Genomic DNA, 223458 nt, shown 5'->3' on the forward strand with positions numbered 1-223458 from the left:
TCGCAGCTATGCATATCCAAAGAGCACTAAACCGCGGTGCGAAACTCATCGTCATCGACCCGATAAAAACAGAATTCGCCAGCCGTGCAGATGTGCATTTACAGCTTGCGCCTGAGCATAACATCGCTGTTATAAATTCGCTTCTTTACGTCATCTTTGACGAGGATTTAGTCAATTGGGACTTTGTAAACGAATGCACCACAGGTGTCGAATACGTTCGCGAAGCCGTCAAAGACTATTCGCCAGAAGCCGTCGCAAAATACACGAATTTAAATCCTGATGACATCAGGAAAGCCGCCAGGATGTATGCGACTATCCGCCCGGCAGTCATCACTCACGGTATGGGTGTAACGCACTTCAACCACGGTGTGGGCGCGGTTTGCGATATTTCAAATCTATTTTTGCTTACAGGCAATATCTGCGAGCTAGGAAGCGGCGACCTACCGATACGTGGTCAAGAAAACGTCCAAGGCTGCTGCGATATGGGCGTTTTGCCAAATATATTCTCAAATTTAGGCTCCGTGACAGATCCTAAACAAAGAGAGTGGTTTGAAAACGTATGGCACCTAGAGCCTGGCTCATTAAGCGGAAAGATCGGCATCCACAAAACGGAAGTGCCTGACGCGATACTCGATGGCAGAGTGCATTTCTTCTGGACGATGGGCGAAAACCCGGTCATGACCGATCCAAATACCAACCACTTCCTAAAAGCGATATCAAAGGTCGATATGTATGTCGTTCAAGATATCTTCTTGACTGAGACTTCGCTAAAAGCCGACGTCATCCTTCCGGGTGTGGCAAGTAGTGAAAAAGAAGGCACTTACGCTAACGCAGAGCGCCGCGTCCAACACAACGAAGCCGTCATCACACCTCCGGGCGATGCACGCCAAGACTGGTGGATCATCTGCGAGATAGCACGCCGTTTGGGAGCTACCGAGGGCTTTAACTTCAACTCACCTGAGGAAATTTGGGAAGAGCAACGCAAATGCGACCCACGCAGATACGGCGGCATGAGCTATTATCGCCTCAAAAAATATCACGGACTTCACTGGCCATGCCCGGATGAAAACGATATGGGCGGTCAAAGCCTTTATCTTGATAAAAAATTCTTTACGCCTGACGGAAAGGGTAAATTTATCCCTTGCCTTCACGTTGGTAGCGTAGCCGAGATCGAGCCGGCGCAAAAAGAATTTGCAAAACGTGTAAATTTACCTGAAGGTTGGGAGGTCATGGCAGGAAGCGTGGACGAGCCGACAGACGATGTCTATCCGATACAGCTCCTCACCACTCGCAAAGTCTATCAATACGCAGGCGGTGTAATGACAAGGCGCTCAAAAGCTATCGAAGAGGGTGGCGACAGCATAGGACCTATCGCCGAAATGAACCCAAGCTTAGCCGAGAGATACGGCATAAAGCAAGGCGACTTCATCAAAGCATGGAGCAGATACGGCTACATAGTCGTCAAAGCCGATGTTACCGACATCGTGCCAGACGGCGTGATACAAATGTCATATCACTACTGGGAGAGCTGCTGCAACGAGCTAACCAGCAACGGCTGGGACTTCATCAGTAAGACGCCGACATTTAAAGCCGCGATCCAGATAGAAAAAATAGACGAAGCGGAATTTTTACGTGTGCGCGAGCTAAAACGTATCAAATTCCAAACTTCAAAGGTCATTTACGACGACTTCCATCATCACGATGCAGCCGCAGCCGTAAACGAATAAAATTTGCCAGCCCACCTCGGGCTGGCCTCTCCTACTAATAAGACTATAAATCTAAATACATTTTATGCTATCCTACCGCTAAATAAATCTAGTAAAGGTAAACCGATATGAAATATCTGTCATTAATATTTTTTATTGTCTTAAATTTATATGCGGCGCAGCTAAAAAGCATCACTGACATCTCCGGCGAAGTGGTGGAGATCCCGGCGCAGATAAATAGCATAGCCGCGCTGTGGGATGCGAACAATCAGGTCATTTTCATACTTGGCGGCGAAGCAAAGATCGTCACAACGACCGATGTCGTAAAGCAAAATCCCTGGTTTGTGCAAATTTACCCGCATATAAAAGATATCCCCGCCACTTGGAATAAAAACTCGATCCAAATCGAAGAGATCATCAAACTAAACCCCGACGTGGTCATCATCCCGAACAAAGGCTTTGCCGATACCATCCGCAAACAAGGGCTAAAAGTCATCCGCCCCGTGTTTTCGTCATATGATGGCTTTAAGCAGAGCGTAAGGATAACGGCAGACATCATCGGCGATGACGCACCAAAGAGGGCGGAAGAGTTTATAACGTATTTTGACGCGAACGTGAAGCGAGTGACAGACAGGATGAGCAAATTCAAAGAAAACGAAAGGGTGCGCGTGCTGCATATCGTAAGCGGCGCAAACATCACGCGCGTAGATGGCTCAAAGACGATAATGGACGAGTGGATCAGGGCTGCGGGAGGCAAAAACGTGATAGAAAAGACGGGAAATTTGCTAAACATCACGCTTGAAGAGATAATGGCTGCCGATCCCGATGTCATCATAATAGGTAGCGAAAAAAGCGAGTACTGGGTAAATAAATTTTACGAAAATCCTACGCTTTCGGGATTAAAGGCGGTCAAAAACAGGCGCGTGTATGCAAACCCGATGGGCGTTTTTAAATGGGACAGGCACGGAGCCGAGGGGGCTTTGCAAATTTTATGGGCGGGAAAAATTTTACACCCCGAGCTATTTACCGACATCGATATGAGAGCCGAAACGAAGGCGTTTTATAAAAGATTTTTCAGATACGATCTAAGCGACGCGGAATTTGAATATATGTCAAAAGGACTAAGCCCAAGCGGCGAGTAAATTTCAAAAACCTTGTTTATAGTTCCCACTTCGCAAACCCTGCTTGCTCCGCAAGACGCCGAACATATAGCACGAAAATTGCGTTCAGCTTTATAGCTTCACTGATTTTTTGCTTCGTTATACTCGCAACTGCGAGCAGAGCGGCGGCGATAGCGTCGCTTCACAAGGTTTGGCTTCGCTTTGTGAAAGCTAAAACAGTACTTTATTAGAATAGAGCCTTTAAGATTTATTCAGTACTTTTTTACCCTTAAAAAGATAAAATTATTTTTAAATATTTATAAAATAACGAAGTAGCGGTATTTTAGAAAGACTAGATTAAAATTTTATATTTAAGGGGTAAATATGAAAACGGGGTATTTTCTAAGCGTAGCGGCTTGTTTGATGTTGGCTCAGGAGTTGAGTGCTACCGAAAAGGTAACGCTAGAAGGCGTGGAGGTAAATAGCGTCGGCGATAATATCTCTGAAAGCGGCGTGGGCGAAGGTATGCTAAATAAAAATGTCCAAAACGGGCTATTTGCCGGCACAAAGGTGCAGGACGTCCCATATCAGATCAACACGATCACAAAAGAGATGATGTCAAATCAAGGTGCGCTTGGCGTCGAGGATACGGCAAAATTTTTCCCATCGATGAATATCCAAGGCGACGGCGCGCTCGGACGTAATCAAACTCGCGGCTTTGCAGGCGGTATCGTGGGAAATCACTTCTGGGACGGCTTTTACGTGGCTTCTACGACGGCGATGCCGATGATAATGTTTGAGAGCTTGCAGGTGCAAAGCGGTCTCATCGGCTCGCTTTACGGCGGACAAGCTCCAAGCGGAAATTTCAGCTATACCTTAAAACATCCCGTAAATTCACAGCACGCGATCTGGGCGGACTATGCTTCTCGCGCAAATTTTGGCATCGGGCTTGACAGCTCGGATAAATTTGAATATATCGGCTACCGCGGCGTATTTTACACGAGTGACGGGGCAAAGCAGGCAAAGGATAGCAATCTCCAACGTAGGCTTGCTAGTATGGTGCTTGAATTTTACCCAAGCGAGTCTGTGACGATAGAGACTGCCGGTAGCTACTACGAGCACCATATGCGCGGCTTTGCAGGCGGCATCGCCTTGCCGATAGACGGGGCTACCGGCAAGGCGAAGTGGAGGCTTCCAGATCCGCTTGATAGCAAAACGCCGGGGCTTGGACAAAAATTTGCCGGTGTGAATTTATTTAGTAAAAATTTAAGCCTCAAACTAAAATACGCCCCGAGCGATCGCTGGTATTTCGAGGGCGGATTTGGACTGCATAGAAACGACCGCGATATATTTCGCGTGACAAATATCATCACGGGCAATAACGGCGAGTACTCGCAAAAACACGACGGCGGTATGCCAAATACGGCGATTTACCGCGTGGATATAAAAAGCGCGTTTGCCAAGGCGACGACAAATTTTGATACCTTTGGGCTCAACCACGACCTAGGCGTGCAGGCAAATGGCTACAAGACGACTTATAGCGCTTACAATAAAAGCTCGACCTCCGCGACCATCGCAACAGGCAATATAAATAGCCCTATCGTTGTAAATTCTAGTTCGGCTAAAAAGGGCGGCGGACTGCACAAGACGCAGATCATCGATATGAGAAATATCGCGGTGCTCGATAATATCAGGATAAACGATAAATTTAGCCTTATTTTAAGCCTCTCAAACGTCTGGTTTGACAACACCTCAGTCGCCACGAGCGGTGCAAAAAAGAAAAACGTCGATAAATCAGGGCTTAGCCATGGTGCGAGCCTAGTTTATAGACCAACCCAAAATTTAAGCCTCTATCTCACATACGCTGACAGCCTCCAACAGCCCGCATACAACAGTGTCACGAACACGACGCTAGATCCATATAGGAGCAAACAATACGAATTTGGCGTCAAAGGCAGGTTTGACGAGCTTGACGTCTCGGCGGCGATATTTGATATGAAACGGCCTATCGCGTATCTGCGAAACGGCTCGTTTAGCGTGCAAGGCGAGCAGCGAAACAGAGGGCTTGAGCTGACTGCAGGTGGCAAACTCGTGCAAAATTTGAGTCTATTTGGCGGTATCACGATGATGAACAACAAGCTAAAACACGCTCAGCTAGCCGCAGCCGAGGGCAAAAACGTGATCGGCGTGCCAAAGACGCAGGTAAATTTACTCTTTGACTATGTCGTGCCAAATACCGACAAGCTCGCATTCAGCACAAATTTCCACTACGAGAGCGGGATGTATATCGATGATGCCAACACACAAAAAACGCCTAGCTTTTTCACGACCGACATCGGTGTGAGATATGTCAGCAAGGCACTTTTAGGCAAGCAAACGACGCTAAGATTTAACATCAACAATCTATTTAACGAAAAATACTACTACGCGATGATGTTTAGCAACGACAGTATAGCAAATCGCAACAACACTTTCCACCTTGGTGAAAGTAGGACGTTTATGCTTTCAGCGGAGGTTAAATTTTAATCCCAAAATAGCAAGAGACTTACAAGGTCTTTTGCTATACATCATTTAAGAATTTTTCACTAAAGACCCGGCTATCTGCATACAACCCTTAAATCCCCAATATATCCTGTGATAAACGATCGATCGCCCCTTTAGCTCCATAAGCTCCAAAATATCGATCTGTTCGCCATCAGGAGTCTGCCTAGGATACTCCCAAACGAGGAGGCTCCCGTCAGTTAGGAATTTGCCGTTTCGATACCATTTGACGAGCTCGTTTGGCCGCTTTTTCGTCCCGGCCTCTAAAAATCGCCTTATCTCGGCCTTGCCACGTAAAATTCCATCTTTTTTGTCATCCAGTATAGCCATGACTAGCGGGCTTTCAAATACCGCGTCCTGGCTATAAAGCTCCAAAAGCGCATCCACGTCCCTACTTTTGGCTCTTTCGTGCCACTGCTCGTAGATAAATTTAGCATTTTCATGCTCTTGCATTTTGATCCTTTCTTGCTCGGCTCTCGCGTCCGCTAGGTAGCTCCTGGAACGATTAAAAATTTACGAAACGTTCGTTTAAGATACCGACGCTTCGTTAAAACAGAGCCAAATTTTACAAATCAGCACTTCATAAAAGCTCAAATTTTCACTTAAACGCTAAAAACGTCATGAAATTTCCCCATTTAAACACGCTCTCCACGTGCTTAAATCCCGCACCCAAGGCAAGCGTGCGGTTTTCCTCCTCGGTGTAAGGGATGAGCACGTTTTCCAGTGCCTCTCTTTTTTGCGCGATCTCGTAGCGCGAGTAGCCCTGTTTTTCCTTGTAGTTTTCATAGATTTCGATCATATTTTTGGCAAATTTCTTATCCTCATAGATGATCTTTTCGCTAAAGACGAAAACTCCGCCCTCGTTTAGTCCGTCGTATATGCTCTTTACCAGCTGCGCACGCTTTGGCGGGCGGATAAACTGAAGCGTATAGTTCATCATCACGGCATCCATTTGGCATATTTGGCTCTCAAGTACGTCACCGACGCTAAATTTTATCTTAGCTCCATACGCCTTTGCCTTTTTACGGGCGTTTTCTATCATCGCGCTCGAGCTATCCACGCCCTCTAGCACGAGATCATCTCTTAGCTGATTTAGTAAAAGCAAGCTTGTAGCAGTCGAGCAGCCAAGATCGATCACGTGAGCTTTAGCAGGTAAAATTTTAGCCAAAATTTCACTCACGAGCTTACCGCTGACGTCATAAAACGGCACGCTGCGCCCTATCATATCGTCAAATACGCTCACCACAAAGTCGTCAAATTCAAACTGCTTTTTTATCGGCTCTTTAAAAATTTCATCTCTCATTTGCAAGGCCCTTCGCTGCCGTATAGCTCGCAAACCCCCACCATCGTGCGAGCCTCTTTGATATCAAGCTCGATCCTGGCTTTAAGCTCGTTTAAATTTTCAAATTTCATATTATCGCGAAGCCGCTTTATGAAGCAAACGGCGACATGCGACGCACTAACGTCTATCTCGTCTAAAACGTGCGTCTCGACGCTGAATTTACCGTCCGTGCTGACGCGGTTGCCTATGAAGGTGACCGAGCCGTAGGTCGCGTAGCCTATACGCGTGCGTGTGGCATAGACGCCGCTTTTTGGCAAAAGATAGCTTTTTACGTCTAAATTTAGCGTCGGTACGAGCTCTTTTGAGCCAAGCCCCTGCCCGCTTATCACGTCGCCTTCTATCGAGTATTCGCGCCCGATGAGGCGGTTAGCGCCGCTGACGTCGCCTTGTTTGATGAGCTCTCTGATAGCCGAGCTATGCACGCCCATGCAGTTGAAGCATACCTCATCGACTACGACCACTTCGCCGTCAAAGAGGCGCTTTAGATCGTGCTTGTCCCACGCCCTGTTCCGTCCGAAACGAAAATCATACCCCACGACGATCTTTTTTAAATTTTTAAAATCCCGCTTCAAAAGCGCGATGAATTCCTCACCGCTAAGCCCCTTTATGCTCTCAAAATCATAAAAAAAGCAAGGATAGTTCGAGTACTCGGCACGTTTTAGCCCCGGGGTGATGTTGGCCTTATTTTTGTCGATGACGACCAGGCCGCCGTATTCGCCCAGCTGCTTTAAAAGTTGCTTGTGTCCGCGATGAACGCCGTCAAAATGCCCGATCGCAACGGCGGTTATGTTATCTTTTGTTAAAAGCGTAGAAAAATTCGGCATTGCCTTCCTTTCCTTTGATCTTGCACTCTTTGCAGGCTATCTGCACCAGCTCTTTTTGCGCGGCGGCCAGCTCAAATTTACGTCTGGCTAGAGCCACCGCCGCTTTATCGGTCACGACGCCTTTTTTGTTGCGTTTAGCCTCTTTGCCGACCTCAAACTGCGGCTTAAACAGCACGATGATAAGCGCGCCGCTCTTTGCGTTTTTGCAGATCGCATCTAAAATTTCGATGACCGAGATGAACGCCACGTCGCAGGTGATGAGCTCAAAGCCCGCCGTGGCGGCAAACTCCCTGATGTCCGTGTTTTCATAAATTTCTACTCGCGTATCGCTTCGCAGCTTCTCATCTAGCTGATCACTGCCCACGTCGACGCCAACGACGCTGTTTGCGCCATTTTGCAACAAAATCTGCATGAAGCCGCCGGTGCTTGAACCGATGTCAAGCGCATCTTTGCCTGAAATTTCAAAATTTTGCCCGTCTAAAAAGCTCTTTAGCTTCATCGCCCCTCGCCCGACATAAATCTCATCAAGCAGCGCGACGTCGTGGCTGTGGCTCTCGCACTCAAAGCTTGGCTTGTCGCAAATTTTAGAATCTAGCATAATCTTGCCGGCCTTTATGAGCTCGGCGGCCTTATTCCTACTTATGTTTAGCACATTTGCAGCGTAAATGTCAAATCTCAAGCTTCAGCCTCTCAAACTCGCCCTCATCTATCACGCGAATGCCAAGCTCTACGGCTTTTTGCAGTTTGCTTCCGGCGTCGCTTCCTGCCAGTACGAAGTCCGTTTTTTTAGAGACCGAGCCTGCTACCTTTGCGCCGTAGCCCTCAAGCTCGGCTTTGATCTCGTCTCTTGGTCGGCTTAGCGTGCCCGTTATCACGACGCTTTTGCCACTAAAGGCGTTTTGCGTGATCTGCTTGCGCTCAAAGCTCGGACGAACGATACTTTGCAGGGCCAAAATTTCATCTTTATTGACCTCTATAAAATCCATCAAGCTATTTGCCATCTCCTCGCCAAAGCCTTCTAGATCTTTCACCTCGTCAAAGTCGGCCTCTAGCCAGCCCTCGCCAAAATTTTGCGCGATCTTTTTAGCCGCCACCTCGCCGATATGCTCGCAGCCAAGCCCGGTGATGAAGCGCGCTAGGCTCGCGCCCTTGCTCGCCTCTATCGCGTCAAGCAGGTTTTGCGCCTTTTTGTCTTTAAAGCCTTCAAGCGCCATCAGATCTTCAAATTTTAGTGAATATATATCGATAACGCGAGATATCAGCCCTTTTTCATAGAGTAAATTTATGATCGCCTCGCCCAGCCCGTCGATGTTTAGGCATTTTTTGGAGGCGTAATGTATGATCGAGTTTATCACGCGAGCGCGGCAGTTTAGATTTTGACACTTGATGAAAACGCCCTCGTCAAGCAGATGCGAGCCGCACTCGGGGCAAAATTTTGGCCGTATTATTGGCGTTTGCGTGCCGTCTCTACGCTCTTTAAAGACGCTTGTTATCTTTGGTATCACGTCTCCTGAGCGGATGATGCTTATAAGATCGTTTTTCATCACGCCAAGGCGCTCGATCTCGTCAAAGTTATGCAAAGTGGCCGATTTTACACGCGCTCCGTCGATGATGACCTCATCAAGCACGCCAACAGGCGTCACGACGCCGCTTCTGCCTACCTGAAGTGCCACGTCAAGCAGCCTAGTGGTTTTTTCGATCGCGGGGAATTTAAACGCGACCATAAATTTTGGGAATTTCACCGTGTAGCCCAGCTCCTCGCAGCGCGCCAGATCGTCCACGCGGATCACCATGCCGTCCATCATCACGTCCTTTTCGTCGCGCTGTTTAAGAAGCTCGTTATAAGCGCCCGCCAGACCGTCGGCGTCCAAAATTTTAAAAAAATCATCCCTATAAAAGCCAAGATCGCGTACGAATTTCATCACTTCGCTATGCTTGGCAAGCCCTAAATTTTGCTCGCCCACGCCCCAAGGGATGAAAAGTAGCTTTCTTTTGGCTGTCACGGCGCTATCTAGCTGCCTCAAGCTGCCTGCAGCCGCATTTCTAGGGTTTGAGAGCAGGGTCTCGCCGTTTCGCGTGCGCTCCTCGTTTATCGCGTCAAAATCGGCCTTTTTTATGACGACCTCGCCGCGGATCTCGATGCGGCCATCGTAAGAGATGTTTAGCGGGATAGACTTTATCACGCGAGCGTTTTGCGTGACCTCTTCGCCCGTGATGCCGTCTCCGCGCGTTATGGCCCTTACCAGCATGCCCTTTTCATAGAGTAAATTTAGGCTCGCTCCGTCAAATTTCGGCTCGGCTACAAAGCTTAAATTTTGCTTCTCACCGCGTTTTAGCCACGCGACAAGCTCCAACTGGCTAAAAATATCCTCCATGCTCCACATCTGCTTGATGTGCCTAGCCTTGCTAAAGCCTTCGCTGACGCCTCCGCCTATCCTGGTAGTCGGCGAGAATAGCGATTTTTGGGCGGGATTTACCTGCTCGTAGGCCAGGACCTCGTGGTAAAGAGCGTCGTACTCCTCGTCGCTGGCTATCGGCGCGTCGTCGTCGTAATAGGCCTTCGCCCACGCATTTAGCGTAGCCACCGCATTTTCATAGCTCTCTTTTGAATCGATTCGCATAAAATTTTCCATTTTCTATCCTGTTTGATTACGACATAAAATAGCGATGCGTTGCTAAATGTCGGTTTAAAATCGTTTTCTTTTACTCTTAGGTGCTGTTTGTATCAGTCGTTTGCGTTCGCTTACTTAATCTGTCGCAGATCGCTACGCTCTTCATTTTTCAGGCTTGCGTTTGGCACTGCTCATGTCAAGCACGGCAAGCTCTTAAGTACATTGCATAAAAAATGCACTCGTCTTGCTCTCGTCACACCAAAACACATAGCAGATTCCGCCGCTTCCAAAGAGCATTTCGCCACCATCCGTGCAGCCAAGCTCTGAGTCAAGCTGCATCAAAAACCGCATTTTCTTACCGCTGACTGGGCATGTCGGCACATCGGCACTTTGTATCCAGCAAGGCTCACCGCCTATGCGAAAGAGATTTTCTCTGCTGTTTGCCATGCCCCAGTCTTGCTTTTGCCATCTTTTTGGCGTAACTGCGAGCGAGACCTCGCACGGGGCTATTGGTTCGTCTACGGCGCACCTTATCTGTGCTCTCTCGCCGATGAGGTGCGGATAGCCTTGCTCGTCGTGACGGTAAAAGCACAAGCCGCCCTCGTTTATTTGATTTAGATGTGCGCCCAGCGTCAGACTCTTTAGTCCCGTGACGCCAAGCCCCACCGGTAGTCCCTCAAAGGTGATGATGTGGCAAAGCGGGTCATTCTCGTCATCTTCTAGCACGCCGCCAAATTTATATCGCTCGTTGCCAGCGGGTAAATTCCACGTAGGATGCAGGTCTTTTCGCAGCCAGATATGGCGCTGGGCGGTAAAATAGCCTTTTGGAAAGATGATGTGAGACACGCTGTTTGAGTAGTAGCTTTTGATCTGGCCGCACTCAAGCATAAAGCCAAAGTCTTGCAGATACCACGCTAGATACTCTGCTGCGCCGTCCTTTTTCTCAAAAATATCGTTCGCAAGCGCGTATTCGTAGGCAAATTTGACATTTCGCTCATCTCCCGTGGCTACCAGACACTCAAAGAGCTTGCCTGTGTCCGCACCCCCAAAGACCAGCATATCGCGGTAAATTTGCGCGTTCTCAAAGCTTAAATTTCGCCACGGATAGTTCTCGTAGTATGTGCCCTCGTTTGGTTTTAGCTTGTAGATTTGCTCCAAATACGGGTGCAGCAGCCACTCGCACTCAAGGCTGGCTTTTGCGATGACCTTCTCGGCGTTTTCGTTAAATTTGCACTGCCTTTTTTGAGCGTTTGCCGAGTCGAATTCCACCTGCAAAATTTCCACTGCCGTTTTTATGAGTGCGGCAAAATCCTCTAAATTTAGATAGCTCAAAGCGTCGTTGAATATAGTCGCGCTACTTGGAATTCGTCGTAAAAATTCGTCGCAAAATGCGTAAATTTTGGCTTCGTCTTTCACGAGCTCGTAAAATTTGTCATAAAGATTTGGCGATCTAAAGCCGTCTTTTTGAAATTCGTCGATAAAACCGCGAACCTCTTGGCAGATTTTATCGCTCACTTCCATAAATTTACCTCGTTCATCGCATTTTGTAGCGCAAACATCTGCGCATGCTCCGCCACGTCGTGCGTGCGGACGATCGTCGCGCCGTTTTCGTGAGCCTTTAGATGTAGATAAAGGCTACCCGGCAGTCGCTGGCTCACCTCGCTTGGGCTGTAAAAATTTATCACGGACTTCCTGCTCGCGCCTACTAAAAGCGGATAGCCAAAGTGCAAGAAATGCCCCAAATGCTTGATAAGTAGCAAATTTTGCTCTGCCGTTTTTCCAAAGCCGATACCAACATCAAGCACGAGCTTTTTAGCCCCAAGCTCGCTCGCCTTTGCGATCTTGTCCGCAAAAAAGGCGTCCATCTCGCCCAGCAGATCCTCATAATGCGGCGCTAGCTGCATCGTTTTAGGGTCGTTTTGCATATGCATCATGCAAAATTCCGCGTCGTAGCGTGCCGCTAAGGAGGCTAAATTTACGTTTGCCGTGATGTCGTTTATCATAGCAAAGCCGTGATCTAGCGCGTATTCTAGGCAGTACTCATCAAAGCTATCGAGGCTAAATTTCGCTTTTTCGTGTAAATTCAGGCGGTAAATTTCAGCTACGACGCGCTCTATGCGCCTAAACTCCTCCTCACGGCCGCAATACTCGCTGCCTGGCCTGGAGCTCACTCCGCCGATATCGATGTAGCAAGCCCCTTCTTCTATCATCGCCTCGATCCTCGATACGGCGTTTTTAGCATCTACGCGGCTTGCGGCATTGAAGCTATCTTCGTTGATGTTTAGGACGCCCATTATCTGCGCCTCGCGCGGTTTTTTAAAATTTTGGTTTAAAAAATCAGCCAAATTTTTCAAGCCAAAATCCTGCATCTTTTCTTTTTTACTTAAAATTTCAAACTGCGCGTCCGTGCCCATCAAAAGTGCGCTGCTTCGCTCCTCACGCCCAAATATCGTATCTTTGTTCGTAACCAGCTCGGCCCCCGCACTTAGCGCGTCTTGCTTTAGGATATTTGCCGCCGGAGAGCCGATGTCATCTATAAAGATAAAATTTATGTGAGATTTTTTAGACATCAGCTTCAGCCCGCCAACGCTTGGGGCTATGCGCTTACAAATGGCGTCAAAGTCCGAATTTTCGTTTATCCTATAAAATTTCAAGAGCGTCCTTTTTCAAAAATAGTGAGTAAAAGCGGGGTCAAAAGAGAGTGAGACTTTGAATTTAGATCGGCCAAGCGCACGAGATCGTAAAAGTATCCAAGCTCGTCCACGCTAAATTTATATCCCGCCTCGCAGGCTTTTAAGACTATCGCGGCGATGAGCTCTTTTAGCTCGTTTTTGCCGAGTTTATCGGCGCGCTCGCTCTCTACGCACTCGTCTATGAAATTTGAAATTTCTTTGAGGCTTAGGCTTTTTAGGTTTAAATTCACGCTCATGCGAGCGGTTTTGGTGAGTCTGTTTTCCAGCACCAGACGCGATCTGATGGTAGCAAGCAGTAGGTTTTTGCTATTTGCCGCGATCAAAAACTGCACGTTTCTAGGCGGCTCTTCGATGATTTTAAGAAGTGCATTTTGAGCCTCGATGCGGTAGCTTTTAGCCATTATGACGAGTAGCTTTTCGCTGATCTCGGCGATATAGGCCTCAGACATCACATCGCGTGCGTTTTCTATCATAAACTCGTCATATATGAAAAATCTCAAATTTTTGACGCCAAATTCGGCTTCAAGCTCTTTTTTTAATGTCTCAAAATCGTTTGTGATGACGATTTTACTATACATCTACAAGATGACCTTAGCAAACAAGACCGCGTCTATGCTCTTGTCAAAGAGCTTAAATAGCGTCAGCAACTTGACGTCTAAATTTTCATCGCCGGAATTTAGCGTGAAGCTGTTTTGAGCCTGCTCGTCAAAGAGCCACATATAGCTGCTCTCGGCTGATTTTGCTATCGCGGCGCGCTTGTCTATGCTTTTACCGATGTAAAAATAGACATATCCGTTTGGAAACGCGAGGCTTAGCATATCTTGAAGCAGTAAAATTTGCTCTTTGGAGTTTATCTCATCAAGCGCGGGATATAGCGCTCTTAGACTGACGAAAGGCAGTAGCGGGCGAGCGTTTGAGGCGCGGTTTATCTTTTTTAGCAAATAGCTCTCAAACCACGAGCGCTCGTCATCGGTTATGACTATAAAGGTGCGACCCTCAAGCAAAAATTTAAGCCTAGAAGCAAGCAGAGGCGTCCACTCTACGCGGCGCTCCTCCATCCAGCTCATCAGCGATTTTTCCTCTCTGATCGCCTCAAGCGTCCATTTTATGAAGTCCTGCATTATTTATCTAGCTTATAGGCTTCATGAAGTACGCGAACAGCCAGCTCGCCATATTTTTGATCGACTATCATCGAAATTTTTATCTCGCTGGTCGAGATCATTTGGATATTTATCCCCTCTTTGGCCAGGGTCTCAAACGCAAGACATGCTACGCCGCTGTGACTTTTCATGCCTACGCCAACGACTGATACCTTCACTATCGCATCGTCATACTCCACGTTTCTGGCCGCAGAGAGCTTTTGCATAGTCTCTTTTGCGAGCTCCAGCTCGTTTTGAGGCACTGTAAAGCCTAAATTTGTCGTGCCGTCGTGCCCTACGTTTTGTATTATCATATCTACGTTTATGTTTTTCTTTGCAAGAGCGGTGAAAATTTCAGCTGCGATGCCCGGTTTATCCACTACGCCTCTTAGCGTTACTCTTGCTTGATTTTTATCCAGCGCTATGCCGCTTACCAAAACTGCTTCCATATCCTCTTCCTTTACTATGAGTGTGCCTTCGTTGTGATTGAAACTGCTTCTAGTTACAAGCTTCACGTTTAGTTTTTTTGCCAGCTCTACCGAGCGATTTTGCAAGACCTTAGCCCCTGCACTTGCCAGCTCGAGCATCTCGTCGTAGCTCACTTTTTCAAGCTTTTTGGCTCTTTTTTCTATCCGCGGATCGGTCGTATAAACGCCGTCTACATCGGTGAAAATTTCACATAGATCAGCGTTTAGAGCCCCGGCTATCGCGACTGCGCTAAGGTCGCTACCACCTCGTCCAAGCGTCGTTATATCGCCGTGAGCGTCTATGCCCTGAAAGCCGGCTACCACGACGATCCTACCCGCTTTTAGCTCCTCTTTCATACGCGTCGTATCTATGGCTTCGATGCGAGCTTTAGTATGCACGTCATCAGTCGCTATGCCTGCCATCGCGCCCGTAAGAGCCACACAAGGATAGCCTTTTGCATTTAGAGCTATCGTAAGAAGCGCCGTAGTCACTTGCTCGCCCGAGCTTAGCAGCATATCGGTAGCTACCGGGTCCGGGTGCTTGCCAAAATACTCAGAATACTCCACGAGCTGGTTCGTCACGCCACTCATCGCAGAGACGACCACGACGACGTCGGCGCCGCTATTTTTAGTCTCGATGACACGCTGTGCTACCGCATCTATGCGCTCGAGTGTTCCCACGCTAGTTCCGCCAAATTTTTGAACGATCAGCATTAGAAAAATCCTTTCTCTTTAAAATAACTTAAAACCTTAACGTAAATCGGCTTTTTGAAGTGATTTATCCCGTCAAGCACGTTTTTGACATCCACGAATTTATAGTCGTCAAATTCAGGATGCTTCGTCTTTAAATTTATCCTCGCATCGGCATCTAGGCGCACTAAAAAATACTTTTGCGTCTGCCCGTCGAAAGGATACATCTTTTTAGCCGCTCCGCTTGGAAAATCATAGCTCAGCCACTGCGGATACTCGTCCAGCACTTTCACTTTGCCCGTGCCTATCTCTTCTTCAAGCTCCCTTAATAGCGCCTCTTTAGGGCTCTCGCCCTCGTCTATGCCGCCTTGAGGAAACTGCCAAACATCGCTGAGATCTACTCTGCGCGCGACGAAAATTTCGCATTTGAAGGGATACGAGCTTGCAAGGATAACAGCTGCAACATTTGGCCTATATTTTTTTTGCACCTTCGCCCGCCTATCTAAATAAAAATTTTGCTGATTTTAGCCTAAAAGACTTTATATTCGGCTTTAAATTTAGGCCCTGCTTTATAAAGTGATAAACGAGCGCTTTGTAAATCTTACTCGCTCCAAGAGCGACCTGACGCAGACGCGAACAGTGTTTGTGTGGGGGCGAATAGCCGAACATGTAGTACGATTTTGGCAGTCAGCTTTATAGCTTCCCTACCTCGTAGCGTAGTCTCGTTACGAGCGATAGCGAAGTAAAAAATCGGCGGCGATAGCGTCGCTTCATAAGATTTGACCACGCTATGGTGCCATATTCTAGAAACAAATGCCTAATTAAAACATCGCCTAAATTTATTTTGGCTACAATGCCAAAAACATAAAAAAGAGAGAATTTGCTGCTTTATATCCACATCCCTTTTTGCGAGAGCAAATGCCCTTACTGCGCTTTTGGCTCGGTCACAAACGCTCAAGCGCTCACGGGCGGATATTTTGATGCTCTTTTGACGGATATAAAATTTCAAATAGATAAATTCAAAATTTCAAAATTTAGTAGCGTCTTTATAGGCGGAGGCACGCCAAGTGCGGTGAGTGCGAAATTCTACAAGAAAATTTTCGCTGAAATTTCGTCCTTTTGCAACGATAAAACAGAGATAACCAGCGAGGCAAATCCAAATTCCGCAAATTTAAGATGGCTCAAGGAGATGCGAAATTTAGGTGTAAATCGCATCAGCTTTGGAGCACAAAGCTTTTTTGACGATAAGCTTGAGCTGCTTGGCAGAGCGCACAACTGCACGCAAATCTACAAAGCCGTGCAAAACGCCAAAAACGCAGGCTTTAGAAACATAAACATAGATCTCATCTACGCTACGAAGCTTGACAACAAAAAACGCTTGGCACAAGAGGCACTCGCTTTAAAAAATTTAGGCGTCACGCATGCGAGCGCTTATTCGCTCACGCTTGAGGAAAATACGCCCTTTGAGCGTAAATTTGAGCTTAGAAACGATAGCGCCGCATTGGCTAAATTTATGATGAAGCAAATAGAAAATATAGGATTAAAGCAATATGAGGTTTCAAATTTCGGAAAGCCTTGCAAGCACAATCTAGGCTACTGGCAAGGCAAAGAGTATATCGGCGCGGGGGCATACTCCGTGGGTTTCATGAGAGGTGCAAGATACTACGCGCAAAAAGACTTGGCCCGCTACATCGCCTCGCCAAAGCATCGCGAGATAGAGATCTTAAACGATGACGAGCTAAGGATGGAGCATGTATTTTTGGGCGCTAGAAGCTGTGTGGGCATAGATGAGCGCAGGCTGACGCCGCAACAAAGGCAAAGGGCTGAAATTTTAAAGAGATCGCGTAAACTGAAATTTGAGCGCGGCATGTATTTCGTCAAAAATTTCCTCCTTGCCGACGAGATCGCTTTGTTTATAAACGGTTAAATTTATTAAATTTTGAGCAAAGTAAAGTTAAAATAGCGAGCTTAATATAAATTTAGGGACAAAAAATGTTTGGTATGAGTTTCTCGGAGATACTGATAATCGCCGTCGTCGCGATATTGGTCCTAGGTCCTGACAAGCTGCCTGAAGCGATGGTGCAGATAGCAAAATTTTTTAAAATGTTTAAAAAGGGCATAAACGACGCCAAATCGACCTTCGATCAAGAGATGAAGATCGCCGAGTTAAAAGAGGATGCCAGAAAATACAAAGAAAGTATCACGCAAACGACTCAAAGCGTGCGTAAAAAGCTCACTTTTGAGGAGCTAGATGAGCTCAAAAAGGGTGTGAATGAAGTCACCGGCGGTCTAAATGACGCCGTTAGCGACATCAAAAAAAGCGTCGATACGATCAAAAATCCTACAAATGCCATAAAAGACGCGGTGCTGGGCGAAAATGCCGATGAAAATTCAGATACCAAACCACAAAAAGAGGCGTGATGTTTGAAGAGTTGAAACCACATCTGGTAGAGCTTAGAAAGAGGCTTGCAATCAGCATTTTTGCCGTCATTGTCTGCTTTGGTCTGTGCTTTTTGTTTTGGAACCCTTTGCTCGCATGGATGACCGCTCCGCTGAAACAAGCCTTACCGGCGGGCTCAAATATCGTATTTACACAGGTGCAAGAGCCGTTTTTTACCGCGATGAAGGTCGCTTTTTTCGCAGGGCTGATACTGGCTTTGCCCGTGATATTTTGGCAGTTTTGGCTCTTTGTCGCGCCGGGACTTTACGAAAATGAGAAAAAATATGTCATCCCCTTTGTCATCTCGGCTACATTTATGTTTATCTGCGGGGCTGCATTTTGCTACTATGTGGTCGTGCCGCTTGGTTTTCAATTTCTCATAAATTTTGGCGGACAGCTCTTTACAGCGATGCCGAGCATAGGCGAATACGTCGGCTTTTTCACTAAAATTTTGATCGCGTTTGGTATATCTTTCGAGCTTCCGGTCATCACCTTTTTTCTAGCAAAGATCGGGCTTATCGATGATTTGATACTTAAAAAATACTTCAGATACGCCGTGGTCGTCATATTTACGTTTTCAGCCATCGTGACGCCTCCTGACGTACTCAGTCAGTTTTTGATGGCTGTGCCGCTACTAGGACTTTACGGACTTTCTATCCTCATCGCCAAATCCGCCAGCCAAAAGGACGAGAGCGAGCCTGACGCGCAAGATGCAGACGAATAAAGACATAAACGACATCTCAAGCTACGACTACGACCTGCCTAAAGAGCTGATAGCCAACGAGCCCGTGCTGCCTAAAGAGCAGGCGCGACTGCTCGTGTATTTTCGCCAAACTGGCAAGATAGAGCATCTAAAATTTAAAGACTTATGCGAGCTCATCCCTAAGGACACTGCGGTCGTTTTTAACGATACTAAGGTCATAAAAGCACGCATTTTAGGCCATAAACAAAGTGGCGGTGCCTGTGAAGTGATGCTAAACCAGCCTCTTGGCGATGCGAAATTCAGCTGCTACGTCAAAGGACGTGTGAGCGCGGGCAAAATTTTAGAATTTGCAGATGGCGTGAGTGCTGAAATTTTAGAGCTAAACAGCGACGGTACCAGGATAGTGAAATTTAGCAAAAATGGCGTGCCATTAGACACTGCGATGCTTTTTAAAGAGCTTGAAAAGATCGGACACGTCCCGCTTCCGCCATACATAAAAAGAGCCGACAAAAAAGAGGACGAGAGCTGGTATCAAAGTATTTTCGCCGCTAATAGCGGTGCAGTCGCGGCTCCTACTGCGAGCCTACACTTTAGCGAGGATATGCTTAAACGTATAAAGGCAAAGCACAAGAGTGCGTATCTGACGCTTCACGTGGGTGCTGGGACATTTAAGGGTGTCGAGTGCGAGGATATCAGGAGCCACGTCATGCACTCGGAATTTTACGAGATCCCGCAAGATACGCAAGAGCTGATAGACAGCGATAAAAAAATTTTAGGCGTCGGAACGACGGTGACTAGGTGCGTGGAGGAGTTTGCAAGGAGCAAAAACGCCAGCGGCTTTTGCAAGCTGTTTTTAAATCTAAATAACCCGCCGATCCGCCAAAACTACCTACTGACGAATTTCCACCTGCCAAAATCGACGCTCATCATGCTAGTTACTAGCTTCATAGGCCTTGATGAGACGATGCGAATCTACAAAACGGCGATAGAGGAGAGATATCGCTTTTACTCCTATGGCGACGGGATGCTTGTGCTATGAGACGTCAAAATATCGACTTTTTAGAGCTAATAAATTTCTTTTTAGACGCAATCTACAAAGACGCCAAAGAAAGCTCGAACGCCGTCATCTTCGACTATGATCCGTCCTATCCTCGCAGATACGATATAGACGCGACGAACACGATAAAAGCTATCGAAAATTTGACCAAAATTTTCTTATATTCGCAAACCAAAGCCAAAATCTTGATTGGATTCAAGCTTGTTAATTACAGCAGCTCGCAGATACATTTCAACGTGACTATCAGATGTGACAAAACCCCGAACCAAACAGACGAGCGACTCTTAAACAAGGCCAAAGAGTGCGCACTGGCGGCCGAGGCCAGCATCGAGATGCCAAAAAGCAATGAATTTTTACTACAAATCAAAGCTACACTGGCGGGAAATTTCAGAGGCAAAAACAGCCTCGAGCTTCAAAACGAGGTGATCAAAAAATATAGCGCCGTCATCGCATACGAGAACGAGGCGGGCTTTCACATCCTCTCAAATCAGCTAAAATTCGTAGGCATAAACGTAAGACCTACAAGCGACTACCAAAGCCTAAAAAGACACGTCACAGACGCTATTTTTAAGCCGGATATCGTCTTTATCAGCAAGGCTTTTTTAAACGACGAGGCGGAATTCGAGGAGCTTTTGAAATTTAAAAAGCTTAAAAATTTTTGCATCGTCGCGATATGCGAGGATGATGAAAATTTCGGTAAAAACGCAGGCGAAGTCATCATTTTAAGACAGCCATACACCTACGACGTGCTAAGGGCGGTACTTGATATGTGCTACGCTGTGAAGCTGGGCGCGAAACGCGGATAGCGGCTCTTCTTGACGATCAAACCGATCTTTGATAAATTTAGCCTAAGCAATGCCCAAATATCGCTTCAAAATCAGCATCGCAGCTACGCTATCAAGCCTACCGTCGCGCTTGGCATCGGTGTAAATTTCACTCGCTTCAAGGCTACTAAACGCCTCGTCTTGATAGACTATCTTGGCCGAGGTCTCAAGCAGCGATACGAAATGCTCGATCCTGCGGCGCATCTCCTCTTCGCTACCGCCACCCTTTGGCACTCCGACGACGAGCGTATCTACGCCGTATCCTTGCACTCTAGCGCTTACTTCGCGGGCTGCTTGGTTGCGATTTTTCCTTAAAATCGGCTCTTGAGGTATGACGATGCTACCCGTGCCAAAAGCCACGCCTATTCGTTTTAGCCCAACATCTATAGCCATAAATTTTTCGCTCATAGGGATTTTACTCTTAAATTCGATATCTCAAGCTTGCCAAGAAGCTCGTATTCGTAGATTTTATCGCCAAATTTCGATAAGGCATCGTCCAAGCTCGCTCCGTTTTTGCAAAATTCTAAAATTTCATCGCTTGAAGGTGCAAATTTTACATCGCCAAATTTCGCCGCAAACTCGTCGTAGTCGCTTATCAGTGTGGCTTTGCCTTCGCTTAAAAGCTTATTCGTACCACCGCTTTCGTTGATGCGCTGAGGTAGGACGAACACCGGTACGCCAAGCTCTCCGGCCAGTCTCGCACTTTGCATCGAGCCGCTTTTGACGTCGGCCTGAGCTACGACTAGCGCCTCACAAAGCGCCACTACTATGCGGTTGCGCTCTAAAAATCTATAAGCAAGCGGCGGCTCGCCGTTTTCGTATTCGCTAAGGGCTAAGGAATTTTCGTAGATTTCTTTTATAAATTTTGCATTTGAGGGCGGGTAGATGATGTCAAGGCCGCTTGCGAAGATGCCGATAGTAAGGGGCATCGCAGCCTTATGTGCAGCGATATCCACTCCGATAGCTCCGCCGCTCACGACGCAAACACCAACGTTTTTTAGCCTCGTGCAAAGATCTCTCACACACTCTTTGGTATAAACGCTAGCCTTTCTAGAGCCTACGACTGCGACCTTTGGTAGATTTAAAAGCGAGACATCGCCGATCGCATAGAGTCCTTTTGGTGTATTTTCAAGACGCAACAAGCCAGAAGGTAGCTCGTCTTTGGCTAAAAATTTCATAAAATTTCTTTTAGATAAACGACATCGACATCACGCAAGATCGTGTCCTTGCTCTCTTTGATGATGTCTATGGTGTTTTTCTTTGGATGCCCGATAGCTATCGCGTAAGAGCGTTTTTTAGCCAGCTCTACGGCATTTACGAGCTGTCTGCGCACTCCAGAGCGAGACGGATCGTCGTCTAAGAATATATCGCGCGAGATGTATGGCTGAGAGTATTTTCTGGCGACCTCGGCGACTACGGTATGACCGATAGTCTTGCTATCCATAAAGATGAATTTCTCGCTTATGAACGCCCTGTAAGCCTTATCCATCGCGTCATAATCGCTCGTAAATTTCGATCCGGTGTGATTATTCATATAGACTGCGCGAGGGAAGTCGGCGCGTATCTTTCGTATCCTTTTTAGTATGCTCTCAAAGCTGTCGTTCGTGTTTAGAGTACCGATCTCGGGGTGATCAAAGTGCTTTGCCTGCATAGGCAAGTGTATCATGTGAAATTCAAACCCTCTTGCGATATTTGGGGTATTTGGATGATCTTTAGTCATAGGAAATATCGACGGAGTGAGCTTCAGCCCGGTCGAGCGGATCATGCTCGCATGCTCATACGTTGCCACGTCGTCGATTATTATGACTAGCTTTGGCTTGCCGCTAAATTTTTTAGTCGGCACGTAAGGAGCGGGGCTAAATTCTTGTCTTTTGCTCTGTTTACCTTGTTTTTTAGGTTCCGGTTTTTGTGGCTTTAGCTCCGGTTTTTCGGATTTGCCGGCTAATAAACCTTGATCATGTTGCGTTTTTAAAGGAGTGGATGAAGCCTTGGGCAAAGTTTTGTTTTCATCTTTTTGCAAAATCGGCGCGACGCTTGCGTTTAGCTCGGTTTTAGCAGATACGTTTGCCTCAAAAACGATAGTCTCGTTTTTATCCTTTTTGACGCTACTTTGAGCGATAGCGCTTGGTAAATTCGCTAGTAAATTTTTAGTGTCGTTTTGCTCCGATTTTTGCTCGGTTACAGCTTTTACGGGCTCTTTTTCGGCGTTTTTATGTTCTTGCTTTTTCTCTTTTGAGACGGAGAATTCGTCCTTTTTCTTGGAATTTGCAAAAATTTGGCTTAAATTTTCATCCTCGTCAAATTTTAGCGGATATTTTCGCCTCTCATACTCCTTTTTGACAGTAGGAGCGCTTTTTGTTACTGGAGCCGCTTTATTTTCATGCGTATTTTGCACGATTTGAGGTGTCGTATGGACTTGCGGAGTGTTTTTATTTACGCTATTTAAGGCTACTGTAAGCGTCATCACCAAAAGAACGGCAAGTAACGTTACACCTGCATAAATTTTATTTAAAGAGCGCCCTTTTTTAGGCTTTGAAGGGCGCTTTTTCGTAGCTTTTTTTTCGCTCAAAATTTTAGTTTTTGTTTTGATCTACGAGTTTGCCGGCACTTATCCAAGGCATCATCGCGCGTAGTTTTTTACCGGTTTGATTTAGTAGCGAACGCTCCGCGATGCCGCGCTCTGCGTTCATCCTCACATATCCGGCTTTTCTTTCAAGTATGAAGTCTTTTGCAAATTTGCCGTTTTGTATCTCTTTTAAAATCTCTTTCATCGCTCTTTTGCTCTCTTCGCCTACGACACGTCCGCCGCTCACGTAGTCGCCGTATTCTGCGGTGTTTGAGATAGAGTAGCGCATGTCAGCCATGCCACCTTGATACATGAGATCGACGATGAGTTTTAGCTCATGGAGGCACTCAAAATACGCCATCTCCGGCTCATATCCGGCCTCAACTAGCGTCTCAAATCCTGCATTCACAAGAGCGCAAAGCCCACCGCAAAGCACAGCTTGCTCGCCAAAAAGATCGGTCTCGGTCTCGTCTTTAAAAGTAGTCTCGATGATACCGGTTCTGCCCCCGCCTATCGCGCTTGCATAGCTTAGAGCGATTTGCTTGGCCTGCCCGCTGGCATCTTGCTCGACGGCGATGAGATCAGGGATGCCGCCACCGCGGACGAATTCGCTCCTGACGGTGTGTCCGGGCGCTTTTGGAGCGATCATGATGACGTCTATATTTTTAGGAGCTTTGATCTGACCAAAATGCACGTTAAAGCCGTGACCAAACGCAATAGCTGCACCGTCTTTTAAATTTGGCTCGATCTCTTTTTTGTAAATTTCAGACTGAAGCTCGTCTGGTGTGAGGATCATAACGACATCAGCGTCTTTCGTAGCTTCGCTGACGATCTTTACATCAAAGCCCTTAGCCTCGGCCTTTGCCCAGCTTTTACCGCCTTTTGCGAGACCGATCACGACCTTTACGCCGCTGTCGCGTAAATTTTCCGCGTGCGCGTGTCCTTGCGAGCCAAAGCCGACGATAGCGACTTTTTTACTTTGTATGAGGCTAAGATCACAATCTTTGTCATAGTAGATATTTACTGCCATTTTTTACCCCTAATAATAAAATTTCGGGAAATTATACACCTCATGAACTCAAATGTCGCTGAAATGGCAAAAAGGCGGTTTAAGTTTTATAAAAAGCCAATTTTGGTAAAATGGCCCAAATTTTAATACAGAAAGTTAGCATAATGAACGACTCTATATATAAAAAGATCAAAGCCCTACCGCCGCTTGACGACACGGTCATCCAGATCCAGAGGCTACATGCGGACGAAAACAGCTCCATAAGCGACCTAACCAAAGTCGTCGAAAAAGACCCGATGCTTACGGCAAATATCTTGCGTTCGGCAAATTCGCCTTTATATGGATTTTCTCAGGAGATCACGACCGTTGCGCGCGCTATTTCGCTTTTTGGTATGGCGACGATACGAGGTTTCGCACTTTCAAGCACTATCAAGAAAAGCTTTTCGATAAATTTAGAACCATACGGTATCACAGCGCAAGATTTTTTAAATATTTCCACTATCCAAAACGCGCTGATGTATAACTGGTACTCAAAGATCAAGCCAAAAAGCCTTGAAATTTTATCTCCGGCTTCCTTTATGCTAGAGATCGGCAAGATCGTCTTAGCGCACGAGCTAACAGAATATAACGAGGACGAGGAATTTAAATCAAGATTGAAAAATATCGTCTATCCAAGCGATCTGGCGCTACTTGAGACGGAATTTTTAGAGATCACCAACGAAGAGGTCACGGCTAAAATTTTTGAACAGTGGAATCTAGAGACCGAGCTCGTAAACTCCATCCTCTACTCAAACGACCCGGAGGAAGCTCCGGAACACATAAAAGAATACGCAAAGGCGCTGAAGGTCATAAAAACGGCTGTGAATATATTTAATCAGCTTGATGACGTGAGCATACAAAATACACTTCCACTTCTTGATGAATACGGCTTTGGACACGATACATTTTTAATGGCGACGGCGAAAGTCAAAGACAATCTGTGAAGGAATTTCTCACTGCCCTGCTAAGCGGCGTAAAAGAGAAAGAGATAAACAGCGAGAGCAAAGAGGTTTTACGAAACCTCTTAAATTTAGGCGCCGCGAGCTTACATAAAGATAAATTTTACCTAAACAACGGCTTTGTCTGCGGCAAACTAGACATCAGTGCGAACGGCACTGGCTTTTTGATGCCGTTTGACAAGCGCTTCAAACAAGACATCATCATAGAAAATAAAAATTTAAACAACGCGCACTTTGGCGACATCGTGCTAGCAAAGCTGCTACCGCTTAAAAAAAAGCGTCAAAGCGCTAAGGTCGTCATGAGCCTAAAGCTAGCCAACGAAACCAGCGTCGTTTATACGAAGCACTTTGGCGCGGCCGTACTTGGCGTAAATTTAAAGACAGGGCTATCTCTGGCGCTAAAAGCCAGTCAAAAAAGCCTAAAAGCGCTTCCTATAGGGACGCTTTTAAAGATAAATAACCTAAACAACGAAATAGTCGAGGTTTTAGGCAACATAAACGATCCTTTCAGCGATGAGAAAATTTCACTCGCCCTATATAACAAAAACGATAAATTTAGCGATGCTTGCGAGCTTGAGGCGAGCTCTTGGGGCGACGAGGTCGATGCTAGCATGTATCCAGACCGCGTGGATCTGCGAAATTTAGAATTTTGCACGATAGATCCGATCGATGCCAAGGACTTTGACGATGCGATATATTTTGACGAACGAAACCTCGAAATTTACGTCGCGATCGCCGATGTAAGCGAATACGTGAGCGCCTACTGCGCCATAGACAGCGAGGCTAAAAAACGCGGCTTTTCGATATATTTTCCGCACAAGGCCATACCGATGCTGCCGCGAGCGCTGAGCGAAAATATATGCTCGCTTAAGCCAAACGTCCCGCGCCTTGCGTTTTGCTTTAAAATTTCACTTGATAGCGAGCTGAACGTGACGAAAGAGGAGCTTTTCGAGGCGATCATCGTTTCAAAAAAGCGCTTTAACTACGATGAGGTCGATGAGATTTTAGAGGGCAGACGAAAGAGCGAAATTTCGTGGATAAAGCCGCTATTTGCGGTCACGACCAAACTTCGCAAAAAGCGCCTCGTGCACGCATTTGACTTTCACACGCAAGAGCTCAGGATGAGCCTGGATGAAAACGGCAAAATTTCAGCTACGCGCTACGAGAGCGACTCAGACTCGCACAGGCTAGTCGAGGACTGCATGCTGCTGGCCAACAAAGCCGCCGCAAAACGCATAAAAAAGGGCGTCTTTAGAAATCACGCCGCACCAGATCTAAAAAAAATAGACAATCTCTTAAACGATCTGGCCGCGCTCGGGCTTGACTTCGTTTATGAAAACGATCTTGCGAATTTGATACGAAAGATACAAGCCAAAGCCCAAGCTATCGGCAACCGCGAGGAGATAGACAAGCTCATCATAAAAGCGCAGAAAAAGGCCGAATATGCAAGTGAAAATTTAGGCCACTTCGGGCTTGGATTTGACAGATATACGCACTTTACTAGCCCGATCAGACGCTACTCAGACCTCATCTTACACCGCCTTTTAAAGGCAAATTTAGCCAAAGACGAGAAGCTTTATAACTTTTTGCTCCTAAATATCGAAAGCACTTGCTCAAATTTGAGTGAGCTTGAAAGAGAGGCCGATAAGGTCGCGTTTGATTTCATGGATAGGAAATTTGCACGCTGGGCGAGCGAAAACATCGGCAAGCAGGTCGTTTGCTACATCAGTGAAAATCAAAATATCCTAGTAGCAAAGCTGGACGATGAGTTCGTGGGCGCTAGAATTTTCATCACTGGTTATACCTGCGAGCTCTTGCAAGGGGTCTTAGTCGAGATCAAAGAAGCCGACATCGCCTCGGCAAAAATAATCGGCAAGGTCGTTCGCAAGCTCGAAAAGGAAATTTGATGTATAGAAAAGAGCTCGAAAATATCCTTGCAAACGGCAATGTGAGAAATTATTTTTTGCTCTTTGGCGCGGATGAATACCAGATCGAGCTTTACGGCAAGGAAATTTTAAATTTATATTGTACTAGCGACGCAAATGTGCTAAGCGTCTATTTTGACGAGTATGACTTTGCCAGGACCAAAGCTCACATCAGTGAGCCGTCGCTCTTTGGCGGCAAAAACGTGCTTCACATAAAAAGCGATAAAAGGATACCCGGCAAAGAGCTAAAAGAGCTCGTAGCGGCGTGTCAAAAAGACACAAATAACTGCTTTTTGTTTGAATTTTACGAAGCGGACATGAAGCTCGCACTCGAGGCGCAAAAAATTTTCGAGCCGAATTTCGCGAGATTTTTTAAGCCCTCAAGCCCTGACGAAGCTGTGATGCTACTAAGCAGACAAGCCGGCAAGATCGCTCTAAATATCACAAAAAACGCACTTTACGAGCTATATTTCATACATAATGAAAATTTATATCTTGCCGCAAGCGAGCTAAATAAGCTTGCAAGCTTAGACATACATATCGAACAAGACGATGTCAGGAGGCTGGTTTTCGGGCTTGGAGCCGTGAATTTCGATGATTTTTTCAACAAATTTATAAGCCTTAAGGATATAAGGGGGGATTTTTTCGCATATGAGCAAGATCCCAGCTTTAATGAAATTTTACTTCTGAATTCGCTTTATAAAGCGTTTTTTAGGCTATTCAAGCTTCATTTATATATCAAGATCAACGGGAAATTCGACGTAAAAGACGCTATCGGCTATGCGCCTCCGCCAAATATCGCAAATATGCTAAAAACGCAAAGTTTGTCTTTAAATTTAAAGGCTTACAGGCAAATTTTTACCGCTTTAAATTTAGCCGAGCTAGAGCTAAAAGCAAACCCTAAAATAGACAAAAATTCGTTTATCTTGGCCGCTATTTTAAACTTGCAGAATTTAATATCAACAGCAAACATTAAGTAAAATGAAGCTATAATCAGCACTTGCTTAAAGCATCCTTGCTCGCACAGCGAGCTTAATACCCATAAGGAGAATCAATGAAACATTACGAGCTTTTATTCATTCTTAAGCCTACATTGACTGAAGAAGAAGTTAAAGCGAAAGTCGACTTCGTAAAAGAAGTTATCACCAAAAATGGCGGCGAGATCGCGACTGTCGTAGAGATGGGCACAAGAAAACTTGCATATACCATCAAAAAATATGAGCGCGGAACATATTTCGTCATTTACTACAAAGCGCCACCTGCACTTTTGGCAGAGCTTACTAGAAACATAAGGATCACTGAAGATATCATTAGGTTCTTAAGTGTCAAGTACGAGAATAAAAGAGAGATCGCAGCGTGGGAGAGACTTTGCAAGGGCATCAAGCAAACTATCAAAAAAGAACCTCGCGAGCCTAGAGAGCCAAGAGCTCCACGTGAGCCCAAGGCGGAAAAGATAGAAGAGCAAACCTTCTCGGAAGAATAATCAAGGATAAAAAATGTTCAATAGAGTAGTTTTAGTCGGAAATTTAACCAGAGATATCGAGCTTAGATACACTACTAGCGGCTCGGCTATCGGCAACTCAGGTATCGCCGTCACACGTAAATTTAGCGTTAATGGCGAAAAACGCGAAGAGACTTGCTTTATTGACATCACTTTTTTTGGAAAGCAAGCTGAGATAGCAAACCAATACCTAAATAAAGGCTCGAAGCTGCTCGTCGAGGGTAGATTGAAATTTGATCAATGGACCGATAACAACGGGCAAAATCGCAGCAAACACTCCATAAGTGTAGAAAACATGGAGATGCTAGGAGGCAACAACTCTCAGCAAGGTGGATACAATCAAAATAATCAAGGTGGCGGATATTCGCAAGGCGGATATAACCAATCAAGCTACAATAATAGCGGCTATAACGCGCAAAGCGGCGGATACAATCAAAATTCTCAACAGCGACCGCAAAATCAGCAATCCGCTAAAAAATCCGAAGAATATTATGATGACAAAGTCCCTGATATCAATGTCGACGCTGACAAATACGAGAGTGACGACACAATACCGTTTTAATTAAGGATCAAAAATGGCAGAAAAAAGAAAATATTCACGCAAATACTGCAAATACACAGAGGCAAAGATAGATTTTATCGATTACAAAGATACTTCGCTTTTGAAGTACTGCTTGTCAGAGAGATTTAAGATCATGCCAAGACGCCTAACCGGCACATCTAAAAAATACCAAGAAATGGTAGAAAAAGCGATCAAAAGAGCACGCCACGCAGCGATAATACCTTACATAGTCGATCGCAAAGACGTAGTTACAAACCCTTTTGAAGGGATATGATCCAAAAAAGCTTAGTCCATTCGGGCTAGGCTCTCACTTTTTACTGCATCTATAAAGCCCCCGCTTGCGCCACCAGTGCAAAATGTCTGAAATTTGATCTTTTCAAAAGCTCTTCATATTTTTTGACAGCCTCTTTTAGTTTGCCGCCTCGCTCTAGCTTTTGCGCGGTTTGTGAAATTTTACTTAGTTCCTCATATTTTTTCGGGTCAGCATCAAATTCTTTTTTAAAATTTTGCTTTAAATCGGGCTTTCTTTCGTATAAAATTTCTCGAGCCTTCCATAGCTGGGTTATACTTTTTGAAACTACAGTCAAAAGCTCCTCGGTCTCGAGCTTTTTCATCATTTTGAGATTCATTTTTGTATTTGACAAGCTCTGCACCTGCGCTATCTAGACACTCCAAGGCCTCACCAAGATAAATACCTATATATTCCAATGTCATCTTTCTCCTTAACGCATTAATTTTTTATATCAATAACTAATATCAAAATATTATACAGCAATAACTTAAGGCTTTATAAAGTTTTATAACCATCAAACAATAAGGTCTTGATTTTATTTTATGCAGTCAAAGTCGGCGCTATGCCGACTTTGGATTATTTTACAAGTGCGTTTTTGAGCACTTCATCTATCGTATCGACCGCGATTATTTTCATATCTTTTTTTACCTCTTGAGGTATGTCGTCAAGATCGCGGTCGTAGTTTTTACGTGGTATGAGAGCGGTTTTTATGCCGGCTTTATGCGCTGCTATGAGCTTTTCCTTTAGTCCGCCTATCGGTAGCACCTTGCCACTTAAAGTGATCTCGCCAGTCATCGCCACGTTATGCCTGACCTTGATATCTGTTAATATCGACGCGATCGCCGTCACCATCGTTATACCAGCACTTGGCCCATCCTTTGGTGTAGCGCCCTCCGGCACGTGAAGATGCAGATCAAACCTACGATAAACGTCGCTAGGTTCGAGCTTTCTTTTATCATCGTCAAATTTTGGCACGATACTCATCGGCACTTTGAGTTTTTTATTATCTATCAGCACCTTGACCACGCTAAATGCGATCTGAGCGCTCTCTTTCATCACATCGCCCAGCTGCCCCGTGATCTGCATGCCGCCTTTGCCTTGTATGCGTATGGCTTCGATCCTCAGCACATCACCGCCTACGCTAGTCCATGCCAGGCCATTTACCTGCCCTATCTGATCTTTCTTATCGGCCGGCTCTATCTCATAGACTTTCTTTTCTAAAAATTCTTTTAAATTTTTAGCCGTGATCACGACCTTGCTTTCACTTTTTTTAGTCAGGATATTTTTGGCGACTTTTCGCAAGATGTCAGCTATCCTGCGACGTAAATTTCGCACTCCACTTTCGCGTGTGTAGTCGCTTATGATGAGCTCGAGCGCATCTTTGTTTATGCTAATATCGCTTGGCCTTAGCCCGTGCTTTTTGAGCTCTTGAGGCACGAGATATTTTTTAGCTATCTCGAATTTCTCCTGCGGCGTATATGAGCTTAGCTGGATAAATTCCATCCTATCGCGAAGTGCAGCCGGTATGGTACTCACGTCGTTTGCGGTGGCTATGAATATCACCTTGCTAAGATCGATGTTGAAATTTAGATAATAATCTCTGAATTTATTGTTTTGCTCAGGGTCTAGTATCTCCAGCAAAACGGCAGTCGGATCGCCTCGGTAGCTCCTGCCGACCTTGTCTATCTCGTCTAACACGACGACAGGATTCATCTGCTTGGCTTCGATTAGCCCCTGCACTATGCGTCCTGGCATCGCTCCGATGTAGGTGCGCCTATGACCGCGAAGCTCGTTCACATCTTCAAGCCCACCCAAGGCTATACGCACCAGCTCGCGCTTTAGCGCTTTGGCGATAGAATTTGCAAGGCTTGTTTTACCGACTCCGGGAGGCCCCGCAAAGCACAGGATCGCTCCATTGTTTATCTTTTCGCTGATGCCTCTAAGCTCAAGTAGCTCACGAAGCGCAAAATACTCCTCTATACGCTCCTTTGGCTTTTCCAGGCTATAATGATCGGCGTTTAGATGCTTTGAGACTTCGGCGATAGATGACTTTTTCTTGGCTACGTTTTCAAACGGCACCTCGACGACCCAGTCGAGATAGCCTTGGATAGTATTCGCATCAGCCGAGTCAGGGTGCATCCTGCTTAGCTTATCGATCTGTTTTTTTATCTCCTTATAGGCATCCTCACCCATAAATTTTTTCTTAGCCTCGAGTTTTTTGCGATACTCCTCTATCTCCTCCTCGCGGCTACTATCACCGCCAAGTTCGGCCTGAATTTGCTTTAGCTGCTCTTTTAAAAAATACTCTTTATTGGTCTTATCTATCTTTGAATGAACCTTATTTTTTATCTCTTTTTGCAGCTTGTTAGCCTCGATCTCCTCGATCACGTAGTCGATGAGCTTTAAGAGGCGCTGTTCTAAATTTTCTTCTACAAAAAAACTATAAGCTATCTGCTTTTTTAGGCGCAAGGCGCTTGATACGAGATCGCACACACGAGTCGCTTCGGCGCTCTCCTCGATAGTCTTTAAAAGATCTGGCGGGAAAAAATGGCTAAACTGCGCCAGCTCCCTGACCTTCTCGCGTAAAACCACGATGAGCGCGTCCGTCTTTACCTGCGAAGGTCGCTTAACATGTAGCATGTCGACGACTCCGCGCAGAGGATTTACGCCGGTTTGCTTCACGATGCGACCCTTGTCGATGCCCTGAAATAAAATTTTCACTCGTCCGTCAGGTAGCGGCACTCGGCGCATTATCGTGCCGATGACACCGGCATCATATATGCTGTTAAAGTCGCGTGCACCGTCTTGTTGCGGCTTTGAAGGCACGACCAAGACCGAGGTCTCTCGCTGCATGGCAAGGTCAAGCGCGTGTAAATTTTCTTCATCGCTCAAAAAAAGCGGCGTTATCATAAAAGGATATAAAAACAGCTCATCTTCGACGATTATCGGGATCTCGGTAGGTAAAATTTTGTTTTCGTTTATTTGCAAGATCGCTCCTATTCGAATATTTTTCTATACCAAGCCACGTCAGGCTTGATGAGGTCGGCATCTTTTAGAGGCGATGACTCGACTCTTTCCTTGTAAATTTCAGCCGATACGTCACGTCCGGTGCGCTTATATAGATCCTCGATTTGTATATTTAGATAGTAAAGCGAGAGCTTGAATTTTATCAGCATGGTTTCGATGAGTGGCCTAAATTCGGTATTTGGATACATGTAAAGGAATTTTTCTATCTCTTTGACGCTGTCTTCCATGAGTTTTTGGTTGCGATTTGGCTGAGAGAACGAGTCGAAATTCGCCTTTATTTTAAGATATTGGGCAAATTCCGTCTTAGGACCGCCGTCGCCGTATCTTTTGATATATTCGTCAAGATAGTGGTTGGCTAAAAGATACTCCTCTTCATTTACGTGAGCCTGAGCCAAAATGAGCAAAATTTGCTCCAAAAGCGGGCTGGCTACGTGCTCGCTAGCCATCGAAGTGTAGTGTTTATCTGCCGCTTCAAGATCGCTGTCTTTGATATCGGTTATTATTTGCGCGTACCACTCATCAGGCGTGAGGTTGTATAGTTCGGTGTATTTTTCAGCACATCCGCCGATCAAAACGACAAAGCCCAAAGTCGCAATAAATTTTGAAATTTTACGCATATTTTTCCTTAAGAATTTTGATTTTGGTATTTTACATTTTTTGCCATTATTTTTGCCTAAATTTACATAAATTTATCATTTTTTGTATTTTTATTTAAAAAATGGTAAAATGCCCCAAATTTAGAAAAGGAGAAGGTATGACATTTAGCGTAAAAAGCCCTATATTAGGCTTTGAGCACATAAAAACGATGGAACTCATAGAGCTTGATAAATTTTTTGTAAAATTACAAAGCAAAGATGACGAAACTTCATTTACGATGATAAACCCTTTCGCACTTAGAAGCTATGAATTCGACATCCCTAGCTACTATGAGGAGCTGATGGATATAAGAGACACGAGCCAGCTTAGAATTTACAACATCATAGTCGTATCTTTGCCTCTTGAGAAATCAACGGTAAATTTTGTCGCACCGATAGTTTGCAATATGGACAATATGACGCTGTCGCAGGTGGTTTTGGATGTTGGGGCGTATCCGCAATACGGACAAGCCGAACCGATAGAAAATTTTATACAAAAATAAAAATTTAACGAGCGCTAAAGAAGTCGGACGCTTTGGCGCAGTAAAGAAGCTACAAAAATGAGAATTTTAAAGATACTTATACTTACGCTTATTCTAGGTCAGGCGCTTTTTGCGGTCAATGACTTAAACGGTTTATCTCACAATATAGTAAGAAAAGACTATCAAGGGGAGCTTGGCTTTGTAGATCTTAAAGGCTATGAAAGTCTTACGCCAAGAGATAGCGGCAAAACAAGAAGAATCAACGGCGATATAGAGGTCATAGGAGCTACTATATCCGTGCCTAAAAATGGTGGGTTTGATTACGAACCAAGCAGAAGAGATATATATGTGAGCTCACTCACAGACGTTAGATTCTTAAAAGAAAATCCAAAATATCAAACGAATTCATCGTATGCAAAATTTAATTTTAGTAAACCCAAAAACCAAAACGGGCAAGAGGTCGCAGTAGACATAAAAGCAAAAGATGTGGTATTTGCTAGGCTATACTGGGCCGGAGGCATGTCATCTAGCGGTTGGCAAGGAAATCCAAATCAAGCGAATCTAACAACTACATTTTTTAACCTCATAAAAGACTTCAACAAGATAAAATTTGGAACACCGGATGGCAAATATTATGACTTTACGGCATCGCAGACCGATACTAGATGGTATGGCTCATTTACTAGAAAAGGTATGCAATTCATGTATCATACGAGCTATGATGTAACAACTATCATACAAAGTATGGGCGATCTGGTTCTTAATAATGCCACATTTAGCGCCGGCAACATCAAATCATCGGAGGGTCAGCCTGGGGGCATAAGGATGTTTCGTGACGGAGATTGGCTTGGCGAATACAATGGCTACGCCTTTTCTGGACACTATGGTGGTTGGAGCCTAGTCGTAGTATATGACTTGAAAGACGACACAAAAGCAAAGGCAAAAAATGTAACAGTATTTGATGGACTATATATATTAGCACCTATTCATAATATAGGCGTCAAAGAAACCAAAGTAAAATTCGACGGCTTTTATACGCCTAGTAACGGAGATATAAAATCAAGCTTGACCGTTTTAGCATTTGGCGCAAAAAAAGAGGTTAATAGCGAAAACATAATGATCAAAAAAGGCAGCAGATACGAAGTAGTAACATCTGCAAACAACCCTGCAGGCGGTCAATTCAACTCAACTATAACAAAATTTGGCAATTATGTAGATAGCAATAAAAAATATAATAACCAAATGGATCTTGATACATACGATATATCAAATCACATAACAAATAGGCAATATGAAGCTGAGGTAGCACTGCAAGCAAACGTTATTCAAAACGGAGTAACTACACTGGGCGATAGAGCAAACATCAGCTTTGTTGCCTTTTCGACTGATGTATATATACCTCACGTTTGTTATGACGAGAAACTCCTCTTACAATCAAAAGACGGTGGTGGCTTTAAAGAGTTGGCAAAAAAAGGCTCGGGAGCTCCTACGCCGGCAAAAGAGGGAGATACCCTAAGATCACAAGTAACTATACTAAATCAAGGAAACGAAACTGCCGAAAATATCTCGATAAGCACGAATATAAGCGATAAAACAGGCACATACTCGCCAAATTCAACATACGTAAAGCCGTATGCGAGTGGGGGATTTAGTATAAGTGCTAGTGACAAAGTAAATGATAACAGCGGACTTCAAAAGCATATAGGCAAAGATCTGCAGTTTTTTGTAGGACAAAATGCCAGTAGCGGCTCAGGCGGAAATTTAGCAAAAAACAACAAGGCGTTCATACAATACGATCTTACGCTTAAAAATAAATTTGAAGAAACCGGATATCTGGCAAAATTTTCAAACAAGAGCATAAAACTAGAATATAACGGCGCTATCAAGAAATGCGAGCAAGTAGAATACGCTCTAAAAATAATAAAAGATCAAAATCCTCATGATTTCATACCTACCACCGTTGCCGACCCAAAAGACACAGATAAGCTAAGCATATACACCCAGCTTGCAAATAAGCCTTTTGATCTAAACATAGTCCACACTAAAGGCGGCAAGATAGCCCAGGCCGAAGACGATGTCGAGCTTGACGTAAAGATAGTGGATCAATGCACCTCTGACGAGTCTTTGATCGCAGGAGCTGCCCCGATAAAAAAAGCCACATTCACAAGCACCCAAAGTGTAGCCAAGATAAAAGATATAACGATAGAAAAGCCATATACATCTTTACACGTAAAGCTTTACTACACAGATCCGATCAACCACAAGGTAAAAACATCTTGCGAAAGCTATGATCCTTTTGCCGTCAGACCAAAGGAATTTAAGCTTTATGATACGCAAAAAAAGACCGCTTCACTACCACTTAGCCTCACCGGCGGTCTTGGATATAAAAATGTCGGGCTCATAGCTACCGACGCTAAAAATCAACCCGCAAAAGGATACACTAGCCTGCTTGAAACCTCCGGTAATAACATAGTTTCGTTCCTCCCCGAGCTGCCAAGCACATGCGTCATCAGCGAAAGTCTAAAAAAAGAGCTTGTTTCAAATCTTTTGAAAGCGGAATTTACAAACAGCAATACCGCGGTAGGCTCACTAAAACGCAACATAAAAGGTGCTGCCAGGGCAAGCGACGACAGCTTTTACTACCCTGACATAGGTGATGCGAAGCTCATAGTCATAGACGGCTCATATACGGCTGTCGATCAAGCAAACGGCGACTGCATAGCAGGTAGTGATACGGCCACCAAAGATACCAGCGGTAAGATAGGCTGCAACATCGCCCTAAAAACGCCTACGTTTAAATTTTTACCAAAAGATCTGCTTATAAGCGACTTTAAAATTTCAGACTTTGGCAACAATATGACCTATCTCTCAAATAGCGCTGATATGGCGGCTGCTGCGAGCTTTGACCTCACAGCAAGGCTGGGCAACGATAAAACGGCAAGGCTTTATTCAAAAGGCTGCTACTCGAAAAATGCCAAATTTACGATCAGCACGGATAAGATAATCAAAGACTACACCGACAACAAGTCAGCCGCTCTTACAGACGACGACAACGGAAAGAAAAGGCTAAACGACGAGATACTATTTTTTAGCGATAATATCTCCGCCGCCAAAAAATCAGCAGGCGTTGCGGCAAATGACGGATCTTACGAGGTTTTGGCCGATGGCTTTAAAGACGGCACCTCTAAAAATAGAATTTTATTCAACTTCGCAAGACTCACGAATTTAGCCAAAAATCCTTTCAAGGCCACAAGCGATATATTCAACTTTCAAAACATATACGACACCGATGGCGTCAAAGGTGCGACCTACACCAAGCCTGCCGCGGCTAATCTCACGTCCGCAAAATTCTACTACGGACGCGTTTATGCACCGTATTACGAAGGGCCAAAGAGCGGCTTTGATGCCGATGTCTACTATGGGGTTTATTGTGACAACTGCAGCGCAGACTATGTCCCGACGGGTTATGGCAGCTCATGGGAGAAAATGCCAAGCACCACTTCATGGTATGTAAATCCGCTTCACGATACGAACAAGGGCTACGTGAGCAAATACGAATCTGCCGCAAGCAGCAATATCACGCGTATAAATTCCGCGCCGTCTGCGACCGTGCCTACCATAACCAGTGGCAAAGAGAGTGTAAATTTACGAAACACTCGTGCGACGATGGATCTGATAAAAATGACCGCGCCGCAGTGGCTGATACACGATGCTTTCGACGAAAAAGCCACTACGAGCGATTTTAACGTGAAATTTATAGATAAAGGCAAATGGGCCGGCAAGGCTTTGAGGCCCGATGGCAAACAAGATAATGTGGGCGAGATAATAGGTGGCAGTGATCTTAAAAATTTAGACGACAAAACGAATAGAAGAATAGAATGGTAAAAAGACGCGGATTTTCATTGATAGAGCTCATACTCTCTATCGTCATCGTAGCTATCGTCAGTCTCAGCCTACCGCTCGTGATGAAGCTCACATCACAAACGAACGCAAAAGCGATGACGCAAGAGAGCATAATGAACGCCAAAACCTATATGTCCTTGATCCTAAAAGCTCCTTTTAGCAAAGAGACGGTAAAGACTAGTAACGGTGCCTTATCTCCTAGGGTTTATGAGGGTGGCGATATAGACGAGCCTACATTCTATGAGAAATTTGGACTAAATGGCGATGGACGTAGGATATTTTATAACTTAACCACAAGAGGCAACATCGACAAGCCACCTACGACCGGCAACAATGAAGAATATATCTCCAAAAAAAGCATAGATGACTTTGCAACCAAAGAGCTGACGATAAACTACGACAAAGACAAGGGCATAAAGCTAAAGCGCGACTATGTCGTAAAGTCGCAATACTCGGTCAAAGTAAATGACGGCAGCAACACTTTCAAAGGTGCATCAAACAACGACATCAAAGAGGTAGTGATACAAGCGATCTCTTACGGCGAAAGTCAAGGTATAAAAACGGACGTTACTATCAGGGGCTTTGTGGCAAACATCGGCGATAGCGGGTTTTTGATAACCAAAGTGTGGCGTTGATGCGAAAAGCTTTTACGCTTGTGGAGCTCATATTAGTTATAGTGATCCTTGGCATCATCGCATTGATGACGCTAGACATGCTCTTTAACGTCTATAAAAACTACTCGCAAAGCAAGATCATAAATTCCTTAGAGACTCAAACCGAGCTGGTGCTGGAGCAAATTTCAAAACGACTGGGATACCGTATAAAAGAGAGCGTCATCGCCAGGAAGCCGGACAATACATATCTAGCGCTCAATGATGAGAATGTAAATTTTGACTATACGGTTTTAGAATTTATCACCTACTCTTATGAGGCTTTTGACGCCGGCATTTATAGCGGACTGGCTGATCTGTCCGTCAGCTCGGCGGCAAACGGACTGGTCTCTCCGGGAAGTAAATTTGATGTGTATAGCAATGTAGGTGGCACCGATCAAACGGCTAGGCAGATGTTTATCGACCTTACGGACGGCAAGGTGGACTTTAAAAAAGATAACGGCGGAGTGGCGGTCGTCTTTAAAGGGATCGCCTACGATGTAGAAAAATCTTTCGGCTACCAAAAGAAAATAAATAACGGCGATCTCGATGTCGCAAGAGCCAGCGTCAAGGACGGCACTGCTCTTAATATCTCAAACTATGACGGCAAGAGGGTCTCGGAGCAATATCACTTGGCATATACGGCTTACGCTATCAGCACGGGAGAAAATTCCGCGCAAGGAGACTTCGACCTCATACTTCACTACAACTACCGCCCGTGGATGGGTGAAAAATATGATAGCCAAAATACCCCAAAAGCTACGCTCGCCAGCCATGTAACGCGCTTTAACTTCATAGAGCAAAACGGCGTCATAGCCCTAAAGCTTTGTATAAAAGCTGAAAATTCCGAAGCGACTATCTGCAAAACAAAGGCAATATACTGATGAGACGTGGATTTAGCCTGCTTGCCGCGATATTTTTCGTAGTCGTGACATCCTCTCTTTGCATGCTCGCACTGTCGCTGTCAAATACCACATCAAGGCAAACGAGCGAAATTTACCTAAGAGAGCAAGCCGAGCTTCTGGCGCAAGGTGCGACCGAGTATGCGGTGCTTGAAATTTTAAATCACGACTTCAAAAGCAAAGGCTGCCTATCTAGCGTAAAAGGAAATTTCAAAAACGACGCGAATCCTATCCTCACCTACGAGGTGGATATAACGTATTTTGGAAATATCGGCACTTGTGCAGGCATACCCGTACAAAGCAAAGAGAGTGCAGGCACCGTCATGCTCGATGTTTTCGTCAAAAGCTACGGCTACGATGAGAGCGACCGAGATAAAATGAAAACCCCAAACCCGATAGCTTTTCACAAGCGAACGCTTCAGAAACTTTAAAATTTTATAAAATTTTTAACTTATATGTGATTTCAGCTTGGTTGTGTTATAATCGATTCACTTTCTAAAAAGGAGTTTGCAATGAACATAAGCATTGTAGGAAAGCAGTTCGAGCTTACCGAACCGATCAAAAGCTACATCCAAAATGCCTTCGAGTCGCTTGCTAGATACAACCTCGACATCATTTCAGGCAGATGCGTCGTCTCGGCTGACGAAAAGCAGGGCAAAAAGGGCTTTAACGCCGAATTTGCTCTAAATATGGCACACAAAGATACGATAGTCATCCGTCAAAAGGACAAAGACCTCTACGCTGCTATCGACCTCGCGATAGATCGTGCGGCTAAGGTTTTGCGTAGAGAGCATGACAAGATGACGACCGTCAAAGGCAAAGACGACGGTAAAGAGGTCCGCGCTCGCATAGGCGAGGAGGCCATCGAAGGTGTCGATGAGATCGTGCCTATGGAGCTTGAGCTTTATAAACCGCTAGAAGTGGAAGAGGCGCTTGAAAAGCTGAAAGCCAGCGATATGCAGTTTTATGTATTTAACGATATCGACGCCAAAATGCGCGTCATCTACAAAAGAGCCGACGGGAAATTCGGTCTTTATTGATTACTCCTTGGGGCGGCTTCGCCCCTCCCCTACTTTAAATCCCACGATGAAGCGATACCAAAATTTCACATTTTCCACATGGAATCCTACTATCGGCTGTCATAAAGTAAGCGCCGGCTGCACGAACTGCTACGCCGAGGTCATGGCAAAAAGGCTACAGTCGCTGGGAAATGAAATTTATAAAGACGGCTTTAAATTTAAAATGCTGCCAAGCCGCCTAACAGAGCCTTTAAAGGCTAAAAGGCCAACGATATTTTTCGTAAATTCCATGAGCGATCTATTTCACGAAAACATGAGCTTTGAGTTTTTGGACGAAATTTTGACGATCATCTCGCAAACCCCGCACCATCAGTATCAAATTTTAACCAAACGACCACACAGGATGCGCGCATACTTTCTAGCACGTCATATCCCCAAAAATGTCTGGCTGGGCACGACGGTCGAGTCGTCTTTCGTCAAAGACCGCATCGATCTCATAAGAGATCTAAACGCCAGCGTCAAATGGCTCTCATGCGAACCGCTGATAAACGACCTTGGCGAGCTAAACCTTAGCGGCATCGACTGGGTCGTGGCCGGCGGAGAGAGCGGCGCAAAGGCCAGAGCAATGAAAAAGCAATGGGCGCTAAATTTAAAAAGCGAATGCGATAGGCAGGGCGTGGCGTTTTATTTCAAGCAATGGGGCGCGTGGGGCGAGGACGGCATAAAGCGCGATAAAAAGGCAAACGGCGCTGTGCTAGGGGGCAAAATTTACAAAAGCTATCCGAAATTTAGCTCTCAGCCAACAAAAGAGAGATCGCTTTTTGAATGACATGAGGCTAAATTTAGCTGTTTTACTTTTGTGTGGCTGCTTGGCAAAGTGTTGATTTTTAAAGGCTCTGTTAAAATATTTCATTGATTTTCAGTTTTTAAAGCAGGAGAATGTGAACAGCATCCCTGTAAAAACCTTGTGAAACGACGCTATCGCCGCCGATGTTTCTGCTTCGACTTGTCTCGCAGCTTTCCAAGACACTTCGCTATCGCTCGTGACGAAACTGCGCTACGAAGCAGAAGCCACAGGCTGAACGCGGTCTGCTCACAGTTGCGAGTGCAACGAAGAAAAAATCGTGCAAAGGCTTAGCTTCGCTTCGCTCGCTGCTCTTGCAAGCGGGGGAACGGCTACTCGCTCCCGCACAAACGCTGTTCGCGTCTGCACTAGGTCGCTCCTGGAGCGAGCAAGGCTTTTACTTCACTTCGTTTGCAACTGCAAGTAGAAGCGAAGCAAGTGTCAATGATTTATTATAATATAGCCTTTTTAAATTCCAGACGCTATTTTAGTATATTGATGTGAATTTTATTTGGCTTTGCAAAGTCGGCTAACTTGCGAAAGAGAGCCGAACTTACGGCGCGATTTATGCGGTTATTTCGCCGTTTCACCACCTTCCTTCGTCTCTTGTCTGAAAAATCTAAAAACCGCCCTTATCCAAATGATCATCGACACGAGCAAGATCACGTAAAAGACGTAGCTCATCACAGGTCGCGCGATCTGCTCGTTCTCGCCGAGCTCTTTTATCGAGACGGCATTTCTAAACTCGTCAAACATCGCGATGCGCCAGCCGTAAAATTTTATCTGCACGGCCTTTTGACTGCCCGCAAAGCTCTGCGCCCTAGCCTGCAAGTCAGCGGAGTTAAATTTAAAATAAAAAGGAAACCCCCAGCGCGTATCCTCGTTGCGATATGGCATCACCTTGTCGCCGACCTCTTGTTTGGTGTAGATAAAATACACATCGCGTGTCGGCCCGTCGGCCGGATTTGAGGCGTCTATGAGCCCGTCCTTATCCATTCGCTTGACCTCACCGCCTGTTATCAGGGCTTTATCATAATGCGGAAACGCGAAATCTACCATGACCGCTAAAAATAGGTGCAAAAGCACCACGAAAACTACACAGATCATCTTTGAAAATTTACGCAAAGTATCAAGAAAGCTCATCAAATTTCCTTAAATTTTTTGATGGATTTTACAAGGATTTTATAAATAAATGGATTTTTGCGTATAAAAACCAAAGCGACAAACACCTAAAATTTCGCTCGCATCGACGCAAATTTTAGGCTAGATATGTGAGTCATATTTGGCGATGACTTCATCTGAGGCGTTTATTTGCTTGAATTTAGCCCGTAATCATAGCAGTACGGTAGACAAATTCGCCCTGTCAGCTTATCTTTCTCTCGCTTTTTTGGCCTTTTCATACCATGATTTTGCCTTATTCATATCGCGTGGCACACCAAGCCCGTTTGCGTAAAGATCGCCGATGGCTTTTAGCGTGTCAGCCGTGACGTGATCTATCCTTGAAGCGTTTTTCATATAAAGCCGCATCGCCTCTTTATAGTCCCTTTTTACGCCTAGCCCGCTCTCATACAGTTTGCCCAAATGATACTGCGACGTGATGTCGTCTCTCTCATCGCCTAGGCTAAAATACCTCACCGCTAAGGCGTAGTCTTTTTTCACGCCAAGTCCTTGCTCGTAGATGATGCCTATATACCGCGAAGCCTTTTTATCGCCCGCGTCCGCTAGACGTATCATTTCGCTTGCATTCATATCGCTTTTATTTTCCGTCTGCGCCGCGCTTGCCGCGCCAAAGCATAAAACGGCAAGCAAAAACGCTCTAAATAGCAAACTCATAAGGGCTTCTTTCTAGTCAGTATCCACTCGAGCACCGGCGTGAGGTCGTAGGCGAATTTCCACGTATTTACGTGCCCTGCGCCGCTATTTGTTTGACCGTCCGCCAAGACCGAGCCCTTTTTAAACGATACGAAATTCACGTTTGCACCCTCGCTTATCAGCTTTTCAAACGCTTCTTTGCTTTCTTGTGCGCTCCATTTAGCGTCCCACACGCCGCGCGCGACTTTCGCGCCGTTTGCTTGAAGCTCATTTACGATAGCCGTTTGACCCGGATATGCCTTGGTATCGTCTTGCGAGACGACTATGAATAAATTTTGCTTTGCCATCGGCGCTACTAGCTTTTCATCCCACTGGCAAGCGACTAGATACGATGCGGCAAAGAAATTCGGAAATTTTATATCCATCGCGATACTTAGCATGCCGCCACCTGACTGCCCCGTCGTATAGAGGCGGTCTTTATCGATGCTGTAAACTCCCGCCAGCTCGTTTATCAAATTTATAGTCGTATCCAAGCTGCCCGAGACTTGCGAGTCGTCATCTGCGACGATCTCGTCAAACTGCGGCGCTAGCACGAAGCATAGGTGTTTGGCTTGAATTTCAGCGCCCGCCCACGACGTAGCACCGTTTCCTTGTATGAGCGTAGCGATGGTGTTCGTGCCGGTCACCCCGGCGTCATGCATAAAAAGCACGAGCGGATAGGATTTGGCTTTGTCGTAATTTTTAGGAACGAAGAGGTTGTATCTTAGCGTTTGACCCGTTTTAGGATCCTTAAATTCAAGCTGCTTAAAATCATCAACGATCAAATTTTTAACGGCGCTGCTAGTTATCGCGGCGTTTTTGGTGTCGATCGTGAGGCGAGGGACGGTGTATTTTGGCGAATTTTCCTGCTTATCGCCGGCCTTACCCGGTCCTTTGCTTTGATCTTGATTTTGCTTAGGAGGCTTTTTTACGAGCAGATTTGTCCTTTCAAGCTTTAAGGTCACAAATTTGCCGCTATCTTTTGGCGCACCGTCTACGGCGTCGCTAAGATAAATTTTGCTTATTTTATGCCCAGCCACGCTAAAGCTTTTTGCGTTTATACTGGAAGCCTCCAGCGGGCTTTTATACTCGATCGCTACGCCAGTTAAATTTATCCCGTCGCCAAACACCTGCGTGATCGCGGTGGCTTTTAACGGCTTATTTGACGCAGCTTTCGCAAAAACTGGCACGCTAAGCATCACCGCAAATCCGGCCGCTTTCAATAAAAATTCCCTTCGTTTCATGCTTGCTCCTTGCCTATATAGTGTATTTTACTCTCGTCAAATCGCTCTTTTTGTTCGTGCGCCGTTTTGGGGTAGCCGATCGCCATTATACAAAGCACGCTCAAATTTGGCGGCAAATTTAAAATTTCTTTTGCCTCTTGCATACGCTTTTCATAGGGCGCAACGCCTAGCCAAACCGCTCCAAGCCCAAAACTATCGGCTTCCAGCCATAAATTTTGCGCTGCGCAACTTGCATCAAACGGCACGCACTCTTGATATTTGCAGCCCTCATTCTTGTAGCAGATCACGATGCCGACGGGTGCATCTTTGAGGCAGTCCGAGTACTGGCTGAGCTTTGAGAGCGCTTGGAGTAAAATTTTATCTTCGACTACGTAAAATTCCCATGGACATTGATTTCCGGCACTTGGCGCAGCCATCGCCGCTTTTAAGACCCGCCTAATCTTTTCATCCTCGATCGCTTTGTTTTCGTAGTTTCTCACACTGCTTCTATGAAAAATTTCTTTCATTTTCGCTCCTTAAATTTTAGATTATGATAGAGCAAAACCGTAAATTTTAGGCAAATATCATTAGGTTTAAGCTGCGTTTTTAAGAGTAGTGATTTTAAAAATTTAAGGCTCTGTTTTAACAAAGTTTTGATGTATTCAAACGAATGCTTCGCAAATCTTATTTACTCCGCAAGGCGCCGAACATATAGCACGATTTTTGTGGTCAGTCTTACAACTTCCCTAAAAATCGGCGGCGATAGCGTCGCTTCATAAGATTTGACTACGCTATAATGTTTAAAATTTTAGAAATCAACACTTTTTTAAAACAGAGCTAAATTTAAACATTCTAGAGAAGTAAAATTTAAAGTATAGCGGCCAGGTATGACCCGGCCGCTAGTTGGATTTACGCCTTGGCGGTTGCTTTGCCAAAGACAAATTTAAGGATCTGGATAAAGAAGCATAGACCGCCGATGATAAATATCATATCGCCGATCATCCTTAGCCATCTTAGATCTTGCAGATGTGCTGATTGTAGAAATTCAGCGCTTCTAGCATACCACATACCCACATTGAGGCTGGCGATAGCTTGATGTATGCCTATTGGAAGCAGTGATAAAAGTATCATCAGCATGAGTCCCCAGTTTAGTGACCAAAAGCCGATCTTCATAAGCTTATCGTCAAATTCTTTGCCTTTAAAGACATAAAGCGCCACAAGCCAAACAAAGCCAAGAGCCAAGAATCCATACACGCCAAATAGAGCTGCATGCCCGTGAATAGGTGTTGTATTTAGGCCTTGTATGTAAAATAGCGAGATCGGAGGGTTGATGAGAAAGCCAAACACGCCAGCGCCCAGCATATTCCAAAATGCGACTGCGATGAAGCAGTAAAGCGGCCATTTAAGGGTTTTCGCCCAGCTAGTTGCAAACTGAAGCCTATAATGCTCGTAAGCTTCAGCTCCAAGAAGCACCAAAGGCACGACCTCAAGCGCCGAGAAGCTAGCTCCTACCGCCATTATCGGCGTAGTCGTTCCTGCAAAGTATAAATGGTGGAAAGTGCCCGGGATGCCGCCTATCATAAACAAAGACGCACTGGCAAGCGTCGAAAACGTCGCCATTCTCTTTGAGACAAGGCCTAAAGATACGAACACGAACGCAAGCGAAGCGGTCGCAAATACCTCGAAAAATCCCTCGACCCAAAGGTGAACGACCCACCAGCGCCAGTATTCCATCACAGGTAGCGGGCTTCTTTGTCCGTAAAATAGCCCTGCTCCGTAAAACAGACCTACAGCGATAGCAGACATAGCAAAGATGGCTAGTAAATTCTTATCGCCGCCTTGTTTGAAGCCACCGACAAATCCGCGGCAAACCAGCACCATCCAGATGACAAGACCTACAAAAAGTATAAGCTGCCAAACACGTCCCAAGTCTAGATACTCGTATCCTTGATGTCCGAACCAGAAGCTTAAATTTATAGGCATGATGTGCGCGATAGCTAGATATTCGCCCACAAAGCTTCCTACGACTAGGATGAGAAGCGCGTAAAAGAGCAGATCCACGCCAAGCTTTTGAAATTTCGGATCCTTGCCGCCGTTTATGATAGGGGCTAAAAACAGACCCGCCGCTAAAAATCCGGTCGCTATCCAAAATATACTAGCTTGTATGTGCCAGGTACGCGCTAGCGAATACGGGATGTATTGCGAAACGTCGATACCGTAAAATTCTTGTCCCTCGACCGTATAGTGTGCTGCAAAGCCTCCTATCATGAACTGAAAGACAAAAAGCGCGATCGCTACGAAAAGATACTTGCCAAGCGCCTTTTGAGACGGAGTGAGCGCTAGGCGGCTGAGCGGATCCTCGCTGATAGGAGTAGGCTTCTCCTCATCATGCTTGCCGTAAAACGAACTACACCATACCAAAAAGCCGATACCGGCGATCAAGATCACGACGCTTGCGACTGACCAAAAGATATTTTCACTGGTCGGGACATTGTCGATGAGCGGCTCGTGCGGCCAGTTGTTAGTATATGTAGCTTCGCTGTTAGGACGATCAGTCGCCGTAGCCCAGGCAGCCCAGAAGAAGAAGTTGTTTAGATCTTTTCTGTCAGCCTCGCCAGGCAAGGTGTTTTCTTTCATAGCGTAAGCCTCTCTTAAAGACTTAAATTTAGGATCGTTGCCAAAGAGTGCGGAGTATTCGCTAGCGACTGAATTCATCGCTGCAATCCTGTCTTTGCTTAGCGTGATCGTGCCGTTTTTGACGGTATTGGTGCGGTATTCTTTTTTGAGGATGACCTTTAGATGCGCTTTTTGCTCGTCGTTTAGATCCTCGTATTTAGCGTTGTAAATTTCGCCCGCTTTGATCTGTAAAAACGCCATCAGCTCTTTATGTAGCCAGTCTGCACTCCAGTCAGGCGCCTGATAAGCTCCATGTCCCCAGACCGAGCCCACCTGCATGCCGCCGATGCTCTGCCAGGCCTCTTGCCCCTTGTAAATGCTCTCCTCCTCGATGACTACATTGCCGTTCTCATCGACGAAGCTCACCATTGGCGGAGACTGTCTATACACCTCCGCGCCGTAATAGCCCAAAAACCCAAAGCCGATGATCAGCACCGCGACCAGTGCTAACCAATACCTCTTGTATTCACGCATCTGCGCTCCTTTTCCTAAAATTTCGGAGTAAGTTTATCTTTTTTTGAGGCCTAAAATAATGATGTATGTCAAGAAAGAGAGCAAATTCCTCCTCTTAGTGAAATTTTACCTTCTCGGCTACCAGCCGTTAAATTTTGCTTTGTTTTATATTTATGAAAATTTAAGTGGCGTTTAATTATAATCCGCGAAAATATATAGATATATATTTTAAAAATTTAAAAATATAATTAAGGAAAAATATGCGAAATATCAAAATTTCAGCCATTTTGGCTGCGTTTTTGGCCGTCGGCAGCAGCTGTGTGGCAGCTGAAAATGTCCGTCTCGAGACGATCGAGATAAAAAACAGTACCGGCGAGAGCATTTCTGATAGCGGTATCTCGGAGCATTTTTTACAAAAAGACGCGCTTTTTGGACCGCTCATGGACAAAAAGGTCAAAGACATCCCACTTCAAATAAACACCGTCTCAAACGAACTCGTGCAAAACCTGCAAGCTACGGGGCTTGAAAATGTCTGGCGCGTGATACCAAGCGCTACTGTGGGATATATGGGCTCCGGCTCGGTCACCCGCCCTGCCACAAGAGGTATGTATGGCGGCGTCATCGGCAACAACTACTGGGACGGCTTCATGGTGACTGCAACGACTGCCGTGCCGATGATGATATTTGACAAGCTCGAGGTGCAAAACGGACTTTCAGGCTCGCTTTATGGCTCACAGCACCCAAGTGGCATCTTCAACTACACGCGCAAACGTCCGGTCGATAGCCAGACGATAGTTCGCGTGGATTGGAGCGAGAAGGCAAATTTTGGCACGATGCTCGATACGTCTGATCGCTTTGAGAAGGTCGGCTACCGCGGTATATTTTACTTTAACGACGGCGAGGGCTTCGTAAAAGACAGCGTCAAACGAAGCAAGCTCGCAAATTTAGCACTTGATTTTTATCCTACTGATGATTTGACGATCGAGACAAATTTCACTTATTACAACTACATCAGATACGGCTACGGCGCACGTTTGATGTCACCTCAGACAAACGGCCTAGCAAAATTTAACGTTCCGGGCGCTATCGCAAATGATAAAAAAGGTATAGCGCAAACTTGGGCCGGCATGGATCTAGAAAGCTACAATACAAGCGTAAAACTAAAATATAACATCAGCAATAACTGGTATATGGAGGGCGGATACCAGCACCATATTTCAGATCGTAATACTATGGAACAAGGTAATACTCTAACCGGTAATAACGGCGAAATAACATCAAGTGTCGATAGAAAACTAAGCAAGCCACCTCGTTTTATCCTCCAAAGCTGGTTTGTAAAGGCCATGGGACACGAAACTACAGGCAGTATCGAGCATGACTTGGGAATTTCTACCTATGGCTATATTTATGATTCAAAATCAGAATTTATCTATGGTAGCCGTAACAAAGGGACCGTTCCGGTTGGAAGTCAAAATATCAATAATATGCGAAATGTTTCGCAACCTAATAACTTTAAAATAGATAATGAGCGAAAACGCGCTTTGAAATTTAAGACATACAATGTCACTTTGGCCGATGACATCAAGCTAAGCGAGCAGTTTAGCTTCCTTGGCGCTATCACTCATACATGGGTAAAGCAAGATAGTTTCGCAAATAATGATCCCGCAAACACATCAAGAGATAAGGTCGGAAGCAACACAGATAAAGAATTTACCTATCTAGCAGGACTCACATATCGCCCTATCGACAATACGAACGTGTATTTCACCTACTCAAACAGCGTCCAAGTCGATGGTCTCGTGCCGCCAGCTTATGACGCGGGTAGGACACTCACATACGTCGCACCGATCAAAACAAAGCAGTATGAGCTGGGCGTGAAATCAACTATCGGCACGATAGATCTATCCGCTGCACTTTTCCAGATAGAAAGACCGCTTTATTATAGAGTCGGCACGACAACTAAATTTATCAAACAAGGCAAACAAGTCAATAAAGGGCTTGAAGCCACAGCCGGCGGAAAGCTAGGCGAATACGTGAGCGTTTATGGCGGCTTCATGCTACTTGATCCAAAGCTTAAACACACCGTAAACAGCTATGCAGACAATAAATACGTCGTTGGCGCTCCTAAATTTCAAACAAACCTGCTATTTGACTTTGCCGTGCCAAATACAAACAAACTGAGCTTCATAACAAACCTCCACTACACAGGCAAGCGCTATGTCGATGATAGAAACACTCAAAGCGTCGATGGCTACTTTACGACTGATCTTGGCGTGCGCTACGCGACAAAAACGTGGTTTGGCAAGGAGACGACTTTACGCTTTAACGTAAATAACCTCTTTGACAAAAAATACTACATCAGCGTGCGCCCAGGCGAGAGCGACGGAGCTGGCAGCGGCACGACAGACCTATACACTGGCGATAGCAGGAATTTCATGGCGTCATTTGAGGTCAAATTTTAAAAGATCAAATTTATCTTAAGGAGATGGATATGAAGAAAATTTTACTAGTCTTGGCTCTGATCTTTGGGGCTTTAAACCTAAATGCGGCTGATTTTAAAACTCTGACCGACATGACCGGTAGCGAGGTCAAGATCCCCGCAAAGGTCGATAAAATCGCCGCTCTTTGGCACGCGAACAACCAAATAATCCTAGTCTTAGGCGGTATGGACAAGGTAGTGACGACCACCGATCAGATAAGCAAAAACAAATGGTTTGCGCGCATTTATCCGCGCCTTGCCAAGCTTCCAGCCGCGCTTAATGGCAACGATATCCAGATCGAAGAGCTAGTCAAGCTCGCTCCTGATGTCGTCATCGTCTCAAATAAAAATTTCCAAGCAAGCCTCGCAAAAGAGGGATTTAGCGTGGTGAATGCGCTGTTTAAAGACTACGAAGATATGAGAAAAAGTGTGCTTCTCACGGCTGAGGTCATCGGTGGCAACGCCCCTGCACGCGCAAAGGAGCTAAACGACTACCTTGATAAAAACATCGCTCTTGTCAGCGCAAAAACGGACAAAATTCCAACCGATAAACGTCCAAAAGTGCTTCACATCGTAAATGGCTCAAACCTACTCAAAGTCGATGGCACAAAGAGCATGATCGACACGTGGATAAAATACGCCGGCGGAACGAACGCGATCCAAAAAGAGGGCAATATGTTTGAGATCACGGCTGAGGAGATACTAAACGCAAACCCTGACATCATCATCGTAGGCGGCGCGGACAATCAAAAATCTGTGGCTAAAATTTACGCCGATCCGGCATTTTCAGGGTTAAAGGCCGTCCAAAACAAAAAGGTCTTTGGCAACCCAAAAGGCGTATTTAGCTGGGATCGCTACGGCGCGGAGGCAGCTTTGCAGATCCTCTGGGCAGCAAAGACCATACAGCCTGAAATTTTTGCCGACATTGACGTGAAAGCCGAAACTAAGGCGTTTTACAAGAAATTTATGAACTACGATCTTAGCGACGCGGAGTTTGGATACATCCTAAACGGACTAAATCCTGACGGAAGCAAATGAAATTTAAAATTTTCTGCCTAAGGGCTCTGGCGCTGCTTGCGGCGCTGGGGCTTTTCCTAAATGCGGGCGAATTTAAGAGCGTTAGCGATCTTGCGGGCAATGAAGTCAAAGTGCCCGCAAAGGTCGATAAGATCGCCGCTCTTTGGCCTGCAAACACTCAAATTTTACTCATTTTAGGAGGCACGGACAAGATCGCTGCGACCTCGACACACATCACGAAAAATGCGTGGTTCGCGCACATTTTCCCGCCGATAGCAAACGTGCAAGTCAAATTTAGCGGCGACATAAATATCGAGGAGCTGATGGCGGCAAATATCGATGTGGCTATCGTTTCAAACAAAAATTTGCGTCAAGAGCTGGCAGATCATGGTTTTAGCGCGTTTTTCGCGGGATTTAGCGACTATGAGGGCATGCAAAAAAGTGCCTTGATGAGTGCTAAAATTTTAGGCGGCAGCGCGGAGCAAAGAGCGCGCGAATTTAACGCCTATCTCACGCAAAATATCGAGAAAGTAGCCACGCGAACAAAAAATCTACCGAGTGAGAAACGTCCCAAAGTGCTTCACATCGTAAATGGCTCGAACCTGCTAAAAATCGACGGTACGAACAATATGATAAACACGTGGATCGAGCTTGCCGGCGGCACGAACGCGATCAAAAAAGAGGGTATAATGCTAGAAATCACCGCCGAGGAGGTGATCGCGGCAAACCCTGACATCATCATCGCGGGCAACTCAAAGGCGGACGAAGTGCTGGCTAAAATTTACGCCGAACCGCGATTTTCTGGACTGAACGCGGTCAAAAACAAGCGTGTGTATGCAAACCCAAGTGGCTTTTTTAGCTGGGATCGATACGGCGCGGAGGCGACACTGCAAGTGCTATGGGCGGCAAAGACTATCCATCCCGAGCTCTTTTCGGACATCGATATGAAGGGCGAAACGAAATGGTTTTATAAAAAATTTATGAACTACGAGCTTAGCGACGCGGAGTTTGAGTATATCTTAAAAGGGCTTAGCCCAAAGGGAGAGTAAATGAAAAAAATAGTGCTGGCAGCGAGTGCGGCGGTGTGGCTGCTGGGTGCGGGGCTAGAATTTGACGAGGGTAAATTTGAAACCAAAACGCTGGACGTTGGTGGTAAGGCGGTCAAATTTAGAGCGTATGAAAATATCGTCTATGTCGCAAACCCCGTGGATACGCAGTATCAAAGGATGAATTTTTATGCGCCGATAGAGTATTTTGAGGGCGGCAAAATCGGCAAATTTGACGCTGCGAGCGCACCGATATTTTTCCCAAATTCCGTGGGCGGATATATGCCGGGCAAGGCTGCTGCGCCAGGGCTTAAAAACGGCAAGCCAAACGCCATTTTGGAAGCTCTCGCGCGTGGCTATGTCGTGGCAGCCCCGGGTGCTCGGGGTAGGACGCTCACAGACGCGCAGGGAAATTTCACGGGCAAAGCCCCCGCGGCGATCGTCGATCTAAAAGCCGCCGTGCGCTATCTAAAATTTAACGACGCAAAGATGCCTGGCGATGCAAACAAGATCGTCTCAAACGGCACTAGCGCGGGTGGCGCTCTCTCTGCGCTGCTTGGCGTCTCGGCGGACGCAGCGGAGTTTGAGCCATATCTAAAAGCCCTTGGCGCAGCCCCTGCAAGTGATGAAATTTACGCCGTCTCCGCCTACTGCCCGATCACGAATTTAGACAACGCTGACGCTGCCTACGAGTGGATGTTTAACGGCGTCGATGAATATGAGAAAATGGACTTTTCGGAGCTTGATGCGGGCGGCTTTAACGAGCGAGGCGGCAAACGAAAAACGATAAACGGCACGCTCACGCCTGAGCAAAAAAGCCTCTCAAACGAGAGGAAAACGGCGTTTGTGGGCTACGTGAATTCGCTAAATTTAAAGGACGCCAAAGGTCGAGCTTTGAGCCTTGAACCTAGCGGCGAGGGAAGCTTTAAAGAATACCTAAAAAAGGCGCTTTCAGCCTCATTTGCAGAGGCAAAAAGGATCAAACAAATCAGCGTAGCTCCTAAATTTATCTTTCTTAAAGAGGACGGCTGCGAGCTGGAATACACTCTGGAATTTGACAACTACTTGCGCGAGATAAAGCGCGCTAAAACGCCGCTTGCATTTGATGATCTAAATTTGGCAAATCCTGAAAACGATCTCTTTGGTGACGTAAAAACTGCTTCAAAGCACTTTACAGCCTTTGCCAAAGAGCGTGGCAAGGGCGAGATGGCAGACGCGCAGATCATAAAAATGATGAACGCGATGAGCTATCTGGCAAACAAAAACGCGGCGAAATTTTATCGTATCAAGCACGGCTCGGCTGATCGCGACACCGCGCTAGCCGTACCGCTCATACTTGCCTTGGGCTTGCAAAATGCGGGCAAGAGCGTTGATTTTGCCGTGCCGTGGGGGCAAGGGCATGGCGGAGATTACGACTTGGACGAACTTTTTACGTGGATAGACGGGATCGTTAAGTGATATTAAAAAGCGCGAAAATATGGTGGCTAAATTTTAAAATTTGCGCCTTATTTTGGGCGTTTTAAATTTTAAGGTTTCGTTTTGATAAAGTGTTGATTTAGCTTTACCTTGCTAGCGAGCTTATCGCCGCTACAACGAGATTCGCTACGAGGACAGAGGGCGGCGGCTGACTACGGCGCGTCTGCTAGCGGTTGCGAAGCGTCTTAAAGAGCTGTGAGCAACGCGAAGTATAAAATCGTGCTACGCATTGGGCTACTCGCTCCCGTATAAATGCTGTTCGCGCCCGTGCTAGGTCGCTCTTGGAGTGAGTAGGATTTGTAAGGCGCTTTTAGGACATCAGCACTTTATTAAAACACAACCAATATAAAAGGAAAATTTCATATGACACAAAATTTGCAAAAAGCAAGCATGCCGTTTAAATTTACCCTCGTCTTACTCGTAGTATTGACGATACTGACGGCTCTTGGCGCACTTTGCATCGGGCGCTTTGGCGTCTCGCCTGAGGACGTGCTTCGCGTGATACTAAATTTACTGGGTCTTAACGAGCAAATGGCTCTAAATATCCACAACGTCGTCGCCAACATACGCTTACCGCGGATCTTAGCCGCTCTATTAGTCGGCGCCGCACTTGGCATAAGCGGCACGGCGTATCAAGGCGTGTTTAAAAACCAGCTCGTGAGCCCCGATCTGCTGGGTGTCTCGGCCGGAGCCTGCGTAGGCGCGGCGAGCGCGATAATATTTGACTTCTCGATCTTTGGTATACAGATAATGGCCTTCGTCTGCGGCCTCATCGCCGTGGGCTTGACGCTTAGCATACCGCGGCTGATGGGGCGAAACAGCACGCTGATGCTGGTGCTCTCGGGCGTCATAGTAAGCGGCCTCATGACCTCGATAATCGGCTTTTTAAAATACGTCGCAGACCCCGAGACGAAACTGCCTGACATCGTGTATTGGCAGCTTGGCAGTCTAGCTAAGATCGATATCTTAAATCTAAAATTCCTAACACCAGTGATGATCGTTTGCATGATCGTGCTAGTGGCGATGAGCTGGCGTATAAACCTACTCTCCCTTGGCGATGCGAGCGCGGCGAGGCTGGGCGTGAACGTCCCGCTGGAGCGCGGCGTCATCATCGTCTGTGCCACGCTTCTAACGGCGAGTAGCGTCTGTATAAGCGGCATAGTCGCGTGGATAGGGCTTTTGATGCCGCATCTTGCCCGTATGCTAGTTGGCGCGAACAACACGAAAAGCCTACCCGCAAGCATCTTTATGAGCGCGATATTTTTAGTCGTCGTAGACACCTTGGCAAGGACGATAAGCGTCAGCGAAGTACCTCTTGGCGTGCTCACGGGCTTTATCGGCACATCGTTTTTCATCTGGGTGCTATTTAAAAACAAAAAGGTCGTTTGATGTTAGAGATAAAAAATATGAATTTTGCCTACGCAAACGGCGCCGGGCAGCTGCATAACGTGAATTTGAGCCTAAAAAAGGGCGAAATTCTGACCATCTTGGGTAAAAACGGAGCTGGCAAATCAACGATGTTGGGGCTGATAAGCGGGGCGCTGAGGTCAAATTCCGGTAAAATTTTACTAAAAGGACAAAACGCCCTTAGCCTAAGCAACAAGCAAAGGGCGAAATTTATGGCTTACGTGGCACAAAGTGAAATTTACGAATACGAATACACCGCGCTTGAATACATCACCTTCGCACGAGCGGCGCATCTAGGCATATTTGCAAGACCTAGTGAGGCTGACTACGATATCGCTAGAAAATACATCGCGATGCTTGGTATTGAGGCGCTGACGGATAAATTTATCACTCAGATGAGCGGCGGGCAAAGGCAGATGTGCTCGATCGCCAGAGCCCTCACCGCAGAGCCCGAGATCATCATTTTTGACGAGCCGACCTCGGCACTTGACTTTGGTAACCAGTATAAGTTTTTAAAGGTCGTAAAGCGCCTGCTAGTAGAGGGCTACACCGTCGTTTTGACCACGCATAATCCAGACTTTGCCATACTTCTTGGAGGCACGGTCGCGTTGGTAAAAGACGGCGGAGAGGTAGCTAGCGGAGCGGTGGATGAGATCGTAAAAAGCGAAAATTTAAGCAAGCTTTACGGGCTAAATTTAAACGTAGGATACGTTAATGACGTCGGTAGGAAGTGCTGTCTCACCTATCCGCTATAAATGTCATTTCAGCGCGCCGCATAAAGCTCACCTCTTTAGCCAGTCGCTTTTTGTATATTTTTTACATGCGTGAGCGCGTGCTTGTGCGAGAGAATGGGTTCTTTAATGGCATATTTGTTTCGCACGTCTATGACTAGCTTCAAAGGGTCAAACTCCGTCTCCATTCACAAAACCTCTATACGCTTCTTTTTAGTATTCTTTCTTTAGTGGTTTCATAACTCATATCTGCCAAGATCAAAATGCCTCGAAGCTTAAATTTTGGCTACATTATTTGAGAGTAAGTCCATCGGCAAAATTTAAAAAGAGCGGCATTTCATTTCAAAAAATTATTAAATCTTAAGCTTTCGTTAATGTATAATTTAGTATTTGTTATCATTATTGTTTAATAAGAATATTTTTGAGCGAATTTCACTCGACAAAGGATATGAAATGTTTGGTAAAATGGTGGTTTTATCAATATTAGGACCGGTTTTGATCCTAGCACAGAGTTTAAAAAATGATGAAAATTCTACCGATATCAGATCGGTATCTTTGGAGCGTATCATCGTCGTAGCAAATAAGATGCCTACGCAAAATGCAAAATTTGCCGGTCAGGTCGGAGTCTTAAACGAAAATGATCTCGTCAAATCGCCCTCGATAATAGAAAATTTAGGGCAAATTCCGGGCATCCAGACAGGCGCGGACTACGGTAGGCAAGCAGGGCAATCATACAACATACGGGGCACCGGATATGGTAGCGATACATCTGAGAGCCGCGTGATAGTCGAGCAAGACGGTATAGCACGCTCACCATCGATGTTTAACGGTCAGGTTTCGAGCTTTCGCGTCGATAATGATCTGCTAAAACGTGTCGAGGTCGTAAAGGGCGGCTCGTCGGTGCTTTACGGCAGCGGTGCGATAGGCGGCGTGGTAAGCATGCGGACTAAAAGCGTAGATGATTTTATATTAGGCGGCAAAAGCTACGGCGTGATGGTCGGGCATAGACAAGAGAGCAACCACATGAACTCAAACCGTGGCGCGCTTGCTTTTAAGCCCGCGGAGAATTTAGGAATTTTACTTTATGCAAAGCATGCGGATTTCGGGGATATAAAGCTAGCTGATGGCGGCAGAAACGGCGTTTCAAAGGTGCAAAACGATGAGCGGATCAATACCGCACTTGGCAAGGTCTAGTGGGACATCACGGATGAACACCGCTTGGAGACAAGCTTTTTTAATTATCACGAAAATTTCATCTCTCCGCCACTGGTTTTGGAGAGCGACGGGGCTTCCTCGTCCGTACCTAGCATAGCTGCGAAACTGGATCAAAAAGATTTTAGCACTAAATACGTCTATAAGCCGCTTAACACCGATCTGATCGATTTTAGCGCGCAGTATTTCTACACCAAGGCAAAGTATCATTACGATCAAATTTATCCGACCTACGCACAAGAATACACAAACACGGACGACAGATGGGGGCTTAAACTAAAAAACGAAAGCCTCTTTAACACGGGCTTTTTGGAGCATAGGCTGGTAGCAGGGGCTGACTACACCGATAGGAAAACGGATCTAAAATTTTACAGACATACGCCCACCAGGACGATAGCATCGCCAAATTACAATACATTCATGCCAAATTTTTACAAAGAGCTTGGCGTTTATTTACAAGATATTATCGCGTTGGGGGATTTTGAGCTTACCTTGGGCGGACGCTACGATAAATTTAAGCGCGGGCTAAAAAATGCAAACTCGAAGCAATACGAAGAGTCTAAATTTTCGCCCAAGATCGCGCTTTCTTATGAAATTTTTGACGGCATAAATTTACTCGCGGGCTATTCGCAGACCTTTCGTGCGCCGCTACCTGAGGAGAGCTTCAAGCAAGGCGGCATAAGCCCAGTATTTTGGTATTTGCCAAATCTAAATTTAAAACCCGAGCTTGCCAAGGAATATGAAGTGGGCTTTTCTATCGACAAACAAGACCTGCTGGGTGAGGACGCATTATATCTTAAAGCGACTTATTACAACGGCGACATAAAAGATATGATAGCACCTGTGGAAAGAGACGACTTAGGACCTGCGCCTAGGTATTTTCCGTGGATACCGCGCACTTATGTGAATTACGACAATATCGAGTCTGCAAAGCGATACGGCTATGAGCTCGAAGCCAAATACGACATCTCGGACCTCGCGCTAAATTTAGGCTACGATCACACAAAGGTATATGATAAAAAGACCAAGCGCAGGATATATATCTATGCCGACAAGATCACGTTTGGAGCGTATTATACCTACCGAGCATGGGGGCTTAGCGGCGGTGCGGACGTGGCGCATTATATGAAGCCGCATTACAACGAAACTAGTTTTATGAGCGGCGGTCAGCTCAGAGAATACATCAACAAAGACTTTACGATCGTAAATTTACGCGCGATGTGGCAGCCAAAGAATTTTAAAAAAGATCTAGTAAAAGACGGGCTTAAAATTTCATTTGGCATAAACAATGTGTTTGATAAAAAATACATCCATCCTGAAAGCTACCGCGACACGACTGCCGTGGGGAAGGGGCGGAATTTTTACGTAGATTTTGAAAAGAAATTTTGATTTAGCCGGGCAAAGCGAGCGAGAGTCTTCAGCCTCGCCCCTATTTTAAAATTTCACTACGCTTTGCCGATATCATCGCTCTTTTTTTCGCCCGAAATTTTATTTAGCACCTTTTTGCCGATCTCGCTTTGATTTAGAGCTTCAAGCATCGCGGCGAGATTCGTGCCGCCCTTGGAGCTCAAAATTTCGCCAAATTTTCCCATACCTTCGCCCACGCTACCTTCATTTGCGATGATCTTTAGATCGGCTGCGCTTAGGGCTTTGGCTTGTTCTAGTCCGATGTCGCGGTTTGCTTCGATTTGCTTGATGGAAATCAGGTAGGTTTGATAGCCTTGATTTTCGCCGATCTCTTTGGCAAGCTCGATCTGCGCATTTACGGGGGCGAGCTCTTTTAGACGTAGAGCCTCAGCCTCTGCGGTGCCGATCTTTAGCGTGCCTTGGGCCTCTTTATCTTTCATTTCAAGTAGCGCAGCAGCGGCTAAAAATTGCTTTTCTTTATCGCCTTGAGCGATGAGGATTTGATTTTCCCTTGTCGCCTCAGCCTCTCTTATGACCGCATTTTTACGCGCTTCAGCGTCGATCTCGATCTTACGCTGCTCTTGTTCGGCTTTTACGATCTCGACTTGCTTTTTGATCTCGGCTTGCTTGACGTCATTTACGCGCACGACCTCCATCGCCTTTTCTTGCGTGATCTTTTGCTGGTCTTTGATGAGCTGCTCGGCTTGCTCTTTTGATATAGAGACCTCCCGCTCGTTTTCGACGGTTTTTAGACCGACCATTTTATTAGCCTCTTGTTGCTTGACCTCGGTGGCTTGTTTGGCCTCGATCTCGGCTATCTGAGCGAGCTTTTTATTATTTGCCACCTCTATGCGGCTCTCTTTTTCGATGAGGGATTTTTTCTTTTCCATTATGTTAAAGATGACCTTGCTGTCGCGGTTGTCACGGATATCCATGAGCTCGATGTTTTTGACGGGCTCGATGCCCCAGTTTTCAAGCTGCGTTTTGACCGCCTTCGTAAAGTCATCGCCAAGCTCCGAGCGGATCTGCAAGATATCTTCAAGTACGCGGCTTGAGAGGATCGAGCGGATCGAGCCTTGGATGATGTTTGTCAGCTGATTGTTAAGATCGTCAAAGTTATTGACGCGCTGAGCGGCTAAATTTGAGTCGCTGATCCTAAAAAACGCCGTGATATCGACGACAAAAGGCAACCTACCAAGGTCATACGCCTCGTAGTCTTCGATCTTTATGCTAAAAACGGAGACCGGCAAAACGATCTTTGTAACGCCAAAAATCGGCATCCAGCTTGGAAATTCGTAATAGCTGTTGCCATTGCCCGTATCTTTACCATAGCTCATCGTCTTTCTGGCACTTTGCACGATATGCACCTCGTTCGTCTCCACTACGCGCCTGAAAAACAAAGGCACTAGGACAAACAGTAAAACTAAAACGGCCACGACCGCTAATATAACGGCATCATTTACATAACCCATCGCTATTCCTTGAGTAAAATTTTAGTTATTATATTGATTTTATGTTTAAATTTGGCTCTTTTTAACAAAATGCCGAGATTTCAGCACTAACGTAAATTTCACTTCCTGCTTGCAAAGCCCAAAACTGCGTCCAGCCTGTCTTTTGCCGCCTGGGTGATCTCCTCTTCGTATGCGTAGTATTCGAAGGTCGCTCCGTGCTGAAGCGTGCCGTTTAGTATGTCGCCGCTTTGGCGGTTTTTTAGATCGAGCTGCGCTATCTCAAAGCCGTCCGTCGTCGAGCAAAATTCCACCAGTCTTTCGGGCGGATTTTTAAGCTTCGTAAATAAAAAACAAAAGCCGCTACCGCCGTTTCGTCCGACGCGACCGCGCAGCTGATGAAGTGTGGCAAGACCCAGTCGCTCGGCTCCTACGATCACGATCGTGCTAAGCCGTGGTAACGAGATACCGACCTCGACGACAGTAGTTGAGAGCAAGATATCGCCTCGTTGCTTAAACTGGCGCAAAATTTCCTCTTTTTCTCTATCTTTTCCGTGCGTGATGAAGACGTTTTTGAAATTTTGCAGCCAAAATCCCTGCGCCTCGCTCAGGCTTTGATAGTTTAAATTTTCAGAGCCCTCGACCAGCGGATAGACAATGATCGTTTGACGACCGCTTGATATCTGGGCTTTTATGTGCGTTAGAAGCGAGGCGAAGTCTGCGGGCTTTAAAATTTGCGTTTTTATATGCTTTTCAAAGGGCATTTGCTTTAAAAAGCTAAATTCTACGAGTGAGGACTGGATGAGGCTTAGCGTGCGGGGTATGGGCGTAGCTGAAAACTGCACGAAATTTGCGTGCAAGTCGCCGTTTCGCGTCATCTGCTCGATCTTTCCGCGCTGGCTCGAGCCAAATCGGTGCTGCTCATCGACCATCACTAACGGCACGGGCGGCAGCTCTTGATAGAGTAAAACGTGAGTGCCGATGATGAAATTTACGCCCGAAAAATCTAAATTTTTATCTCCGCTTTTAACGAGCATCACGTTCATAAACCCAGGCAGCAGGCGCTTCGCCTCGTTATAAATCTGCTCGCACAAGATGCTAGTAGGCGCCATCAACACCGCGCAGCCCGGATACACGCTAAGTGCGGCGGCTAGGATGACTAGCGTCTTGCCGCTACCTACATCACCCATCACGACGCGCCTTTTGGCCTCGCCGTGCGCTAGATCGGTGCGGATATCGTTTATAGCGTTTAGCTGGTCGTTTGTCGGGGCAAATGGTAAATTTTTAAACCACTCGCCGATGTCAAAAGGCTCGATCTTTTGGCTTTTAAAATGGATCTTTTTGGCGCTTAGCTTTTTTATGTAGTTAAAAATTTCTATGAATTTTAGGGTCTGCAGCCCTTCGCTTTTACTCTTTAGTTCGTTTAAAATTTCTATGCTTCGCTCGTTCGCATTTTGAAGGCTCAAGATGAAATTCGCCTCTCTTTCATCAAGCCCTTCGTTCGTTAAAATTTCAAAATTTATGTATTTTGACACGAGGGTTTTTAGCCGCTCGTCTTTTAATGTAGTGCGGTATTTTGGCACTATCTCGCCGGGCTTAGTGATGATCCTTGGATTTATCACCTGCCACGCGCCAAAAGTGTGCGAGGCTACGCCCGTTATTATCATCTCTTTGCCGACCTTAAACGCTCCAAAATGCCACGGCTTTGCATTAAAAATGACGATCTTGACGCTGCTTTGCCACGCCTCGCAAAAGCTTATGGCGACCAGCATACCGCCGCGCGCACGAGAAGTCGATCTTATCGTGACATCGATACAAACTTGCCCCTCTTTGGGCTCATTTGCCAGAGTCGTATCCTCAAAGCTTTTTGGTAGCGTCAAAGCCAGATCAAGTAGGCTGGTAACGCCGATCTTTGCTAGCTCGTCCCTATCTTTTGACTCAAATTTCATTTCTTAAAACGCAAAAACTAAGCTTGTTTATCTCCGCGTGAGAGGTGATGAAGTGATTTAGCTCATCAAACTTTAGGGCTGAAATTTTATCAAGCTCGCTTAGAAACGAGCCAAGGGGCTTGCCCTCATAAAATTCGTTTTGTGCGATGTCAAGGCGCTTAAATAGCGTCTCAAGGCGCAGCGGTAGCGATCCGCTCAAAAATTTTTTTGCTTGAGCAAGCTCGGTTTTACTCACGCCATTTTGGCTGAATTTTAAAATTTCATCTTTGATGACTGCGATGGCTTCGTCTTTTTTGTCGTTTTTAGTCTGCATATAGCCAAAAATTTGCGTGTATGAAAGGTTGAAGATATTTCTCGCGTAGGCGCTATATGCGAGCCCCCTTTTGACGCGGATCTCCTCCATCAGCCTGGAGCCAAAGCCGCCCTCGCCTAGGATAAACGTAGCCACTATAGCCTTGTAGCGCTCCTGCTTTGGCACTTCATAAGGCGAGCCAAAATAGATATACGCTTGCTCGCTTGACCTTACGATCTCTTTTGCCTCGCACTTGTCGCTAGTGGCAAAATGGCTTAAATTTCGCTGCTTACCCGCAGGTAAAACGCTCAAAATTTCACCCACCGTAGCCGTCTGCGCCTCGCTCACATCGCCTCCAAAAACGACAAATAAATTTGCCAGATCAAGATGAGAAGCGACGAAATTTTTAGCGTCTTTAAGCGTTATGCTTTTTATGCTTTTTTCATTGCCCAGCCCGGCCTTACCAAGAGGCGTTTTAGGATATAAAATTTCCATCAGTCCGCGCCTTGCGACATAGTCGAAATCATTTTCGTTGCTCGCTATCTCGCCAAGCGTGAGGGCTTTGTTCCTAGCTAAAATTTCATCCGTGAAATTTGGCTCGCTTAAAAGCTCTTTTAGCTTTGAAAGAGCGTAGCTAAAGTGCTCTTTTAGGCAATTTATATCGATGCTCAGCGTCTCAAAGCCCGCACTAGCGCTTAAATTTATAGCTCTTGTCTCGAGCAACCTTGCAAACTCGCTGGAGCCAAGGCTGAGCGTGCCCTCGTTTAGCATATTTGCCACCAGCTTGGCAAGGCCTGACTTTTCGCCGTCCTCGCAGCTACCGGCTACCTTGAAAACGAGCCTTAAAAGCACCACAGGCATCGCCTTTGAGCTTTCAAAAACGACTGGTATCTTCGCATCTTTGACCTCTAAATTTAAAATTTTCATCTAAAACCTCTCTAAGATATCATAGTTTGTGTTGCGTTTTGCGGGAAATTCGCCCACGTCCTTTATGAGCTCGATCATTTGAGCTTGATTCATCCTAAAGCTAGCTCCTGCGGCTTTGACGACGTTTTCTTCCATCATCGTAGATCCCAGATCGTTTGCGCCAAACAAAAGCGCCAGCTGTCCGACATAGCTGCCCTGCGTGACCCAGCTGCTTTGGATATTTTTAAAATTATCCAAAAACAGCCTGGAGACCGCGAGCAGGCGTAGATATTGGTTCGAGCTTTGTTTGATGATCTCTGGATGTTCGCTCGCTAGGCGAGTATTTAGCCCCTGAAAGCTCCAAAGTATAAACGCTCGAAAGCCGTTTGTAGCGTCTTGCAGGTCTCTGATGTGCTCCCAGTGCTCGACTATCTCGCGTGTAGTCTCGACCGTGCCAAACATCATCGTCGCAGTCGTTTTCATGCCTATCTCGTGCGCCTCGCGGTGGATGCGTAGCCAGTCTGCGGTGTCGCATTTCCTAGGGGCGATGATGTCGCGCACGCGGTCGCTTAAAATTTCAGCTCCGGCTCCGGGCATCGAGAAAAGGCCTTTTTTATTGAGTCGCTTCAGCACCTCTTTGGTCGAAATTTTTGAAATTTTAGCTATGTAGTCGATCTCGACAGCCGAAAATCCATGTATCGTGATCGTAGGATAGTGCGTAGAGATAAATTCCACTAGCTGCTCGTACCACTCGATCTTTAGCTTTGGATGAACGCCGCCTTGAAATAAAATCTGCGTCCCGCCGATAGCGATCAGCTCCTCGATCTTTTTGCCGATCTCCTCGTAGCTAAGCACATAGGCGTCCTCCTCTTTGGCGTGGCGATAAAAAGCGCAAAATTTACAATCCACCCAGCAAACGTTCGTATAGTTTATGTTTCTATCGACGATAAATGTCGTTATCTTATCGGGATGAAGCTCGCGTTTTCTTGACAGCGCCATAGCTCCAAGCTCGTTTAGCTCGGTATTTTCTATCAGATCGACCGCTTCATCGACACTAAGTCTCTTCAAATTCAAAACCTTTATAATTTTTGGCGTAGTGTAGCAAATTTTAGCTTTTATTAGGCTCTATTTCTAACTAAGACGTCATAAATTTAAGCTTCGCAAATTTTGAACGACCCGGTGCGCTATCGCTTCGCTACAAATCAGCGACAAGCTCGCTAATACCCAAAGGTAACAATTTAAAACTTACCAAACAAAGCCTTTTATCACTTAAAACGCGCGAATTTAGGTATTGCAAAAATATTAAAAAATCGACAGTAGAATAAAAATCTCATTTTAATCAAAAGGAGAAAGCATGAAAAAGATCGCTATATTGGCGGTGATAGCTGCATTTATGATAGGTTGCGCGCCTCGCCATCCTCATCATGAGGCAGGACATGGGGGTTGCGGTGGCGGCTGTATGCAAAAAGGCCCTGGCGGAGCCGGCGGACCGCAAGGACCTGCACCAAGACCTATGCACTGATCTTAGCATATCGACATGTGCTATGCCATCCTCCAAATACTCCTCACTGATCTTTTCAAACCCGAACGAACTATAAAATTTTACCAAATAGCTCTGAGCTATCTCATTTTCTTTTAGCTCATCAGCAATAAAAATTTATAGCCGCTTCAAGCATTTGGCGAGCTATCCTTTGGCCGCGATATCTCGCATCCACAGCGACACGACCTATCGATATTTGCGGGAAAGATACACCACGCTTTAGGATACGCAAAGTGCCTACTAGCTGCGCATCATCGCTTAAGACCATCAAAAAATAAGCGTCTTTGTCTTTCTCGTCGCACTCTTCGTAAGCGCATTTTTGCTCCACTACAAAAATTTTGATGCGAAGCCTGATGATCTCATAAAATTCGCTCACACTAAGGCTTGAAAAATGCTTAAATATAAATTTCATCTCTCTAAAATCGCCGTATCTTTTATCGTGCCTCTGACCTTGACTTTTACGCCCTCCTCCAGCTCGTCGCCGTCATAACGCCAAAGTACGCCTTTATAATATATCATGCCGTTTCTAACGATGCCCATATCACTCTCGTCCGAGCTATCTTCGCTAAATTTCTCTTTTTTCCTACCAAATCTCTTTTTCAAAGGCTTTTTTAGGAAAAACAAAAGCACGAGCGAGACGAAAAGCACAAATAAAATTTGATGATACCAGTGCCCAGGAAGCCAAAAATTCGCCACTCCTATAATGAGAAAGCCAAGTCCGAAAAAGAAAAGGAAAAACGAGAGCGATAAAAGCTCGGCCACGATAAGAAGCGCGCCGATAGCGAGCATCACATAAGGATCTATCATATTTTCTCCTTGAAATTTTAAAAATTTATCATCTATTGATTTATGTCGTATTATAATACATTTCATTTTAATCAAAGGAATTTACGATATGAAAAATTTTATCCTCGCTTTGAGTGCGTCCCTATTTTTACTCGGTTGCGCTAGCTCCAGCCAAGACGCAAACGTCCCAAAAGGCAAATGCACGATAGACAACGTAAAAGGCTGCGAAGTCAGCAAAATGCCTGTCGCAGGGACATATAAAACCACTCTGCCTTGCGCTAGCTGCTCTGGCATAGACGCTACCCTCACGCTAAATGCCGACGGGACGTTCACAAATAAAATGATCTATCAGTCAAAAGATAAATTTACAGATACTTCCAAGGGAAGATACATCGTCGTAGGCGATACAGTGACTACGACAGACGAATACAAAGAAAAAACGAGCTATAAATTTGACGGCAAAAATCTATATATGCTAAATGCCGACGGCACGATGGCGACAGGCGAATTTAAGGATAATTACACCTTCAAGCCGATTAACTGATCGTAGAGCCCGGTTTGGCTCTATTAAAATTTTAAGGTCCTGTTATACTTCCAAAGCGAAGTCAAACCTTGTGAAGCGACGCTATCGCCGCCGATTTTTACTTCGTGCTGCACACTCGTAACGTTCTGCTTGCAGTTGCGAGACGAAGTCGAAGCAAAACTTCGCTACGAGGACAGGGAAGCGGTAGCTGACCGCGTAAATCGTGCTATATGTTCGGCTACTCGCTCCCGCACAAACGCTGTTCGCGTCTGTGCTAGGTCGCTCCTGGAGCGAGCAGGGTTTTTGCTTCACTTCGTTCGCAACTGCAAAGCAGAAGCGAAGCGGGCATCAATACTCTGATATAACAGAGCCAATTTTAAATTACTAAATGTTATAATCTCGCCACCCAAAGGAGATACGATGAAGCAAATTTTAGCGTCTATTCTTGCTTTGATCTTGGCGGGCTGTTCGCTGAACAAAGCTCCCGTTCAAGAAGCGGCGGTGCAAGATAAAAATATGACCCAAAAACCAGCCGTCATCCAGCCCGAGAAAAAAGAGACGAAGATCGCCGTCTCAAACGCTATTTTCAGCACCTTTCACGCCATACTGCCCTGCCCTGACTGCGAGGGCATCAAGACCATACTCACGCTAAACAAAGACAAAACCTACGTAAGATCGATGCTTTACATAGCAAAAGATCCGAAATTTAGCCAAGAGGTTGGCACGTTTGAGATCAATGCAAATATAATCACCCTAAAAAGCGCCGAAGGCAAAACGCAGTTTTTCACACCGCATAAAAATTCCCTCATCCAGCTTGACGAAAACAAAAACAAGCGCACAGGTGTTTTAGCCGACATATATAGCTTCGAGCCGGTAGATAAGGGCTATAAAGAGAGCTTTTTTAGGCAATTTTTTAAATTTAAAAACGAAAAAAGCTTTCAAAGCGTGATAATAACTCCGTTTAAAGACGGTGCCAGGCTTGATGCGTATTCGTCTTTAAAAGATGGCGAGCCGCCTTGCTCGCTGGACGGGGCATTAAGCTACAAAGACGGCATCTTTTACCTCAAAAATGAAAATGGACTGGCGCTAAGCGTGCATAAAATTCACGATAACATTTTCATAAAAAACGAGAGTAAAAATATCTGCAAAAGAGGCTATATAGCCGGTAAATACAGCCAAAAAACGAGCCTAAAATGGCTATTTGGCAAGCACTTTTTAGGAGTTCTCACTGACGATATGAAAAGCTCTGATATCATTAAAATTTTTGGCTCGAAAAACATCAAACGAGATGCAAATTTAAAAGACGAAAACAGCTATATCGTATTTGATAGCGCAAAAAACGGGCTTTTTAAATACACTCTGCTAAATGGCATCATAACGCAGATCGAGCTGCTGACGCCTAAATTTAAAACTCCGGAAGGTATAAGCATAGGCTCAAATTTTGGCGAGATAAAAAACGCACTCAAAATAGAAAATTTTACGAACCAAAATGGCAAAATTTCACTAAAGATCCCTACTCATAACATCGTCATCAAGCTAAAAACGGCTGAAAACATAGCGATAAAAGGCCTAAGCGACATCCCGGACGACACGAAAATAGATAAAATTTTACTCATCTGGAATCAGTAGGTGAAAAGCTATCTCAAGCTTTTAAAAGACGAAAAGAATTTTCGTCTTTTAAGCTTCGTTCAACTGATGTGCTATTTTGGCGTATGGTTCTCGCACACTGGCATCTTCACGCTGCTCATCGAGCTTGACGCGCCCGTTTGGGCGATCACGGCTAGCGCTGCCATGGCGTATCTGCCGGGCGTCGTGCTAGCGCCTTTTAGTGGCGTTTTAGTCGATAAATTTAGCCCAAAACCCATGCTGGTAGCGATGGCGCTGATAGAAACTATCACCGTTTTCATGCTCATTTTTATAGATTCGCTCGATTTTCTTTGGCTGCTTTTAGTGCTGATTTTTATACGAAACGGCACGGGCGGCATGTATTTTCAGGTCGAAATGAGCCTGCTGCCCAAAATTTTGAGCAAGCAAAATTTAAAGCTCGCAAATGAGATACACTCCATCATTTGGGCCGTCTCATATACTGCAGGCATGGGGCTTGCAGGTATTTATATACATTTTTTCGGCATCAAAAGCGCCTTTATCCTTGACGGGCTGATCTACATTTGCAGTTTTTACTTTCTAGCGGCTCTAAAGATCGAACGCACAGCGCAAATTTTCGTCGAATCAAGCCTAAAAATGCTAAAAAACGGTCTCATTTATCTAAAACAAAATAGACTGGTCGTTCATCTCATATTTTTACACGCATTTGTTGGCGTGACGGCATATGAGGCGCTGGTAGCGCTTTTGGCGGATTATAAATACATGGGAATTTTATCCATTTCGCTGGTGATAGGCTTCATAAACGCTATGCGAGCGGTCTCCTTGATGCTAGCGCCGATGCTTTTAAGTAAATTCGTAAATAAAAACAACCTTGTCTTCATCTACATCGGGCACGGCATTGGCATCATCATCTGGGCGCTCTCGCAGCAAAATTTCTACGTAGGGCTGCTTGGCGTCACTGCGGCGGGCTTTTTCACATCGACGCTTTGGAGCTACACCTACACGCTATTGCAGCAAAACTGCGATAAAAATTTTTACGGGCGCGTCATCGCCTATAACGATATGATCTATCTTGGCGTGAGCGCCATAACGTCGCTAGCTATCGGCTCGCTATTTAAATTTGGCGTAAATTTAGAGATGATAACCGCGCTTATGGGCGTGATGTTTTTCATCGGCGCATTTTACTACTTCAAAATTTTGAACTCTTACGATATAAAGTAGTCTTGAAATAAGCTTACAAAACGATCAAAAGCTATACATTTACGATTTTTGATTATACTGGCGCAAAATTTAAGGAGTAAATATGAAAGAAATCATGAAATTTTCACTCGTTGTCGCTATTTTAGCGAGCTTTGCAAATGCCACAGTCTACGAGGTAGACGCCGCTCATACGAATGTCGGCTTTAAGGTCAAACACCTAAGCATCTCAAAAGTAAATGGAAATTTCGGCAAATTTAGCGCGACCATCGACTATGACAAGAGTTCAAACACACTAAAAACATTTGAGGCCAGCATCGACGCAACCTCGATAAATACGCAAAATGAGACGCGTGACAACCACCTAAGAAGCGCAGACTTTTTTGACACGGCAAAATTTGAAAAGATCACTTACAAAATGATGAAATTTGAAAAAGAAAGCCCGACCGAAGGCAAGGTCGTGGGTACGCTCACGATGCACGGCATCACAAAGCCGGTAGTGCTGAAATTCGAGCTTGGCGGATTTAGCAAAGATCAAGACGGCAAGGAAAAGATCGGCTTTAGCCTGGAGGGACATACGAAAAGAAGCCTCTTTGAGATCGGGCTTGACACCTCCGATCTTACGATCTCCGACAAAGTCGAGCTAGAGATCGAAGTCGAGGCTAAAGAGGGATGATCTCTTTACGCACGCTCGTAGTAAGACGCTCCGTAAGAAAACTGCTTGACATAAAGCGGAGTATAAGGCACGAGATCAGCATGGCCGGTGTATAACCTGCCTTGCTCTTTTAGTAGCTTATGCAAGCGCTCGACACATTTTAGCCTGAAGCTATCGTCAAAATATATCATCATATTTCGCGAAAGGATGATGTCGAATTTGCCAAGAGAAAATATCGCATCGTCAAAGACATTTAAAATTTTAAACTCACACCTTGGCAGCATCGACTTTTTGATCGCAAATTTATCCCCTTCTTTGGTGAAAAATCGCTCTTTTTGATACGCATCGAGTCGGTGCAAGCTACGCTCGTTATATATGCCGTTTAGACAGCCGGTTATGGCCTCCGAGTTTATGTCGATGCCTACGATATTTAGAGAGCTTTGAGGCATGCCGATCTCATGTGCGAGCATCGCCAGCGAGTAAGCCTCGTCGCCACTGGAACATGGCGCACATAAAATTCTAGCGCTCCCAAGGTCTTTAGCATAGCCGATCACGTCCTTTAGCTGCGGCAACTCTCTATAAAAATAGGTCTCGTTCACCGTGACTAAATTTAAAATATCCTGCCTCAGCTCGCTGTTGTAGCGTATCATACTGACGATATCTTTAAAAGTTTTTATCTGTCTGTCTTTGGCAAATATCCCCAGTCTTTGAAACGTGATATCTCGTTTTGGCTCGAGATCGACTCCGCAAAGCGTCTTTATGATGTTCATAAAGTCGTTAAAGCCGTCCATATCGGTAGGCGCTTGTGCGCTCAGGATGTCTTGCGCGTCTTTTTTGTCTGAATTTTCGTGTTTTTTAAAAAGCATTTAAAAAGTCCTCGAGCTCTTTTCTGGCGGCAAATAAATTTAGCGATTTTAAATTTGGATTTAGCTCCTTGGCGCGTTTTGGCATACCATAAACTATCGCGCTGTCCTCGCTCTCGGCGATACATCTAGCACCCGCTTTATAAAGGTTATTTAGCCCGCTCGCGCCGTCATCGCCTATACCAGTCAGCAGTATCGCCATTACGTTTGCGCTCTTGCATACACTCACGCCGGAGTTGAAAAGCATATCGACATTTGGTGTGTATATGGTTTTAGTTTCGGTATTTGGCTTTGCGTTTAGCGGCACGCTATCGCCTATCATGAAATTTTGCTCGCAGATATATACCCTGTCTTTTAGGACCGCCCTATCGCTTAAAATTTCAACATTTATCTCGCATTCTCTGCCTATTTGCGTCGCAAAAGACGGGATAAACATCTTATTCATATGCTGCGCAATGACTATGCTTGCGCCTTTTAGATCGATGTTTTTGAGGAGTTTTTTTATATGACCTGGTCCGCCCGTAGATGCGCCTATCAATACTAGCTTTTGAGCCACTATCCGCCTTTTTGCCCTTAAAATTTAGATGGCATTATATCATAAAAAATCAAGTCGTTTGGAATAAATTTACCTAGTCTCTGTCATATCCAAAGCCGAAATTTCAAAATTTCGGCTTAGATTTTATCGATTTATCTGGTCACGTTCTAAATTCGCCCAGTTTGGCGTTTAGAGTATCGGTCATCTTATTTAGATGCTCGGCTGCGCTTGCTATCTCTTCGACGCTTCTTGCATTTTCTGTTGAGATAGAGTTGATACCATCGATATTCCCTACTATTTCGTCTATGCTCTTGCCTGTGTTTATGTAGTCTTGTATCGTTTTATCAGATAGCCCTATCGCACTGCTCATCACTTCGCTCATGACCTTGATGGTCTTTTCAACATCGCTAGCGACATTTGTAAGCTCTTGTATCTGTTTAGAATTTGCACTCATCTGCTCGCTAGAGTCTGATATCGCTTGGACTATGACGTTTATGGTCGCGTTTATCTCTATTAGGCTCTTTTGAGTCCTTTCTGCAAGCTGTCTGACCTCATCGGCGACGACTGCAAATCCACGTCCATGCTCGCCAGCTCTAGCAGCCTCGATAGCGGCGTTAAGAGCTAGTAGATTTGTCTGATCGGCTATATCGTTTATCACGACGAGGACTGATTTGACCTGCTCTGCATCACGGCTTAGCTGATCTATCTTGCCAGCCATTTCGTTTTCGGTTTGAGCGGTCTGGACTATCTCGGATGTCAAATTTGAGATCGATTTAGTAGCCTCATCTACATATCCTAGCGCCTTTTGTAGATCGTCTTTGCCGTTTTGAGCTATTTGGATAGACTCTTTCATGCCTGATTGTATCTCGTTGCAGTCCTTGCTGGTTTTGCTCACTATCGTCGTAGAGTCCTCTACACGTTTGCCGGTTTGAAGCGATGTCGAGCTAAGCTCGTTTGCGATAGAGGAATTTTCAGAAGATAGGTGCTTAGCGTCAGATATCAATATCCTTACTTTTTCTATGAAATTATTTATCGCTTCGCTTGCTTGAGCTATCTCGTCTTTGCCGTTTACTTCAAGCTTTCTAGTCAGATCGCCGTCTCCGCTTGAGAGGTTGTTCGCTCTGTCTATGAGCTCATTGAGCGGTTTAGTGATAGAAAATTTAGAGTAAAGTATAGTCGCGATCAAAGATATTATCATTATGATGATGGCGACCATCACAAACATCTGCATACCTTTTGCCGCGTCCGCCTCCATATCTTCTACTATCTTATCGGCTCTTTTATAGGCGTCTTCAAGATCGGCTATCGATACAAGAACAACATCTTCGCCAAATAAATTTATACCAAAACTATCGCCAAGTCTTCTTGTATGTTTTCCATCTTTTGCAACAAAGGTAAATTCCACAAATTCGTCTCTATCTGAAGTTTGAATAAGCTTTTCTATATATTTAAGTCCGTTCGCATCCGTTGCATTTATCCTGCTTTGCCCGTTAAACTGCGGGTTGCCTGGATTTATGATCGTATTGCCTTGTTTATCATACACGCTGATATAGTTTTTATTGCCCGCACCAAATCTAATCGATTCGATATATGCCAAGATATCCTTTTTTATATCCTGTTGGCTTTTGCCGCTATCTATAAATTCTTTTTGAACCTTTGATATTAGCGTAGAAACTATCGTCAGCTCCTCGCTTAAAGCTACCTTTTTCCCGGTTATTACGGCTTTTACGAGCTCGTCTTCGGAAGATTTAATCGTTTTATCTTGTTCATAGTTGTTTAGGGCAACTAGCGCAACAAGCAAAACAACAAGTGATGAGACTATCATCACCATAACTTTTGTTGAAATTTTCATTCAAACTCCTTTGTGTTGCAAATTTTATAAACTCGGCAGATTATACATCAAAAAACAAAAAATAAATTAAAAGTAAAAATAAGCTAACGATTATTTTTTATTCGTCACCTTATACAAGAAGCTGAAAATTTCAGCGACAGCCTTATATAAATTTGGCGGTATCTCTTGATCTATCTCGACTTTACTTAAAATTTCTATTAAATCGGGGTCTTCTTTGATCGGTATCTCGTGTTCGCGAGCGAGGGAGATTATCTTGTTTGCTATCTCGCCAGAGCCTGTGGCTAGGACTTTTGGAGCGCTATTTTTCTCGCGATTATAGCCAAGCGCGACCGCCTTTTTCTTAGACACTTGCATCAGATCTTCTTATCAAACCCCACGTCAAATCCGCCGAAATTCTTAAATTTCTGTCTGATTTGCGTTTTGGGCATCGCTTTTAGATTGAAATTCGAGACTATGAGCCCAAGCTGCGAGATCGCCTGCTTCAGCTCGCCGGCCCCGCTTGAGATTAGATTTTTAAATTCGCTCGTTTGTGTAGCTACCGAGATATCGATGTAGCGCTTATCGATCAGTCCTACCATGACGTTTACTTGGCCGTATTTTTTAAAATTTAGATCGATTTGCGCGTAGTATTTGTCTTTTTTACCGTGTTTAAAAGCTACATTGCCGCCCTCCACACCGTCCCAAACGTAGGGCATATAGGTTTGTATACCTCCTTGCAAGCTGGAGACTACTTGATGTATCTCGATTTGAGAGAGCATTTTATTAGCCATTTGGCTTATCTGCGGGTTTTGACTCTTTTCACTGATAGATAAAAGAGTGCTTTTTACATCGCTGCTTAGTGTCTTTGCGACCTCGGCGGAATTTTTTTGAGTGATATTTGTTATATCGTTGGATGCTAGTTTTAGCTGCTTTAAAAGCGCTTTACTCTCGTCTAAATTCGCCTTTGCAGCGCTTGCGCTAGCATCTGCGAAATTTAGCGTCTGCGCCAAACGACGAGCTGCGCTTTGGAGCTTATCTTGCAAGCTAGCCTCGTTAGAGCTGCCGCTTAGCGCCTTAAATTCTTTGACGAGCCCCGCCTCATCACCTATATCGTTTAAAAATTTCAGATCCCTTTGCAAGGCCTCAAGCGTCATTCTTAGCTCCTTGTGGTTAGAGCTAAAGCCAAAATTTTGATTTAGCTTTTCGTTTGCCAGACCGCCTATTTTATCTTTTAAATTTGAGACGAAATCAAGCATTTTTCCTACTTGCATTTTTATATTATCGGCGTTTGGATCTTTCGCGCTCATTTTATCTAAAAATTTCGAGACATTATCAAGCTTATTGACATCGCTTAAAAGCACCTTGATGTTTGAATTATTGAGCGTATTTTGAGCTTGATTTTTGGTGTTTTCCAAGACCGTGCTAAGCTTTGAAAAAGAATTTTGATTGTCCAAATTTTCATCGTTTGCAAGCGTCAAAATTTCATTTAGTAGATTTTGATTGCTTAAATTTTTGATGTCGCTTAGCAGTTTTTGGATCGATGATGGCAGCTTTTCGCCGCTTAACGCATCCTTTAAATTCGCCTCCAGCAGCACGCCCGAGTTTTTTATCTGCTCGTTTAGCGGTGCATTTTTTAGCTCGGCGATAGGTTTTAAAAACTCCTTCAGCTTTAGTGCGAGCTCTTTTAAACTCGCGTTTTGCTCGGTATCGCCTTCGCTCTCAAGAGCCTTAGCCAAAGACTGCAGGTCGTTTGAGAAATTTGGCGCTATGCGCGTATCTTTGGCTTGTTCTAATATCTGCTCGGTCTTTGTGATGCTGGCGCTGCTTTTTAGCTCGTCAAGCACGCGTGCAACGAGCTTGCCGACATTATCAAGCGCATTTTGAACGCTCTGTTCGCTTACGCTTTGAGGCGTGGGCTGGTTTTTAAAAAGCCCTCCTTGAGGCGTCTTTACCGCACCTTGTGCGCCTGAAGCGCCACTTTGGACGGCTGTTTGAGTGTTTATATTGTTTAAAATTTCCATCGTTCGCTTTTTATTTTTCTACATCGGCTAAATTTTGCTTTACGTTTAGGCTGCTTATCGCACTGGTGCGAGCGACATGCTGTTCGTTGTAGTTCTTGCGAAGATAGGACGGAACGGTCTTTTGCGTCAGAGCAAAGATTATAAGAAAGCTAAAAACGATCAAATAGACATAAATAAAGCCAAAGGCTCCGAAATACCTCATGCTAGCGCCCATCAACATAGGTGAGACGAGTGAAGCTAGCGAGTAGCTAAAAAGTAGCGCTCTTGCCACCTGCACGCTTTGCGTCTTGTCCGTGATCTCGTCGTTTGCACGCGCGATGGAAAGCCCGTATATACAAAATATCCCGCTACCAAAGAAAAATGCGAGGATGTATTGCACCGTGAGGTTGTGCTCGTTTAGCAAAAACAGCAGCGCAGAGACGAGCGCTACGCAGCTTGAGGCGATGATGGCCGGTCTGCGGCCAAATTTATCAGAAAAGCCGCCTATCACAAGCTGCACGCTAAAGCCGCCCGCCATCGCGATCGTCATAAAAAACGAAACCTCTTTGGTACCGTATCCTTGAAGCAGCACGAATAAACTTGCCATAGAGAAAAAGCCGTTTACCGCTATGCCGGCGACCAGTGCGCCTACGAGCGCAAGCGGCACGATACCTAAAATTTTAGGTATGTTGATGCTTTGCTTTTGCGGGATCTGCGGCTGTTTGATGCGGATGAGGTTTAGTGGGATGCTTGAGATCATTATGAATGCGGCGCTTATTATGAAAATTTCAAAGCTGCTAAGATCGAGTGCCAGTATCAATATGCCAGTGCCAAAACTCGTGTAAAAAACGCCCTCGTAAAACGCCAGCACACGCGATCTGATGAAATTTGCAGTCTTTGCGTTCAGCCAGCTTTCGATGACCATCAGTAGCCCGTAGTAGCAATATCCAAGGCAAGCACGCAAAAACGCCCAAAAATATAAATTTTGACTGAGGCTATGAAACATCGCCGAGACGCCAAAAACCGCCGTAAATATCGCAAATGCACGGATATGACCGGTCTTTGAGATGATGCGATGCGAGCTGATGGTGCTTATTAGTGCGCCGACAAAAAAGCAGGTATTTACAAGGCCGATTTGCATCTCGTCCACGCCCATTTTCTTAAGCTCCACGCCGCAAGAGGCGATGACTAGTCCGTTGCCGATAAAAAGCAAGCTCATACCCAAAAACAAAGGCAGCATCGAGCGGATCGTGCGCATACTACTTGACATCTGCGTGTCCTTGTATCGCGGGATTTGAGGCTAAATTTTGAAATTTCGATCGAGCGCTTTTTGTCTGCTCGTTTTGGCTGAAATTTAGTCGTTTGCCGCCGGGTCCTGATACCGACTGCGCGTTATCGGCGCTTTCTTTACTAACAAAGCCAAAAACAAGCGCTCCAAGCGGCATAGGCGCTAGTCCTATCAAAAAGCCGGCGATGTCAAGCGCTCCTTTGCGATCTAACATCAAAAATCCCAAAAAAAGCACCGCATAAGCTAGCAGCCTATATGGCATGACGGCCGCCGTGAGGTTCATATCTTTTAAGCCAAGCTTTTGCTTTTTGAGCCTAGCTTTCTCGTCCTTGAGGCTAAAATTTTGCACTTTGGCCTCTTGCTCTACGCCCTGTTCCTCTTCGTCCCACTCATCATCGATGCTTTGCATAGCTAAAATTTCATCTCGTCCGTTTTCTACGCGAGTTTCAACACGCCTTTTATACGCGCGAAAGCTAGCGGCCAGGATCAGCAAAGAGGCAAAAAATGCCACTTGCGAGCTAAGCAGGAATTTAAGCGAGATAAAACTGCCCGCCACGAGCAAAATCAGCCAAAAACAAAGATAAACGAGCGCGACTCTTTTTATCACTCATCGTCCTCATCGTCGTCTTTTAGGGGCTTATAGCGATTTTCATCTTTTAGCTCGTCAAGGCTTTTCATTTGAGACCTATAAGCTTTATAGACGTTTAAGATCGCCGCCGCGATGCCAAGAGCAAGCCCGCACCAAAGCGCAAAACCCCAGCCTGTGAGGCTTTTTACCCAGTAGCCAAGCCCCGTGCCAAGTGCGACCGCCACGACCATCGAAATGCCTAGGCTAAGCTGCTCGGCGCCAGAAACGATGTCTTTTATCTTAGCCATTACGTTTTATCTCTTTAAACGCTTCACGCGCCGCATTTACGGCAAAATCGATATCCGCCTCGCTCATAGGCTCGCAGATGAAGCCCGTCTCAAACTGGCTAGGGGCGAGATAGACGCCTCGCTTTAGCATAGCGGCGTGAAATTTAGCAAACAGCCTGGTATCGCTCTTTAGCGCATCGTCATAGTTTTTGACCGCATGAGGCGTGAAAAAGTAGCCAAACATTGAGCCTCTGACGTTAGTTTGAAGCGCTATATCGGCCTCATTGGCCGCGGCTTTAAAGCCTTGCATCAAACGATGGGCTAAATTTTCAAGCTTGGCGTATAAATTTTTGCTTGCGTTTATCTTTGAAAGCGCGGCTATACCGGCACTCATCGCGATAGGGTTGCCGCTTAGCGTGCCCGCTTGATACACCGCTCCGTCAGGGCTTAGGCAGTCCATTATCTCGCGTTTGCCGCCAAATGCAGCCGCGTTCATGCCTCCGCCGATGACCTTGCCAAAGGTCACCAGATCAGCTAAAACACCGTGATACGGCAACGAGCCAAATTCTGAGGCTCTAAAACCACTCATGACCTCGTCTAGTATGAGCACGGCGCCAAATTTATCGCAAAGTGCGCGAAGGCTTTGTAAAAATTCTTTATCTGCAGGCACTAGCCCCATATTTCCGGCGATAGGCTCGATGATGACGGCGCCTATTTTGCCCGGGTTGCTTTCAAATATCGCCTCCACGCTCGCCGCGTCATTATAGACTGCCAAGTAGGTGTTTCTCACGACATCCTGCGGTACTCCGCCGCTTGATGCGTTGCCATACGTAGTCGCACCGCTGCCCGCTTTTATGAGTAAAGCGTCCGAGTGTCCGTGGTAGCAGCCTTCAAATTTTATGAGCCCATCTTTTTTGCTGTATCCGCGAGCTACGCGTATCGCGCTCATGGTGGCCTCGGTGCCGGAGCTTACGAAGCGGATCTTGTCTAAATTTTCAAATTTCTCGCAAAGTATCTTTGCAAGCGTCGTCTCGACCAGGGTCGGCGCACCAAAGCTAAGGCCTTTTTTGACCGCCTCGATGACCGCCTTTTCTATATCAGCGTCACAGTGTCCAAATATCAGCGGTCCCCAGCTTTGGATAAAGTCAAGATATTTCTTGCCCTCTATATCGTAGATGTATGCGCCCTTACCGTGATCGATGATGATAGGCTCGCCGCCCACGCTACCAAATGCACGCACGGGCGAATTCACGCCACCTGCTATAAATCTCTTAGCCTCGCTGAATGCCTCTTTATTCGTCATTTTTTTCCTTTTGGTTTATTTTGATTGTTTAAACTTATCACGTATTCGTATAAAATTTTGCTCTCCTCGGCCGTTAAAAAATAGCTTGGCATCACGCCTCTTGGACTCTCAAGCGCTGCCTTGAAGCGCTCAAAATCAAGATCGTTTATCCGAGGTGCTCGCAGCTCGTCGTCTACGAGCTTGTTCGTTTTTTTATCAAAATGTTTAAATTTAGAGATGACGCTGCCCGTGCCGTTTGCGCCGTGACACTTGTCACAGCCTATGCCGCGCGGGTTTAGATAAAGCATCCTCGCGTATTCCATTTTGGTTATAAAATCGGCACTTTGCGCCAGCGAATACAAAGCGAAAATGCAAAAAAGCAGCCTCATCGGTTTCCTATTTTAAAATTTAATTAAATTTTGGATATCATACAATTTTTGTGATTAAAAGAGTATTTAAGTAAGGATAAATTATGAAAATTTTAGATGGTAAAGCCACCGGTGCAAAGGTCAAGGACGAGGTCAAAGAGCGAGCGAGCGCCCTTAAAAATGCAGGCATAGAACCGGCCCTCGCCGTTATCCTGGTAGGTAGCGACAAGGCCAGTCAAACATACGTCGCGGCAAAGCAAAAGGCCTGCGAAGCCAGCGGTATCCGCTCGGTGATGCACAAACTACCACAAACCACCAGCCAAAACGAGCTTCTAGCGCTCATAAACGTTTTAAATTTAGACGACAGCATAGATGGAATTTTAGTGCAGCTGCCGCTACCGGCTCACATCGATACGACGAGCGTTTTAGAGGCCATTTGGCCACAAAAAGACGTAGACGGCTTTCACGCGGAAAATGTGGGGAAACTAGTTAGCGGACTTGATGGCTTCGTGCCTTGCACGCCGCTTGGCATAATGAGAATTTTAAAAGAGTATGGCATCGATGTAGCCGGGCTAAACGCCGTGGTCATAGGCAGAAGCAACATCGTGGGCAAGCCGATGGCAAGCCTACTGCTAAACGCCTCGGCCACAGTGACTATCACGCATAGTAAAACGCGAAATTTAAAGCAAATTTGTAGCACAGCCGATCTCATCGTAGCCGCCATCGGAAGGCCGAATTTCGTAACGGCCGATATGGTAAAAGAGGGCGCGATAGTCATAGACGTAGGCATAAACCGCCTGGATGACGGACGCCTCGTAGGAGACGTGGACTTTGAGACGGTAGCGCCCAAGAGCTCCTTCATCACACCGGTTCCCGGGGGCGTAGGGCCGATGACGATAGCGATGTTACTTAGCAACACCATAAGATCGGCTCAAAACAGGGCTAAAAATCTAGGCATAGTAAAAGAGTGAAAATGAGAAAAATTTTTAATAAACTACATGAATTTTCGAGCAGCTGGACTGGCACTGTCATCATCGTTTTGCTCGTTATTTTCTTTATCGCTCAGGCTTTTGTCATCCCGTCGGGATCGATGAAAAACACGCTTTTAATAGGCGATCATCTGTTTGTCAAAAAATTTAGCTACGGTGTGCCTACACCTAGGATACCGTGGCTGGAAATCAAAGTCTTGCCGGAATTTAACGGCAACGGACACCTCATAAACGGCGAAGGTCCAAAACGCGGCGATATCGTGGTCTTTCGCTATCCAAACGACGAGAAAGTGCACTACGTCAAGCGCTGTTTTGCCGTGGGTGGCGATGAGGTCGTATTTGTCGAGAAGCAGACCTTTTTACGCCCGTTTGAAGGCGATGAATACATCCGCGCAAACTACGATGAAAAAGACATCGTCTCGCTTGACGGCAAGCTTTTTGTAAAAGAGCCTTATAAATTTAGCGGCATCCACTACGACCCTAAAGTAAATATGTTTGAGCAGATGCTTTACTATCTAAACGCCGGCAAGCTCGCGATGAAGCCCGTTTTTATCAATTCTTTCAAGCCAAGCGAACAGTATAATTTCAACGCGTTTTATTTTAAAGTGCCCCAAGATCAATACTTTATGATGGGCGATAACCGCGACCACTCTAACGACAGCCGCTTTTGGGGCAGCGTAGAGTATAAAGACATCGTCGGAAAGCCGTGGTTTGTCTATTTTAGCTGGGACGATAAATACCGCATCCGTTGGGAGCGCATCGGAAGATTTGTAGATACGATCCAAAACGATGAGAAATTTACGCAGTATGCGCTAAAAGAGGCTGAAGTCGATGGACTTCACTGATTTTGACGCGGCTAAAATTTTAATCATAGTCGCATCACTCGTAATAGCTATCGTCGGGCACGAGATAGCGCATGGTTTTGTTGCTTATAAATTTGGCGACACGACGGCTAAAAATTTAGGCCGCCTAAGTATAAATCCTATCCGTCACATCGACCCGCTAGGCACTATCGTCATACCAAGCGTGATGTATATGGCCACAGGACTTATGTTTGGCTGGGCAAAGCCCGTGCCGGTAAATATGAACACGGTTATCAAAAACGGCGGATACAAAGGCGCTATCGCCGTGGCGCTGGCCGGGATTTTATATAATCTCATCCTGGTTGCGCTTGCGTTTTTGGCGTTTAAATTTGTAAAAACCGCCATGCCAAGCGCAATTTTGATGCAGTTTTTATACACTTTGCTGGCTCTAAATTTGATCTTGGCCGTTTTCAATCTCTACCCTATCCCGCCACTTGATGGCTCAAAAGCGCTTGAATACATTCTGCGGATATTAGGACTTGGTGCATTAGCCGATCGCTTTGCGGGACTACAAAGATACGGCTTTATCGCGCTCGTCATTATCTTAGTATCGCCCTTTAAAGAGCAGTTTTTCTACCCTGTAGGATACGCTTTGGATCTAATGAATTCTTTGCTTTGACGGACTGATCGTTTATAGTCAGGACTTAAATTTAGCCTGTCAAAGAAAAAATAAAATTTTAAAGAGCCGATCTAACCAAAGGGCCAAACGGCCCTGAATTTATTTTTGGCTCTATTATAATAAATCATTGGTACTCACTTTGCAAACCTTGCTTGCTCCAGGAGCGACCTAGCACGGATGCGAACAGCGTTTGTGCGGGAGCGAGTAGCCGAACATATAGCACGATTTTTCTGCTTCGCGTTGCTCGCAGCTTTTCAAGACGCTTCGTTACACTCGCAACTGCAAGCAGAACGCGTTCAGCCTGTGGCTTTTCTGCTCGTAGCGCAGTCTCGTTACGAGCGACAGCGAAGTGAAAAATCGGCAGTAATAGCGTCGCTTCACAGGGTTTGACTTCACTCTTGAAAGTTGAAAATCAATGAAATATTTTAACAGAGCCTTATTTTTTTACCTTCGTCAGTTCGTATGAAAACTCGATGTCTTTACTCTCGTTTGCCTTTAGCTCAAAGTCCCAGTTGACCCTGCCCTCACGGTCTATGCCGTTTTCTTTTGGCGTATTTTTGGTGCTTACTTTGATATCTTCGTGCGTAGATATCGGCAGTCTCTCTTGCAAGGTCACGTTCCAAGCTAAATTCGAGCCGTTTTTCACGGTGTATTTGTAGGCTTCGGTGGTGGAGCTATTGTTGCCAAAAAACGACTCTTTCGTAAAGTCGTTTATCTTTTCTTTTTTTACGCTTATGAGGTCATTTTTACCAAAAAATATAGAATTTTCCTCACTTGGCAAGACCTTTATGCCCTGTGTCTTAGCGATATTTACGCCGTCTATTTTGATCGTGGTATCGGCGTATTCTACGCTTTTAAGAGGGGTGAATTTCGCCCTTACGTAAGCGTTTGACGCTCCGTATCCATCGATAAAAATATCAAATTTAGCGTCTAAATTTTGCTTATCATATACGAACGAGCCCTCTTCGTTTGATTTTAGATTCACGTTTTTTATCCGCCATGAATTTGAAAGCGTGCTTTGAAAATTCTGGCCCTGCACCTCTTTTGCCGAGCGGCCAAACTTTGCGCTAGCCATGTCATAAGCTTCGTTGGCCATAGGCGCAGCCGCCACTTCCAGCATCGGCTCGTCCTTGCCCTCGTACCACGGATAAAAATGTGACGGAGATAAATTTGAAGAATAGGCAAACGGATAAAGTGCGATCGTGAGGTTGTTTAGATCCTGACTGAGCGGATTTTTGACGACTAGACCTTGGATGATGTTTATCTTTTTGTTTGCCGTGTCGGCTAAAATTTTATTTTGTAAGCGCAGATCCACATTTACAGGATATGAGACTTTTACGAATTTCGGCCCGCACTCGAAGCTTAGATCAAGTCTTACGAAATATTTAGGGCTATATTTTTGTATCTTTGAATTTAGATCATTCATAGCCTCTTCTATCGCCGAGATTTCACTGAAATTTTCAAGCATCAGATTGTAAAATTTCCCGCTATTGTCCTTTAAAACGGCGATGTCTTGAACCTCTTTGCCAAGCGAGAAATCGCTCAAAAATTTGCTCTTGCTACTTAGCGCACTTAGCTTGTTTTTTAGGCGCACCAGCTCCTTTTTAGCCTTCTCGACCTCGACATAATCATCATCTTTAACGATCTCGCGCTCATTTAGCTTCAAGCTTCGCACCTCGCAAGATGCACTCACGTCGATATCGTTTAGGGTCACGGGCTCAGGCAAATTTAGACTAAAAGAGCTTTTTTGATCCATAAAGCTTTGGTGTAAGAATACGCGATTTGCATACACTTCTATCAAATTTTCATCTGCCAACGCGCAAATAGCGAGCGTCGAGCTTAAAACTGCAGCCTTCACAAGAATCTCCTTGAAAAATTTTAACTAACATTATATCGGCAAAAATATAAAATTCCTCATATTCTATTAAAAAATTGTTGAATTTTTATATATTTTTGCATATTGACTTGAAATGAAATCCTTGATACACTTTCATCCGTCACATACCAAAACAAAGGAGCGGTAATGAATACTCAGTTTGAAAAAAACGTGAAGAGTTGCTAGGCGAAATTCGCGATATCCTCACAAGCGCAGAGGAGCTTTTCGACGAAAAGTCAAAAGCAGGATCAGAAGAGCTAAAGAGACTGAAAGAAAGCCTAAATTCTCGTATAGATAAGGCTAAACAGCGATTTGCCATATTACAGGAAGACGCGATGAGCAACGCAAAAAATATAGCCAAACAAACCGAGTCTTTAGTGCAAGAAAATCCATATAAAGCTATCGGTGTAGCGGGTCTTATCGGCTTGTTGCTCGGTGTGCTCATCAGCAAGAAATAGGCTGTCAAAATTTCAAGCGGCCATTTTAAAGGATAAAAGATAAAAGCGATTCAAAATATTAAAAATACCTTAGTCACGGTACTTGAACTAGCTCATATCCGCCTTGAAATGGCCTGCCTGGAAATCAGCGAACAAAAAGAAAGGTTGCTGGTGGCAATGATTTACATCTTGCTAGCGACCTTTTTCATTTTTACAGCGTTTATAAGCTTGCTTTTCGGGCTAAACGCGTTTTTAGAAAACACAGAGTCTAAAATTTCAGCATTTTTCATCATCGCCATTATTTTTTTACTGCTGGCTCTTACGATGGCTTTTTTTGTAGTCAAATTCTTTAAAAAACAAGCCTTTTTGAGCGATACGGTGTCCGAGATAAAACAAGACATTAAAGCGCTAAAAGAGATCATAAATCAACCTCGAGACACGCTAAGATGAAAGAGACGTTCAAGCTGGAAAAAGAGCTGCTAAAGATGAAAGGCGATGCCTTGCGCATAAAGCTATTTGCGCAAACTAATGCCACAAAAAAAGAAATTTTAGAGCCGTTTGACAAGCTAAGATCCCTTGTCTCATACCTAAACAACCCCATATCTCAATCATTGTTAATCGACCTGATCGGCAAAAAGATCCTAACCAAGCGAAATTTCGCCTGCTCGGTCATCGCATTAGCGGTATTTTATCTGATAAAAAGAAAGTAAATAAAATTTCTCTTTAATCCTATTTGCGCTATAATCCCTTGATTTTTAAATTTACGGAACATACATGGATATAGAAAAAATCTTCATCGCGAGCGATCATGCAGGTTTTGAGCTAAAAAACGAGCTAAAAACGATCCTCTCAAATTTAGGACACGAAGTCATCGATCTGGGAACTAATGATGGCAAAACGAGCGTCGATTATCCTGATTTTGCACATTCGATGGCTAAAAATTTAGCTTCTAAATGTTACGGAGTGCTGATATGCGGCACCGGCATCGGTATCAGCATCGCTGCAAACAGACACCAAAATATCCGCTGCGCCCTTTGTCACGACGAATTTACCGCTCGTCTAGCAAGAGAACATAACGACGCAAATGTGATAGCCTTTGGCGCCAGAGTCATCGGTGCTGGCGTGGCTGGCGAAATGCTAAAGGTATTTTTTAGCACGGAATTTCAGGGTGGCAGACATGAGCGCAGAGTCGGTAAGATCGAGCCAAATAAGGAAATTTCATGATAAGCGACTGGCTATTTCTCACATTTTTGATCTGCGTTTGTATCTACCTAACGGTGATGGTTTTTTACTTTAAAACGCTTTTGAAAAAGGAGCGCACGACTAAAGACTTCATGAAAAACAACCTCCAAGACACTGAGATCGTCATACGAAAGCTTCAGATCCAACTCCAAAGAAGCCTCGGAAATATCGACATCTTGACCGACGAACTAAACAAAACTAAAAACGACGTGACCTCGCTTCGCACCAGAAATTCTCAATATCGCCTCGAAAACGATAAACTTCGTCAGCGTATCCGCGAGCTAGAGGGCAAGATCGAAGCGCTACTATAAATTCACAAGGACAAAAATGAAAGAGCTAAACAAAAAGGAAAAAGAGTATTTGCTAAATTCTATCCGAGCGATCAAGGACTTCCCAAAGCCCGGTATCGTGTTTCGCGATATCACGACGCTTTTAAACGATAAAGAGGCGTTTAACTTTTTGATGGATCATTTGACTGCCAGATATGAAAATTTTGGGATCGATTTCATCGCCGGTATCGAGTCGCGAGGCTTCATATTTGGAGCTGCGCTGGCTGCGCGTTTGAGGCTACCATTTGTGCCGATACGAAAGCCTAAAAAGCTGCCCTACATCACGATCTCGCAAAAATATAGCCTCGAATACGGCGTCGATGAAGTGCAAATTCATATTGACGCATTTGGCGAAAAAGAGGATGCCAGAGTGCTTCTAATCGATGATCTCATCGCCACTGGCGGCACGGCAAAGGCATCTGTAGAGCTCATCGATCAAACCAAAGCAAAATGCGTCGAGGCGTGCTTTCTCATAGATCTAAAAGAGCTCGGCGGTAGCGGCACTCTAAAAAAACTCACTAAAATTTACAGCGTATTAGAGATTTAAGATGGAAGAATTTTTCATAAAACTACTCACGGAGTACGGTTACATCATACTTTTTGTATGGTGTATAATGGAGGGCGAAATGGCTCTCATAATGGCTGGTATCCTAGCCCATACCACGCATATGCACATCATCGTCGCAATATTCGTTGCAGGTCTTGGCGGCTTTTGCGGTGATCAAATTTATTTCTATCTTGGGCGCTATAACAAAAAATACATCGCCAAAAAGCTCCACGCACAGCGGCGTAAATTTGCCATCGCGCATATAATGCTCAAAAAATACGGCTGGCCGATCATCTTTATGCAGCGCTATATGTATGGCTTTCGCGTGATAATCCCGCTTTGTATCGGCCTTACCGGCTATAGCGCGAAAAAATATGCTTTCATAAATTTAATAAGCGCTTGGTGCTGGGCGGCGATAACGGTCATACCTGCATGGATTTTAGGCGAGCATATACTTGAAATTTTAAAAGAGGCCAAAGAGCACTGGTATTTTGCCATACCTATCGTGCTGGTATTTTTGTCCGCTTTACTTTATATATTCAGGCGTATCGAAAATAAAATTTTATACGAGAGGAGATACAGAAATGAAATTTCAAATAATAAATAAAAAACTTAACGAAATAAAAGCCGATTTAGAGCTCGTTTTCGTCGTGGATAAAAATTTAAAGCATAAATTCATAAAAGATCAAAAAATCTTTAAATTTACAAACTATAAAGGCGATAGCACTCTGCTTTTACCCGAGAGCGCGAGGCTTTACGTAGATGTAGCAAAGCTCGAATATAACGAGCTAAGGATCGCTGCGGCAAAGGCTTATAACGCTGTAAAAAATCTAAATATAAAAAGCGTAAAACTCGGCTCATATCTGGCAGGATGCGGCAAAATGAGCTTTCAATGCCTTGTCGAGGGCTTTTTGCTGGGAGCGTATGAATTTAACAAATACAAAGAAAAAAAGCAAACTTGCGCATTAAAAGAGATAATCTTTGGTACGGAAGAATTTAGCGGCGGCAAAGTAGATGTAGCAAAGGCCGAGCTTGGCTTTAAAAACGGCTCCGTCATCGCAGCTGCGACAAATTTCACCAAAGACATCGTAAATGAAATTCCCGAAATTTACACTCCGATAAAGATGGCCAATGACGCGCAAAATTTAGCCAAAAGCCTAAAAAACGTCACTTGCAAGGTGCATGACGAGAAATTTTTAGAGAAAGAAAAGATGGGCGCATTTTTAGCTGTAAATCGCGCGAGCGTGCATCCGCCGCGTCTCATACATCTAACCTACAAGCCAAAAAATGCAAAGAAAAAGATCATCTTCGTCGGCAAAGGGCTCACGTATGATAGCGGCGGGCTGAGCTTAAAGCCGGCTGATTATATGCTGACGATGAAAGCCGACAAAAGCGGGGCTGCGGCGGCACTTGGGATCATAAAAGGTGCGAGTGAGCTGGAACTGCCGTTTGAAATTCACGCCATTTTGGGTGCAACTGAAAATATGATCGGCGGTAATGCGTATAAACCTGATGACGTGCTGATCTCACGAAGTGGTGTGAGCATAGAGGTGCGAAACACCGACGCCGAGGGCAGGCTCGTGCTAGCTGATTGCCTTAGCTACGCGCAGGATTTTAAGCCCGATCTACTCATCGATATGGCGACGCTCACGGGTGCTTGCGTGGTCGGACTTGGCGAATACACAAGCGGCATAATGGGCAACAACGAGGAGCTTAAAGCTCAGTTTAAAGCAAAGGCTGCAAAAAGTGGCGAATACGCGACCATTTTAGAATTTAACCCGCACCTTCGTGAGCTCGTTGAAAGCCAGATCGCAGACATCTCAAACACCGCATCAAGCAGATACGGCGGAGCGATAACGGCGGGGATTTTCCTTGATAAATTTATAAAAGAAGAGTTTAAAGACAAGTGGATACACCTTGACATCGCGGGGCCTGCATATCTGGAAAAAGCATGGGGATACAACCAAGCAGGCGCGACAGGCGCTGGCGTGCGGATGAATCTATACTACCTAAACGCGCTTGCAAAGGAGCTGTGATGGGGCTGGCAGTAGGTATCGTAGGACTTCCAAACGTAGGCAAATCAACGACATTTAACGCTCTAACCAAGGCTCAAAACGCCGAAAGTGCGAACTATCCTTTTTGCACGATCGAGCCAAATAAAGCCGTCGTGCCTGTACCCGACAAACGTTTAGGCGAGCTAGCAAAAATAGTAAATCCAAACCGTATCCAATACTCGACCATCGAATTTGTCGATATCGCTGGGCTCGTCAAAGGTGCGAGCGGTGGCGAAGGGCTGGGGAATAAATTTCTCTCCAACATCCGCGAAACGGAGGTCATCTTGCACATCGTGCGCTGCTTTGAGGACGAAAACATCACGCATGTAGAAGGCGGCGTCGATCCCATCCGCGACGTGGAGATCATCGAGACGGAGCTCATTTTAGCCGATATCGAGCAGCTAAATAAAAAAATCGAGCGTCTAACGCGCGAAGCAAAGGCGAACGCAAAGGGCGCGAAAGAGACGCTAGCGGTGGCAAACGCGCTGCTGGCGCACCTAAACGAAGGCAAGAGTGCCAGCAGCTTTGCGGACAAGGAAAATGAAATTTATATAAATTTAAACAAAGAGCTTCGCTTGCTGAGCGCAAAAGAGGTGATTTATGGCGCAAACGTTGATGAAGACGGCATCGCACAGGATAATAAATTTGTCGAAGCTCTGCGAGAATTTGCCGCTCGCTCGGGACACGAGGTCATCAAGCTTTGCGCGAAAATAGAAGAAGAGCTAATCGGACTTGACGATGCCGAAGCGCACGAGTTTTTAAGTTCGCTTGGCACGAACGAAAGCGGACTGGAAAAGATCATCCGCACGGCGTTTGGCAAACTAAATTTGATAAGCTATTTCACCGCCGGAGTGGTCGAGGTGCGCGCATGGACGATCACAAAAGGTTGGAAAGCCCCAAAAGCCGCAAGTGTCATCCACAACGACTTTGAGCGTGGCTTCATCCGCGCGGAGGTCATCAGCTACGAGGACTATATCGCGTACGGAGGCGAAACGGCGGCAAAGGAAGCCGGTAAAATGCGACTGGAAGGCAAGGACTACATCGTAGCAGACGGCGATGTGATGCATTTTAGGTTTAATGTCTAAATTTAAAGCTCTTTTCTGACAGCGTAGGCAAATAGTATAAACGGATACATTTGCCTTACTGGTGTTTGCGACTAGTTCCTTGTGAAGTTGCAAATCAACCCAAAATAAACAAAATCTCGTCTTTAAAAGCAAAATGCAAAGCACGGTCTGCTCGTTTTAAGACAAGGCCAAAATACCTCGAAAACTATGAGTAAAGTAAGGCAAAATCGTACTTTGTGGTTATTATCCAAATGCCATTTTCGTTTTCCATCACTCGTAAGCAAATAAATGAAAAATTTTACAGTAAAAATGCGCATAAGCTCACCAATTAATAGCCCCTTAATATTATAATTATATAATAATAATTATTTTCAATACGAAGGAGAAAAAATGTGTTTTACTGATCCTGCAAAACGTAGATACGGTCTCATGTTCTTGATAGGGATTTTAGCCGGGGTGTTTGGAGCCATCGTAAAATGGGGATGGGAAGTGCCGTTTCCGCCGCGCAATCCAAATGTATTTTTCCCGGTAGATGCGATGGAGCGCGTCACTCCGCCTAAAATTTTCCTAGAGCAGATCGGAGCTGCGACAGACTGGACTTACGTATTTTCGGGCGTAACACAGCCGCTTTCGATCTTTATCGTGCATGTGCTTTTCTCGGTAGTTTTTGGTGTGATGTACTGCGTCATCGCTGAGGCTTGGCCGCGTATAAAGATGTGGCAAGGTGCCGTTTTTGGCATCGCGGTATATGTTTTGGCGCACGTTATCGCTATGCCGCTTATGAAAGAGGTGCCACCTCTTAGCGAGATACCTTTTGACGAGAATTGTTCAGAATTTTTCGGTCATATAGTTTGGCTTTGGGGCATGGAGATCGTCAGACGGGACATAAGAAATCGCGTGACCAAAGAGCCCGACCCAGAGGCTGTTTGCTGCACGAAACACTAACTAAAGAAGCCGTTGAAGCTAGCCTTATGGCTACTTCAATGGCCTTATAAAAATCGACTCTGCTAAATTCTAAAATTTTAAACAGTCTAGGGTAACTAGATTTTACGAGCTAGTTTACCAACGCCGATTTTTCACTTCGCTACGAGCGATGCGAAGCAGAAAAATCGTGCTATATGTTCGGCTACTCGCTCCTGGAACATATAAGATTTGTGAAGCTTTCGTTTAAGGGCTTAAAACTTTTCTAAAATAGAGCTAAAATTTTATAAGCCCTATACTCTCGGCAAATTTAAGCTCTTTGCCCTCAAAAAGGTTATATTCTATACTGCCATGCTCACTGATGATGACGATAGTCGAGCCAAGCTCGAAATTCCCAAGCCTATCACCCTTTTTAAATTTCAAATTCTCATACTCGTAAATTTGCGTGAAATCGGCCATTGCATTCGTTTGTATGCGCTCGTCAAACACGAATTTCATCTTGCCAACATTTAGCGCACCCACAAAAACGAGCCAAAGTCGCCTACCACCACTCATCTCGCACTCAAGCGCCACTCGCTCGTTTTTAGTGTATAGGCTTTCTACTTTTTTTAGCCACTTGACAGCGACGCTATAAAGCCTGCCTGGGATATAGACAGCCCGCTTTATCTGCAGATCGCAAGGCGCATGGTAGTGGTGATAGTCTTTGGGACTTAGATAGATGTTTGCAAAATCATACTGTGCATCGGCCGCTTCGCTCATGGCTGAGCCTAAAAGCTCCTTAATATCGTAGCTCATACCCTTTATACTAAAGGCCTTATTTCGCTCGCTACTACCCACGCTAAGGCAAGTGCCGTCGCAAGGGCTGATGAAAATTTCATCGGCCGTATCAAACTCACGTGGCTTTAAAAGCGAGCGTGTGAAAAGCTCGTTTAGACTCTTGTATTCGCTAACGTTTTTAAATTCGCTCATGTCGATTTTAAAAAATTTCATATATTGTGAATTTATGCGTTCTTGCACCGGCTTTATAAACTCAAACCTACTTATAATCCCGAAAATTTGTGAAAAGGTGTTGTCACTTACCATATCATTCTCCCTTTAAGTTTAGTATCGCAACCTCGCTTGGCGCAAAGATCCGCACAGGTGGTCCCCAAAATCCGGCGCCGCTGCTAACATAAATTTGCATTTTATCATTATATTTATAAAGGCCGTGTAAATATCCTTGATCCAGTAGAACAAGCAATTGGAACGGAAAAATTTGCCCCGCATGCGTATGCCCGCAAAGAAGCAGATCGACATCTCGCGTCATAAATTTAGTAAATTTCGGCTGATGCGCGAGCAAGATCGTAGGCAAATTTTCGTCTATGCCCTCAAGCGCCTTGTCCAGGTCAGGCTCTAAGTGCTTAAACCTAACGCCAGCAAGATCATAAACCCCAGCCAAATTTACGCCACCTACTTTGACGTTTTCATTGCCTAAAATTTTGACGCCAGTTTGATCTATCTTGGCTAATATTCCGTCTATCCCATGATAGTATTCGTGATTACCAGGTACGTAAAAGATGCCGTATCTTGAATGTATATCTTTAAGCGGATCTAAAAAATCCCCTATCTTGTCCGCGCCGATATCTATCATATCTCCTACGATGACGACTATATCGGATTTTGTTTCATTTATCTGATAAACAAGAGTAGCTAAAAATTCTTTCTGCAAAAAATCGCCCAAGTGGATGTCGCTTATCATAGCAATCTTTAAAGGAGCGCTTAAATTTTTTATTTTTATATTAACTTGGCGCAGTTTGGGTGGCGTAAGGGCGTTGAACATGCCCTTGAAAAAATATGCAAAAAGCAATATCAAAAAGGTGGCATCGAAACAAAATTTTATAAATTTACGGCGACTGGAGCTAAATTTAGTACGCCTGAAAATACTTCTTAAAACATCATAGCCCACGCTTACTGCAAATAAAAATAGTGAAAAACCGATCAACGTGCCAGCGATAAGATAAAGCTCTACACTCAAGAAGCTAAATCTTATCTGCATGACGAAAACAAACTCGGCTACGGAGATGAAATATAAAAAATAACGTATATAACGCAAATAAGGCTGTAAAAACACGACCTTTTTTATGAAACGTTTATAAGAATAGAAATTTGTCAAAACGGAGAATATGAAAGCACCGATTATTATTCTTAAAAGGCCCAAATTTTTCCTTTAAATTTTGGCTGATTATATTAAATTTTATTAAATGGATGTTAGGAGATAAAAAGAGACGGGAAGCCCCGTCTCTTGGTCGAAAGATTAATGAGCTTTGCCGCTCTCGATTCTTTCTTTATATATCTTGCGAAGTTTTCTGATGTCATTTTTGACCTCAAATACTCCGTGCCAGTGTGAATAGTCAGGTCCACCCATCAATGCGCCTTGTCTCATACGGCGACCCTCGTGGTGCCATAAGTGATAGAACACATCTTGGAATTCGTCCTCCCAAGCATCTTCAAGCAATAAATTCTTAGCTTTTAGATCATCAAGCATTTTCTTGGCTTCATCGTAATATACATTATAAAGCTGAACTTGCTTATCACCCATAGCAAAGAAATTATCTGTATGTGTTATCGTATGGCAAGTTTTGCATACTAGTTTCATCTCAGCGCGTGCAGCCTCAGGGCCTTGAGGATTGCCAGCTAGAGGTGTTCCTATGTTTAGCTTGCCTGTTTTCCAATAATCATACGCCGCTTGCTCGTAGCCTTTTGTCCTTAACTCGCTTCTTGGCGCCCACAAATTCCATTTTAGACGTTGTGAAACGTTGTGAGTCGTTGTAGTCTCGCCGACGCCGCTCATGTGGCACGTAGCACAAGTAGGAGCTCTAAAGTCGGGTACATCCCAAGTATCAGGAGCGCTGTCATATTTCCATGTGTTACCTTCTGCGTTGAAAATATGTCCATGCATTGAGTTGTTGAATATTTCGATATCCGGGTGATCTGGTCCAAGGTGGCAAGATGCGCAAGCTGCAGGTTTTCTAGCCTCAGCTATGTTAAACGTATGTGAGCTATGGCAAGATTTGCAACCGCCTATACCGCCGTCAGGATAAACATTGCCTATACCGTAGTTTGGCCAAGTCTCTTTTGTAGGTTTGTGATCAGCGTCTAGTTTGATGACGGTTCCGTGGCACTGAGTACAACCTGTCGCGTCAGGAGCCATTTTAAAGTCAGGGTGATCTGCACCCTCATAGTGATACATTAGTTTTACTATTGCAGGGTTAGCATACATTTGCATAGCACCTCTTGCGTGGCCGCTCTTTGTAAATTCATCGACTTCGTTTTCATGGCATTTAGCACAGGTTTTAGGGCTAACAAGCATAGAAACGTGATTGTTTGAGTCTTTTGGGTGCACCTTTACTGAAGCCATCGGGCTATCGGCAGCTACAGAGTGGCAGTCCATACAGCTTACACCTACGTGTGCGTGACGGCTATTTTTCCAATCGGCAACGATACCGGGCGTTTTTTCCGAGTGGCACTCGACACAGCTTTTTGACAAATCAGACATTTTGTGAGCGACTTTAATGTTTTTGATGACATTAAGGTTGATCGCTTCTGTCTTATTGCCATCAGTACCCGTAGCAAAGCCAAAAGATACTAAACAGGCTAATAAAATAGCAACTTTTTTAAACATCTCTCCTCCTTATTTGGTTTTATTGTTTTCTTGATTTTTCATTGCTTCAAATTTATCGATATAAAGACCTAGATCTTTATGACCGACATGATTATGGCAATCAACGCATGACTTTTTATCGGGATTTCCAAAAACAAAATAATCGCGGTGAGGCAAAAACGATTTGCCCGCTTGAATGACATTTTTTAAATTCGAGTGGCAGGTCAAACAGCCACTATCGTATACGAAGTGCGAAGCATGCTCGCGCTTTTTACGCCAATCGATTTTGTCTGTATTTGTAAAAAATGTTTTATATCCGTCATTTATAGATACTTTAATTTTTGTTAGGACATAGGTATAGGCACTTCTGTGGTCGAGGTGACAGGCTGAACACTCGGCTTTTATGCCAAGCTTGTTTTTGCCGCCGTGTATATCTTCGTGATAGGCTGCGTTCATAGGATCCATCGTATGGCATACGGTGCATATAAAGCCGCTTCCTGTCGCGTGTAAAGCATCAGCCACGCCCATAGAGGCTATAAGTCCGATAACGATACCTATAAGGACGGACGACCAAACAAAAAATTTCTTTTTAACGTTTGCCAAAATTTACTCCTATAATTTAAAACTTTAATATAAAACTTAAAAAATAAATCGCATAATATCCAAAATTATATTAATAAATCTTGATTTAAATCAATTAATATTTATTTGATATTAACTTTCAATACGAAAAAATTTGAGTCAGCTCATCGACGTTTTTATCGATTATTTGGTTTTTCTCATCAAGCTTGATGAGATTTGCTGTTTTAAATTTATTTAAAATTCTCGAGAATGTTTCCGGGGTTATATTTAGGATAGATGCGATCTTGGTATGCTTTAAGCTATTAAACAAATCTTCATGCATAAGGATAAATTTAGCAACCTTGGCTTCGGAATTCAAAACAAGCTCTTGATGCAGGAGATTACTCGTGATACGTAGCTTTTCTGACATCGATTTTATGAGGTTCATACAAATTTTAGGATTGCTCAAAAATAAGGTAGCAAATTTCTCGTAATTTATCTTTAGCACCTCACCGGATATCGTAAAAACGGCACTAGCCGGATAAACGATGTTTTCAAAATTTACGACCTCGGCGACAAAATTCATAGGGGCTAGCTGATGGAGGAAAATTTCCTTGCCGTTTGCCGCGGTCTTATAGAGCTTGACCGAGCCCGAGAGCAAAAAAATGAGCCATTTTGGCTCCTCGCCCTCCATAAATAAAAATTCACCTTTTTTATACTTTTTTGCAATGGTTATGTCTTCGAGTTGCTTCATCTCGTCTTCGTCCAGGCATTTAAAAAAGGGTATTTGTCTTAATACTTTCATCTTAACCTCAAAATTTAATCTATAAATTTCAAAAGGCCAAAGCCCTTTGAAAATTTTAAATCATTTCTTAAGCAAGTCTCTGATCTGTGTTAAAAGCACGATATCTTCCGCAGGTGCGGCAGGCTGCACAGCTTCAGGCTCTGCAGGCTTTCTTTTTAGAGAATTTATAGCCTTGATGACGCAGAATATACAAAACGCTATGATCAAAAAATCGACCGCAGTTTGTATGAAATTTCCGTAGTTTATCGTGACTGTGGGCACGCCCTGAGCAGCGTCTTTTAGTGTGATCTTAAGATCGGTGAAATTTACGCCTCCGGTTATCACGCCTACGATTGGCATTATGATGTCGCCCACGAGTGATGAAACGATCTTTCCAAATGCCGTTCCTATGACGACGCCCACGGCCATATCAAGCACATTGCCTTTCATTGCAAATTCTTTAAATTCGCTGATAAAACTCATTAGCTCTCCTTGTGTTAAGTTACAAAAACTAGACGATTTTATTAAAAAAATGCTTTACCGCTCATAAAAATTTAAAATTACGTAACTTTAAATTTATGAACGCAGTGCTATAATCAAGCCCTTAAATCAATGTAAGGAAAACAAAAATGTATCGTTTTGCTCCATCTCCGACGGGAGATATGCATATCGGGAATTTACGCGCCGCGATATTTAACTACATCTGTTCGCTCCAAGATAAAAGCGGCTTTATCTTACGCATAGAGGACACCGACAAAGAGCGAAATATCCAGGGAAAAGAGAAAGATATACTTGAAATTTTGAGCAAATTCGGCATCAAGCCGCAGCAAATTTACATCCAAAGCGAAAATTTAAAATTTCACCGCCAGCTCGCCTCCAAGCTTTTGATCGATAAAAAGGCCTTTGCGTGCTTTTGCACCGAGGAGGAGCTCGAGGCTAAAAAGCAAAAAGCCAAAGAAGAAGGCGTAGCATATCGATATGACGGCACTTGCGAGAGGCTAAGCGATGCAGAAGTTTTAGCCTGCGAAAAGCCTTTTGTCATACGTATGAAAAAGCCCGAACGCACGATGAGTTTTACCGATGCGATAAAAGGCGAGCTGAGCTTCGAGCCTGATGCAGTCGATAGCTTCGTCATCATGCGAACGGACAAGACGCCTACATACAACTTCGCCTGCGCGGTCGATGACATGCTAGAGGGCGTCACATTCGTAATACGAGGCGAGGATCACGTCAGCAACACGCCAAAGCAAGACCTCATCCGCGAAGGCCTTGGCTACACGGGCAAGATGAACTACGCGCACCTGCCGATCTTGCTAAATATCGAGGGCAAAAAAATGAGCAAACGCGAGAACGAATCAAGCGTGAAATGGCTCTTTGAACAAGGCTTTTTGCCCGAAGCCATCGCAAACTATCTGATACTGCTTGGCAACAAAACTCCAAGTGAAATTTTCACGATAGACGAGGCGGTAAAATGGTTTGACATCACTAAAATTTCGCGCTCTTCGGCCAGATTTGACGTCAAAAAGCTAGAGCAGATCAACCGCGAGCACATAAAGCTAGCAAGTGACGATCGCATCGCTGAAGTTTTTGGCGTGGATAAAAATTTGGCGAATTTAGTTAGGTTTTACACCCAAGAAAGCTCGCTAGTGCCCGAGATCAAAGAAAAAGTGAATAAAATTTTCGCTCCCAAAGTCGCTCCCGAGGAATACAAAAGCGAATTTGAGACGATCAAAAATGCGGCTAAAAATTTAGGCGAATTTGAAAATTTCGATGATTTTAAAAAGGCCTTGATGACGGCTACCGGCCTAAAGGGCAAAAATTTCTTCATGCCGCTTCGAGCCCTACTCACAGGCGATCTACACGGGCCCGAGCTTAGCGAGCTTTATCCGCTAATCAAAAACGATCTAGCGCGCATAATCGCTTGAATTTAGGAGAAAAGATGATACTTTCTACGTTCATATCGGCCATCGCAGATATCTTGCATATGGTCATAAATATCTACATTTGGATCATCATCATCTCAGCTCTTTTAAGCTGGGTGAGACCGGATCCTTACAACCAAGTAGTGCAGCTCCTTTGGCGTCTGACGGAGCCTGTTTATGCCTTTATCAGACGCTTCATACCGACCGTTTTTGGCGGTATCGACCTAGCTCCGCTCATCGTGCTTTTAGCACTTGAGTTTTTAGATAGATTTTTGATAAAGCTTTTATTTGCGCTTGCTTCGTCTATTTAGCGTTTTATCGCTGTTTATCGTGCTTGGCTCGGCCAAAATTTTAAGCTACGAGGAGCTAAAAGACGAGCCAAAGAGCCTCGCAAAGGATTATTACATAAACCGCCTCATCAACGAGGGCTCATATACGAAAGAGCAGATAAAAGAGCTCGCAAAGGATGTTTATAGGCGCGCTGGCCCGGTGCAAAAATCGATCGATAAAATTTTGCCGCCCGCGCCAAAGCCCAGCCTCTGCCCGGGGGTGAATCCTAAAAACATCCTAGATGCCAACATCACCTGCCAAAACGCGCTTACGACGATCAGCTTCGCTCTAAAGCTGGATATCAAAACACGCACGCAGTTAGCCGCTAAGCTAGCTGATTTTTACCCGCAAAAGGCGCAAACGCTGCTTATTTTAAACGATGAAAATCCGGCGGTTAAATTTGCACAAAATGGCGATACGAAAAATTTCATGGCGCTTTTTAACGCCAGTAGCATCTCTCAAACGATGAAATTTTTCGGGACGGAATTTGACGCTAGCTTTATGGATAAATTTTATCAGGAAAAGGGCTTTAGCGCGCTTTTAAACGATGTCGTGATAAATAAAAAATACGATGCGTTTAGACAAAATTTACTAAAAATAGATGAAAACATCACCGAAAAAAACGACGCTTTCATGCTCGGCATAAACGCCATCACGCTTAAAAACGATACCGCTGCGCTTAAATTTTTTGCCAAAGCAAAAGCGAGCTTCGAGCGAGAGTGGCAAAGAGACAACGCCACATTTTGGCTATATCTCATCAGCAAAGATGAAATTTATCTAAACGAGCTAGCGCAAAGTAGCGACGTAAATATCTACTCGCTTTACGCCAGAGACTTTACAAATGCCGAGCCTTTTGAGGTCATAGTGCCTCGCCCGAGCAAAGAAAAACCGGAAAATTTTGACGTAACAGATCCCTTTTTATGGGTAAAGACCGCCGCACTCGCAAAGCAGATGAACGCCGAACAGGCAAGCGAATATGCAAAACGCTTTTATACTAAAGAAAGCGTGGGGGCGTATGCTTATTTCATGCAAAGAGCCGCCGGCTGGGACAAGCATTACTTTTTGATGCCGGAGTCCTTGGAGCTAGAGGATACAAACGTCACGCGAAAATCGATGATCTACGCGCTCGGTAGGCAAGAGAGTCTTTTTATCCCAAGCCTCATTTCCACCTCTTACGCGCTTGGGATGATGCAGTTCATGCCGTTTTTAGCAAACACGATCGGCAAAAAAGAGCTAAAGATCGAAAATTTCGACCAAGACGATATGTTTAAACAAGATGTAGCTTTTAAATTTGCAAATTACCATCTTGATTATCTGGAGAAATTCCTCTTTCATCCGCTATTTATCGCATACGCATATAACGGTGGTATCGGCTTTACTAAAAAGCTCATCACGCGCGATGATATGTTTAAAGAGGGAATTTACGAGCCGTTTTTATCTATGGAGCTAGTACCCGTCACTGAGACGCGAAACTACGGCAAAAAGGTGCTTGCAAACTACGTAGTTTATAGCGCGCTTATGGGTTCCAATATAAAGATTTCGCAACTTTTTGAAATTCTAAGCTCACCTTCTGCGACGGATAAATTTCGAAAGTGAGATTTAGCTTGTCGCTACTTTTGCTCGGGGCTGATATCTCATAATAAGCCGCCCAAGGCATGTTAAAGCCGGCAAGGCTCAAAAGCTCGTCGTTTTTATCAAGCAGCCTTAGCGAAGTAGCGTTGCTCTCGTTATTTACCTTGATACTTGAGGCGTCTATCTCGTTTTCTTTGGGGCTGATGGCTACTAGGAATTTCTCCTCGCCTTTAATGGAAATTTTACTTTGATAGATCGGGTTTAGATATGTGGCGATGATTAGCGTGCGATTGGTATCATGGATGATCTCAGCTTTGCTAGTGTATGCTAGAAGCTCGTTTTTTAGCGGCTCATGAACGATGATCTTTTTATCAGAGCATCCTAATACCCCAAAAATGAATACGAAAACAAGTAAAATTTTTCTCACCGCAGCCACCTTGAATTTTAAAATTTCGCCCTATTTTAGCATTTTATTTTTAAAACTAAAGGCTCTGTTCTGACAAAGTATTAATTTTTCGACTTTCAATAGCAAAGTCAAACCTTGTGAAGCGACGCTATCGCCGCCGATTTGCAGGAAAGCAGTAGCTGACCGCGCAAATCGTGCTATATGTTCGGCGTCTTGCGGAGTGAGCAAGGTTTGCGGAGCTAAACTAAATCATTTTCACTCATAAATTTTAAAGCCAACTTTGGTTATAATCCCCAAAAATTTTATCAAAAAAGGCTCTCATGAAAAGACTCGCCATAGCGTTTTCAGGCCCGTCAAACAGCGGAAAAACCACGCTCATTTTAAAAGTAGCCAAACACTTCATAGACCAAGGACTAAAAACCGCTGTCGTAAAGCACGACCCGGGCGACAAGGCGAGATTTGACGTAGAGGGCAAGGATAGCTTTAAATTTTCTCAGACCGGGGCGGAGGTCGTCGTGATGAGCCCGACTAGGACGACGTATTTTTCACAGCAACCCTCACAAATAGACGAGGTCATAAGGATGCTAGGAGAGTTTGACATACTTTTGGTCGAGGGGCTAAAGACCCTGCCGTTGCCGCGTCTTAGCGTATTTAAAGACGAGATAGACGAAAAATATCTAAGCTTTTCAGACGCGATAGCCACCTATAAGCCCAGTGTGCCCTACGAGATAAAAAATATAAATTTAGACGACATAGACGCGATTTGCGCGTGGATACTAGAAAATGCAAAGGCCGTATGATGCAAGATTTAAATGAAATTTTCGAGACGATAAAAAGCGTAGCAAAAGAGATAAGCGAGGTCATAAAATATGCCGACCTTGGCTATACGACGCACGAAAATGCCACAGGTGACACCCAGCTGAAGCTAGATGTGCAAAGTGATGAGATAATCACGGCTAAATTTAAGGCTCTTAGCTGCGTAAAAGCGCTAGTCAGTGAGGAAAAGGACGAAATTTTACCTATAAATACGAACGGGAAATTCATAATCGCATACGATCCGCTGGATGGCTCGAGCCTTGTAGATGTAAATTTCGCCGTAGGCTCGATATTTGGCATCTACGAAAACGAGCTAAAGCCACAAAATTTAATAGCTGCAGCTTACAGCATATACGGTCCTCGCTTGGAGCTAGTCATAAACGATAAAAAGGGTACGAAGCCAAAATTTTACCGCCTTGGCAAAGACGGGAATTTTAAATTCGTAAGAGAGCTCGAGCTAGCCCAAAAAGGCAAGCTAAACGCCACAGGTGCGACGCAAAAAGGCTGGAGCAAAACGCATAGAAACTTCATAAACGAGCTGTTTGACGAGGGATACCGCCTACGCTACTCAGGAGCGATGGTCAGTGACTTGCACCAAATTTTACTAAAAGGTGGCGGGCTTTTTAGCTATCCTGCCACGAGCGATCACCCAAACGGCAAGCTGCGCCTGCTCTTTGAGGTGCTGCCGTTTGCATTCATCTACGAAAACGCGGGCGGTACAACGAGTGACGGCAAGAGCGATACACTATTTGACGTAAATATCACAAAGACTCATCAGACATCACCTTGCTTCTTTGGCTCTGCTAGCGAGATCGCCCTGCTTCATAAATTTTACGGAAAAGACTGATGCAAGAGAGCGGGCAAAAGGATAAATTCGAGCTGGCTTTCGAGGAAAAGGCTAAAATTTTACAGGGTTGCCAAAAGCAAAAAGAGCTCAAGAGCTGCTTTAGTTGTGAGAAATTTTTTGACTGCCAGATACGAAAAGACTACGTAGATACCTGCTACAACTCGATGTCTAAGGGCAACTCGGGCGGCTTTGATTTTTAAATTTAAAAAGGAAAAATATGAAAGAAAAAGTTTATATCACCACGCCGATTTATTATGTAAACGACGTTCCGCACATCGGACACGCCTACACTACGATAATCGCCGATACCTTTGCACGTTTCAAGCGCCTACAAGGGCATCCGACATACTTTATGACCGGCACGGACGAGCACGGACAAAAGATCGAGCAAGCCGCAAAAGCGCGTGGCAAGACGCCAAAAGAATACGCCGATGAGATAAGCGCTAAATTTCGCACGCTTTGGGACGAGTTTGAGATAAGCTACGATCATTTTATCCGTACGACCGACGAGGAGCACAAGCTCACCGCACAAAATGTTTTTAGCAAGATGCAGGCAAACGGCGACATCTACAAGGGCGAATACGAGGGCTTTTACTGCGTTAGTTGCGAGACGTTTTTCACGGCTACTCAGCTACTTGATGACAACTGCTGTCCCGACTGCGGACGAAAGACTAGCATCGTAAAAGAGGAGAGCTACTTTTTTAGACTCTCGAAATACCAAGACGCCCTGCTAAAATGGTATAAAAACGACGAGCTTTGCGTCATCCCAAGAGGCAAGAAGAATGAGGTCGTAAGCTTCGTAAAAGGCGGGCTAAAAGACCTCTCCATCACCCGCACGAGCTTTGACTGGGGCGTAAAGCTACCAGCTAGCGCTAACGATCCAAAGCACGTGATGTATGTCTGGCTAGACGCGCTCGTAAACTATCTCACGACACTTGGCTACTCAAGAGACGACGCATTGATGGACTTTTGGCAAAATACCACGCATATCGTGGGCAAGGATATCTTGCGATTTCACGCGGTGTATTGGCCGGCATTTTTGATGAGTTTAAATTTAGCCTTGCCAAAACACGTCGCAGCACACGGTTGGTGGACACGTAACGGCGAAAAGATGAGTAAGAGCAAGGGCAATGTCATCGATCCAAGGGAGGTCGCTAAAGCTTACGGCCTTGAAAATTTCAGATATTTCATGCTCCGAGAAGTGCCGTTTGGACAAGACGGCGACTTTAGCCAAAAGGCACTCATAGAACGCATAAATTCCGAGCTTGGCAACGGACTTGGCAATCTACTAAACCGCATAATCGGCATGAGCGGCAAATATAGCGAGTTTAAAATAGACGCTTCAAACGTGGCTAAATTTTACAACGCCGAGCTAGAAGAAGCCCACGCTCATCTAAAATCAGCAATAGAAAATTTAGAAGTTCTAGCCACGAATCGCTACTTGGAGGAGCTTTGGAAGGTAGTGACGCTGGCAAACGGTGTCATCGCAAAATACGAGCCTTGGGCGATGATAAAAGAGGGCAAAACGACCGAGGCTAACGCCCTTGTCGCGCTAAGTGCGAATTTACTTGCAAAAGTAGCCGTTTTACTAAGCCCTGCGATGCCAAAAACAGCGGGCAAGATCGCCGAGGCGCTTAGTTTCGAGATAAACGAGCGAAGCTTTAAGGATCTGGTGCTTGATAACGGCGTGCAAAATTTCATCTCAAAGCCGACTGAGCCGCTATTTCCAAGGATCGAGAGCGAGCTGATGCCAAGTGCCGCTCCAAGCGTCAACGAGCCGCAAAACGAGAAAAAAGATGAAAACATCATAACGATAGATGATTTTGCCAAGATCGTGATAAAAGTAGGCGAAGTACTGGAGTGCGAAAGAGTCGAAGGCAGCGAGAAGCTACTGAAATTTACGATCGATTTGGGCGAGCAAAAGCCTCGCACCATACTTTCTGGTATCGCAAAATACTACGACCCAAGCGACCTCATCGGCAAACAAGTTTGCGTCCTGGCAAACCTCAAAGAGCGAACGATGATGAAAAAATACGTCTCTCAAGGCATGATCCTAAGCGCGGAAGACGGCTCGCTGACGCTGCTTAGCACTCAAAAAAAGGTCAAAAACGGAGCGATAGTCGGATAATATGACGATCGAAAATTTAGCGCGCCTGATCAACGGACAAACCCTAAACAAGCCAAGCGTTTCTAGCATAACAGACTTTGCTTTCGAGGCTAAAAACGTGAGGCAAGGATACGCATTTTTTGCGCTTGATGCCGGCGAAAACGATGTCGATCTGGCCGTCAAACACGGCGCTTACGCTGTCATCGGCGAGGAGGAATTTACCCCAAAAGACAGCGAGATCGCCTACATAAAAGTAAGCAGCGTCCAAACCGCGATCATGCGGCTCATGCGCTTTGAGGCGACGCATAAAAATCTAAAATTTTGCGCCGTGAATGCCGCTCAAATGGCGATCCTGGAGCGCATAAGCCTTGGTAAAAACGCCGCACTCATGCCCAAAAGCGCGCCCGAGCTCTTTTACAAAATCATGCGTGCAAAGGACGGGGATATATTTTTTAGCGGCGATACCCGCGTGCTTCAGCGCATATCTCCGCTTTACGACGCCGTTTGGACTGATACTAAGGCCCAAGCGATAAATCCAAGCTCGATATTTTTCACAACGATGATCTGCGACGGGATCTACTATCAAAATTTAAACATCCCGCGCGTTTTCATGGGTATGCTTTGCGGTTTGCTCCACTACTTCAAACAAAATAACATCTTCTTTAAACTAAACGATACAAGGGTGCTAGCGCACTTTGAGCCGATATTTATCGATAAAAATTTCAAGCCCGCAAATTTCGGAGCCAGCTTTCGCGCGCTTATAGTAGAAAACGACGAGGAGCTCTTTTTGATAGAGACTGCATTTTTACAAAAGAATTTCAGCATCGACGAAGCGCTGATCTGTCTACCGAGATCAAGCGATATAAACGTGCAAAATGCCTTGTATTTCGATGAATTAGAAGAGATAAAAAATTTAAAAGGCTTTAGATATGCGCTCGTTTTTTGCGATAAAAGCGAGCTTTTAAACGTGCTAAATCAAAGCAAAGAGCAAGCGGGGCTTTTTTAGCGCCCCAGCAGGCGGGACTAGCCGCCTAAATTTCACTCGCCCAAGAAATACTTCAAATCAGCCTGTGCGTCGCCGCTTATAGGGCGAACACCGAAATTTTGAACCAAGAAATTCACTATCTCGTCGTTGAAAAATCTAGGCAGGCTAGGACCTACGTTGATATTTTTGATGCCGAGGCTAAAGAGCGCCAGCAAGATGATGACCGCCTTTTGCTCCATCCACATCAGCACGATCGAGACCGGCAGATCGTTTACCGCGATACCGGTCGCTTCGCTGAGCGCTAGGGCGATTTTGACCGCGCCGTTGCTGTCGTTGCACTGGCCAAGGTCGATGTATCGCGGAAGCTGCGTACCCGGCACGTTGCCAAAGTCGATGTCGTTGAATCTAAATTTGCCGCAGCTTGATGTCAAAATGACGCAGTCTTTAGGTAGGCTCTGGGCTAGCTCGCGGTAGTATTCGCGTCCTTTGCCCGGTGCGTCGCAGCCTGCGATGACGAAAAAGCGGCGAATTTTACCCGACTTAATGGCATCTAAAATTTGCGGCGCAAGGCTTAAAATCGTTTTGTAATGCCCGCCCGTTACCAAACTCTCGTCGCTGTCCATGCTCACGTCGCCGCATGCAAGCGCGCACTCGATGAGCGGCGTAAAATCGTCGTTTTCGATGTGCTTTACGCCGTTTGTGCCTGCGATAGAGTAGCCAAATAGGCGATCTGCGTAGGTACAGGACGAGCGAAGTGGCACGATGCAGTTAGTAGTCATCAAAATAGCGCCTTTGAATTCGTTGAAAAGCTTGGTCTGATCGAACCACGCCTTGCCGACGTTGCCCTTTAGGTGCGGATATTTGCGAAGCTGCGGATAGCCGTGGGCGGGCAACATCTCGGAGTGAGTGTAGATGTTTATGCCCTTGCCCTCGGTCGCTTTTAGCAAAAGCTCTAAGGCGTGCAGATTATGACCGCTTACTAAGATCGCCTTACCCTCTACTTTGTTTTGGCTCACTTTTACGGGCACAGGGATGCCGAATTTTGCCGTATGCGCCTCGCTTAGGATGTTCATGATCTCTACACCCGCACTTCCGACCGCAAGGAGCTGTTTGACGTGCTCGTCGAAGTTGAAATTCGAGTTTGTGAGCGTGAAATACAGCGTGTCCGCCATCACGCGATCGACTGCGCTGGTGTCTGCGCCCAGCTCATCTGCGTGGTGACGATAAGCGCTAAGACCCTTAAGACCGAAAATCATCGTGTCTTGAAGGCGCGCGAGCGTATCGTCTTTGCCGCAGGTGCCATGGCTCTGACCCTTGGCGCCACAGCCTTCGGGCGCGCTCATTTCGCATTGGTAGCAAAACATCTCCATATCTTTACTCATTTTTTCTCCTTGAAATTTTAGAAAATTTAAGCGCATTATACACGATTTATTTGTATTTTAAGTTGATTTTAGTCAATAAACTTTAAAAGTTAAAATTAATCTATATATTTAAGCTTTTATGATTTCGCTTATCAGAATAATGTCAAATTGAAAGACTTTATTTTAATAAAGTGTTGATACTTTAAAAGGATATTTCACAAAAATACGATATTTTCATATCTTTGCTAGAGACTATCAGCAGGGCAGGAGCTAGTAGCCAAATGTGTAGCATAAAGCGCCTCTTGGGCTACGAGGATAAAGCGGTAGCTGACCGCGGTCTGCTCGCAGTTGCGTGGCGTTGTCGAAGTAAAAATCGTGCCATATGCTCGGCTACTCACTCCCACACGAAATTAGGCAAGTCCGCAGGACTGAGTAGTTTTTTGCGAAGCAAAAAGATTTCCTTGAAACGCTGTTCGCGTCCGTACTAGGTCGATCTTGGAGCGAGCAGGGTTTTTCTGCTTCGCATTGCTCGTAGCTTTTCAAGACGCTTCACTTCGTTCATAACTGCAAAGCAGAAGCGAAGCAGGTGTCGATGATTTATTATAACAGAGCCTTATTTTTATATCACATTAGGTATATAAATTTTAGAGATTTGCTTATCAGCTTAAATTTGCGTATTTTATCTTATCTTTTACGCCGGCTCTTTCAAAGCCTCTTAGCCTCAAGCGGCAACTGTCACAAAGCCCACAAGCCTCGTCCTCACGCTCGTAACAGCTCCAAGTAAGCTCGAGTGGAGAGCCAAATTCCAGCGACTTTGCTACGATGTCGGCTTTGCTTAAATTTACTAACGGCGTGACGATCTTTATCTTTGTTTCAGGTGCCGTGCCGACGTTTATGGCGGCATTCATGCGCTCGATAAATTCGCCCTTGCAGTCCGGATAACCGCTGCTATCCTCCTCTACAACGCCGATATAAATCGCTTGTGCGCCCTCTTTTTCGGCGAGTGCGGCGGCGATAGAGATAAATATCCCGTTACGAAATGGCACATAGGTGTTTGGTATCTCATCGCCCAGACCGCTTTTAGAGACGGCTAAATTTTTGTCAGTCAGCGCATTGCCGCCGATATCCGCGATAAAGCTGACGTCTAAATTCAGCCGCTTTTTTATGCCAAGATAGTCGCAGATTTGCTCAAAAGCCATTTTCTCTCGCCTCATCGTGCGCTGTTCGTAGTCAAAATGAAGCGCTATGATCTCATATCCCTCGCGCTTTGCTATCACCGCGCAAAGTGTGCTATCCATGCCTCCGCTCATTATACAGACTGCCTTTTTCATAGTTTTCCTTGAGATTTTTGCTAAAATTATACAAAATTTTAAATTTAAAGAGTCAAAATGATACTTTGCGAGGAAAAATACCCCGAAATTTTAGATGAAATTTGCGCATTTTTAACACCAGGAGATATCGAGCTGAGCTTCGTAAACAGCGAGGAGATGAGAGAGATAAATTTAAAAGAGCGAGGGTTTGATAAAACGACTGATGTGCTTAGCTTCCCGCTTGAGCTAGTGCTTCACGCTCCTATCGGCTGTATCGTGATAAACACCGATCTAGTCATGCAAAAAGCGGCCCAGCTGGGGCACACGAATGACGATGAGACCGCCCTGCTTTTCATACACGGGCTGCTTCATGTGCTTGGCTTTGATCATGAGAAAGATAGTGGCCAGATGCGTGAAAAAGAAGTGCAGATCATCACGAAATTCAAACTTCCAAAAAGCCTGATCGTGCGAACGATGGAGGGGTGATCACTTTTTGCCTTGCTTTTTGGCGTCAGCTGCGATCGATTTTTCAAGGTTGATGTAGCCCATATCGACAAGCTTATTGTAAATTTGCGATATCTTAGGCCCTGCCGCACTACCGCCGTGTCCGCCATGCTCGATGACCATCGTAACGACGTATTGAGGATCTTCGTAAGGCCCGTAAGTCGTCATCCATGCGTGCGAGCGCTGCAAATACGCCATATCTTCTTCTTGCATACGCTTTTTCTCGGTCTGCGAGATGCCTACGACTTGCGCGGTACCAGTCTTTGCCGCGACTTTCACGACACTACCGATAAAGTGCCTATTTGCCGTGCCTTTAGGGTGATTCGCCACCTCATACATCGCGTGTCTGATGGCCGGTAGCTGCGATTTTTCAAACTCGGTAAAAGCATCGTCGGTCGGCGTGAAATCAACATCCACACCGTCTATGCTCTTTAAAAAATGAGGCGTTATATTTAGTCCGGTCGCAAGTCCGGCCGTGTATTTGGCTACTTGCATAGGCGTTACGAGGAAATTCCCCTGTCCGATCGAGGTGATGAGCGTCTCGCCCTGAAACCACGCCTTGCCGTATTTTCGCATCTTCCACTCGCGACTAGGCAGCGTCCCTACGAATTCATTTGGCAGATCGACGTTCGTTTTCGTGCCAAAGCCCATACGCTCAAGTATCGGTACGATAGCGTCTATGCCGACCTTTTGGCTGCCTTTATAAAAATAATCGTCACAGCTCTCGCGTATAGCCGTGTTCATATTGACATTTCCATGTCCGTAAGTCTTCCAGCAGCGAAATTTACGCCCGCCAAGCTCATACGAGCCCGAGCAGTAAAAGCTGTCGTATTTACTCATGCCATTATCCAAAAATGCAAGCGCCATGCCCATTTTCACGATAGAGCCGGGCGGGTAAAGTCCGTTTACCAGCTTGTTTGTAAAGGGATGATCGACGTCTTTTACAAGATCGTTCCACTCTTTTTGACTGATGCCAAGTACGAAAGGGTTTAGATCATACTCAGGAAAGCTACCAGCAGCGATGATAGCACCGTCTTTTAGGCTCATCACTATCACGCTTCCCGCATCCTCCCCAAACACATCCGCTACAAATTTTTGGACCTCAAGATCGATGCTGAGCTTTATATTTTTGCTGTGCGGCGCGGTGAAATTCATCTGCTCGATCTCTTCGTTCAAGGCATTTACTTTTATACGTTTAGAGCCCTCCACGCCTTGCAAGACCGAGTTATAATAACGCTCCACGCCGCTTCTGCCCGTGTAGTTGGTGAGCTTCGTAAGAGGGTCGCTCTCTATATCTTTTTGATTTGCCCTACCGACGTAGCCGATGATGTGCGAGGCTAGGTCGTTATATGGATAGTGGCGCTTTGACGCCGGCTCGATGCGTAAATTTTCACGTAACGACAGGCTCGCAAAATACGGCAGAAATTTATCATAGTCGATGAATTCCACCACATTTATAAATTCTTGATTGTAAGGCGAGTCGTTTTTTATGTATTCGCGCTTTAGTTTCGTGACATTCAGATCGTCAAACAGCCCTCCGATATAGTTTAGCTCGGAGTCTAAAATTTCGCTTTTCATACCGCTAAGATGGGGCTTTACGAGGATAGAAAAGCCAAGCCTGTTTATCGCCATGGGTCTGTCTTTGACGTCAAAGATGATACCGCGAACGGGCGGGATATACTGCATCTTGACGGCATTTTGCTCGGCGATCTCGTTGTAGTATTCGTTGGAATTTACGCTTAGATGGTATATCCTACTAAGAAGGATGACCCAAAATAGCGCTATCACGCTAAAAACTATACGCATCCTCATACGACGCGATCCTTAAATAAAATTATCGCCAGGATCGTTTCTGTCACGATGTAAAAGAAATACTCTATTCCAAAGCTCAAAAACGAGCCGTTTTCCATGTATGCGATGAGGTTGTTTACTAAAAACGTCATGGCGTATCCGCTGGCGACAAATATCGCAAGCAAGCAGTTGCGCCACTTCATCGTGACAAAAAGCCAGTCAACTACGAAGTTATAAAATATCAAAAACGCTATCACGCTGGAAAAGAGATAAAAGCCGTGAATCTGCTCGCAAAAGAGCAAAAACGTGACGGCAAAATACCAATAAAAGTCAAATTCCGTGTATCTTTTTTGCTTTTTTGTGTATTCCAGGATCAAATACGTAAAAAATAGCCCCATCAGCGGCGGTAAAAAGCCAAGCTGCGTCGTAGCTATCTCATAAGCGATCAAAAATACGATGCCAAAGAGCTCTTTTAGAAATTGTAGATCAGTGCTATTTCGTTGCATACGGGAAAGTGTTTGCATTTTATACAATCAGCCCAAATTTTTTGGGTCGGAAGCTCGCTTTTTGGTATCTCGTGAAAGCCAAGCCTTTCAAAAAAGCTACGCTGATAGGTGAGCGTGAAAATCTTTGAAATTTCATAAAATTTTGCCTCCTCCAGCAGCTTTTTTACCATCATAGTGCCCACGCCCTGACCACGCATATCCTCGCTCACGATGAGGCTTCTTATCTCGGCAAGGCAGACTGCGTGTATGTGAAGCGCGCAAAATCCGACTATTCGCTCGCCCTCACAGGCAAGGATATATGAGCGGATATTCGTGCTTATCTCGTCGTCGCTTCTAGGCAGTATGACGCCCTTTGCGACCTCAGGAGCGACCAAAGCCTGCATAAGAGCGACGTCTTTTGGCTTTGGCTTTCTTAGCTCTATCATCGTCCAAGCGCCCGAGCGACGATCAGCTCGCGTGCTTTGTCTATGCCGACTTTATTTAGCGTCGAGACTAGGGTCCCGTTTGGATCAAATTTCAAAACGGCGCTCTTTGAGCTTTGATTTAGCTTATCGGCCTTCGTGTAAAAATTTAAAATTTTCTGATCCGGCCTCAAAAACTCGTTTATATAATTATTTACGTTCATGTCGATATCCAGATCAAAATGCCTAGCATCTATGAGATGGACGAAAAGCTTGATGCTTGATCTAAATTTCAAAAATTCATCGAGGTTGCGCCTCCACTCCTCGTGCTTTGACTTTGCCACCTTAGCGTAGCCAAAGCCCGGTAGATCGACGAACATTATCTTGAATTTATCCGTTTTTTCGCCGCTTTGATCATCTTGCTCGTCAAATTCCACTTCGAAAAAATTTATAAGCTGCGTCTTGCCCGGAGTCGATGAGCTCTTAGCCAGGGCTTTTTGATTTACGAGCGCGTTTATAAGGCTGCTTTTGCCGACATTTGAGCGCCCCAAAAATACCACCTCGCTGAGGGCAAACTCGGCAGCGTCCTTGATGCTTGGGCTAGAGCTTATAAATTTAGCGTTTAAAACGCGTATCACTTGGCTTTATCCTCGATCTGAAAGATAAATTTCACCGGTTTTTTCTCATCGCTATTTACGTTATACGTGCCGCTATTTTGATTTACGACGATCTTTTCGCCATATACGTTTTTGTCGGTCTCGACCTCGTGTAGGTGGCCGTTACCGGTGACTGTGTATGTTTGCGTGGCGGGCTCGTAGGTGAGCGTATCGCCTTTGCCGTCATAATGCTTGTCTTTCATGGCTATCTTGGCTCTGGCGTTGCCTGTGGCGACGTATTTTATCGGCTGACGTTTGGTGTCGAAATAAACTATCACTTTGTTTGCGAAAAGCTCGTCGTAAGCACCCTTTTTTATATGGACGTTACCGGTAAATTCGCTGATTTGTTTATTCTCGTCGGCAAAAAAACTATTTGATGTTATCTCGACTTGCTCCGCGTGAAGCGCCGTAAAATTTAAGGCCGCAAATAGCCCTAAAGCTACTGCCTTTGCTGCTCTATCCATGCTTTTAACCCTTTTATGTGCGTCTGTTTTTTAGCTAGATCGTATGACCCGCTCTCACCGGTGGCCTTGTCTGAATTTTGCGTCACGACAAAGCTACCGTCAGAGCGTGCTATTTTCGTTTTGGTATTGTATATCACCTCGTTTGAAGTGAAGCTAAGACTATCGTTGTTATCGTATTTTACGTTGCCTAAAAATCTCACGTCATCGCCCTGCGATATAGCCTTATCAGAGCTTAGGATATGCTTTAAGCCGCTTCTTAAAATTTCAGCTTTGAATTTTAAAAACTCATCCTCGCTACTATATCTGTTTACCTCGTCGGCTTCGTATACGGCGTTTATGCCGCTTGCGTTCATCTCGTAGTCAAGCACGTCGTTTGCCTGCATGTTAGAAACATTGATATCTTGCTTGAACTGTTCGGCAAAATATGGATCCTGAAGCGCTAAAAATATCATCACGACGCTAAATATCGCGACGACGAAATAGAAAATTTTTATAACCAACGCTTAGACCACTCGTCAAATAAATTTTGCTTTTCGATGATGATCTCGATCATCTCGCGCACGGCACCGGCGCCGCCTTTGTGCTTGAGCTTCGTTTTAACCTCAAGCTGTTTTATGGCGTCTTTTGGCTTGAAGCTCCATGCCACGGCATTTAAAATTTTAAAGTCGTTATAATCATCGCCGATTGCTGCGGAGTTTTCAAAGCTAAGCCCTTCAAATTTCAAAATTTCCTTGGCTACTTCAAATTTATCGCTAACGCCCTGATAGACGTGATTTATCTTTAGATCCTCAGCGCGTCGCTCTATGATAGGGGATTTTCTGCCCGTGATGATGGCGGCTTTTTTACCAAGCTTCAGCCAACTCTCGATGGCGTAGCCGTCCTTCACGTCAAAAAATTTAAGCTCCTCGCCGTTTGCACTATAAACGATCTTACCATCAGTCAAGCAGCCGTCGACATCTAAAAATATGATCTCTATCATAGCACGCCTTTCGTGCTTGGCGTATTGACGCGGGGATTTTTAGCGAGCGCACGTCTAAGTGCGACGGCAAAGGATTTGAACGCGGCTTCTATTATGTGGTGATTGTTTCTGCCGCGGAGTTTAGCGATATGAAGCGTGATGTTTGCATTCATTGAGACGGCTCTAAAAAATTCCTCCGCAAGCTCGATGTCAAATTCTCCGACCTTGCCCTTTTCGTTGAAATTTTCATAGACTAAAAAGGCGCGATTGCTCAGATCAAGCGCACAGCTCACTGCCGCCTCGTCCATCACGACCACACTATCGCCAAAACGCTCTATGCCGCTTACCGGATAGATCGCCTCTTTTAAAAGTGTGCCTATGACGATGCCAACATCCTCGACGCTATGGTGAAAATCCACGTGCGTATCACCCTTGCATGAAATTTTCATATCAAGCAAAGCATGCTTGCCAAAAGCCTCGAGCATATGGTCGAAAAACCCTACTCCCGTGGCTATCTCGCATCTACCCTCGCCGTAAATTTTAAGCTCAGCGCTGATATCGGTCTCTTTTGTCGTCCTGACAATCTTTAAAATTTTGTCCTTCATGCTAACCTCTTACTATAAATGCACCTTGGAATTTACCGCTCCTAGCGTAATCCCTCGCCTCGTCCTCGCTCCTAAAGCCGTTTAAGAACACGCGGTAGATCGTCTCGCCGTCTATCGTGAATGTCCTCACGACAGACTTGTAGCCGTCTATACTTTCATGCTCTTTTTGATAGCGATTGGCGCCGTCTTTGTTTTTAAACGCACCGATTTGCACCATGAAATCGCCTCCGACTACGCTCTGCTCGGACGATATGATGATACCGCTGACAGGTGCGCTAGGCGAGCTAGGAGGAATTTTGCCTTTGTAGATAGAGCCTTGATTTGAAGCGATCGCTACATTTTCGGCGTTAAAACCTATGACTTCCATATTTACAGGAGCTGTGCCTGTGCCTATGATGTCAAGCTTCGTAGCAGCGGCCTTTGAAAGATCGAGCACGCGATCGGCCACAAACGGACCGCGATCGTTTATGCGCACGATGACGCTTTTTTGATTTTTTAGATTCGTGACCTTGAGCACAGTATTCATCGGCAATGTCTTGTGCGCGGCGGTCATGTTGTGCATATTGTAAATTTCGCCGTTTGACGTGGTTTTACCGTGAAAATTTGGACCATACCAGCTGGCTATGCCACTAGCCCTGTCGCCCACACTGACGACGGTAGGATAGTAGGTCTTGCCGTTTATCGTGTAAGGGCGCATCGTGGCTTTTTGCATCGCGGGAGTGTTGATGACTTTGGCATTCGTAGGGCCACTTGGAGCAAACGGAGCGCCGCTCCAGGAGCAACCGACTAGAAACAGTGCAAAAGTAGCGCCCAAATAAAATTTGGGACTATTAAGGTATGACAATCTTTGCTCCGACGCTTAAATTTGAACTGGCCAGAGAATTCGCCTCTTTTATATCTTTTTCATCGACTTTGAATTTCTTAGAAAGCGTAGCTAAAGTATCGCCGTTTTGGATGGTGTAGTTTTGAATTTTGTTATGGTTAGACGACGGGATTATCAGCTTTTGATTATACGCGACTGCGTTTGTTTTAAGCTCATTGTAGCTTTTGATGGCTCTATGGCTTATGCCTGTCTTTTTGGATATCGCAAGCAAAGTATCGCCCTTTTTGACGGTGTATGTGTAGAAGTTGTTTTTACCGTTAAAAGACTTGAAATTTTCAGTAAAGAGCTTCTTTTTGTTCTCAGGTATATAGACGTAATAATTTTTAAGCGTAGGAGGGGTGAATACGAATTTCAAATGCGGGTTATTGTCTTTCATTTTTTTCGTGCCAAGCCCGATACTATCACCTATCTGGGCTAAATTTGTCCCGCCGGGCACTTCGACCTTAGTAAGCTTCAGCCCTCCGCTCACATTTAGTAAAGACGAGTCTTTAGAGACGATGAAGTCAGCATCCTTGGCGATATAAGCGGCCCTTAAAATTTTGATTATAAATTTTCTGGTTTCAGGAGGTAGATATTTTTTCTCAGGATCGATAAGTGTGGCTAGATCGTCCGTTCCGGCCTTTTGTATGGCTTTTGACAAACAGCCGTCGCCGCAGTTATAGGCAAGAGCGGCCAAATACCATTTTCCAAACTGATTTTTCAAAGAGCGAAGATACATGGTAGCAGCCTTCGTAGACTCGACCGGATCTTTCCTCTCATCTACGTATTCTCCGACCTTTAGGCCGTGAAGCCTAGCCGTTTTTTCCATAAACTGCCACATGCCGGTGGCTTTTACGTTTGAGACCGTATGGTTTGAAAAGCCCGACTCTATCATAGCAAGATAAAAAAACGAATCGGGAACGCCCGAAGCTTTTATCTGCGTCTTTATCATCGGGATATACATATATCCGCTTTTTAAAGCATCGGTAAAAGTCCTTACCTGTGAAGACTGGATACCCTTTCTCATATTTGCATAATAAGATGTTTTCATGAAGCTAGTGTCTATGTCAAGCTCTTTTAAAATTTTAGCCTGCGCTTCATAAGGATCCCTCTCGGGGGCGCTTGCAAATAGCGATAAACTACATGCAAAGATCAAAAAAATCTTAAGTATGGCTTTCATTTCTATCCTTTTTTCGTGTCAAAGTCAAAACATCGCTGGACGCGGTGTTTTGAAACAAGTGCAGCGTAAATTTACGCGAAGCACCCAAATAACCTTTTGGCATTATTCGACGTGATCTCACAGACCTCGTCAAATTCAAGGTTTAAAATTTCAGCTATCTTTTTAGCAACAAACACTGTGAATGCCGGCTCGTTCCTCTTGCCTCTGTTTGGCTCTGGCGTGAGATACGGCGCATCCGTCTCTATCAATATCCTATCGGTTGGAATTTTAGGCAAAATTTCGACTAGGCTTTTAGCGTTTTTAAATGTCAAAACACCGCCTATGCCAAAATAAAAATTCCCAAATTCAGCAAGCTGCAAAAGTAGCGGCGAAGCGTTGTAGCAGTGCAAAACGGCTCCCGCACTAAGCTTTGGCGCATACTCTTTTAGGATATTGAAACTATCCTCGTTAGCATCACGGATGTGAAGGATAACGGGTTTTTTTAACTCAACGGCCAAGTCAAGTTGAGCTAAAAAAACGCGTTTTTGCTCTAGCTTTTCACGGCTCTTTTCATCTTCATCTTTTGGCAGACGGAAATAATCAAGCCCGCATTCGCCGATAGCCACGCACTTTTTATCGTTTTCAAATTTACGCAAAAGAGCTTCATCAAAGCCATCTTTATCATACGGATGAACGCCAACGGCAAAATAAATATTCTCGTACGCGTTTGCAATTGTAGCGGCTTTTGGTAAATCATTGATATCAGCCCCCGGTATGACAAAGCCCAAGACCCCTAAATCAGCCGCATCGCTTAAAATTTTAGGTAAATCGACATCATAGCATTTGGAGTCCAAATGGCAATGCGTATCGATGATCACTTAGCGACCTCGACTCTGTTCCTACCGCTTTCTTTGGCTATGTAAAGCGCCTCATCGGCAAGCTCTAAAAGCTCGTCCAGTCGGTAGTCGCTTCTGTTAAATACGACGCCTATGGAAACGGTGAAATTTATAACATTTTTCTTCAATGAAATTTTGCTATTTGCTATCTTGGCTCTTAAATTTACAAAAAATTTGACCGCCTCTTCTTGCGAGATGTTTTTAAGCACGACGCAAAATTCCTCCCCGCCAAATCTAGCTACGATATCGTTTCCTTTCGTATCGTCCACCAGCTTTTTAGCCAAAAACTGCAAGACCTTATCTCCGCTGTCGTGTCCGTAAGTGTCGTTGATGTTTTTAAAATGATCTATATCTATCATCGCGATAGCGTAAGGTTCTGCGGTCTCTTCGGCTTTTGCGAGATACTGCGTCATATCGTCATAAAAATATCGCCTATTATAAACGCTGGTTAGAAAGTCGCGATTAGCAAAATTTGCGATTTGATTTATGTTTTCCATCGCCTCTATCGTGTTGTTTACGCGACATATCAGCTCCTCTTTTTCAAAAGGTTTGGCGATGAAGTCGCTAGCTCCGTTTTTGAGAAATACTGGCGCGCCTATATTTTCGCTAGGAGAGGTCATCACGATGATGCCAAGAGCGTTTTTGTCTTTCTCTTTTCTCATCTCTTTTAAAATTTCAAGCCCATCTTTTACTGGCATCCTATAGTCGGTGATGACTAGCTTCATATCGGGATTGTCAGCAAAATAGCTCATCGCCTCTTCGCCGTGAGCGGCCGTAAATACCTGAAACTGAAGGCTCGTCAAGATCTTTTTCAAGCTGTTTCTAAAAGGCATCGAGTCTTCGACGATGAGCGCCTTATATTGCCTATTTTTGCTTAGGCGATTTATCATTTGAAAGATATAATTTATATCGTCCATATTGCCCTTATAAACGTAATCAACGATATCTTTATGTATGAAATTATTTTTAGTCTGCTCGTCGATACTGCCTGTTAGGACGATCACGGGTAGTCCTTGAGCGATGACGTAGTCTACGATCTCGCCGTTTGGAGCGTCAGGTAAATTTAGATCGAGGATCGTCATAAAATACTCTTTTTTATGTTCGCTTATGAGCATTTTAGCTTCGGCAAAATTATAAGCCACATCGATGATCATATCGTCGATACTTTTATCCATCTGCTTGACTATGAGTTTTGCCAGGGCTTTGTTGTCATCGACTACTAAAATTCTCTCCATATCCTTATCCAAAAATTAAATTTAAATCCTTAAAAATTCACAAAGTATTCTAGCGAATTTTTTTATTATCAAGCTTAAATGCAAAACTTAATCGTCCCTTATTTCAACAGCTCTTTGGCGAAATTTATGGCCTCATCCGTTATCTTTTCCCCGCTTATCATGCGCGCTAGCTCCGTCACTCGCTCATCTTTTTCAAGCTCTCTCACGCTTGAAGTCTCACCGTGCTTTTCGACCAAAAAGTGCGAATGGGCTTTGGAGCTGAGCTGAGGCTGATGACTGATCGCAAAAATTTGATAAAATTTGGCTAAATTTAGCAGCACGTTTGCGATACTCATCGCCTCTTTTCCGCTTAAATTTGCGTCTATTTCGTCCAAAATAATAACACCTTCACCGCTTTGAGTGATCTTGCTCTCGCTTGCGATGAAAGCCAGACGCAAGCGGTTTAGCTCTCCCGAGCTTAAATTTTTCAGATTCGTTTCATTTAAATTTAAAACGACCTCGTCGCGCCCAGTAGCGTCTAAATTTTTCTCGTTTAAATTTAGCGTTACGCCACTCATATAAAGCTCTTTTAAGTATGAATTTATCAGGCTTTCAAGCTCTTTTAGATTTGCCGCGCGAGTTTGGCTTAGCATCTTGGCAAGTGCGTTTATCTCGCTATTTGCAGATTTAAATTTACGCTCCAGCTCATCCTTTTCAAAGCTTATGTTTTCATATCTTGCCAGCTCGCTCTTACGCTTGGCTAGCGTCTCAAGCGCGTCTTCCTCGCTGCCGTATCTGCGAACGAGCGAATTTACCGCCTCTATACGATCAAGTACCGCTTCGACGTCGATGTCGTCAAGCTCTTCCATATTTAGGCTCTCGCGTGCGAGGCGCAGCTCGTTCATCGCCTCCTCAAAAAAGCTCGTATCAAGATCGCTGATATTTAGCGCCTCCATGACGCTATGCTCGACCTCGAACACACGCTCGGCTCTCGCCCACGCTTCGTTTATTTTGTCTTTTTTGCTAAGGCGTTTTTTAGTCTCCATCAGCTCGTCAAATTCGCCTTTTTTAGGGCTCACGGACTCTATCTTGTCGATCTCGAATTTTGCAAATTCCTTTAGCTCTTCAATCTTTTTTTCCTCGTCCATGATAGTCTTTAGCGCTCTTGAAATTTCATCAAATTCTTTAAATTTCGCCCTAAAACCCTCTAAAAATTCGCCGAATTTCGCGTCCTTTTTTGTCTGTAAAGCATCGAGTAAATTTAAAAATCTCTCGTTTTCAAACTCGTTTATCTCCTTTGCCGAGAGGTATTTGATGTGCTCTTTTGCAATCTGGGCGAGATTTTTTTTAGAGATCGCTTGCGAATTTACAAAATACCTCGCCGACTTGTCGCGGATAAATTTAAAGGTATTTACGCTCTCGTTTTCGATGCCAAACTCATCCATCTTAAACTCATGCTCCACATCGGCTTCGATCAGCCGCGCCTCGCTCTCTTTTAGCCCGAATACCGCCATTATCGCGCCCATAAGGACCGATTTGCCCGCACCGCTCACACCCGTAAATACGCTAAGACCCTCTTTAAAATTTAGCTCGGCCGACCGAAAACTTAAAAAATCTTTTATCAAAATTCGCTCAATCATTATAACCCCAGTGAAGTTTTTCTTTTAAAATTTGAAAATAATCCCTGCCTACATGCCTTATCAGACGTGCCGACTTGTCGCTCAGGCGCGCGCTGACGGCGGTCAAGTTTGACATCTTGTAACGATCCTGCCCATCGATAACGAGCATCGCATCGCTTGAAGTTTTAAATTTTGCCTCAAAGCCATGCGGAAGCACGACAGGACGTTGCGTTAGCGAGTGCGAACAGATCGGTGTCACGGTAAAAACGTCGCTTAGCGGATAGATGATCGGCCCGTTTGCGCTCATGTTATACGCCGTCGTGCCCACGGGTGTGGCGATGATGACGCCGTCGCCAAAGTAAGAGTTGAAGTATTTTCCGTTTAAACACGCCTCGATCTGAGTCATCGCCGCAGACTTCGCGCTCACGATCACCGCGTCGTTAAATGCTATCTTTTGCAGCGTATTGCCGCTTTTTTCGTGAAGGAAAACGTCAAGCATATGCGGCTTTTCCACCTCGAATTTACCCGCGAAAAAATCCGCGAAAAATTTCTCGCATTCATTCATCGTGATGTCCGTCAAAAACCCGAGTCGCCCGGCATGGATACCAAGCACGAAAGGTGAAATTTCGGCCGTTTGACGACAAAGCGAGATGATCGTGCCGTCTCCGCCCAAAGAGATCAAAAAATCGCAATTTCGAGCTAGCTCGCCCGTCTCGTATCCGCTTAAATTTAGCTCCTTTGCGACTACGCTCTCCAGCAAAATCTCCACCCCGTAGCCGGATAAAATTCTTTCTATCGTTTTTAAATTTTGCACCAATTCCGGGCTGGATTTTACCACGATACCGACTTTTTTAATGGTTTTTATGTTTAGATCTTTTTTCATTATTTATCTTTTAATTGTGTCGTTTTATTTTCCTATTATAGAAAATCCTATCAGAAAAACAGGATAAAATACTATCGCAACTCACCTTTGGTTTTTAAATCCGATTTTACCAAAATTTTATTTATACCCGCTTTTGGCAAAAATTTTATTTTGATTTTATTAAAAGCTCTGCAAAAGCAAATCTCATGTATAATTGCGCCTAAAAATAAGCAAGAAGGAGTGAAAATGCGAAGTCACTACTGCACAGACTTAGGTGTAGCTGACATAGGTAAAGAGGTCACGCTGTGCGGCTGGGTAAATACCTACCGCGACCACGGCGGCATCATATTTTTAGACCTGCGCGACAGGACGGGGCTCATCCAGCTAGTCTGCGACCCGGCTGACAGCAAGGACGCACACGAGACCGCGACAAAGGTGCGAAACGAATACGTCCTAAGAGCGCGTGGTAAAGTACGTGCCAGAGGCGAAGGGCTGGCAAATCCAAAGCTAAAAACGGGCGAGATAGAAGTCGTCGTAGATGAACTAATAATCGAAAATCCAAGCGAGGTGTTGCCATTTACGATAGGCGATGAAAGCGTAAATGAAGACATCAGGCTAAAATACCGCTTCCTCGATCTACGCAACGAGCGACTGCAAAATATCTTTAAAATGCGCTCACGAGCGGCGATAGCGGCTAGAAATTCGCTCGATAAAATGGGCTTTATCGAGTTTGAGACGCCGATCCTTACCCGCGCCACACCAGAGGGCGCACGCGACTATCTCGTGCCTAGCCGCGTCTATCCTGGTCAGTTTTACGCCCTACCGCAAAGCCCGCAGCTGTTTAAACAACTTTTGATGTGTTCGGGATTTGATAAATATTTCCAGATCGCAAAGTGCTTTCGCGACGAGGATCTGCGCGCCGATAGGCAGCCGGAATTTACGCAAATCGACATCGAGATGAGCTTTATCGAACAAGAAGACATCCTAAATATGGCTGAAACGATGCTAAAAGACGTATTTGCCGCTTGCGGATACGACATCAAAATCCCGTTTCGCCGTATGAGCTACCGCGAGGCGACCGAGACCTACGGCTCTGATAAACCTGACCTTCGCTACGATCTAAAAATGATCGATGTTATCGATATCTTCGCGCGATCAACGAATGAAATTTTTAGCAAGATCGCCGCTGAGCCAAAGAAAAATCGCATAAAAGCGCTCAAAGTACCAAACGGCGATAATATTTTTAGCAAACGCGAGATGAACCGCTTTGAAGAATTTGTGCGAAAATTTGGCGCACAGGGGCTTGGCTACTTCCAAATGAAAGAAGACGGCTTAAAAGGTCCGCTTTGTAAATTTTTCTCTGACGCTGATTTGGCCCAAATCGTCAGCCGTTGCGAGCTAGCCGTAGGCGATGTCGTATTTTTCGGCGCAGGAAAGAAAAAGGTCGTGCTTGATTACATGGGGCGATTTAGAATTTTCCTTGCCGAGCAAATGGGTATCATTGATCAAGACAAGATGGAGTTTTTGTGGGTCTTAGACTTCCCGATGTTCGAGCAAAACGACGATGGTAGCTACTCTGCGATGCACCATCCTTTCACAATGCCAAAAAATATCGACGAACCAGACCTCGAAGACATCCTTTCCGTTGCGCATGACGTGGTGCTAAACGGCTTTGAGCTAGGTGGGGGCAGCGTGAGGATACATAAAAACGACATCCAGCAAAAGGTGTTTAGGCTACTTGGTATCGAAGAAGCCGAACAGCGCGAGAAATTTGGCTTCTTGCTCGACGCGCTCAGCTTTGGTGCGCCACCGCACGGCGGCATCGCGATCGGCTTTGATAGGCTAAATATGCTAGTTAGCAAATCAGGCTCTATCCGCGACGTCATCGCATTTCCAAAGACCCAGCGCGCCCAGTGCCCGCTCACGAAAGCACCGAGTGCGCCAAGTGCCGAGCAGCTACGCGAACTTGGACTTAGGCTAAGAGAAAAAGAGAAGTGAAATTTATGCATTTGCCGCGAGCGCGTGGCAAATTTGCAAATTTAAAAGGAAATTTATGAAAAAACTATTTTTGATAATCGGTGCTCCGGGTAGCGGAAAGACGACGGATGCGAGCCTCATCGCAAAAGAGGACGACAAGTACGCGCATTTTTCTACAGGCGACCTGCTCCGAGCCGAAGTCGCCAGCGGTAGCGAGCTAGGCAAAAAGATCGACAGCTTCATCTCAAAAGGAAATTTAGTCCCGCTCGAAGTAGTCGTAAATGCGATAATCTCGGCGATCAAAGGCTCTGAAAAGTCAAACATCATCATCGACGGCTACCCTAGAAGCGTCGAGCAAATGACCGAGCTTGACAAGGTGCTAAGTGCGCAAAACGAGATAAATTTACGCGGCGTCATCGAAGTCGATGTGAGCGAAGCCATCGCTCGCGAGAGAGTGCTAGGACGCGCACGCGGAGCGGATGATAACAACGAAGTTTTCAACAACCGCATGAAAGTCTATCTTGACCCGATCGAGGCGATACGTAAATTTTACAAAGGTAAAAATCTGCTTCACGTCGTAAATGGTGAACGCACGATCGAACCGATCGTCGCCGACATAAAAAAACTCATCGAGAATTTATAAATTTTGGAGCTCAAGCGCTCCAAAATTTTAAAACTGTAAGGCTCTATTATTTCGTAAGACGCCATTCTCGGGCTATTGAAAGTGACAAGCGAAGTGAAAAATCGGCGATGATAGCGTCGCTTCATAAGGTTTTTTACAGGGATGCTGTTTGCATTCTCCTGCTTTGAAAACTAAAAATCAATGAAATATTTTAACAGAGCCAATTTTAAAAACCAACTAATAAACCCATCATAAAGTAAATTTCAAAGCATAAATTTTACCCCAAGATATCATCTCAAGGTAAAATTTAGCGCCTAAATTTATTTGATAAAATCCGTCACCACAGGCACGAGCTGCGGGAATACGTGTATCACAAGCCATGTGATCGCGCTTGCTAGCACGATGAAAATGAGCGAGTATTTGAGCGTAAATTTTAGCACCTCGCTCTCACGCCCCGCCATACCCACAGCCGCGCACGCTACGGCAATACTTTGCGGGCTGATGATCTTGCCCACGACCCCACCCACGGTGTTTGCCGCGAGAAATATCACTTCATGCACGCCAAGCTGGTTTGCCGTGACTTGCTGCAACGTGCCAAATAGCAGGTTTGCACTCGTGACCGAGCCCGTGAGAAACACGCCTAGCCAGCCGATGATCGGCGAAAAGAAGCCAAAGGCGTTACCCGTGCTGGAAAGTGCTAGCCCCATAGTCGCCGCTTGACCGCTGTATTTGGCAATGTAGGCGTAGGCGACGATGAGCCCGATCGTCACTATCGGTAGGCTCATCTCTTTGCCCGCTTGCTTTGCAGAGTCGAGCACGACGCTAAATTTGATGCGCAGGGCGAGGATAGTGAGCACCACCGCAAGTAGTATCGCCGTGCCGGTTGCTTTTATCACGCCCCAGCTATACACGGCGGCGATCGCCTGCTCGCCCTCTGAGATAGGCGCGCTTTGTACGACTACGTTGTGTAAATTTGGCACTTCAAATTTGATGTCGGCAAAGCTCATCGCGCTTTTAAAGGCGTCTAAATTCCACACCACAATCGCGGCGATAACAAAGCCAAACGGCAGCCATGCCTTTAAAATTTGCCCGACACTTAGACGCGGCGGCTCTAAATTTTGCTCGCCCTGCGCGGCGTCAAGTCTGAAAATATTTTTTATCTTCCAAATTCTCACCGATGCGCTCAAAAGTATGATAGAGACGATTGCAGAGGTGATATTTACGAGCTCTGGGCCTAAAAATTTAGCCGTCGCATACTGCGTGATGGTGTAGCTAGCCGCCGCGACCGTGACGTGAGGCAGGACGTCTTTAAATTTACCACCCACCAAAAACGCCAAGAAAAACGGCACTAAAAACGTGATCGGCGGCAGCATTCTAGCCGTCATCGTGGAGATGATCGTCGGGTCTAAATTTACCGTGCCAGCCAGAGCCGTGATCGGGATACCGACTGCACCAAACGCTGCACCTGCTGTGTTTGCGACCATGCTAAGTCCAGCTGCGCTTAGTGGCTTTAGCCCTAGCCCCATGAGAAGTGCCGCCGAGATCGCTACGGGCGCGCCAAAGCCGATCGCTCCCTCCAAAAACGAGCCGAAGCAAAACGCGATCAAGATGACTTGGATGCGGTGGTCGGGCGAGATGATGGTGATGCTCGTTTTTAGCGCCTCAAAATAGCCTGAATTTACGCTAAGCTTGTAAAGAAAAATGGCGCACAAGATGATCCAAGCGATCGGCCAAAGTCCGTATAAAAAGCCATACGCAAAGCTCGCAAACGCCGCAGATACGGGCATCTTGTAAAAAAGCACCGCTACGCCGGCACTCGCCGCGACCGTGAGAAACGCCGCGACGTAGCCTTTTAGCTTGAGCGCGACAAGCGAGAGCAAAAAGACAAATATCGGCAAAGCCGCCACGAGGGCGCTTAGCCAGATATTGCCCGCAGGATCGTAGTTTTGTAAAAAATATCCTTGCATGTTAAGTCCTAAATTTACCCCATTATCGGCGTCGGATACGTCCCGGGCACCAGGATGTCGCTCGTGACGTTTTGGATGTCGCGGTGACCGGCAAACGCCATCGTCGTGTCCATCTCGTCATACATGATTTGCAGTGCGCGCGTGACGCCATCCTCGCCGTATGCTCCCAGCCCATAGACAGGCGCGCGACCTAGCATGATGCCTCTTGCGCCCATCGCCCATGCTTTTAGCATGTCCTGACCGCTGTAAAATCCGCTATCGATCCATACCTCGGTCTTGTCGCCGACGGCTGAGACGATGTCCGGTAGGGCTTTGATCGCTGAAAGCGTGCCGTCCATCTGGCGTCCGCCATGGTTTGAGACGATGATCGCGTCAGCTCCGTGTTTGACGGCGAGCTGGGCATCTTCTGGTAGCATGATACCCTTTAAAATGATCTTGTCGCCCCATAAATTTTTGATCTCCTCGATGTCGCTCCATTGCAAGCTCGGGTCAAACTGCTCTTTCGTCCAGGAGCTTAGCGAGCTAAGGTCGCTCACGTTTTTAGCGTGTCCGGCGATGTTTCTAAACGTCCATCGGCGATTTTTGAGATAGCGAAGCCCCCATGGGATCTTGGTGCTTAAATTTATGAGATTTGGGATCGTAAATTTTGGCGGTGTGGAGAGTCCATTTTTGATGTCGCGATGGCGATTTCCCAGCACTTGCAGATCGACCGTGACGACGAGGGCAGAGCAGTTTGCGGCCTTTGCGCGGCGGATCAAGTCTTTCATAAATTCACGGTCTCGCATAACGTAAAGCTGAAACCAAAATGGCTCGACGCCAGCCTCCACGAGATCCTCGATCGAGCAGATCGACATCGTCGAGAGCGTAAAAGGGATGCCAAATTTTTGTGCGGCGCGCGCCATGTGTATCTCGCCATCCGCCCACATCATACCCATAAAGCCCACAGGTGCGGTCATCGCGGGAAATTTTGCCGTTTTGCCAAGCAGCTTCGTCTCTAAGCTTCGGTTTGCCATATCGACCAGAATTTTTTGTTTAAATTTGATCGGCTCAAAGTCGGTGTGGTTTTCGCGGTAGGTGCTCTGCGTCCAAGAGCCCGTATCTACGTATTCGTAGAACATTTTTGGGACGTTGCGGTAGCAAACGCGGCGTAAGTCCTCGATGTTTGTCATCAAAGAAAGGTCTTTCATTTTTTGTCCTTTTTTGGAAATTTAATTCGGAGTAATTATCTCCTATTTACTCTTTTGATACAATAAAAATATTGCTATAATTTTTTTCTTTCAATAATTTTTATTAAATGATTTTGGGAATACCACTAAAATTTCAATATGCAGACCTGTGCCGATTTAAGAACCTATATGACGCCAGTCTGTATTAACAAAAATTTCACAACGATCGATTAAAATGCGACTATGATTTTTCAAAAATCAAATAAAATCAAAGGACAAAACATGTTAAAGAAAATTTTAGTTTCAGCAGCGCTTGCGAGTGCGGTATTTGCAGCGGGTGGATTTACAGGCGCAGGCAGTGCGAGCGTAACTAGCGTAGCAAACGCTAAGACCCTAAAAGACGACGCGCCAGTCGTCCTAGAGGGCAAGATCAAGTCTCAGATCCGCTCCGAGCACTATACCTTTGTCGACAACAAGGGTGACACGATAGAGATCGAGATAGATGACAAGGACTGGGGCGGTGTGAAAGTCGATGAGAACACGCCTATACGCATCTATGGCGAGGTCGATAAAGGCTTTATGAAAGACGCGACGATAGACGTGAAACGCATTGAGATCGTGAAATGACTTGGGGCGGTTTTGCCGCCTGAAATCTTAAATTTTAGTTTTACTCCAAATTTAGCCGATTTTTTATATAATCGCACCATAAATTTCACAAGCGAAGCGTTAAATTTAACGTGAGCTAAAAAGGATAAAAATGGACATTTCAAAAATCAAAGTCGGCTCAAACCCCGATAAAATCAATGCCGTGATCGAGATCCCTTACGGCTCGAACATCAAATACGAGATCGACAAAGAAAGCGGTGCAGTGTGCGTCGATCGCGTGCTATACTCGGCGATGTTCTACCCTGCAAACTACGGCTTCGTGCCAAACACGCTCGCAGCCGACGGTGATCCTGCCGATATCCTCGTACTAAACGAATATCCGCTGCAAGCCGGCAGCGTGATCCCGTGCCGACTAATCGGCGTGCTCGTGATGGAGGATGAAGCTGGCATGGACGAGAAGCTTCTAGCCGTGCCTGTTAGCAAGATCGACCCACGATATGACGGCATCAAAAGCTATAAAGACTTGCCAGAGGCCACGCTAAATAAGATCAAAAATTTCTTTGAAACCTACAAAATCCTCGAACCAAATAAATGGGTAAAGGTCAAAGAATTTAAGTGCCAAGAGTGCGCGAAAGAAATTTTAGACGCAGCTATCAAAAACTATAAATAACAAAGCCTCGCACCCGAGGCTTATTTTTATATTTAAATAAGCTTTCCTCTTGTATAATCACATTTCATTTTAACTGCGGGTTCATAGCTCAGTTGGTTAGAGCATCCGGCTCATAACCGGATGGTCCCAGGTTCGAGTCCTGGTGAACCCACCACTTACGTAAATTCCTATCTACACCGCCGTCTCTTTAAAAAGTCTATCTATCCTGGCGTTTAGCGAATTTGAAATTTCATCCGCATCGTTTTTATCTTTTATCCCCACCAGCTCTTTATAAAGCTCGCTATTTAGACGACTTTTGATGATCTGCCTCATATCTTTCGTGCCGTTTATTATCTCATCTATCGTCGCATCATATCCATTGACGGTACCCTTGGCCATAGCTATACTTTGAGTCTTTATCTCAGGAGTCAGTCTCGTATCGCCGCCACTACTCGCAAATGGACGATAGCTCTTTAAAAATGCTACGAATACGCCCTCTTTTGCATATCCTTCATCGCCTCTATCATACACTGACATATCAGGATCGTAGTTGTAGGCCTTATTTAGACCATTGCTTTGCATCGCCTCTTTAGAAAAGTCAAGCTTCCTAACTATAAAGCTCACTCCAGCGATCTGTAGATCTTTGATAAGATCATAGGCTTGCGTATATTGCTGTGCCGTTTTAAAGATATTTGTGATCTTTGTATTTTCTACCTTCAAAAGTCTGTCTATCTTTTTACTTTCAAAATCAAACTGCATAGATATGCCTTTGGGCAGATCGTTCAAGTCTTGCTACGTGTAGATATCCTTGCTAGTCTTGATGATTTGATTAAATATTTTATAATACTGCCTTATAGTATCTGCCATATCGATATTTTCAAATATCTTTGTGTCGTTTCCTTTTAGTCCAAGCAGACTTGATATATGATTATCCTCGCTAAATTTACCTATCTCATCGAGCGTGCTTTTATGCAGTTTATATCCTTGCGGGAGTCCGGCCGCCTTGTTAAAGTCCTCTCCCATGAAGCCTTTTTCATCGACGCTGTATCCGTAGGCTTGATTTGAAGCGATGATGCTTGAATTTGGAAAGCCTGTTTGTGCGCTTTGGCTAAATTTAGCCTCACTTACCAAAAACGATGAGTCTAAATTTGCTATCTGTCTAGCATTGGCCGCAGCAGAGAAATTTGCAAAATCAACGCTTCGATCTTGCTTGTTTTTCTTTAAATTTGAGGCGGAGAATATGGAGCTATTCGTTTGATAAGAGACTGATATCATTGCTTATCCTTTTGGCAGTCTATTTTAAAAGGATAAGCAAGATTTATTCCTAAAAGAGCGGTTGAATTTATTTTAAATTTGCCGATATTAAGGACTACAAAGCGTGAAATTTAAAGGATATGTAATGATCAGTGCCATCAATGAAAACGGCGAGAGCTTATTTGAAATTTTAGAGAATTTAGCCAAGGCAAAGAGGAATATAAAGGCCTAATCCCTATAAAATTTTAAAATTTTATCTTCACCGAGCGATAGGTCGGGTCAAACCTAAAAGTCAGCAAATTCTGCAAAATTCCAAAAAGTACCATAAACGTGACAAAGCTACTGCCTCCGTAGCTGAAAAACGGCAGCGGCACCCCGACGACGGGGGCAAATCCGATAGTCATCGAGACATTCACACCCACATATATAAAGATGAGCGCCGCGATACCGGTGGCGACGACCTGCGTAAAAAAGTCGTTTTTAAGCCCATAGTTTAGGCTCAGCAGATGCGCTATCAACGCGCCGTAAAAGCTAAGTAGCCCCAGAGCCCCATAAAATCCGAAACGCTCGATATTATAAGCAAATATAAAATCGCTCGTGGCGATAGGCAAAAATTTAAAATGCGTCTGAGTCGCCTCGTCTTTTGGCTTGCCCTTCAGTCCGCCGCTTCCGATAGCGATGATGCTTTGTTTGACGTGATAGCTTGGCTCTTTGGAGACAAAGTCATATATTCGCTTTTTTTGATAATCGTGCAAATTCTCATACAAAACTGGCGTGCAAAAGCCGATCGCTAAAAATATACAGATCCAAATTTTTTTATTCACACCGATGACAAAAAGTATCGTGTAGCCCACGAGTAAAAGTATGAGCGCAGTGCCAAGATCGGGCTCTTTAAGGATCAAAGCAAACGGCAAAAGTATGTAAAAGCTAAGCCGTAAAAAGTCCTTTAGTCCGTATCCGTCCTCGCCCGGAGGACTGCGCTTGATTAGATATGCCAGCATCAGCAAAAAGGCCGGCTTCATGACCTCGGAGGGCTGAAGCGTAAAATGCACGAACGGGATTTCAAGCCATCTTCTAGCTCCAAGGCGGCTCACTCCAAACAGATCCACACTCAGCAAAAGCACGATACAAACCCAATAAAACATCGGTATTACCCACTCGATCCTACGAATAGGCAGCAAAAACGACAGACAAAACGCCAAAAATCCGACGCCAAAATATACGATCTGCTTGTTGGCTAAAATTTCGTTGGCCTCGGAGACTAAAATATACGACAATACGATGATCGGGATTATCAAAAAAAGCTGCAAAAAGTCAAAATGTGTTAAAATACGACGATCAAGTTTTATCAAGCGCAGGCCTTGTTTTTGGCTTGATTATATCACAAAGAAGGAATATTTTGGTTAATTTCGTCCAAACGCAAAGCTCGAGGCTTGATGTGGCGCTGGCAAGCGAGCTCAAAATTTCGCGCAACCAGGCTGCAAATTTGATCAAAAACGCCCTTGTGAGCGTAAATTCAAAGCCTGCTTTAAAGCCCTCCATGCAACTAAATCAAAATGATGAAATTTGCGTGAAATTTGCCCTGCCAAAGGAAAAAACGAACGATTATGAGGTAAATTTTGAAATTCCTGTCATTTACGAGGATGAGGATATCTTGGTGCTAAATAAACCCCCTCAAATAGTTGTCCACCAAGCCCCAAGCGTCAAAGAGGCCACGCTCGTAGAATGGCTCAATCAAAAAGGCTTCATGCTCTCGAATCTAAACGGCGATCTGCGTGCGGGTATCGTTCATAGACTGGACAAAGGCACGAGCGGAGCGATAGTCGTCGCTAAAAATAACGCCGCACACGCAGCCTTGAGCGCTCAGCTAAACGATAAAAGCATGGGCAGGATCTACCTGGCGCTGACCGATCTGCCACTAAAGCAAGAGTGTATAATCGACAAGCCTATCGGCAGGAGCCCGTCAAATCGCCTGAAAATGGGTATAGTCACAAACGGACGCCACGCTAAAAGCGCCTTTTTAAATTTAGTGCAAACGGACGAGGTAAATTTGATAGCCGCAAAGCTTTTTACAGGCCGTACCCATCAGATAAGGGCGCACCTAGCCAGCATAAATCGCCATATTTTGGGGGATAATTTATACGGATTTAAGAGCGAAAACGATAAAATCAAGCGAGTTATGCTCCATGCTTATATGCTTTATTTCTTCCATCCGCGAAGCGGCGAGAAGGTCGAATTTATCGCGCAAACATGGGATGACTTTAACCAGATCGTATATAAAAAAATTTCCAAGGAGTTATTTGATGAGAAAATTTGTCCGAAGTCTCTTGACGCCGCTTTTAGCGGCATTGATAGCTGGATGCGCATCTAGCGTTCCGACTCAGCAAAACCCGTCCCTACCGACAATCAACAGCCTAAAAACCATATCCGACATGACCGAAGTAGCCTTTGAATGGAGTCCGACAAACGACGAGAGCGTCATCGGATACTATCTTTACCGCTCAAATCCAAACGAGGCGAATTCCAAAATGCAGATCGTAGCAAACATCAAAGACCGCTTTGCGACACACTATGTAGATTACAACCTAGCCCCGGAAACCACATACGCATATCAGATGAGAAGCTATTCGCAAAATGCCATCTCGGGCCCTGGCGTGACCGTCACCGCGACCACAAAGGCACTACTAGACTCAGTCCCCTTCGCACAGGCTATCACGGGACTTCCTTCAAGAGTCAAGCTAGTATGGCGTCCGCATCCTGACACACGCGTCGCCAGCTATATCATAGAAAGAAGCGACGCAGGCAGGAACAACTGGAGCAAGATCGCAGAGGTCAAGGGCAGACTAAACGCCGAATACATCGATAGCGACGTAAAAGATGGCAAAGGGTATGAATATAGAATTTTCGTCAAAACCACATCCGGCACCGTCTCGAAACCTAGCCAAAACATAAGTGCGACCACAAAGGAGTTACCCTAGGGGCGTGACAAATTTACAGGCCACTACGACAGCGCCAAAAAAGATCGTCATCACTTGGGACAGCGCGGTAGGCAAGGATTTCTCTCACTACAACGTATATAGGACGATGAGTAAAATTTTGCCCTACACCTATCTGGCCAAGACTACGAGCAACTCATACGAGGATCTGCTGAATTCAAACGGCACGCAAAGATACTATAAGGTCACGGTCGTCGATAAAGACGATCTTGAAAGCCTAAAGCAAGACGAACCGATCCTTGGTCAGACGCTAGCCGCCCCTGCGGCTCCGACATTTACTTCGGCTTCGTTTGATGGTAGCGGTGCAAATTTAAGCTGGAACGGCGTAGAGCGCGCGACCTCATACACGCTTTATAGAGAGGGCGGCAGCGAGCGCACGATAAACGGCATCACCGGCACAAGCTACACCGATACCAGCGTGCAGCCGGGCGCTACCTACACCTATCAAATAATCGCAGTCGATGAATTTGGTATCGGCTCGGACAAATCGGCCAAAGTGGAAATAAGCATCAAATAATGCCAAATTTCATAGCCAAAAGCCTAAAAGACAAGGCCTATCCTTTCGGCAAAGATGATGTGTGGTTTTTGTGGGAGGCGCAAGGCAGGAGCGAAAAGCTGGTCTTCACTCAAAGCGCCGATGAAAATTTCTTTATTATCGTAAAAAAATACACGGATAAAGAGGGCTTTGTAATAAAAGGCGAAAAGCTAACAAAGCCTGCCAAGATAGGCCTTTTGCAAAAGGCGCTTTGCGTCTATCGCGACGAAAACACAAACGGCGTCTTAAGCGAAGCGATGGCGGTTAAAAGCACTCACCTCACGCGTAAAACTAGCGCTATCTCGGATATGAAAGAATTCCTGGCAGAATTTAACGAGCTACGGGCGAAATTTAGCCAAATTTTCATCGAGATCGGCTTTGGCTCGGGGCGTCATCTGCTATTTCAAGCGCAAAACAATGCCAAGGCCCTAGTCATCGGCATCGAGGTCTATAAACCAAGCATCGAGCAGGTCGCAAAGCTGGCAAACGCGCAAAATTTAAGCAACATCCGCCTAATAAACACCGACGCAAGGCTGTTTTTATCGCTTATAGGCTCAAATTTAGCGGATAAAATTTTCTTGCATTTTCCGGTACCTTGGGATAAGGCCGAGCACAGACGTGTCGTGTCGCAGGCCTTTGCAAAAGAGTGCGAGAGGGTTTTGAAAATAGGCGGAAATTTTGAGCTTAGGACCGACTCGCGCGAATACTGCGACTTTAGCATGCACCATTTCCTAGATCTAAACGGCGCTCAAATTTTAGTTTATAAAAACCGAAATTTACAAATCAGCAGTAAATACGAGGATCGCTGGAAACGCCAAGATAAGGATATTTACGATATGCTTTATACTTGTAACACCCTAAGCAGCGAACATGAGCTAAAGGGCGAGCTAAATTTCGCCGAAATTTACGATGTGCAAAAGATCGTTAGAAATTTTAAAAACGAGACGATAAAAATGGACGATTTTTTCGTGCATTTTGAGGAAATTTATATCATAGACGAGCAAAGCATACTGCTAAAAGTCGCTTTTGGCGCATTCAATAAACCTGAACAATGCTTTGTAAAGCTAGACGCAAATGGGTGTGAGTATTTCATAAAAAAGCCCCTGCTCACAAGAGAAAATTTAAGTGCGCATGCAGTTTTGAAGGAGTATTTGGCAAATGCAAGAAATTATTAGCGCTCGCAATCTAAGCCTCGCATACGAACGCAACGAGATCGTGATAAATAGTGCAAATTTAGACATCATGGCAAATGATTTTGTATTTATAACAGGCAAAAGCGGAAGCGGCAAATCTACGCTGCTAAAGTCGTTTTATGGCGAGATAGCGCCGCTAGCGGGCGATCTAAACGTCTGCATGGCCTCGATGAGAGGCATAAACGATAAGGAGCTCAGCGAGCTTAGACAAAGGGTTGGGATAATATTTCAAAACTATCGCCTCATAAACGAGTGGAGCGTCGAGAAAAACGTGATGCTGCCTCTCATCATCAAGGGCATAACTCAAAGCGTATGTAAAAAACAGGTCACAAAGCTGCTAAAGCACGTCAATATGCTTCATAAAGCAGACAAATACCCGGTCGAGCTAAGCGGCGGCGAGCAGCAACGAGTCGCGATGGCAAGGGCCTTGGCGCATAATCCGAATTTGCTTTTATGCGACGAGCCGACCGGAAATTTAGACGAATATTCAAGCGACGTCATCTGGTCGCTACTAAAATCCGCACGAGAATTCCTAGGCACGAGCGTGGTCGTGGTGACACACCACATACCATCGACCCTGCGCATACCGTATCGACATTTCGTCATAGAAAACGGAGGCGTGCATGAAATCGCTTAGAGATCATTTGGGATTTATATTCCCGCTAATCGCTTTGCTTTTTGCAGCGGAATTTAGCATGACGGCGGACAAGGTAGTAAAAAACTATGAAAATTTGATGAGCAACGACTATAATATCGTTATCGTCTCGAACAAAGAGCTAAACGACGCGGATATAAGGCCTCTGGTCAATACTTTCGCCTCGCTCGAACCTCTTAGCACCAAAAAGATAATCGACAGACTCTCAAACGACATCTCATCTAAAAATTTATCCGTCTTGCAAAACGCTTTACCTAAATTTTACTCGCTGAAGCTAAATTCCTTCCCGACACCAAAATTTATGAACGACGTAAAAGCCAAACTGCAAAAGATAGACGGAGTTAGCCGCGTCGAGACCTTTTCCAGGACGCACGACAAGGTCTTTAAAATTTTAAATTTAGCCAAGATGCTTTCATATATGTTCATGTGTATCTTAGGCGTCATCGGCATAATGCTTATGTTCAAGCAAGTTAGGATTTGGCTTTACGAGCATAAGGAGCGCATCGAGATAATGACGCTATTTGGCGCGCCTTTTTGGCTAAAAAGCGCCATGCTTTATAAAAGTGCAATAACAGACAGTATCGTAGCCACGCTGATCGTCGGAGGATTTTTCTTTGCCCTGCCTAATATCGAGTTTTTCAGCGATCTTGTAGGACAGATCGATGTCACCCTACCAACCCTTGATATAACAAAAGAGATGCCGATACTCTTTGGTATCGCACTTTTACTTAGTGTATTCGTAGTCAGCCTCGTGATGAGAAAAGCGAGAAAAAGCGATATATGAGAAAATTTATATTTATCCTGGCTTTTTTGAGCGGACTGCTCGCCGCACCAAGCACGCAAGAAAAGATAAAAGACTCCACAAGCTCGCTACGCTCTAGCGAGGCGATGTCGCAGCAGCTAAACAAAAAGCTTGACGATCTGGCAAGCGACATCGTGAGCGGTGAGAAAAAGCTAAAGGGAATAGGCTCTGATATATCAAATTTAAAGTCTCAAATTTCAGCCCTAGAAGGTAACGCGACAAACGCACTTGGCGAGCTTGACAAGCTTACTAAGCAAAATCAAGAGCTAGCCAAAACGCAAAAAGAGCTCGAGCAAAATATGATAAGGATAATCGCCGAGGATCTGTCGTTTGACCTGCTTTTATCGGGTGATGAGAGCAAAGAGAGCGAGGATAGCATCATGGTCTCGCAAATTTTAACGAAGCTAAACAGCATAACAAAAGAGGATTTTAAAAAGCTCAGCAAAAACTACGAAGATACGATAAATCAGATAAAATCGCAATCAAGCAAGATAAACGAGATAAATTCCAGTATAAAAAACTATAGACGCAAGCAAAGCGACCTCGTAGCGCTTGAAAGCAACCAAAAAAGCACTATAAACAACCTAAAAAGAGACAAGGAAATTTACACCAAAAAGCTCGCAAAGCTCCAAGCTCAACAAGATGAGCTAAGAAAGACACTCGAGCAGCTAGCGATCATGCAAAAACGCGAGGACGCGGCGGCTCAAGAGGCTAGACGCAAAGCCGAGCAAAAAACAGCCAGCGGTAAGCCAAAAGTCGGCGACTCCGGCGTGAAGCAAATGGGCTCGAGCTATCAAACAAGCTCGGTCAAAAGATACACTGGAGCAAAGACGATAGCGCCTTTAGAGGGCTTTAGCGTGAAGCAAAAATTCGGCAACTATGTTGATCCCATATATAACATCAAAATTTTCAACGAGTCTGTGGTGCTACGCTCGAACACTCCTGACGCAAAGGTGAAAAGCGTGCTAAACGGCAAGGTCGTCTTTGCCAAACAAACCCCCATGCTAGATAATGTCGTCATCGTAGAAAACGATAACGGTATCCACACCATATACGCTCATCTAAGCCAGATAGCCCCCACCATAAAGGTCGGCTCAATGGTGCAAAAAGGATACGTGATCGGACGAGTCAGAAACGATCTGACATTTGAAGTGACGCAAAAAAACTACCACATCGACCCGCTCGAGCTCATCAGCCTAAAATAGCCACTCTTGCGCTGCATTAACTAAATTTAAAGCCTTTTTGGCTAAAATGCGTGAATTTCAAGGAGCAAAACATGAGTGACAAAAAGCGTGTATTGGTGAAATTTTCCGGTGAGGCGCTCGCCGGAGATAGCGGCTTTGGCATAGATACGGCTATACTGAAATTTATCGCTGATGAGATAAAAGAGCTCGTAACAAACGGCACTGAGGTATGTATCGTGATCGGCGGGGGCAATATCATCAGGGGCGTGAGTGCGGCAAAAGACGGCATCATAAGGCGCACGAGCGGCGATCATATGGGCATGCTGGCGACTGTGATAAATTCTATCGCGATGCGCGAGGCTTTAGAGCGGGGCGGACTTGATGTGAGGGTGCAAAGCGCGATAAAAATGGAAGCCATCTGTGAGACCTTTATCGTAGGCCGTGCAAACAGACACCTTGAAAAAGGCCGCGTCGTTATATTTGCCGCGGGGACTGGCAACCCTTTCTTCACGACCGATACAGCAGCTACGCTAAGAGCTATCGAGATAGGCTCTGATATGATCATCAAAGCCACCAAGGTAGACGGTGTTTACGACAAAGATCCAAATAAATTCAAAGACGCGAAACTACTAAAATCGCTAAGCTACGAAAAGGCGATGAGCGACGATATAAAGGTCATGGACGACACGGCTATCGCACTTGCCAAAGACAACTCGCTGCCTATTTTGGTCTGCAATATGTTCAAGCAAGGCAACCTGCTAAAAATCATCAGCGAAGATGCGAAAGCGCTGTATTCGATAGTAAAATAAAATTTTAAAAGGATAAAAATGAGAACCGAACAAATCACGGCAAAAGCACTAAAACAAATCGGAGACGACAGATACAAGCTGTCTTTGATCGTGGCAAAACGCGCCGAAGCGCTTGCAAACGGCGCGCAAGCGCTCATAGACGGCGATACTTCCAAGATGAAATTTGCCGATATCGCACTCATGGAAGTCGCAGAGGGAAAGATAGGGCTAGAGGCTATTGTTGAAGGAAAATAGTATATTCATAGAGCAGCTCATAGACGAGATATCGGCATGTAGAAACGTGCCCGATGTCATGGCGCTGCTCTTTTCGCTCTGCGAGCAAACACCGCTACTGCAAAAGGCCATAGACACCTGCGTGACTTCGCACTCCGGTCAATACCGAAAAAGCGGCGAACCGTATGCGATACATCCTATCTTGGTCGCTTGCATCGTCTCGTATATGGGTGGCGATGAAAATATGGTCATCGCCGCGCTCCTACACGACGTGGTCGAGGACACCGACACTACGTTAGCGCAGGTGAAAACGGAATTTGGCGAAGAGGTCGCAAAGCTGGTCGAAGGACTCACCAAGATCGTAGCCATAAGAGAGGACAAACTCGCAAGCTCCGATAGCAACGAGCGCTTAGCCTCGTCCGCCCTTACGTTTAGGCGTATGCTTTTAATATCCATCGAAGACGTGCGCGTGCTTGTCGTAAAGCTTTGCGATAGGCTGCACAACATGCTCACTCTCGATGCGCTGGCACCCGAAAAGCAAAAACGCATAGCCGAAGAGACACTGATGGTTTACGCTCCGATCGCGCATAGACTTGGAATTTCATCTATCAAAAATTTGCTCGAAGATCTAAGCTTTAAATACGCCATGCCCGATGAATACGCCAAAATTTACAACTACCTGGATAAGCACAAGCAGCAGCTCGCGTTAAAGCTCAACGCCTTTTATGAAAAAGTCGGTCAAATTTTACTTCAAAACGGCTTTAGCGAGGGAAGCTTTGAAATTCAAAAACGTATAAAGCACTACTACTCGATATACCTAAAAATGCAACGAAAGGGCATCTCTATCGAGGAGGTGCTTGACTTGTTAGCTATACGCATCATCGTGCAAAAACCGCTTGATTGCTACCTTGCGCTTGGAAATTTACATATAAATTTCAACCCTTTGATCTCGCGCTTTAAGGACTATATCGCGCTTCCAAAACAAAACGGCTATCAGACTATCCATACGACGATATTTGATAACAAAAGTATATTTGAAGCGCAGGTTCGCACCTACGATATGCACAAAACCGCCGAATACGGCGTCGCCGCGCACTGGAAATACAAAAACGGCGAAGGCAGCTTACTAAATCCTAAACTAGACTGGCTAAACGATATCGGCATGCAAAACGGCGAAAGCGAGAACAACCCTGAAGAGCTTTACGAATACGCAAAAGATAGCCTTTATATCGAGGATATCGCGGTATATTCGCCAAAAGGCGAGGTCTTTACCTTGCCGCGCGGAGCGACTGCGCTTGATTACGCGTATGAAATTCACACCGAAATAGGCCTTTACGCCAAAGAAGCTTATATAAACCGCGTCAAGATGCCGCTTCTAACAGAGCTTAAAAACGGCGATATCGTGCGCATCGTGACAGGAGACGAGGCAAAGTATCGCTGCTCATGGATGAATAGCGTGCGAACCGGTAAAGCGCGCGCGACTATCCGATCGTTTTGCAAGCAAAAGATAAAAGAGATAAATCATAAAATCGCCGTCGATATCCTAAAATCAGTCTTTAGCGTATCCTCTCAAAGGATCTTGGACTGGATAGAGCGCGAAAATTTAAGCAAGAAAATTTTTAAAGCCGCGACCGACTCCGTGTATCTGCAAGAGGTAGCCAACGCTCTTAAAAAATACATCCGCAAAGAGCGTCCGTTTTTGATAGCACTTGGCGACAAATACCAGATCAAAAAGCAGAAATTTGAAAATATCGTGATATACTCGAACCATAAAATAAATAACGTCGAGTTTGATTATTGCTGCAACCCTAAACGAGGCGACAGCATCGTAGGCTTTAAAAACGGACACACCGTGACCGTGCACCATAAGCTCTGCGAAAGAGCGGGCAAACTGATGGATAAAAACGAGGAGATCATCTTCGTCAAATGGACCAGAAATGCGCCGTATAGATATAAAATTTTGCTAAATTTAGAAAACCGCAAAGGCTCGCTGGCGGAATTCCTGACCTACCTGGCGCGGCTTGACGTAAATTTAGCTACAATCATGCTAAACGAAGCCAACGACGTTACGGGAGATTTGTTTGAGCTTAGCGTCGAGATAGCCGAAAATATCGATGCTAACGACATAAGAGACAAGCTAAAAGAGCGCTATAAGATAATCGATTTCGTATCGCAAAGCGACCCGTATCATAACTAAATTTAAGGAGAAAAAATGGTTGATTTGATGCAAATAATGCAAGAGGTCAAACGAGGCGTCGCCGAGATGATCGACGAGGATCGTATATTTAATTTGATCAAAAATTTCTATGAAAAAGGCGAAAATTTTTACGTGAAAGCGGGTTTTGACCCGACAGCACCCGACCTTCATCTAGGCCACACCGTAGTACTTGGCAAGATGGCGCTTTTGCAAAAGCACGGTGCGATCGTGCAGTTTTTGATAGGCGATTTCACTGGGCAGATCGGCGATCCTAGCGGCAAATCCGCCACCAGAAAGAAGCTCGATAAGCAGACCGTGCTAAAAAACGCCAAAACCTACGAGGAGCAGGTTTTTAAAATTTTAGACCCCGCAAAGACAAAGATAATGTTTAACTCGACCTGGTCAAACGAGCTAGGCGCGGCTGGAATGATCGAACTGGCTAGCACATTTCCGGTAGCTCGTATGCTCGAGCGAGACGACTTTGAAAAGCGCATAAAGGCCGGCACGCCGATCTCGATAAGTGAGTTTTTATATCCGCTCATGCAAGGCTATGATAGCGTCGCGATGAAATGCGACATCGAAATGGGCGGTACGGATCAAAAATTTAACCTTCTCATGGGACGCACGTTGCAGCGAATTTACAATGTCGGTAAAGAGCAAGCCGTCATCATGATGCCGCTACTTGAGGGGCTTGACGGCGTAAATAAAATGAGTAAAAGCCTAGGCAACTACATCGGCGTGACGGACGTACCAAACGAGATGTTTGCCAAAACGCTAAGTATCAGCGACGAGCTCATGTGGCGCTGGTATGATCTTTTGAGTGAAAAGAGCACAGGCGAGATAGCCGCGCTAAGAGCTAGCGTAGATGCAGGCAAATACCACCCCAAAAAAGCCAAAGAGGATCTGGCCTACGAGATCACGGCTCGCTATCACGGCGAGGCTGCGGCGAAGGCGGCATGCGAGGAATTTAACAGCGTTCACGTGCAAAATCAGATCCCAAGCGATCTTGAAACCTTTGAGATGAGCTCTCCTGCTTGGATAGTCGAGGCATTGACTCACTGCAAGCTATGTCCTACGAATTCTCAAGCACGTCGCGATATCGCCGCAAATGCCGTGAGCGTGGATCAAAAAAAGATAAACGACGAGCAGCTAAAGCTTGATAGCGGAATTTACGTTTTACAAGTAGGCAAGAAAAAATTTGCGAGGCTAAAGGTCGTCTGATGGAATTCAAACCGCTAAAAATAGGACAATACGAGATAAAATACCCGATATTTCAAGGCGGCATGGGGCTTGGTATCAGCTGGGACAAGCTGGCTGGCAACGTAAGCCTGGAAGGCGGCCTTGGGATAATCAGCTCCGTAGGCACGGGATACTATGAAAACCGCGCATATATCAGTAAGGAACTAAACGCAAAACCTTTTGGCAGCGAAAATTTTTATTCTACGGCGGGCCTAAAAGCTATCGTCGCAAACGCTCGTAAAATTTGCGGCGATCTGCCCCTTGGTGTAAATATCATGTATGCGGCAAACGACTACGCAAGAGTCGTCAAAGACGCATGTGAGGCCGGGATCAACATCATCGTCTCAGGCGCCGGACTGCCTACGAATCTACCCGAATTTACCGAAAATTTCAAAAATATCGCGCTAGTGCCTATCGTCTCAAGCGCCAAAGCCCTTAAAATCATCTGTAAGCGTTGGATGCAGCGCTATAAACGCCTACCCGATGCAGTAGTGCTGGAAGGTCCCCTAAGTGGCGGCCATCAGGGCTTTACCTATGAGCAGTGCATAGACCCCGAGTATCAGCTAGAAAAGCTCATCGCGCCGGTCAAAGAGGAGATAAAGGAGTGGGGAGATTTCCCGCTCATCGCTGCCGGCGGCATCTGGGATAAAAAGGACATCGAAAAGGTCATGCAGCTTGGCGCAGACGGCGTGCAGATGGGTACTCGCTTCATCGGCACCTACGAATGCGACGCAAATATCCGCTTCAAAGAGGTCATCTTAAACGCCAAAAAAGAGGACATCGAGCTTATAAAAAGCCCGGTAGGCTATCCTGCGCGCGGTATCCGCACAAATCTGCTAAATTTAGTCGATAAGCGACAAGGCCCGAAAATTCAATGTATCAGCAACTGTGTGAGCCCTTGTCAGCGCGGTAAAGAGGCTAAGCAAGTAGGATACTGCATCGCAGACAGGCTGTTTGACTCGTATTCCGGCAACGTCGATACCGGGCTATTTTTCACCGGAGCAAACGGCTACAAACTAAAAGAGATAATAAGCGTCAAAGAGCTTATGGCAAAGTTGGTGCACGGCGAAGATGACTAGGATAATTTTTGTCGTTTTGATGCTCACGATGAGCCTTTTTAGCGCAAACGAGGCTCAAATTTTTTCAAATTTCGATAGAAATTTCGCCACGTCTACAAAGGCACAAAAGAGTAAATTTCACAACGATATCAAGCAAATTTACGTCCAAGCCATCATCAACAACGATAAAAATTTAAAAAAACAGACCCTCTCAAGACTCATCATAAGCTCAAAAGCCCTAGGCCTTGACAGTAGCTCTTATCTAAACGACTTAAACGAGCTAAACGGCGCAAAACCCGCCAAAACAAATAACCTCGATACCCAAGCCAGGCAAACGCAAACGCCTATCAAGCAAACGCCAAGCACCAGGCCGCTTTATCTGCTAAGCGCTACAAAAAACGGCGATACCTTGGTATTAAAATTCAACCAGCCGCTTGACACGTCAAAGCTAAAGACCTCAGCGCTAAATCAAAAAAATATCTACCGAAACATCATGGATATAGAGGGCGTCCTAAACGGTAGCAGTCTCACGTATAAAAATTTCATCACGCAAGAGGTGCACATAGCGCAGTTTGACAAAAATACCATACGTATAGTCTTTAGCGACAGGGCGCAAAAAACGATAAAAGCAAACGTCATAGGCGACGCTTTGGTCATAAGCAGTGAAAATTTCGTCTCGAACGAAAAGATAAACGCGCCGCTTACCAAGCAGCCCGTTAAAACGCAGCAAAGCACGCCTATACCGCCGGCTCAAGCCCAGCCCCCTAAAACTCCCGCCGCACCGACAAGCCAGCCGAGGCCACACCATATCACGGGCGGTAAAACGATAGTCATCGACCCGGGTCACGGCGGCAGCGATCCTGGCGCCATAAGCGGCAAGATGCAAGAAAAAGTCGCCGTTTTGGCCGTGGGTAAAAAGCTTGGCGAAATTTTGAAAAAACGCGGCTATAAGGTCTATTTCACGCGCTCGAACGACACCTTCATAAATTTACGCACGCGCACTAAATATGCAAACGATAAAATGGCCGACCTCTTCGTCTCCATCCATGCAAATGCCGCTCCAAATGCGGTAAAAGCGGCCAGCATGCACGGCATAGAGACGTTTTTCCTCTCGCCTGCGCGCTCCGAGCGCAGTAAAAACGCCGCCGCACTGGAAAATAAATCCGACATAGAAGAGATGAACTACTTTTCGCAGCAGACATTTTTAAACGTCCTAAACCGCGAGAAGATCATCGCCTCAAACAAGCTTGGCATCGACATGCAGCGCGAGCTACTGGCTCAAGCCAGAAAGGTTTATAGTGCGAGTGACGGCGGCGTCAGAGAAGCGCCGTTTTGGGTGCTCGTGGGTGCTCTCATGCCAGCAGTGCTAGTAGAGATAGGCTACATCACGCACCCCGTGGAGGGTAAAATGCTCTACGACGACGCATATCAAAACGCCCTGGCGCTTGGCATTGCAAACGGCGTGGATTCTTATTTTGCTAAAAACTGATGAAAAACGCAGCCGTAAGCTTTAAGGGCAAGACCGCGTTCAATGCGCAGTTTGACGACATCTACTTCAATACCGATAAGCCCTGGTGCGAGAGCGAATACGTCTTTGCAAAGGGACTTGATGAAATTTGGCATGAGCAAGATCGCTTCATCGTCGCTGAAACGGGCTTTGGCGCGGGGCTAAATTTCCTCACGCTTTGCAAGAAATTTCAAAATAGCGGCAAGAGGCTACATTTCGTGAGCATCGAGGCAAACCCTATCGCAAAGCACGATCTAGCTGAAATTTATGAAAATTTAGGAAAATTTAAAACCCTGGCTAAAAAGCTTGCCAGGCTCTATCCGCCACTCGTTCGAGGTATCCACAGGATAGAATTTAGCGAGTTCATCACGCTTGATCTTTGCTTTGGCGATGTGCTTGAAATTTTGCCCGAGCTTGATTTCAAGGCCGATGTTTGGTTTATGGACGGCTTTGCTCCGAGCAAAAACGAGGCTATGTGGAGCGAGGCGGTGTTTAAGCACATCGCGCGCCTGACGCGTTTGGGCGGCATGGTGCGGACGTATTCTTGTGCCAAGATCGTGCGCGAGCGCCTTGTTCGGGCGGGCTTTTGGCTAGAGCTTCGCAAAGGATACGGCAAAAAACGGCAAATGAGCCACGCCGTATTGAAGCAAAGCTATGAAATTTCAAAAGATCCGTGGTTTGCAAGATGCGAAACGGCGCTAAATTTAGCCCGCACACCGAGAGCTCTCATCATAGGAGCGGGCATCGCGGGGCTAGCTACGGCCGTAGAGCTTAGCAAAAACGGCTTTGACGTGACGCTAGCCGAGGCAAAAGGCGCGGTCGCCACGAACGGCTCCGGCAATTACTGCGGTGTTTTGATGCCGCTCATCACAAAACCCGAGGTAAATTTAGGGCGCATGCACCTAAACGCCTTTTTGCAGGCGGCTAGGTTTTACAGATCCGCTATGAACGAGCGATATATAAAATTTAGCGGCTGCATCGACTACGCATACGACGAGCTGCTGGCCAAGCGCTTTGAGAGCTGGCGCGATGAAGATGCCGATGAGATTTTCAAATTTGACAAGGCCGCAAAGCCCTATCCTGCGATGTTTATAAAAGACGGCGCATACGCCAGACCGCGAAAAATGTGTGAAAAGATCGCTAAAGATTTAAACGTCCTTTTCACTCACGAATACCTTAGCCACAAGCACCTAAAAAACGGGCAGATCAGCGTGAAATTCAAAAACGCCAAGAGCCTAAAGACCGATATTTTGGTCTTTGCGACGGGCAGCAAAAGCGCTGAAATTTTCAAAGAAAAAGAGATACTGCTAAGCTCTGTCCGCGGGCAAGTCACTCACATCGAGCCGCTCGTAGATACCCACATGCCCTTTAGCGCATTTGGCTACGTCTGCCCTAGTATCTGGGGCGTGCAGGTGATCGGCGCGACATACGCCAGAAACGAAATTTGCGATGAAGCCAGAGACGAGGACGACGCGGAAAATTTAAGCAAGGTGAGCGAATTTCTAGACGTCAAAAAAGCGCGTATCATCGGCTCAAAGGTCGGCTACAGAAGCTACAGCAGCGACCGCTTCCCGGTCATTGGTGCGCTTTATGATGAGGAATTTTACAAGCAAAGCTATAAAGATCTCTTTTGGAGCAAGCACAAAGACACGAACCCTACAGCCGTTTATGAGCCAAACGTTTTTGTAAATATCGCTCACGGCTCGCGCGGACTTTGCACTGCGATACTTGGAGCCAAGCTTATCGGCGATCTCGTGCTAAAGCGCCCGCTTTGCATAGAAAAGTCGCTATTTAACGACCTTCACGCAGCGAGATTTTTAGTGCGAAGGCTAAAACGCGGGCAAAAATAGAAATTTAAGCTTTGGTATCGATCGTTTTATTATTAAATTTATAGCTGTCAGTTAAATTTATAAACGCCGTTTTTACTTCGTTTATGTCTAAATTTACGCCACGTTGCTTTGACATTTTGCTTAGAAATTCAAGCATTTCATTTAATGTGTCTTTTGAAGCTTGGGTTGCACTTTTGATGGTCTGCGTATCTAAATTTTGTTGCATAGCTTTTCGCTACCGCTTTGGCGCACAGGCTATTTGATGAGCTTGAAAACTACGCAAGCATCGCGATGGTAGAATTTCAAAGCTACAATGACACTAGCGATGAAAGATGACTGCTAACGGGAAGCTACGCGGTCTTTGGACTGGGGCTAAAAAGTGGAAAATACTTCCCGCTCGTAAAGCGGTATTTCTCGCTCGTCGATGACGAACACCAAAACGAGCAGGTCAAATTTATCGAGGCGTTCATCGACCGCTGGGGCGTGAGCGAGCAAAGCCTCGATGTCATAGTGAAAGGGATTTTATCCTATCAAAATGAGAAAATTTACAAAAATTTAGGTGCGCTGATGAAAGAAAGTGAAAATAAAATTTTGCTTGTAAATGCACTAAAAAAGCTGGACGGCTACGAAAAAGGGTATGTCGCTTATGCCGTTTGGGGCAAGGGCTGGCAGGATCGTTGATATTTTTTAATTTGATGAGCCTCATAGAAAATGCGATATGATATTTCGTCAAATTTTGTATTTTTTACATTTACAGTCGAATTTAGTAAAAAAGAGCTTATTTACATACTTTCACAAAGAGCATAGCAAGGCACGGATCAAAGCCTCGTTTTCATCTTCTCAAATTCGTCTTTTATGACCTGCTCATGCGGCTCGCTAGTCATTTTGTTTATCGCATCGCCCCAGATGCTTACGATCACGATAGCTACGCTGGAGACGATGATACCGGGCAAAATTTCATACACATAGGCGTTTAGTCCCGAGCTTATCCAAAAAAGCACCGTCGCACCACCGGCTATCATGCCTACAAGCGCGCCAAGCGCACTCATACGCTTCCAATAAAGGCTAAAAAGCAAAACCGGTCCAAAGCTCGCGCCAAAGCCCGCCCATGCGTTGCCGACTACGTTCAAAACGCTATCGGTTGAGAGAAAAGCTAGCAAGGTAGCCACGAGTGCCACTGCGACTACGGCGTATCGGCTAAGCGCTACTTGCATCTTTTCGCTCACGTCCTTTTTATAAAAGGCAAATATGAAATCCTTAGTCACCGAGCTTGAAGTCACTAGAAGCTGGCTTGATATCGTGCTCATGATCGCAGAAAGTACCGCCGATACGATGATACCTATAAAAAATGGCGGAAACAGCAGCTCGCCAAGCTTTAAAAACACGGTCTCAGGATCGCTTAGCCCTCCTCTGGTGCTAAAATATACAAAGCCGATAAGCCCGCTCATCATCGCTCCGATGAGACCTATCGCCATCCAGCCAATACCGATCCTGCGGGCTTGTGCGAGCTCTTTTGAGTCTCGTATCGCCATAAATCTAACGATGATGTGAGGCTGCCCAAAATACCCGAACCCCCACGCCAAAAGCCCCAAAATGCCCCAAAAGCTCTGTCCTGCAAACATATCAAGATGACTAGGGCTTAGCCTATATAGCTCTCTCCAAAAATTCGTATCGCTTGGGATATCTAAATTTAAAAATCCCACGACCGGGATCGCTACGAGCACGAAAAACATGAGAGCTCCTTGAAACGCATCGGTGATACAAACCGCGCGAAACCCGCCAAAAAACGTATAAAAAACGACTATCATCAAGGTAAATATCGCTCCGTAGTCAAACGGCAAGCCAAAAAAGCTCTCGAAGCTCTTGCCGCCCGCGATGATACCGCTTGAAACGTAAAGCGTGAAAAATACCAAGATGACTAGCCCCGAGACTATGCGCAAAATTTTAGTCCTATCCTTGAAGCGATTTTCCAAGAAATCAGGTATCGTTATGCTGTCGCTTGCGACTTCGGTATAAACGCGCAGTCGCTTGGCAAGAAATAAATAATTACAATACGCTCCTATGGTAAGGCCTATCGCCATCCATGCAGTGGCGATCCCCGTGGCGTAAAGCGCACCCGGCACGCCAAGAAGCATCCAGCCGCTCATATCGCTAGCTCCGGCACTTAGAGCGGTCACGACTGGGCCTAGGCGGCGGTTATCCAACAGATATTCGCCCATATTTGCATTTTTATTATAAGAATAACGTCCGACAAACAGCAAAAATCCAAAATATATAGCGATCGCGATATAAGAGCTCAAACTCATAAATTTCCTTTTGTATGAATACGCCCGAAATATTATTATAAATTTATTTAAATCACAATCAATCGCGCGAGAAACGGCTAAAATTTTACATGATTTAAGCAAAACGATATTAAATTTTTCATATCATTATAGGCTATCTTGATTCAAAAGGGCGGAGTTGCTTAACGAAAAATTTTTCAGGATTTTATTTTTTGTCGTTATCGTGACGCTTGGTGTTTATTATTTCTATCCGACCGAGCTAAACGAGATCCAGCGTGCAGCGTATCTTAAGAGCTACGGCGTTACGCTAGGCCTCACGCTTGGAGGCATCTGCATCGGTATAGCGCTTGGCTTTTTACTTGCGTTTTTGAAATTTCTAAATATTAAAATCTTAAGCTTCATAATCGACGAATACATCGACATTTTACGAGGAACGCCGATCATTTTGCAGCTTCTCATCTTTTCGGTGGTGATATTTGCCACATGGAGCGATAACTTTTACGTCGCGGTGATCGCACTTGGGCTAAACAGCTCGGCCTATGTCGCCGAGATCGTTCGCAGTGGTATAAACAGTGTCGATAAAGGGCAAATGGAGGCTGCACGCGCGATGGGGCTTAGCTACTCGGCATCTATGCGCGAGATCATCTTCCCGCAAGCGATAAAAAACATCTTGCCGGCACTTGGAAACGAGTTCATATCGCTCTTTAAAGAAACCTCCGTTGTAGGCTACATCAGCGTCATGGACATAACCTTTCAAAGCAAGAGTTTTCAAGCCATTTTGTATAATCCAAAACCAGTCATCTTTGCCGGAGTGGTCTATTACATCAGTGTCAAAATTTTATCCTTTTTGACGAAGACACTGGAAAAAAGGTTGAACCGCCATGATTGAGATCAAAAATTTAAGTAAAAATTATGGGAATTTACAGGTTTTAAACGACATCAGCGTCAGCGTCAAAAAAGGCGAAGTCATCGCCATCATCGGCCCAAGCGGTGGCGGCAAAAGCACCTTTTTACGCTGCATCAACCGCCTAGAAGAGCCAAGTAGCGGGCAAATAAGCATAAACGGTGAGGACATACTGAGCAAAAAAGCCGATATAAACAAAATTCGCCAAAAAATCAGCATGGTTTTTCAGCATTTTAATCTCTTTGCAAACAAAAACGTGCTAGAAAATTTGACACTTGCACCTATAAAGGCTGGTATTTTGAGTAAAAATGAGGCCGAGGCCAGAGCCGATGAGTTACTAAAAAGCGTAGGGCTACTCGATAAAAAATACACCTATCCGCATAAGCTCTCGGGCGGTCAAAAGCAGCGCATCGCGATCGCACGCGCACTTGCAATGGATCCGGAGGTCATTTTATTTGACGAGCCTACATCCGCACTAGATCCCGAGATGATAGGCGAGGTGCTTGATATCATGAAAGATGTCGCATCGCGTGGCATCACGATGTTAGTAGTCACCCATGAGATGGGCTTTGCAAGAAACGTGGCAAATCGCATATTTTTTATGGAATCAGGCAAGATCGTAGTAGACGATACGCCCGAGAATGTCTTTAGGAGCCCTAAAAATCAACGTTTGCAAGAGTTTTTGAGTAAAATTTTAAATCACTAAAACAAAGGAGAAAACATGAAGAAATTATTTGCATTTTTAGTTGCCGCCCTATTTTTCGCGGGCTGCGGCGATAGCGCCGATAAGTCGAGCAACGCCAAAGCAAGTGCTCCAAGCAGTAGCGAGCAAGTTTTTAAAGTAGGTGCCAGCGCGGACTATCCTCCGTTTGAATTTATCGATGACAAAAACAAGATCACGGGCTTTGACATCGATCTTTTAGAAGCGATCGGCAACAAAATAGGCGTTAAATTCGAGGTTCAAAACATCAGCTTCGACGGCCTCATACCTGCCCTAAAAACCGGCAAGATAGACGCTATCATGAGTGCGATGAGTGCGACCGAGGACAGAAGAAAATCGGTGGATTTCACAAAGCCTTATTATTCAACTGAGAATTTATTCATCCGCAAAAAAGGCTCTGACGTGAATGATTCTAATATCGGCTCTAAACAAATCGGCGTGCAGCTTGGCACTGTCCAAGAGATAGCCGCTAGAGCTATAACAGGCGCCAAAGTCGTTCCTGCCGAAGCGATAGGAAGCTCGATACTAGCGCTAAAAGCAGGCAAGATCGATATCGTCTTGGTCGATAGCTCGATAGGATATGGCTACCTCAAACAAAATCCCGATCTGGAAGAATTTTTAAAGCTTCCTGACGGCAGCGAGGGCTTTTCTATCGCATTTGACAAAGACAAACATGTCGATCTCATAGGCAAGATAAACATGGCCATCGATGAGCTCAAAAAAGACGGCACTTTTGACAAAATACTTCAAAAATACGATCTAAAATAGTAAATTTAGTCGGTAAATTTCAAGGAGAAAGATGAAAAACATACTTATCATAGCAGGCTCTGATAGCGCAGGAGGCGCAGGAGCGCAAGCTGATATCAAGACCTGCGAGGCGTTTGGTTGTTACAGCGCGACTGCGATCACGGTCTTTGTTTGTGAAAATACGCAAGTGACTTACGATATTTCAAGCGTGCCGGCAAGTTGCGTGGACTCTCAGATAAGAGGCATCACCGAGGAGCTTAAGATCGACGCCGTAAAGATAGGTATGCTCTTTGACGTGCAGACGATAAAGGTCGTTGAAAAATGGCTACCAAAATTCAACGTCCCTATCGTCATAGACCCCGTTTGTATAAGCAAGTCAAACGTCAAGCTCATCAAAGATGACGCCATAGACGCTTTAAGAGGGATCTTGAAATTTGCAACCATCGCTACGCCGAACAGATACGAGGCGCAGGCGCTTTTTCACAACGATTTTAGCTCACTCGTCTGCGATGTCATAGTCAAAAAGCATGTCGTAAACGGCGAAAGCATAGATACGCTACACAAAAAGGACGGCTCGCAGCTAAATTTCGCCACCGCGCTTGCCGATCCTTTCATAATGCACGGCGCAGGCTGCACGTTTTCGACTGCGATAGCCTGCTGCCTGGCTCAAGGGCTTTCGCTAGAAGAGTCCGTCACGAAAGCCAAAAACTACGTCTATCAGGCGATCAAAACGGGGCTTGAGACGAAATTTGGCAAGACGCTGCTAAATCACAAAGTCAAAATTTGAGCCAAATTTACGCCATAAGCGACGACACTCTGACCCCTGATGAGACGATAATCTCTCAGGCAACTGAAATTTTACGAAACGGGGTCAAATTTTTTCAATATCGAAGCAAAAAGCCTGTCAAAAACGAGAAGATCGCACGCGAGCTGCTGACACTTTGTGATGATTTTAAAGCGAAATTTATCGTAAACGATGATGTGAAATTTGCCGCTTCTATCGGTGCAAAGTGCGTTCATATCGGCATCGATGATATGGATATAAGCTCGGCTCGTGAAATTTTAGGAGACGATGCATTTATCGGGGTGAGCTGCTACAATGATCTGAATTTAGCGCTAAAAGCGCAGCAAAATGGCGCTAGCTACGTGGCTTTTGGCTCGGTTTTTAAAAGCCGGACAAAGCCTGACGCAGTCATTTGCCCGCTTGAGACCATAAAGCAAGCAAAAGAGATCTTAAATATCCCAATATGTGCTATCGGCGGCATAAACGCCTCGAATATCGCCCAAATTTCAGCGCTTAGAATAGATCTCATAGCCGTCATAAACGCTGTTTATCGCCCAAAATCTATAGGCGAGAATTTAGCACGGCTTAGACTGGCGATGAGCTGTCTTTGATGGCTTGTTTTAGTATTTTTATAGGCCCTTACGCTCTCTTTGGTGCCTCGCTCATTTAAAGTGTAAATTTTACCCTTCTATCATAAAATAAATTTTGGCTCTGCTATAATAAATCATTGGCACTTGCTTCGCTTCTGCTTTGTAGTTGTGAGTGCGTAGCACGAAATAAAAATCGGCGGCGATAGCGTCGCTTCACAAGGTTTGGCTTCGCTTTAAAATCTGAAAATCAATGAAATATTATAACAGAGCCTAAATTTTATTTGTATTATTACCTATTTTGATATCTCAGGCTATGGCCTTTAGAATTTTAAATTCAGCCACTATATGCAGCCGCCTGGCTCTTGCTCACTTGGTAGGCGCGCTCTATCGTTTGCAGCCAGTATGCCGTATCTTTCGATACCTTTTTTGATGGCGCTTATCAGATAGTCGATATCATCAAACGTATGCGTATAATGTAGGCTCACGCGCACCCAGCCTGGTTTAGCGGCTAGCGGCGCATCGTCTTTAAGGCCTAAAAGCTCGTGTCCGTAAGGCCCGGCGCAAGCGCACCCTGCTCGCGTTTGGATACCAAAGTCATTGCTCAAGATCAAGGCGAAATCATAAGGAGAGACGCCCTTTACGTTAAACGCAAATATCGGCAGGCGCTTGAGCTCTCTTGGGCAGTAGTTGATCACCTGCGGAATTTCACTCAGGCGCTTTTCAAAATATCTGCCAAGCTCGTCCTCGTTCTCACAAATCGCGCTAAAGCCTATCTCGTTTCGCAGGCCGTAAGCCAAAGACGCGCGTATGAGCTGCGTTATAGGCGGTGTGCCGCCCTGCTCCAGCTGCTCGGTATCTTTGACGAAAACATGCGAATTTCGGCTCACGTAGCTTACCGTCCCGCCAGCTGCAAACGTAGGCTCCTCGCCGTCAGCCAAAATTTTTTTAAGCGCCAGCAAACCGCAACTACCCACTCCACCAAGCAGCTTGTGAGGGGATAAAAAAAGTGCATCGAAATAATCGCAATCCACGTTACCATAGGCGCTAAAGCTCGCCGCATCGAGTGCGACGATGCCACCCTTAGCCTTTACCATCGTGTAAATTTTCTTATAATCCGTAATGACGCCGGTAACGTTTGAGGCGACGCTAAAGCTTGCTATGATCTCGCGGCCGGCGTTTATCTTTAAAATTTGCTCCAAATGCTCAAGATCCACGCCTGCGTTTTTATCCAGGCGTATCCTGGCGACATCGCAAAGCGCCTCGCGAAAGCTCACTTCGTTTGAGTGGTGCTCGTAAGGACCCAAGATCACAAGCGGAGAATTTGCATTTTTCCTCACATCATAGCGTTTGCGAGTCTTTGGCGGGATGTAAAGTCCCATGATCTCTTGAAATTTCTTTATCGCCGCACTAGAGCCAAAGCCGCACGGAAACAGATAAAACCTATCGTCAAGCCCTAAAAGAGCCTTTATCTGCGCTCTTGCACCCTCGTATAAATTTTGCGTTTTCATAGCGTTTGAGGAGCTATCAGAATGCGTGTTGGCGTAGGTTTTGAGCACTTGCATCATCTGCTCCTCGATATCTTTATACGCAAGCCCCGAGGCCGTGTAGTCAAAATAGTGCACGCCGTTTTTTAGGATTATGTTTTTTCTGATGTGTTCTAAATTTACCAACAAAAAGCCTTTAAAATTTGGGCTTTATTATAGCCCTTTTTACTAAATTTTATGTTACAATGACTCAGCAAAGGAGTCAAAAATCAAATCGCTAAGATCGACATACGAACGCATGAAGCACCTTGACATCGAGGAGCTCATCAAATTTCACTTTGTATTTGACGAATTTATGCTAAATGGCGCGTATTACGATGTATTTGAAGCCATAGAACATGAAATTTTAGATGATTACAAGGCTTTGATGCCTAGATTTTACTTTGAAAGCGACGTCGATAATGCGATAAAAATAGCTCTCATAAAGCTTGCCAGAAGCGACAGGAAAAGGTTTCGCGTCCATAAAATTTTACCTCAAACGATAGCCAATAAAGTATACGCCACACTTTTGCAAAAGGAATTTTTACTCATAGAAAAGAGTCGCGAACAGCCCGCCAAAAGGCAGAAAAATCAAAACCTAAAAAAGAGCGAGCGCAGATATAGGGTAGAAGACAAGATCCACTTCAACAGCCATTTTTCAAGGTTTTGGTTTAGATTCATAGAGCCAAATTTAGAGGCGCTGAAATCAGGCAAAAAAGATGAAATTTTAGCGCTCATAAGAGCGGGATTCGACGAATACGCAAGCCTTGGATACGAGATGCTTTGCGGAGAGCTGATGGCGAAGAAATTTGGCATACAAGGCATCTTGCTAAGTAGCTTTTGGAAAAAGGACGTCGAGATAGACATGCTTTTTAAAATAGACGACAAAATAATCGTGGGCGAAGCCAAATATAAAGAGCGCAAGGTCTGTAAAAACGTGCTGAATTTATTGCTTTATAAATGCGCCAAGCTTGGCATCGCGCCTGACATCATCGCACTGTTTTCAAAAAGCGGCTTTAGCAAGGAGCTTTTGAGCCTAAAAGACGAGCGCGTGAGACTATACGAGATAAAAGACTTCGAGGAGCTGATAAATGAGTGAGCAAAAAGACATACAAGACGGGCTAAAAAGCCTGATAGAGCAGACTTACCTCATCGAGCAAGAGTATAAAAACCTGCACGCCTCGTATGAAAATCTACAAAAGATAGTAAAGGACGTGGTCGATGTCATGCCGACCGCACTTTGGGTGCTAAATGATGACGGCGGCCTCTTTTTGCAAAATTCGCAAGCCGCAAAAAAGAGCGAACTTTTTAAACATATAAATTTCAGTAGCGATCAGGAGATAGAATTTCGAGGTACCGTCTATCTCGTAAAGATCGCCGATAAAGACGGCAAAAAGATCGTCTCGGCAGTCGATATCACCGAGCAAAAACGCAACGAGCGCCTAGTCTCCATGGGTCAAGTGGCCGCACATTTAGCTCACGAGATCAGAAACCCCATAGGTTCGGTCTCTTTGCTCGCCTCCACTCTTTTAAAACGAGCCGACGCTAAAACGCAGCCCATCGCCAGCGAGATACAAAGGGCGATCTGGCGCGTGGAGCGCATCATAAAAGCGACGCTGCTTTTCACCAAGGGCGTGCATATAAACACTGGCGTTTTTAACTTCCTGGAGCTTAAGAGCGAATGCGAGGAGGCGCTTAGATACTACGCTTATTCAAAGGATATAGATATAAATTTAGGCTTTGAGAGCGGCTTTTATAATGGCGATAAGGACCTGCTCGCCATGGTCTTTCAAAACCTGCTCTTTAACGCGATAGATGCGATCGAGGAAAGCGACGACGAGAGCGGTGAAATCAGCTTGAGCTACGAGAAAACGGACAAAGAGCATAAATTTTACCTCTACGACAGCGGAGTTAGTATAAAGGACAAAGGTGCGGTCTTTGAACCGTTTAAAACGAGTAAGCAAAAGGGCAACGGGCTAGGTCTAGCACTTTGCGTGCAGATCATCGCTGCGCACAAAGGCAGCATAGAGATAACGCTCGAGCCAAAGACCTTTTGCATAAGCTTACCTATATTCAAGGATAGATGATGAATTTGACACAAAAAGAGACGGACTTCATAGCTGGCATCAAAAGGTGGCGCAAGGATCTAAAGCCACTTAAATTTGATGAAATTTTTAAAAATGGTGCGAACAACATCGCCTTTATCAGCGTGGATATGATAAATGGCTTTTGCCATGAGGGCACGCTTTCTAGCCCAAGGTGCGCTGCTATCGCTTCAAAGCTCGCTCAAACCTTTAAAATAGCGCACGATGACTTCTGCCTTAAAAATTTTGTCCTCATAGAGGATAGTCACGATGAAAATTGCGCGGAATTTAGCGACTTCCCGCCACACGCCATAAAAGGTGGCAAGGAGGCCGAGACGATAGACGAGCTAAAAAATTTAGAATTTTATAAAGAGATGAAAATTTTTAAGAAAAATTCGCTAAGCTCGGCATTTTGCAAAGGATTTAACGACTTCATCGCGCAAAATCCGCAGATTGACACCTTCGTCATCTTTGGCGACTGCACCGATCTATGCGTCTATCAGCTGGTATCTCACCTAAAACTTCAAGCCAACGAGCACGACATCAAGCGCCGTGTCATAGTCCCAGACGCTCTCGTGCAGACCTACGACTCGCCGCAGCATGACGGAGATTTGTATCATTTGATATTTTTACATCATATGAGCATAGGGCTTGGCGCAAAGGTCGTAAAAGACATCATTTGAGTGATCACTTTACGAGTTTTAGCCCCTTTACGCCTCTTACTAAACGGATCTTGCCGTCTTTTGAGGCGTAGCCGCTAGGATTTTGCTGCAAGATCGTATTTTCAGGTAAATTTGCGCCAAAGACCTCGACTAGCTTTTTATCGCCGGAAAATAGCAAATAGATCGCCAAAGTGTCGTTATCAGGGTCGTCTAGCCTCGCCTGAGCGACCTCAAAGGGCTGGACGCACTCGCCCCTTAAAAACGAGTAGCTATACCCAGCCGAGCCGATACATCCGTGAGCGTCTCTATCGTTGCCTGTCATTTTCCCCTGCAAAGTGGCACAGCCTGCCAGCAAACCACCCAAAACCGCTAACGCTAAAATTTTGCCTTTCATTTTCGCTCCTTAGTTTAGATTTATCATTTTCCTGCAAAGGCGCTTAGATCGGCAGCCATCGCGGCTTTAAATTCTCTTATCTCATACTCCGCCATATCAGGATAATAAACGTCTTCGGCCAAAATTTTATCAAGCTCGGCCCTATCCTTTAGGTTTGCGATGATGATGCCCGCATGCGGCTCGTCCTGATACGGTCCAAGTAGCACGAATTACCCTCCTTGAAATTTTACCAAACCACTCGCGGTGGCGCTCAAACATCGCTTCAGCCTTGTCCGTAGGCACTTTTCCATCTTTAAAGTGATATTTATCAGATACATCTTCTCTCCTATAAATTCTTTATAAATTCACTTAGCCTTTTTGCGTGCTCCTTTGCTTTGGTGCGCATTTGAGCGAGCTTTGATTCGTCGTTGCGGCTAGCGTATGACAGTCCGCCGCTATAAACGTATCCGCCCCATTTCATACCCGTTAGGCTCGCGAGCTGCTCGAGCGGAGCGAGGAATTCATCTACCGTATGGTTTTGCAAAGCGCCTTTTTGATACATATCTTCAGGCGCTCCGCTCGTAAATGAAGCGATCAAAATTTTACCCTTTAGCTTATCACCCTTGCTACCGTGCGAGAAGCCATGGGCCAGCACGTCCTCGAACCATTTTTGCATCAAAGACGGTACGCTATACCAGAAAAACGGAAACTGAAGCACGATGACATCGGCCTTCATAAGGCGCTCTTGCTCGGCTTTCACATCTATCTTAAAATCAGGATAGAGCTTGCCAAGCTCGTAGGTCTTCGCATCGGGTGAAATTTTTGCAAATTCCTCTAGGATGATTTTGTTTGCAAATGAGTTTTCGACATCGGGATGACCAGAGACGACTAAGACGTTTTTCATTTTTTCTCCTTTAAATCGCTGCTCACGCCCCTAAGGCTAGCTTTTCTATCTCGCTACCAAGCTCGTCATTTACCAAAAAGCTCGTGTTATAGACCAAAATTTCGCCCGCATTTTCATTTTTTATCTTTAAAACCAGCCGCTTTTCGTTGCCTAGAGCATGCCTTGTAAAGGCTAGATGATAAATTTCAGCGATCTTGTGCTTATTTAGCTCGTTTAGATTCAAGAGTATCTCCAAAACGCCGTAGTTTCTGACCTTGATAGGCTCGGCACTGTTTGTGGCGGCTCTTGAAAATTTATTGCCCTGCCTTATCTGCCTCGTTTTAAAGTCTAAATTTACAGCATCTTCGAGGGAGTAAAATTCGTTTAAATTCGTCCTCACGAACTGATCGTCGCGAGAGATGTTGATCTTAAAGGCATAAGGCAGATCGCGCTTTACGCTATCATTCCAAACGTCCTCGACATTTGCAAGCTCGCGTTCAAATATCGCGATCTCGATGTTACCGTGAAAGTCAAGCACATTTATCGTGCCCATTTTTTTGCCGCTCTTTGTTATGCGCGTGCTAAAGTCCTCGATCTTGCCGACGACCAAGATCTCGGCGCTTTGCGGTAAATTTTCAAATTCCGAGCTGAGGGTGTATTTGATCTGGCTTATCTTTTCGCGGTAGTCATCGAGCGGATGGCCTGAGAGGTAGATACCTACGCTTTCTTGCTCGAATTTTAAGATCTGCTTGATGTCGTATTCGCCATCTACAGGATCGAAATTTACCTTCACGTCGTTCATGCTCTCGTCCTCGCCAAATAGACTCTGGGCGGCGTTTTTGCGTATCTGAGCGGCGTTTTTGCAAGCTTCGATTATATTTTCTATGTTTGCTAAAAGCATCTTGCGAGTATGGCCGAATTCATCGAAGCAGCCCGCTTTTATGAGGCTTTCAAAGACCTTTTTATTGACCTTGAATGCATCTATCCTTGAGACCAGGTCGTTAAAGTCTTTAAATTCCCCGTCGTTTTCGCGCTCATAGATAATGTTTTCGATAGCTGCACCGCCCACGCCCTTTATTGCGCCAAGGCCAAAGATGATGCCGTCGTGTCCGCCGCTGTCCACGACGCTGAATTCCTTCATCGACTTGTTGATCGACGGTGCCAGGACATCGATCTTTAGGCGTTTGCTCTCATCGATGTAGCGAACGATCTTATCGACGTTGCTCTCCTCGCTGGTTAGTAGCGCAGCCATAAATTCAGCCGGGTAATAAGCCTTTAAAAAGGCCGTTTGAAAGGTCACGTAAGCATAAGCTGCGGAGTGTGATTTATTAAAGCCATAGCCCGCAAATTTCAAGATCAGATCAAACAAATCGCCAGATTTTTGCACGTTAAAGCCCTCCTTTTTAGCTCCTTCTACAAAGAGCTCTTTTTGCTGGCGAAGCAGTTCTGGATCTTTTTTACCCATCGCACGGCGGACGAGGTCGGCGCCTCCTAGGCTAAAGCCGCCGATCTTTTGGACTATCTGCATGACTTGCTCTTGATAGACGATGACCCCGTATGTCGGTGCCAGGATCGGCTCAAGCTCCTTAAACGCGTATGTGATCGCCGCTTCGCCGTGTTTTCTTTTGACGAAGTCATCCAGCATGCCGCTTTCCATCGGTCCCGGGCGGTAGAGTGCGAGCATCGCGACGATGTCCTCGAAGCAGTCCGGACGCAGGCTGGTACCTAGCTTTCTCATGCCCTCGCCCTCTATCTGGAAGATGCCGATCGCCTGGCCGCTTTGTATCATGTCATAAACCGGCTTGTCGTTTTTATCTATCTGCTCCCAAATGACGTCCTTGCCGGTGCGGCGTTTGACCAGCTTTATGGCGTTGTCGATCACCGTAAGCGTCTTTAGCCCGAGAAAGTCGAATTTTATCAGGTCGACGTCCTCAAGATATTTGAGGCTATACTGCGTCACGTAGCGATCCTCGGGGCTGTTTGGCTGACGAAAGAGCGGCGTTTTGTTCCATAGCTCTTCGTTTGAGATGACTACGCCTGCTGCGTGCTGGCCGGCATTTCGGTTTAAGCCCTCAAGATCGAGCGCAAATTTCCAAATTTTAGCCGCCTTTGGATTTTTGTCGATCAGCTCTTTGATCTTTGGCTCTTTTTCAAATGCATCTTTTAGCGTGATACCAAGCTCGTCAGGTATGAGCTTTGCCATCGCGTCGGCCTCGGCGTATGGCATGTCGCAAACACGTGCGACATCGCGTATGACGCCCTTTGCAAGTAGCTTACCAAAGGTGATGACGCCTGCGACGTTATATTTGCCGTATTTTTGCGTGACGTAGTCGATGATCTCGCCACGTCTGCTTTGGCAAAAGTCCACGTCGATATCAGGCATGCTCACGCGCTCAGGGTTTAAGAACCTCTCAAAAAGCAGGTTGTATGGTATAGGATCAAGGTCGGTGATCTTTAGCGAATAAGCGACCAAGCTACCAGCGGCGGATCCTCGTCCGGGGCCTACCGGTACGCCGCGGCTCTTAGCCTCGTTTATAAAGTCCCAAACTATCATCATATAGCCCGGGAAATTCATCTTGTTTATGATCTCGATCTCTCGCTCGAGGCGCTTTTTATACTCCTCGTGTAAATTCTCAGGGACGAATTTCAGCCTCTCTTCAAGCCCCTTTTTGCATTCATACTCGAAAAATACGGCATCGTTTTTAAAGCTATATCTATTTTCAGGCTCCGGTAGATTTAGCCCGCGCTCGGCCGCACATTCAAGCGTAAATTTAAAATTTGGAGGCGTAGGGTTACCCAGCTTTATCTCGAGGTTGCACTTTTGCACGATCTCTTTTGTATTTTCGATGACTTCCGGGATGTCTAAAAACAGGCGCTTCATCTCGTCTTCGCTCTTTACGAAAAACTCATGCACGCTGTGGCGCAGGCGGTTTGGATCGTCGAGCAGTTTGTTCATAGCGATACACATAAACACCTCGTGTGCGTCGGCACGCTCTTTGAAAGTGTAGTGCGTATCGTTCGTGGCGATGACTTTTATGCCCGTTTCCTTTGCGATCCTTAGGATATCGTCGTCTATCCTGCGTTGATCGCCGATGCCGTGGCGCATGATCTCAAGGTAAAAATCATCGCCGAAAATTTCTTTGTATTCCAGCGCGACCTCTTTTGCCTTTTCGTAGCCTTTGGCGCCGTATTTTAGGTTTCGTTCGCTTAAATTTAGATGCCAGCTCACCTCGCCTTGAAGGCAGGCTGACGAGCAGATTATGCCCTCACTATGCTCTTTTAAAATTTTTTTATTGATCCTAGGATAGTAGTAAAAGCCCTCTATATAGCTCATCGAGCTAAGATACATCAGGTTTTTGTAGCCGGTCTCGTTTTTAGCTATGAGGATCAGGTGGAAGCGCTGTTTGCTGCTCTTATCGCCCAGATCATCGGCGTTGTGGATATAAGCCTCAATGCCAATAAGCGGCTTTATGCCCTCTTTTTTCATCGTTTTGTAAAAATCGATCGCTCCAAACATATTGCCGTGATCGGTTATGGCTGCGCTCGTATCGCCGCGCTCATGCAAGACGTGAGCCAGCTCTTTTATCTTATTCGCCCCGTCAAGTAGCGAATACTCGGTATGTAGATGAAGATGTGTAAAATCGCTCATTTTGCTTCCTTTTTCATAGCCAAATGGTAGCGAAATTTAACTTTTAGAGGGCTTGTATTTTGCTTTGAGAAATTTTAAATTCGTAGGCTAAATTTGATAGCTTGTCGCAACAAAGCGGGTTTAGCGATAGCCGATCGGCTACTATCTTGTAGTAAAATTTCGCCCCGTTTTTAAAGTCGATCGCAGGAGCGTTCGATGATTTGGATAGCTTTTTGCCCCCGTCCATGAAAAGGGCGTGGTGGATAAATTTTGCATTTTGAAATTTATATCCTAAGCGCCTTGATAGATAAATTTGAGCCTGCGTGCAGCCTAGCAGATCCTCACCTCTAACTACGAAATTTACACCAAGAAGCTCGTCGTCCACGACGCTAGCTAGGTTATAAGCAGGAGTGTCGTCCTTTTTATAAAGTATGAAATCGCCTAAATTTTCACCGACATCACGGCCAAGCTCGTCACTGCTATCGACTAAAATTTTAAGCGAAGTGAGCCCTTTTGTGAATTTTAAATTTTTATACCTGCAAAGACCTTGATAAATGCCGTTTTTATAGGCATTTGGCGTATGCTTTGAGCACTGACAAGCGTAAATTTCACCTCTTAAGCTATCAAGTGCTTTTTTGTATCCATCAAGCCTGAATTTAGAGCTGAATTTAGCTTCAAACTGGGCTAAATCCCTAGCTCCGCCGTCATAATCAAGCTGCAAAAATTCTAGCACGTCAAAGATATTTTGCACGAATTTGCGCCTATATCTGCTAACATCGTAGTCATCGATGCGTAAATTTAAAAAGCCGTCGTTCGCACGAGTAAAGAGATAGGTCAGTAAGAAGTTGTAAACATTGCCAAGATGAAGGTAGCCGCTTGGTGTGGGGGCTATACGTGAGATGATGCCGTCAAAGCTTGACGGCAGGGTGATTTTACTCTTTCGGGCGAGCTTCATTTACTCTTAGAGTGCGTCCGCCCAGTTCCTTATCATTAAGCGCGTCGATAGCTCTTTGACCCTCGTTCGCGTCGTCCATTTCAACAAATCCAAAGCCTTTTGAGCGATTTGTGTCGCGATCTTTAACGATTTTTGCACGCTTTACCTCGCCAAACTGCGCAAAAGCTTCCTTCAACTCTGCCTCTGTCATACGATATGACAAATTTCCTACATAAATATTCACAGGAACATTCCCTTAAAAAAATTTCCGAATTATTCGGTTATTGAAATGATACCTAAATTTTGAGCAAAAAAGCCACGAAATTTTATTTTTACGATAAAATTTGAAAAAAATGAACCTTAAAAGTCATATAATACCGTAAAAATCGAAGTCGCACTCTAGTTTAAAAACTAAATTCAAAGCCCTTTTTTAAATCAAAATTTTAAAATGTGTAATTACGTATTTTTTATAAACTATGATAAAGTAATCCGTCTCTAACACTCTCATACGAGCTCGTGCCGTTTAGCTCTTTGACGATCTCAAGGGCAAATTCCATCGCTGTCGCAGGTCCTCTGGACGTAATTATATTATGATCGCAGATCACGTTTTTATCACTGATGTAGCCATTTTTATCGGATCTGACATTTGTCTCGAAGCCGGGGTAACAAGTAAAAGCGCCCTTTAAAACGCCCGCTTTTGCCAGCGCCATCGGTGCAGCACAGATCGCGCAGATTAGCTTGCCATTATCATCAAAGCGCCTTAGAATTTCGCCAAGCTCCTTGCTGTCTGCTAAATTTTGTGCACCGGGTAGTCCTCCGGGAAGCACGATAGCATCGAGCTCTATCTCTCTTAGCTCGCTAAGTAGCAGATCGACTTTCACGCTAACGCCGTGAGCGCCGACCACCAAAGCCCTATCAAGCCCTACACACAAAGCGTCTATGTCGGCTCTCCTTAAAATATCCACAACGCTCAAAGCCTCTATTTCCTCAAAACCGTTAGCCAAAATCACCGCAACTCTTTTCATTTTTCACTCCTTAAATTTTTCTAATTATACTGCTCGTTAATAAATTTATGCTAATATCAAGACCTATCTCAAAAGAAAGGAAAGAGCGATGCATGTAAAAATCATTTACTGCAACTCTTGAAACTATCGTCCGGTAGCTTCTCGTGTAGAAGATGAGATAAAAAAGAATTTCGGCGATGCAAGAGTTGATTTAGTCATTGGAGACGGTGGAAATTTTATCGTCGAAGTTGATGGCGACGTGATATTTTCAAAAAAAGATCGAATCGGTAACGATGAGGCGAGATTTCCTCACGGCGAAGAGATCACAAGGCTTATCAATAAGCATCTAGGGCGCAAAACAGCTTGATTTCAGGGTCGGCTAGTCCGACCTTTTTACTGTTTCATTAAAATTTATCTTTTCTAGCCCATATTTTTCGAGCATTTTATTTATCTTATTTTCAAAAATTTGCCATCTTGCTTCATTTCCGTATTTTACATAAAGCTTCCAGCTTTGTTCTATGAAAATTTTTTCATTTTTGCTTGCCAAAAGGTATTCAAAAATCGTATCTATTAAATTTAGCCCACCCTTGGCTAATAAAATTTTCATAAGCTCATCGGCGCTTTTTATCTCGTCAAGAAATTTAACCGCCAAATTCAGATCCTGCGTCAGCTTTTTGCCAAGTTCGTTCATATCGGTATTTTGATCGATAAAGTATCCGTCATTTTCTTTAAGGATAGTCGAAATCCTCTCTCTAAAATGACACTCATATTCTTTGGGGTAAAGAGGTGCATTTTTACCAAGCGTGGTGTCAAAAATCGACGCATAAACTCCGCAGTTGATGTAAAATTTAGTCTCAAAAGGCGAATTTGCGCTACTTTTTTGAAAATTTATGGTGAAGATGAGTTCGTTTTGCTTTTTGAAAAAGTTAAGACCTTTTTTAGTAAAGCCATTTTCTTTAAGCAGGGGTTTAGCGGTCTGGTTTATGAGAGTTTCAAAAATTTCTTTCATCAAAGCTTGGCGATCCGACGACCGCCAAATCGCTTATTTGTTCGCGCGCTCGATGTATTCGCCGCGGACGGTATCTACGCGGATGACCTCGCCTTCTAGCACGTGAAAGGGTATCTGCACGACCGCACCACTTTCAAGCGTGGCAGGCTTTTTACCGCCTTGTGTGTCGCCCTTGAAATTTGGCGGAGTCTCGACGATCTTTAGCTCCACGACCTGCGGCACCTCAACACCGATCGCCTTACCATTGTGAAATAAAATCTCGACCATCATGCCGTCGATCATCCATTTTTTCACATCGCCCACATCCTCGTCGCTGATCGCCACTTGCTCGTAAGTAGTCGTATCCATGAACTGGCAAAATTCGCCGTCGTCGTAAAGATACTGCATCTCTTTTTCCTCAAGATGCGGCTGCTCGCATTTGTCGCCGGCGTGGAAGGTCTTTTCAAGCACCTTACCGTCTACGAAAGATTTGATCTTTGCACGCACGAAAGCCGCGCCCTTGCCCGGTTTTACGTGCTGATATTCGACGATCTTATACGGAACGCCCTCTATTTCTATCTTTAAGCCTTTTTTTAAATCGCCCATTGAATAAGCCATTGTTTTTCCTTTCGAAATTTAAATTTTAAATAACTGCGTATTGCGCCCAAACGCACGTATCAAGCGCATTTAGCTTCGTAAGCGTCTCTTTGCTGATATTTTCATCGACCAAGATGACAGCAAGCGCCATACCATTATCGCCCCTACCAAGACGGAAGTCTGCGATATTTATCTTCTCGTCCGCCAAAATTTTACTGATCTGTGCGATGACACCCGGCACGTCGTGGTTTTTAAAGATTATCATCTTTCCTTTTGGCTTGAAGTCCGTTTTAAAGCCGTTTATACCGACTATTCGCTGCTCGGTCTCGCCAAAGACCGTACCACTTATCGTCGTCACGTCACTTTCGGTCGTTATTTTGACTGAAATTTTGTTGTTGTATCCGCTTTGAGGAACGATAATAGCTTCGTTTGCTATGCCTTTTTCATCGCATATAAATTTAGCATTTACATAGTTTATCGCATCACCAAGGCTCTCTTTGAGCACTCCAACGAGTGCGAAAGTGAGCATGGAATTTGCAAATTCTCCTATTTGCCCCTCGGCCTCGATGCGAATGGCTTTGATCGCCTTTTTGTTTATCTGTGCGCCCAAAAACGCCATCTTGCTTACAAGATCGACATAGGGCTCGATAAATGGTGGCAAGTCTTCTGTTTTTATCGGTAAATTTAGAGCGTTTGGATAGCTGATGGCTCGCGCTGCGCTGATAGCCTGCTCGACCGCTTCGACCGCGATATTGCGCTGAGACTCCAGCGTATTTGCCCCAAGATGCGGCGTGACGCTCACATTATCAAGCTCAAGTAGCGGGTGGCTAGTCGCGGGCTCTTTTGTAAAAACATCGATACCCGCAAAAGCCACTTTGCCGCTTTTTAGTGCCTCTTCAAGAGCCTCTTCGTTATAAAGGCCGCCGCGAGCGCAGTTTATAAGCCTCACGCCGTCCTTCATCTTGGCTATCTCGTCGCGTCCTATCATATTTGTCGTCTCTTTGGTCTTTGGCGTATGGATAGTGATAAAATCGCACTTTAAAATATCGTCGAAATTTTTAGTGTAAGTGCCGCCCATATCGATGACCTTTGAGGGATCGATATATGGGTCATAAGCGACGATATTCATACCAAAGGCCTTTGCGCGTGCGGCGACGCGAGAGCCGATGTTTCCAAAGCCTATGATGCCTAGGGTTTTGTTAAAAAGCTCGACTCCATACCATTTTTCACGTTTCCAAATCCTGTTTAGCTTAAGGTCGTTATGCGCGTATTCAAGCGATCTGGCAGCCGCTAGCATGTGAGCCATCGTAAGCTCTACCGCAGCGATAGTGTTTGCCGTAGGCACGTTCATAGCGATTATGCCGCGTCTTGAACAGCCGTCTATATCGACATTATCTACGCCTACTCCCGCTCTAACGATAGCCTTTAGCTTTTTACCGGCATTTAAAAAAGCTTCGTTGACTTCAGTCGAGCTTCTGGTTATAGCAACATCGGCTTCGCCTAAAATTTTTAAAAGCTCATCTCTAGGAACGTTTACGGCGTCGATTATTTTAATATCTTCCTCTTTTTTAAGCAGCTCGAAGCCAACGGGGTGTATGGCATCGCAAACGATGATGGTTTTCATAGTTTTACCTCTCTTACACTTGAGTGAATATCATAAACTCGAAGCTGCAATATTATATTTTGAAGCAGTTTCGAGTCCTCCGTATTTAGGAAAATTTGGCTCTTTGTGCCGTCTTTTACGACCGTAAAATCGACATCGGTGCTTTTTAGCGTCTGCATGAGACAAAACATCGAATAAATATCGTTTTTGTCTATCAAAAGCTCATAGGCGGTGATTTTTGGTTTTTCGATTTTAGGCTGATTATACTCGATAAAAATTTCATTTACCGGCAAGACGTAGTCTTTCTTGCCGACGGCAGCCAGCTCGCTCATCCAGCTACTTTTTTCTTTTTTATTATCGGTAAAATTTTGTTCGTTTTTAAAAACGACTCTAGAAGTCGGGTCGGAATTTAAATTTGCGTATCTAAACAAAAAAATCCCGACCGCTCCAAGAGTCACAAGCAAAAGGATAACGACGGCCAAAAGAGCATGTCTACCCATTTATTACTGCAATTGTTCCTTGATGATATCGCCAAGCGTGACCTTGTCGTTATCGTTTATCTCGTTTAGTACTTCGCGCTCTTTTTGTTTAGCCAAGCGGCGAATACTTAGACGAATTCTGTTTTTCTTCTCATCGATAAAGGCTATCGCTGCCTCTATCTCGTCGCCTATTTTTAGGCTCTGGACATCGACGCTGCCAAGGTCCTCTTTGCGGATGAGCGCATCGACATTATCGCCAAGCTCGACGAATACGCCAAAGTCTTTGATATCACGGATAGTACCTTTTACGATATCGCCCACGTTGAATTTATTGGCAAATTCTTGAACCGGGCTTTGTTTTAGATCCTTTAGGCTAAGTGAAATTTTCTGCTCGGCGTTGTCTATCTTGATGATCTTGACCTCGACTTCGTCGCCTGGCTTGAACATATCTTTGCATTTATCGTTTCTATCCCAAGAGGCATCTTCGTTGTGAAGCAAGCCCTCTACGCAGTCTATACGGATAAAGGCGCCAAAATTCGTAACTGTAGTGACTACGCCTTTTACTACATCGCCCTCTTTAAATTTAGACTTAAACTCGTCAAACGGCTTTGGAAGCAAATTTTTAAGGCTCACTCTTAAGCGGTGTCCTTTTGCATCTATCTCGATGACCTCGACATCGATCTCTTGACCTTCGCTGATGTGATCTTTTGGATTTTTGATATTTTTATCCCATGAAATTTCAGATATATGTAAAAATCCCTCTATATCGTTGCCTAGATCTACAAATGCTCCGTAAGGCTCGATGTTACTTACGGTAACTTTTATAGTGTCTCCTACCTCCAGGCCGTCGCTTAATATCTCTTCCCAAGGATCTGGCATCGCTGCCTTGATAGATAAAGACAGATGGCGTTTTTCATTATCGTAGCTGATAACTTTTACCAAGACTTTATCGCCTTCGTTGTAAAGAGAGCTTGGATTTACCGGCCCTTTGTAGCTTATCTCGCTGTAATGAACGAGTCCGTCAACGCCGCCCACATCGACGAACATACCATAAGTAGTGATTTTTTTGATAGTTCCCTCGATCACATCAGCGTTATCGACAATATTTGCTAGCGCCTCTTTGCGTTTTTTGCGGTCATCGTCTAAAATTTTCTTACGTGATACGACGATGCTATTTTCGTCCTTATCGACCTTTATCACTCTTACTTTGTAAGATTTGCCGACCACGTCGTTTGCATTTTTAAACCCGCTTTGAGTTTTAGGTAGGAAGAATTCTACTCCGTTTGCATCTTGAGCGACGAATCCGCCTTTGTTTTTATTGATGATCTTAACGTCTATCTCACCAGAATTTTCAGGATCGTAAGCCTCGATAAAGGCCTTGACTTTCTCTTTCCTAAGCGCTTTTTTATGTGAAACGATAGGCCTTCCGCCCCTTGATCCGGTTATCGCTACCTTGATAGTATCGCCAACCTTATACATCAAGTCGCCATTTGCGTCGGTTATCTCGGAAATATTTAAAATTCCTTCTGATTTTTTACCGACGTTTACCAAAACCTCGTCACCTTTGATATCGACGATCACACCGTCGCTATCCTCTTCAGTCTTCTTAAAAGACTCCTCTAACATTGCAGCAAAATCGATATCTTCGATATCCTCGTCTTTTGCCTTGCTTAGTTGAACGCTCTTGTTCACAGCCATCTTGATCCTTTTGTGTTTTTTCTTGCCTAGGGCAAAGTGTTTTATTATATTTAAAACTCGCTTATTTGAGGTTGAATTTTAAAATTTCTCTATCGCGTCGACGACTTTTTGTATGATCCAGTCAGGCGTGCTCGCTCCCGCACTTATACCGCATAAATTCTTGCCTTCAAACCAGCTTTTATCGACCTCGTGTTCACTCTCTATCAGATAGCTGTCCTCGCAGAAATTTTTAGATATCAGATAAAGCTGCTTTGTATTAGAGCTGTTTTTGCCACCGATGACTATCATCACATCAGCTCTTTTGGCTAAATTTTTGACCGCCTCCTGATTCTCAAATGTCGCGTTGCAGATAGTGTTGAAAACTCGCACTTCTTTGACGCGTAGCATCAAGTAGTTCGCTATTTGCATAAATTTTTCGACTTTGCGCGTCGTTTGACTGACAAGCGCTACCTTTTGTCTAAATTTCACTCCCTCAAGCTCGCTCTCATCAAGCACGACATAAACCTTTCCGCTGGCATAGGACTTCACTCCTTTGACTTCGGGATGATTTTCATCGCCAAATATCACGACATCGTATCCTGCGTTGCTCATATCCTCGCAAATTTGCTGCGGCTTGGTCACGAACGGGCAAGTGGCGTCTATGACTTTGATATCGGTCTTTTTAAGCTCGGCCAGATCGTTTTTTGTGATACCGTGAGTGCGTATGATGGCCTTTTTCTCGTCCTTTAGCTCATTTATGCCGTTGAGAGTCTTGACATTGAAATTCGTAGCCAGGCGGTTTATCTCTTCGTTATTATGTATGAGAGGTCCGATAGTAGCGGCATCGCCCGCATTTTCGGCTATCTTTATGGCGCGCTTTACCCCAAAGCAAAAGCCGTAGCTACTAGCAAGCTCAATCTTCAACGCTAGCACCTATTTTTCGCAATATCGAGACGAAATTTGGAAACGATGTCGCTATAAATTCACTTTTTTCGATTATCATCCCGCATTTTAGCCCCAGCACCGCAAAGCTCATAGCTATACGATGATCGCCGTGACTATCGATAATAGCGCAGCTAGCATCCGATCCGCTCACTTCAAAACCATCTTCAAGCTCCCTTGCCTTTATGCCGCATTTTTTAAGCCCGGCTATCGTTACAGCGATGCGGTCGCACTCTTTTACGCGAAGCTCCTTTGCGTTTTTTAGCACGCTAGTGCCTTTAGCGTTTGCAAAAGCAATGGCAAGTGCGGGTGCCTCGTCGATGAGCCAAGATATATTCTCGCTCACCTCTACGGCATTCAGCGCGGCATATCTTATCTCGATATCGCCGATACTTTCGTATTTGCCGGATATCTCTTTGAATTTTATGTCCGCACCCATTTTTTGTAAAATTTTATATGCCTCGATGCGCGTTTCGTTTAAAAGCACATTTTTTAGCACGATATGAGAATTTGGTATGATGCACGCGGCGACAGCAAAGAAAAATGCAGAGCTAGGATCGTTTGGCACATCTATATCAAGCGGCGCTAGCGGCGCATCCATAGGCTCAAGAGCTATACTGGCGCCTTGCGTCTTTATCTTTGCGCCCATGCCTCTTAGCATACGCTCCGTGTGATCGCGGCTAAGCTCGGGCTCTGAAAATTCGCAACCGTTTGAATAAAGCGCGGCTAACAAAAGCGCGCTTTTTACCTGCGCGGAGGCCACTGGGCTATCGTATTTAAAATGATCCAGCTTTTTGCCGCGTATGCAAAGAGGCGCGGTATTTGCCTCGTTTGCGCCGTCTATCTTGGCTCCGACCGCCACTAGCGGCTTAGCCACGCGCGCCATCGGACGGCGGTTTAGATATTTGTCTCCGCTCAAAACGAAAAAGCCCTCTTGAGCCGCTAAAAGCCCCATAAAAAGGCGCATCGCAGTGCCGGAATTCCCGCATTCCAAAACTACGTCAGGCTCAAGGATTTTCTCCGGCGGAGTGATGATGAGCTCCTCGCCCCTATCCTGGATCTGCGCGCCTAAAGCCTTCACGATGTCTAGCGTATTTAGCGTATCGCCAGCTTTTAGATAGTTTCTGACGTGCGAGGGCTTATCGCTAAGTAGCGAAAATATCGCGCATCTATGAGAGATCGATTTATCGGCGGCTATGCGCGAGAGCTTGGCGTTTATAGGCTCGTTTAGTATGCGAACTTTCATCTGATACCGATATTTAGCTTCGTCTTGAGCTCGCTTAAAATTTTATCCATCAAGACGCCGACCTCTTCGTCTTCAAGGGTCTTATCCATATCCTGAAACGTGAATTTAAGGCTCACGCTGGCAGAATTTTCCAGTCCGGCCCCACGGTAGATATCTACCGGCAAGAATTCTTTGAGCTCTTTTAAATTTAGCCCTCTTATGCACTCGTAAATTTTTGCAAATTCAAATCCGTCAGGTACGATCAGGCTAAGATCACGACTGATACTTGGGAATTTAGAGTAAGGTTTAGCCTCTATCTTATTAAATTTCATAGCCTCGAAGTCTATCTCGCAGATATATGTCTTTGGCAGATCGTGCGAATTTTGCACCTTGATATCCACACGTCCCATGTAGCCGATCTTTTCGCCGTTTTGGCAGATGATCGCCTGCTCATAAGGACTAAGATACGAGATCTTATCATCAGGAAGCAGCGTAAATTTGCCTATCACGTTTTGCACCATCGAGGCAAATACGTAAAAGCCCGCCTCCTCGCCCTTTGCACCATTTATCAGCGAAGGCTCTTTGGCTTGTCCGCAAAGCGCGAAGCCCACGCGCAAGCTCTCTTTGGCATTTTCATCGAAAACCTCGCCAAGCTCGAACAGCTTGACTGATTTTTTAGAATTTTTGATATTTCGCTCGCATGAGTTTAAAAGGTGATTGACAAGCGTCGGTCTAAGCGTATTTAGCTCGTTGTTTATCGGATTTAATATCGCTACTTTGCAAGGAGCAAATCCAAGCTTGCCAAGCTCCTCAAGACTATCAAAAACATAATGCACACTCTCGAAAAACCCGCAGTCCGCCGCTTTACGCCTTAAATTTAGAGAATTTTTATATTTTATATAAGTAGGTGTGAGTCTGTTTTGCTCGGCGAAGACTAACGGCGTGGAGGCGATGTTGTCGATGCCTACTATCCGCACTATCTCTTCACAGATATCGTGTAGGTTTAGGATGTCGTGGCGAAACGACGGCGCCTTTACGTTTATGCTCTCTTGCTCGACATTCACGCCCACTTCAAAGCCAAGCTTCTTTAAAATTTTAACGACATCGTTGCGAGCGACCTCTTGGCCTATCATATTTTTAAGCTCGTTTAAAGAGACATTGATAGTAATGGGCTCTTTGCGCAAAATAGAATGCTGCGATCCTGCGTAAAGACCGATAGCGTCCTTGTAGTTAGAAAGTCTTTTGAAAAAATAATCCGCCCCGTAGGCCAAATTTGGCTCGCTACCACGGCTGGAGCGATAAATTTGATCTCCGCGAGGCAGGTCTTTGTCCTCGCCTATGATCCTTGCAATGACCGACGGCTCGGTGTAGTTAGCCTCCAAAACGATCAGCTTCGAGCTCTCGTCCACCCTGCCCTCGTCGCTTTGATAGATCCCTGCCACTCCTAAATTTTTATCCCCGCAAAATACGACGCACTCGCCGTTTTTGCCATTTTTGATATCAAACATTATGCGCTCGTCGTCACTGCCAAGCTTCGCAAAGTCATACGCTCTAAACAGCACTCCCGTGCAATAGCTCATATAATCAAGCAACCTCTCGATGATGCCCTCTTTTTTGCAATCTATGAGAGCAAGCCTCATGCGCGTGAGTAAATTCTCGCTTATGGTGCTTTTTATCTCGAACGCTCGGTATAAAAATGAGCCTCTTACACCGTCCTCCGCGCGCACGGAGACGATCCTGCCGATGCCAAGCAGATTGTCGGCGTCTTCGTAAAGCAGGTTGTCGCGAAGGTTTAGGTCAAGCGCCGCGCAAATTTCGCGTGCGACGCCGTGCATGCTTTGGCAGTCGCCTCTGTTTGCCGTAACGTCGATCTCGATTATGATGTCCTTAAAAACGTCGAATTCGTTGAGGCTAACACCTAGTTTTAAATTTCCCACGCTTTCATCAAGCGGTAAAATTCCGTCATTTACTTTGACCATGCCAAGCTCGGCAGAAGAGCATATCATGCCGCAACTCTCGACTCCACGAAGCTTGGCTTTTTTTATTTCTAGACCGTTTGGCATCACCGTGCCTATTAGTGCGACCGGTACGAACTGCCCTGCCTCTACGTTTTTAGCTCCGCATACGATTTGCAGCGTCTCTTTGCCCACATCGACTTGACAGACGTTTAGCTTATCGGCGTCCGGATGTTTTTCTTTGTTCTTGACATATCCTACGACGATGCTGTCTGGCAGCTTTATCTCTTTATAGCTATCGACCTCAAGCCCGATAGAATTTAATATCTTTAAAAGCTTCTCGCCGCTTATCTCGCTAATGTCTACCCATTCGTTCAACCAGTGTTTTGATATTATCATTTAAATTGCTCCAATAGTCTTAAATCCCCCTCAAACAGCGATCTTAGATCAGGCACTCTGTGAAGCAACATCGTAAAGCGCTCCACGCCAAGTCCGAACGCATATCCGCTCACGTTTTTATAGCCGACCGCGTTAAAGACGTTTGGATCGACTACGCCGCATCCTAGCACCTCCAGCCAGCCTGTTTGTTTGCAGACCCTGCACCCATCGCCGTGGCAGAAAATGCAGCTGATATCGACCTCTGCGCTTGGCTCCGTGAAAGGGAAAAAGCTAGGACGAAAACGCACTTCGACATCGCCGAACATGTATTTTAAAAATTGCTCAAGCATGCTTTTTAAATTTGCGAAGCTGACCTTATCGCCATCCTCGACTACGAGTCCCTCGACTTGATGAAACATCGGCGTATGCGTAAGGTCCATGTCGCGTCTAAACACCGTCCCGGGCGCTATCATGCGAATAGGCGGCTTGTTTGCGAGCATCGTTCGCACCTGCACGGGGCTGGTATGCGTGCGCAAAAGCCTGAAATCATTTAGATAAAACGTATCTTGCATGTCGCGCGCAGGATGATATTTTGGTAAATTCAGCGCCTCGAAGTTATGAAAATCATCCTCTATCAAAGGTCCGGTCTCGAGCGAGAAATTTTGCATCATGAAGTATTCGATTATCCTATCCATCGTCGCCATCACGGGGTGCAAAGCGCCGCTTGCTACGGGCTCGTTAAAAAGCGTTATATCAACGGCCTCGCTTTTCATCTTTGAAGCGATCTCAAGTGCAGAGAGCTCTGTCTTTTTGGCCTCTATTAGCGCCGCCAGATCGTCTCTTTGCCTGTTTAGATCCGCCGCAAATTCCTTTTTCTCGTCTTCGGGCATGGATTTTAGCTTTGCAAAACCTTCCGCCAAGACGCCCTTTTTGCCGAAAATTTCAACGCGAATCTTCTCAAGCTCGCTAAGTGCGGGGCACTTGTTTATCTTTTCTATGAATTCTTGCAATTTCAAACCTTTAGAAATTTTTGATACCGATTGTAGTCAAAAAGAGTTAAAATTCAGATAAAAGGCGCTAAATTTAAGTGCACTTTGATATAATTTGAGAAAATTTTAAAGGAGTGAAAATGACGATCTTTGAAAAAATAGTAGCGGGTGAAATTCCATGCAACAAAGTCCTTGAAAACGATAAATTCTTGGCATTTCACGATATCAATCCAAAAGCGCCGATTCACATTTTGATAATCCCCAAAAAACACTTTGAAAACATCCAAGAGATGGATCCGAATTTAATGGGCGAGATGCTTTTGTTTATCCAGCAAGTAGCGCGCCTGATGGGCGTGGATAAAAGCGGCTATCGTTTAGTCACAAACTGCGGTGAAAACGGCGGTCAAGAGGTCATGCACCTGCATTTTCACCTGCTTGGCGGAGCAAAGCTTGGCTGGAGCGATGCCGTAACAAATCCGCAATCCACGTTTTAACGCATTTCCACCCTAAATTTAGGGTGGATCTAAATAAATTTGGCTCTATTCTAACAATATTGTTTTAGCTTTCACAAAAGCGAAGTCAAACCTTGTAAAACGACGCTATCGCCGCCGATTTTTACTTCGTGCTACGCACTCGTAACGAGACTTCGCTACGAGGACAGGGAAGCGGTAGCTGACCGTGGTCTGCTTGCAGTTGCGAGACGAAGTCGAAGTAAAAAATCGTGCTACATGTTCGGCTTACTCGCTCCCGCACAAACGCTGTTCGCGTCTGTGCTAGGTCGCTCCTGGAGCGAGCAAGGTTTGCGAAGCGGATATCAATACTTTAGCCTAAAATTTTACTTTCTTGCTTTTTTGATAGCCGCCAAAAGCATCTCAAAGCCGATCTTGCTTGATCTCTCGACATCTTTTAAAGCCGATATAGCCTCTTTTTTATGGCCTTTGTCAGCTGATCTTTCTATCACTTTAGCTAGGCCGCTATGGACGTTTTCATGATGGTGGGCTATCTCGTTTATAGCCTTTTGATCGCTGCTTATCGCGCCTTTTACATACTCCTCGAACCACTTGCCAAACCTGCAATGATGGACATCAGGGATGCTGTCTCGCTCATCTTTTAAAATGGCTCTATATCCGCTTAATTTTAAATTTATATGATCGATCTTACCGTTGCTGACGTTGATCTCGTTAGTCACGTTTAGAGCTTGGCTTAGCAAATTTTGAGTATTTTCATTGACACTTGATATGTTCGCGTAAAATTCATCTAAAATTTTCATCGTATTTGCCGAAAGATCGGAAAAGTCTTGGCTCATTTCAGACATCGTGTTCGCATTTTGTTTAAGTCCGTTGATATTCACCTCAACTTCCAGTGTTGCCTTTTGCGTGCGCTCGGCGAGCTTTCGCACCTCGTCCGCCACGACAGCAAAGCCGCGTCCATGCTCTCCTGCACGAGCCGCCTCGATCGCAGCATTTAGGGCTAGCAGATTGGTTTGATCGGAGATATCTTTTATCAAATTTATGATCTCGGAGATGGAGGAGACGCTATTTGTCAAAGACGAGGCGTTAGCTTGCAGATCGGTACTTTTTTGCTGCACGCTTTGCATGGAATTTACTATCGATGTGGTCTGCTGCGTGAGCTTTTCGGTCTTGGCGAAGGTTTGGTTGTTTAGATCGTTCATACCGCCAAGCGCCTTGATATTTTCCTCCATCGTGCTTTGCAAAAAGTTCATACCATCGGCGTAGCTATCTATCAAAAGCGTCACGGCTTCGTTATTATCGGCGTTAGATTCGTTTTTGCCAGCACCTACGTTTTGTGCCTTTGCTACTTCGTTTCTAGCTAGCTCGAGCTCTTTTTTGAGTCTTTGAATTTCTAGTGTGAGCTCGTCGTTTTGCGCTTGAAGCTCTTTTTGTCTTGAATTTCCAAACATCTTTTCTCCTTTGGCGCTTATTATAATGAAAATTTCCTCGTTTTTTGTATAAATTTTTAAATTTATCGCGGCTTTAACATCGGCTCGCCGTTTATATCGATGAAAAACAATATATACTCCCTTCCTAACCTCACAAGCGCAAGCCCTTCGCTAAAATCACTATAAGGGCGGTAGAAAAACGGTGGTATCACGAGATTTGCGCTCTTGTCGATCACGCCCCATTTGTCGTCCCACTCTTCGCCCTGACTGACAAACGCCAGCCCCTCGCAAAAATGATGAGCCGCGTCAAAAACCTGCGGCAAAGCGACATCGCCGCTACTATTAATGAAGCTAGACATATACTTCTGATCCTGCGTCTGGTACTTGCCAAAAGGCACGATAAGCTTGCCGTTTGTGTCGATGAACGCGTATTGGAGGGGGGGGGGTAAATTTCTGCTTGTTCGCGCCTGATGACCTGAGCGATACCGCGTCTAAAAATATCAACCGCAAGATAGCTAGGCGGCACGATGATGTTATTGTTTTCATCAATGAAGCCCCATTTTTCACCGACCTTGACCGCCATCAGCCCCTGCGACCTAAGACCCGCGCCATCATATAGGGGCGGTATCGCCGTTTCGCCTTTTGTGTTTATGTAGCCCCATTTGTGCGCTCTAACTGCGGCAAAACCCTCCGAAAAGTCGCCCACCTCGCTAAATTTAGGCTCTATAAGGATATCGCCATTTTTACCCATAAAGCCCCATTTTTTGCTGTCTCTATCCATAAATTTAGCCAAACCGTCATGAAAATCGCCCACTTTATTAAATTTTGGCGGGATGACGACTTCGCCAGATTTATTGATAAAAAAGCGCCGCCCTTTGCAAGCCACTCTGGCTAGTCTCTCGCAAAAGCTGGCGGCAAAGTCAAATTTTGGTCTTACCTTAAATTTGCCTGTCTTATCGATAAAGCCCCATTTCCCGCCACTTTTCACGGCCGCCAGCCCCTCGTGGAAATCGCCCGCAGCCTTAAAGCTCAAAACCTCTCTTTGCGCTCCGTTCGCATCTACCGTAAATATCCGCTCGCCCAAGCGCGCATACGCTCTGCCTCGCATAAATTTCGTCGCGTAGTCAAATTTAGGCTCTATGACGACCCGTCCGCTCTCATCTGCAAAGCCGAATTTTCCGTTATTTTCTATTAGTTGCATGTTTTTCTTGTTTAAATTTGACACTGTTTTGATGAGGTGTTCGTCTTTATTGTTAATAAAAGCAATAAAGCGAAGTCAAACCTTACAAAACGACGCTATTGCTGCCGATTTTCAGGGCAGGCGAAGCCGAAGCAAAAGAGATTTCCTTCGAATGCCGTTTGCACCCATCTCTATATCTTTTCAAGGGGCGGACGGGGCTCTACTTACGAAGCGTCTCCCCTTCCGCCCCTTAGACCCCACCTTCCCCACTGCACGTTCAAGGTTGCTGTCGCTTCGCGACAGGTTTAAAATAAATAGCAAAAGTAAATGGTGCTTGAAATACTTTTTTAAATAAAGTCATTGCCCCCTACCACTCACATTTATCTATATTATCGTTCCCTCAAACCAAATTTAATCCCCGCTCTTTGCCAGCCACGATTCTAGCTGCTTTATCTGCTTTCTCACACTCGCATTTGCCGTGCCACCGGCTGATGTCCTAGCCTCTTTTGACGCGTGCAGGTTTAAAAATTTAACGGCATTTTCATCTAAATTTTCATCGACGCTTTTTAGCTGCGCGGCGTCAAGCTCGCTTAGATCCACGCCCAAGCTCTCTGCGTGCGCCACGGCTTTGCCCGTGATAAAGTGCGCCGTACGAAACGGCACGTTTTTCTCACGCACGAGATAGTCCGCTAGATCAGTCGCGCTCAGATGTCCTTTTTTGGTCGCGGCAAGCATATTTTGCTCGTTAAATTTAGCCTCTTTCATCATCGCGTTTAGTATAGCAAGCGAGCTCGTGGCAGTGCGGACACTGTCAAACACGCCCTCTTTGTCCTCTTGCATGTCTTTGTTATAAGCTAGCGGCAAGCCCTTCATCGTCGTTAGAAGCGCGATGAGGTTGCCGTTTGCGCGCCCGGTTTTGCCGCGGATGAGCTCGGCTACATCGGGATTTTTCTTCTGCGGCATGATGGAGCTTCCTGTCGAATACGCATCGCTGATCGTAACAAAGCCAAACTCCTGCGAGCTCCAAAGTATCAGCTCCTCGCAAAGGCGCGAGGCATGCGTCATCAGCACGCTGATGTTAAATAAAATTTCCAGCGCAAAGTCGCGGTCCGAGACGCTATCCATCGCATTTTGCGTTATGCCGGCGAAATTTAGCTCCTGAGCTACGAGCTCGCGCCTGATCGGATGTGGCGTGCCGGCTAGTGCGGCAGAGCCTAGCGGGCAGAGGTTGTTTCGCTCGTGCGAGCTGATAAACCGCTCAAAATCGCGTTTAAACATAAACGCATACGCCAAAAGATGATACGCAAGGCTCACGGGCTGGGCGTGCTGCAAGTGCGTGTAGCCGGGCATAAGCGTATCAAGGTGCGCGCTAGCAAGGCTCGTGAGTGTCGCGATAAATTCGCGAATTTGACGCGCGATCTGCTCATTCTGACGTAAGACGTAAAGGCGAAAGTCCAGTGCGACCTGATCGTTTCTGCTACGCGCGGTGTGTAGCCTGCCGCCAAGCTCACTGCCGATTAGCTCACTAAGGCGCTTCTCTACCGCCATATGAATGTCCTCATCAGCGGTCTTGAACTCAAATTTACCCTCCTCGATCTGAGCGAGCACCGCGTCCAGCCCCGCCACTATCGCAGCCGCCTCATCAGGCTTTAATATCCCGCACACACCAAGCATTTTCGCGTGCGCCTTGCTGCCTGCGATGTCCTCGCGGTAGAGATTTTTATCAAAGCCGATCGAGGCGTTAAACTCCTCCAAAAGCTCGCTACTTTCACCGCTAAACCTGCCCGACCACATTTTTTTTGGATTTTCTTGCATCGTTTTTCCTTTTTTTGCGCTAAATTTTGGCTTTGATTTTAGCTCAAATCCACTTAAATTTCACGCCGTATTCACTCTGTGCGGCTAAAATAAACGAAAAAGGAGTAAAAATGAAAAAGCGAATTTATCACGTAAGCGAGGTCGCAAAGGGCGGAGAAAAGGCGATAAAAACGGTATTTTGCGAGACGGACGCCACTAGCTGCGCAGTCTGGGTCGTGCGAGCTGGTCAAGAGGTCGCGGCACACGCGCACACCACAAGCGACGACGTGTGGGTGTGCTTACAAGGCGAGGGCGTATTTTATCTTGCAAAAAAGACGGACGAGCTTTTGGATAACGGCAAGCAAGTAAAATTTAAAAGCGAGCGATCTTGCCGATACGAGCAAATCTCGGTCAAAAAGGGTGATGTGGTAGTCTCGGCCAAGGGCGAATGCCACGGCATGAAAAACACCGGCAAGGAGGATTTCATCTTTATAAGCGTCATCGCACCATTGCCCGCCGATTACGTGGCGCTGGGGTAAATTTAGGTGCAAAAAGCCTTATCAGTTTGCTTTTAGCATCGCCGAATGCACCTTTGGAGCGACGCCAAACATCCTTGAATACTCTCTACTAAACTGCGATGCGCTCTCGTATCCGACCTCAAAAGCCGCCTGTGCTACGGGTAGATCGGTGTTTGAGAGTAGGTTTTTGGCCTCTTCAAGGCGTATCTTTTTTTGAAAGGCTATCGGCGAGAGCGAGGTTATCGTTTTAAAATTTTGATAAAGCGAACTCTCGCTCATGTCGCACGCACGGGCTAGATCTTTGATGTTTATCTTTTCGTTGAAGTTGTCCTTTATCTTGATGATGGCACGCGAAATTTTGTTCGAGGCGCTACCTTGCATAGCAAATTTATTCAAAAAATATCCGCTTTTTTTATCGTTTGCTAGGGCGAAAAGTATCTCTTTTTTGATGAGACCGGCTATGTAGTCGATGTTGCTTTTTGGCTTATCGTTTAGCCAAACCAGCCTTAAAAGCGGCTCTAGCAGCTCATCGCTAAGCTCGCCGAAAAATACGCCTTTTTCGCTTTTTTGTAAATTTTGCTTCTCTATCTTGATATTTTTTAGCACCTCATATATCTCATCAAGGCTGAATTTTAGCGCCAAAGATACATATGGCTCGTCTTTGCTGGCCTTTGTGACGCACACATTTAGCGGCATATAGGTCGAGGCGAGAAGATATGTGTTTTCATCGTATCCATACATATTTTTGCCAAATCCTACCGCCTTTGCACCTTGTAGTATCACGCAAAAAGACGGCTCGTATAATGCGGCTCTAAGAGACTCGCTGGGATGATCTGTGATGTAAAATTTCAGCGCCTCCATTTGGCTATTTACATATCCTGCGACGCCGTATTTTTGCAGTAAAAGCTCCTTTATCTGTTCTCTTAAATTTTGCACGCTCATCATATCAAGTTCCTTTATTTTTATTGCATGAATTTTAGCAGAAAATTTCTAAATTTGTAGGATCAGGCAAGGATTTGACCTTAAATTTTACTCCATCCGCTTAAATCGGAGTTATAATATCCAAAATTTTTCAGCGATAAATATTTTGGAAAGATCAAAAATGTCTTCAAATCGCAAACTACTCGTTTTGATCAGTATCGCAGGCATCATCTCGGCTGCGGACAACTGGATCGCGTCATTACTGCTGCCTAGCATCGCCGATACGTTTGAGACCTCCGTGACCTCAGCCGCCGCAGTTTTGAGCGCGTATCTGCTACCATACGGCTTGTTGCAGCCCGTTTATGGATATTGCAGCGATCGATACGGTAGGAAAAAGATCTTAGTCTCGCTCATGTTTTTCCTAGCCCTATTCACGCTTTTTTGCTCGCTTTCAAAAAGTCTGTCCGCGCTAATCATTTTTCGCTTTTTCACAGGTTGCGCCGCAGCCGGCGTGATAGCCGTTTCTTTGGGGATCTTAGGCGATGAATACAGCGAACAAGACAGGCAAAAATTCGTAGGGATTTTTCTAGGATCGGTGTTTTTAGGACAAGGGCTAAGTGCAGGCCTGGGCGGCTGGATAGTCTCTAGCTGGTCTTGGCGGGCTAGCTTTTTGATATTTTGCATTTTGTCCGCCGCCTCGTTCATCTCGCTCTTTGCGCTAGATGTCAAAAACGAACAAACGGGCAAAAAAGATGAAATTTCGTTCATGCAGTCGCTAAAATTTATCCTCAAGGATAAAAGCCTTTTGAAAGTGTATCTTTTGGCTTTTTGTAACGGTATCGTCGTGCTTGGAGCGTATTCTTTCGTGGGAGCGTATCTGCTAAAAAAGCTAAACACGGAAAACAGCGCGGCGGGAGTGTGCCTGATGCTTTACGGCATAGCTTGCTTCTTTGCGGGCAATGCAAATAGGTTTTTAAAAAATTCCATTTCGCCGGATAAAAATTTGATTTTGGGATTTCTCGCCTCGTTTTTAGCCTTATGCTTTTTGGGGAGCTACTTCGTTTTTGCGGCTTTTGCGGGGACGTTTTTGCTGGGGCTTGGATACGTTTTGGTTCAGTCTGTGTTAGCCAGCGAGGCGCTACGTCCGAAATTTGGCAAAGGGCTCTCCTCTGGTATCATCGGGGTGGCGATATTTTTTGGCGGAGGTGTCGGCACTGCCGTGGGAGGCGAAATTTTGCGGCATTTTGACTACCGCGTTTTGTTTTTATCGTTTGCCGTTTTCCTAGCAGTTTTGCTCGTTTTTTACTGCGCGGATTTGGCAAAAGCGCGCAAGATAAAGCTCTAAAATTTCAAAATTTTACCGATATAGACAAAAAGGAGCTACCATGCAAATCGACACGAATTCAAACTCATATACAAATTTATACGACACGCAAAAAGCACAGCAAACAAAGCAAACTACAGGCGCTGCGACGCCCGATAAAACGGCTGTCAGCGTAAATGACGGCACGCAAACTGCCGCAACCGCAAGCGGAAGCACTAGCACTCAAAGCACTAAAAACTCCACCCAGGAGCTTGAGCAAACGATCAAAGAGCTACAAGAGCAGCTGACAAAGATCGGACAGCAAATAGCTCAAACGCAAAAAAGCGATGATGCGTTTTCAAGGCAGATGTTGCAGTATCTCACCTCACAGCAAGCAGACATCCAGGCGCAGATACTCTCGCTTCAAGCGCAAATTTTAAGCTCATCGTCGGCACAAACGCTTTAAAATTTCAAAAAATCCCTTTAGCTTTTTGCGAAATTGCCGATGTGTGTTAGTAGATAACCTAGGAAAGGACAACGCATGCAGATCGACACTTCGCTAAATTTACGAGCCAATGCATACGACGGCTATACTTCGGTATCAAACGCCAGCTCGCAGACGAATATCCTGGTCGCCTCGAATACCGATCAAAAGGATATCGTGCACAAGATAGAAAGCAGCGAGACCAAGCCGGAGCACACCACTATCAAAAAGTCAAACGAGCCCGAGCTAAGAGAAAATTTACAAAAACTGCAAGATACGATGACGCAGATCGGTCATCAAATATCAAAGGTCGAGCACCTAAACGACGAGACTTCAAAGCAGATGTTGCATCACTTCAACATCGCTCAGGCCGACATCCAGACAAATATCCTAAGCGTGAAAACTAAAATTTCAGAAGTTTCGCAAGATTGATCAGCTCTTTTGCTTTTTGCCGATCATCGCGCCAAGCGCAGTGCAAAAATCCTCTAAAAAATATCCCATTGCCTTATAAAAATTGCTGGTAGCCTGCGCTTGAAGCTCTTTGGCAAGCTCGTTTGCATAAGGTAAAAAATACGCCGACGAAAAAGCCGCTAAAAGACGCTGAGAATTTTCATTAGCCTCGTTTTTCAGTATCGCGGCGATAAGCAATAGCTGATTTGAGACGCTGTCTATCCCGTCCGCTTTTGGCTCAAATTTTATGCTTTTATAAAATTTCGCAAGATCGTCTTTTGCACTTGGAAAATAGTGGCTCGCTTGAAATTTCGGCTTTAGCACCACGAAATCATCGCAAAGTGCCGCACTGCTTTCATCTTTTAAAAATTTAGCGTAAAATTCGCCGCCCACTCGGCTCGCGTGCGTTTTGTTCTGCACTATCCAGCCTTTTGATTTTTTGATACGCATGAACTGTGCGACATCTAAAATTTCATTAAAATTCGCAGCAAGAGCCATTGCTACGACGCTATAAACTTCTCCGACTCTCAACTGTCATCCTTAAAATTTCAAATATCTAAGCCTAAGCGAATTGAGCACGACCGTAACCGAGCTAAAACACATCGCAAGTGCGCCATAAACCGGGCTAAGCAATATCCCAAAAATAGGATACAGCACGCCAGCAGCGACCGGGATACAAACGACATTATACACGAACGCCCAAAAAAGGTTCTCTTTTATCGTCCTCATAGTGCTTTTGCCAAGCTTTAGCGAGCTGGCTACGCCCTTGACGTCGTTTTTCATGAGTACGATATCGCCGGCCATTTTTGCGATATCAGAGCCAGAGTTCATCACGATGCCTACATCGGCCTCTTTTAACGAAGGCGAGTCGTTTATGCCATCTCCCACGAACACCACCTTGCCCTGGCGACTAAGCTCTTTTATCTTTTCAAATTTATCGTTTGGAAGCATATTTGCGTAAAATTTATCTACGCCAAGTTGCGCGGCGATATGCGAGACGACTTTCTCGTTGTCACCCGATAGGATGACGCTTTGTGCGCCTAAATTTTCAAGCTCGCCAAGCGCCTCTTTCACCCCGCTCTTAAGCTCGTCGCTTAAGGAGATGAAGCCTCTGAATTCGCCGTTTATCGCGCAAAGTATGATGCCGATTCCCTCATCTAAAATGCCTGAAATTTCGCCTTTTTTCTCGTCATCTATCAAAACGCCGTTTTTTGCTAGCAAACTCTCGTTGCCTATGACTACGCGATTTTTATCATCCTCGTAAATGACGCCATATCCCACGATATTTTCAAATTTACCCTCAAGCTTCATAGACTTTATGGAATTTTGCTCGGCAAATTTCACGACCGCTTTTGAGATAGGATGCTCGCTCAAGGCTTCAACAGAGGCTGCTAGGAGCAGATCATCATGGCTTAGCTTGCAGCTTTTGACGCTGATTTGACCTTTGCTAAGAGTGCCCGTTTTATCAAACGCTACAAATCTCACATCCTTCACGAGCTCGATCACTTCAGGATTTTTGATCAAAATTCCATCTTTTGCACCGCGTGCTAGCGCCGTTATGATGGCTATCGGCGTGGCAAGGCCTAGCGCGCACGGACACGAGATGATGAGCACGCAGATCGCGCTTGAAACGGCATAGGCGAAATTCCCGCTAAAAACCATCCAAACAAAAAATGCCAAAAGTGAGATGCAAATAACGCTTGGAACGAAGATATTTGCGATCTTGTCGGCTAGGCGGCTGATAGGCATTTTTTTAGTGCTGGCGTCATTTAGCAGATTTAAAATTTGAGACAGTAGCGTCTGGTGCGAGCCTTTACTCACTTTCACGCTTATATAGCCGTTTGTGTTTAAAGTGCCTGCAAACACCTCATCTCCAGCCTCTTTATAGACAGGCAGGCTCTCACCGGTCAGCATAGATGCGTCTATCTCGGCTCCTCCTTGGACTATGACACCGTCGCAAGGCACGTTATAGCCGTTTTTTACGACTACGACATCGCCGAGCTTTAGCTCCTCGACGCTCACTTCTACGTTTTGTCCGTCAGGCTTTATGAGGATCGCGGTCTTAGGCGAAATTTTAAGCAGGGTCTTTAGATAATCGCCCGCCCTGGCCTTCGAGCGCTCCTCGAGATATTTGCCAAGCAGCACGAAAGCTATTATCATCGCGGAGCTTGAGACATACATGTTTCTAAGGTCGCTTGGCAGGGCGCTAGGAAGCAAAAATACAAAAAGCGAATACAAAAACGCGCTGCTTGTTCCAAGTGCGACAAGCACGTTCATATCGTAGTTTTTGTTTTTGATGGCGGCGTAAGCGTGGGTGAAAAAGTCTCGCCCGCTAAAAACCAGCGTCAAAAAAGCCAAAGCAAGCATCAAAACATCGTTTAAAACGCCTCGCTTGCCTAAAATTTCAAGCCCCATTATGACGAGGCTGGCTGCAAACGCGAAAAGGAATTTATTTCTCATATTTGCGATGTGCTCGCTACGTTTTTGCTCGAATTCATCAAGATCAGTCGCGATGTCGTATCCTAGCTTTTTTATCTTTGCTTCTAAAATTTCGCGCACGCTGTCATCGCGCAGGATAAATTCGCCCGTCGCATTTGCGAAATTTACATGCGCTTCAAGGACGCCGTCAAGCTTTTTAGCCACTTTTTCGATGGCGTTAGAGCAGTTTACGCAGCTCATGCCGGCGATGTTTAGTTTGACGCTTTTAGGCATTATTTGACCTCTTGCAAGACCTCAAAGCCAAGATCTTCTATCTCGGTCTTAAATTTATCCACATCGCTATCAGCGATATCTACGCTAACTAGCCTTGGTTCGCTATTTAGATCGATGTAAATTTCGCCAAATTCGTCCTCTAGTGCATTTTTTATCGTTTTTGCGCAGTTTTCACAGTGGATGTTCGCTACTTGAAATTTTTTCATAATATCTCCTTTATCATGTGATTATAGCTATGAAAATTTACGATCATTTTGGTGTCGAATTTAAAGCCCAAGCTCTCGTAAAAAGCCTGAACTTTTGGCTTATTCTCATCTACTATGAGTGAAATTTTTTTAAAATCCTTTTGCTTTGCGACGGCAAAAGCATGCTTTATGAGCTCTTTTGCGATACCTCGCCCTCTAAAATTTTCATCTACCGCGATACTATCGATATAAAATTCATCTTCAAAGCATTCGCTATCAAGGATCGCTTCTTTTTCAAGAGCCTTTAAATGCTGCAATATCGGTTTATCTAGCATCGCCAGATCGCCGCCGTGATAAATGCATATCGCACCGACTATCTCATCTGAAATTTTAAAAACATATACGTTGTTGTAGCTTAGTCTATTGATGTCGCTTTTAAAAAACGAGTGTAAAATTTCATCGCTTTTAGCCCTGTCTTCGATGCCGCTTAGCCTAAATGCGATGTCTTCCATCGCTAAATTCAGCAGCTCTATGCAGCGTTTGGCGTCATGCCTTCGTGCATTTGAAATTACACCTTTCATTATAAATCCCGAAATATAAATTTTTATCAAATCATACCAAAATGCACCAAATTTCAAAATAATAAAATTTTGTTTTAGATATAATCTTGAAAATTTTTAATTTTTGTAAGGAAAAGTATGGGACGAGCATTCGAGTATAGACGAGCGGCAAAAGAAGCGCGCTGGGACAAGATGAGCAAGGTTTTTCCAAAGCTTGCCAAGGCCATAACGGTAGCTGCAAAAGAAGGCGGCGTCGAGCCTGATATGAACCCTAAACTTCGTGCCGCCATAGCCGCCGCAAAGGCCGAAAATATGCCAAAAGACAATATTGACGCGGCTATAAAACGTGCTAACGGCAAAGATAGTGCGGATATAAAAACGATATTTTATGACGGAAAGGCCGCACACGGCGTGCAAATAATCGTCGAATGCGCTACCGATAACCCTACGCGAACGGTCGCAAACGTAAAGGCCATATTTAGTAAAAACGGTGGCGAGGTGCTGCCAAGCGGAAGCCTTAGCTTTATGTTTTCAAGAAAGAGCGTCTTTGAGCTGAACAAACCTACCACCGATATCGAAGAGGTCGAGCTCGAGCTGATAGACTTCGGGCTTAGCGACATTGAGCTTGAGGACGATACGCTTTATGTCTATGGCGATTACACCAGCTTTGGCACGCTTCATGAAGGCATCGAAAAGCTAGGACTCGAGGTCAAAAAAGGCACACTTCAATACATCCCAAATTCCACCATCGCCTTGAGCGAAGAGCAGATGCAAGAGGTCGAAAGACTGCTTGACAAGCTAGAAGACGATGATGACGTGCAGGCTGTTTATACGAATATCGAATAAAATTTCAAAGGAAAAATATGCGTGAAGAGTTAAAAATTTACGATGTGGATCTAGACGAACTAAGAAAGTCGAGATTTGCCGTCCTTAGTACCGAAAAAGGCGACATAACGCTTGAGCTTTTTGCAGACGAAGCTCCGCAAGCGGTCGCAAATTTCGTAGAGCTCATAAAAAGCGGCTTTTACAACGGGCTGAATTTTCACCGTGTGATACCAAATTTCGTCATACAAGGCGGTTGCCCCAACGGAAACGGCATGGGAGGTCCTGGCTGGCGCATAAAATGCGAATGCGACGGGCAAAAGGTAAAACATGAGCGTGGTAGCCTATCTATGGCGCATGCGGGTCGCGATACTGGCGGTTCGCAGTTTTTCATCTGTCATAGTCCGCAGCCTCATCTAAACGGCGTTCATACGGTATTTGGAAAATGTGCGAACGAAGAGAGCCTAAAGGTGCCAGACAGCATCAGACAGGGCGATAAGATCATCTTAGCACAGATAAAAGAAAGCCTGTAAAGGATAATTTTGATACCACAATACATAAAAAACGCAAATTTTGCGACAAAGTTGCTCTTCAACCTCGCGTTTTGGGTCGTTTTAGGCATCGTAGCCGGCGTGCTGGTGGGGCATTTCTACCCAGAGCTTGGTATCGCCAGCAAGCCCGGGATCGATTATTTCATCAAGGCCTTGAAATGGCTCATCGGACCGATCATTTTTCTAACCATCATCTCCGGTATCGTGGGGCTTGAGAGTCTAAAAGATCTCGGCACGATCGGCTTTAAAGCGTTTATCTACTTTGAAGTCGTGAGCACGCTTGCCCTTGCCGTGGGAATTTTATTCGGTGAGGTTTTACGCCCGGGTCATGGCATGAATATCGACCCTGCTACGCTAGATACCTCCAGCGTGGATAAATTTATAAAAGCTAGCGACGGCTCGGCTAATCTTGGCTTTGTCGAGCACGTGCTACACATCCTAAAAGGTGCTATCCCACCTGATCCTATCTCACCATTTATCCATGCAAATACGCTTCAAGTGCTATTTATGGCGCTAGTAGTCGCGATCGTGCTTTCGTTTTTAAACAACGATCACAAAAAGCTCGTGCTAAAGCCGCTAGAAAAGATCCAGCACTATGTGCTGAAGCTACTAGCTATTTTGATGCTATTTAGCCCGGTCGCAGCGTTTTCGGCAATGGCGTTTTTGATCGGTAAATTTGGCATCAGCTCGCTACTAGGCATGGTCGAGCTACTACTCGTGATGGCGGCTGCATCGTGCTTTTTCATCTTTATCGTGCTGGGTATCATCTGCTATTTCGCAAAGGTCAATATCTTTAAATTTATGCGCTTCATATCGCGCGAAGTACTAGTCGTCTTTGCCACCAGCTCCAGCGAGACCGCACTCGCTCCGCTCATGCAAAAGCTAGAATCCGCCGGCATCAATAAAGGCGCCGTAGGCCTCATCATCCCTACCGGCTACTCCTTTAACCTAGACTGCACGAACATCTACCTAAGCCTTAGTATCATTTTCCTATCATACGCGACAAATGTCGATCTCACGATCGGGCATCTAATCAGCATCCTAATCGTACTGATGATCACCAGCAAAGGCGCCGTAGGCGTGACGGGATCAGGATTTATAGTATTAGCAGGTACGCTCGCTGCGCTCCCTAGCACGGGTATCGCGGTAGCTAGCGTGGCGATATTGCTAGGCGTGGATAAATTTATGTCCGAGATGCGCGCGGTAGGCAACCTCTGCGGAAACGCCGTGGGCTGCATGATAGTCTCTATCTGGGATAAAAAAGTGGATATGAATAAATTCAGATACGCTTTGGATCATCCAGAAGAGTATCATTTCCACTCATGATCTAAATTTAGAGCGTTTTTACGCTCTAAATTTTTCTCTCTAGTCCAAACTCTACACCGACCTTGGCAAGCTCCAGCGTCGCGTCTATAAATTTATAATCCCTATCCAAAAACGGTAAAAACATAGGAATCTCGGTGCAAGCGGCGATATAAACATCAGCCTTTATCCCGCTTATGATTTTATTAAAAATCGGCACGAATTCTTGCGTCTTGCCGGCCTTAACGCCCTTATAAATGCAGTCCATAATCCCGTCTTGTTGCTCTTTTGTAAAGCTCACGCTATTTAGCCCGTATTCGTCTAAAATTTTATCGTATACGCGCGCTTTTTTAGTGCCACTAGTTGCGATGACAGCGATATCTTTCGCGTCCGGGTAACGCCCTTTTATGGCATCTACCGCAGCCCTTGCGATGTGTAAAATTTTGACTCCGGCTTGCTTTTGGATGTCCTCGGTGAAAAAATGCGCCGTATTGCAAGACATCAGTAGCGCCTCGCAGCCGGCATTTTTCAGCCGTTTGGCGCTTTCTACCAGCTTTGGCAGAGGACTTGGCCCCTCGCCCATTATAAATTTCGTCCTATCCTCTATCTGCGAATAAGAATCTATCACTATATGCAGATGCTCTTGATCGCACGTAGCAGGCGTTAGTTCCGTCATTTTCTTGTAAAGATCGGCACTTGCTAGCGGCCCCATGCCGCCGATTATCCCTAGGCATTTCATCTGTTCCATGCCTCCATATCCAGTTCGTTTTCACTCTTGGCGACTATGACCGCACCGACCATATCGCCGACTACATTCATCGATGTCCTACCCATATCGAGGATAGCATCTATACCAAGTATCATGCCATAAGCTATGGCTACGACGCTTCCGGCCTCCACTTTTAGACCGACCGACTCAAGCACCATCAAAAGCATGATAGCACCGGCGCCAGGCACTCCGGCTGTCCCGATCGAGGCCAAAACAGCGGTCAAAACGACCGTGAGCTGCTGCGAGAAATTTAGCGGTACGCCCACGATGTTTGCGATAAAGATCGCGCAAACGCCAAGATATATGGTCGTTCCGTCCATATTTATCGTAGCTCCTACCGGGATAGTAAAGCCAAAGATGCTTCTTGGCACGCCCATATCTTTTTCCGCCGTCTCCATAGACACAGGTATCGTAGCACCGGATGAACGCGTCACAAAGGCCGTCACCATCGGCGGACGAACCTTTTTTAAGAATTTTATAGGGCTTAGCTTATAGATCAAGCAGATCACGCAATAAACCAAAACGATCTGAAGCAAGAGGCCTATATAAACGCTGATCGTGACGCTCAAGAGCGGTCCGAAAGCGTCCGCGCCGCTCTTTGAAAAAACGATAAAAATAAGTGCAAAAACGCCGATAGGGGCGTATTGCATTACCCAGCCGACGACCTTGAACATGACCTCGCTCATGCCCTCAAAAAACGAAAACACGACATCGGCTGAATTTTTGACCTTTTCGTCTTTGCTGTCACGGCAAAATGCAAGCGCGATGCCAAAAAATACGCAAAAACAAATGGTAGGCAGCACTTCGCCCTTAGCCACCGAGCCGAAAGGATTCGTCGGCACGATGTCAAGTAAAATTTGCACCAAGGTCGGAGCCTTGGCCTCCTTGGCCGTGCCCGCGATGTTTTCTAGCATCATCCCTTCGCCAGGAGCTATGACCGTGCCCACAAAAAGCCCGATGATAATGGCAAAAAGCGATGTCAGCAGGTAAAATATAATGATCTTTACGCCGACCTTGCCAAGCTGAGCCGGCGAGATGGAGCTCGTGCCCACGATGAGCGTGCAGACGATCACGGGCACCATTATCATCTTTAAAAGCCTGATGAAAAGGTCTCCAAATGGCTGTAAAAACTCGATCGCCTGGCTTGCATTTTGAAAAACGATACCAAAAATAGCACCCACGATAAGGCCTATCAAAATCCTCACAAGCAGGTTGCTCTTAAAATAAAAAGAGAAAATTCCGCCTTTTTGCTCGCTCATAAAATGTCCTTTGTAACATAGATTTTATTAAACTATATTACTTTTAGCCTAAAATTCAAATTTAATTTTTAGAATTTAGAAACGATGATAGCAAAAACGACCGGCGATGTTTAAATTTTACTCAAAATTTAAACGCCTCTTACTTTGATCTCTTGAAATTTAGCCATATCAGTGTAAACGCAAAGATAGCCGCCAATGCGATCAGTGCGCCTTTTATGAGATATCCTCGCCTTTTTTCGAGAGCTTTTTGCGAGCTGCTCGTGAGCACGACCTTTACAAGAGTTGCGTTATTTAGCAAGATCTCTAGGCTATCGCCCTTTAGTCCGCTTAAATTTACGCTAAGCGTGTTCGTTCCGCTTTGTTTGATGTCAGGACTTAAAGATTTTGGATATTTGTAGTCATATCTTTTGATGACATCGTTACAGTTTTTGGGGCGGAAAAATATCTCGTATATCTTGTCCGCATCCACGCCCAAAACATCGCCGCCCACCGCCTCGAAATATGGATGAGAAAAGCCTTTTGTCTTAAAGCTCCATTTTATGTCATCTTGTCTGACGCCGTCTCTCTCGTAGCTAAAGACCACTTGATACTGCGCGTCAAAGTCAAACACTTCGCGCGAAAACGCCGCAAACTGCTGCGAGCTAAATTTTTTGTTGATATCGTTTTTGGCGTCTAAAATTTTTAAATCATCAAGCTGCTCGCCATCTTTATATATTTCGAAATTTAGCATTTTTATATTTTTAAAATTTTGATTAAACTCGATGCTGACGGGATTTGCAGTGATCTTGCACTCGGGGAAGGGATCCGGACTCTCGCCGCTAAAATAAGGTAGCACGGGCATGCCCTCAGGAAATTTTACATAAGGTCTGCTTGAGTAAGTGAGGCTCTCAAGCCTATCTGCGCGCATCTTGAGATCTTCGTTCGCGCAGACACGGGTGTAAAATTTCCCGCTTCCGCCGTCGCTCAAGCCCTTTTTGCAAAAATTTTCGATCTTGGAATTTCCCATCAAAAAGACGAAAGAGGAAAATTTCTCATCCTTTGCCATGAAATACCCGACCTCATCGACGCTAGGACTCAAAAATGCAAATCTATGATATATCGCCGTAAAAAGCCCGTCGATCGCGGAGGTAAAATCCTCTTTGTAAGCTATGTTTTCAAACACGCTTGCGGCTTGATACCCGGCGAATTTCGCTCGCTCTGCAGGGTTTGCGCCGGTGAAATTTTTACCGCCTCTCGTCTCGTCGTGTCCCATGTATTCGTTTGCGGTGCAGTATCTGGCGTGGTTTTTAGCGCCCAGTGCGAGGTCGTCGTTAAATTTCAGGCTTTTAAGCTGTGAGCCGTTTCGATATGCGTTTAGATACTCTAACGCATTATCGTAGGCTATCAGCGAGATAGTCGGCTGTTTAGCGGATTTTAGCGGTGCGTTTTGCTCACGGGAGTCCTCGCAGCCCGCAAGCAAAATCGCTCCTACAAGCAGTCCAAATTTAAGCTTTTGGACCGGCTTTGGCAAATTCCACGCCCTCTTTCACGTCCTCGTAGCGTTTGAAATTTTCTACAAACATTTTGGCTAGTTTATCGCGCGTGGCGACGTATTCGCCAGCATTTTCCCACGTATTTATCGGATTTAGTAGCTTGGTTTCCACACCCGCGAGCTCCTTTGGTATCGCAAGGTCGAATTTTTCAAAATTTTCAAATTCGCACTTCGTGATGCTGCCGTCAAGTATCGCGTTTATGCACGCGCGCGTCGCCTTGATGCTCATGCGCTTGCCCGTGCCATACGCTCCGCCGCTCCAGCCGGTATTTACCAGATAGACATTTACGCCGTGTTTATCGATCTTCTCACCAAGAAGCTTTGCATAAACGGTCGGGTGTAGCGGCATGAAAGGCTCGCCAAAGCACGCGCTAAACGTCGCCACAGGCTCGGTGATACCCCGCTCGGTGCCGGCGACTTTGGCGGTGTAACCGCTTAGGAAATAATACATCGCCTGCTCTTTGCTAAGCTTTGCCACCGGTGGCAAAATGCCGAATGCGTCGGCTGTTAGAAAGATGATATTTTTAGGATGTCCGCCGCTTGAGCTTGGCTCGTAGTTGTCGATATGATAGATCGGGTAGCTCACGCGGGTGTTTTCGGTCTTGCTACCGTCTTTGTAATCAACCACTCCGTTTTCGTCCGCGACGACGTTTTCAAGCAGTGCGTCGCGCCTAATGGCCGCGTAAATTTCAGGCTCGCTGTTTGGATCGAGATTTATACACTTCGCGTAGCAGCCGCCCTCGAAGTTAAACACGCCATCATCGTCCCAGCCGTGCTCGTCGTCGCCTATTAGCTTACGATTTGGATCGGTCGAGAGCGTCGTCTTGCCCGTGCCGCTAAGACCGAAAAATAGCGCGGTATCGCCTGCCTTGCCGATGTTTGCCGAGCAGTGCATGCTTAGCTTGCCTTCAAGCGGCAGCCAGTAGTTCATCATCGAGAAAATTCCCTTTTTCATCTCGCCGCCATACCACGTACCGCCGATGACAGCGACGTTTTCCTCGACGTTAAATATGACAAAAACGTCCGAGTGCAGCCCGTCATTTTTGTAGTCTTCGTTTTTGCATTTGCAGGCGTTATAAACGACGAAATCGGGGCTAAATTTAGCTAGTTCCGCCTCACTCGGGCGGATAAACATATTTTTTACAAAATGCGCCTGCCACGCGACTTCGGTCACGAAACGCACGGACTTTTTACTTTTTTCGCTCGCCCCACAAAAGGCGTCTTGGATGAAAATTTCCTTGCCGCTAAGCTGCTTTTTGGCTTTTGCTAGAAGCTTGTCAAAAAGCTCTTTTGAGATAGGTTGATTTATCTTACCCCAGGCGATATATTTTTGGCTCGGGTCTTGCCTTACAAAGTATTTATCTTTCGGGCTGCGACCCGTGAAGATGCCAGTATCCACCATAAATGTGCCGTTACTTGACACGCACCCTTCGCCGCGAGCCTTTTCAAGCTCGAAAAGCTCGTCGTAGCTAAGGTTGTGATTGATCTTTTTGATGTCACTTAAACCTAAATTTTCTAGTTCATTTACCATGATTTTCCTTTAAATTTTGATCAAAATAGTCTAATCGCACCAGCGACAAAGTAAATTTTAAATTTACCATGCCGCTTGTATTTCAAAATATTAGTGCAATATTCCTTAACACCCTCTTTATTGAGCTTGCGCCGGAATTTACGTAGCTTTATGGAGGCTAAATTTTCGTTTGGGATTTAATTTATTTTTTTAAGGATAAAATAGAGGCTGGCACGGATATGAGTATAGTCGCTTCACTAAGAAGCAAAAACAAAATAGACCGCACCATAATGGCAACGGCCTATTTTAGGCCTACATCCTGGCTATAACCTGAGAGCTTTCTACATTTTGCCCCTGCTTTACTTCGATCGAGCTTATCGTGCCGTCTTTTGGAGCGGAGACTTCTATCTCCATTTTCATAGCTTCTAGCACGACGATAGCTTGCCCTTTCTTGACCTTATCGCCTGCTTTGATCAAAATTTTATGCACTACTCCAGGCACCGAGCTAAGTATGGCGTCGCCATTATGACTGGCGGGTGAGCTTTTAGACGAATTTTTAGCGGGCTCTGCGGCGACTTCGGTTATGCTTTTTACCTGCACGCTATCGTTAAAGCCCTCGCTTACTTCGACATTATAGCGGCTACCATTTACGACTACGCTATACCTACCGCTTTGAGTGGATTTTTGCGTGCATGGCTGCTCTTTTGGCATTTGACTTATCTTTCTTACATTGACCTTTGCCTGGCCCTTTAAAAATGCTATGCCCCTTTCCTTGCAAGCAGCAGCGATAAATACGTTCTCGTCTGTAACGGCTATACCTTCGCTCTTTAAAATTTTACGCGTAGCTTTAAGCGACTTGCTCTCGTCGCGGTCTGCGATATCGATGGCGTTTTCTTTGGTTGGCTTTAGCTTTAGCTGTTCGCTGGCTAGCTTTACGACCTTGCTATCAGGCTCACAAGGAGTATGACCGAAGTAGCCAAGCACCATTTTGCCGTATCCGTCGGCTATCTTTTTCCATTTGCCAAACATCACGTTATTGAAAGCTTGCTGAAAATAAAACTGACTGACAGGCGTCACGCTCGTACCGTAACCGCCCTTTTCGACGACCTCGCGCATAGCTTCTATCACGGCCGGGAATTTATCAAGGATATTGTTGTCGCGCATCATTTGGGTATTTGCAGTGAGCGCACCGCCTGGCATCGGTGAGAACGGGATGAGAGGGCTTACCTGTGTGGCTTCAGGCGGGGTGAAATAATCGCTCAAACAATCTCTCAACACGCTTTCATATTTTAAAATTTTTTCCACATCAAGCCCGCCAAGGTCGAAATTTTTACCCTTTACGGCGTGTAGCATCGTTAAGATGTCAGGCTGGCTGGTGCCTCCGCTGACTGGACTTGCGGCCAGATCGATGCCGTCAGCTCCGGCCTCAAGTGCGGCGAGATAACATGCTACGCTGACACCGGCGGTCTCATGAGTGTGAAGGCGGATATGAGTATCTTGTGGGAGAAGTTTGCGAGCCATTTTGATAGTTTCATAGACCTTTTGCGGGCTGCTCGTGCCACTGGCGTCCTTGAAACAGACGCTGTGATAAGGTATGTCAGCATCTAAAATTTGCCTTAAAATCCTCTCGTAAAACGCTACATCATGCGCACCTACGCAGTTTGGCGGCAGATCCATCATGGTGACTACGACCTCGTGCTTAAGACCGTGATGAACGATGCGCTCGCCTGAATATTTTAAATTTTCCACGTCGTTTAGCGCGTCAAAATTTCTGATCGTAGTCGTGCCGTGTTTTTTAAACATCTTTGCGTGCAGGTCGATGAGCTCGCGGCTACCGGTGTCGAGCGTGACGGTATTTACTCCGCGCGCTAATGTCTGTAAATTTACACCTTCGCCCACGATGACACGGAATTTATCCATCATCGTAAATGCGTCCTCATTAAGGTAAAAATAAAGGCTTTGAAAGCGTGCGCCGCCGCCAAATTCAAAATGCTTTATGCCCGCCTCTTTGGCCGCTTCGACCGCGGGAAAAAAGTCGTCCATAAGCACCCTGGCGCCATAAACTGACTGAAAACCGTCCCTAAAAGTAGTATCCATAACGTCTATAAATTTTTTGGCCATTTTGCTACCTTTTTTTGGATTAAAATTATTACAATTTTACCTTGTTTTAGATTAAAGTAGATATAATTTTATCACTGAATTTAGGCTAAAAGGCAGAAAATGACGATCGAGCAAATTTATAAAGAGCTAGATAAAATCGATAAACTGACTAAAAAAGAGGATTTTTTATCCAAGCAGATCAAAGAGGCTCTTAGTGCAAAAGATGACGAACTGCTCGCGCAGATCAGTGAATTTGTGCTAAATGATGACTGCGAGAAATTTAATAGCGAATTTCGCGCATGGACTTTAAAGTGGCTGACGGAGCACATTATCGATAAATTTAATAACAATAAAGCAAGCGACGCTGATGCTGAAATTTTAGATGATTGCTTGTGGAAATTTAAGTGGATCGTCGCTGGTCTTGGTCAAAGTGCAAGCACGTCAAAAGAGAGGATCGAGGAGACAAATGAGATGATGAAGCGGCTGTATGAATATTTTGATATAAGCCTAGCTGCCTATCACAAGGCGCTCATGCTACAAAACATCACGATGGGCGATGTGCGCGAAGCGAGAGTAAATTTTGAGCTATGGCAAGGGCTAGCGCACGATGATATGGGCGATTGTGAGGCTTGCGAGGCGAGCGATCTGACGCTTTATCACTACTTTGTCGGCAATTACGAAGATGCGCTAAACGCAGCCCAGCCGATACTGCGCGGTGAGCTGACATGCGGCGAAGTGCCACATCTGACATACGCGCCGGTGCTTTTTAGCATGATAAATTTAGGCAGGATCGAGGAGGCAAAGGCACTTTTGCCGCAAGCTACCAAAGTGATCGGCTCAGAGCCTCGCACCATCTCGCAAATGCCGCTACTGATCGAAGCTGCCGTTAGGCTTAATGAGAGACAAATAGCATGCGATCTGGCAAATGAATATAAAGATGTGATTTTAGACGATAACGACGATATGGGCGCGCTTAGGCTATTTATCGCGATGTCGGTGTTTGACGAGCAAACATATGAGACGGCAAGTAGGGGCACGGCTAGCTTTGATAAGCGCGATCAAAACAGCTACTACTCGGATTATCTGCAAGAGTATTACGCCAAATTTAGCAAATAAGGGCTAAATTTAGCCCTTATCAGTCTCGCTCTCTTTTGGAGTATTTTTGCATCGACATTGGGCTTGCTCCTCTAAAATGACGCCCGGCTCGGTCTTTGAGCTATCACGAAATTTTGCTTTCGAGCCGACATAGACACTCTTTATCTCATCAAAAAGTAACAAAAAAATGCCAAAACTATCAGCTGAACGATTATAAAAGGCACTACGCCCTTATATATCGAGCTGGTCTTTATCTGTGGCGGAGCGACCGAACGTAAGAAAAATAGGCTAAATCCAAACGGCGGCGTCAGGAATGAGGTCTGTAGATTCATGGCTATTAGTATGGCAAAATATATCGGATTTATACCTAGACTGATCGCGATAGGCGCTAAAATAGGCAAGACAATATATGAAATTTCTACAAAATCTATAAAAAATCCCAACACAAAGATCACGACCATGCTAAATATGACAAATCCCCATTTATCACCCGGTAAATTCGTCATAAACTCTTCTACTATCTCATCGCCCCCGGTGTAAGTAAAAACGAGCGAAAATGCCGTAGCGCCGACTAAAATAGTAAATACGAGCGCCGTAGTTTTAACGCTCTCCTCGAGCGCTTCTCTTAACATCGAAAATGAAAACGTCCTATAAAAAAGCGAAAGTAACACGGCTCCAACGCAGCCAAAGGCCGAGCTCTCAGTCGGCGTAGCGATACCGGCAAATATCGAGCCAAGCACGCAGACAACGAGTAAAAGCGGCGGCAAGATAGCAGCAAGCGCTCTTAAAATTTGCCTCATCTTGCTCTCATCTACGCTAGACTCTACGATAGGGGCAAATTCGGGCTTCACGTAAGACACTATCAAAATATAAGCTACGTAAGCACCGACCAGCACGAGTCCGGGTACGAAAGCCTCGTGGAAAAGCTCGCCTACCGGGACTGAAAATATATCGCCCAGGATTATGAGCACGATAGATGGCGGGATGATCTGCCCCAAAGTACCCGCTGCGCATATCGTGCCGCAGCCAAGAGACTGGTTGTATTTGTATTTTAGCATCACGGGCAGACTTATCACGCCCATAGCGACCACGCTAGCTCCTACGACACCGGTGGATGCCGCAAGCAACGCACCGACTAAGACGGTGCTGATAGCTATGCCGCCACGAATTTCACCAAACAATAGCCCCATGCTCTCAAGTAGCCTCTCGGCTAGTTTTGATTTTTGCAAAACTACACCCATAAAGACAAAAAGCGGCACGGCGATCAAAATTTTATTTTGCATGATGGAGTCAAATATCCTATAAGGCATGAAGGCGAACATATCCTTAAAAACTATAAATCCGCCGATCAGGCCGTCTCCGTCACCAAAGCTCTCTATCATACCGCCAATCAGTCCAAATATCATCGCTACTGCAGCAAAGGTAAATGCGACGGGAAATCCTATACCAAGCATCAAAAGCGCGGCTAAAAACATCACTATACCAGCCATTTTAGCCCCTTTTCGCACTTTGGTAGAGATTGAAATTTTTAATAAAAAAGCCTATCGAAAAAAATATCAAAAGGTAAAAAGATATAGGGATGAAACTTTTTATTACCCAGCGATAAGGAAGCCCTCCCGGATCGGCGCTGCCCTCGTTTGAAGTGTATGCCTCCATCACAAAATCGATTGATAAAGTCGAGACCAAAATGGCAAACGGTATTATGAAAATAACCGTTCCTATCATATTTACGAGCGCCTTCGTGCGCGGACTGAATTTTGCGTAAAAGATATCGACGCGAACATGTGCGTCCTCTTTTAACGCGTAGTTCATACCTAGCAAGAAAACGATCGCGAAAAAATGCCACTCAAGCTCTTGAAGCCCGACGTTGCCGTATTGAAAAAAATACCTTGAAACGACGTTGAAAGAGACGTCTATTATCATCAGTGCCATGATAAACATACACAAATAGCCGATTATATCGGCAGCCTTATCGAAAAATCTCTCAAGTCTTTGCATAATCAACCTTTAAGTAAAAAACAACGAATTCATCATAACGCAAAATACGCAAATAGGCGCCACGAAACGAAGTAAGAAGTACCAGACGTTAAACACCCAGTCGCTCATATAAGGGCTAAAAAGCGTATAAAGCGCTTTGCGTTTCATAAAATAACCAACGAATATCGCCTCTAAAATTCCGCTTATCGGAAGCAGGACATTAGAGGATGTGAAGTCCAGGAAGTCAAAGAAATTCTTGCCGAAAAATAAAATTTTATCGCCTATATTTTCTATATTTGCAAAGACGCACATGAGCCCCACGACAAAAACGCCCGCACCGACTATAGTGAGCGCCTTTTTGCGGCTGATAGAATACTCTCTGATAAGAAAAAATACGAACGGCTCGACTATCGAAATAGCCGATGTTATACCGGCAAATATGAGCGCTACGAAAAATGCGACGGCTAGGACATTTCCCGCAAAGCCAAGCTTTGCAAACAATGTCGGTAGCGAGATGAATACAAGCCCCGGTCCTTGAGCCGGCGTGGCGTCGAATTCAAATATAAACGTGAAGATTACTAGCCCCATCATTATGGCTAACGTGATGTTTATGAGCACGACGCTTATCGTGGAGGTGCTTAGATTCGTATCGTCACTGAGACTAGCCGAATACGTTATGATGGCCGCCATGCCAAGGGAGAGCGTCCAAAACGCAAGTCCAAGCGCCAAAAGCAAGGAATTTATCGAAATTTTACTAAAATCAGGCACGAGTAAAAATTTAGCCGACGCGACAAACCCGTCCATAGTAGCCGAGTAACCAAGCATTATCAAAAGCATTATAAACAGGCTTGGCATCATCCAGACATTAAGCTTTTCTATACCGCTTTTCACACCCTTTGATAAAACGTAAAAGCATAACGCAAACGCCGCGATGAAGCAGATCGTCTGCTCCCCAGCATCCTTTGTGATAAGCTCGTTAAATATCGCCTTAGAGCTTTCGATATCGCTTGGCAAAGAGCTAAAAGATAAGAAAAAATACTTTATCACCCAGCCGATGATGACTATGTAATAGCAAGATATGATCGCAGCCGTGACCATGGCTAAAATTCCCACGTATTGCCATAAATTTTTATGCTTATCGGCAAGTTTCCTAAAGGCGTTTACGCTGTCGCTTTCGCTTAGCTTGCCTATGCTAAGCTCAGCCATAAAGATAGGCACACCCACTAAAAAGCAAATGACAAGATATAATAGCACGAATGCCGAGCCGCCGTTTTCGCCGACCATATACGGGAATTTCCACGCATTGCCAAGGCCGACGGCAGAACCCGCGACCGCCAAAACATAACCTATCTTAGAAAACTGTTCTTTTGCCATTACATTATCCCCTTAACTAAAACTAAAAGCACACAAATGGGCGCTATGTAGCGAAGTAAAAAATACCAAATTTTAAATATCGTCTCGCCCATATAAGGCACGAAAAGCGCCCTTAGCGACTGAAATTTCATAAAATACCCCACAAAAAGCGCTATCACGATACCTCCAAGTGGCAGCATGATGTTTGAGCTGATATAATCGAGCCAGTCAAAAAACCCTTTACCAAAAAACGTCAGCTCGTCTTTAAAATCTGTAACGCCAGATAACGCGCAAAGAACGCCAAGTACATATACTGCCGCACCTGCTATCACGATCGATCTTAGTCTGCTAAGACCGAAATTTCGGTTTAGATAAAAGATAGCAGGCTCTACCATCGATATGGCCGATGTAAGACCCGCAAATATAAGTGCCACGAAAAACGTTAAGCAAAGAACGTTGCCAAGCACGCCAAGCTTTGCAAACAATGTCGGCAGCGAGATGAAAGCAAGTCCCACGCCTTGAGACGGCTTAGCGCCAAATTCAAATACGAAGGTAAATACGATAAGACCGATGATGACGCTGATGATGATGTTTAAAAACACGACGTAAAGCGATGATGTGAATAAATTCGTATCGTCATTTAGACTCGATGAATACGTAAGTACGCAGCCTATGCCTATACACATCGTAAAAAACGCAAGCCCAAGAGCCATAAATACGGTCTCCGAGTTTATCTTGGAAAAATCAGGCACCAGCAAAAACCTGACCGCCTCGTCAAAGCCGTCCATACTCATCGAATATCCGAGCATCAGCAGCAAAAGCACGAAAAGTGCCGGTATGAGCCATAAATTTATGCGCTCTATGCCGCTTTTCACGCCCTTTGTCAGCACGAAAAAATATGCTAAAAACGCCAAAGTGAAATATAAAATTTGCTCACTTGCGTTTTGTGAAGTGAAATTTTCAAAAAGTGCGGCGGAGGAGTTTATATCTTTTGGAAGCGAGCCTAGGCTCAAGACGGCGTATTTTATGACCCAGCCGATGATGAGCGTATAAAACGAAGCTACGAAAATTCCTGTTATCATGATGATGCCGGCGTATCCCCATGCATTTTGGCGCGACGGAGCGAGCGAGCGAAATGCGTTTACGGTGTCACTGCCTGAAATTTTACCCATCGCCATCTCGGCAAAAAATATGCTAAGCCCGACGATGAGCGCGAAAAATAGATACACGAGCACGAACGCCGAGCCACCGTTTGCGCCGACCATGTAAGGGAATTTCCACGCGTTGCCAAGTCCGATAGCCGCTCCTACGATAGAGAGGATGAAGCCTATTTTGCTAAATTTTTCGCTCATTTATTTGCCTAAAATTTGATAGATCATTATTATGAAAATAGCGATAGGCGCTAAAAATCGCAGCGCAAAATACCAAATTTCAAACCAAAATTTACCCATAAAATCGCCAAAGAGAAAGAACAAACCATCTTTTTTCAGCACCCAGCCTACAAAGGCGCTAAATATTATCGCGCCGATCGGCATCATTATGTTTGACGTGAGATAATCCAGTGCATCGAACATCGGCTTGCCAAATACACTGAAATTTTGAGCTGTAGGCTTATAATACGAAAGCACGCAGGCTATGCCTAGCACATAGACTAAGATCCCTATATAAACGAGCGCTTTTTTGCGTGTGAAGTCAAATTTCCTGACAAGATAATAAGCAAACGGCTCTATCATGGAGACCGCACTCGTCACTCCGGCAAAAAGCAGCGATACGAAAAACGCCACGGCCATGACGTTTCCTATCAAGCCAAGCTTCGCAAAGAGTGTCGCGAGCGAAACAAATATCAGTCCCGGACCGCCTTGCGTCGTGTCGCCCCCGTAGGCAAATATAAAGGTAAAAACGACTAGACCCATCATTATACCTATCAATATATTTATAAAAATGATAGAAAGGGTCGATTTTATGAGATTCGTGCGCTCGGGTAAATTTGCAGCGTAGGTCGGGATCACGCCAACGCCCATAGAAAGCGAGAAAAAGGCGAGACCGAGCGCTTGTAGGAATGTATCTGCGCTTATAGCGTCAAAATTTGGCACGAATAAAAATTTCGCAGCCTTCATGAAGCCATCATTCATCGTAAGCGAATAGCAAAGCATACCAAACAGCAATATAAACAAACTTGGCATCATCCAAACGTTAAGCCTTTCTATACCGCTTTTTATGCCTTTTGAAACCGCGAAAAATACGATCAAAAATACGATACTAAAACATAAAATAGCGCTGAATGCGTCGTTTGTAAGCAGACTGTCAAATTCGGCTCCGGCTTGTTCGTTCGTCACAGGAAGCTTACCAAAGCTTAGGTAGATGTATTTTAGTATCCAGCCGATCACGACCATATAAAAAGAGGCTATGAGCACTGCACCTATCATGAAAAATCCTGACAGCGACCATGCTCTTTTGTGCTTTGGAGCGAGCTTATAAATCGAGCTCACGACATCACTCTCGCCGAGCTTTCCTATGCTAAGCTCAGCCAAAAATGCGACGAACGCGACGCAAAATGTCAAAACCAAATATAAAACTATGAACGCCGAGCCGCCGTTGTTGCCGACCATAGTCGGGAATTTCCACGCATTGCCAAGGCCGACGGCAGAGCCGGCCATAGCAAGGACGAAGCCTATTTTGGAGAATTTTTCATTTATCATTTAAGCCCTAATTTAAATCCGAATTAAATAGTTTCGACGATACCATAAAAAAACTTTTATTTTTCTAAGCTCGCGAATTTTCAATGGCTTTTAAAATTTTGATGTTTTTATTTGAAACAAATTTATAATCGTTATTTCATAACTTACTCACAAAGCGGCCTAAATTTTAAGAAAAACAAAGCTTTATTTTTGTATGATACGGGCTTAAAAGTTTTAGTAGGGGACGGATCCGAACGAGCTTAAATCACAAAGGAGCAACGATGAAAAAAATCGTTTTATTGATCGTATCTCTTGCTGCATTCGCTTTTGGTGCTGACGGCGAGATGATCAGATCGTATTCTGTTATCGCAGCTGGTATAGGCCTAGGTCTTGCAGCTCTTGGCGGCGCTATCGGTATGGGCAACACCGCAGCGGCTACTATCAGCGGAACAGCCAGAAACCCTGGCGTAGGCAGCAAGCTTATGACTACGATGTTTATCGCACTTGCGATGATCGAAGCACAAGTTATCTACGCACTTGTTATCACACTGATCGTTCTTTACGCAAACCCGATGCTTGGTTAAATTTAGCCCGAATTCGGGCTAAATTTCATATTCGCGACCATGGTGGAATTGGTAGACACGCTATCTTGAGGGGGTAGTGCCGTTAGGTGTGCGAGTTCAAATCTCGCTGGTCGCACCACTTTCTTTTACTACTTCGACACGAAGGGCTTTAAAGCCACTTTTACAGATATCAAATATCCTAAGTTTTGTTTATGTTTTGTTTGATGTATCCGTTTTTGATACACAAAACGATACACAAATATAATCATTATTTCGATTTGGGATTAAGAATTTATGCACTCACTTTTAAAGACTAGTGGCGGATACTATAAGATAAGGCTAAGGGTGGCTAAAGAGCTACTGCCGTTTATCGATAGGCTAGAGGTACTTTACGGTTCATTAATGATTTGAATAAATGTCTTACTAACCAACAAATATGCTAAAATACGCAAGAACACTACAAGGAGCTAAGGCTATGCAGAATATCATCAGCAAAATAATAGCATTTAGTAAGCAGCTGGTTACAGATACTAAAGAGCGAGCGAATACAAATAGACGCTTTAGAGGATATAAAAAGGCAGACTTTGAGGCATTTAAAAGAGGCGAGCTAGAGGCTGAACCTCTTGGCAAAGACTGGGAGTATATTTAAGGCGTGGTTGTAAAGCAGTCAAGGCACTTCAAGGCGGAGCAAAGAGGGTGGCTAACCATTAAATTTTGTTGGTGATGGCGTTATTTTATAAAAACAGTCTATGAAGCATTTAAAAGTGTTCATTTTTTGATTTACTTATATGCTTACTTTTAAAAGCTAATAGCCAATCAAAATAAGAACAAAGAAGCTTAAAGTAGATATTTGGCAGGATCACCCTGCCATAAATTTTACATAAATACCGGGATCGTAGTATGCTCTAAGAAAAATCTCGACGTTCCGCCAAGCACCATCTCCATGAGTCCGTTTTCACCGTGCCTACCTGCTACTATGAGATCTGAATTCGTATCTTTTGCAACTCTTAAAAGCGCCTCTCCTGGGATAGCCGTCGTATCTATGACCTCAAAAGTCGCGCTTATACCGTGAAGCTTGAAATATTCCTCAAGCTTTTTGAGGTTTATCTCGGCATTATCGCCCAAGCTAGCCTTAGATGTTATGCAGTGCACCTTCTTGGCGCGCTTTAGTAGATCAAGCGAGCTCGTAAGCGCTCTTGAGCTCTGCGGTGTCGCAGTCCAGCTGACCAAGATATTATTTGCGCTAAATTCGTGTAAATTCCTAGGTATAGCGATCACGTTTTTACCGCTTTTGATGACCGCAGACTCGAATGTCCCGGTTATCTTGCCGTCTATCGGCACGGCAGCTACGACCATATCGCAAAATTTAGACTCTTGCTCGACGATGGCGCTACGTTTTCCTTGATACACGACGAATTTTGCGGTGCACTCTCCATCTATCACTTCATCGCTTATTTTTATGTTAAGTTCACTACAAATTTTATTAAATTTTTTCTCATTGAGCTCGTGTTCGACGGCGAGCTCTGCCTTGGCGGACTTTAAAAATTCCTCAAAAAGCACACCTCCGCGAAGCGTCATTTTCATGTTATAAACGACACTTGGATCAAGCTGGCAAGTCAAGACTTCAATATGGGTATTAAACCATTTCGCGACCTTCAATGCACCGTATATGCGCGGCTCTATGTCATCTCCGGCACCGATTGGAAACAATATCTTCTTATATTTCATGCCCGTCCTTTTAAAATTTATTCGACCAAAGAGAGTGAAATTTTGTTACCTTTTTGTTCACTCACACATACTTTCAGTCTATCACCTACGTTTAGTGGCGTTTTGATCTTTGAGATATGAAGTAGTCCGTCTACGCCGTCTTTTAGCTCTATGAACGCTCCAAAATCCACGACGCTTTTTACTACTCCGTCAAACTCGTCTCCTATGTTGAATGTCGGCTTTTGTCTATCTTTATCGCGTCTGTCGTGTCCATGCGGCTTTTTACCAAAGCCTCTGGAATTTTCTTTTGACGTGATAGAGATTATGTAGTCTTTCGCCGCATCGACATTTTTCTTTGCGCCGCCTGCGATCTTGACCTCGCCCTTTTCTCTATCAAGGTCTATCGAGACCTCGAATTTCTCGATGATCTCTTTTATTGTTTTGCCAGCTTGGCCGATGATATCGACTATCTTACTAGGATCGACGCTAAAGAGCTCTAGTTTCGGCAACACATCCTCATTTACTTCTATTTTACTATCGGCTTGATGCATTAAATTTAATATATGCTCGCGGCCGCGCTTTGCTTGATAAAGCGCTTCTTTGAGCACCTCAAGGCTGATACCGCCAAGCTTTATATCCATCTGAAGTGCAGTTATGCCCTCACTTGAGCCCGCTACCTTAAAGTCCATATCTCCGTCATGATCCTCAAGTCCCATTATATCGGTCAAAACAGCGTGCTTATCACCTTCAAAAACAAGCCCCATAGCAACACCGGCGACTAGCTTTTGAGTATCCACACCGGCTGCGCGAAGTGCGAGAGCACCGCCACAAACACTAGCCATCGAGCTAGAGCCGTTACTTTCTAAAATTTCAGAAACAAGGCGTATGGTGTATGGAGAATTTATGTCTATGCTAGGAGCAAGCGCACGTTTTGCGAGATTTCCATGTCCTAGCTCGCGCCTGCCGGGTGCTTTTAGCGGGCTTGCTTCACCGACGCTAAATCCAGGGAAGTTATAATTAAACATAAATTTCTCTATGAGGGCCGTTTTTTCGGTCAATATATCATACATCTGCGCATCGCCGTCAGTGCCAAGAGTAGCTACTACCAGAGCTTGCGTCTGACCGCGCGTAAATAAGCATGAGCCGTGCGCATTTGGAAGCACATTTGTCTCTATGCTGATAGGTCTGACCTCATCAAGCGCGCGTCCGTCGGCTCTGACGCCTTCATTTATGATCTGCTCTCTTACGATCTTCTTTTTATATTTGCCAAGAACGTTGCTTATCACGCCCTCTTCCCAGCCCTCTTTTTGTGCGACTTCATCGCTTGCTATTTGCTTTGCGATCTTGCCAAGCTCGCTTGCGCGCTCGCTCTTTGCCATTTGGTTTATAGCGTTTTTCACATCGTTTTTATAAAATTTGTCAATGTAAATAGCGATATTTTCGTTTTCTATCTCGGGCTTTAGCTCCAAAATCGCGTCTTCTTTTTTATGCTCTTTAAAGGCCTCCTCGTAGGCATTGCTGGCGCGTAGTATCGCTTTGCCTGCAAAGTCTATCGCCTCTACTATCCTATCCTCGCTAAATTCGTTCATATCTTGCTTTTGAGTTATGCTGTCGTTTAAGCTAGGATCCATCATCGGATCGATCGCGATTATAGGTATGATCTGTGAGCTTTGTTGAGCTATGCTCCTCATCTCTATCATCAAAAGCTCGTCTTTGGTGCCGGCTACGTAAAGATCGAGCGCGCTTGATTTTAGCTCGCTGTTGCTAGGATTTATCACGAATTTATCGTCTATGTAGCCTACTCGCACGCCGCAGACCGGGCGATTTACCGGGATATCGCTAAGATAAAGCGCTACGCTTGCGGCATTCAAGCCTACCACTTGCAAATCAACTTCAGGATCGGCCGATAGCACCATGACTACGATCTGAGTCGGATAGGCGTAGCCTTTTGGAAAAAGTGGACGAAGAGAGCGATCGATGATGCGCGCCGTCAAGGTCTCAAAGTCGCCAGGCTTAGTCTCGCGTTTGACGTAGCCACCCGGGATCCTGCCTGCGGCATACGCTTTTTCGATGTATTGCACCGTAAGAGGCAAAAAGTCCTCCTCGACCTGCACGTCATCGCGTGCGACAGTCGCTAAAACCACGGTGTTTTTCACACGAAGCATCACCGCTCCGGCCGCTTGTTTGGCGACTTTGTTTAGATCAAAAATTTCGACCTGATTGTTGACTTCTATACTATATTGCATTATTTTTTTCTCCTTGTTGTTTTTGCAGTGGTAAGTAATAAGGGCTCTCTTCCAAAATAGACATTATCCGCTCGCCCGTAGCCTCTATCTTTTTATCATAATACGAATCCACATCGATGAAATTCACGATTTTATTGACGGTGTAAATTTCATCTACCATATCGCTAAGGCTGGCTGCGACATCAGTCGCTATCACAGGCGTGGCGTAAGCGATAGATTTTACCTTTACGTCCATCAGTGTCTTTATGCAAACCAGAGCGGTCAGTCCCGTCTCGCAGCCCTCGTCGATGAGCAAGATATTTTTATCTTTTAGCTCGCCTATTAAATTTCCTTTTCTATATTTATAAACGTTTTTTAAAATTTTCTCCTCATACTTTCTATGTGCCTCGCCGTAGACGAAGTCGTAGCTGATATTAAAGGCGCGTATGAGCTCGTCGTTTAGCACGATATCCTCGGTCTCGCTAACGATCGCGATGTCGCATTCCGGGTTATTTGGCGCGGCTATCGGCTCGCTAAAAAGCATCTCGTAGCTTAGCGCGAGGCTCCTACAAACCGCATCGGTTAAGATGACCGAGTCAAGCGACATGCAAACGACGATGGTTTTAGCATCTACTAGCTCCTTTTTAGGCAAAATTTCGACTAGTTTCGCCGCGGCTTCTAGCTGATCTTTGAAATTTACGACATTGTTTTCAGCCATCAGTTGCTTCCGCTGTTTTGATCTTTTTCGACCGAAAAGTCATAATGCACTCCGCCCATCGGATAGAAATTCACCGTGAAATAAACGCCGTTTTTCCTAGTCATCGCAGAGCCGCTCGTAGTAGTCGTCGGCTCTATGTCTTTTTGAAAGATCAGCCCGTAGTTCCAGCATTTTCTTTGATGCAGTACTCCCACGCGCCAGCTCTTGGTATAGTCTCGCTCGAGATCGTATTGAAGTCCGGTGACGAGCCTATACTGCGCAGGTAGCTTGAGACTGGCCGATGTCGTGAGATAGCTGTCTTTATCTGCGTTTGAATTCTTTTTCATAGTATGCAAGATGCTCGCCGTAAAGCGCTCGTGCGTATAGGTGAGGCCGCTTTGAAGCTTTTTAAATTCCTTATCCGTGTGTGAGTATTCGAGCCTATTGTAAATGCTTAGATTGCTAAACGGATAAAAATAGATCGCATTTTTTAAATTCGAGTATTTATCATCGTCGGTGTAATATCCCTGCGAAATGCTGTGACGCAAAAATTTCCTGCCCTCGGAGGTGTAAAAATATTGCGTCGCGTATGCCGAGACCTCCTCTTTGTTTTTCTCTTGAGTGAGGAAATTTTCATACTTTCCTGGCACATAATCTTTACCGTTATCTTTAGTGTAATCATAATCATCACCATATATAAATTGATCGTCCAAGCGGCCTTTGTTGTATCCTGGTATAAGATACTCGGTACCAAAATTTATAGTATGGAAAAAGCCCTCATAGGCCTTTGCAAGGTCAGTGTGAAGCGTAAATTTATGATAATTATTCACGTAATCTGCCGTCTTATCTTCGTCATGATCGATCGGACTTGTTATCTTGTCCGCATAATTTATATGAGATGCGTATAAATTTTCATAAAACGAAAACGTCGCGAGATCGTCAAACAGCGGGATATGCAAAGATATCGGCAGCGTGAATTCATACTGAGTCGCCGTCACGCCTATCCTACGGTCATATCTGTGAGACTGAAGATCAAGCGAATACAAAATATTTGGCAAAACGATATTATCGGTAAATTTATGATACTGAAGCGTCGGAAGCTCTTGTAATGTGTCTTTATTTTCGTTCGGGCTACCTATCTTTTCGGTATCGATGTAGTATTTTGCGTATGCGCCCAAATAATGCTTATCGTTTGCGATGAAGTAGTTAAATTTAGAGGTCACCAGCGAGTCATAATCGTCGCCTTGACCCTTTAAATTTAGATACTCTATATCATTTAGCTTTGTCGCATCTATCCAAAGCCCCTCTTGCAGGTCAGCCTCTGTAAGATACTTCACTAGCTTATCGCGCTCGTAGTTAAACCCGATGCCTTTGTGAGTTCTATTTTTTAAATTTGCGTTATTTGAGTTTTGGCTTTGCTGTTTGTTGCGGTAGCTTTGCTTGTCCGTAAAGGCTCCAAAGCTTATCGCGCCTCTAGAATCAGGCGAATCGGCAAATCTGAACGCTCCGTAAATTCCAGTGCCTCTAGAGGTGCGGATCTGCGGGTCAAGCTCCAAGTCCCATTGATTATAAGGAGCGAAATATATCGGCTGCTTGTAGTAAAATCCCTCTTTTTTGCTATATCCAAACTCCGGTGGCAAAAGCCCGGTCCTACGCGTAGTATCGGTCGAAAATCCAAAATACGGCAGATAAAACACCGGCACGGAGCCTATGTGAAAGACGGGGTTGAACATGTGTAAAAATTTACTTTGTTTGTTTAGTATCGCAGAGCTCGAGGTTATGCTCCAGTCGGGGTCTTGGACGTTGCAGCTTGAGACGATCGCGCCTTTTGTTCGGTAATACTCGCTATCAGAGCTACTCTCGTCGCTCCTCATCCAGACTTCCATGTCTTTGTTCATCATAAAAAGCGCTTCAAAGGCGCTATCGTTGTTTTTTAAATTTAGCTTGGCGTAGTTGGAGCGTGAAATTTCGCTTTTGCCTTTCATCATATTTACGTTACCGAAAAGCTCGATTATGGAGCTATTTTGATCGTATACCGCGCAGTCTGCCGTGACTAGATAGTTTTGCGAATAAACGACGACGTTTTTGTTCGCGGTCACGATGCCGTTTTCTTGTTTGACGTCATCGGCTAAAAGCTGCACATCCTCGGTAGCGGCAAATGCCTGTAAAAGGCAAAGCGAGATAAAAATGAAAATTCTAAAGAACATCTACGACGACCGTTCTTGCTATCTTATCATGCCATGTTTGGCGCGCCTCATTGCCAAAAGCCCACGCAAAGCCCAGATAAAAGCATACTTCGCCGACGACTCTCATCATGGCCCTAGATAGGCTCGCCATAAAGCTTGGCTTGTCTAAAATTTGAGCGTCGATGCAGACTATCTTGAAAGCCATTTTACCAAGGCTAGCTCCATAATACCACGTAAAAAATGTCTGATATAAAATTTTTAGCACTATAAGCTGCCAAATGAGGCTGGAAACCAGTGTCATGACCTGCTCGTAGGTGTTTGCCGTGTTAAATGCGTCCCAGTAGATCGCCATAAACAAGATGCTTATCAAAACCTCATCTACGCAATAAGCGTAAATCCTCTTTGAAAAGCTCGCCAGCGAAATGTTTTCGCGCTCTAGTTTCTCTACCACGTCCGTATTCATTTAAGCACCTGCCAAGCGATATCTTTGCGGTATTGCATGCCGTCAAATTTCACGTTTTCACAAAGCTCATACGCCTTGTCGCGAGCTTGTTTTATGCTCTTTGCGCATCCGACGCAAACGAGCACTCTCCCGCCATCAGCGTAGATCTCGCCCGCCTCCTCGCTCACTCCGGCGTAGGCTACGTGAGAATTTTGCGGGATATTTTGTATATTTATCCTTGCTTTAGGGGTGCTTTTATATGGATAATTTTTACTTGCCACCACGACCCCTACGGCAAATTCATCTTTTAGTCTAAAGTCTATCTTGTCTAAATTCCCGCTGGCGGCGTTTAGTAAAATTTCACTTAAATTTGCATCTATTAAAGGCATCAAGACCTCACACTCGGGATCTCCGAAACGAACATTAAACTCAAGCACCACAGGCTCGTCATTTACGATCATGAGCCCTACAAAAAGCACTCCGCAAAAGGGGTTGCCCTCGGCTTTCATGCCTCTTAGCGTCGGTGCTACGATCTCGTTTTCTACGCGTTTTATGAGATGAGGAGTCGCTAGCGGACTTGGTGCGTAAGCCCCCATGCCGCCGGTATTTGGCCCTTCGTCGTTATCTAAAAGTCGCTTGTGATCTTGCGCCACAGGAAGGCTAAGAAAATTTTCCCCATCGCAGATAGCAAAAAAGCTGAGCTCAAATCCGTCCAAAAATTCCTCGACCACTACGCGTTTGCCGGCCTCGCCAAAGCTATCTCCACTTAGCATATCGCTAACGGCGGTCTTTGCTTCGTCATGAGTTCTTGCGATTATGACGCCCTTACCGGCGCATAGCCCGTCGGCCTTTACGACCACCGGCACGCTTAAAAAGTCTATAAATTTAAACGCTTCGTTTTTATCGTCCGTGTTTAGATATTTTGCCGTTTTTATGCCGTTTCTTGCTAAAAAATCCTTCATGAAAGCCTTACTCGCTTCAAGTCTCGCGGCGGCCTTACTCGGCCCAAATATCAAAAGCCCGTGCGCCTTAAAGACATCTACGATCCCCTCGCTTAGCGGGGCTTCCGGACCTACGATAGTCAAATTTATATCGTTTCGTTTGGCGAAATCCGCCAGCTCGTTGTGATTTTTTATCTTTAAATTTTCGCCAAGTTCAGAGGTGGCGCCGTTGCCTGGCGCAAAGTAGAGTTTGGGAGGATTTTTTTCGCTTTTTAGCTTCAGGGCGATGGCATACTCACGGCCGCCATTTCCTACGATGAGGATGTTCATATTGTCTCCGTAAATTTAAAAACCCAAGTGAGCGTCGCATAAAAGAGTGGCCCGTAAACAAAGCCAATCTTGCAAATAGACAAGCGCCTCAAGGTTGCAATCTCTCGCACTTTCGCACTCAAACGAAATCACATCGCATAGCACCTGTACGTCTTCGCTAACATAAAAGTGTTGGACCCCGTAAAATGCTGATTCGCTTCACTCAGGCTTTAAAATTATATAGATTTTTTGCTTAAAGTAACGTTTTGGCAAGCTCTACACAGGCATTTATTTCTTGCCTCGCACTCACGAGGGGATCTGTAAATTTCGCTAGCTCTTTTGCCGTCGTTTCACCGATGGCTACGGCTTTGTAGCTATCAAGCCAGCCAAAATTGAGGATGAAATTTTTAACGTTTGACGGAGAGGAAAAGATCAAAACACTATTTTCAGGCGGCATTTTTTCTTTGTCAAGCCTGGCGCAAACGCTCTCATAGGCCACGATCTGGCTTACTAAAATGCCGTTTTGCTTTAAAATTTCGCCTAAATTTGAAACGATGCTTTTGGCTCTTAGATAAAGCGTCTTTTTGCCTTTTAAAAGAGGCGAAATTTCAGCGGCGAATTTGCCTCCGTGAGAATTTTTAGCAGTATAAATTTTACTAAAGCCACATCTCTTGGCGGCCTTGGCGCACGGCTCGCCGATAGCGTAAATTTGCATATCCGACTTTATTTTTATATTATTAAATTCTAAGGCTTTGAAGGAGTTTTTAGAGGTCGCCACGAGCGCGTCAAATTCATCTAAATTTAGACTAAATTTTAAAAATTTTATCTCGCTTATAGGCAGGTTTATCACGCTCTCATCGTTTAAGGGAGTGTTTGAGACGAGATAAATTTCAGCCATTTTGCAGGTGTCCGCCCCTCATCACCTTAAAAAACGCCGTCAATGCAAGCAACGTGCAAACAAGCATCGTAAGAGAGCTGGAGTAGAAAATATCGCCAAGCCCCACTAGCGGAGAGACGATACCGCCTAGGAAAAACGGACAAAATCCAAGCACCGCAGAGGCCGAGCCGGCGTATCTTCTGGCGCTATTCATGGCTAGCGACGATGCGGTAGGCAGGATGAAGCCGATAAACAAAAGCATGATGAAAAACGCTACTATAACGGCATAAACGTGAAATTTAGCCGTCAAAATAAGCCCCACCACGATACTTGAGGCAAATATGCCATAAACGCCGATCCTTAGGGCCATTTTGTCCTTTAAAAAACTAGCCATGCGCGAGCCGATGACAAGGGCCAGGCCGTTTGAGGCGAAGCACACGCTATAACTCATCGAGCTAAGACCATAAAAATCTTGAAAAATGAACGACGAGCACGCTATATAGGCAAACATCGTACCAAGCGCGCAAGTTTGTATAGCGACAAAAAGCATGAACGTTTTGTTTATCAAAATTTGCTTATAAACGCCGTAGGTCTCGAGCAAAGGCGCTTTTATACGGCGAGGCTCGTCCAGGCTCTCTTTGAAGTTGAAATTCGCGACAAACAGCAAAACGCCGATGATACTTAGGACCACGAATATCCCTCGCCAATCGGTAAATTCCAGCAAAAAGCTGCCTCCGATAGGCGAAATGATCGGCGCGATGCCGTTTATCACCATCATCAGTCCAAAAAATTTCGTCATCTCATGAACGCTGTATAGATCGCTCACCACCGCACGCGAGATGACGAGGCTTCCGGCGCTTGCAAGCCCCTGGATAACGCGCATAAAGATGAAAATTTCGATGCTTTGCGCAAAAAATATGCAAATGGTACTGATCGTGTAGATTATAAGCGAGATGGTAAGCGGCCTTTTACGGCCGAATTTATCGCTGATAGGGCCTATTATGAGCTGTCCTATGGCAAGCCCGGCCATCGATGTGCTAAGCGTGAGTTGAGTAGCCGATACGCTCGTATCAAACCATGTCGTGATCGCTGGCAAGGCCGGTAGATAAAGGTCGGTCACAAAGGGGCCAAAAGCCGAGAGAGCGGCTAAAAATAGAAGTAAAAATAATCGTGAATTATGTTTTTTCCGCATGCTTTTTCTTATTTTTTGGCGTGATTATACCATAAAGTTTTTTATGTCCTGCCACCGACTCACTAGCCCTTGTAGGCTGAATTTAGCGTTTGCAGGGCTGGTGGATGGCAGCTGGATGATCTTGTTTTTAGTGGCTTTTTCTATGTCCGCTTCTAAAAATTTTTTTGAAATTTCATAGGCCTTAGCACCGTTTGCAAAGACCTGCGAGATGTCTGCGACCGCAAAGATCGCACTTAAATTTACAGGCGTCACCTCTCTCATTGCTGCATCGCTAGAGCCCTTTATCTCGCACGAAAGTGCAGCGTCATAGATGGCTATCTGGTGGCTTAAAAGAAAATTTATCTTTTCATCTTTGCTGCTTGGCAAAGGCGAGTCGAAAATTTGCGCCAGCACCCGCCAGAAGCGATTTTGCGGATTTGCATAATAAAATCCTAGCTTTCGCGAAACGACCGAAGGAAATGAGCCCAGGATCAAAATTTTAGAATTTTCATCAAATACTGGCCTAAAAGCAAGCGTTTCATTTTGTGCTTCCAGCATCATTTGTCTCTAAAAATCTTTTCCAGCCAAAAGCCAAACGTCGTCTCCGGCACGAAATATGCTCCATCTTCTTTATCTATGATCTCTCTTGTAAAAAGCTGTTTGAGTGCCGCTTGCACGGAGGTTTTGCTGATGTTGTGGCTAGATAAAACACTGGCTTTAAAATACTCTTTTTGCTGCGAAACGATCATCTCCAGCACCTTTTTTTGATTGCTCGTAAATGTGTCAAAAAGCAGCCTATATGCGCCGTCTTTGCTTTGCAAGAGCGTGTTTAGGGCTGATTTGACGCTGTTTGTATCAAGCGTTTTTTCATTTTCGTAGACGAAATACAAGATATTTTGAACGAGCTTTGTGTCGGACCTGCAAAGATCGAATAAATTTTTCATCTGAACTCGCGAAACGCTTAGAAATTCCTTTGCGTATTCGTAGGCTGCGTTTGGCTCTATGCCGCCTAGCTCGAGGTGGGTCGCCATCTCAAAAAGAGGCATCTTATGGCTAAAAAGCGAGGTTAGAACATGCCTTTTTGAGCCGAGGAATACAAACGAGATATTTTTGCTTTGCTGCATAAATTTACGTAGCCTGGCGTCGATCTTGAGCTCCTTAAACTCGGCGATCTGCTGAAATTCATCGATTATGAAAACGACCTTTTTATCCTTTGAAATTTCAGTCAGTATAGCAAACAAATCGTCCATCGCCTCGTCAAAATTCGCATTTTTTATCATAGGATTTGCGGACAACTCGTATGTATTTGGATCGAGCGTGATCTCAAAGCTTATGCGCTTTAGCTTTGAAAGTAGCGTATTAAACGTAGTTTTAAAGGTATGTTCCTGCGATTTGGCGGTATTTTTTAGAAGCTCTCTCACGAAGTCCTCGCCGCACGTGATATCAAAAATATCGCTGTAGATGCAGGTAAATTCACTCTTTTGTCGCCTCATAAACTCTTTTATTAGCGTGGTTTTGCCCATGCGCCTTTTTGAGTAGATCAGTAAATTTGCGGAATTTTTAGCAAATTTATATATCTGCGCGAGCTCTTTTTCGCGTCCGTAAAATGTCGAACCATCAGCCAAAGTCTCGAAAGGAAAGGGATTTTTCATAAATTTACCTTTGTCAAAATTTGGTATAAAAAAATTATACCATAAATTTTATACCGATATTCTCCTGGAACTACTAGCAGCATCTGCGGTGGGAGCTAGCGGCAAAGTCTTGTTAAAAGTGTATAGTATAAAGCGTCTCGAGCTATAAAAAAGTAAAGCGCAAAAATCGGCGATAGCGTTGCTCATAAGATTAAATTTCGCTCAAAACGCCGATAAATGAGTCAAAGCGACCGTCAACTGGCAGTCGCTTAGCAAATTTACATCTTATCCTTTGTTACTATCGGCGCGCATTTAAAATGAGAGCATCTTGCATTTAAAACGAGAGTGGAGATGAAATCGAACTCTGCCCCACTATCATTTTAAATGCAAAATTTAGCCCTTTAAAAATGTATAAAATCCATTAAAGAGACTTTAAGCGCTATTTAAATATATCTAGGCTTCTATCAATTTTCAAATGCTCGTCCTCAAGAAACCTAGCATATACGTCTAGCGTCATTTTTAAACTTGAATGTCCCAAAATTTGAGCTACACATTTCATAGAAAACTCACCTCGAATTGCTTTTTCTACCATGTGTGTCGCAAAAGTATGCCTTGTATGTCTAGCGCTACGATACTCTATACCGCAACTTTCTAAAAACCTTTTCCATCTACCATTGAGCGAAATATTGTCAGAGCCAAATAGGTGATCATGGTTGTGCGAAAATACCCAGTCACACTCTCTATCTTTCGCAAGTTTTTCTATGTATGGCACTAGGCAAGAAAATATCGGCACTACTCTACTGATGCCGGTTTTTGTTCTGTTTCTCACTATGCCATCTCGCAGGCTTTTTGAGATCGATATAGTCATGTTTTTCATATCTATATCGTTCCATTGAAGTGCTAGTATCTCACATGTTCTAGCACCAGTGAAAAATGCGAACGCAAGATAGCACTCAAACCAGCCGTTCGCTTTTGTAAGCATGGTTTTCACCTCGTCTTCTGAAAACGGCTCTATATTTGTGCGTGTGATCATTGGATGCTTTGCCTTGAGAAATGGATTTGTACAGATCAAATTTCGCTCAATACAAAACTCACATGCTTGCCTCCAATGCGCTATGATATACTTGATCGTTCTAGGAGCTAACCTTTTTTGCATTTGAGCGACCCACCTTTCAAGGTCGCTCTTTTTGATCTCCTCTATGTTTTTTGGTAGCTTCTCGGTATGTGAGAAGCTACCTCTTTTTCTCTTGTATTTTTCAAGGTCAACCTGTGATAGATCCTCGAGATAGAGATTTGCTATTTTTGAGAGGGTCATGTTTACCCCCTCATAATTCTTTTAGCGCCGATAGTGATTTGACACCCTTTAGCTTAAGCTCACCTGCATCGTTTTTGGCTACGATATAGTAGTCTTTGCTATCGTTTTTCCAAGAACCATCACTCAAGCGGCCCTCAAATTTATCACCCTCTTTGGCAACAAAAGTCCAAGAGGTAGAATATAGTTTGTGTTTGCTATCCCATTGCTTGCCGTTGCAATCAATGAATTCACGCTCGATCTTGCCGTCTTTAAAATTTAGCTTCGCCAAATATGCGTGCCCATGCTTTCTAGGATCAAACTCGCCGTATGTCTCGAGGACGAATTTCTTGCCATCTTTTCTGCTTTCTAACACCGCAGTTGCATCACAGATGAGCTGCTTTAGCTCATCATCTCTCAAAAGGTTTAGATCTTTCATATCTCTTCCTTTTCTTCGCCGCGGATCACATCATCTAGCTTACTTATATCCACGTCGATTTCAAGAAGTCTGGCGTATCCTTTCGTATCGCCCATCTTCTTATTTATCCAGTACTGGAAAGACCATTTATCAAAGTCACTTAGTCTTACTTTCTCTCTATCCTCTGCCGAAAGTTCGGTGTTGATGAATTTCTCGATCCTGTCAAGAGTTGTATTTGATACCGTATCTCTGTTTGAATACGCCCAGCTTCTTATGCCGGCTAGTATGATATTGGCCTCACCCTTGTTGTAGTAGTTCTTTTGCATCTTATATCCTTTATTATGATAAAATAAAGGCTCCCGAAAGGGAGCAACTTCGCGGCGAGATTTTCATCTTGGTGGGTGTCGTCTCGTCGCGCCCTTTATTTACTAATATAGTAAATTTATACTGCAATTATATACTAATTTAATAAAGATGTCAAGAGTTTTTTACTAATTTAATAAAATATTTCAATTATTTTTACTTTTTTAATAAATATGGTATAATCTCGAAAAATTTCAAAGGAGATATAACAGATGACTAAAAAAGAATTTGACGATACCCTAAAGAGGTTGTCGCTCAGTAGGCAAGAGTTTTGTAAGATCACCGGGCTTGCGTATAGCACGGTGTCTAACTGGAACGATGAAAAATTGCCACTGCCGTCTTGGGTGGATAGCTGGCTAGTAAATTATGAACGATCGAGTAGTTACGACGAAATAAAAAGGCGAATTCTAAAGATAGAGTGTCCTAAAAATTCAATAATCCTAAGTATAGCTGACACTAACGAGCACATAATAGTAGAAAAGAAAGAGCCAAAAGCTGGAGACAAGGTGGTCGTGATGAACGATGCACAAATGAGCGTAAAAGAATACCCGACAAAAGGCGAAATAATCGGCGTTGTCGTTCAAACTCTCAAAAAATAAATTTTAAAGGCTTTTAATAAGCCTTTAAACACCTTTTACCCTTCAAACTCCACCTCACATGTATAATCTTTGCTTGTCAGCCTATGCTCCACGCTTTTAATAGTAAATTCATTATTTTCTAGCCCAGTGATGCCTTTAAATTTCAGTTTTCCGCCTGCTACTATGTTTGCTCCTGGCAATGAGCATCTGCCATTTATTCCACCACGTTGCAGTTCGTTTAGCTTTGATTCACCTTGTTTAAAAGCTTCGCTATCTGTTTTTGGCTGCGGGATCTGCATTTTATAGACCTGCTCGCCACTTCCTACCTTGATACTCTTTGTCTTTCCCTCGCTCACATCTTGCCATTCAAGTATCACCGCCGTATAGCTGTTTCTGTTTGCCTCGGTGATTTCAAGAGAGAAAAGCTCGTTGAGACTGAGTTCAAATTTAGGCAGGTTTTCATTTCTCGGGGTATTTGAGGTCTGGCTCTCATCTCCTTTGGCGTCCATAGGAGTGATGACGATAGTGTTGTTTTTGACGAGTGCCTTATAGCCTGTCTCAAAGCAAAGTCCGTAAAGAAATTCAAGATCGCTCACATTGTTTTGCAATCTTGAAGCTATAGGTTGATCATCTCCGCTCGTTTTACTTGAGAGGTTATTCTGCTCGGCTATTTTACGAGCAATCGCAAATATAGTGGTATTCTCCCAGCTCCTGCGTTTCTTTTCTTTCACTGGGCTTGCGAAATTGACTGCCGTTGCTCTGACTTCGGTCGTATTTGCTTTGTGGTCACGGGTTGCAGTCTGCACGCTAAAAGATCCGCAAAGGTATAGATCCTCACCGTATCCAAGATAAAGTTCCAGTTTATCGCCAAATACTGGCTTTGCAAATATTCCGTTTACCTTTATGCTGATCTCATCGCTTTTGCTACCTTCTTTATCATCAAAGCCTATTTCGATGAGATTTGCTCTGATCGTCTGGGTGATGTCAGTGCCTTTAGCTATGAGCTTAAAATTTGGCTTTCTTACCATAGCTTTGCTTGTTCCTTGGATTTTACTTCCTTGAATTCAGGCAGTATCACATCATTGCCGGCTTTGAGTATCGGTTTTAGCTTTGGATTTACGGCCAGCACCTGCTCGAAAAATCTCAAATGTCCGTAATACTTGAATACTACAGTGTCCAGCCTCTCGTTGTCTTTTGCCTTATAAATCATAATCCCTCTTTAATTCCATCGTAAAAGTCTGAGTGAAAAATAGTCCATCTGCTGTGAATACGGCTTGTTTCTCGCTGATTTTTGTGATGACAAACCGTCCGAAATACTTGCCCGCCCCATTCGTGAGTGGATAACTACTGGCTAAATTTGCTAATTCGTAAAGTCTTTTTAGAGCAGTTTGTTTGTCTCCTCGGCATGGTAGAGTCTGTCCTTCGATATTGATAGTTTGATTGCCCAAATTTGCTCTAAATATAGCCTCATAATTTGCTATACGCTCATTCGAGCTGATACCAAACTCGGTTTCGATACTGATGCTGCCTACCTGCTTCCAACTAAATTTAAAGCCGCCCAAATTTAAGACCATTTTTTACTCTCTTATTTCGGTATTTGCTTGATTAAATTGATCTCGCTGTATCGCTCGTTTGACGCTTTGAGTGAGTGCTCTTTCAAACTCGCTTAGATCAAATCTGCCCTCGCTTGTGGCGATATTAAAGCCGCCATTTAAATTTATGGTTATGTTGCCGCTCGTGGTAGCTAATGCTTTTGCGGTTTGTTTTATCTGTGGCGCGTCTTTTTCACCAAACATCGAGCTAAAAAAGCTCTCATCGCTTTGTTTGCTCTCTTGTTTTGATTCTTCTTCATCTCCAAAGCCAAAAAATTCTTTTGTGCCTTTCCATGCACTGCCCAAAGCATCGCCTACCGTTCCTATCGTATCACTTATCCATGCAAATTTTTCACTAATCCAGTCAAAGAAGCCGCCAAATATATTCTTAAACCACTCTACGACCGGATCGAATATCTTGCCAAGCCAATCACTAAAAGAACTAAACCACGCTTTGACTTTGTCCCAGTTTTCAATGAGCCATGCAGCCGCCATACCAATGCCAACTACCAAAGCACCGATACCGGTCGATATGAGGGCAAGGCGTAGGATCTTCATCGCTCCAGCAGTCGTAAATATACTAGCCTTTAAAAAATTAAATGTTATGGCTAGTGCTCTATTTGCCGCTGCATACGTGTTTGAAATAACGGCTGATAGGCGTTTTACGATATTTAAATTTCTTAGAAAGACTGTCGCTTGCTTGATTTTTATGTTCATCATAGCAAGTGTTTTCATGCCAATCATCCAGCTTTCTTTTAAGTAGCTTGAAGCAAATTTGACAGCTAAGATCACTGGCTTTAAAAGCAAAAATCCAGCGCTTAAAAATCCTAAGACAGAAGTCAGTCCGGGTACTTTGCTGGTGATGTTCACTATGCCATTCACAAATGATGCCAAAGCAGCTGCGATCTTTGAGATGGCGGGCAAAAATACAGAGCCGATATTGATACCAAGCTCACTGACAGCGTTTTGTAAAAGCTGAAGCGAGTTTGCGGTCGTTTCACTTCTGTTTTTGAATTCTCTATCGAGCGAGCCGTTCTTGGCTTCATCCCTCGAAAGCTTGAGCGCTTTTCTATATTCATCGAGACTTGAAACGAGTAGAGCCATATCGTCACTGAATTCAGCCCCGAAAAGATCGGTCAAGATACTCATCTTTTCATTCTTGTTCACGCCTTCAAGTGAAGATAAAAATGTTTCTAGCGCCTTTTGCGGGTTGTTTTGTATCATAGTCTTGACGTAGTTTGCATCCATACCTATCTTGCCTAAAGCTTCTTGAAAGGCTTTGCCTTGTTTTGGGGCGGTTTGAAGCTTGTTTAAAAGCGCATTTATGGCCGTTCCTGCGACCTGAGGCGGCTTACCAAGAGCTATAAAGCTACTAGCTAATGCGCTTGCCTCATCCGCACTAAGCCCGAATACCTTTGCTGAACCACCGATTCGCTTCATTGCCTCAACTATGTCTCTTGCTTTTGCTGCCGAGTTATCACTTAGATGGTTTATCGTATCACCTAGTTTTTCGACATCTTTCATGCCTAAGCTGTATACGTTCATCATTGATGCTATGCTATCGCCTGCATCGGCTGAGCTCATATCAAAGGCAACACCCATTTTCGCTACGATCTTCGTAAAGTCCATAAGATCGTTTTTCGCAATACCGAGCTGTCCTCCTGACGCCGTGATAGTAGCTAACTCTTGAGCCGATAGCGGTATAGATCTGCTTAGCCCCAAAAGATCATTACTAAATTTATTAAATTCTGCCTTTGACGTAAAATCGACTACCTTTTTTACGTCGGCCATCGAGCTTTCATAATCCATCGCAAGCTTTATGGGCGCTACGATCGCTCCACCACGAAGCAAAAGCTCTGTAACGCTTAAAAGCTCACGTTTTAGGCTCTCTCTATCGGCTTTAAATTTAAGTATCTTTCTATCAGCCAGTCTTATTTTTGCTAGATCTCTTGAAAAGGTCTTTAAATTACCGTTAGAGTCTTTGATGCTCTTCTTTAAATTTTCAAAGGTTCCTTTTAATTTTATGATCTCGGCGATGCCTTTTATCGCCACTCCGATCGATATACCAAGAACTTCGTTTTGCATAGAATACCTTTTTGATAAAAAATTTGCTAAAATAAGCACATGAAAGCTATAAATACATATATGAAATATAGAGTAAAACTCTACGAATACATAATCTTTAGTATCGCGTTCGCGTTAGGCTTTTGCGCGTCTACGTTTAGCGAGCTAGATCTTATGTCTCGTATATTTGTAGCTTTAGTGCTTATGATCGCCACCTATCCGCTAACCTTTTTTGCCCTAAACATCGTTTTAGGATTTTTTGATAAGGTGATACGAGAGCGCTTACGCACTCGCACCAGCCTTTAAAATTTTCTCAGCTATCTCTAAGAATCTGCGATATTCGTTCACATAAAGCTCCATGATTTCCGTATAGGAGAAATGAAGCACGTGAGCTATAAGTGCCACCCCTTCATAAGAGGGGGCTAGGCTAAAAAACCGCCTACCTCTTTGAGGATCGCCGAACAATCCTTTGCCCCCATTTCATCAAGCTCATCAGGACTTAGGCAAGTAAGATTGCTTGCAAGTCTAAATATGATGTCTGCATCATTCATATTGCCGCCGCTCATCGCAAATCGTAGATCCTTTCCTTTTGGGTATCTGATCTTTATCTGCGTGCCATCGCTAAGCGTGACGACCTTATATTTTTCGTTGTTCTCTGAGATTTCGTTATTTACATCTTTACTCATCTTTTATCCTTTTTTATTCGCTTAAATTTGACCTGACTTTTGCCAGGTAATCCACTCCACCGATAAGGCAGATCATGTTTTCCACGTCAAACACTATCATCGGGATCTTATCGATATTTAGATCTAAAAAATGCACCGCAAGCTTCACATTTACCTCCATCTCTTTGCCGCTTTCAAAGCTACCCGGATCTATCTCGACGATGTCTCCTGTGACCGCCATTGAAAACGGCATCGGCTCACGGCCGGCTTGAAATATGCTTGCCTTGAATAAAAATGGAATTCTGTTTTTCCAAGTGTTTAAGCCGTATCCTAAGAACATGTTTTTATCGAGGATATTTAGCTTAAATTCCATCTCAACGGCCTTTATTGAGCCGCTTGCAAAATTTCCGCTGAGCGCTCCTTTCATCTCTACCATCTCTTGCTCGATCTTTGGTATCGTTAAAGACTTGACGACGCCTAGATAGCCTTGCCCGTTGATGTAGACGTTTGCTTCTTGCACTACTTGAGGTATTTGTCTTTTTACCATGTTTCACTCCTTATTTGTTTAGATCGTTTAGTAAATTTTCACCATACTTGTCAGTATAAATGAAATCAAGCGTAAGCTGTTTGACGATAGGGTTGTTTTGCATACGGACGTCAAGATAAAATTTACCTGCCGTGATGTTTGCAAGTGTGTTTTTCTCGCTCCAGCTGATCTCGTATCCGATAAGCACCTTTGCACCAACTAATGAGCGAAGTAGCTCATCAACCGAACGTTTGGCGTGATAGAGCTGATCGGCTCTGCGATCTATCGCAAATAAAACGCCTTTTTGGCAAGCTTCGCTGATACGATCAAATATCCTAACCCTAGCAAGATCTTGCCAGATTGTATCTTGATCGCTAGTTTCACCACCCCATGCCCTAAAGCCACTTTCTCTGATGATCGTTGAGATATACGCCCCGCGTAGCTCATCAGCCGTGCATGTTTCACCCAGCTCGAAATCTACGTCTATCTGCGTGCCTGATATTCCTATCATAACGCGGTTTGAGTAGCTGTCGGCGTATCCAAACTCACTGCTGCCATCAGTGTGAGCTATCATGCCAGCTAGCCTTGCGCTTTGTCCCTCGAATACATAAGCATTCGTCTCATCATCCCAAACTTTGACATTTGGATAGCTTGCGATCAGCCTGCGTGATCCAAAGTCCGCCATTTTTGTGATAGCCGAGGCTGCATCATCTGCTTTTAGATCGATTATACCGGTTGCTTTGAGCCTTTCGCTCATCTTTTCGATCGCTCCTTTTATGGCGTCCTCGTGAGAATACTCGGGGGCAATGATTATGTTCGGACGATAGCCGAATTTCGACTTTGCGTTTTTGAGTGTTTCGATAGCTGCTTTGCATTCTGTGATCTCGTCATTGGTATCCGCGTCATCATCTTTTGTGAATACCGAGAGTATGATCTGCGTTTGCACGGCTTGATCGCTGATAGCTTTCAGAGCTTTATAAACGCTGCCTTTTTTGAATGTTTGATTCGCCTTTTTCTTTGCCTCGTATTTTTGCTCTATCGCATCGATCGCTTTGTCCGTAGTCATGAAAAAGTGCATACCGTTTTCAAGTAGCTCTTCATACCCAGCTATCGCGATCGGAGTCGTAGTCTCGACCTGTATAGGTCTTGCTGCTTCTGCTGAAATCGTTATGTTTACGCCGTATTTTGCTGCCATGTTTTCTCCTTTTAAATTTTAATGTTTCACTCTTTTTATCGGGTTTACCGCCCACACACTCTTTAACGCTGGCTTGTCATCCGCTTCAAGATATGTATGTGCGTTCATCTCATTCATACCTGCCACGTCCATCAGCTTCCAGCCAAGATATATGCGACAATAGAAATTCTTGAGAATTCCGCCGTATCTGATAGTTCGGTAGTATCCGAAACGCTCTTTGCCGTTTTTGAGCTTGCAGATCACTAGACACCAATCAGATACGATGCCGCCATTTGAAGTGATTTTTGGATTGCCTTGCGTGATCACGCTTGACGGCTCGATGTCTCTCACTCTCACACCTAGAAATTTGACCGAAAAAACACCGATACGATTTCTAAGCAGCCAGCGCAAGCGAGCATAGTATGTCCTTTCTTTTCCCGGAAAGTGTTCGTTTTTCCAGCCCTCATCGCCGTTGATGCCATAGTCTGGGTCATCAAACCAGCTCGCCCAATGTGGCAAGTGTTCGTCCTCTTTTTTGCAAAAGGCTACTGCGATCGGAACTACTAGAAATGCCAAAATTTCAAACGGAAGCTCGATGATTACGTTTGTTAGGATTTGGCAAATTTGTTTTTTAGATATTCTCATTTTTTACCTTTTTCGGTTTTTTCTGTGTTTTCTAGCTCTTTTGAGTCGGTTTCATACTTTGGGCTTTTCGGACAACCATCCCAGGTGCACTCGCCTTTTGTGTCTAGCTTTGAGCTGCAGATCTCGCAGCGTTTGACTCTTTTTCTCATTGCTCGTCTCCTTTTGTCAGATTTTCTTTTTGGGCGAGGAGTTCTTTGTATTCCTCGCGAAGTTCGGATAGCACGCTATCGTTTCCGATGAGTATGGCGTGGCGGATGTAGCCCTCAGTCTCTTTGATTTGCTCCTCTAGTTCGGCTAGCTCTTTTTGCTTTAGCTGTTCTTTGCTTGGTGCGGGATTGAGTATCTCATCCACTTCTTTTTTTAAAATTTCGATCCATTCTGATTTTTTAAATTCTGCTACGTCTTTCTCATCTAGTGCGTAGATTTGATTTTGTTGGTCTTTGAAGTATTTCATTTGTTGTTCCTTTATCGTAGTTCGGCCCAGTGATATAGCGTGGTCGAGCCTTTAAGAGCATATGTTGCTTTGCTTGGGATGATGGCACAAAGACTAGTGAGAGCATTCGAGCCGTCATTTCCTACTGCAGCTTTTATGTTGTTTGTGAATAGCTCCGCCAAATTGTCGTTCGTGGTGATAGACACCATCATAGGTCTATCCGTAGTGTTTGTATATGTGATACCAATTTGCCTCTGGCTAGTCATATCCTGCCAAGTTTGATTGATGCCGATGCTTGAAATACCTGCGACCGCTTTCTCGCTCACGGCTACGTCCTCTTGCTGCCCAGTGATAGAGTTTTTGATTTTGATGAGACCAGCTTTTGTCTCAGTAGCGTATGGTGTTTTGTCGATGTCAGATTGTTTGGCCTCTCTGACATTTTTGGCTTTGATGATGAAAACTACTGCGCTGTTTTGAGGTCTTGTTTCGATACCGCCGGCATTCGTAGTGGAAAAACGAAACCTAGTGTTGCCGTCGTTTCTTGGATTTTTTCCAAAGGAGTTACTGCCCGCTGCTACTAGCTCTGTTTCATTGTTCCCATACCATACGTAGTGGCTATGTTCCTTTATTTCGTCGCCTTGCAAAGCACCAAGAGCTGCAGCATTTCCGCCAGTACCACGCATGAAGCGTCCGTCGTTGAATTTCGGTAGCTTGAATTTGCTTGTATCGCTTGGTGTGCCGTATGTATCACCAATGATCTCATATAGTTCTTTGTATTCGCTCTTTGAAATTTCGCGTCCATCGCAAAGCAAATAGCCTGCCGGGATTTTGCTTTCAGAGCTCCACGCCAGGTATGCACCTATCGGAGTGCCGTCGCTTGCTTCATCTTTCTTGAGATAGATTTCATCTGTATTCACACCTTTGATTTTTAAGACCCCGGCATTAACGCTAGCATCCGTCCTAAAGCCTTCGTGTGTGAAGTAATGCCACACTGGTGCGCCATCAGGTTTTGGGGTGCCAAGACCTATAGCTTGACCTTTGTTTTTAGCCTCGATTAAAAAGTGGCTATTATTGTTATTTGCGTGAAATACCCCCTCACTACCGATAACTAAAGGCTTAGTAAAGGTATTTTCTTTTGCAAGCTGAGCAAAGGCATCAGCTGTTTTGTCGTCTAGCTTTTTGCTATTGACCGCTGTTTCTTCTTTACCAAGCTTTCCATCATTTAGAGTATTTATATTCTCTTTTAGGAATTTCGTCCTATTTGCCAGCTGTTTTGCTTGCTTGTTTGAGATACCGTCTATCCCGCCAACCACCGGGTCGGTGACTTCAAGCTGATAGATGCCTTCTTCCCACTTGTTTTCTTCTTTTAGGTTAGCCATTGTATGCTCCATAGTTGAATTGATCGTTATATTTTATTTGCCCGTCGTAGATCACGCCGCTTGCTCTATGATCTATGCTTACAAGCACACACCTTGCAGGAGCTGCACTCTTGGCGGCGTCGCTTATTTGTTTTGCTTTTTGCTTTGAAAGGGGGATGCTAGCAATGATGCTATACTCCGCCCAGTGTGTGTTAGAGCCGTAAAACCTACTTTTGTTATACTCGATGGATCCGTCATATTTTTGATTTAGGTTACCCTCGATGATCACCGCTCCGCTATCTACGCTTTGCACCGCCTTTTTTACAGCGTAAAACGAACCGCTATAAAAGTGAATTTTAAAGGCGTTTTTTATAAGCCACCTAGCATTCGTTTCATTTAGCCCGTCTATATCCACATCAAAGCTTGCGGCTAGGATAGGTAGCAAAGAAGCCGGGCAAGAACCCGCGAGCGTATTTATTGCACTGATGTCAAGACCATCGAATCTAAGCCCGAATAGCTCATCAAGCAGCTTATCAAGTTTGCTTTTATGATTTGGTAGCAGGCTCATAGCTCGGCCTTTTTGTAGCTTAGATTGAAATTTAGCCTTATGAAGCTATCATCATTTACTTTTATGTCGGCAGCGGGAGTTTTTAAATTTACCCTGTAAACCCCATTTTTATGAAGCGTGGAGTAGATATAGCTTAAATTTAGATCCTCGCCTAAACTTAAACTGCTCCTGCTTGATTTGATAACCTTATCGATCTCATCTTGCAAAAACATATCTGTTAACTCAAGCTGGGCT

232 protein-coding genes, 2 tRNA genes and 2 pseudogenes (2 of these 236 only partly in view) are annotated in these 223458 nt (G+C 44.9%); 99 read left to right on the forward strand and 137 right to left on the reverse strand.

What is annotated here, in order from left to right:
* The 3 genes from HMPREF1139_RS12110 to HMPREF1139_RS03550 all read left to right on the forward strand — a co-directional run.
* Positions 1 to 1727: the 3' portion of a molybdopterin oxidoreductase family protein gene (locus HMPREF1139_RS12110; protein WP_169765172.1), read on the forward strand. Its footprint begins 553 nt before the window's first position; the window shows 1727 of its 2280 coding nt (coding positions 554–2280); the start codon falls outside the window, past its left edge; the stop codon is at positions 1725 to 1727.
* Between the two features lie 107 nt (positions 1728 to 1834).
* Positions 1835 to 2848: an ABC transporter substrate-binding protein gene (locus tag HMPREF1139_RS03545; protein WP_009650182.1), complete on the forward strand. Its 1014-nt coding sequence runs from the start codon at positions 1835 to 1837 to the stop codon at positions 2846 to 2848.
* Between the two features lie 342 nt (positions 2849 to 3190).
* Entirely contained in the window at positions 3191 to 5332 is a 2142-nt protein-coding gene (locus HMPREF1139_RS03550) for a TonB-dependent receptor (protein ID WP_009650324.1), read from the forward strand.
* Positions 5333 to 5377: 45 nt separating this feature from the next.
* Here the strand turns inward: HMPREF1139_RS03550 and HMPREF1139_RS03555 are convergent, their stop codons facing one another.
* The 11 genes from HMPREF1139_RS03555 to HMPREF1139_RS03605 form a co-directional block, all read right to left on the reverse strand.
* Positions 5378 to 5800 carry a nuclear transport factor 2 family protein gene (locus HMPREF1139_RS03555; protein ID WP_009650299.1) on the reverse strand — a complete coding sequence of 141 codons (423 nt, stop codon included), beginning with the start codon at positions 5798 to 5800 and terminating at the stop codon, positions 5378 to 5380.
* A gap of 145 nt (positions 5801 to 5945) precedes the next feature.
* Positions 5946 to 6650, reverse strand: coding sequence for a carboxy-S-adenosyl-L-methionine synthase CmoA (cmoA, locus tag HMPREF1139_RS03560; protein WP_009650098.1), 705 nt, complete (start codon positions 6648 to 6650; stop codon positions 5946 to 5948).
* The gene (locus HMPREF1139_RS03565; protein WP_009650142.1) at positions 6647 to 7513 is read right to left on the reverse strand and encodes a bifunctional riboflavin kinase/FAD synthetase; all 867 of its coding nucleotides are present in this window, start codon (positions 7511 to 7513) and stop codon (positions 6647 to 6649) included. The genes cmoA and HMPREF1139_RS03565 overlap by 4 nt, the downstream gene beginning before the upstream one ends.
* Positions 7479 to 8192 (reverse strand): 23S rRNA (cytidine-2'-O)-methyltransferase TlyA, encoded by a 714-nt coding sequence (gene tlyA, locus HMPREF1139_RS03570; RefSeq protein WP_009650073.1) that lies wholly within the window; start codon positions 8190 to 8192, stop codon positions 7479 to 7481. Before tlyA ends, HMPREF1139_RS03565 begins: the two co-directional genes overlap by 35 nt.
* The gene (ligA, locus tag HMPREF1139_RS03575; RefSeq protein WP_009649935.1) at positions 8182 to 10146 is read right to left on the reverse strand and encodes an NAD-dependent DNA ligase LigA; all 1965 of its coding nucleotides are present in this window, start codon (positions 10144 to 10146) and stop codon (positions 8182 to 8184) included. The genes tlyA and ligA overlap by 11 nt, the downstream gene beginning before the upstream one ends.
* Before the next feature lie 192 nt (positions 10147 to 10338).
* Entirely contained in the window at positions 10339 to 11646 is a 1308-nt protein-coding gene (locus HMPREF1139_RS03580; RefSeq protein ID WP_009650049.1) for a hypothetical protein, read from the reverse strand.
* Positions 11637 to 12779 carry a dihydropteroate synthase gene (gene folP / locus HMPREF1139_RS03585; protein ID WP_009650106.1) on the reverse strand — a complete coding sequence of 381 codons (1143 nt, stop codon included), beginning with the start codon at positions 12777 to 12779 and terminating at the stop codon, positions 11637 to 11639. The genes HMPREF1139_RS03580 and folP overlap by 10 nt, the downstream gene beginning before the upstream one ends.
* Positions 12776 to 13396 (reverse strand): DNA polymerase III subunit delta', encoded by a 621-nt coding sequence (locus HMPREF1139_RS03590; protein WP_009650202.1) that lies wholly within the window; start codon positions 13394 to 13396, stop codon positions 12776 to 12778. Before HMPREF1139_RS03590 ends, folP begins: the two co-directional genes overlap by 4 nt.
* Positions 13397 to 13939 carry a HobA family DNA replication regulator gene (locus tag HMPREF1139_RS03595; protein ID WP_009650262.1) on the reverse strand — a complete coding sequence of 181 codons (543 nt, stop codon included), beginning with the start codon at positions 13937 to 13939 and terminating at the stop codon, positions 13397 to 13399.
* Positions 13939 to 15138 carry an aspartate kinase gene (locus HMPREF1139_RS03600; protein ID WP_009649931.1) on the reverse strand — a complete coding sequence of 400 codons (1200 nt, stop codon included), beginning with the start codon at positions 15136 to 15138 and terminating at the stop codon, positions 13939 to 13941. The genes HMPREF1139_RS03595 and HMPREF1139_RS03600 overlap by 1 nt, the downstream gene beginning before the upstream one ends.
* A complete protein-coding gene (locus tag HMPREF1139_RS03605; RefSeq protein ID WP_009650266.1) occupies positions 15138 to 15602 on the reverse strand; it encodes an RNA pyrophosphohydrolase in 465 nt (154 codons plus the stop codon). Before HMPREF1139_RS03605 ends, HMPREF1139_RS03600 begins: the two co-directional genes overlap by 1 nt.
* A 392-nt stretch (positions 15603 to 15994) precedes the next feature.
* Here HMPREF1139_RS03605 and hemW point away from each other — a divergent pair, with 392 nt between their 5' ends.
* From hemW to HMPREF1139_RS03630, 5 genes are all read left to right on the forward strand, one after another.
* Positions 15995 to 17041, forward strand: a complete 1047-nt coding sequence (gene hemW, locus HMPREF1139_RS03610) for a radical SAM family heme chaperone HemW (protein WP_009650293.1) — start codon at positions 15995 to 15997, stop codon at positions 17039 to 17041.
* Between the two features lie 65 nt (positions 17042 to 17106).
* Entirely contained in the window at positions 17107 to 17535 is a 429-nt protein-coding gene (gene tatB, locus HMPREF1139_RS03615; RefSeq protein WP_009649969.1) for a Sec-independent protein translocase protein TatB, read from the forward strand.
* Complete coding sequence (tatC, locus tag HMPREF1139_RS03620) at positions 17535 to 18278, forward strand: twin-arginine translocase subunit TatC (protein ID WP_009650365.1); 744 nt, start codon at positions 17535 to 17537, stop codon at positions 18276 to 18278. The genes tatB and tatC overlap by 1 nt, the downstream gene beginning before the upstream one ends.
* A complete protein-coding gene (gene queA / locus HMPREF1139_RS03625; protein ID WP_009650009.1) occupies positions 18265 to 19296 on the forward strand; it encodes a tRNA preQ1(34) S-adenosylmethionine ribosyltransferase-isomerase QueA in 1032 nt (343 codons plus the stop codon). Before tatC ends, queA begins: the two co-directional genes overlap by 14 nt.
* Positions 19293 to 20120, forward strand: coding sequence for a hypothetical protein (locus HMPREF1139_RS03630; RefSeq protein ID WP_009650038.1), 828 nt, complete (start codon positions 19293 to 19295; stop codon positions 20118 to 20120). The genes queA and HMPREF1139_RS03630 overlap by 4 nt, the downstream gene beginning before the upstream one ends.
* A gap of 42 nt (positions 20121 to 20162) precedes the next feature.
* Here the strand turns inward: HMPREF1139_RS03630 and ruvX are convergent, their stop codons facing one another.
* Genes ruvX through ilvC form a run of 4 tightly spaced genes read right to left on the reverse strand, consistent with a single transcriptional unit; the run spans position 20163 to position 23734 of the window.
* Positions 20163 to 20546: a Holliday junction resolvase RuvX gene (gene ruvX, locus HMPREF1139_RS03635; protein ID WP_009650187.1), complete on the reverse strand. Its 384-nt coding sequence runs from the start codon at positions 20544 to 20546 to the stop codon at positions 20163 to 20165.
* Positions 20543 to 21316, reverse strand: a complete 774-nt coding sequence (dprA, locus tag HMPREF1139_RS03640; protein WP_009650323.1) for a DNA-processing protein DprA — start codon at positions 21314 to 21316, stop codon at positions 20543 to 20545. Before dprA ends, ruvX begins: the two co-directional genes overlap by 4 nt.
* Complete coding sequence (locus HMPREF1139_RS03645) at positions 21313 to 22707, reverse strand: divergent polysaccharide deacetylase family protein (RefSeq protein WP_009649999.1); 1395 nt, start codon at positions 22705 to 22707, stop codon at positions 21313 to 21315. The genes dprA and HMPREF1139_RS03645 overlap by 4 nt, the downstream gene beginning before the upstream one ends.
* 4 nt (positions 22708 to 22711) lie before the next feature.
* Entirely contained in the window at positions 22712 to 23734 is a 1023-nt protein-coding gene (gene ilvC, locus HMPREF1139_RS03650) for a ketol-acid reductoisomerase (protein ID WP_009650272.1), read from the reverse strand.
* Positions 23735 to 23877: 143 nt separating this feature from the next.
* On the opposite strand from ilvC, the gene HMPREF1139_RS03655 reads away from it, so the two are divergent.
* The 6 genes from HMPREF1139_RS03655 to rpsR all read left to right on the forward strand — a co-directional run bounded on the left by HMPREF1139_RS03655 (position 23878) and on the right by rpsR (position 28973).
* Positions 23878 to 24696 carry an HDOD domain-containing protein gene (locus tag HMPREF1139_RS03655; RefSeq protein WP_011992125.1) on the forward strand — a complete coding sequence of 273 codons (819 nt, stop codon included), beginning with the start codon at positions 23878 to 23880 and terminating at the stop codon, positions 24694 to 24696.
* Positions 24693 to 26618 (forward strand): RNB domain-containing ribonuclease, encoded by a 1926-nt coding sequence (locus HMPREF1139_RS03660; RefSeq protein WP_009650170.1) that lies wholly within the window; start codon positions 24693 to 24695, stop codon positions 26616 to 26618. The genes HMPREF1139_RS03655 and HMPREF1139_RS03660 overlap by 4 nt, the downstream gene beginning before the upstream one ends.
* Positions 26618 to 27616: a DNA polymerase III subunit delta gene (gene holA, locus HMPREF1139_RS03665; RefSeq protein ID WP_009650072.1), complete on the forward strand. Its 999-nt coding sequence runs from the start codon at positions 26618 to 26620 to the stop codon at positions 27614 to 27616. The genes HMPREF1139_RS03660 and holA overlap by 1 nt, the downstream gene beginning before the upstream one ends.
* Positions 27617 to 27690: 74 nt before the next feature.
* Positions 27691 to 28119, forward strand: coding sequence for a 30S ribosomal protein S6 (gene rpsF / locus HMPREF1139_RS03670; protein ID WP_009650208.1), 429 nt, complete (start codon positions 27691 to 27693; stop codon positions 28117 to 28119).
* A 13-nt stretch (positions 28120 to 28132) separates the two neighbouring features.
* Complete coding sequence (locus HMPREF1139_RS03675) at positions 28133 to 28699, forward strand: single-stranded DNA-binding protein (RefSeq protein ID WP_009650080.1); 567 nt, start codon at positions 28133 to 28135, stop codon at positions 28697 to 28699.
* 13 nt (positions 28700 to 28712) lie between these two features.
* Positions 28713 to 28973, forward strand: coding sequence for a 30S ribosomal protein S18 (gene rpsR, locus HMPREF1139_RS03680; protein ID WP_009650290.1), 261 nt, complete (start codon positions 28713 to 28715; stop codon positions 28971 to 28973).
* Positions 28974 to 29022: 49 nt separating this feature from the next.
* Here the strand turns inward: rpsR and HMPREF1139_RS03685 are convergent, their stop codons facing one another.
* The 3 genes from HMPREF1139_RS03685 to HMPREF1139_RS03695 all read right to left on the reverse strand — a co-directional run bounded on the left by HMPREF1139_RS03685 (position 29023) and on the right by HMPREF1139_RS03695 (position 32635).
* A complete protein-coding gene (locus HMPREF1139_RS03685) occupies positions 29023 to 29343 on the reverse strand; it encodes a hypothetical protein (RefSeq protein ID WP_009650177.1) in 321 nt (106 codons plus the stop codon).
* A 224-nt stretch (positions 29344 to 29567) separates the two neighbouring features.
* Complete coding sequence (gene lon, locus HMPREF1139_RS03690; protein ID WP_009650222.1) at positions 29568 to 31979, reverse strand: endopeptidase La; 2412 nt, start codon at positions 31977 to 31979, stop codon at positions 29568 to 29570.
* Between the two features lie 8 nt (positions 31980 to 31987).
* Positions 31988 to 32635, reverse strand: a complete 648-nt coding sequence (locus tag HMPREF1139_RS03695) for an outer membrane protein assembly factor BamD (RefSeq protein WP_009650100.1) — start codon at positions 32633 to 32635, stop codon at positions 31988 to 31990.
* Positions 32636 to 32772: 137 nt separating this feature from the next.
* On the opposite strand from HMPREF1139_RS03695, the gene fliW reads away from it, so the two are divergent.
* The 7 genes from fliW (at position 32773) to HMPREF1139_RS03730 (ending at position 40438) form a co-directional block, all read left to right on the forward strand.
* Positions 32773 to 33156: a flagellar assembly protein FliW gene (gene fliW, locus HMPREF1139_RS03700; RefSeq protein ID WP_009650344.1), complete on the forward strand. Its 384-nt coding sequence runs from the start codon at positions 32773 to 32775 to the stop codon at positions 33154 to 33156.
* A 57-nt stretch (positions 33157 to 33213) separates the two neighbouring features.
* Positions 33214 to 37020, forward strand: a complete 3807-nt coding sequence (locus tag HMPREF1139_RS03705; RefSeq protein ID WP_009650104.1) for a hypothetical protein — start codon at positions 33214 to 33216, stop codon at positions 37018 to 37020.
* Complete coding sequence (locus HMPREF1139_RS03710; RefSeq protein ID WP_009650166.1) at positions 37014 to 37673, forward strand: type II secretion system protein; 660 nt, start codon at positions 37014 to 37016, stop codon at positions 37671 to 37673. The genes HMPREF1139_RS03705 and HMPREF1139_RS03710 overlap by 7 nt, the downstream gene beginning before the upstream one ends.
* The gene (locus HMPREF1139_RS03715) at positions 37673 to 38572 is read left to right on the forward strand and encodes a prepilin-type N-terminal cleavage/methylation domain-containing protein (protein WP_009650233.1); all 900 of its coding nucleotides are present in this window, start codon (positions 37673 to 37675) and stop codon (positions 38570 to 38572) included. The genes HMPREF1139_RS03710 and HMPREF1139_RS03715 overlap by 1 nt, the downstream gene beginning before the upstream one ends.
* Positions 38572 to 39021 (forward strand): hypothetical protein, encoded by a 450-nt coding sequence (locus HMPREF1139_RS03720; protein WP_009650056.1) that lies wholly within the window; start codon positions 38572 to 38574, stop codon positions 39019 to 39021. The genes HMPREF1139_RS03715 and HMPREF1139_RS03720 overlap by 1 nt, the downstream gene beginning before the upstream one ends.
* Positions 39022 to 39102: 81 nt before the next feature.
* The gene (gene hpf / locus HMPREF1139_RS03725; RefSeq protein WP_009650035.1) at positions 39103 to 39630 is read left to right on the forward strand and encodes a ribosome hibernation-promoting factor, HPF/YfiA family; all 528 of its coding nucleotides are present in this window, start codon (positions 39103 to 39105) and stop codon (positions 39628 to 39630) included.
* Between the two features lie 46 nt (positions 39631 to 39676).
* Positions 39677 to 40438, forward strand: coding sequence for a phage Gp37/Gp68 family protein (locus tag HMPREF1139_RS03730; protein WP_009650349.1), 762 nt, complete (start codon positions 39677 to 39679; stop codon positions 40436 to 40438).
* 588 nt (positions 40439 to 41026) lie between these two features.
* Here the strand turns inward: HMPREF1139_RS03730 and HMPREF1139_RS03735 are convergent.
* The 5 genes from HMPREF1139_RS03735 to HMPREF1139_RS03755 form a co-directional block, all read right to left on the reverse strand.
* Positions 41027 to 41596 carry a DUF1523 family protein gene (locus HMPREF1139_RS03735; protein WP_009650216.1) on the reverse strand — a complete coding sequence of 190 codons (570 nt, stop codon included), beginning with the start codon at positions 41594 to 41596 and terminating at the stop codon, positions 41027 to 41029.
* A gap of 225 nt (positions 41597 to 41821) precedes the next feature.
* Complete coding sequence (locus HMPREF1139_RS03740) at positions 41822 to 42286, reverse strand: tetratricopeptide repeat protein (RefSeq protein ID WP_009649993.1); 465 nt, start codon at positions 42284 to 42286, stop codon at positions 41822 to 41824.
* Positions 42283 to 43548: a pyrroline-5-carboxylate reductase gene (locus HMPREF1139_RS03745; RefSeq protein ID WP_009650333.1), complete on the reverse strand. Its 1266-nt coding sequence runs from the start codon at positions 43546 to 43548 to the stop codon at positions 42283 to 42285. The genes HMPREF1139_RS03740 and HMPREF1139_RS03745 overlap by 4 nt, the downstream gene beginning before the upstream one ends.
* A complete protein-coding gene (locus HMPREF1139_RS03750; protein ID WP_009650010.1) occupies positions 43545 to 44054 on the reverse strand; it encodes a nitroreductase family protein in 510 nt (169 codons plus the stop codon). The genes HMPREF1139_RS03745 and HMPREF1139_RS03750 overlap by 4 nt, the downstream gene beginning before the upstream one ends.
* Positions 44055 to 44436: 382 nt before the next feature.
* Positions 44437 to 46677 carry a nitric-oxide reductase large subunit gene (locus HMPREF1139_RS03755; protein ID WP_009650195.1) on the reverse strand — a complete coding sequence of 747 codons (2241 nt, stop codon included), beginning with the start codon at positions 46675 to 46677 and terminating at the stop codon, positions 44437 to 44439.
* Positions 46678 to 46916: 239 nt separating this feature from the next.
* Here HMPREF1139_RS03755 and HMPREF1139_RS03760 point away from each other — a divergent pair, with 239 nt between their 5' ends.
* From HMPREF1139_RS03760 to HMPREF1139_RS03785, 6 genes are all read left to right on the forward strand, one after another.
* On the forward strand, positions 46917 to 49118 hold the full coding sequence (locus tag HMPREF1139_RS03760; RefSeq protein WP_009650231.1) for a TonB-dependent receptor: 2202 nt from the start codon (positions 46917 to 46919) through the stop codon (positions 49116 to 49118).
* A gap of 29 nt (positions 49119 to 49147) precedes the next feature.
* Positions 49148 to 50173, forward strand: coding sequence for an ABC transporter substrate-binding protein (locus HMPREF1139_RS03765; protein ID WP_009649949.1), 1026 nt, complete (start codon positions 49148 to 49150; stop codon positions 50171 to 50173).
* Entirely contained in the window at positions 50170 to 51201 is a 1032-nt protein-coding gene (locus HMPREF1139_RS03770; protein WP_009649948.1) for an ABC transporter substrate-binding protein, read from the forward strand. The genes HMPREF1139_RS03765 and HMPREF1139_RS03770 overlap by 4 nt, the downstream gene beginning before the upstream one ends.
* A complete protein-coding gene (locus HMPREF1139_RS03775; protein ID WP_009650309.1) occupies positions 51202 to 52656 on the forward strand; it encodes a subtype B tannase in 1455 nt (484 codons plus the stop codon).
* A gap of 381 nt (positions 52657 to 53037) precedes the next feature.
* Complete coding sequence (locus HMPREF1139_RS03780) at positions 53038 to 54063, forward strand: FecCD family ABC transporter permease (RefSeq protein ID WP_009650303.1); 1026 nt, start codon at positions 53038 to 53040, stop codon at positions 54061 to 54063.
* Positions 54063 to 54836 (forward strand): ABC transporter ATP-binding protein, encoded by a 774-nt coding sequence (locus HMPREF1139_RS03785; protein ID WP_009649930.1) that lies wholly within the window; start codon positions 54063 to 54065, stop codon positions 54834 to 54836. Before HMPREF1139_RS03780 ends, HMPREF1139_RS03785 begins: the two co-directional genes overlap by 1 nt.
* Before the next feature lie 35 nt (positions 54837 to 54871).
* On the opposite strand, the gene HMPREF1139_RS11970 is transcribed toward HMPREF1139_RS03785, so the two are convergent.
* A complete protein-coding gene (locus tag HMPREF1139_RS11970) occupies positions 54872 to 55000 on the reverse strand; it encodes a hypothetical protein (RefSeq protein ID WP_009650255.1) in 129 nt (42 codons plus the stop codon).
* Between the two features lie 265 nt (positions 55001 to 55265).
* On the opposite strand from HMPREF1139_RS11970, the gene HMPREF1139_RS11080 reads away from it, so the two are divergent.
* The gene (locus HMPREF1139_RS11080; RefSeq protein ID WP_009650094.1) at positions 55266 to 56006 is read left to right on the forward strand and encodes a TonB-dependent receptor plug domain-containing protein; all 741 of its coding nucleotides are present in this window, start codon (positions 55266 to 55268) and stop codon (positions 56004 to 56006) included.
* A gap of 24 nt (positions 56007 to 56030) precedes the next feature.
* A complete protein-coding gene (locus tag HMPREF1139_RS03790) occupies positions 56031 to 57413 on the forward strand; it encodes a TonB-dependent receptor domain-containing protein (RefSeq protein ID WP_009650044.1) in 1383 nt (460 codons plus the stop codon).
* Between the two features lie 56 nt (positions 57414 to 57469).
* On the opposite strand, the gene HMPREF1139_RS03795 is transcribed toward HMPREF1139_RS03790, so the two are convergent.
* The 4 genes from HMPREF1139_RS03795 to HMPREF1139_RS03810 form a co-directional block, all read right to left on the reverse strand.
* The gene (locus tag HMPREF1139_RS03795; RefSeq protein ID WP_009649934.1) at positions 57470 to 58903 is read right to left on the reverse strand and encodes an SPFH domain-containing protein; all 1434 of its coding nucleotides are present in this window, start codon (positions 58901 to 58903) and stop codon (positions 57470 to 57472) included.
* 98 nt (positions 58904 to 59001) lie between these two features.
* The gene (recG, locus tag HMPREF1139_RS03800; RefSeq protein WP_009650273.1) at positions 59002 to 60828 is read right to left on the reverse strand and encodes an ATP-dependent DNA helicase RecG; all 1827 of its coding nucleotides are present in this window, start codon (positions 60826 to 60828) and stop codon (positions 59002 to 59004) included.
* A complete protein-coding gene (locus HMPREF1139_RS03805; RefSeq protein ID WP_009649966.1) occupies positions 60818 to 62047 on the reverse strand; it encodes a M16 family metallopeptidase in 1230 nt (409 codons plus the stop codon). Before HMPREF1139_RS03805 ends, recG begins: the two co-directional genes overlap by 11 nt.
* A complete protein-coding gene (locus HMPREF1139_RS03810; protein ID WP_009650079.1) occupies positions 62048 to 63094 on the reverse strand; it encodes a dehypoxanthine futalosine cyclase in 1047 nt (348 codons plus the stop codon).
* A 286-nt stretch (positions 63095 to 63380) separates the two neighbouring features.
* On the opposite strand from HMPREF1139_RS03810, the gene HMPREF1139_RS11855 reads away from it, so the two are divergent.
* Complete coding sequence (locus HMPREF1139_RS11855; RefSeq protein WP_009650203.1) at positions 63381 to 63548, forward strand: hypothetical protein; 168 nt, start codon at positions 63381 to 63383, stop codon at positions 63546 to 63548.
* Between the two features lie 15 nt (positions 63549 to 63563).
* Here HMPREF1139_RS11855 and HMPREF1139_RS12115 read toward each other — a convergent pair.
* The 3 genes and pseudogenes from HMPREF1139_RS12115 to HMPREF1139_RS03820 all read right to left on the reverse strand — a co-directional run.
* A pseudogene (locus tag HMPREF1139_RS12115) lies at positions 63564 to 63635 on the reverse strand (hypothetical protein); the annotation flags it as partial.
* 34 nt (positions 63636 to 63669) lie between these two features.
* Positions 63670 to 63978: a GNAT family N-acetyltransferase gene (locus HMPREF1139_RS03815; RefSeq protein WP_009650282.1), complete on the reverse strand. Its 309-nt coding sequence runs from the start codon at positions 63976 to 63978 to the stop codon at positions 63670 to 63672.
* The gene (locus HMPREF1139_RS03820) at positions 63975 to 64373 is read right to left on the reverse strand and encodes an NfeD family protein (protein WP_009649984.1); all 399 of its coding nucleotides are present in this window, start codon (positions 64371 to 64373) and stop codon (positions 63975 to 63977) included. The genes HMPREF1139_RS03815 and HMPREF1139_RS03820 overlap by 4 nt, the downstream gene beginning before the upstream one ends.
* Before the next feature lie 88 nt (positions 64374 to 64461).
* On the opposite strand from HMPREF1139_RS03820, the gene HMPREF1139_RS03825 reads away from it, so the two are divergent.
* The 4 genes from HMPREF1139_RS03825 to HMPREF1139_RS03840 all read left to right on the forward strand — a co-directional run bounded on the left by HMPREF1139_RS03825 (position 64462) and on the right by HMPREF1139_RS03840 (position 68353).
* A complete protein-coding gene (locus tag HMPREF1139_RS03825) occupies positions 64462 to 64896 on the forward strand; it encodes a copper resistance protein NlpE (protein ID WP_009649936.1) in 435 nt (144 codons plus the stop codon).
* Positions 64897 to 65295: 399 nt separating this feature from the next.
* Entirely contained in the window at positions 65296 to 66504 is a 1209-nt protein-coding gene (locus HMPREF1139_RS03830; protein ID WP_009650304.1) for a copper resistance protein NlpE, read from the forward strand.
* Positions 66505 to 67701, forward strand: a complete 1197-nt coding sequence (locus tag HMPREF1139_RS03835) for an MFS transporter (RefSeq protein ID WP_009650214.1) — start codon at positions 66505 to 66507, stop codon at positions 67699 to 67701.
* An 82-nt stretch (positions 67702 to 67783) separates the two neighbouring features.
* Positions 67784 to 68353, forward strand: coding sequence for a YceI family protein (locus HMPREF1139_RS03840; RefSeq protein ID WP_009650341.1), 570 nt, complete (start codon positions 67784 to 67786; stop codon positions 68351 to 68353).
* A 5-nt stretch (positions 68354 to 68358) separates the two neighbouring features.
* Here HMPREF1139_RS03840 and HMPREF1139_RS03845 read toward each other — a convergent pair whose 3' ends face one another.
* The 10 genes from HMPREF1139_RS03845 to HMPREF1139_RS03890 form a co-directional block, all read right to left on the reverse strand.
* Positions 68359 to 69198, reverse strand: coding sequence for a CheR family methyltransferase (locus tag HMPREF1139_RS03845; RefSeq protein WP_009650034.1), 840 nt, complete (start codon positions 69196 to 69198; stop codon positions 68359 to 68361).
* Complete coding sequence (locus tag HMPREF1139_RS03850; protein ID WP_009650087.1) at positions 69188 to 69751, reverse strand: CheB methylesterase domain-containing protein; 564 nt, start codon at positions 69749 to 69751, stop codon at positions 69188 to 69190. The genes HMPREF1139_RS03845 and HMPREF1139_RS03850 overlap by 11 nt, the downstream gene beginning before the upstream one ends.
* 139 nt (positions 69752 to 69890) lie before the next feature.
* On the reverse strand, positions 69891 to 71582 hold the full coding sequence (locus tag HMPREF1139_RS03855) for a methyl-accepting chemotaxis protein (RefSeq protein WP_009649968.1): 1692 nt from the start codon (positions 71580 to 71582) through the stop codon (positions 69891 to 69893).
* Positions 71583 to 71672: 90 nt separating this feature from the next.
* A complete protein-coding gene (locus tag HMPREF1139_RS03860) occupies positions 71673 to 71936 on the reverse strand; it encodes a FlhB-like flagellar biosynthesis protein (protein ID WP_009650354.1) in 264 nt (87 codons plus the stop codon).
* Positions 71936 to 73582 (reverse strand): flagellar hook-length control protein FliK, encoded by a 1647-nt coding sequence (locus HMPREF1139_RS03865; RefSeq protein WP_009650143.1) that lies wholly within the window; start codon positions 73580 to 73582, stop codon positions 71936 to 71938. The genes HMPREF1139_RS03860 and HMPREF1139_RS03865 overlap by 1 nt, the downstream gene beginning before the upstream one ends.
* Positions 73583 to 73592: 10 nt before the next feature.
* Positions 73593 to 74831: an MFS transporter gene (locus tag HMPREF1139_RS03870; protein ID WP_009650107.1), complete on the reverse strand. Its 1239-nt coding sequence runs from the start codon at positions 74829 to 74831 to the stop codon at positions 73593 to 73595.
* Positions 74821 to 75456 carry a hypothetical protein gene (locus tag HMPREF1139_RS03875; protein WP_009650320.1) on the reverse strand — a complete coding sequence of 212 codons (636 nt, stop codon included), beginning with the start codon at positions 75454 to 75456 and terminating at the stop codon, positions 74821 to 74823. The genes HMPREF1139_RS03870 and HMPREF1139_RS03875 overlap by 11 nt, the downstream gene beginning before the upstream one ends.
* Positions 75453 to 75725, reverse strand: a complete 273-nt coding sequence (locus HMPREF1139_RS03880) for an AtpZ/AtpI family protein (protein WP_009650030.1) — start codon at positions 75723 to 75725, stop codon at positions 75453 to 75455. The genes HMPREF1139_RS03875 and HMPREF1139_RS03880 overlap by 4 nt, the downstream gene beginning before the upstream one ends.
* Positions 75718 to 77007, reverse strand: a complete 1290-nt coding sequence (hemL, locus tag HMPREF1139_RS03885; RefSeq protein ID WP_009650294.1) for a glutamate-1-semialdehyde 2,1-aminomutase — start codon at positions 77005 to 77007, stop codon at positions 75718 to 75720. The genes HMPREF1139_RS03880 and hemL overlap by 8 nt, the downstream gene beginning before the upstream one ends.
* The gene (locus HMPREF1139_RS03890) at positions 77004 to 77375 is read right to left on the reverse strand and encodes a c-type cytochrome (RefSeq protein ID WP_009650297.1); all 372 of its coding nucleotides are present in this window, start codon (positions 77373 to 77375) and stop codon (positions 77004 to 77006) included. Before HMPREF1139_RS03890 ends, hemL begins: the two co-directional genes overlap by 4 nt.
* A gap of 83 nt (positions 77376 to 77458) precedes the next feature.
* On the opposite strand from HMPREF1139_RS03890, the gene folD reads away from it, so the two are divergent.
* Genes folD through HMPREF1139_RS03905 form a run of 3 tightly spaced genes read left to right on the forward strand, consistent with a single transcriptional unit; the run spans position 77459 to position 79825 of the window.
* Positions 77459 to 78325 carry a bifunctional methylenetetrahydrofolate dehydrogenase/methenyltetrahydrofolate cyclohydrolase FolD gene (folD, locus tag HMPREF1139_RS03895; protein WP_009649970.1) on the forward strand — a complete coding sequence of 289 codons (867 nt, stop codon included), beginning with the start codon at positions 77459 to 77461 and terminating at the stop codon, positions 78323 to 78325.
* Between the two features lie 2 nt (positions 78326 to 78327).
* Complete coding sequence (gene lepB, locus HMPREF1139_RS03900) at positions 78328 to 79188, forward strand: signal peptidase I (protein ID WP_009650015.1); 861 nt, start codon at positions 78328 to 78330, stop codon at positions 79186 to 79188.
* Complete coding sequence (locus HMPREF1139_RS03905; RefSeq protein ID WP_009650110.1) at positions 79175 to 79825, forward strand: site-2 protease family protein; 651 nt, start codon at positions 79175 to 79177, stop codon at positions 79823 to 79825. The genes lepB and HMPREF1139_RS03905 overlap by 14 nt, the downstream gene beginning before the upstream one ends.
* Before the next feature lie 436 nt (positions 79826 to 80261).
* Here HMPREF1139_RS03905 and HMPREF1139_RS03910 read toward each other — a convergent pair whose 3' ends face one another.
* Positions 80262 to 81683, reverse strand: coding sequence for a DUF4139 domain-containing protein (locus HMPREF1139_RS03910; protein WP_009650217.1), 1422 nt, complete (start codon positions 81681 to 81683; stop codon positions 80262 to 80264).
* 197 nt (positions 81684 to 81880) lie between these two features.
* On the opposite strand from HMPREF1139_RS03910, the gene HMPREF1139_RS03915 reads away from it, so the two are divergent.
* The 10 genes from HMPREF1139_RS03915 (at position 81881) to HMPREF1139_RS03960 (ending at position 88319) form a co-directional block, all read left to right on the forward strand.
* Entirely contained in the window at positions 81881 to 82159 is a 279-nt protein-coding gene (locus tag HMPREF1139_RS03915) for a DUF883 family protein (protein WP_009650295.1), read from the forward strand.
* A gap of 57 nt (positions 82160 to 82216) precedes the next feature.
* Positions 82217 to 82588 (forward strand): phage holin family protein, encoded by a 372-nt coding sequence (locus HMPREF1139_RS03920; RefSeq protein WP_257784765.1) that lies wholly within the window; start codon positions 82217 to 82219, stop codon positions 82586 to 82588.
* The gene (locus tag HMPREF1139_RS03925; protein WP_009650116.1) at positions 82585 to 82848 is read left to right on the forward strand and encodes a hypothetical protein; all 264 of its coding nucleotides are present in this window, start codon (positions 82585 to 82587) and stop codon (positions 82846 to 82848) included. Before HMPREF1139_RS03920 ends, HMPREF1139_RS03925 begins: the two co-directional genes overlap by 4 nt.
* A gap of 64 nt (positions 82849 to 82912) precedes the next feature.
* The gene (gene rpiB, locus HMPREF1139_RS03930; protein WP_009650150.1) at positions 82913 to 83362 is read left to right on the forward strand and encodes a ribose 5-phosphate isomerase B; all 450 of its coding nucleotides are present in this window, start codon (positions 82913 to 82915) and stop codon (positions 83360 to 83362) included.
* On the forward strand, positions 83359 to 83691 hold the full coding sequence (locus HMPREF1139_RS03935) for a membrane protein (protein WP_009650005.1): 333 nt from the start codon (positions 83359 to 83361) through the stop codon (positions 83689 to 83691). Before rpiB ends, HMPREF1139_RS03935 begins: the two co-directional genes overlap by 4 nt.
* Before the next feature lie 16 nt (positions 83692 to 83707).
* On the forward strand, positions 83708 to 84256 hold the full coding sequence (locus HMPREF1139_RS03940) for an adenine phosphoribosyltransferase (RefSeq protein WP_009650138.1): 549 nt from the start codon (positions 83708 to 83710) through the stop codon (positions 84254 to 84256).
* A gap of 1 nt (position 84257) precedes the next feature.
* Positions 84258 to 84863, forward strand: coding sequence for a DedA family protein (locus HMPREF1139_RS03945; RefSeq protein WP_034966066.1), 606 nt, complete (start codon positions 84258 to 84260; stop codon positions 84861 to 84863).
* On the forward strand, positions 84841 to 86292 hold the full coding sequence (locus HMPREF1139_RS03950) for a leucyl aminopeptidase (protein WP_009649965.1): 1452 nt from the start codon (positions 84841 to 84843) through the stop codon (positions 86290 to 86292). Before HMPREF1139_RS03945 ends, HMPREF1139_RS03950 begins: the two co-directional genes overlap by 23 nt.
* Entirely contained in the window at positions 86292 to 87395 is a 1104-nt protein-coding gene (gene ychF, locus HMPREF1139_RS03955) for a redox-regulated ATPase YchF (protein WP_009650196.1), read from the forward strand. Before HMPREF1139_RS03950 ends, ychF begins: the two co-directional genes overlap by 1 nt.
* A gap of 369 nt (positions 87396 to 87764) precedes the next feature.
* Positions 87765 to 88319 (forward strand): YagU family protein, encoded by a 555-nt coding sequence (locus HMPREF1139_RS03960; RefSeq protein WP_009650074.1) that lies wholly within the window; start codon positions 87765 to 87767, stop codon positions 88317 to 88319.
* A gap of 252 nt (positions 88320 to 88571) precedes the next feature.
* Here the strand turns inward: HMPREF1139_RS03960 and HMPREF1139_RS03965 are convergent, their stop codons facing one another.
* The 6 genes from HMPREF1139_RS03965 to mscL form a co-directional block, all read right to left on the reverse strand.
* On the reverse strand, positions 88572 to 89378 hold the full coding sequence (locus HMPREF1139_RS03965; RefSeq protein ID WP_009650018.1) for a phosphatidylserine decarboxylase: 807 nt from the start codon (positions 89376 to 89378) through the stop codon (positions 88572 to 88574).
* Position 89379: 1 nt separating this feature from the next.
* Positions 89380 to 90492, reverse strand: a complete 1113-nt coding sequence (locus HMPREF1139_RS03970) for a metallophosphoesterase (protein ID WP_009650316.1) — start codon at positions 90490 to 90492, stop codon at positions 89380 to 89382.
* Between the two features lie 96 nt (positions 90493 to 90588).
* The gene (locus tag HMPREF1139_RS03975) at positions 90589 to 91956 is read right to left on the reverse strand and encodes a multiheme c-type cytochrome (protein ID WP_009650247.1); all 1368 of its coding nucleotides are present in this window, start codon (positions 91954 to 91956) and stop codon (positions 90589 to 90591) included.
* Between the two features lie 9 nt (positions 91957 to 91965).
* A complete protein-coding gene (locus HMPREF1139_RS03980) occupies positions 91966 to 92538 on the reverse strand; it encodes a cytochrome c3 family protein (protein WP_009650093.1) in 573 nt (190 codons plus the stop codon).
* A 118-nt stretch (positions 92539 to 92656) separates the two neighbouring features.
* A complete protein-coding gene (locus HMPREF1139_RS03985; protein WP_009650232.1) occupies positions 92657 to 93301 on the reverse strand; it encodes a Crp/Fnr family transcriptional regulator in 645 nt (214 codons plus the stop codon).
* 60 nt (positions 93302 to 93361) lie between these two features.
* On the reverse strand, positions 93362 to 93763 hold the full coding sequence (gene mscL, locus HMPREF1139_RS03990) for a large-conductance mechanosensitive channel protein MscL (protein WP_009650326.1): 402 nt from the start codon (positions 93761 to 93763) through the stop codon (positions 93362 to 93364).
* 146 nt (positions 93764 to 93909) lie between these two features.
* On the opposite strand from mscL, the gene gltX reads away from it, so the two are divergent.
* From gltX to HMPREF1139_RS04005, 3 genes are read left to right on the forward strand one after another with little or no spacing between them, the layout of a single operon-like run.
* Entirely contained in the window at positions 93910 to 95205 is a 1296-nt protein-coding gene (gltX, locus tag HMPREF1139_RS03995) for a glutamate--tRNA ligase (RefSeq protein ID WP_009649987.1), read from the forward strand.
* A 14-nt stretch (positions 95206 to 95219) separates the two neighbouring features.
* On the forward strand, positions 95220 to 95513 hold the full coding sequence (locus HMPREF1139_RS04000) for a YggT family protein (protein WP_034966070.1): 294 nt from the start codon (positions 95220 to 95222) through the stop codon (positions 95511 to 95513).
* Entirely contained in the window at positions 95491 to 97128 is a 1638-nt protein-coding gene (locus HMPREF1139_RS04005; protein ID WP_009650218.1) for a transglycosylase SLT domain-containing protein, read from the forward strand. Before HMPREF1139_RS04000 ends, HMPREF1139_RS04005 begins: the two co-directional genes overlap by 23 nt.
* On the opposite strand, the gene HMPREF1139_RS04010 is transcribed toward HMPREF1139_RS04005, so the two are convergent.
* Positions 97049 to 97531 (reverse strand): hypothetical protein, encoded by a 483-nt coding sequence (locus HMPREF1139_RS04010; RefSeq protein ID WP_034966073.1) that lies wholly within the window; start codon positions 97529 to 97531, stop codon positions 97049 to 97051. The genes HMPREF1139_RS04005 and HMPREF1139_RS04010 overlap by 80 nt on opposite strands.
* Before the next feature lie 299 nt (positions 97532 to 97830).
* Between HMPREF1139_RS04010 and mobB the strand changes: the two genes are divergently transcribed.
* From mobB to HMPREF1139_RS04035, 5 genes are read left to right on the forward strand one after another with little or no spacing between them, the layout of a single operon-like run.
* The gene (mobB, locus tag HMPREF1139_RS04015; protein WP_009650091.1) at positions 97831 to 98310 is read left to right on the forward strand and encodes a molybdopterin-guanine dinucleotide biosynthesis protein B; all 480 of its coding nucleotides are present in this window, start codon (positions 97831 to 97833) and stop codon (positions 98308 to 98310) included.
* A complete protein-coding gene (locus HMPREF1139_RS04020; protein ID WP_009650055.1) occupies positions 98310 to 99173 on the forward strand; it encodes a class 1 fructose-bisphosphatase in 864 nt (287 codons plus the stop codon). Before mobB ends, HMPREF1139_RS04020 begins: the two co-directional genes overlap by 1 nt.
* On the forward strand, positions 99173 to 99373 hold the full coding sequence (locus HMPREF1139_RS04025; RefSeq protein WP_009650331.1) for a hypothetical protein: 201 nt from the start codon (positions 99173 to 99175) through the stop codon (positions 99371 to 99373). The genes HMPREF1139_RS04020 and HMPREF1139_RS04025 overlap by 1 nt, the downstream gene beginning before the upstream one ends.
* Before the next feature lie 17 nt (positions 99374 to 99390).
* A complete protein-coding gene (gene metG / locus HMPREF1139_RS04030; protein WP_009649989.1) occupies positions 99391 to 101301 on the forward strand; it encodes a methionine--tRNA ligase in 1911 nt (636 codons plus the stop codon).
* Between the two features lies 1 nt (position 101302).
* A complete protein-coding gene (locus tag HMPREF1139_RS04035) occupies positions 101303 to 102286 on the forward strand; it encodes a hypothetical protein (RefSeq protein ID WP_009650200.1) in 984 nt (327 codons plus the stop codon).
* A gap of 32 nt (positions 102287 to 102318) precedes the next feature.
* Here HMPREF1139_RS04035 and hcp read toward each other — a convergent pair whose 3' ends face one another.
* The 3 genes from hcp to queC all read right to left on the reverse strand — a co-directional run bounded on the left by hcp (position 102319) and on the right by queC (position 104957).
* Positions 102319 to 103647 (reverse strand): hydroxylamine reductase, encoded by a 1329-nt coding sequence (gene hcp, locus HMPREF1139_RS04040; protein ID WP_034966079.1) that lies wholly within the window; start codon positions 103645 to 103647, stop codon positions 102319 to 102321.
* A 224-nt stretch (positions 103648 to 103871) separates the two neighbouring features.
* Positions 103872 to 104024 carry a hypothetical protein gene (locus HMPREF1139_RS11535; protein ID WP_156795013.1) on the reverse strand — a complete coding sequence of 51 codons (153 nt, stop codon included), beginning with the start codon at positions 104022 to 104024 and terminating at the stop codon, positions 103872 to 103874.
* Positions 104025 to 104285: 261 nt separating this feature from the next.
* Entirely contained in the window at positions 104286 to 104957 is a 672-nt protein-coding gene (gene queC, locus HMPREF1139_RS04045; RefSeq protein ID WP_009650265.1) for a 7-cyano-7-deazaguanine synthase QueC, read from the reverse strand.
* Between the two features lie 57 nt (positions 104958 to 105014).
* Between queC and ybeY the strand changes: the two genes are divergently transcribed.
* A complete protein-coding gene (gene ybeY / locus HMPREF1139_RS04050) occupies positions 105015 to 105422 on the forward strand; it encodes an rRNA maturation RNase YbeY (protein WP_009650146.1) in 408 nt (135 codons plus the stop codon).
* On the opposite strand, the gene mrdA is transcribed toward ybeY, so the two are convergent.
* The 14 genes from mrdA to HMPREF1139_RS04120 all read right to left on the reverse strand — a co-directional run bounded on the left by mrdA (position 105423) and on the right by HMPREF1139_RS04120 (position 117454).
* Entirely contained in the window at positions 105423 to 107252 is a 1830-nt protein-coding gene (gene mrdA / locus HMPREF1139_RS04055; protein WP_009649973.1) for a penicillin-binding protein 2, read from the reverse strand.
* A complete protein-coding gene (locus tag HMPREF1139_RS04060; protein WP_009650271.1) occupies positions 107249 to 107737 on the reverse strand; it encodes a hypothetical protein in 489 nt (162 codons plus the stop codon). The genes mrdA and HMPREF1139_RS04060 overlap by 4 nt, the downstream gene beginning before the upstream one ends.
* Positions 107704 to 108162 (reverse strand): N-acetyltransferase, encoded by a 459-nt coding sequence (locus tag HMPREF1139_RS04065; protein WP_009650212.1) that lies wholly within the window; start codon positions 108160 to 108162, stop codon positions 107704 to 107706. The genes HMPREF1139_RS04060 and HMPREF1139_RS04065 overlap by 34 nt, the downstream gene beginning before the upstream one ends.
* Positions 108159 to 108776 carry a ribosome biogenesis GTP-binding protein YihA/YsxC gene (gene yihA, locus HMPREF1139_RS04070; RefSeq protein WP_009650135.1) on the reverse strand — a complete coding sequence of 206 codons (618 nt, stop codon included), beginning with the start codon at positions 108774 to 108776 and terminating at the stop codon, positions 108159 to 108161. Before yihA ends, HMPREF1139_RS04065 begins: the two co-directional genes overlap by 4 nt.
* On the reverse strand, positions 108773 to 109258 hold the full coding sequence (gene lptA / locus HMPREF1139_RS04075) for a lipopolysaccharide transport periplasmic protein LptA (RefSeq protein ID WP_009649961.1): 486 nt from the start codon (positions 109256 to 109258) through the stop codon (positions 108773 to 108775). Before lptA ends, yihA begins: the two co-directional genes overlap by 4 nt.
* The gene (gene lptC / locus HMPREF1139_RS04080) at positions 109234 to 109758 is read right to left on the reverse strand and encodes an LPS export ABC transporter periplasmic protein LptC (protein WP_009649991.1); all 525 of its coding nucleotides are present in this window, start codon (positions 109756 to 109758) and stop codon (positions 109234 to 109236) included. The genes lptA and lptC overlap by 25 nt, the downstream gene beginning before the upstream one ends.
* On the reverse strand, positions 109749 to 110237 hold the full coding sequence (locus HMPREF1139_RS04085; protein WP_009650267.1) for a KdsC family phosphatase: 489 nt from the start codon (positions 110235 to 110237) through the stop codon (positions 109749 to 109751). Before HMPREF1139_RS04085 ends, lptC begins: the two co-directional genes overlap by 10 nt.
* Entirely contained in the window at positions 110234 to 110821 is a 588-nt protein-coding gene (gene hisB, locus HMPREF1139_RS04090; RefSeq protein WP_009649955.1) for an imidazoleglycerol-phosphate dehydratase HisB, read from the reverse strand. Before hisB ends, HMPREF1139_RS04085 begins: the two co-directional genes overlap by 4 nt.
* A gap of 1 nt (position 110822) precedes the next feature.
* Positions 110823 to 111665 carry a septal ring lytic transglycosylase RlpA family protein gene (locus HMPREF1139_RS04095; RefSeq protein ID WP_083845028.1) on the reverse strand — a complete coding sequence of 281 codons (843 nt, stop codon included), beginning with the start codon at positions 111663 to 111665 and terminating at the stop codon, positions 110823 to 110825.
* A complete protein-coding gene (locus HMPREF1139_RS04100) occupies positions 111652 to 112863 on the reverse strand; it encodes a lytic transglycosylase domain-containing protein (protein WP_009650140.1) in 1212 nt (403 codons plus the stop codon). The genes HMPREF1139_RS04095 and HMPREF1139_RS04100 overlap by 14 nt, the downstream gene beginning before the upstream one ends.
* 71 nt (positions 112864 to 112934) lie before the next feature.
* On the reverse strand, positions 112935 to 113720 hold the full coding sequence (locus HMPREF1139_RS04105) for a TatD family hydrolase (RefSeq protein WP_009650258.1): 786 nt from the start codon (positions 113718 to 113720) through the stop codon (positions 112935 to 112937).
* Positions 113717 to 114973, reverse strand: a complete 1257-nt coding sequence (locus HMPREF1139_RS04110) for a GGDEF domain-containing response regulator (RefSeq protein WP_034966084.1) — start codon at positions 114971 to 114973, stop codon at positions 113717 to 113719. Before HMPREF1139_RS04110 ends, HMPREF1139_RS04105 begins: the two co-directional genes overlap by 4 nt.
* Positions 114974 to 115071: 98 nt before the next feature.
* A complete protein-coding gene (locus tag HMPREF1139_RS04115; protein WP_009650277.1) occupies positions 115072 to 116592 on the reverse strand; it encodes an AAA family ATPase in 1521 nt (506 codons plus the stop codon).
* Entirely contained in the window at positions 116585 to 117454 is an 870-nt protein-coding gene (locus HMPREF1139_RS04120; protein ID WP_009650171.1) for an NAD(+) kinase, read from the reverse strand. Before HMPREF1139_RS04120 ends, HMPREF1139_RS04115 begins: the two co-directional genes overlap by 8 nt.
* A 225-nt stretch (positions 117455 to 117679) precedes the next feature.
* Between HMPREF1139_RS04120 and aspS the strand changes: the two genes are divergently transcribed.
* Positions 117680 to 119431, forward strand: a complete 1752-nt coding sequence (gene aspS / locus HMPREF1139_RS04125; RefSeq protein WP_034966132.1) for an aspartate--tRNA ligase — start codon at positions 117680 to 117682, stop codon at positions 119429 to 119431.
* Positions 119432 to 119486: 55 nt separating this feature from the next.
* Complete coding sequence (locus HMPREF1139_RS04130) at positions 119487 to 120053, forward strand: adenylate kinase (RefSeq protein WP_009649933.1); 567 nt, start codon at positions 119487 to 119489, stop codon at positions 120051 to 120053.
* 299 nt (positions 120054 to 120352) lie between these two features.
* Here HMPREF1139_RS04130 and HMPREF1139_RS04135 read toward each other — a convergent pair whose 3' ends face one another.
* Both HMPREF1139_RS04135 and HMPREF1139_RS04140 read right to left on the reverse strand, forming a co-directional pair.
* Entirely contained in the window at positions 120353 to 121999 is a 1647-nt protein-coding gene (locus HMPREF1139_RS04135; protein WP_009649927.1) for an L-lactate permease, read from the reverse strand.
* A 14-nt stretch (positions 122000 to 122013) separates the two neighbouring features.
* The gene (locus tag HMPREF1139_RS04140) at positions 122014 to 123186 is read right to left on the reverse strand and encodes an alpha-hydroxy acid oxidase (protein ID WP_009649990.1); all 1173 of its coding nucleotides are present in this window, start codon (positions 123184 to 123186) and stop codon (positions 122014 to 122016) included.
* Positions 123187 to 123447: 261 nt separating this feature from the next.
* On the opposite strand from HMPREF1139_RS04140, the gene HMPREF1139_RS04145 reads away from it, so the two are divergent.
* The 3 genes from HMPREF1139_RS04145 (at position 123448) to HMPREF1139_RS04155 (ending at position 124595) form a co-directional block, all read left to right on the forward strand.
* Positions 123448 to 123792, forward strand: coding sequence for a YgiW/YdeI family stress tolerance OB fold protein (locus HMPREF1139_RS04145; protein WP_009650041.1), 345 nt, complete (start codon positions 123448 to 123450; stop codon positions 123790 to 123792).
* A gap of 130 nt (positions 123793 to 123922) precedes the next feature.
* Complete coding sequence (ppa, locus tag HMPREF1139_RS04150; RefSeq protein ID WP_009650160.1) at positions 123923 to 124441, forward strand: inorganic diphosphatase; 519 nt, start codon at positions 123923 to 123925, stop codon at positions 124439 to 124441.
* Positions 124442 to 124518: 77 nt separating this feature from the next.
* Positions 124519 to 124595 (forward strand) — tRNA-Ile (locus tag HMPREF1139_RS04155).
* Positions 124596 to 124612: 17 nt separating this feature from the next.
* On the opposite strand, the gene HMPREF1139_RS11085 is transcribed toward HMPREF1139_RS04155, so the two are convergent.
* From HMPREF1139_RS11085 to HMPREF1139_RS04165, 3 genes are all read right to left on the reverse strand, one after another.
* Positions 124613 to 125179: a hypothetical protein gene (locus HMPREF1139_RS11085; RefSeq protein WP_009650269.1), complete on the reverse strand. Its 567-nt coding sequence runs from the start codon at positions 125177 to 125179 to the stop codon at positions 124613 to 124615.
* Positions 125180 to 125212: 33 nt separating this feature from the next.
* Positions 125213 to 125695, reverse strand: coding sequence for a Cj0814 family flagellar-dependent secreted protein (locus tag HMPREF1139_RS11090; protein WP_009650078.1), 483 nt, complete (start codon positions 125693 to 125695; stop codon positions 125213 to 125215).
* A gap of 224 nt (positions 125696 to 125919) precedes the next feature.
* On the reverse strand, positions 125920 to 127026 hold the full coding sequence (locus tag HMPREF1139_RS04165; protein ID WP_009650359.1) for an FtsW/RodA/SpoVE family cell cycle protein: 1107 nt from the start codon (positions 127024 to 127026) through the stop codon (positions 125920 to 125922).
* A 47-nt stretch (positions 127027 to 127073) separates the two neighbouring features.
* On the opposite strand from HMPREF1139_RS04165, the gene HMPREF1139_RS04170 reads away from it, so the two are divergent.
* The 14 genes from HMPREF1139_RS04170 (at position 127074) to mnmC (ending at position 141912) form a co-directional block, all read left to right on the forward strand.
* Positions 127074 to 128045, forward strand: coding sequence for an RluA family pseudouridine synthase (locus HMPREF1139_RS04170; RefSeq protein ID WP_009650163.1), 972 nt, complete (start codon positions 127074 to 127076; stop codon positions 128043 to 128045).
* Complete coding sequence (locus HMPREF1139_RS12025) at positions 127978 to 128652, forward strand: fibronectin type III domain-containing protein (protein ID WP_169331155.1); 675 nt, start codon at positions 127978 to 127980, stop codon at positions 128650 to 128652. The genes HMPREF1139_RS04170 and HMPREF1139_RS12025 overlap by 68 nt, the downstream gene beginning before the upstream one ends.
* Positions 128653 to 128656: 4 nt before the next feature.
* Positions 128657 to 129187, forward strand: coding sequence for a fibronectin type III domain-containing protein (locus tag HMPREF1139_RS12030; RefSeq protein ID WP_009650089.1), 531 nt, complete (start codon positions 128657 to 128659; stop codon positions 129185 to 129187).
* Positions 129187 to 130380 (forward strand): tRNA (guanosine(46)-N7)-methyltransferase TrmB, encoded by a 1194-nt coding sequence (gene trmB / locus HMPREF1139_RS04185; RefSeq protein WP_009650014.1) that lies wholly within the window; start codon positions 129187 to 129189, stop codon positions 130378 to 130380. Before HMPREF1139_RS12030 ends, trmB begins: the two co-directional genes overlap by 1 nt.
* The gene (locus HMPREF1139_RS04190) at positions 130364 to 131035 is read left to right on the forward strand and encodes a cell division ATP-binding protein FtsE (RefSeq protein ID WP_009650025.1); all 672 of its coding nucleotides are present in this window, start codon (positions 130364 to 130366) and stop codon (positions 131033 to 131035) included. The genes trmB and HMPREF1139_RS04190 overlap by 17 nt, the downstream gene beginning before the upstream one ends.
* Entirely contained in the window at positions 131022 to 131837 is an 816-nt protein-coding gene (locus tag HMPREF1139_RS04195) for a cell division protein FtsX (protein ID WP_009650134.1), read from the forward strand. Before HMPREF1139_RS04190 ends, HMPREF1139_RS04195 begins: the two co-directional genes overlap by 14 nt.
* Positions 131834 to 133060 carry a murein hydrolase activator EnvC family protein gene (locus HMPREF1139_RS04200; protein WP_009650186.1) on the forward strand — a complete coding sequence of 409 codons (1227 nt, stop codon included), beginning with the start codon at positions 131834 to 131836 and terminating at the stop codon, positions 133058 to 133060. Before HMPREF1139_RS04195 ends, HMPREF1139_RS04200 begins: the two co-directional genes overlap by 4 nt.
* Positions 133061 to 133131: 71 nt before the next feature.
* Positions 133132 to 133848, forward strand: a complete 717-nt coding sequence (gene pyrH, locus HMPREF1139_RS04205; RefSeq protein WP_009650300.1) for a UMP kinase — start codon at positions 133132 to 133134, stop codon at positions 133846 to 133848.
* 18 nt (positions 133849 to 133866) lie between these two features.
* Positions 133867 to 134082, forward strand: a complete 216-nt coding sequence (locus HMPREF1139_RS04210; RefSeq protein ID WP_009650284.1) for a DNA-directed RNA polymerase subunit omega — start codon at positions 133867 to 133869, stop codon at positions 134080 to 134082.
* Positions 134069 to 136258, forward strand: coding sequence for a RelA/SpoT family protein (locus HMPREF1139_RS04215; protein WP_009649958.1), 2190 nt, complete (start codon positions 134069 to 134071; stop codon positions 136256 to 136258). The genes HMPREF1139_RS04210 and HMPREF1139_RS04215 overlap by 14 nt, the downstream gene beginning before the upstream one ends.
* Before the next feature lie 15 nt (positions 136259 to 136273).
* The gene (tyrS, locus tag HMPREF1139_RS04220) at positions 136274 to 137479 is read left to right on the forward strand and encodes a tyrosine--tRNA ligase (protein WP_009650136.1); all 1206 of its coding nucleotides are present in this window, start codon (positions 136274 to 136276) and stop codon (positions 137477 to 137479) included.
* Entirely contained in the window at positions 137479 to 138576 is a 1098-nt protein-coding gene (locus tag HMPREF1139_RS04225) for a nitronate monooxygenase (RefSeq protein WP_009650131.1), read from the forward strand. The genes tyrS and HMPREF1139_RS04225 overlap by 1 nt, the downstream gene beginning before the upstream one ends.
* Complete coding sequence (locus HMPREF1139_RS04230; protein ID WP_009650347.1) at positions 138569 to 140044, forward strand: N-acetylmuramoyl-L-alanine amidase family protein; 1476 nt, start codon at positions 138569 to 138571, stop codon at positions 140042 to 140044. The genes HMPREF1139_RS04225 and HMPREF1139_RS04230 overlap by 8 nt, the downstream gene beginning before the upstream one ends.
* A complete protein-coding gene (gene mnmC, locus HMPREF1139_RS04235) occupies positions 140044 to 141912 on the forward strand; it encodes a bifunctional tRNA (5-methylaminomethyl-2-thiouridine)(34)-methyltransferase MnmD/FAD-dependent 5-carboxymethylaminomethyl-2-thiouridine(34) oxidoreductase MnmC (RefSeq protein ID WP_009650052.1) in 1869 nt (622 codons plus the stop codon). Before HMPREF1139_RS04230 ends, mnmC begins: the two co-directional genes overlap by 1 nt.
* 4 nt (positions 141913 to 141916) lie before the next feature.
* Here the strand turns inward: mnmC and HMPREF1139_RS04240 are convergent, their stop codons facing one another.
* A complete protein-coding gene (locus HMPREF1139_RS04240; protein ID WP_034966090.1) occupies positions 141917 to 142117 on the reverse strand; it encodes a hypothetical protein in 201 nt (66 codons plus the stop codon).
* 110 nt (positions 142118 to 142227) lie between these two features.
* Here HMPREF1139_RS04240 and HMPREF1139_RS11860 point away from each other — a divergent pair, with 110 nt between their 5' ends.
* Positions 142228 to 142572: a DUF6138 family protein gene (locus HMPREF1139_RS11860; RefSeq protein ID WP_269479233.1), complete on the forward strand. Its 345-nt coding sequence runs from the start codon at positions 142228 to 142230 to the stop codon at positions 142570 to 142572.
* Positions 142573 to 142709: 137 nt separating this feature from the next.
* Here the strand turns inward: HMPREF1139_RS11860 and putP are convergent, their stop codons facing one another.
* Positions 142710 to 144197: a sodium/proline symporter PutP gene (gene putP / locus HMPREF1139_RS04250; protein ID WP_009650112.1), complete on the reverse strand. Its 1488-nt coding sequence runs from the start codon at positions 144195 to 144197 to the stop codon at positions 142710 to 142712.
* Between the two features lie 157 nt (positions 144198 to 144354).
* Between putP and HMPREF1139_RS04255 the strand changes: the two genes are divergently transcribed.
* The 5 genes from HMPREF1139_RS04255 to thiE are packed head-to-tail and all read left to right on the forward strand — an operon-like array spanning position 144355 to position 147943.
* Entirely contained in the window at positions 144355 to 145065 is a 711-nt protein-coding gene (locus HMPREF1139_RS04255; protein ID WP_009650248.1) for an amino acid ABC transporter permease, read from the forward strand.
* On the forward strand, positions 145058 to 145786 hold the full coding sequence (locus HMPREF1139_RS04260; protein ID WP_009650317.1) for an amino acid ABC transporter ATP-binding protein: 729 nt from the start codon (positions 145058 to 145060) through the stop codon (positions 145784 to 145786). Before HMPREF1139_RS04255 ends, HMPREF1139_RS04260 begins: the two co-directional genes overlap by 8 nt.
* 15 nt (positions 145787 to 145801) lie before the next feature.
* Positions 145802 to 146569 (forward strand): basic amino acid ABC transporter substrate-binding protein, encoded by a 768-nt coding sequence (locus tag HMPREF1139_RS04265; RefSeq protein ID WP_009650069.1) that lies wholly within the window; start codon positions 145802 to 145804, stop codon positions 146567 to 146569.
* 31 nt (positions 146570 to 146600) lie between these two features.
* Positions 146601 to 147335 carry a bifunctional hydroxymethylpyrimidine kinase/phosphomethylpyrimidine kinase gene (gene thiD / locus HMPREF1139_RS04270; RefSeq protein ID WP_009650169.1) on the forward strand — a complete coding sequence of 245 codons (735 nt, stop codon included), beginning with the start codon at positions 146601 to 146603 and terminating at the stop codon, positions 147333 to 147335.
* Positions 147332 to 147943 (forward strand): thiamine phosphate synthase, encoded by a 612-nt coding sequence (gene thiE, locus HMPREF1139_RS04275; RefSeq protein ID WP_009650188.1) that lies wholly within the window; start codon positions 147332 to 147334, stop codon positions 147941 to 147943. Before thiD ends, thiE begins: the two co-directional genes overlap by 4 nt.
* Before the next feature lie 320 nt (positions 147944 to 148263).
* On the opposite strand, the gene HMPREF1139_RS04280 is transcribed toward thiE, so the two are convergent.
* A complete protein-coding gene (locus HMPREF1139_RS04280; RefSeq protein ID WP_009649963.1) occupies positions 148264 to 149592 on the reverse strand; it encodes an aminotransferase class V-fold PLP-dependent enzyme in 1329 nt (442 codons plus the stop codon).
* A 112-nt stretch (positions 149593 to 149704) separates the two neighbouring features.
* On the opposite strand from HMPREF1139_RS04280, the gene HMPREF1139_RS04285 reads away from it, so the two are divergent.
* From HMPREF1139_RS04285 to HMPREF1139_RS04295, 3 genes are read left to right on the forward strand one after another with little or no spacing between them, the layout of a single operon-like run.
* Complete coding sequence (locus HMPREF1139_RS04285) at positions 149705 to 150544, forward strand: DUF234 domain-containing protein (protein ID WP_009649950.1); 840 nt, start codon at positions 149705 to 149707, stop codon at positions 150542 to 150544.
* Positions 150537 to 151532, forward strand: a complete 996-nt coding sequence (locus tag HMPREF1139_RS04290) for a sensor histidine kinase (RefSeq protein ID WP_009650103.1) — start codon at positions 150537 to 150539, stop codon at positions 151530 to 151532. The genes HMPREF1139_RS04285 and HMPREF1139_RS04290 overlap by 8 nt, the downstream gene beginning before the upstream one ends.
* A complete protein-coding gene (locus tag HMPREF1139_RS04295) occupies positions 151532 to 152212 on the forward strand; it encodes a cysteine hydrolase family protein (RefSeq protein ID WP_009650194.1) in 681 nt (226 codons plus the stop codon). Before HMPREF1139_RS04290 ends, HMPREF1139_RS04295 begins: the two co-directional genes overlap by 1 nt.
* Before the next feature lie 4 nt (positions 152213 to 152216).
* Here HMPREF1139_RS04295 and HMPREF1139_RS04300 read toward each other — a convergent pair whose 3' ends face one another.
* The 7 genes from HMPREF1139_RS04300 to HMPREF1139_RS04330 all read right to left on the reverse strand — a co-directional run bounded on the left by HMPREF1139_RS04300 (position 152217) and on the right by HMPREF1139_RS04330 (position 159034).
* Positions 152217 to 152585 carry a hypothetical protein gene (locus tag HMPREF1139_RS04300; protein WP_009650343.1) on the reverse strand — a complete coding sequence of 123 codons (369 nt, stop codon included), beginning with the start codon at positions 152583 to 152585 and terminating at the stop codon, positions 152217 to 152219.
* Positions 152586 to 152608: 23 nt separating this feature from the next.
* On the reverse strand, positions 152609 to 152791 hold the full coding sequence (locus HMPREF1139_RS11300) for a hypothetical protein (RefSeq protein WP_009650350.1): 183 nt from the start codon (positions 152789 to 152791) through the stop codon (positions 152609 to 152611).
* Between the two features lie 119 nt (positions 152792 to 152910).
* The gene (locus tag HMPREF1139_RS04310; RefSeq protein ID WP_009649994.1) at positions 152911 to 153468 is read right to left on the reverse strand and encodes an NAD(P)H-dependent oxidoreductase; all 558 of its coding nucleotides are present in this window, start codon (positions 153466 to 153468) and stop codon (positions 152911 to 152913) included.
* A gap of 22 nt (positions 153469 to 153490) precedes the next feature.
* Positions 153491 to 157096, reverse strand: a complete 3606-nt coding sequence (gene dnaE / locus HMPREF1139_RS04315; RefSeq protein WP_009650174.1) for a DNA polymerase III subunit alpha — start codon at positions 157094 to 157096, stop codon at positions 153491 to 153493.
* Between the two features lie 43 nt (positions 157097 to 157139).
* Entirely contained in the window at positions 157140 to 158030 is an 891-nt protein-coding gene (locus HMPREF1139_RS04320; RefSeq protein ID WP_009650288.1) for a glutamate--tRNA ligase family protein, read from the reverse strand.
* On the reverse strand, positions 158008 to 158253 hold the full coding sequence (locus tag HMPREF1139_RS04325; RefSeq protein ID WP_026175503.1) for an RNA recognition motif domain-containing protein: 246 nt from the start codon (positions 158251 to 158253) through the stop codon (positions 158008 to 158010). The genes HMPREF1139_RS04320 and HMPREF1139_RS04325 overlap by 23 nt, the downstream gene beginning before the upstream one ends.
* A gap of 223 nt (positions 158254 to 158476) precedes the next feature.
* A complete protein-coding gene (locus HMPREF1139_RS04330; RefSeq protein ID WP_009650175.1) occupies positions 158477 to 159034 on the reverse strand; it encodes a DJ-1 family glyoxalase III in 558 nt (185 codons plus the stop codon).
* A gap of 88 nt (positions 159035 to 159122) precedes the next feature.
* On the opposite strand from HMPREF1139_RS04330, the gene HMPREF1139_RS11975 reads away from it, so the two are divergent.
* On the forward strand, positions 159123 to 159380 hold the full coding sequence (locus HMPREF1139_RS11975) for a SelT/SelW/SelH family (seleno)protein (RefSeq protein ID WP_257784762.1): 258 nt from the start codon (positions 159123 to 159125) through the stop codon (positions 159378 to 159380).
* A 12-nt stretch (positions 159381 to 159392) separates the two neighbouring features.
* Here HMPREF1139_RS11975 and HMPREF1139_RS04340 read toward each other — a convergent pair whose 3' ends face one another.
* The 9 genes from HMPREF1139_RS04340 to HMPREF1139_RS04380 form a co-directional block, all read right to left on the reverse strand.
* Positions 159393 to 160022 carry a DUF4304 domain-containing protein gene (locus tag HMPREF1139_RS04340; RefSeq protein WP_009650019.1) on the reverse strand — a complete coding sequence of 210 codons (630 nt, stop codon included), beginning with the start codon at positions 160020 to 160022 and terminating at the stop codon, positions 159393 to 159395.
* A gap of 33 nt (positions 160023 to 160055) precedes the next feature.
* Entirely contained in the window at positions 160056 to 160619 is a 564-nt protein-coding gene (efp, locus tag HMPREF1139_RS04345; protein WP_009650064.1) for an elongation factor P, read from the reverse strand.
* Positions 160620 to 160644: 25 nt separating this feature from the next.
* Positions 160645 to 162222, reverse strand: a complete 1578-nt coding sequence (serA, locus tag HMPREF1139_RS04350; protein WP_009650250.1) for a phosphoglycerate dehydrogenase — start codon at positions 162220 to 162222, stop codon at positions 160645 to 160647.
* A complete protein-coding gene (locus HMPREF1139_RS04355; protein WP_169753689.1) occupies positions 162219 to 162701 on the reverse strand; it encodes a hypothetical protein in 483 nt (160 codons plus the stop codon). Before HMPREF1139_RS04355 ends, serA begins: the two co-directional genes overlap by 4 nt.
* Positions 162702 to 162704: 3 nt before the next feature.
* Positions 162705 to 164378 (reverse strand): 30S ribosomal protein S1, encoded by a 1674-nt coding sequence (locus HMPREF1139_RS04360; RefSeq protein WP_009649964.1) that lies wholly within the window; start codon positions 164376 to 164378, stop codon positions 162705 to 162707.
* Positions 164379 to 164456: 78 nt separating this feature from the next.
* Complete coding sequence (locus tag HMPREF1139_RS04365; RefSeq protein ID WP_009650249.1) at positions 164457 to 165281, reverse strand: 4-hydroxy-3-methylbut-2-enyl diphosphate reductase; 825 nt, start codon at positions 165279 to 165281, stop codon at positions 164457 to 164459.
* Positions 165271 to 166545, reverse strand: a complete 1275-nt coding sequence (gene aroA / locus HMPREF1139_RS04370; RefSeq protein WP_009650167.1) for a 3-phosphoshikimate 1-carboxyvinyltransferase — start codon at positions 166543 to 166545, stop codon at positions 165271 to 165273. The genes HMPREF1139_RS04365 and aroA overlap by 11 nt, the downstream gene beginning before the upstream one ends.
* Positions 166542 to 168878 (reverse strand): phenylalanine--tRNA ligase subunit beta, encoded by a 2337-nt coding sequence (gene pheT / locus HMPREF1139_RS04375; RefSeq protein ID WP_009650280.1) that lies wholly within the window; start codon positions 168876 to 168878, stop codon positions 166542 to 166544. Before pheT ends, aroA begins: the two co-directional genes overlap by 4 nt.
* Positions 168875 to 169867, reverse strand: coding sequence for a phenylalanine--tRNA ligase subunit alpha (locus tag HMPREF1139_RS04380; RefSeq protein WP_009650151.1), 993 nt, complete (start codon positions 169865 to 169867; stop codon positions 168875 to 168877). Before HMPREF1139_RS04380 ends, pheT begins: the two co-directional genes overlap by 4 nt.
* Before the next feature lie 119 nt (positions 169868 to 169986).
* Here HMPREF1139_RS04380 and HMPREF1139_RS04385 point away from each other — a divergent pair, with 119 nt between their 5' ends.
* Positions 169987 to 170340, forward strand: coding sequence for a histidine triad nucleotide-binding protein (locus HMPREF1139_RS04385; protein WP_009649972.1), 354 nt, complete (start codon positions 169987 to 169989; stop codon positions 170338 to 170340).
* Positions 170341 to 170681: 341 nt separating this feature from the next.
* On the opposite strand, the gene HMPREF1139_RS12120 is transcribed toward HMPREF1139_RS04385, so the two are convergent.
* From HMPREF1139_RS12120 to argH, 5 genes and pseudogenes are all read right to left on the reverse strand, one after another.
* The gene (locus tag HMPREF1139_RS12120; protein ID WP_407644585.1) at positions 170682 to 171116 is read right to left on the reverse strand and encodes a CZB domain-containing protein; all 435 of its coding nucleotides are present in this window, start codon (positions 171114 to 171116) and stop codon (positions 170682 to 170684) included.
* Positions 171096 to 171767 (reverse strand): annotated as a pseudogene (locus HMPREF1139_RS12125) (methyl-accepting chemotaxis protein); the annotation flags it as partial. The gene HMPREF1139_RS12120 and the pseudogene HMPREF1139_RS12125, both read right to left, overlap by 21 nt.
* Before the next feature lie 62 nt (positions 171768 to 171829).
* Positions 171830 to 172069, reverse strand: a complete 240-nt coding sequence (locus HMPREF1139_RS12130; RefSeq protein ID WP_442852112.1) for a WG repeat-containing protein — start codon at positions 172067 to 172069, stop codon at positions 171830 to 171832.
* Entirely contained in the window at positions 171979 to 172947 is a 969-nt protein-coding gene (locus HMPREF1139_RS04395) for a WG repeat-containing protein (RefSeq protein WP_232209596.1), read from the reverse strand. Before HMPREF1139_RS04395 ends, HMPREF1139_RS12130 begins: the two co-directional genes overlap by 91 nt.
* Positions 172948 to 173337: 390 nt before the next feature.
* The gene (argH, locus tag HMPREF1139_RS04400) at positions 173338 to 174741 is read right to left on the reverse strand and encodes an argininosuccinate lyase (RefSeq protein WP_009650083.1); all 1404 of its coding nucleotides are present in this window, start codon (positions 174739 to 174741) and stop codon (positions 173338 to 173340) included.
* Between the two features lie 110 nt (positions 174742 to 174851).
* On the opposite strand from argH, the gene HMPREF1139_RS04405 reads away from it, so the two are divergent.
* Positions 174852 to 175259, forward strand: a complete 408-nt coding sequence (locus HMPREF1139_RS04405; protein WP_034966095.1) for a cupin domain-containing protein — start codon at positions 174852 to 174854, stop codon at positions 175257 to 175259.
* A 21-nt stretch (positions 175260 to 175280) separates the two neighbouring features.
* On the opposite strand, the gene HMPREF1139_RS04410 is transcribed toward HMPREF1139_RS04405, so the two are convergent.
* The gene (locus tag HMPREF1139_RS04410; protein WP_009650050.1) at positions 175281 to 176183 is read right to left on the reverse strand and encodes an AraC family transcriptional regulator; all 903 of its coding nucleotides are present in this window, start codon (positions 176181 to 176183) and stop codon (positions 175281 to 175283) included.
* A gap of 157 nt (positions 176184 to 176340) precedes the next feature.
* Between HMPREF1139_RS04410 and HMPREF1139_RS04415 the strand changes: the two genes are divergently transcribed.
* The 3 genes from HMPREF1139_RS04415 to HMPREF1139_RS04425 all read left to right on the forward strand — a co-directional run bounded on the left by HMPREF1139_RS04415 (position 176341) and on the right by HMPREF1139_RS04425 (position 178378).
* Positions 176341 to 177504, forward strand: coding sequence for an MFS transporter (locus HMPREF1139_RS04415; protein WP_009650108.1), 1164 nt, complete (start codon positions 176341 to 176343; stop codon positions 177502 to 177504).
* A 40-nt stretch (positions 177505 to 177544) separates the two neighbouring features.
* Positions 177545 to 177928, forward strand: a complete 384-nt coding sequence (locus tag HMPREF1139_RS04420; protein WP_009650197.1) for a hypothetical protein — start codon at positions 177545 to 177547, stop codon at positions 177926 to 177928.
* A gap of 75 nt (positions 177929 to 178003) precedes the next feature.
* Positions 178004 to 178378 (forward strand): hypothetical protein, encoded by a 375-nt coding sequence (locus tag HMPREF1139_RS04425; protein ID WP_009650318.1) that lies wholly within the window; start codon positions 178004 to 178006, stop codon positions 178376 to 178378.
* Here HMPREF1139_RS04425 and HMPREF1139_RS04430 read toward each other — a convergent pair whose 3' ends face one another.
* Genes HMPREF1139_RS04430 through HMPREF1139_RS04445 form a run of 4 tightly spaced genes read right to left on the reverse strand, consistent with a single transcriptional unit; the run spans position 178379 to position 181874 of the window.
* Positions 178379 to 178927, reverse strand: coding sequence for an oxidoreductase (locus HMPREF1139_RS04430; RefSeq protein ID WP_009650180.1), 549 nt, complete (start codon positions 178925 to 178927; stop codon positions 178379 to 178381).
* A gap of 9 nt (positions 178928 to 178936) precedes the next feature.
* Positions 178937 to 181108, reverse strand: coding sequence for a heavy metal translocating P-type ATPase (locus HMPREF1139_RS04435; RefSeq protein WP_009650071.1), 2172 nt, complete (start codon positions 181106 to 181108; stop codon positions 178937 to 178939).
* A complete protein-coding gene (locus HMPREF1139_RS04440; RefSeq protein ID WP_009649941.1) occupies positions 181108 to 181314 on the reverse strand; it encodes a heavy-metal-associated domain-containing protein in 207 nt (68 codons plus the stop codon). The genes HMPREF1139_RS04435 and HMPREF1139_RS04440 overlap by 1 nt, the downstream gene beginning before the upstream one ends.
* Complete coding sequence (locus HMPREF1139_RS04445) at positions 181311 to 181874, reverse strand: GNAT family N-acetyltransferase (protein WP_169753691.1); 564 nt, start codon at positions 181872 to 181874, stop codon at positions 181311 to 181313. Before HMPREF1139_RS04445 ends, HMPREF1139_RS04440 begins: the two co-directional genes overlap by 4 nt.
* Positions 181875 to 181991: 117 nt before the next feature.
* Between HMPREF1139_RS04445 and HMPREF1139_RS04450 the strand changes: the two genes are divergently transcribed.
* The 3 genes from HMPREF1139_RS04450 to HMPREF1139_RS04460 are packed head-to-tail and all read left to right on the forward strand — an operon-like array spanning position 181992 to position 184552.
* Entirely contained in the window at positions 181992 to 182699 is a 708-nt protein-coding gene (locus HMPREF1139_RS04450) for a YebC/PmpR family DNA-binding transcriptional regulator (protein ID WP_009650157.1), read from the forward strand.
* A 17-nt stretch (positions 182700 to 182716) separates the two neighbouring features.
* Positions 182717 to 183208, forward strand: a complete 492-nt coding sequence (locus tag HMPREF1139_RS04455; RefSeq protein ID WP_009650345.1) for a peptidylprolyl isomerase — start codon at positions 182717 to 182719, stop codon at positions 183206 to 183208.
* Between the two features lie 9 nt (positions 183209 to 183217).
* A complete protein-coding gene (locus tag HMPREF1139_RS04460) occupies positions 183218 to 184552 on the forward strand; it encodes a cation:dicarboxylate symporter family transporter (protein ID WP_009650077.1) in 1335 nt (444 codons plus the stop codon).
* 25 nt (positions 184553 to 184577) lie between these two features.
* Here HMPREF1139_RS04460 and HMPREF1139_RS04465 read toward each other — a convergent pair whose 3' ends face one another.
* The 5 genes from HMPREF1139_RS04465 to HMPREF1139_RS04485 form a co-directional block, all read right to left on the reverse strand.
* Positions 184578 to 185267: an aspartate/glutamate racemase family protein gene (locus HMPREF1139_RS04465; protein WP_009650184.1), complete on the reverse strand. Its 690-nt coding sequence runs from the start codon at positions 185265 to 185267 to the stop codon at positions 184578 to 184580.
* Positions 185264 to 186556 (reverse strand): dicarboxylate/amino acid:cation symporter, encoded by a 1293-nt coding sequence (locus HMPREF1139_RS04470; protein ID WP_009649979.1) that lies wholly within the window; start codon positions 186554 to 186556, stop codon positions 185264 to 185266. The genes HMPREF1139_RS04465 and HMPREF1139_RS04470 overlap by 4 nt, the downstream gene beginning before the upstream one ends.
* A gap of 139 nt (positions 186557 to 186695) precedes the next feature.
* The gene (locus HMPREF1139_RS04475) at positions 186696 to 188066 is read right to left on the reverse strand and encodes a CAP domain-containing protein (RefSeq protein ID WP_009650130.1); all 1371 of its coding nucleotides are present in this window, start codon (positions 188064 to 188066) and stop codon (positions 186696 to 186698) included.
* A complete protein-coding gene (gene pckA, locus HMPREF1139_RS04480) occupies positions 188041 to 189618 on the reverse strand; it encodes a phosphoenolpyruvate carboxykinase (ATP) (protein WP_009650263.1) in 1578 nt (525 codons plus the stop codon). The genes HMPREF1139_RS04475 and pckA overlap by 26 nt, the downstream gene beginning before the upstream one ends.
* Positions 189619 to 189909: 291 nt before the next feature.
* Entirely contained in the window at positions 189910 to 191718 is a 1809-nt protein-coding gene (locus tag HMPREF1139_RS04485; protein WP_009650145.1) for a biotin/lipoyl-containing protein, read from the reverse strand.
* A gap of 99 nt (positions 191719 to 191817) precedes the next feature.
* Between HMPREF1139_RS04485 and HMPREF1139_RS04490 the strand changes: the two genes are divergently transcribed.
* Positions 191818 to 192813 carry a hypothetical protein gene (locus tag HMPREF1139_RS04490; protein WP_009650366.1) on the forward strand — a complete coding sequence of 332 codons (996 nt, stop codon included), beginning with the start codon at positions 191818 to 191820 and terminating at the stop codon, positions 192811 to 192813.
* Positions 192814 to 192822: 9 nt separating this feature from the next.
* On the opposite strand, the gene HMPREF1139_RS11540 is transcribed toward HMPREF1139_RS04490, so the two are convergent.
* The 6 genes from HMPREF1139_RS11540 to HMPREF1139_RS04515 are packed head-to-tail and all read right to left on the reverse strand — an operon-like array spanning position 192823 to position 198821.
* Complete coding sequence (locus HMPREF1139_RS11540; RefSeq protein ID WP_156795014.1) at positions 192823 to 192975, reverse strand: hypothetical protein; 153 nt, start codon at positions 192973 to 192975, stop codon at positions 192823 to 192825.
* Positions 192954 to 194282, reverse strand: coding sequence for a TRAP transporter large permease (locus tag HMPREF1139_RS04495; RefSeq protein ID WP_009649967.1), 1329 nt, complete (start codon positions 194280 to 194282; stop codon positions 192954 to 192956). The genes HMPREF1139_RS11540 and HMPREF1139_RS04495 overlap by 22 nt, the downstream gene beginning before the upstream one ends.
* A 1-nt stretch (position 194283) precedes the next feature.
* On the reverse strand, positions 194284 to 194790 hold the full coding sequence (locus HMPREF1139_RS04500; RefSeq protein ID WP_009650259.1) for a TRAP transporter small permease subunit: 507 nt from the start codon (positions 194788 to 194790) through the stop codon (positions 194284 to 194286).
* Between the two features lie 9 nt (positions 194791 to 194799).
* The gene (locus tag HMPREF1139_RS04505; protein WP_009649983.1) at positions 194800 to 196143 is read right to left on the reverse strand and encodes a sodium-dependent transporter; all 1344 of its coding nucleotides are present in this window, start codon (positions 196141 to 196143) and stop codon (positions 194800 to 194802) included.
* Positions 196143 to 197474, reverse strand: coding sequence for a sodium-dependent transporter (locus HMPREF1139_RS04510; RefSeq protein WP_009650114.1), 1332 nt, complete (start codon positions 197472 to 197474; stop codon positions 196143 to 196145). The genes HMPREF1139_RS04505 and HMPREF1139_RS04510 overlap by 1 nt, the downstream gene beginning before the upstream one ends.
* On the reverse strand, positions 197475 to 198821 hold the full coding sequence (locus HMPREF1139_RS04515) for a sodium-dependent transporter (RefSeq protein ID WP_009650156.1): 1347 nt from the start codon (positions 198819 to 198821) through the stop codon (positions 197475 to 197477). It abuts the gene before it with no gap.
* 260 nt (positions 198822 to 199081) lie between these two features.
* Here HMPREF1139_RS04515 and HMPREF1139_RS04520 point away from each other — a divergent pair, with 260 nt between their 5' ends.
* From HMPREF1139_RS04520 to HMPREF1139_RS04530, 3 genes are all read left to right on the forward strand, one after another.
* The gene (locus HMPREF1139_RS04520) at positions 199082 to 199384 is read left to right on the forward strand and encodes a F0F1 ATP synthase subunit C (protein ID WP_009650368.1); all 303 of its coding nucleotides are present in this window, start codon (positions 199082 to 199084) and stop codon (positions 199382 to 199384) included.
* A gap of 33 nt (positions 199385 to 199417) precedes the next feature.
* Positions 199418 to 199502, forward strand: a tRNA-Leu gene (locus HMPREF1139_RS04525).
* A 336-nt stretch (positions 199503 to 199838) separates the two neighbouring features.
* The gene (locus tag HMPREF1139_RS04530; protein ID WP_009650063.1) at positions 199839 to 200012 is read left to right on the forward strand and encodes a hypothetical protein; all 174 of its coding nucleotides are present in this window, start codon (positions 199839 to 199841) and stop codon (positions 200010 to 200012) included.
* 227 nt (positions 200013 to 200239) lie between these two features.
* On the opposite strand, the gene HMPREF1139_RS04535 is transcribed toward HMPREF1139_RS04530, so the two are convergent.
* From HMPREF1139_RS04535 to HMPREF1139_RS04595, 13 genes are all read right to left on the reverse strand, one after another.
* Positions 200240 to 201091: a universal stress protein gene (locus HMPREF1139_RS04535; RefSeq protein ID WP_009650016.1), complete on the reverse strand. Its 852-nt coding sequence runs from the start codon at positions 201089 to 201091 to the stop codon at positions 200240 to 200242.
* Positions 201092 to 201108: 17 nt separating this feature from the next.
* Positions 201109 to 203316, reverse strand: a complete 2208-nt coding sequence (locus tag HMPREF1139_RS04540) for a polyribonucleotide nucleotidyltransferase (RefSeq protein WP_009650352.1) — start codon at positions 203314 to 203316, stop codon at positions 201109 to 201111.
* Positions 203306 to 204013 carry a phosphoribosyltransferase family protein gene (locus HMPREF1139_RS04545; protein ID WP_009650278.1) on the reverse strand — a complete coding sequence of 236 codons (708 nt, stop codon included), beginning with the start codon at positions 204011 to 204013 and terminating at the stop codon, positions 203306 to 203308. The genes HMPREF1139_RS04540 and HMPREF1139_RS04545 overlap by 11 nt, the downstream gene beginning before the upstream one ends.
* Positions 204013 to 206199, reverse strand: coding sequence for an LPS-assembly protein LptD (locus tag HMPREF1139_RS04550; protein WP_009649971.1), 2187 nt, complete (start codon positions 206197 to 206199; stop codon positions 204013 to 204015). Before HMPREF1139_RS04550 ends, HMPREF1139_RS04545 begins: the two co-directional genes overlap by 1 nt.
* Positions 206189 to 206641 (reverse strand): RDD family protein, encoded by a 453-nt coding sequence (locus HMPREF1139_RS04555; protein ID WP_009650111.1) that lies wholly within the window; start codon positions 206639 to 206641, stop codon positions 206189 to 206191. The genes HMPREF1139_RS04550 and HMPREF1139_RS04555 overlap by 11 nt, the downstream gene beginning before the upstream one ends.
* Entirely contained in the window at positions 206638 to 207891 is a 1254-nt protein-coding gene (gene purD, locus HMPREF1139_RS04560) for a phosphoribosylamine--glycine ligase (RefSeq protein WP_009650240.1), read from the reverse strand. The genes HMPREF1139_RS04555 and purD overlap by 4 nt, the downstream gene beginning before the upstream one ends.
* Before the next feature lie 232 nt (positions 207892 to 208123).
* A complete protein-coding gene (locus tag HMPREF1139_RS04565; protein WP_009649932.1) occupies positions 208124 to 208768 on the reverse strand; it encodes a uroporphyrinogen-III synthase in 645 nt (214 codons plus the stop codon).
* Positions 208761 to 209939: a multidrug effflux MFS transporter gene (locus HMPREF1139_RS04570; protein ID WP_034966099.1), complete on the reverse strand. Its 1179-nt coding sequence runs from the start codon at positions 209937 to 209939 to the stop codon at positions 208761 to 208763. The genes HMPREF1139_RS04565 and HMPREF1139_RS04570 overlap by 8 nt, the downstream gene beginning before the upstream one ends.
* A 24-nt stretch (positions 209940 to 209963) precedes the next feature.
* Positions 209964 to 210479 (reverse strand): DNA-deoxyinosine glycosylase, encoded by a 516-nt coding sequence (locus HMPREF1139_RS04575; protein WP_009650283.1) that lies wholly within the window; start codon positions 210477 to 210479, stop codon positions 209964 to 209966.
* A complete protein-coding gene (locus tag HMPREF1139_RS04580) occupies positions 210476 to 211570 on the reverse strand; it encodes an AAA family ATPase (RefSeq protein ID WP_009649940.1) in 1095 nt (364 codons plus the stop codon). The genes HMPREF1139_RS04575 and HMPREF1139_RS04580 overlap by 4 nt, the downstream gene beginning before the upstream one ends.
* A gap of 418 nt (positions 211571 to 211988) precedes the next feature.
* Positions 211989 to 212864: a tyrosine-type recombinase/integrase gene (locus HMPREF1139_RS04585; protein WP_009650239.1), complete on the reverse strand. Its 876-nt coding sequence runs from the start codon at positions 212862 to 212864 to the stop codon at positions 211989 to 211991.
* A 10-nt stretch (positions 212865 to 212874) separates the two neighbouring features.
* Positions 212875 to 213279 (reverse strand): hypothetical protein, encoded by a 405-nt coding sequence (locus tag HMPREF1139_RS04590; protein ID WP_009650155.1) that lies wholly within the window; start codon positions 213277 to 213279, stop codon positions 212875 to 212877.
* Positions 213276 to 213584, reverse strand: coding sequence for a hypothetical protein (locus HMPREF1139_RS04595; protein WP_009650168.1), 309 nt, complete (start codon positions 213582 to 213584; stop codon positions 213276 to 213278). The genes HMPREF1139_RS04590 and HMPREF1139_RS04595 overlap by 4 nt, the downstream gene beginning before the upstream one ends.
* 249 nt (positions 213585 to 213833) lie before the next feature.
* Between HMPREF1139_RS04595 and HMPREF1139_RS11305 the strand changes: the two genes are divergently transcribed.
* A complete protein-coding gene (locus HMPREF1139_RS11305) occupies positions 213834 to 214220 on the forward strand; it encodes a hypothetical protein (protein ID WP_009649952.1) in 387 nt (128 codons plus the stop codon).
* Positions 214221 to 214255: 35 nt separating this feature from the next.
* Here HMPREF1139_RS11305 and HMPREF1139_RS04605 read toward each other — a convergent pair whose 3' ends face one another.
* The 4 genes from HMPREF1139_RS04605 to HMPREF1139_RS11095 are packed head-to-tail and all read right to left on the reverse strand — an operon-like array spanning position 214256 to position 217876.
* Positions 214256 to 215227, reverse strand: a complete 972-nt coding sequence (locus HMPREF1139_RS04605; RefSeq protein ID WP_009649959.1) for a phage late control D family protein — start codon at positions 215225 to 215227, stop codon at positions 214256 to 214258.
* Entirely contained in the window at positions 215221 to 215409 is a 189-nt protein-coding gene (locus HMPREF1139_RS04610; RefSeq protein WP_009649425.1) for a tail protein X, read from the reverse strand. Before HMPREF1139_RS04610 ends, HMPREF1139_RS04605 begins: the two co-directional genes overlap by 7 nt.
* Complete coding sequence (locus HMPREF1139_RS04615) at positions 215399 to 215773, reverse strand: phage tail protein (protein ID WP_009650315.1); 375 nt, start codon at positions 215771 to 215773, stop codon at positions 215399 to 215401. Before HMPREF1139_RS04615 ends, HMPREF1139_RS04610 begins: the two co-directional genes overlap by 11 nt.
* A 3-nt stretch (positions 215774 to 215776) precedes the next feature.
* Entirely contained in the window at positions 215777 to 217876 is a 2100-nt protein-coding gene (locus HMPREF1139_RS11095; RefSeq protein ID WP_009650236.1) for a phage tail tape measure protein, read from the reverse strand.
* 60 nt (positions 217877 to 217936) lie between these two features.
* Between HMPREF1139_RS11095 and HMPREF1139_RS04625 the strand changes: the two genes are divergently transcribed.
* On the forward strand, positions 217937 to 218161 hold the full coding sequence (locus tag HMPREF1139_RS04625; protein ID WP_156795015.1) for a hypothetical protein: 225 nt from the start codon (positions 217937 to 217939) through the stop codon (positions 218159 to 218161).
* 116 nt (positions 218162 to 218277) lie between these two features.
* Here HMPREF1139_RS04625 and HMPREF1139_RS04630 read toward each other — a convergent pair whose 3' ends face one another.
* The 9 genes in view from HMPREF1139_RS04630 to HMPREF1139_RS04665 are tightly spaced (at most 18 nt apart) and all read right to left on the reverse strand, a layout consistent with a single transcriptional unit that may run on beyond the window.
* The gene (locus HMPREF1139_RS04630) at positions 218278 to 218541 is read right to left on the reverse strand and encodes a phage tail assembly protein (protein WP_009649957.1); all 264 of its coding nucleotides are present in this window, start codon (positions 218539 to 218541) and stop codon (positions 218278 to 218280) included.
* 13 nt (positions 218542 to 218554) lie between these two features.
* Positions 218555 to 219067: a phage major tail tube protein gene (locus tag HMPREF1139_RS04635; protein ID WP_009650306.1), complete on the reverse strand. Its 513-nt coding sequence runs from the start codon at positions 219065 to 219067 to the stop codon at positions 218555 to 218557.
* Positions 219068 to 219077: 10 nt separating this feature from the next.
* Complete coding sequence (locus tag HMPREF1139_RS04640; RefSeq protein WP_009650219.1) at positions 219078 to 220241, reverse strand: phage tail sheath family protein; 1164 nt, start codon at positions 220239 to 220241, stop codon at positions 219078 to 219080.
* 18 nt (positions 220242 to 220259) lie between these two features.
* Positions 220260 to 220865, reverse strand: a complete 606-nt coding sequence (locus HMPREF1139_RS04645) for a DUF7338 family protein (RefSeq protein ID WP_009650229.1) — start codon at positions 220863 to 220865, stop codon at positions 220260 to 220262.
* Complete coding sequence (locus tag HMPREF1139_RS11705) at positions 220862 to 221014, reverse strand: hypothetical protein (protein WP_009650301.1); 153 nt, start codon at positions 221012 to 221014, stop codon at positions 220862 to 220864. The genes HMPREF1139_RS04645 and HMPREF1139_RS11705 overlap by 4 nt, the downstream gene beginning before the upstream one ends.
* The gene (locus HMPREF1139_RS04650; protein ID WP_009649937.1) at positions 221011 to 221319 is read right to left on the reverse strand and encodes a hypothetical protein; all 309 of its coding nucleotides are present in this window, start codon (positions 221317 to 221319) and stop codon (positions 221011 to 221013) included. The genes HMPREF1139_RS11705 and HMPREF1139_RS04650 overlap by 4 nt, the downstream gene beginning before the upstream one ends.
* Positions 221320 to 221330: 11 nt before the next feature.
* A complete protein-coding gene (locus tag HMPREF1139_RS04655) occupies positions 221331 to 222677 on the reverse strand; it encodes a tail fiber protein (RefSeq protein ID WP_009650075.1) in 1347 nt (448 codons plus the stop codon).
* Positions 222670 to 223224: a phage tail protein gene (locus HMPREF1139_RS04660; RefSeq protein ID WP_009650357.1), complete on the reverse strand. Its 555-nt coding sequence runs from the start codon at positions 223222 to 223224 to the stop codon at positions 222670 to 222672. Before HMPREF1139_RS04660 ends, HMPREF1139_RS04655 begins: the two co-directional genes overlap by 8 nt.
* A protein-coding gene (locus tag HMPREF1139_RS04665; protein WP_009650032.1) for a baseplate assembly protein crosses the window boundary here: on the reverse strand, positions 223221 to 223458 show its end. The gene runs 845 nt beyond the window's last position; the window shows 238 of its 1083 coding nt (coding positions 846–1083); its start codon lies off the right edge, out of view — the gene reads right to left on this strand; the stop codon is at positions 223221 to 223223. Before HMPREF1139_RS04665 ends, HMPREF1139_RS04660 begins: the two co-directional genes overlap by 4 nt.

The sequence above is a fragment of the Campylobacter sp. FOBRC14 genome (assembly GCF_000287855.1).
In the GTDB taxonomy this organism is placed as follows: domain Bacteria; phylum Campylobacterota; class Campylobacteria; order Campylobacterales; family Campylobacteraceae; genus Campylobacter_A; species Campylobacter_A curvus.

What these genes read in the sequence shown, in the direction of transcription:
- HMPREF1139_RS04550 (WP_009649971.1), bottom strand. Translation starts at nt 206,199, where the DNA reads ATGTTCTTTAGAATTTTCATTTTTATCTCGCTTTGCCTTTTACAGGCA.
- HMPREF1139_RS04445 (WP_169753691.1), bottom strand. Translation starts at nt 181,874, where the DNA reads ATGAAAGGTGTAATTTCAAATGCACGAAGGCATGACGCCAAACGCTGC.
- HMPREF1139_RS04545 (WP_009650278.1), bottom strand. Translation starts at nt 204,013, where the DNA reads ATGGCTGAAAACAATGTCGTAAATTTCAAAGATCAGCTAGAAGCCGCG.
- HMPREF1139_RS03855 (WP_009649968.1), bottom strand. Translation starts at nt 71,582, where the DNA reads ATGAAAATTTCAACAAAAGTTATGGTGATGATAGTCTCATCACTTGTT.
- HMPREF1139_RS04510 (WP_009650114.1), bottom strand. Translation starts at nt 197,474, where the DNA reads ATGAGCGAAAAATTTAGCAAAATAGGCTTCATCCTCTCTATCGTAGGA.
- HMPREF1139_RS03935 (WP_009650005.1), top strand. Translation starts at nt 83,359, where the DNA reads ATGATAAGCGACTGGCTATTTCTCACATTTTTGATCTGCGTTTGTATC.
- queC (WP_009650265.1), bottom strand. Translation starts at nt 104,957, where the DNA reads ATGAAAAAGGCAGTCTGTATAATGAGCGGAGGCATGGATAGCACACTT.
- HMPREF1139_RS03705 (WP_009650104.1), top strand. Translation starts at nt 33,214, where the DNA reads ATGAGAATTTTAAAGATACTTATACTTACGCTTATTCTAGGTCAGGCG.
- mobB (WP_009650091.1), top strand. Translation starts at nt 97,831, where the DNA reads ATGAAAAGACTCGCCATAGCGTTTTCAGGCCCGTCAAACAGCGGAAAA.
- HMPREF1139_RS03720 (WP_009650056.1), top strand. Translation starts at nt 38,572, where the DNA reads ATGAGACGTGGATTTAGCCTGCTTGCCGCGATATTTTTCGTAGTCGTG.
- HMPREF1139_RS04310 (WP_009649994.1), bottom strand. Translation starts at nt 153,468, where the DNA reads ATGAAAAACGTCTTAGTCGTCTCTGGTCATCCCGATGTCGAAAACTCA.
- HMPREF1139_RS04520 (WP_009650368.1), top strand. Translation starts at nt 199,082, where the DNA reads ATGAAAAAAATCGTTTTATTGATCGTATCTCTTGCTGCATTCGCTTTT.
- folD (WP_009649970.1), top strand. Translation starts at nt 77,459, where the DNA reads ATGAAAATTTTAGATGGTAAAGCCACCGGTGCAAAGGTCAAGGACGAG.
- hpf (WP_009650035.1), top strand. Translation starts at nt 39,103, where the DNA reads ATGAACATAAGCATTGTAGGAAAGCAGTTCGAGCTTACCGAACCGATC.
- HMPREF1139_RS03960 (WP_009650074.1), top strand. Translation starts at nt 87,765, where the DNA reads ATGTGTTTTACTGATCCTGCAAAACGTAGATACGGTCTCATGTTCTTG.
- HMPREF1139_RS03845 (WP_009650034.1), bottom strand. Translation starts at nt 69,198, where the DNA reads ATGCTTTTTAAAAAACACGAAAATTCAGACAAAAAAGACGCGCAAGAC.
- HMPREF1139_RS04485 (WP_009650145.1), bottom strand. Translation starts at nt 191,718, where the DNA reads ATGGCCAAAAAATTTATAGACGTTATGGATACTACTTTTAGGGACGGT.
- pyrH (WP_009650300.1), top strand. Translation starts at nt 133,132, where the DNA reads ATGAGTGACAAAAAGCGTGTATTGGTGAAATTTTCCGGTGAGGCGCTC.
- HMPREF1139_RS04490 (WP_009650366.1), top strand. Translation starts at nt 191,818, where the DNA reads ATGACGATCGAGCAAATTTATAAAGAGCTAGATAAAATCGATAAACTG.
- dprA (WP_009650323.1), bottom strand. Translation starts at nt 21,316, where the DNA reads ATGAAATTTTTAGCCAAAGACGAGCTACCTTCTGGCTTGTTGCGTCTT.
- HMPREF1139_RS03945 (WP_034966066.1), top strand. Translation starts at nt 84,258, where the DNA reads ATGGAAGAATTTTTCATAAAACTACTCACGGAGTACGGTTACATCATA.
- mrdA (WP_009649973.1), bottom strand. Translation starts at nt 107,252, where the DNA reads ATGAGGATGCGTATAGTTTTTAGCGTGATAGCGCTATTTTGGGTCATC.
- hisB (WP_009649955.1), bottom strand. Translation starts at nt 110,821, where the DNA reads ATGAAGGACAAAATTTTAAAGATTGTCAGGACGACAAAAGAGACCGAT.
- HMPREF1139_RS04035 (WP_009650200.1), top strand. Translation starts at nt 101,303, where the DNA reads ATGACGATCGAAAATTTAGCGCGCCTGATCAACGGACAAACCCTAAAC.
- hemL (WP_009650294.1), bottom strand. Translation starts at nt 77,007, where the DNA reads ATGACGAATAAAGAGGCATTCAGCGAGGCTAAGAGATTTATAGCAGGT.
- HMPREF1139_RS03860 (WP_009650354.1), bottom strand. Translation starts at nt 71,936, where the DNA reads ATGCAAGTGTCTAAGAAAAAGGCGGTCGCGCTTGGCTATAATCGCGAG.
- tatC (WP_009650365.1), top strand. Translation starts at nt 17,535, where the DNA reads ATGTTTGAAGAGTTGAAACCACATCTGGTAGAGCTTAGAAAGAGGCTT.
- rpsR (WP_009650290.1), top strand. Translation starts at nt 28,713, where the DNA reads ATGGCAGAAAAAAGAAAATATTCACGCAAATACTGCAAATACACAGAG.
- HMPREF1139_RS04340 (WP_009650019.1), bottom strand. Translation starts at nt 160,022, where the DNA reads ATGAAAGAAATTTTTGAAACTCTCATAAACCAGACCGCTAAACCCCTG.
- HMPREF1139_RS03940 (WP_009650138.1), top strand. Translation starts at nt 83,708, where the DNA reads ATGAAAGAGCTAAACAAAAAGGAAAAAGAGTATTTGCTAAATTCTATC.
- ybeY (WP_009650146.1), top strand. Translation starts at nt 105,015, where the DNA reads ATGATACTTTGCGAGGAAAAATACCCCGAAATTTTAGATGAAATTTGC.
- aspS (WP_034966132.1), top strand. Translation starts at nt 117,680, where the DNA reads ATGCGAAGTCACTACTGCACAGACTTAGGTGTAGCTGACATAGGTAAA.
- HMPREF1139_RS04100 (WP_009650140.1), bottom strand. Translation starts at nt 112,863, where the DNA reads ATGAAAGCCATACTTAAGATTTTTTTGATCTTTGCATGTAGTTTATCG.
- metG (WP_009649989.1), top strand. Translation starts at nt 99,391, where the DNA reads ATGAAAGAAAAAGTTTATATCACCACGCCGATTTATTATGTAAACGAC.
- HMPREF1139_RS04405 (WP_034966095.1), top strand. Translation starts at nt 174,852, where the DNA reads ATGAAAAAGCGAATTTATCACGTAAGCGAGGTCGCAAAGGGCGGAGAA.
- HMPREF1139_RS11705 (WP_009650301.1), bottom strand. Translation starts at nt 221,014, where the DNA reads ATGAGAAAAAGAGTCAAACGCTGCGAGATCTGCAGCTCAAAGCTAGAC.
- HMPREF1139_RS04355 (WP_169753689.1), bottom strand. Translation starts at nt 162,701, where the DNA reads ATGGGTAGACATGCTCTTTTGGCCGTCGTTATCCTTTTGCTTGTGACT.
- HMPREF1139_RS03695 (WP_009650100.1), bottom strand. Translation starts at nt 32,635, where the DNA reads ATGCGTAAAATTTCAAAATTTATTGCGACTTTGGGCTTTGTCGTTTTG.
- HMPREF1139_RS04630 (WP_009649957.1), bottom strand. Translation starts at nt 218,541, where the DNA reads ATGAGTAAAGATGTAAATAACGAAATCTCAGAGAACAACGAAAAATAT.
- HMPREF1139_RS04190 (WP_009650025.1), top strand. Translation starts at nt 130,364, where the DNA reads ATGCAAGAAATTATTAGCGCTCGCAATCTAAGCCTCGCATACGAACGC.
- HMPREF1139_RS11305 (WP_009649952.1), top strand. Translation starts at nt 213,834, where the DNA reads ATGACTAAAAAAGAATTTGACGATACCCTAAAGAGGTTGTCGCTCAGT.
- hcp (WP_034966079.1), bottom strand. Translation starts at nt 103,647, where the DNA reads ATGAGTAAAGATATGGAGATGTTTTGCTACCAATGCGAAATGAGCGCG.
- HMPREF1139_RS03755 (WP_009650195.1), bottom strand. Translation starts at nt 46,677, where the DNA reads ATGCGTGAATACAAGAGGTATTGGTTAGCACTGGTCGCGGTGCTGATC.
- HMPREF1139_RS04130 (WP_009649933.1), top strand. Translation starts at nt 119,487, where the DNA reads ATGAAAAAACTATTTTTGATAATCGGTGCTCCGGGTAGCGGAAAGACG.
- HMPREF1139_RS03890 (WP_009650297.1), bottom strand. Translation starts at nt 77,375, where the DNA reads ATGAGGCTGCTTTTTTGCATTTTCGCTTTGTATTCGCTGGCGCAAAGT.
- HMPREF1139_RS03555 (WP_009650299.1), bottom strand. Translation starts at nt 5,800, where the DNA reads ATGCAAGAGCATGAAAATGCTAAATTTATCTACGAGCAGTGGCACGAA.
- mscL (WP_009650326.1), bottom strand. Translation starts at nt 93,763, where the DNA reads ATGAGTTTTATCAGCGAATTTAAAGAATTTGCAATGAAAGGCAATGTG.
- HMPREF1139_RS03760 (WP_009650231.1), top strand. Translation starts at nt 46,917, where the DNA reads ATGCGAAATATCAAAATTTCAGCCATTTTGGCTGCGTTTTTGGCCGTC.
- HMPREF1139_RS04225 (WP_009650131.1), top strand. Translation starts at nt 137,479, where the DNA reads ATGGAATTCAAACCGCTAAAAATAGGACAATACGAGATAAAATACCCG.
- HMPREF1139_RS04290 (WP_009650103.1), top strand. Translation starts at nt 150,537, where the DNA reads ATGAGTGAGCAAAAAGACATACAAGACGGGCTAAAAAGCCTGATAGAG.
- HMPREF1139_RS03655 (WP_011992125.1), top strand. Translation starts at nt 23,878, where the DNA reads ATGAACGACTCTATATATAAAAAGATCAAAGCCCTACCGCCGCTTGAC.
- tatB (WP_009649969.1), top strand. Translation starts at nt 17,107, where the DNA reads ATGTTTGGTATGAGTTTCTCGGAGATACTGATAATCGCCGTCGTCGCG.
- HMPREF1139_RS04085 (WP_009650267.1), bottom strand. Translation starts at nt 110,237, where the DNA reads ATGATAGAGATCATATTTTTAGATGTCGACGGCTGCTTGACTGATGGT.
- HMPREF1139_RS04450 (WP_009650157.1), top strand. Translation starts at nt 181,992, where the DNA reads ATGGGACGAGCATTCGAGTATAGACGAGCGGCAAAAGAAGCGCGCTGG.
- HMPREF1139_RS04590 (WP_009650155.1), bottom strand. Translation starts at nt 213,279, where the DNA reads ATGAAAGATCTAAACCTTTTGAGAGATGATGAGCTAAAGCAGCTCATC.
- HMPREF1139_RS04470 (WP_009649979.1), bottom strand. Translation starts at nt 186,556, where the DNA reads ATGAGCGAGCAAAAAGGCGGAATTTTCTCTTTTTATTTTAAGAGCAAC.
- HMPREF1139_RS03865 (WP_009650143.1), bottom strand. Translation starts at nt 73,582, where the DNA reads ATGGAAATTTTAAACAATATAAACACTCAAACAGCCGTCCAAAGTGGC.
- HMPREF1139_RS03715 (WP_009650233.1), top strand. Translation starts at nt 37,673, where the DNA reads ATGCGAAAAGCTTTTACGCTTGTGGAGCTCATATTAGTTATAGTGATC.
- HMPREF1139_RS04360 (WP_009649964.1), bottom strand. Translation starts at nt 164,378, where the DNA reads ATGGCTGTGAACAAGAGCGTTCAACTAAGCAAGGCAAAAGACGAGGAT.
- HMPREF1139_RS04625 (WP_156795015.1), top strand. Translation starts at nt 217,937, where the DNA reads ATGAAATATAGAGTAAAACTCTACGAATACATAATCTTTAGTATCGCG.
- HMPREF1139_RS03880 (WP_009650030.1), bottom strand. Translation starts at nt 75,725, where the DNA reads ATGGCTAAGATAAAAGACATCGTTTCTGGCGCCGAGCAGCTTAGCCTA.
- HMPREF1139_RS04135 (WP_009649927.1), bottom strand. Translation starts at nt 121,999, where the DNA reads ATGCAAGGATATTTTTTACAAAACTACGATCCTGCGGGCAATATCTGG.
- HMPREF1139_RS04240 (WP_034966090.1), bottom strand. Translation starts at nt 142,117, where the DNA reads ATGCAACAAAATTTAGATACGCAGACCATCAAAAGTGCAACCCAAGCT.
- HMPREF1139_RS04140 (WP_009649990.1), bottom strand. Translation starts at nt 123,186, where the DNA reads ATGAAAGACCTTTCTTTGATGACAAACATCGAGGACTTACGCCGCGTT.
- HMPREF1139_RS04020 (WP_009650055.1), top strand. Translation starts at nt 98,310, where the DNA reads ATGCAAGATTTAAATGAAATTTTCGAGACGATAAAAAGCGTAGCAAAA.
- HMPREF1139_RS04420 (WP_009650197.1), top strand. Translation starts at nt 177,545, where the DNA reads ATGCAAATCGACACGAATTCAAACTCATATACAAATTTATACGACACG.
- HMPREF1139_RS04285 (WP_009649950.1), top strand. Translation starts at nt 149,705, where the DNA reads ATGAAGCACCTTGACATCGAGGAGCTCATCAAATTTCACTTTGTATTT.
- HMPREF1139_RS03825 (WP_009649936.1), top strand. Translation starts at nt 64,462, where the DNA reads ATGAAAAATTTTATCCTCGCTTTGAGTGCGTCCCTATTTTTACTCGGT.
- cmoA (WP_009650098.1), bottom strand. Translation starts at nt 6,650, where the DNA reads ATGAGAGATGAAATTTTTAAAGAGCCGATAAAAAAGCAGTTTGAATTT.
- HMPREF1139_RS04230 (WP_009650347.1), top strand. Translation starts at nt 138,569, where the DNA reads ATGACTAGGATAATTTTTGTCGTTTTGATGCTCACGATGAGCCTTTTT.
- HMPREF1139_RS03775 (WP_009650309.1), top strand. Translation starts at nt 51,202, where the DNA reads ATGAAAAAAATAGTGCTGGCAGCGAGTGCGGCGGTGTGGCTGCTGGGT.
- lptA (WP_009649961.1), bottom strand. Translation starts at nt 109,258, where the DNA reads ATGGATAGAGCAGCAAAGGCAGTAGCTTTAGGGCTATTTGCGGCCTTA.
- HMPREF1139_RS04655 (WP_009650075.1), bottom strand. Translation starts at nt 222,677, where the DNA reads ATGGCTAACCTAAAAGAAGAAAACAAGTGGGAAGAAGGCATCTATCAG.
- HMPREF1139_RS04505 (WP_009649983.1), bottom strand. Translation starts at nt 196,143, where the DNA reads ATGGCAAAAGAACAGTTTTCTAAGATAGGTTATGTTTTGGCGGTCGCG.
- HMPREF1139_RS03735 (WP_009650216.1), bottom strand. Translation starts at nt 41,596, where the DNA reads ATGAGCTTTCTTGATACTTTGCGTAAATTTTCAAAGATGATCTGTGTA.
- HMPREF1139_RS03925 (WP_009650116.1), top strand. Translation starts at nt 82,585, where the DNA reads ATGAAAGAGACGTTCAAGCTGGAAAAAGAGCTGCTAAAGATGAAAGGC.
- HMPREF1139_RS03675 (WP_009650080.1), top strand. Translation starts at nt 28,133, where the DNA reads ATGTTCAATAGAGTAGTTTTAGTCGGAAATTTAACCAGAGATATCGAG.
- HMPREF1139_RS03840 (WP_009650341.1), top strand. Translation starts at nt 67,784, where the DNA reads ATGAAAGAAATCATGAAATTTTCACTCGTTGTCGCTATTTTAGCGAGC.
- HMPREF1139_RS04575 (WP_009650283.1), bottom strand. Translation starts at nt 210,479, where the DNA reads ATGATGCTGGAAGCACAAAATGAAACGCTTGCTTTTAGGCCAGTATTT.
- HMPREF1139_RS04065 (WP_009650212.1), bottom strand. Translation starts at nt 108,162, where the DNA reads ATGATAGAGCTAAGAAAGCCAAAGCCAAAAGACGTCGCTCTTATGCAG.
- efp (WP_009650064.1), bottom strand. Translation starts at nt 160,619, where the DNA reads ATGGCTTATTCAATGGGCGATTTAAAAAAAGGCTTAAAGATAGAAATA.
- HMPREF1139_RS03820 (WP_009649984.1), bottom strand. Translation starts at nt 64,373, where the DNA reads ATGATAGATCCTTATGTGATGCTCGCTATCGGCGCGCTTCTTATCGTG.
- HMPREF1139_RS03965 (WP_009650018.1), bottom strand. Translation starts at nt 89,378, where the DNA reads ATGGTAAGTGACAACACCTTTTCACAAATTTTCGGGATTATAAGTAGG.
- HMPREF1139_RS04385 (WP_009649972.1), top strand. Translation starts at nt 169,987, where the DNA reads ATGACGATCTTTGAAAAAATAGTAGCGGGTGAAATTCCATGCAACAAA.
- HMPREF1139_RS04595 (WP_009650168.1), bottom strand. Translation starts at nt 213,584, where the DNA reads ATGCAAAAGAACTACTACAACAAGGGTGAGGCCAATATCATACTAGCC.
- HMPREF1139_RS04500 (WP_009650259.1), bottom strand. Translation starts at nt 194,790, where the DNA reads ATGCAAAGACTTGAGAGATTTTTCGATAAGGCTGCCGATATAATCGGC.
- recG (WP_009650273.1), bottom strand. Translation starts at nt 60,828, where the DNA reads ATGAAATTTGAGTCAAAAGATAGGGACGAGCTAGCAAAGATCGGCGTT.
- HMPREF1139_RS04195 (WP_009650134.1), top strand. Translation starts at nt 131,022, where the DNA reads ATGAAATCGCTTAGAGATCATTTGGGATTTATATTCCCGCTAATCGCT.
- holA (WP_009650072.1), top strand. Translation starts at nt 26,618, where the DNA reads ATGTATAGAAAAGAGCTCGAAAATATCCTTGCAAACGGCAATGTGAGA.
- tyrS (WP_009650136.1), top strand. Translation starts at nt 136,274, where the DNA reads ATGGTTGATTTGATGCAAATAATGCAAGAGGTCAAACGAGGCGTCGCC.
- HMPREF1139_RS11090 (WP_009650078.1), bottom strand. Translation starts at nt 125,695, where the DNA reads ATGATATCAGTCTCTTATCAAACGAATAGCTCCATATTCTCCGCCTCA.
- HMPREF1139_RS03780 (WP_009650303.1), top strand. Translation starts at nt 53,038, where the DNA reads ATGACACAAAATTTGCAAAAAGCAAGCATGCCGTTTAAATTTACCCTC.
- HMPREF1139_RS04440 (WP_009649941.1), bottom strand. Translation starts at nt 181,314, where the DNA reads ATGAAAAAATTTCAAGTAGCGAACATCCACTGTGAAAACTGCGCAAAA.
- HMPREF1139_RS04650 (WP_009649937.1), bottom strand. Translation starts at nt 221,319, where the DNA reads ATGAAATACTTCAAAGACCAACAAAATCAAATCTACGCACTAGATGAG.
- HMPREF1139_RS04295 (WP_009650194.1), top strand. Translation starts at nt 151,532, where the DNA reads ATGAATTTGACACAAAAAGAGACGGACTTCATAGCTGGCATCAAAAGG.
- HMPREF1139_RS04435 (WP_009650071.1), bottom strand. Translation starts at nt 181,108, where the DNA reads ATGCCTAAAAGCGTCAAACTAAACATCGCCGGCATGAGCTGCGTAAAC.
- HMPREF1139_RS04565 (WP_009649932.1), bottom strand. Translation starts at nt 208,768, where the DNA reads ATGGCTGAAATTTATCTCGTCTCAAACACTCCCTTAAACGATGAGAGC.
- HMPREF1139_RS04610 (WP_009649425.1), bottom strand. Translation starts at nt 215,409, where the DNA reads ATGATTTATAAGGCAAAAGACAACGAGAGGCTGGACACTGTAGTATTC.
- HMPREF1139_RS04200 (WP_009650186.1), top strand. Translation starts at nt 131,834, where the DNA reads ATGAGAAAATTTATATTTATCCTGGCTTTTTTGAGCGGACTGCTCGCC.
- ruvX (WP_009650187.1), bottom strand. Translation starts at nt 20,546, where the DNA reads ATGAGCGAAAAATTTATGGCTATAGATGTTGGGCTAAAACGAATAGGC.
- HMPREF1139_RS04530 (WP_009650063.1), top strand. Translation starts at nt 199,839, where the DNA reads ATGCAGAATATCATCAGCAAAATAATAGCATTTAGTAAGCAGCTGGTT.
- HMPREF1139_RS04265 (WP_009650069.1), top strand. Translation starts at nt 145,802, where the DNA reads ATGAAGAAATTATTTGCATTTTTAGTTGCCGCCCTATTTTTCGCGGGC.
- HMPREF1139_RS04115 (WP_009650277.1), bottom strand. Translation starts at nt 116,592, where the DNA reads ATGATTGAGCGAATTTTGATAAAAGATTTTTTAAGTTTTCGGTCGGCC.
- HMPREF1139_RS04025 (WP_009650331.1), top strand. Translation starts at nt 99,173, where the DNA reads ATGCAAGAGAGCGGGCAAAAGGATAAATTCGAGCTGGCTTTCGAGGAA.
- HMPREF1139_RS04395 (WP_232209596.1), bottom strand. Translation starts at nt 172,947, where the DNA reads ATGCAACTAATAGAAAATAACGGAAAATTCGGCTTTGCAGATGAGAGC.
- HMPREF1139_RS11080 (WP_009650094.1), top strand. Translation starts at nt 55,266, where the DNA reads ATGTTTGGTAAAATGGTGGTTTTATCAATATTAGGACCGGTTTTGATC.
- HMPREF1139_RS03595 (WP_009650262.1), bottom strand. Translation starts at nt 13,939, where the DNA reads ATGCAGGACTTCATAAAATGGACGCTTGAGGCGATCAGAGAGGAAAAA.
- HMPREF1139_RS03730 (WP_009650349.1), top strand. Translation starts at nt 39,677, where the DNA reads ATGAAGCGATACCAAAATTTCACATTTTCCACATGGAATCCTACTATC.
- HMPREF1139_RS04555 (WP_009650111.1), bottom strand. Translation starts at nt 206,641, where the DNA reads ATGAATACGGACGTGGTAGAGAAACTAGAGCGCGAAAACATTTCGCTG.
- HMPREF1139_RS04540 (WP_009650352.1), bottom strand. Translation starts at nt 203,316, where the DNA reads ATGCAATATAGTATAGAAGTCAACAATCAGGTCGAAATTTTTGATCTA.
- ligA (WP_009649935.1), bottom strand. Translation starts at nt 10,146, where the DNA reads ATGGAAAATTTTATGCGAATCGATTCAAAAGAGAGCTATGAAAATGCG.
- HMPREF1139_RS03740 (WP_009649993.1), bottom strand. Translation starts at nt 42,286, where the DNA reads ATGAGTTTGCTATTTAGAGCGTTTTTGCTTGCCGTTTTATGCTTTGGC.
- fliW (WP_009650344.1), top strand. Translation starts at nt 32,773, where the DNA reads ATGACATTTAGCGTAAAAAGCCCTATATTAGGCTTTGAGCACATAAAA.
- ppa (WP_009650160.1), top strand. Translation starts at nt 123,923, where the DNA reads ATGGACATTTCAAAAATCAAAGTCGGCTCAAACCCCGATAAAATCAAT.
- HMPREF1139_RS04145 (WP_009650041.1), top strand. Translation starts at nt 123,448, where the DNA reads ATGTTAAAGAAAATTTTAGTTTCAGCAGCGCTTGCGAGTGCGGTATTT.
- rpiB (WP_009650150.1), top strand. Translation starts at nt 82,913, where the DNA reads ATGGATATAGAAAAAATCTTCATCGCGAGCGATCATGCAGGTTTTGAG.
- HMPREF1139_RS04415 (WP_009650108.1), top strand. Translation starts at nt 176,341, where the DNA reads ATGTCTTCAAATCGCAAACTACTCGTTTTGATCAGTATCGCAGGCATC.
- HMPREF1139_RS11085 (WP_009650269.1), bottom strand. Translation starts at nt 125,179, where the DNA reads ATGCAGTTTGATTTTGAAAGTAAAAAGATAGACAGACTTTTGAAGGTA.
- ychF (WP_009650196.1), top strand. Translation starts at nt 86,292, where the DNA reads ATGGGGCTGGCAGTAGGTATCGTAGGACTTCCAAACGTAGGCAAATCA.
- HMPREF1139_RS04300 (WP_009650343.1), bottom strand. Translation starts at nt 152,585, where the DNA reads ATGAAAGGCAAAATTTTAGCGTTAGCGGTTTTGGGTGGTTTGCTGGCA.
- HMPREF1139_RS04455 (WP_009650345.1), top strand. Translation starts at nt 182,717, where the DNA reads ATGCGTGAAGAGTTAAAAATTTACGATGTGGATCTAGACGAACTAAGA.
- HMPREF1139_RS04110 (WP_034966084.1), bottom strand. Translation starts at nt 114,973, where the DNA reads ATGGAGAGAATTTTAGTAGTCGATGACAACAAAGCCCTGGCAAAACTC.
- HMPREF1139_RS03785 (WP_009649930.1), top strand. Translation starts at nt 54,063, where the DNA reads ATGTTAGAGATAAAAAATATGAATTTTGCCTACGCAAACGGCGCCGGG.
- HMPREF1139_RS04465 (WP_009650184.1), bottom strand. Translation starts at nt 185,267, where the DNA reads ATGAAATGCCTAGGGATAATCGGCGGCATGGGGCCGCTAGCAAGTGCC.
- pckA (WP_009650263.1), bottom strand. Translation starts at nt 189,618, where the DNA reads ATGGTAAATGAACTAGAAAATTTAGGTTTAAGTGACATCAAAAAGATC.
- HMPREF1139_RS03950 (WP_009649965.1), top strand. Translation starts at nt 84,841, where the DNA reads ATGAAATTTCAAATAATAAATAAAAAACTTAACGAAATAAAAGCCGAT.
- HMPREF1139_RS04640 (WP_009650219.1), bottom strand. Translation starts at nt 220,241, where the DNA reads ATGGCAGCAAAATACGGCGTAAACATAACGATTTCAGCAGAAGCAGCA.
- HMPREF1139_RS04060 (WP_009650271.1), bottom strand. Translation starts at nt 107,737, where the DNA reads ATGCAACGAAATAGCACTGATCTACAATTTCTAAAAGAGCTCTTTGGC.
- HMPREF1139_RS11095 (WP_009650236.1), bottom strand. Translation starts at nt 217,876, where the DNA reads ATGCAAAACGAAGTTCTTGGTATATCGATCGGAGTGGCGATAAAAGGC.
- serA (WP_009650250.1), bottom strand. Translation starts at nt 162,222, where the DNA reads ATGAAAACCATCATCGTTTGCGATGCCATACACCCCGTTGGCTTCGAG.
- HMPREF1139_RS04120 (WP_009650171.1), bottom strand. Translation starts at nt 117,454, where the DNA reads ATGAAAAAAGATCTAAACATAAAAACCATTAAAAAAGTCGGTATCGTG.
- HMPREF1139_RS03580 (WP_009650049.1), bottom strand. Translation starts at nt 11,646, where the DNA reads ATGGAAGTGAGCGATAAAATCTGCCAAGAGGTTCGCGGTTTTATCGAC.
- HMPREF1139_RS03600 (WP_009649931.1), bottom strand. Translation starts at nt 15,138, where the DNA reads ATGCTGATCGTTCAAAAATTTGGCGGAACTAGCGTGGGAACACTCGAG.
- HMPREF1139_RS03765 (WP_009649949.1), top strand. Translation starts at nt 49,148, where the DNA reads ATGAAGAAAATTTTACTAGTCTTGGCTCTGATCTTTGGGGCTTTAAAC.
- HMPREF1139_RS03905 (WP_009650110.1), top strand. Translation starts at nt 79,175, where the DNA reads ATGGACTTCACTGATTTTGACGCGGCTAAAATTTTAATCATAGTCGCA.
- HMPREF1139_RS03710 (WP_009650166.1), top strand. Translation starts at nt 37,014, where the DNA reads ATGGTAAAAAGACGCGGATTTTCATTGATAGAGCTCATACTCTCTATC.
- HMPREF1139_RS03870 (WP_009650107.1), bottom strand. Translation starts at nt 74,831, where the DNA reads ATGTCAAGTAGTATGCGCACGATCCGCTCGATGCTGCCTTTGTTTTTG.
- HMPREF1139_RS03830 (WP_009650304.1), top strand. Translation starts at nt 65,296, where the DNA reads ATGAAGCAAATTTTAGCGTCTATTCTTGCTTTGATCTTGGCGGGCTGT.
- HMPREF1139_RS04515 (WP_009650156.1), bottom strand. Translation starts at nt 198,821, where the DNA reads ATGATAAATGAAAAATTCTCCAAAATAGGCTTCGTCCTTGCTATGGCC.
- HMPREF1139_RS12120 (WP_407644585.1), bottom strand. Translation starts at nt 171,116, where the DNA reads ATGAAAATTTTAGATGAATTTTACGCGAACATATCAAGTGTCAATGAA.
- queA (WP_009650009.1), top strand. Translation starts at nt 18,265, where the DNA reads ATGCAGACGAATAAAGACATAAACGACATCTCAAGCTACGACTACGAC.
- HMPREF1139_RS04425 (WP_009650318.1), top strand. Translation starts at nt 178,004, where the DNA reads ATGCAGATCGACACTTCGCTAAATTTACGAGCCAATGCATACGACGGC.
- HMPREF1139_RS04330 (WP_009650175.1), bottom strand. Translation starts at nt 159,034, where the DNA reads ATGAAAAGAGTTGCGGTGATTTTGGCTAACGGTTTTGAGGAAATAGAG.
- HMPREF1139_RS04260 (WP_009650317.1), top strand. Translation starts at nt 145,058, where the DNA reads ATGATTGAGATCAAAAATTTAAGTAAAAATTATGGGAATTTACAGGTT.
- mnmC (WP_009650052.1), top strand. Translation starts at nt 140,044, where the DNA reads ATGAAAAACGCAGCCGTAAGCTTTAAGGGCAAGACCGCGTTCAATGCG.
- HMPREF1139_RS03630 (WP_009650038.1), top strand. Translation starts at nt 19,293, where the DNA reads ATGAGACGTCAAAATATCGACTTTTTAGAGCTAATAAATTTCTTTTTA.
- HMPREF1139_RS11855 (WP_009650203.1), top strand. Translation starts at nt 63,381, where the DNA reads ATGAAAAAGATCGCTATATTGGCGGTGATAGCTGCATTTATGATAGGT.
- HMPREF1139_RS04320 (WP_009650288.1), bottom strand. Translation starts at nt 158,030, where the DNA reads ATGAAGCTCGCCCGAAAGAGTAAAATCACCCTGCCGTCAAGCTTTGAC.
- thiD (WP_009650169.1), top strand. Translation starts at nt 146,601, where the DNA reads ATGAAAAACATACTTATCATAGCAGGCTCTGATAGCGCAGGAGGCGCA.
- HMPREF1139_RS03815 (WP_009650282.1), bottom strand. Translation starts at nt 63,978, where the DNA reads ATGAAATTTATATTTAAGCATTTTTCAAGCCTTAGTGTGAGCGAATTT.
- putP (WP_009650112.1), bottom strand. Translation starts at nt 144,197, where the DNA reads ATGAGTTTGAGCTCTTATATCGCGATCGCTATATATTTTGGATTTTTG.
- ilvC (WP_009650272.1), bottom strand. Translation starts at nt 23,734, where the DNA reads ATGGCAGTAAATATCTACTATGACAAAGATTGTGATCTTAGCCTCATA.
- HMPREF1139_RS03975 (WP_009650247.1), bottom strand. Translation starts at nt 91,956, where the DNA reads ATGTTTAAAAAAGTTGCTATTTTATTAGCCTGTTTAGTATCTTTTGGC.
- HMPREF1139_RS04495 (WP_009649967.1), bottom strand. Translation starts at nt 194,282, where the DNA reads ATGGCTGGTATAGTGATGTTTTTAGCCGCGCTTTTGATGCTTGGTATA.
- HMPREF1139_RS03805 (WP_009649966.1), bottom strand. Translation starts at nt 62,047, where the DNA reads ATGAAAATTTTAAATTTAGAGGTCAAAGATGCGAAGATACCAGTCGTT.
- HMPREF1139_RS03745 (WP_009650333.1), bottom strand. Translation starts at nt 43,548, where the DNA reads ATGAAACGAAGGGAATTTTTATTGAAAGCGGCCGGATTTGCGGTGATG.
- HMPREF1139_RS04000 (WP_034966070.1), top strand. Translation starts at nt 95,220, where the DNA reads ATGATACTTTCTACGTTCATATCGGCCATCGCAGATATCTTGCATATG.
- HMPREF1139_RS03795 (WP_009649934.1), bottom strand. Translation starts at nt 58,903, where the DNA reads ATGGGTTATGTAAATGATGCCGTTATATTAGCGGTCGTGGCCGTTTTA.
- trmB (WP_009650014.1), top strand. Translation starts at nt 129,187, where the DNA reads ATGCCAAATTTCATAGCCAAAAGCCTAAAAGACAAGGCCTATCCTTTC.
- HMPREF1139_RS03550 (WP_009650324.1), top strand. Translation starts at nt 3,191, where the DNA reads ATGAAAACGGGGTATTTTCTAAGCGTAGCGGCTTGTTTGATGTTGGCT.
- HMPREF1139_RS03590 (WP_009650202.1), bottom strand. Translation starts at nt 13,396, where the DNA reads ATGTATAGTAAAATCGTCATCACAAACGATTTTGAGACATTAAAAAAA.
- HMPREF1139_RS04210 (WP_009650284.1), top strand. Translation starts at nt 133,867, where the DNA reads ATGAGAACCGAACAAATCACGGCAAAAGCACTAAAACAAATCGGAGAC.
- HMPREF1139_RS04615 (WP_009650315.1), bottom strand. Translation starts at nt 215,773, where the DNA reads ATGGTCTTAAATTTGGGCGGCTTTAAATTTAGTTGGAAGCAGGTAGGC.
- HMPREF1139_RS03770 (WP_009649948.1), top strand. Translation starts at nt 50,170, where the DNA reads ATGAAATTTAAAATTTTCTGCCTAAGGGCTCTGGCGCTGCTTGCGGCG.
- HMPREF1139_RS04585 (WP_009650239.1), bottom strand. Translation starts at nt 212,864, where the DNA reads ATGACCCTCTCAAAAATAGCAAATCTCTATCTCGAGGATCTATCACAG.
- gltX (WP_009649987.1), top strand. Translation starts at nt 93,910, where the DNA reads ATGTATCGTTTTGCTCCATCTCCGACGGGAGATATGCATATCGGGAAT.
- argH (WP_009650083.1), bottom strand. Translation starts at nt 174,741, where the DNA reads ATGCAAGAAAATCCAAAAAAAATGTGGTCGGGCAGGTTTAGCGGTGAA.
- HMPREF1139_RS04570 (WP_034966099.1), bottom strand. Translation starts at nt 209,939, where the DNA reads ATGCGGAAAAAACATAATTCACGATTATTTTTACTTCTATTTTTAGCC.
- HMPREF1139_RS04660 (WP_009650357.1), bottom strand. Translation starts at nt 223,224, where the DNA reads ATGAGCCTGCTACCAAATCATAAAAGCAAACTTGATAAGCTGCTTGAT.
- HMPREF1139_RS04645 (WP_009650229.1), bottom strand. Translation starts at nt 220,865, where the DNA reads ATGAGAATATCTAAAAAACAAATTTGCCAAATCCTAACAAACGTAATC.
- HMPREF1139_RS11970 (WP_009650255.1), bottom strand. Translation starts at nt 55,000, where the DNA reads ATGGAGACGGAGTTTGACCCTTTGAAGCTAGTCATAGACGTGCGAAAC.
- lepB (WP_009650015.1), top strand. Translation starts at nt 78,328, where the DNA reads ATGAGAAAAATTTTTAATAAACTACATGAATTTTCGAGCAGCTGGACT.
- HMPREF1139_RS04605 (WP_009649959.1), bottom strand. Translation starts at nt 215,227, where the DNA reads ATGGTAAGAAAGCCAAATTTTAAGCTCATAGCTAAAGGCACTGACATC.
- HMPREF1139_RS04410 (WP_009650050.1), bottom strand. Translation starts at nt 176,183, where the DNA reads ATGATGAGCGTGCAAAATTTAAGAGAACAGATAAAGGAGCTTTTACTG.
- HMPREF1139_RS12025 (WP_169331155.1), top strand. Translation starts at nt 127,978, where the DNA reads ATGAGAAAATTTGTCCGAAGTCTCTTGACGCCGCTTTTAGCGGCATTG.
- HMPREF1139_RS03545 (WP_009650182.1), top strand. Translation starts at nt 1,835, where the DNA reads ATGAAATATCTGTCATTAATATTTTTTATTGTCTTAAATTTATATGCG.
- HMPREF1139_RS03565 (WP_009650142.1), bottom strand. Translation starts at nt 7,513, where the DNA reads ATGCCGAATTTTTCTACGCTTTTAACAAAAGATAACATAACCGCCGTT.
- HMPREF1139_RS04635 (WP_009650306.1), bottom strand. Translation starts at nt 219,067, where the DNA reads ATGGTAAAAAGACAAATACCTCAAGTAGTGCAAGAAGCAAACGTCTAC.
- pheT (WP_009650280.1), bottom strand. Translation starts at nt 168,878, where the DNA reads ATGATAATATCAAAACACTGGTTGAACGAATGGGTAGACATTAGCGAG.
- rpsF (WP_009650208.1), top strand. Translation starts at nt 27,691, where the DNA reads ATGAAACATTACGAGCTTTTATTCATTCTTAAGCCTACATTGACTGAA.
- aroA (WP_009650167.1), bottom strand. Translation starts at nt 166,545, where the DNA reads ATGAAAGTTCGCATACTAAACGAGCCTATAAACGCCAAGCTCTCGCGC.
- HMPREF1139_RS03750 (WP_009650010.1), bottom strand. Translation starts at nt 44,054, where the DNA reads ATGAAAGAAATTTTTCATAGAAGCAGTGTGAGAAACTACGAAAACAAA.
- HMPREF1139_RS04535 (WP_009650016.1), bottom strand. Translation starts at nt 201,091, where the DNA reads ATGAAATATAAGAAGATATTGTTTCCAATCGGTGCCGGAGATGACATA.
- purD (WP_009650240.1), bottom strand. Translation starts at nt 207,891, where the DNA reads ATGAACATCCTCATCGTAGGAAATGGCGGCCGTGAGTATGCCATCGCC.
- dnaE (WP_009650174.1), bottom strand. Translation starts at nt 157,096, where the DNA reads ATGAGCGATTTTACACATCTTCATCTACATACCGAGTATTCGCTACTT.
- HMPREF1139_RS03985 (WP_009650232.1), bottom strand. Translation starts at nt 93,301, where the DNA reads ATGAAAGTATTAAGACAAATACCCTTTTTTAAATGCCTGGACGAAGAC.
- HMPREF1139_RS04580 (WP_009649940.1), bottom strand. Translation starts at nt 211,570, where the DNA reads ATGAAAAATCCCTTTCCTTTCGAGACTTTGGCTGATGGTTCGACATTT.